The sequence below is a fragment of the Cupriavidus gilardii genome (genome assembly GCF_017598945.1).
Classification (GTDB): domain Bacteria; phylum Pseudomonadota; class Gammaproteobacteria; order Burkholderiales; family Burkholderiaceae; genus Cupriavidus; species Cupriavidus gilardii_E.
In genome coordinates, this window is record NZ_JAGFTW010000036.1 from 1 (window position 1) to 226,382 (window position 226,382).

Annotated in this window: 207 protein-coding genes and 2 tRNA genes (1 of these 209 running past the window's edge); 111 read left to right on the plus strand and 98 right to left on the minus strand. The window is 67.0% G+C overall.

From position 1 onward, the window contains the following. Positions 1–189 precede the first annotated feature (189 nt). Positions 190–1,242 carry a recombinase RecA gene (recA, locus tag J5T34_RS11870; protein WP_208579926.1) on the minus strand — a complete coding sequence of 351 codons (1,053 nt, stop codon included), beginning with the start codon at positions 1,240–1,242 and terminating at the stop codon, positions 190–192. Between the two features lie 452 nt (positions 1,243–1,694). Between recA and J5T34_RS11875 the strand changes: the two genes are divergently transcribed. The 5 genes from J5T34_RS11875 (at position 1,695) to J5T34_RS11895 (ending at position 6,636) form a co-directional block, all read left to right on the plus strand. After that, on the plus strand, positions 1,695–2,393 hold the full coding sequence (locus tag J5T34_RS11875; RefSeq protein ID WP_208579927.1) for a response regulator: 699 nt from the start codon (positions 1,695–1,697) through the stop codon (positions 2,391–2,393). A gap of 76 nt (positions 2,394–2,469) precedes the next feature. After that, the gene (locus J5T34_RS11880; RefSeq protein ID WP_208579928.1) at positions 2,470–4,044 is read left to right on the plus strand and encodes a sensor histidine kinase; all 1,575 of its coding nucleotides are present in this window, start codon (positions 2,470–2,472) and stop codon (positions 4,042–4,044) included. Continuing rightward, the gene (locus tag J5T34_RS11885) at positions 4,041–4,370 is read left to right on the plus strand and encodes a DUF4212 domain-containing protein (protein WP_208579929.1); all 330 of its coding nucleotides are present in this window, start codon (positions 4,041–4,043) and stop codon (positions 4,368–4,370) included. The genes J5T34_RS11880 and J5T34_RS11885 overlap by 4 nt, the downstream gene beginning before the upstream one ends. A gap of 308 nt (positions 4,371–4,678) precedes the next feature. After that, the gene (locus J5T34_RS11890) at positions 4,679–6,379 is read left to right on the plus strand and encodes an MFS transporter (RefSeq protein WP_208579930.1); all 1,701 of its coding nucleotides are present in this window, start codon (positions 4,679–4,681) and stop codon (positions 6,377–6,379) included. Positions 6,380–6,559: 180 nt separating this feature from the next. Continuing rightward, positions 6,560–6,636, plus strand: a tRNA-Met gene (locus tag J5T34_RS11895). A 100-nt stretch (positions 6,637–6,736) separates the two neighbouring features. Here the strand turns inward: J5T34_RS11895 and J5T34_RS11900 are convergent. Further along, the gene (locus J5T34_RS11900) at positions 6,737–7,771 is read right to left on the minus strand and encodes a helix-turn-helix transcriptional regulator (RefSeq protein ID WP_208579931.1); all 1,035 of its coding nucleotides are present in this window, start codon (positions 7,769–7,771) and stop codon (positions 6,737–6,739) included. Positions 7,772–8,108: 337 nt separating this feature from the next. Between J5T34_RS11900 and J5T34_RS11905 the strand changes: the two genes are divergently transcribed. Next, on the plus strand, positions 8,109–8,396 hold the full coding sequence (locus J5T34_RS11905; RefSeq protein WP_208579932.1) for a hypothetical protein: 288 nt from the start codon (positions 8,109–8,111) through the stop codon (positions 8,394–8,396). A gap of 328 nt (positions 8,397–8,724) precedes the next feature. Next, complete coding sequence (locus J5T34_RS11910; protein WP_208579933.1) at positions 8,725–9,162, plus strand: universal stress protein; 438 nt, start codon at positions 8,725–8,727, stop codon at positions 9,160–9,162. 72 nt (positions 9,163–9,234) lie between these two features. On the opposite strand, the gene J5T34_RS11915 is transcribed toward J5T34_RS11910, so the two are convergent. Both J5T34_RS11915 and J5T34_RS11920 read right to left on the minus strand, forming a co-directional pair. Continuing rightward, the gene (locus tag J5T34_RS11915) at positions 9,235–10,266 is read right to left on the minus strand and encodes a serine/threonine protein kinase (protein ID WP_432207663.1); all 1,032 of its coding nucleotides are present in this window, start codon (positions 10,264–10,266) and stop codon (positions 9,235–9,237) included. A 31-nt stretch (positions 10,267–10,297) separates the two neighbouring features. After that, on the minus strand, positions 10,298–11,818 hold the full coding sequence (locus J5T34_RS11920; RefSeq protein ID WP_208579935.1) for a DEAD/DEAH box helicase: 1,521 nt from the start codon (positions 11,816–11,818) through the stop codon (positions 10,298–10,300). A gap of 365 nt (positions 11,819–12,183) precedes the next feature. Between J5T34_RS11920 and miaB the strand changes: the two genes are divergently transcribed. The 12 genes from miaB (at position 12,184) to gloA (ending at position 25,211) form a co-directional block, all read left to right on the plus strand. Next, positions 12,184–13,584 carry a tRNA (N6-isopentenyl adenosine(37)-C2)-methylthiotransferase MiaB gene (gene miaB / locus J5T34_RS11925; RefSeq protein WP_208579936.1) on the plus strand — a complete coding sequence of 467 codons (1,401 nt, stop codon included), beginning with the start codon at positions 12,184–12,186 and terminating at the stop codon, positions 13,582–13,584. A 65-nt stretch (positions 13,585–13,649) separates the two neighbouring features. After that, a complete protein-coding gene (locus J5T34_RS11930) occupies positions 13,650–14,645 on the plus strand; it encodes a PhoH family protein (RefSeq protein WP_208579937.1) in 996 nt (331 codons plus the stop codon). Next, positions 14,611–15,420 (plus strand): rRNA maturation RNase YbeY, encoded by an 810-nt coding sequence (gene ybeY / locus J5T34_RS11935; protein ID WP_432207664.1) that lies wholly within the window; start codon positions 14,611–14,613, stop codon positions 15,418–15,420. The genes J5T34_RS11930 and ybeY overlap by 35 nt, the downstream gene beginning before the upstream one ends. A 243-nt stretch (positions 15,421–15,663) precedes the next feature. Continuing rightward, positions 15,664–16,536 carry an HlyC/CorC family transporter gene (locus J5T34_RS11940; protein WP_208579939.1) on the plus strand — a complete coding sequence of 291 codons (873 nt, stop codon included), beginning with the start codon at positions 15,664–15,666 and terminating at the stop codon, positions 16,534–16,536. After that, positions 16,533–18,185 carry an apolipoprotein N-acyltransferase gene (gene lnt, locus J5T34_RS11945; RefSeq protein ID WP_208579940.1) on the plus strand — a complete coding sequence of 551 codons (1,653 nt, stop codon included), beginning with the start codon at positions 16,533–16,535 and terminating at the stop codon, positions 18,183–18,185. The genes J5T34_RS11940 and lnt overlap by 4 nt, the downstream gene beginning before the upstream one ends. A gap of 411 nt (positions 18,186–18,596) precedes the next feature. Then, positions 18,597–19,580 (plus strand): glycine--tRNA ligase subunit alpha, encoded by a 984-nt coding sequence (glyQ, locus tag J5T34_RS11950; protein ID WP_208579941.1) that lies wholly within the window; start codon positions 18,597–18,599, stop codon positions 19,578–19,580. Next, positions 19,577–20,170: a hypothetical protein gene (locus J5T34_RS11955; RefSeq protein ID WP_208579942.1), complete on the plus strand. Its 594-nt coding sequence runs from the start codon at positions 19,577–19,579 to the stop codon at positions 20,168–20,170. Before glyQ ends, J5T34_RS11955 begins: the two co-directional genes overlap by 4 nt. Before the next feature lie 64 nt (positions 20,171–20,234). Next, complete coding sequence (glyS, locus tag J5T34_RS11960; protein ID WP_208579943.1) at positions 20,235–22,358, plus strand: glycine--tRNA ligase subunit beta; 2,124 nt, start codon at positions 20,235–20,237, stop codon at positions 22,356–22,358. 56 nt (positions 22,359–22,414) lie between these two features. Continuing rightward, the gene (gene gmhB / locus J5T34_RS11965) at positions 22,415–23,071 is read left to right on the plus strand and encodes a D-glycero-beta-D-manno-heptose 1,7-bisphosphate 7-phosphatase (RefSeq protein WP_208579944.1); all 657 of its coding nucleotides are present in this window, start codon (positions 22,415–22,417) and stop codon (positions 23,069–23,071) included. Further along, positions 23,068–23,820, plus strand: a complete 753-nt coding sequence (locus tag J5T34_RS11970; RefSeq protein WP_174104426.1) for a lysophospholipid acyltransferase family protein — start codon at positions 23,068–23,070, stop codon at positions 23,818–23,820. The genes gmhB and J5T34_RS11970 overlap by 4 nt, the downstream gene beginning before the upstream one ends. After that, complete coding sequence (locus tag J5T34_RS11975; RefSeq protein WP_208579945.1) at positions 23,817–24,698, plus strand: M48 family metallopeptidase; 882 nt, start codon at positions 23,817–23,819, stop codon at positions 24,696–24,698. The genes J5T34_RS11970 and J5T34_RS11975 overlap by 4 nt, the downstream gene beginning before the upstream one ends. Before the next feature lie 105 nt (positions 24,699–24,803). Then, on the plus strand, positions 24,804–25,211 hold the full coding sequence (gloA, locus tag J5T34_RS11980; RefSeq protein ID WP_208579946.1) for a lactoylglutathione lyase: 408 nt from the start codon (positions 24,804–24,806) through the stop codon (positions 25,209–25,211). A gap of 18 nt (positions 25,212–25,229) precedes the next feature. Here the strand turns inward: gloA and J5T34_RS11985 are convergent, their stop codons facing one another. From J5T34_RS11985 to J5T34_RS12005, 5 genes are all read right to left on the minus strand, one after another. Continuing rightward, a complete protein-coding gene (locus J5T34_RS11985; RefSeq protein ID WP_208579947.1) occupies positions 25,230–26,339 on the minus strand; it encodes an ankyrin repeat domain-containing protein in 1,110 nt (369 codons plus the stop codon). Between the two features lie 120 nt (positions 26,340–26,459). Continuing rightward, positions 26,460–27,272 (minus strand): 16S rRNA (adenine(1518)-N(6)/adenine(1519)-N(6))-dimethyltransferase RsmA, encoded by an 813-nt coding sequence (gene rsmA, locus J5T34_RS11990; RefSeq protein ID WP_208579948.1) that lies wholly within the window; start codon positions 27,270–27,272, stop codon positions 26,460–26,462. A gap of 9 nt (positions 27,273–27,281) precedes the next feature. Continuing rightward, positions 27,282–28,382 (minus strand): 4-hydroxythreonine-4-phosphate dehydrogenase PdxA, encoded by a 1,101-nt coding sequence (gene pdxA / locus J5T34_RS11995; protein WP_208579949.1) that lies wholly within the window; start codon positions 28,380–28,382, stop codon positions 27,282–27,284. 33 nt (positions 28,383–28,415) lie between these two features. After that, complete coding sequence (locus J5T34_RS12000; RefSeq protein ID WP_208580169.1) at positions 28,416–29,921, minus strand: peptidylprolyl isomerase; 1,506 nt, start codon at positions 29,919–29,921, stop codon at positions 28,416–28,418. A 9-nt stretch (positions 29,922–29,930) separates the two neighbouring features. Then, the gene (locus J5T34_RS12005) at positions 29,931–32,354 is read right to left on the minus strand and encodes an LPS-assembly protein LptD (RefSeq protein WP_208579950.1); all 2,424 of its coding nucleotides are present in this window, start codon (positions 32,352–32,354) and stop codon (positions 29,931–29,933) included. A gap of 157 nt (positions 32,355–32,511) precedes the next feature. Here J5T34_RS12005 and J5T34_RS12010 point away from each other — a divergent pair, with 157 nt between their 5' ends. From J5T34_RS12010 to purH, 10 genes are all read left to right on the plus strand, one after another. Further along, positions 32,512–33,546, plus strand: coding sequence for an aminoglycoside phosphotransferase family protein (locus J5T34_RS12010; RefSeq protein ID WP_208579951.1), 1,035 nt, complete (start codon positions 32,512–32,514; stop codon positions 33,544–33,546). Further along, positions 33,546–34,277 (plus strand): AzlC family ABC transporter permease, encoded by a 732-nt coding sequence (locus tag J5T34_RS12015; protein WP_208579952.1) that lies wholly within the window; start codon positions 33,546–33,548, stop codon positions 34,275–34,277. Before J5T34_RS12010 ends, J5T34_RS12015 begins: the two co-directional genes overlap by 1 nt. Continuing rightward, the gene (locus J5T34_RS12020; RefSeq protein ID WP_208579953.1) at positions 34,274–34,597 is read left to right on the plus strand and encodes an AzlD domain-containing protein; all 324 of its coding nucleotides are present in this window, start codon (positions 34,274–34,276) and stop codon (positions 34,595–34,597) included. Before J5T34_RS12015 ends, J5T34_RS12020 begins: the two co-directional genes overlap by 4 nt. After that, on the plus strand, positions 34,594–35,352 hold the full coding sequence (gene murU / locus J5T34_RS12025) for an N-acetylmuramate alpha-1-phosphate uridylyltransferase MurU (RefSeq protein WP_208579954.1): 759 nt from the start codon (positions 34,594–34,596) through the stop codon (positions 35,350–35,352). The genes J5T34_RS12020 and murU overlap by 4 nt, the downstream gene beginning before the upstream one ends. Before the next feature lie 99 nt (positions 35,353–35,451). Then, positions 35,452–36,837 carry an aminopeptidase P N-terminal domain-containing protein gene (locus J5T34_RS12030; protein ID WP_208579955.1) on the plus strand — a complete coding sequence of 462 codons (1,386 nt, stop codon included), beginning with the start codon at positions 35,452–35,454 and terminating at the stop codon, positions 36,835–36,837. Further along, complete coding sequence (locus tag J5T34_RS12035) at positions 36,837–37,322, plus strand: hypothetical protein (RefSeq protein ID WP_208579956.1); 486 nt, start codon at positions 36,837–36,839, stop codon at positions 37,320–37,322. Before J5T34_RS12030 ends, J5T34_RS12035 begins: the two co-directional genes overlap by 1 nt. Continuing rightward, positions 37,303–38,610 (plus strand): UbiH/UbiF/VisC/COQ6 family ubiquinone biosynthesis hydroxylase, encoded by a 1,308-nt coding sequence (locus J5T34_RS12040; RefSeq protein WP_208579957.1) that lies wholly within the window; start codon positions 37,303–37,305, stop codon positions 38,608–38,610. Before J5T34_RS12035 ends, J5T34_RS12040 begins: the two co-directional genes overlap by 20 nt. 271 nt (positions 38,611–38,881) lie before the next feature. Continuing rightward, entirely contained in the window at positions 38,882–39,940 is a 1,059-nt protein-coding gene (dusB, locus tag J5T34_RS12045; RefSeq protein WP_208579958.1) for a tRNA dihydrouridine synthase DusB, read from the plus strand. Next, complete coding sequence (locus J5T34_RS12050; protein ID WP_006578759.1) at positions 39,937–40,170, plus strand: Fis family transcriptional regulator; 234 nt, start codon at positions 39,937–39,939, stop codon at positions 40,168–40,170. The genes dusB and J5T34_RS12050 overlap by 4 nt, the downstream gene beginning before the upstream one ends. A gap of 16 nt (positions 40,171–40,186) precedes the next feature. Continuing rightward, on the plus strand, positions 40,187–41,761 hold the full coding sequence (purH, locus tag J5T34_RS12055) for a bifunctional phosphoribosylaminoimidazolecarboxamide formyltransferase/IMP cyclohydrolase (RefSeq protein WP_208579959.1): 1,575 nt from the start codon (positions 40,187–40,189) through the stop codon (positions 41,759–41,761). A 115-nt stretch (positions 41,762–41,876) separates the two neighbouring features. Here the strand turns inward: purH and J5T34_RS12060 are convergent, their stop codons facing one another. Continuing rightward, on the minus strand, positions 41,877–42,158 hold the full coding sequence (locus J5T34_RS12060; protein WP_347880648.1) for a HigA family addiction module antitoxin: 282 nt from the start codon (positions 42,156–42,158) through the stop codon (positions 41,877–41,879). Between the two features lie 28 nt (positions 42,159–42,186). Next, positions 42,187–42,465 (minus strand): type II toxin-antitoxin system RelE/ParE family toxin, encoded by a 279-nt coding sequence (locus tag J5T34_RS12065; protein ID WP_208579960.1) that lies wholly within the window; start codon positions 42,463–42,465, stop codon positions 42,187–42,189. A 228-nt stretch (positions 42,466–42,693) separates the two neighbouring features. On the opposite strand from J5T34_RS12065, the gene ruvC reads away from it, so the two are divergent. The 5 genes from ruvC to J5T34_RS12090 all read left to right on the plus strand — a co-directional run bounded on the left by ruvC (position 42,694) and on the right by J5T34_RS12090 (position 46,997). Then, a complete protein-coding gene (gene ruvC, locus J5T34_RS12070; RefSeq protein ID WP_208579961.1) occupies positions 42,694–43,239 on the plus strand; it encodes a crossover junction endodeoxyribonuclease RuvC in 546 nt (181 codons plus the stop codon). A gap of 87 nt (positions 43,240–43,326) precedes the next feature. Next, positions 43,327–44,523 (plus strand): glycerophosphodiester phosphodiesterase, encoded by a 1,197-nt coding sequence (locus tag J5T34_RS12075; protein ID WP_208579962.1) that lies wholly within the window; start codon positions 43,327–43,329, stop codon positions 44,521–44,523. A 103-nt stretch (positions 44,524–44,626) separates the two neighbouring features. Continuing rightward, complete coding sequence (gene ruvA / locus J5T34_RS12080; protein ID WP_208579963.1) at positions 44,627–45,208, plus strand: Holliday junction branch migration protein RuvA; 582 nt, start codon at positions 44,627–44,629, stop codon at positions 45,206–45,208. 94 nt (positions 45,209–45,302) lie between these two features. After that, entirely contained in the window at positions 45,303–46,382 is a 1,080-nt protein-coding gene (gene ruvB, locus J5T34_RS12085) for a Holliday junction branch migration DNA helicase RuvB (protein WP_208579964.1), read from the plus strand. Positions 46,383–46,472: 90 nt separating this feature from the next. Then, a complete protein-coding gene (locus J5T34_RS12090) occupies positions 46,473–46,997 on the plus strand; it encodes a hypothetical protein (RefSeq protein WP_208579965.1) in 525 nt (174 codons plus the stop codon). A gap of 181 nt (positions 46,998–47,178) precedes the next feature. On the opposite strand, the gene cobA is transcribed toward J5T34_RS12090, so the two are convergent. From cobA to J5T34_RS12125, 7 genes are all read right to left on the minus strand, one after another. Further along, positions 47,179–47,943, minus strand: coding sequence for a uroporphyrinogen-III C-methyltransferase (cobA, locus tag J5T34_RS12095; RefSeq protein WP_208580170.1), 765 nt, complete (start codon positions 47,941–47,943; stop codon positions 47,179–47,181). A 48-nt stretch (positions 47,944–47,991) separates the two neighbouring features. Continuing rightward, positions 47,992–49,311 (minus strand): sulfate adenylyltransferase subunit 1, encoded by a 1,320-nt coding sequence (locus J5T34_RS12100; RefSeq protein ID WP_208579966.1) that lies wholly within the window; start codon positions 49,309–49,311, stop codon positions 47,992–47,994. 80 nt (positions 49,312–49,391) lie between these two features. Then, positions 49,392–50,378 (minus strand): sulfate adenylyltransferase subunit CysD, encoded by a 987-nt coding sequence (cysD, locus tag J5T34_RS12105; RefSeq protein ID WP_149316768.1) that lies wholly within the window; start codon positions 50,376–50,378, stop codon positions 49,392–49,394. Positions 50,379–50,386: 8 nt separating this feature from the next. After that, entirely contained in the window at positions 50,387–51,208 is an 822-nt protein-coding gene (locus J5T34_RS12110; protein ID WP_208579967.1) for a phosphoadenylyl-sulfate reductase, read from the minus strand. Next, positions 51,205–51,783, minus strand: a complete 579-nt coding sequence (locus J5T34_RS12115; RefSeq protein WP_174104451.1) for a DUF934 domain-containing protein — start codon at positions 51,781–51,783, stop codon at positions 51,205–51,207. Before J5T34_RS12115 ends, J5T34_RS12110 begins: the two co-directional genes overlap by 4 nt. 39 nt (positions 51,784–51,822) lie before the next feature. Further along, on the minus strand, positions 51,823–53,502 hold the full coding sequence (locus tag J5T34_RS12120; protein WP_208579968.1) for a nitrite/sulfite reductase: 1,680 nt from the start codon (positions 53,500–53,502) through the stop codon (positions 51,823–51,825). A 72-nt stretch (positions 53,503–53,574) separates the two neighbouring features. Beyond that, positions 53,575–54,348, minus strand: coding sequence for a sulfite exporter TauE/SafE family protein (locus J5T34_RS12125; RefSeq protein ID WP_208579969.1), 774 nt, complete (start codon positions 54,346–54,348; stop codon positions 53,575–53,577). A gap of 154 nt (positions 54,349–54,502) precedes the next feature. Between J5T34_RS12125 and J5T34_RS12130 the strand changes: the two genes are divergently transcribed. The 7 genes from J5T34_RS12130 to J5T34_RS12160 all read left to right on the plus strand — a co-directional run bounded on the left by J5T34_RS12130 (position 54,503) and on the right by J5T34_RS12160 (position 61,730). Then, the gene (locus tag J5T34_RS12130) at positions 54,503–55,444 is read left to right on the plus strand and encodes a CysB family HTH-type transcriptional regulator (protein ID WP_208579970.1); all 942 of its coding nucleotides are present in this window, start codon (positions 54,503–54,505) and stop codon (positions 55,442–55,444) included. Next, positions 55,441–56,658 carry a methyltransferase gene (locus J5T34_RS12135; RefSeq protein WP_432207665.1) on the plus strand — a complete coding sequence of 406 codons (1,218 nt, stop codon included), beginning with the start codon at positions 55,441–55,443 and terminating at the stop codon, positions 56,656–56,658. The genes J5T34_RS12130 and J5T34_RS12135 overlap by 4 nt, the downstream gene beginning before the upstream one ends. A gap of 54 nt (positions 56,659–56,712) precedes the next feature. Beyond that, on the plus strand, positions 56,713–57,903 hold the full coding sequence (locus J5T34_RS12140) for an ABC transporter substrate-binding protein (protein ID WP_208579971.1): 1,191 nt from the start codon (positions 56,713–56,715) through the stop codon (positions 57,901–57,903). Between the two features lie 46 nt (positions 57,904–57,949). Next, on the plus strand, positions 57,950–58,819 hold the full coding sequence (locus J5T34_RS12145; RefSeq protein ID WP_208579972.1) for an NAD(P)-dependent oxidoreductase: 870 nt from the start codon (positions 57,950–57,952) through the stop codon (positions 58,817–58,819). Positions 58,820–58,962: 143 nt separating this feature from the next. Next, a tRNA-Leu gene (locus tag J5T34_RS12150) sits at positions 58,963–59,047 on the plus strand. 803 nt (positions 59,048–59,850) lie between these two features. Then, positions 59,851–61,137, plus strand: a complete 1,287-nt coding sequence (locus J5T34_RS12155; RefSeq protein ID WP_208579973.1) for an SMODS domain-containing nucleotidyltransferase — start codon at positions 59,851–59,853, stop codon at positions 61,135–61,137. Next, positions 61,134–61,730, plus strand: coding sequence for an SLATT domain-containing protein (locus J5T34_RS12160; protein WP_208579974.1), 597 nt, complete (start codon positions 61,134–61,136; stop codon positions 61,728–61,730). Before J5T34_RS12155 ends, J5T34_RS12160 begins: the two co-directional genes overlap by 4 nt. Before the next feature lie 556 nt (positions 61,731–62,286). Here J5T34_RS12160 and J5T34_RS12165 read toward each other — a convergent pair. Beyond that, the gene (locus J5T34_RS12165) at positions 62,287–62,865 is read right to left on the minus strand and encodes a hypothetical protein (RefSeq protein ID WP_208579975.1); all 579 of its coding nucleotides are present in this window, start codon (positions 62,863–62,865) and stop codon (positions 62,287–62,289) included. 402 nt (positions 62,866–63,267) lie between these two features. Between J5T34_RS12165 and J5T34_RS12170 the strand changes: the two genes are divergently transcribed. The 8 genes from J5T34_RS12170 (at position 63,268) to denD (ending at position 71,495) form a co-directional block, all read left to right on the plus strand. Then, positions 63,268–64,362, plus strand: coding sequence for a cation diffusion facilitator family transporter (locus J5T34_RS12170; protein ID WP_208579976.1), 1,095 nt, complete (start codon positions 63,268–63,270; stop codon positions 64,360–64,362). A 183-nt stretch (positions 64,363–64,545) separates the two neighbouring features. Then, a complete protein-coding gene (locus J5T34_RS12175) occupies positions 64,546–65,250 on the plus strand; it encodes a FadR/GntR family transcriptional regulator (RefSeq protein ID WP_208579977.1) in 705 nt (234 codons plus the stop codon). A gap of 38 nt (positions 65,251–65,288) precedes the next feature. After that, positions 65,289–66,179 (plus strand): L-threonate dehydrogenase, encoded by an 891-nt coding sequence (gene ltnD / locus J5T34_RS12180; protein ID WP_208579978.1) that lies wholly within the window; start codon positions 65,289–65,291, stop codon positions 66,177–66,179. Positions 66,180–66,233: 54 nt separating this feature from the next. Beyond that, a complete protein-coding gene (gene otnK, locus J5T34_RS12185; RefSeq protein WP_208579979.1) occupies positions 66,234–67,568 on the plus strand; it encodes a 3-oxo-tetronate kinase in 1,335 nt (444 codons plus the stop codon). Next, complete coding sequence (locus J5T34_RS12190) at positions 67,565–68,203, plus strand: aldolase (RefSeq protein WP_208579980.1); 639 nt, start codon at positions 67,565–67,567, stop codon at positions 68,201–68,203. Before otnK ends, J5T34_RS12190 begins: the two co-directional genes overlap by 4 nt. A gap of 92 nt (positions 68,204–68,295) precedes the next feature. Continuing rightward, entirely contained in the window at positions 68,296–69,618 is a 1,323-nt protein-coding gene (locus J5T34_RS12195; protein WP_208579981.1) for an MFS transporter, read from the plus strand. Between the two features lie 54 nt (positions 69,619–69,672). Next, positions 69,673–70,455 carry a 2-oxo-tetronate isomerase gene (gene otnI / locus J5T34_RS12200; protein WP_208579982.1) on the plus strand — a complete coding sequence of 261 codons (783 nt, stop codon included), beginning with the start codon at positions 69,673–69,675 and terminating at the stop codon, positions 70,453–70,455. 68 nt (positions 70,456–70,523) lie between these two features. Continuing rightward, the gene (gene denD, locus J5T34_RS12205; protein WP_208579983.1) at positions 70,524–71,495 is read left to right on the plus strand and encodes a D-erythronate dehydrogenase; all 972 of its coding nucleotides are present in this window, start codon (positions 70,524–70,526) and stop codon (positions 71,493–71,495) included. A gap of 62 nt (positions 71,496–71,557) precedes the next feature. Here the strand turns inward: denD and J5T34_RS12210 are convergent, their stop codons facing one another. After that, positions 71,558–72,208 carry a LysE family translocator gene (locus J5T34_RS12210; protein ID WP_208579984.1) on the minus strand — a complete coding sequence of 217 codons (651 nt, stop codon included), beginning with the start codon at positions 72,206–72,208 and terminating at the stop codon, positions 71,558–71,560. A gap of 183 nt (positions 72,209–72,391) precedes the next feature. Between J5T34_RS12210 and J5T34_RS12215 the strand changes: the two genes are divergently transcribed. Next, a complete protein-coding gene (locus J5T34_RS12215; protein WP_208579985.1) occupies positions 72,392–73,435 on the plus strand; it encodes a transporter in 1,044 nt (347 codons plus the stop codon). 42 nt (positions 73,436–73,477) lie between these two features. Here the strand turns inward: J5T34_RS12215 and J5T34_RS12220 are convergent, their stop codons facing one another. Together J5T34_RS12220 and J5T34_RS24115 are read right to left on the minus strand one after the other, a co-directional pair. Continuing rightward, positions 73,478–74,278 carry an aminoglycoside adenylyltransferase family protein gene (locus J5T34_RS12220; RefSeq protein WP_208579986.1) on the minus strand — a complete coding sequence of 267 codons (801 nt, stop codon included), beginning with the start codon at positions 74,276–74,278 and terminating at the stop codon, positions 73,478–73,480. Between the two features lie 45 nt (positions 74,279–74,323). Continuing rightward, entirely contained in the window at positions 74,324–74,638 is a 315-nt protein-coding gene (locus J5T34_RS24115; RefSeq protein ID WP_208579987.1) for a hypothetical protein, read from the minus strand. 111 nt (positions 74,639–74,749) lie between these two features. Between J5T34_RS24115 and J5T34_RS12230 the strand changes: the two genes are divergently transcribed. After that, positions 74,750–75,871 carry a Fic family protein gene (locus J5T34_RS12230; protein ID WP_208579988.1) on the plus strand — a complete coding sequence of 374 codons (1,122 nt, stop codon included), beginning with the start codon at positions 74,750–74,752 and terminating at the stop codon, positions 75,869–75,871. Between the two features lie 36 nt (positions 75,872–75,907). On the opposite strand, the gene J5T34_RS12235 is transcribed toward J5T34_RS12230, so the two are convergent. Beyond that, complete coding sequence (locus J5T34_RS12235; RefSeq protein ID WP_208579989.1) at positions 75,908–76,828, minus strand: LysR family transcriptional regulator; 921 nt, start codon at positions 76,826–76,828, stop codon at positions 75,908–75,910. Between the two features lie 106 nt (positions 76,829–76,934). Between J5T34_RS12235 and J5T34_RS12240 the strand changes: the two genes are divergently transcribed. After that, complete coding sequence (locus J5T34_RS12240) at positions 76,935–77,942, plus strand: zinc-binding alcohol dehydrogenase family protein (RefSeq protein WP_208579990.1); 1,008 nt, start codon at positions 76,935–76,937, stop codon at positions 77,940–77,942. A gap of 61 nt (positions 77,943–78,003) precedes the next feature. After that, positions 78,004–78,660, plus strand: a complete 657-nt coding sequence (gene nfsB / locus J5T34_RS12245) for an oxygen-insensitive NAD(P)H nitroreductase (RefSeq protein ID WP_208579991.1) — start codon at positions 78,004–78,006, stop codon at positions 78,658–78,660. A gap of 40 nt (positions 78,661–78,700) precedes the next feature. Here the strand turns inward: nfsB and fic are convergent, their stop codons facing one another. Beyond that, positions 78,701–79,843, minus strand: coding sequence for a protein adenylyltransferase Fic (gene fic, locus J5T34_RS12250; RefSeq protein ID WP_208579992.1), 1,143 nt, complete (start codon positions 79,841–79,843; stop codon positions 78,701–78,703). 360 nt (positions 79,844–80,203) lie between these two features. Between fic and J5T34_RS12255 the strand changes: the two genes are divergently transcribed. Continuing rightward, on the plus strand, positions 80,204–80,881 hold the full coding sequence (locus tag J5T34_RS12255; RefSeq protein WP_279633766.1) for a M48 family metallopeptidase: 678 nt from the start codon (positions 80,204–80,206) through the stop codon (positions 80,879–80,881). Positions 80,882–80,963: 82 nt separating this feature from the next. On the opposite strand, the gene hutG is transcribed toward J5T34_RS12255, so the two are convergent. The 11 genes from hutG to J5T34_RS12310 all read right to left on the minus strand — a co-directional run bounded on the left by hutG (position 80,964) and on the right by J5T34_RS12310 (position 93,798). Beyond that, complete coding sequence (gene hutG, locus J5T34_RS12260; RefSeq protein ID WP_208579994.1) at positions 80,964–81,779, minus strand: N-formylglutamate deformylase; 816 nt, start codon at positions 81,777–81,779, stop codon at positions 80,964–80,966. Positions 81,780–81,888: 109 nt separating this feature from the next. Next, positions 81,889–83,289 (minus strand): formimidoylglutamate deiminase, encoded by a 1,401-nt coding sequence (locus J5T34_RS12265; RefSeq protein WP_208579995.1) that lies wholly within the window; start codon positions 83,287–83,289, stop codon positions 81,889–81,891. Then, on the minus strand, positions 83,286–84,566 hold the full coding sequence (gene hutI, locus J5T34_RS12270) for an imidazolonepropionase (protein WP_208579996.1): 1,281 nt from the start codon (positions 84,564–84,566) through the stop codon (positions 83,286–83,288). The genes J5T34_RS12265 and hutI overlap by 4 nt, the downstream gene beginning before the upstream one ends. Further along, entirely contained in the window at positions 84,550–85,146 is a 597-nt protein-coding gene (locus J5T34_RS12275) for a HutD/Ves family protein (protein WP_244258864.1), read from the minus strand. Before J5T34_RS12275 ends, hutI begins: the two co-directional genes overlap by 17 nt. Before the next feature lie 68 nt (positions 85,147–85,214). Next, positions 85,215–86,915 carry a urocanate hydratase gene (hutU, locus tag J5T34_RS12280; RefSeq protein ID WP_208579998.1) on the minus strand — a complete coding sequence of 567 codons (1,701 nt, stop codon included), beginning with the start codon at positions 86,913–86,915 and terminating at the stop codon, positions 85,215–85,217. A 247-nt stretch (positions 86,916–87,162) separates the two neighbouring features. Next, on the minus strand, positions 87,163–88,767 hold the full coding sequence (hutH, locus tag J5T34_RS12285; RefSeq protein WP_208579999.1) for a histidine ammonia-lyase: 1,605 nt from the start codon (positions 88,765–88,767) through the stop codon (positions 87,163–87,165). Positions 88,768–88,883: 116 nt separating this feature from the next. Further along, positions 88,884–89,681: a histidine utilization repressor gene (gene hutC / locus J5T34_RS12290; RefSeq protein ID WP_244258865.1), complete on the minus strand. Its 798-nt coding sequence runs from the start codon at positions 89,679–89,681 to the stop codon at positions 88,884–88,886. 76 nt (positions 89,682–89,757) lie between these two features. After that, positions 89,758–90,537 (minus strand): ABC transporter ATP-binding protein, encoded by a 780-nt coding sequence (locus J5T34_RS12295; protein WP_174104480.1) that lies wholly within the window; start codon positions 90,535–90,537, stop codon positions 89,758–89,760. Then, the gene (locus J5T34_RS12300) at positions 90,534–91,433 is read right to left on the minus strand and encodes an ABC transporter permease (RefSeq protein ID WP_208580000.1); all 900 of its coding nucleotides are present in this window, start codon (positions 91,431–91,433) and stop codon (positions 90,534–90,536) included. The genes J5T34_RS12295 and J5T34_RS12300 overlap by 4 nt, the downstream gene beginning before the upstream one ends. 15 nt (positions 91,434–91,448) lie before the next feature. Next, positions 91,449–92,429 carry an ABC transporter substrate-binding protein gene (locus J5T34_RS12305; protein WP_244258866.1) on the minus strand — a complete coding sequence of 327 codons (981 nt, stop codon included), beginning with the start codon at positions 92,427–92,429 and terminating at the stop codon, positions 91,449–91,451. Between the two features lie 403 nt (positions 92,430–92,832). Next, on the minus strand, positions 92,833–93,798 hold the full coding sequence (locus J5T34_RS12310) for an NAD-dependent epimerase/dehydratase family protein (protein WP_208580001.1): 966 nt from the start codon (positions 93,796–93,798) through the stop codon (positions 92,833–92,835). A 9-nt stretch (positions 93,799–93,807) separates the two neighbouring features. On the opposite strand from J5T34_RS12310, the gene J5T34_RS12315 reads away from it, so the two are divergent. The 3 genes from J5T34_RS12315 to J5T34_RS12325 all read left to right on the plus strand — a co-directional run bounded on the left by J5T34_RS12315 (position 93,808) and on the right by J5T34_RS12325 (position 97,020). Then, entirely contained in the window at positions 93,808–94,863 is a 1,056-nt protein-coding gene (locus J5T34_RS12315; RefSeq protein ID WP_208580002.1) for a CDP-6-deoxy-delta-3,4-glucoseen reductase, read from the plus strand. 323 nt (positions 94,864–95,186) lie between these two features. Beyond that, on the plus strand, positions 95,187–96,374 hold the full coding sequence (locus J5T34_RS12320; protein ID WP_174104483.1) for an acetylornithine transaminase: 1,188 nt from the start codon (positions 95,187–95,189) through the stop codon (positions 96,372–96,374). Between the two features lie 229 nt (positions 96,375–96,603). Beyond that, positions 96,604–97,020, plus strand: a complete 417-nt coding sequence (locus tag J5T34_RS12325; protein WP_208580003.1) for a nuclear transport factor 2 family protein — start codon at positions 96,604–96,606, stop codon at positions 97,018–97,020. On the opposite strand, the gene J5T34_RS24175 is transcribed toward J5T34_RS12325, so the two are convergent. The 8 genes from J5T34_RS24175 to J5T34_RS12365 form a co-directional block, all read right to left on the minus strand. Beyond that, positions 96,935–97,234 (minus strand): type II toxin-antitoxin system MqsA family antitoxin, encoded by a 300-nt coding sequence (locus tag J5T34_RS24175; protein WP_208580004.1) that lies wholly within the window; start codon positions 97,232–97,234, stop codon positions 96,935–96,937. The two genes, J5T34_RS12325 and J5T34_RS24175, sit on opposite strands and share 86 nt — an antisense overlap. A gap of 154 nt (positions 97,235–97,388) precedes the next feature. After that, positions 97,389–98,105 carry an ABC transporter ATP-binding protein gene (locus J5T34_RS12335; RefSeq protein WP_149316722.1) on the minus strand — a complete coding sequence of 239 codons (717 nt, stop codon included), beginning with the start codon at positions 98,103–98,105 and terminating at the stop codon, positions 97,389–97,391. Positions 98,106–98,118: 13 nt separating this feature from the next. Beyond that, positions 98,119–98,895, minus strand: coding sequence for an ABC transporter ATP-binding protein (locus tag J5T34_RS12340; RefSeq protein ID WP_208580005.1), 777 nt, complete (start codon positions 98,893–98,895; stop codon positions 98,119–98,121). 14 nt (positions 98,896–98,909) lie between these two features. After that, a complete protein-coding gene (locus J5T34_RS12345) occupies positions 98,910–100,070 on the minus strand; it encodes an ABC transporter permease subunit (RefSeq protein ID WP_208580006.1) in 1,161 nt (386 codons plus the stop codon). Between the two features lie 13 nt (positions 100,071–100,083). Next, entirely contained in the window at positions 100,084–101,019 is a 936-nt protein-coding gene (locus tag J5T34_RS12350) for a branched-chain amino acid ABC transporter permease (RefSeq protein WP_208580007.1), read from the minus strand. Positions 101,020–101,228: 209 nt separating this feature from the next. Further along, complete coding sequence (locus J5T34_RS12355; RefSeq protein ID WP_208580008.1) at positions 101,229–102,425, minus strand: branched-chain amino acid ABC transporter substrate-binding protein; 1,197 nt, start codon at positions 102,423–102,425, stop codon at positions 101,229–101,231. Positions 102,426–103,024: 599 nt separating this feature from the next. Beyond that, entirely contained in the window at positions 103,025–103,984 is a 960-nt protein-coding gene (gene ispH / locus J5T34_RS12360) for a 4-hydroxy-3-methylbut-2-enyl diphosphate reductase (protein ID WP_208580009.1), read from the minus strand. Positions 103,985–104,030: 46 nt separating this feature from the next. Then, a complete protein-coding gene (locus J5T34_RS12365; RefSeq protein ID WP_208580010.1) occupies positions 104,031–104,516 on the minus strand; it encodes an FKBP-type peptidyl-prolyl cis-trans isomerase in 486 nt (161 codons plus the stop codon). A 110-nt stretch (positions 104,517–104,626) separates the two neighbouring features. On the opposite strand from J5T34_RS12365, the gene radC reads away from it, so the two are divergent. From radC to nadB, 4 genes are all read left to right on the plus strand, one after another. Continuing rightward, on the plus strand, positions 104,627–105,301 hold the full coding sequence (gene radC, locus J5T34_RS12370; protein ID WP_208580011.1) for a RadC family protein: 675 nt from the start codon (positions 104,627–104,629) through the stop codon (positions 105,299–105,301). Between the two features lie 178 nt (positions 105,302–105,479). Next, entirely contained in the window at positions 105,480–105,713 is a 234-nt protein-coding gene (gene rpmB, locus J5T34_RS12375) for a 50S ribosomal protein L28 (protein ID WP_006575661.1), read from the plus strand. Positions 105,714–105,726: 13 nt separating this feature from the next. Beyond that, entirely contained in the window at positions 105,727–105,897 is a 171-nt protein-coding gene (rpmG, locus tag J5T34_RS12380; RefSeq protein WP_006575662.1) for a 50S ribosomal protein L33, read from the plus strand. Between the two features lie 195 nt (positions 105,898–106,092). Continuing rightward, on the plus strand, positions 106,093–107,691 hold the full coding sequence (gene nadB, locus J5T34_RS12385) for an L-aspartate oxidase (protein ID WP_208580012.1): 1,599 nt from the start codon (positions 106,093–106,095) through the stop codon (positions 107,689–107,691). A 55-nt stretch (positions 107,692–107,746) separates the two neighbouring features. Here the strand turns inward: nadB and nadC are convergent, their stop codons facing one another. The 6 genes from nadC to purN form a co-directional block, all read right to left on the minus strand. Next, positions 107,747–108,631 (minus strand): carboxylating nicotinate-nucleotide diphosphorylase, encoded by an 885-nt coding sequence (gene nadC / locus J5T34_RS12390; RefSeq protein ID WP_244258867.1) that lies wholly within the window; start codon positions 108,629–108,631, stop codon positions 107,747–107,749. Between the two features lie 11 nt (positions 108,632–108,642). Further along, complete coding sequence (nadA, locus tag J5T34_RS12395) at positions 108,643–109,791, minus strand: quinolinate synthase NadA (protein ID WP_208580013.1); 1,149 nt, start codon at positions 109,789–109,791, stop codon at positions 108,643–108,645. Positions 109,792–109,958: 167 nt separating this feature from the next. Then, positions 109,959–111,149, minus strand: coding sequence for a DesA family fatty acid desaturase (locus tag J5T34_RS12400; RefSeq protein WP_208580014.1), 1,191 nt, complete (start codon positions 111,147–111,149; stop codon positions 109,959–109,961). Positions 111,150–111,502: 353 nt separating this feature from the next. After that, positions 111,503–112,876, minus strand: a complete 1,374-nt coding sequence (locus tag J5T34_RS12405) for a mechanosensitive ion channel family protein (RefSeq protein ID WP_208580015.1) — start codon at positions 112,874–112,876, stop codon at positions 111,503–111,505. Positions 112,877–112,980: 104 nt separating this feature from the next. Further along, complete coding sequence (locus tag J5T34_RS12410) at positions 112,981–114,381, minus strand: RsmB/NOP family class I SAM-dependent RNA methyltransferase (RefSeq protein WP_208580016.1); 1,401 nt, start codon at positions 114,379–114,381, stop codon at positions 112,981–112,983. Continuing rightward, positions 114,378–115,121, minus strand: a complete 744-nt coding sequence (gene purN / locus J5T34_RS12415) for a phosphoribosylglycinamide formyltransferase (protein WP_208580017.1) — start codon at positions 115,119–115,121, stop codon at positions 114,378–114,380. Before purN ends, J5T34_RS12410 begins: the two co-directional genes overlap by 4 nt. A 196-nt stretch (positions 115,122–115,317) precedes the next feature. Between purN and J5T34_RS12420 the strand changes: the two genes are divergently transcribed. Next, a complete protein-coding gene (locus J5T34_RS12420) occupies positions 115,318–115,977 on the plus strand; it encodes a response regulator (protein ID WP_208580018.1) in 660 nt (219 codons plus the stop codon). Between the two features lie 54 nt (positions 115,978–116,031). Here J5T34_RS12420 and J5T34_RS12425 read toward each other — a convergent pair whose 3' ends face one another. Then, entirely contained in the window at positions 116,032–117,843 is a 1,812-nt protein-coding gene (locus J5T34_RS12425) for a hybrid sensor histidine kinase/response regulator (protein ID WP_244258885.1), read from the minus strand. A gap of 225 nt (positions 117,844–118,068) precedes the next feature. Between J5T34_RS12425 and J5T34_RS12430 the strand changes: the two genes are divergently transcribed. From J5T34_RS12430 to dut, 5 genes are all read left to right on the plus strand, one after another. Next, positions 118,069–119,076: a bifunctional riboflavin kinase/FAD synthetase gene (locus J5T34_RS12430; protein WP_208580019.1), complete on the plus strand. Its 1,008-nt coding sequence runs from the start codon at positions 118,069–118,071 to the stop codon at positions 119,074–119,076. A 117-nt stretch (positions 119,077–119,193) separates the two neighbouring features. Then, positions 119,194–122,112, plus strand: a complete 2,919-nt coding sequence (gene ileS, locus J5T34_RS12435; RefSeq protein ID WP_208580020.1) for an isoleucine--tRNA ligase — start codon at positions 119,194–119,196, stop codon at positions 122,110–122,112. Beyond that, positions 122,112–122,636, plus strand: a complete 525-nt coding sequence (gene lspA / locus J5T34_RS12440) for a signal peptidase II (RefSeq protein WP_208580021.1) — start codon at positions 122,112–122,114, stop codon at positions 122,634–122,636. Before ileS ends, lspA begins: the two co-directional genes overlap by 1 nt. Before the next feature lie 103 nt (positions 122,637–122,739). Continuing rightward, entirely contained in the window at positions 122,740–123,939 is a 1,200-nt protein-coding gene (gene coaBC / locus J5T34_RS12445; protein WP_208580022.1) for a bifunctional phosphopantothenoylcysteine decarboxylase/phosphopantothenate--cysteine ligase CoaBC, read from the plus strand. A gap of 245 nt (positions 123,940–124,184) precedes the next feature. Continuing rightward, positions 124,185–124,685, plus strand: coding sequence for a dUTP diphosphatase (dut, locus tag J5T34_RS12450; RefSeq protein ID WP_208580023.1), 501 nt, complete (start codon positions 124,185–124,187; stop codon positions 124,683–124,685). Positions 124,686–124,710: 25 nt separating this feature from the next. Here dut and J5T34_RS12455 read toward each other — a convergent pair whose 3' ends face one another. The 4 genes from J5T34_RS12455 to clpS form a co-directional block, all read right to left on the minus strand. Then, a complete protein-coding gene (locus tag J5T34_RS12455; RefSeq protein WP_208580024.1) occupies positions 124,711–125,565 on the minus strand; it encodes a VOC family protein in 855 nt (284 codons plus the stop codon). Between the two features lie 54 nt (positions 125,566–125,619). Further along, complete coding sequence (locus tag J5T34_RS12460) at positions 125,620–126,612, minus strand: Bug family tripartite tricarboxylate transporter substrate binding protein (protein ID WP_244258868.1); 993 nt, start codon at positions 126,610–126,612, stop codon at positions 125,620–125,622. A gap of 177 nt (positions 126,613–126,789) precedes the next feature. Next, the gene (gene clpA, locus J5T34_RS12465) at positions 126,790–129,087 is read right to left on the minus strand and encodes an ATP-dependent Clp protease ATP-binding subunit ClpA (protein ID WP_174104506.1); all 2,298 of its coding nucleotides are present in this window, start codon (positions 129,085–129,087) and stop codon (positions 126,790–126,792) included. Beyond that, positions 129,084–129,410 carry an ATP-dependent Clp protease adapter ClpS gene (gene clpS / locus J5T34_RS12470; RefSeq protein WP_006578051.1) on the minus strand — a complete coding sequence of 109 codons (327 nt, stop codon included), beginning with the start codon at positions 129,408–129,410 and terminating at the stop codon, positions 129,084–129,086. The genes clpA and clpS overlap by 4 nt, the downstream gene beginning before the upstream one ends. Positions 129,411–129,866: 456 nt before the next feature. Between clpS and J5T34_RS12475 the strand changes: the two genes are divergently transcribed. After that, positions 129,867–130,073, plus strand: a complete 207-nt coding sequence (locus J5T34_RS12475; protein WP_006578050.1) for a cold-shock protein — start codon at positions 129,867–129,869, stop codon at positions 130,071–130,073. A gap of 270 nt (positions 130,074–130,343) precedes the next feature. Here J5T34_RS12475 and icd read toward each other — a convergent pair whose 3' ends face one another. Then, positions 130,344–131,594, minus strand: coding sequence for an NADP-dependent isocitrate dehydrogenase (gene icd / locus J5T34_RS12480; protein WP_174104507.1), 1,251 nt, complete (start codon positions 131,592–131,594; stop codon positions 130,344–130,346). Between the two features lie 265 nt (positions 131,595–131,859). Here icd and J5T34_RS12485 point away from each other — a divergent pair, with 265 nt between their 5' ends. Then, a complete protein-coding gene (locus tag J5T34_RS12485) occupies positions 131,860–132,525 on the plus strand; it encodes a pseudouridine synthase (RefSeq protein ID WP_208580026.1) in 666 nt (221 codons plus the stop codon). A 102-nt stretch (positions 132,526–132,627) separates the two neighbouring features. Beyond that, complete coding sequence (locus J5T34_RS12490; RefSeq protein ID WP_432207666.1) at positions 132,628–133,140, plus strand: DUF192 domain-containing protein; 513 nt, start codon at positions 132,628–132,630, stop codon at positions 133,138–133,140. A gap of 82 nt (positions 133,141–133,222) precedes the next feature. Here the strand turns inward: J5T34_RS12490 and J5T34_RS12495 are convergent, their stop codons facing one another. After that, positions 133,223–133,708, minus strand: a complete 486-nt coding sequence (locus tag J5T34_RS12495; protein WP_208580027.1) for a YajQ family cyclic di-GMP-binding protein — start codon at positions 133,706–133,708, stop codon at positions 133,223–133,225. 160 nt (positions 133,709–133,868) lie between these two features. On the opposite strand from J5T34_RS12495, the gene murB reads away from it, so the two are divergent. Next, positions 133,869–134,879, plus strand: coding sequence for a UDP-N-acetylmuramate dehydrogenase (gene murB, locus J5T34_RS12500; protein WP_208580028.1), 1,011 nt, complete (start codon positions 133,869–133,871; stop codon positions 134,877–134,879). A gap of 88 nt (positions 134,880–134,967) precedes the next feature. On the opposite strand, the gene J5T34_RS12505 is transcribed toward murB, so the two are convergent. The 4 genes from J5T34_RS12505 to argF all read right to left on the minus strand — a co-directional run bounded on the left by J5T34_RS12505 (position 134,968) and on the right by argF (position 138,835). Next, the gene (locus J5T34_RS12505) at positions 134,968–136,008 is read right to left on the minus strand and encodes a patatin-like phospholipase family protein (RefSeq protein WP_208580029.1); all 1,041 of its coding nucleotides are present in this window, start codon (positions 136,006–136,008) and stop codon (positions 134,968–134,970) included. A 75-nt stretch (positions 136,009–136,083) separates the two neighbouring features. Next, positions 136,084–136,395: a pyrimidine/purine nucleoside phosphorylase gene (locus J5T34_RS12510; RefSeq protein WP_149316696.1), complete on the minus strand. Its 312-nt coding sequence runs from the start codon at positions 136,393–136,395 to the stop codon at positions 136,084–136,086. A gap of 118 nt (positions 136,396–136,513) precedes the next feature. Further along, the gene (locus J5T34_RS12515; protein ID WP_174104512.1) at positions 136,514–137,743 is read right to left on the minus strand and encodes an argininosuccinate synthase; all 1,230 of its coding nucleotides are present in this window, start codon (positions 137,741–137,743) and stop codon (positions 136,514–136,516) included. A 168-nt stretch (positions 137,744–137,911) separates the two neighbouring features. Next, entirely contained in the window at positions 137,912–138,835 is a 924-nt protein-coding gene (gene argF / locus J5T34_RS12520; RefSeq protein ID WP_208580030.1) for an ornithine carbamoyltransferase, read from the minus strand. Positions 138,836–139,239: 404 nt separating this feature from the next. Here argF and J5T34_RS12525 point away from each other — a divergent pair, with 404 nt between their 5' ends. Next, the gene (locus J5T34_RS12525) at positions 139,240–139,539 is read left to right on the plus strand and encodes a DUF3579 domain-containing protein (protein ID WP_174104514.1); all 300 of its coding nucleotides are present in this window, start codon (positions 139,240–139,242) and stop codon (positions 139,537–139,539) included. Between the two features lie 130 nt (positions 139,540–139,669). Here J5T34_RS12525 and rpsT read toward each other — a convergent pair whose 3' ends face one another. Continuing rightward, positions 139,670–139,936 carry a 30S ribosomal protein S20 gene (gene rpsT / locus J5T34_RS12530; RefSeq protein WP_006579059.1) on the minus strand — a complete coding sequence of 89 codons (267 nt, stop codon included), beginning with the start codon at positions 139,934–139,936 and terminating at the stop codon, positions 139,670–139,672. 332 nt (positions 139,937–140,268) lie between these two features. On the opposite strand from rpsT, the gene murJ reads away from it, so the two are divergent. Beyond that, a complete protein-coding gene (gene murJ, locus J5T34_RS12535) occupies positions 140,269–141,819 on the plus strand; it encodes a murein biosynthesis integral membrane protein MurJ (protein WP_208580031.1) in 1,551 nt (516 codons plus the stop codon). A gap of 33 nt (positions 141,820–141,852) precedes the next feature. Continuing rightward, positions 141,853–142,701: a SirB1 family protein gene (locus J5T34_RS12540; protein ID WP_023263957.1), complete on the plus strand. Its 849-nt coding sequence runs from the start codon at positions 141,853–141,855 to the stop codon at positions 142,699–142,701. Between the two features lie 78 nt (positions 142,702–142,779). Here J5T34_RS12540 and J5T34_RS12545 read toward each other — a convergent pair whose 3' ends face one another. Further along, positions 142,780–143,427: a VTT domain-containing protein gene (locus J5T34_RS12545; RefSeq protein WP_157071949.1), complete on the minus strand. Its 648-nt coding sequence runs from the start codon at positions 143,425–143,427 to the stop codon at positions 142,780–142,782. A 173-nt stretch (positions 143,428–143,600) separates the two neighbouring features. On the opposite strand from J5T34_RS12545, the gene mutL reads away from it, so the two are divergent. From mutL to J5T34_RS12560, 3 genes are all read left to right on the plus strand, one after another. Then, on the plus strand, positions 143,601–145,598 hold the full coding sequence (mutL, locus tag J5T34_RS12550) for a DNA mismatch repair endonuclease MutL (RefSeq protein ID WP_208580032.1): 1,998 nt from the start codon (positions 143,601–143,603) through the stop codon (positions 145,596–145,598). Positions 145,599–145,680: 82 nt separating this feature from the next. After that, positions 145,681–146,634, plus strand: coding sequence for a tRNA (adenosine(37)-N6)-dimethylallyltransferase MiaA (miaA, locus tag J5T34_RS12555; RefSeq protein ID WP_208580033.1), 954 nt, complete (start codon positions 145,681–145,683; stop codon positions 146,632–146,634). A 78-nt stretch (positions 146,635–146,712) separates the two neighbouring features. Next, the gene (locus tag J5T34_RS12560; RefSeq protein ID WP_208580034.1) at positions 146,713–147,219 is read left to right on the plus strand and encodes a GNAT family N-acetyltransferase; all 507 of its coding nucleotides are present in this window, start codon (positions 146,713–146,715) and stop codon (positions 147,217–147,219) included. A gap of 100 nt (positions 147,220–147,319) precedes the next feature. Here J5T34_RS12560 and purM read toward each other — a convergent pair whose 3' ends face one another. Then, on the minus strand, positions 147,320–148,372 hold the full coding sequence (purM, locus tag J5T34_RS12565) for a phosphoribosylformylglycinamidine cyclo-ligase (RefSeq protein ID WP_208580035.1): 1,053 nt from the start codon (positions 148,370–148,372) through the stop codon (positions 147,320–147,322). 282 nt (positions 148,373–148,654) lie between these two features. Between purM and J5T34_RS12570 the strand changes: the two genes are divergently transcribed. From J5T34_RS12570 to J5T34_RS12610, 9 genes are read left to right on the plus strand one after another with little or no spacing between them, the layout of a single operon-like run. Further along, the gene (locus tag J5T34_RS12570) at positions 148,655–149,725 is read left to right on the plus strand and encodes an AI-2E family transporter (RefSeq protein ID WP_174104520.1); all 1,071 of its coding nucleotides are present in this window, start codon (positions 148,655–148,657) and stop codon (positions 149,723–149,725) included. A gap of 10 nt (positions 149,726–149,735) precedes the next feature. Then, positions 149,736–150,443: a DnaA regulatory inactivator Hda gene (gene hda / locus J5T34_RS12575; RefSeq protein WP_064576515.1), complete on the plus strand. Its 708-nt coding sequence runs from the start codon at positions 149,736–149,738 to the stop codon at positions 150,441–150,443. A 44-nt stretch (positions 150,444–150,487) separates the two neighbouring features. Next, entirely contained in the window at positions 150,488–151,162 is a 675-nt protein-coding gene (locus J5T34_RS12580) for an HAD family hydrolase (RefSeq protein WP_208580036.1), read from the plus strand. Between the two features lies 1 nt (position 151,163). Then, on the plus strand, positions 151,164–152,669 hold the full coding sequence (gene pcnB, locus J5T34_RS12585) for a polynucleotide adenylyltransferase PcnB (protein ID WP_208580037.1): 1,506 nt from the start codon (positions 151,164–151,166) through the stop codon (positions 152,667–152,669). After that, positions 152,666–153,184: a 2-amino-4-hydroxy-6-hydroxymethyldihydropteridine diphosphokinase gene (gene folK, locus J5T34_RS12590; protein ID WP_208580038.1), complete on the plus strand. Its 519-nt coding sequence runs from the start codon at positions 152,666–152,668 to the stop codon at positions 153,182–153,184. Before pcnB ends, folK begins: the two co-directional genes overlap by 4 nt. After that, positions 153,148–153,510 (plus strand): DMT family protein, encoded by a 363-nt coding sequence (locus J5T34_RS12595; RefSeq protein ID WP_208580039.1) that lies wholly within the window; start codon positions 153,148–153,150, stop codon positions 153,508–153,510. The genes folK and J5T34_RS12595 overlap by 37 nt, the downstream gene beginning before the upstream one ends. Positions 153,511–153,564: 54 nt before the next feature. Continuing rightward, a complete protein-coding gene (panB, locus tag J5T34_RS12600) occupies positions 153,565–154,386 on the plus strand; it encodes a 3-methyl-2-oxobutanoate hydroxymethyltransferase (protein WP_208580040.1) in 822 nt (273 codons plus the stop codon). Between the two features lie 9 nt (positions 154,387–154,395). Next, positions 154,396–155,094, plus strand: coding sequence for an ABC transporter permease (locus tag J5T34_RS12605; protein WP_174104526.1), 699 nt, complete (start codon positions 154,396–154,398; stop codon positions 155,092–155,094). Next, on the plus strand, positions 155,091–155,813 hold the full coding sequence (locus tag J5T34_RS12610; protein WP_208580041.1) for an ATP-binding cassette domain-containing protein: 723 nt from the start codon (positions 155,091–155,093) through the stop codon (positions 155,811–155,813). Before J5T34_RS12605 ends, J5T34_RS12610 begins: the two co-directional genes overlap by 4 nt. 11 nt (positions 155,814–155,824) lie before the next feature. On the opposite strand, the gene J5T34_RS12615 is transcribed toward J5T34_RS12610, so the two are convergent. Further along, positions 155,825–157,597, minus strand: coding sequence for a chorismate-binding protein (locus J5T34_RS12615; protein ID WP_432207667.1), 1,773 nt, complete (start codon positions 157,595–157,597; stop codon positions 155,825–155,827). Positions 157,598–158,043: 446 nt separating this feature from the next. Here J5T34_RS12615 and J5T34_RS12620 point away from each other — a divergent pair, with 446 nt between their 5' ends. Both J5T34_RS12620 and J5T34_RS12625 read left to right on the plus strand, forming a co-directional pair. Then, entirely contained in the window at positions 158,044–162,093 is a 4,050-nt protein-coding gene (locus tag J5T34_RS12620) for a hypothetical protein (RefSeq protein ID WP_208580043.1), read from the plus strand. Positions 162,094–162,295: 202 nt separating this feature from the next. Next, positions 162,296–163,123: a hypothetical protein gene (locus tag J5T34_RS12625; RefSeq protein ID WP_208580044.1), complete on the plus strand. Its 828-nt coding sequence runs from the start codon at positions 162,296–162,298 to the stop codon at positions 163,121–163,123. Positions 163,124–163,234: 111 nt separating this feature from the next. Here J5T34_RS12625 and dnaJ read toward each other — a convergent pair whose 3' ends face one another. The 3 genes from dnaJ to J5T34_RS12640 form a co-directional block, all read right to left on the minus strand. Further along, entirely contained in the window at positions 163,235–164,368 is a 1,134-nt protein-coding gene (dnaJ, locus tag J5T34_RS12630; RefSeq protein ID WP_208580045.1) for a molecular chaperone DnaJ, read from the minus strand. Between the two features lie 185 nt (positions 164,369–164,553). Further along, positions 164,554–166,509 (minus strand): molecular chaperone DnaK, encoded by a 1,956-nt coding sequence (dnaK, locus tag J5T34_RS12635; RefSeq protein ID WP_208580046.1) that lies wholly within the window; start codon positions 166,507–166,509, stop codon positions 164,554–164,556. A gap of 196 nt (positions 166,510–166,705) precedes the next feature. Next, positions 166,706–167,257 carry a cob(I)yrinic acid a,c-diamide adenosyltransferase gene (locus J5T34_RS12640; RefSeq protein WP_208580047.1) on the minus strand — a complete coding sequence of 184 codons (552 nt, stop codon included), beginning with the start codon at positions 167,255–167,257 and terminating at the stop codon, positions 166,706–166,708. A 197-nt stretch (positions 167,258–167,454) separates the two neighbouring features. Between J5T34_RS12640 and J5T34_RS12645 the strand changes: the two genes are divergently transcribed. The 8 genes from J5T34_RS12645 to J5T34_RS12680 all read left to right on the plus strand — a co-directional run bounded on the left by J5T34_RS12645 (position 167,455) and on the right by J5T34_RS12680 (position 176,252). Next, complete coding sequence (locus tag J5T34_RS12645; RefSeq protein ID WP_208580048.1) at positions 167,455–168,873, plus strand: FAD-binding oxidoreductase; 1,419 nt, start codon at positions 167,455–167,457, stop codon at positions 168,871–168,873. Between the two features lie 37 nt (positions 168,874–168,910). Next, positions 168,911–169,801 (plus strand): LysR substrate-binding domain-containing protein, encoded by an 891-nt coding sequence (locus J5T34_RS12650; RefSeq protein WP_208580049.1) that lies wholly within the window; start codon positions 168,911–168,913, stop codon positions 169,799–169,801. A 150-nt stretch (positions 169,802–169,951) separates the two neighbouring features. Continuing rightward, positions 169,952–171,475 (plus strand): FAD-linked oxidase C-terminal domain-containing protein, encoded by a 1,524-nt coding sequence (locus tag J5T34_RS12655; RefSeq protein ID WP_208580050.1) that lies wholly within the window; start codon positions 169,952–169,954, stop codon positions 171,473–171,475. Positions 171,476–171,492: 17 nt separating this feature from the next. After that, positions 171,493–172,437, plus strand: a complete 945-nt coding sequence (locus J5T34_RS12660) for an ion transporter (protein WP_208580051.1) — start codon at positions 171,493–171,495, stop codon at positions 172,435–172,437. 150 nt (positions 172,438–172,587) lie between these two features. Continuing rightward, the gene (gene glcE, locus J5T34_RS12665; protein ID WP_208580052.1) at positions 172,588–173,694 is read left to right on the plus strand and encodes a glycolate oxidase subunit GlcE; all 1,107 of its coding nucleotides are present in this window, start codon (positions 172,588–172,590) and stop codon (positions 173,692–173,694) included. Positions 173,695–173,795: 101 nt separating this feature from the next. Continuing rightward, positions 173,796–175,040 (plus strand): glycolate oxidase subunit GlcF, encoded by a 1,245-nt coding sequence (gene glcF, locus J5T34_RS12670; protein ID WP_208580053.1) that lies wholly within the window; start codon positions 173,796–173,798, stop codon positions 175,038–175,040. A gap of 67 nt (positions 175,041–175,107) precedes the next feature. Beyond that, a complete protein-coding gene (locus J5T34_RS12675) occupies positions 175,108–175,533 on the plus strand; it encodes a CidA/LrgA family protein (protein ID WP_208580054.1) in 426 nt (141 codons plus the stop codon). Next, the gene (locus J5T34_RS12680; RefSeq protein WP_006578593.1) at positions 175,530–176,252 is read left to right on the plus strand and encodes an LrgB family protein; all 723 of its coding nucleotides are present in this window, start codon (positions 175,530–175,532) and stop codon (positions 176,250–176,252) included. The genes J5T34_RS12675 and J5T34_RS12680 overlap by 4 nt, the downstream gene beginning before the upstream one ends. Positions 176,253–176,287: 35 nt before the next feature. On the opposite strand, the gene J5T34_RS12685 is transcribed toward J5T34_RS12680, so the two are convergent. Next, entirely contained in the window at positions 176,288–176,782 is a 495-nt protein-coding gene (locus J5T34_RS12685) for a glutathione peroxidase (protein WP_208580055.1), read from the minus strand. Between the two features lie 95 nt (positions 176,783–176,877). Between J5T34_RS12685 and J5T34_RS12690 the strand changes: the two genes are divergently transcribed. Together J5T34_RS12690 and proC are read left to right on the plus strand one after the other, a co-directional pair. After that, positions 176,878–177,576, plus strand: coding sequence for a YggS family pyridoxal phosphate-dependent enzyme (locus tag J5T34_RS12690; protein WP_208580056.1), 699 nt, complete (start codon positions 176,878–176,880; stop codon positions 177,574–177,576). A 55-nt stretch (positions 177,577–177,631) separates the two neighbouring features. Further along, positions 177,632–178,471 carry a pyrroline-5-carboxylate reductase gene (proC, locus tag J5T34_RS12695; protein WP_208580057.1) on the plus strand — a complete coding sequence of 280 codons (840 nt, stop codon included), beginning with the start codon at positions 177,632–177,634 and terminating at the stop codon, positions 178,469–178,471. An 81-nt stretch (positions 178,472–178,552) separates the two neighbouring features. Here proC and ubiA read toward each other — a convergent pair whose 3' ends face one another. From ubiA to recG, 5 genes are all read right to left on the minus strand, one after another. After that, positions 178,553–179,410, minus strand: coding sequence for a 4-hydroxybenzoate octaprenyltransferase (gene ubiA / locus J5T34_RS12700; RefSeq protein ID WP_208580058.1), 858 nt, complete (start codon positions 179,408–179,410; stop codon positions 178,553–178,555). A 173-nt stretch (positions 179,411–179,583) separates the two neighbouring features. Next, complete coding sequence (locus tag J5T34_RS12705; RefSeq protein ID WP_006577618.1) at positions 179,584–180,069, minus strand: Dps family protein; 486 nt, start codon at positions 180,067–180,069, stop codon at positions 179,584–179,586. A 159-nt stretch (positions 180,070–180,228) separates the two neighbouring features. After that, positions 180,229–181,686 carry a catalase gene (locus J5T34_RS12710; RefSeq protein ID WP_208580059.1) on the minus strand — a complete coding sequence of 486 codons (1,458 nt, stop codon included), beginning with the start codon at positions 181,684–181,686 and terminating at the stop codon, positions 180,229–180,231. A 458-nt stretch (positions 181,687–182,144) separates the two neighbouring features. Next, complete coding sequence (locus J5T34_RS12715) at positions 182,145–183,095, minus strand: LysR substrate-binding domain-containing protein (protein ID WP_208580060.1); 951 nt, start codon at positions 183,093–183,095, stop codon at positions 182,145–182,147. A gap of 282 nt (positions 183,096–183,377) precedes the next feature. After that, on the minus strand, positions 183,378–185,579 hold the full coding sequence (recG, locus tag J5T34_RS12720; RefSeq protein ID WP_208580061.1) for an ATP-dependent DNA helicase RecG: 2,202 nt from the start codon (positions 185,577–185,579) through the stop codon (positions 183,378–183,380). A gap of 279 nt (positions 185,580–185,858) precedes the next feature. Between recG and queA the strand changes: the two genes are divergently transcribed. The 5 genes from queA (at position 185,859) to secF (ending at position 191,706) form a co-directional block, all read left to right on the plus strand. Next, entirely contained in the window at positions 185,859–186,896 is a 1,038-nt protein-coding gene (gene queA / locus J5T34_RS12725) for a tRNA preQ1(34) S-adenosylmethionine ribosyltransferase-isomerase QueA (RefSeq protein ID WP_208580062.1), read from the plus strand. A 76-nt stretch (positions 186,897–186,972) separates the two neighbouring features. Then, positions 186,973–188,103: a tRNA guanosine(34) transglycosylase Tgt gene (tgt, locus tag J5T34_RS12730; RefSeq protein ID WP_208580063.1), complete on the plus strand. Its 1,131-nt coding sequence runs from the start codon at positions 186,973–186,975 to the stop codon at positions 188,101–188,103. Between the two features lie 133 nt (positions 188,104–188,236). After that, positions 188,237–188,566: a preprotein translocase subunit YajC gene (gene yajC / locus J5T34_RS12735; protein WP_149316660.1), complete on the plus strand. Its 330-nt coding sequence runs from the start codon at positions 188,237–188,239 to the stop codon at positions 188,564–188,566. 209 nt (positions 188,567–188,775) lie between these two features. Beyond that, a complete protein-coding gene (secD, locus tag J5T34_RS12740; RefSeq protein WP_208580064.1) occupies positions 188,776–190,650 on the plus strand; it encodes a protein translocase subunit SecD in 1,875 nt (624 codons plus the stop codon). Between the two features lie 84 nt (positions 190,651–190,734). Beyond that, the gene (gene secF, locus J5T34_RS12745; protein WP_208580065.1) at positions 190,735–191,706 is read left to right on the plus strand and encodes a protein translocase subunit SecF; all 972 of its coding nucleotides are present in this window, start codon (positions 190,735–190,737) and stop codon (positions 191,704–191,706) included. A 239-nt stretch (positions 191,707–191,945) separates the two neighbouring features. On the opposite strand, the gene J5T34_RS12750 is transcribed toward secF, so the two are convergent. The 10 genes from J5T34_RS12750 to purB all read right to left on the minus strand — a co-directional run bounded on the left by J5T34_RS12750 (position 191,946) and on the right by purB (position 201,689). Next, positions 191,946–192,932 (minus strand): response regulator, encoded by a 987-nt coding sequence (locus tag J5T34_RS12750; RefSeq protein ID WP_208580066.1) that lies wholly within the window; start codon positions 192,930–192,932, stop codon positions 191,946–191,948. Next, entirely contained in the window at positions 192,929–194,077 is a 1,149-nt protein-coding gene (locus J5T34_RS12755; protein WP_208580067.1) for a hybrid sensor histidine kinase/response regulator, read from the minus strand. Before J5T34_RS12755 ends, J5T34_RS12750 begins: the two co-directional genes overlap by 4 nt. Positions 194,078–194,084: 7 nt before the next feature. After that, positions 194,085–195,416 (minus strand): sensor histidine kinase, encoded by a 1,332-nt coding sequence (locus tag J5T34_RS12760; RefSeq protein WP_174104552.1) that lies wholly within the window; start codon positions 195,414–195,416, stop codon positions 194,085–194,087. A 20-nt stretch (positions 195,417–195,436) separates the two neighbouring features. Then, positions 195,437–196,828: an SAM-dependent methyltransferase gene (locus J5T34_RS12765; RefSeq protein WP_174104553.1), complete on the minus strand. Its 1,392-nt coding sequence runs from the start codon at positions 196,826–196,828 to the stop codon at positions 195,437–195,439. Between the two features lie 482 nt (positions 196,829–197,310). Continuing rightward, the gene (locus J5T34_RS12770; protein ID WP_208580068.1) at positions 197,311–197,901 is read right to left on the minus strand and encodes a YceI family protein; all 591 of its coding nucleotides are present in this window, start codon (positions 197,899–197,901) and stop codon (positions 197,311–197,313) included. Between the two features lie 103 nt (positions 197,902–198,004). Continuing rightward, a complete protein-coding gene (locus J5T34_RS12775) occupies positions 198,005–198,577 on the minus strand; it encodes a YceI family protein (protein WP_208580069.1) in 573 nt (190 codons plus the stop codon). 126 nt (positions 198,578–198,703) lie between these two features. Continuing rightward, positions 198,704–199,252, minus strand: coding sequence for a cytochrome b (locus J5T34_RS12780; RefSeq protein ID WP_208580070.1), 549 nt, complete (start codon positions 199,250–199,252; stop codon positions 198,704–198,706). A gap of 171 nt (positions 199,253–199,423) precedes the next feature. Beyond that, positions 199,424–199,825, minus strand: coding sequence for a type II toxin-antitoxin system VapC family toxin (locus tag J5T34_RS12785; RefSeq protein WP_208580071.1), 402 nt, complete (start codon positions 199,823–199,825; stop codon positions 199,424–199,426). Continuing rightward, positions 199,825–200,067, minus strand: a complete 243-nt coding sequence (locus tag J5T34_RS12790) for an antitoxin (protein ID WP_208580072.1) — start codon at positions 200,065–200,067, stop codon at positions 199,825–199,827. The genes J5T34_RS12785 and J5T34_RS12790 overlap by 1 nt, the downstream gene beginning before the upstream one ends. 230 nt (positions 200,068–200,297) lie before the next feature. Further along, positions 200,298–201,689, minus strand: coding sequence for an adenylosuccinate lyase (gene purB / locus J5T34_RS12795; RefSeq protein ID WP_208580073.1), 1,392 nt, complete (start codon positions 201,687–201,689; stop codon positions 200,298–200,300). 438 nt (positions 201,690–202,127) lie between these two features. On the opposite strand from purB, the gene J5T34_RS12800 reads away from it, so the two are divergent. Next, the gene (locus J5T34_RS12800) at positions 202,128–202,742 is read left to right on the plus strand and encodes a glutathione S-transferase family protein (protein WP_208580074.1); all 615 of its coding nucleotides are present in this window, start codon (positions 202,128–202,130) and stop codon (positions 202,740–202,742) included. 19 nt (positions 202,743–202,761) lie between these two features. Here J5T34_RS12800 and J5T34_RS12805 read toward each other — a convergent pair whose 3' ends face one another. From J5T34_RS12805 to J5T34_RS12815, 3 genes are all read right to left on the minus strand, one after another. Then, positions 202,762–204,735: a hypothetical protein gene (locus J5T34_RS12805; RefSeq protein ID WP_208580075.1), complete on the minus strand. Its 1,974-nt coding sequence runs from the start codon at positions 204,733–204,735 to the stop codon at positions 202,762–202,764. 186 nt (positions 204,736–204,921) lie between these two features. Beyond that, entirely contained in the window at positions 204,922–206,046 is a 1,125-nt protein-coding gene (gene mnmA, locus J5T34_RS12810) for a tRNA 2-thiouridine(34) synthase MnmA (RefSeq protein ID WP_208580076.1), read from the minus strand. Further along, the gene (locus J5T34_RS12815; protein WP_208580077.1) at positions 206,043–206,546 is read right to left on the minus strand and encodes an NUDIX hydrolase; all 504 of its coding nucleotides are present in this window, start codon (positions 206,544–206,546) and stop codon (positions 206,043–206,045) included. Before J5T34_RS12815 ends, mnmA begins: the two co-directional genes overlap by 4 nt. A gap of 231 nt (positions 206,547–206,777) precedes the next feature. On the opposite strand from J5T34_RS12815, the gene J5T34_RS12820 reads away from it, so the two are divergent. The 6 genes from J5T34_RS12820 to J5T34_RS12845 all read left to right on the plus strand — a co-directional run bounded on the left by J5T34_RS12820 (position 206,778) and on the right by J5T34_RS12845 (position 212,636). Next, positions 206,778–207,899, plus strand: a complete 1,122-nt coding sequence (locus tag J5T34_RS12820; RefSeq protein WP_208580078.1) for a Re/Si-specific NAD(P)(+) transhydrogenase subunit alpha — start codon at positions 206,778–206,780, stop codon at positions 207,897–207,899. A 132-nt stretch (positions 207,900–208,031) separates the two neighbouring features. Further along, positions 208,032–208,394: an aspartate 1-decarboxylase gene (gene panD, locus J5T34_RS12825; protein WP_006577190.1), complete on the plus strand. Its 363-nt coding sequence runs from the start codon at positions 208,032–208,034 to the stop codon at positions 208,392–208,394. A gap of 4 nt (positions 208,395–208,398) precedes the next feature. Continuing rightward, positions 208,399–209,547, plus strand: a complete 1,149-nt coding sequence (locus tag J5T34_RS12830; RefSeq protein WP_208580079.1) for an HAD family hydrolase — start codon at positions 208,399–208,401, stop codon at positions 209,545–209,547. A 56-nt stretch (positions 209,548–209,603) separates the two neighbouring features. Then, complete coding sequence (locus tag J5T34_RS12835) at positions 209,604–209,948, plus strand: NAD(P) transhydrogenase subunit alpha (RefSeq protein ID WP_208580080.1); 345 nt, start codon at positions 209,604–209,606, stop codon at positions 209,946–209,948. Beyond that, positions 209,945–211,408, plus strand: coding sequence for an NAD(P)(+) transhydrogenase (Re/Si-specific) subunit beta (locus tag J5T34_RS12840; protein ID WP_208580081.1), 1,464 nt, complete (start codon positions 209,945–209,947; stop codon positions 211,406–211,408). Before J5T34_RS12835 ends, J5T34_RS12840 begins: the two co-directional genes overlap by 4 nt. Positions 211,409–211,598: 190 nt before the next feature. Then, positions 211,599–212,636, plus strand: a complete 1,038-nt coding sequence (locus J5T34_RS12845) for a response regulator (protein WP_208580082.1) — start codon at positions 211,599–211,601, stop codon at positions 212,634–212,636. 196 nt (positions 212,637–212,832) lie between these two features. Here the strand turns inward: J5T34_RS12845 and J5T34_RS12850 are convergent, their stop codons facing one another. The 9 genes from J5T34_RS12850 to J5T34_RS12890 all read right to left on the minus strand — a co-directional run bounded on the left by J5T34_RS12850 (position 212,833) and on the right by J5T34_RS12890 (position 222,822). After that, positions 212,833–214,089 carry a THUMP domain-containing class I SAM-dependent RNA methyltransferase gene (locus J5T34_RS12850; protein ID WP_208580083.1) on the minus strand — a complete coding sequence of 419 codons (1,257 nt, stop codon included), beginning with the start codon at positions 214,087–214,089 and terminating at the stop codon, positions 212,833–212,835. Between the two features lie 139 nt (positions 214,090–214,228). Beyond that, positions 214,229–214,834: a 2-hydroxychromene-2-carboxylate isomerase gene (locus tag J5T34_RS12855; protein WP_208580084.1), complete on the minus strand. Its 606-nt coding sequence runs from the start codon at positions 214,832–214,834 to the stop codon at positions 214,229–214,231. Between the two features lie 80 nt (positions 214,835–214,914). Next, positions 214,915–215,337: a CopD family protein gene (locus tag J5T34_RS12860; RefSeq protein ID WP_208580085.1), complete on the minus strand. Its 423-nt coding sequence runs from the start codon at positions 215,335–215,337 to the stop codon at positions 214,915–214,917. Positions 215,338–215,361: 24 nt separating this feature from the next. Beyond that, the gene (locus J5T34_RS12865) at positions 215,362–216,642 is read right to left on the minus strand and encodes a glutamate-5-semialdehyde dehydrogenase (RefSeq protein WP_208580086.1); all 1,281 of its coding nucleotides are present in this window, start codon (positions 216,640–216,642) and stop codon (positions 215,362–215,364) included. A gap of 108 nt (positions 216,643–216,750) precedes the next feature. Then, positions 216,751–217,791, minus strand: coding sequence for a DNA polymerase III subunit delta (gene holA / locus J5T34_RS12870; RefSeq protein ID WP_208580087.1), 1,041 nt, complete (start codon positions 217,789–217,791; stop codon positions 216,751–216,753). Positions 217,792–217,856: 65 nt separating this feature from the next. Further along, positions 217,857–218,363, minus strand: coding sequence for an LPS assembly lipoprotein LptE (lptE, locus tag J5T34_RS12875; RefSeq protein ID WP_208580088.1), 507 nt, complete (start codon positions 218,361–218,363; stop codon positions 217,857–217,859). 63 nt (positions 218,364–218,426) lie between these two features. Further along, positions 218,427–221,051: a leucine--tRNA ligase gene (leuS, locus tag J5T34_RS12880; RefSeq protein ID WP_208580089.1), complete on the minus strand. Its 2,625-nt coding sequence runs from the start codon at positions 221,049–221,051 to the stop codon at positions 218,427–218,429. Between the two features lie 176 nt (positions 221,052–221,227). After that, positions 221,228–222,025 carry a 4-hydroxy-tetrahydrodipicolinate reductase gene (dapB, locus tag J5T34_RS12885; protein WP_208580090.1) on the minus strand — a complete coding sequence of 266 codons (798 nt, stop codon included), beginning with the start codon at positions 222,023–222,025 and terminating at the stop codon, positions 221,228–221,230. Positions 222,026–222,195: 170 nt separating this feature from the next. Further along, positions 222,196–222,822: an outer membrane protein assembly factor BamE gene (locus J5T34_RS12890; protein ID WP_208580091.1), complete on the minus strand. Its 627-nt coding sequence runs from the start codon at positions 222,820–222,822 to the stop codon at positions 222,196–222,198. Positions 222,823–223,017: 195 nt separating this feature from the next. Here J5T34_RS12890 and fur point away from each other — a divergent pair, with 195 nt between their 5' ends. Continuing rightward, entirely contained in the window at positions 223,018–223,449 is a 432-nt protein-coding gene (gene fur, locus J5T34_RS12895; RefSeq protein ID WP_208580092.1) for a ferric iron uptake transcriptional regulator, read from the plus strand. A gap of 93 nt (positions 223,450–223,542) precedes the next feature. On the opposite strand, the gene J5T34_RS12900 is transcribed toward fur, so the two are convergent. The 3 genes from J5T34_RS12900 to tkt form a co-directional block, all read right to left on the minus strand. Continuing rightward, entirely contained in the window at positions 223,543–224,529 is a 987-nt protein-coding gene (locus J5T34_RS12900) for a LysR family transcriptional regulator (protein ID WP_208580093.1), read from the minus strand. A gap of 299 nt (positions 224,530–224,828) precedes the next feature. Beyond that, positions 224,829–225,839 carry a type I glyceraldehyde-3-phosphate dehydrogenase gene (gene gap / locus J5T34_RS12905; RefSeq protein ID WP_006579985.1) on the minus strand — a complete coding sequence of 337 codons (1,011 nt, stop codon included), beginning with the start codon at positions 225,837–225,839 and terminating at the stop codon, positions 224,829–224,831. An 87-nt stretch (positions 225,840–225,926) separates the two neighbouring features. Then, positions 225,927–226,382 carry the end of a transketolase gene (gene tkt, locus J5T34_RS12910; protein ID WP_208580094.1) on the minus strand. Its footprint extends 1,575 nt past the window's final position, so only the last 456 of its 2,031 coding nucleotides appear in the window; its start codon lies off the right edge, out of view; it ends in the stop codon at positions 225,927–225,929.

Genomic DNA, 226,382 nt, shown 5'->3' on the forward strand with positions numbered 1-226,382 from the left:
CTCCCCCAACCCCTCTCCCGCTTGCGGGAGAGGGGTTGGGGGAGAGGGCAAGCGGCGTCTGGCGTGCTGCGACCGCGCGTTGAAACCACCCCCTCTCCCCAGCCCTCTCCCCCTGAGGGGGAGAGGGAGAACACCATTGGAGAAATTGCAGCCAGGCAGTCCAAGAACGCCTTTGACTCCGCTAGCCCCTTACTCCTCGGCCAGTGCCGGTGTGCCGTTCATCGGCACCACGCCGAGCGCGGCGCGGACCTTGTTTTCGATCTCCTTGGCGATATCGGGATTCTCGCGCAGGAATTCGCGCGCATTGTCCTTGCCCTGGCCGATCTTCTCGCCGTTGTAGCTGTACCAGGCGCCGGACTTCTCGACGATCTTGGCGTCCACGCCGAGGTCGATGACCTCGCCCTGGCGCGAGATGCCCTGGCCGTACAGGATGTCGAAGAAGGCCTCGCGGAACGGCGGCGATACCTTGTTCTTGACCACCTTGACCTTGGTCTCGTTGCCGATCACGTCGTCGCCCTTCTTGATCGAGCCGATGCGGCGGATATCGAGGCGGACCGAGGCGTAGAACTTCAGCGCGTTGCCGCCGGTGGTGGTTTCCGGCGAGCCGAACATCACGCCGATCTTCATGCGGATCTGGTTGATGAAGATCACCAGGCAGTTGGTGCGCTTGATGGTGCCGGTCAGCTTGCGCAGTGCCTGGCTCATCAGGCGGGCCTGCAGGCCCGGCAGCGCGTCGCCCATCTCGCCTTCGATTTCGGCCCGGGGCACCAGCGCCGCCACCGAGTCGATCACGATCAGGTCGACCGAGCCCGAGCGCACCAGCGCGTCGGTGATTTCCAGCGCCTGCTCGCCGGTGTCCGGCTGCGAGATCAGCAGATCGCCGACGCTGACGCCCAGCTTGCTGGCGTAATTGACGTCCAGCGCGTGCTCCGCGTCGATGAACGCGCAGGTGCCGCCCAGCTTCTGCATCTCGGCGACCACCTGCAGCGTCAGCGTGGTCTTGCCCGACGATTCCGGGCCGTAGATCTCGACGACCCGGCCGCGCGGCAGGCCGCCGACGCCCAGCGCGATGTCCAGGCCCAGCGAGCCGGTCGACACCACCTGGATATCCTGCTCGACCTCGCCGTCGCCCATCCGCATGATCGAGCCCTTGCCGAACTGCTTCTCGATCTGGGCCAGCGCGGCGGCCAGCGCCTTCTGCTTCTCGGCGCTCACGCCAGCTGCCTTCTTGCCGTCATCCATGGTCGTCCTTCCGTCAATGGTGTATAAATAGGCCGCATGCGGCGCGCCGCCTGCTATCTGGTGCCGATATTGTGCGGCAACTGGTTACGCAGACCCACGCGCCCGACCCGCGCCACCCCGGCGGTCTGCATCGTCGGAGCGCGCTGCGGCAACGCATTCTAGAGGCGGAGCATGGCAGCCGTGAATCAGCATCGGCTCAAAAATGCGGCCGGGTTGCAAGCCAACTCGACCGCCGAGTCGGACCACGGCACCGCCCGGCTGACCGGCGCGATCTCTGACGCGTGGCCTCGGTTGCGATCCAGCCCCATGCGCCCGCCTGGAATCAGCGGGTACTGTATAAAAAAACAGTATGCTTGGCAAGTCCCAATTCATCCCATAGTGCGCATGCCGACCGGGAGAACAGGGGGACCGACGCGGGTCCGCGCCCGCCTGCCAGGCCAGGGGAGACCACCATGCGCATTCTGATTGCCGAAGACGACGACGTGCTGGCCGACGGCCTGACCCGTTCGCTGCGCCATTCCGGCTATGCCGTCGATCATGTCGCCAACGGCATGGAAGCCGATTCGGCGCTGTCCACGCAGGCCTACGACCTGGTGATTCTCGATCTCGGCCTGCCCCGCATGCCCGGGCTCGAAGTCCTGAAGCGGCTGCGCGCCCGCGGCGCGATGGTGCCGGTGCTGATCCTGACCGCCGCCGACAGCGTCGACGAACGCGTCAAGGGCCTGGACCTCGGCGCCGACGACTATATGGCCAAGCCCTTTGCGCTGTCCGAACTGGAGGCGCGCGTGCGCGCGCTGGTGCGGCGCGGCACCGGCGGCGGCGCCACGCTGATGCGGCACGGACCGCTCGCGTTCGACCAGGTCGGCCGCATCGCCTATCTGAACGACCAGATGCTGGACCTGTCCGCGCGCGAGGTCGGCCTGCTCGAAATCCTGCTGACGCGCTCCGGCCGGCTGGTGTCGAAGGAGCAGCTGGTCGACCATCTGTGCGAATGGGGCGAAGAGGTCAGCAACAACGCGATCGAGGTCTACGTGCACCGGCTGCGCAAGAAGATCGAGGTCGGCGGCATCCGCATCGCCACCGTGCGCGGGCTCGGCTATTGCCTCGAAAAATTCCAGCCGACCCCGGCCGCGACCGCGGCGCATTCCTGATTGCCCCGACGGCAGCGACTCCGCGGCCCCCTTTCCACCTACCCGGCCCCGGCCGCCCCGTTCCACGCCCACCCGCATGTATCCGCTGCGCCTGCCCTGGAAACGCCCGTCGCCGGCGCTCGGCGACACGCACCGCCGCCGCGCCGCCGCCGCGGCCAGCGCCGAGGACGAGGTCAGCGACGAGATGCTGGCCGACGCCCTGCCCCATCTCGAGGACGACGCCGCGCACACGTCGCCGCGCTCGCTGTTCGGCGAAATCCTCGACTGGATGCTGGCGCCGCTGTTGCTGCTGTGGCCGCTGAGCATCGCGGTGACCTATCTGGTCGCCAAGTCGATCGCCAACGGCCCCTACGATCGCGCCCTCGAATCGAGCGCGATCGTGCTGTCGCAGCAGGTGCGCGAGGTCAATGGCAGCGTGACGCTGCAGCTGCCGCTGTCGGCCCGCGAGATCCTGCGCGCCGACGAGACCGACGCGGTCTACTACCAGGTGGTCGGCACGCGCGGCGAACTGGTGGCCGGCGATCGCGACCTGCCGCTGCCGGTCGAGGAAGACCTGCGCCACGCCGGGCTGGTGTCGCTGCGCGACGATCAGGTCGCGGGCAACGACGTGCGGGTCGCGTACACCTATGTCGAGATGCCGGCCGTACCCGGCGGCCATCCGGTGCTGGTGCAGGTGGCCGAGACACTCGACAAGCGCGCGCGCCTGGCCAACGAGATCATCAAGGGCGTGATCCTGCCGCAGTTCGTGATCCTGCCGCTGGCGGTGCTGCTGGTGTGGTTCGGGCTGTCGCGCGGGCTGGCTCCGCTGACCGCAATCCAGCAGCGCATTCGCGCACGCAATCCCGGCGATACCAGCCCGATCGACGAGCAGGCCGCGCCCCAGGAAATCACGCCGCTGGTCGCCTCGTTCAACGAACTGCTCGAACGCCTCGATCAATCGGTGCAGACGCAGAAGCGCTTCATCGCCGATGCCGCGCATCAGATGAAGACGCCGCTGGCCGGGCTGCGCATGCAGGCCGAACTCGCCCAGCGCGAGCAATCGCCCGAAGAACTGCGCAAGTCGCTGGCGCAGATCGCCGGCAGCTCGCAACGCACCGCGCATCTGGTCACGCAGCTGCTGTCGCTCGCACGCATGGAGAACTTTGCCGGCAGCGGCAATATGGCGCCGCTCGATCTGGCCGCGCTGGCGCGCGAGGTGGTCAAGGACTGGCTGCCGCAGGCCTGGGCCAAGCGCATCGATCTGGGCCTCGATGCGTCGGACCATCCGGTGATGGTCCAGGGCAACCGTTTGATGCTGACCGAGATGCTGAACAATCTGCTCGACAACGCGATCCGCTATACGCCTGCCGGCGGCCATGCCACCGTGCGGGTCAGCGCCGATCCGTTCGAGCCGTTCGCCTATCTGGACGTGGAGGACACCGGGCCGGGCATTCCGCCGGCCGAGCGGCCCCACGTGATGGAGCGCTTCTATCGCGTGCTGGGCACCAGCACCGAAGGCAGCGGACTGGGGCTGGCGATCGTGCGCGAGATCGTGCAGCAGCATGGCGGCGACGTGGCCATCGAGGACCACGTCTACCAGCAGCAGCCGCGCCTGGCCGGTGCGCGGCTGCGCGTCACGCTGCGCCGTCCGGCGTCCGCGGAGGCCGCATGAACGCCCCCGATCCGGTACGCCTGGCCCGCCAGCAGCGCGCCGCGGCCGCCTGGCGCACCAATCTGCGCTGGACCGCGGTGCTGCTCGCGCTGTGGTTTGCCGGCACCTTCGGCGTCAGCTGGTTGGCGCGCGAGCTGCGCTTCGACTTCTTCGGCTGGCCCTTCTCGTTCTGGGCCGGCGCGCAAGGGCTGTTGATCCTGTATGTGCTGATGGCCGCAGCTTACGCGTGGCGCATGAACCGGGCGGACCGCGAGGTGGGCGAGGCGGCGGACGCCCCGGACAACGATGCCGCGCCTGCCGGCGACGATGCTGCGCGGCACCGCTGAGCTTCGCGACCCCGCGCACCGCCCGCAGTACCGCACCCCGTACCGCATGCCGCGTTGCCGCACACGGTAGCTTCCCGCATCGCAACATCGCGGCCGTCGCCAGCAGCCGGCTCGCAACGCCGCGCGAGGCTAGCGCCGATCTAGCGTATACCCCGATCGATATAAGGCCCTGCGCCCCCTCCCCTGTCAGAACGCCGTAAGTTTCGACTCCCAGAATCCACACACATTCGACGGCCCGCGCCGGATCGCGGCGTTGCCGCCTGCTTGCGCGGCCGTGCGAAGGACCCCTGAACAGTAGGAGGAGACAAATGGCTAACGCCCAGAATGTCGCGATGCCCGGAGGCACCGCGCAAAACGCGCCGATGACGGCCGAGGAGAGGAAGGTCATTCTCGCCTCGTCGCTTGGCACGGTGTTCGAGTGGTACGACTTTTATCTGTACGGTTCGCTGGCGGCGATCATCGCCAAGCAGTTCTTCGCGGGCCTCGATCCGACCTCGGCCTTCATCTTCGCGCTGCTGGCCTTTGCCGCGGGCTTCATCGTGCGCCCCTTCGGCGCGCTGGTGTTCGGCCGTCTGGGCGACATGATCGGACGCAAGTACACGTTCCTCGTGACCATCCTGATCATGGGCGTGTCGACCTTCATCGTCGGCCTGCTGCCCGGCTACGCCACCATCGGCTGGGCCGCCCCGATCATCCTGATCGCGTTGCGGATGCTGCAGGGCCTGGCGCTCGGCGGCGAGTACGGCGGTGCGGCCACGTACGTGGCCGAGCACGCCCCGCACGGCAAGCGCGGTTCGTACACGTCGTGGATCCAGACCACCGCCACGCTCGGCCTGTTCATGTCGCTGATCGTGATCCTGATCTGCCGGCAGCTGACCGGTCCGGACTTCGAGGTCTGGGGCTGGCGCATCCCGTTCCTGCTGTCGATCGTGCTGCTCGGCGTGTCGGTCTACATCCGGCTGTCGATGTCGGAGTCGCCGGCGTTCCAGCGCATGAAGTCGGAGGGCAAGACGTCGAAGGCGCCGCTGACCGAGTCGTTCGGCCAATGGCGCAACCTGAAGATCGTGATCCTGGCGCTGGTCGGCCTGACCGCGGGCCAGGCGGTGGTCTGGTACACCGGCCAGTTCTACGCGCTGTTCTTCCTGACCCAGGTGCTGAAGGTCGACGCCAAGACCGCCAACCTGCTGATCGCCGGTGCGCTGGTGATCGGCACGCCGTTCTTCGTGTTCTTCGGCATGCTGTCGGACAAGATCGGCCGCAAGTGGATCATCATGGCCGGCTGTGCGCTGGCGATGCTGACCTACTTCCCGCTGTTCAAGGCGCTGACGCACTACGCCAACCCGGCGCTGGAGCGCGCGCAACAGTCGGCGCAGATCGTGGTCACCGCGGATCCGAAGCAGTGCTCGTTCCAGGGCAGCCCGATCGCGCGCGAAATCGACTTCCGCAGCTCCTGCGACATCGCCAAGCGCACGCTGGCGCAATCGTCGGCCAGCTATGAAGTCGTCGAGGCGCCGGCCGGCACGACCGCCACGGTCAAGATCGGCGATCGCGTGATCCCGGCGCTCAACGCCTCGCTGGTGCCGCAGGGCCACAGCTTCGATCCGGACAGCAAGGCGAAGATCGACGCGTTCAAGAAGGAAGTGGCCAGCGCCATGACGGCCGCGGGCTATCCGACCAAGGCCGACCCCGCCGAGATGAACACGGTGATGGTGCTGGTGATCCTGACGATCCTGGTGATCTACGTGACCATGGTCTACGGGCCGATCGCCGCGATGCTGGTCGAGCTGTTCCCGACGCGGATCCGCTACACCTCGATGTCGCTGCCCTACCACATCGGCAACGGCTGGTTCGGCGGCATGCTGCCCACCATCTCGTTCGCCCTGGTCGCGCAGAACGGCAACATCTACTACGGCCTGTGGTATCCGATCGTGATCGCCGGCATCACGCTGGTGATAGGTTCGCTGTTCATCCGCGAGACCAAGGACGTGGATATCTACGCGCGCGACTGAGACTGATATTCCATCGCGCCACGCCGGCCGCTTGCGCCGGCGCGGAAACCGGCAGTCCTCCCGGGCTGCCGGTTTTTTTTGCCGGGCGTGCCTGCCCCGGGCGCCCGGCGCCCCGGATGCAAGGGGCCGCACAAAAGTGTTGACAGCGATCGAACGGCCCGTATAATGGCGGTCTTCGTCGGCGAATTAGCTCAGTCGGTTAGAGCGACGGAATCATAATCCGCAGGTCCGGGGTTCGAGTCCCTGATTCGCCACCAGTATTTCGAAGGGGTCAGCGCAAGCTGACCCCTTTTTGTTTTGGCGCCCGGCTCGCCGCCGGGCGAACGCCTCCCCTCGGTTCCCGCCTGAGCTCCGGCTTCAGTTGCGACAATAAGTCCGCGCCATCGTCTTGACCTCATGCGCGAGCAGGCGCCGCAGCGTGACCGGCTCCAGCACCTCGACCTGCGGGCCGAACGAGCGCAGCCAGCGCACCAGCCAATCGGCCATCTCCACCGTGCAGCGAACCACCAGCGAACCGTCCGGGCGGATCTCCTCGGTCTGATCGGCCGACATCGGCGCGTCGCGCACGATGTCGCCGCAGCCTTTGGCAAAGCGGACCGCCAGCTTGATATTCCCGTCCGAGTGCAGCCCGAATTCGGCCGCCTCCTCCACGTAATCGCCCAGGCAGAAGTGGTCGGGATAGACGAAGCGCTCCTTCAGCGCGTGCGCCGCGTGGACCCGGTCCAATCGCAGGCATTGCGGCACGAGCTCCTCGCCTTCCAACGCGACCAGATAGACCAGCCCGGCCTTCTCGACGACGCCGAGCGGCATCAGCACGCGCTTGCGCTCGGGCTCGAAGCGAGGCCGATAAACGACCTCCACGCAGCGCTCCTCGAATACCGCAGTCAGTATCGGCAGCAGGACGGTCTCGCGCAGCCGCGGCGGCACCAGCGGCGAACTGCGCTCGACCACCGACAGCTTGCGATGCCAGGCGATGCGCCCGGCGCCGCTCTCGCGGCCGCGCCGCCGCAGTTGCGACTCGGCGGCGTCGAACAATGGCCGCAGCAGTGTCGCCATCACCGAAGTGATCTGGCGACCGGCGAAGCGCTTGAGTATCTGCAGCGCCAGCGCTTCCTCGTCGCTGAGCCAGGTGTCGGGGCTGTCCAGCACGCGGCCGGTGCATTCGGCGCGGCGCCACATCAGGCCGCGCCCTTCCGCGCGGCATTCCGCGGCGCCGTCGGCGACCAGCAGCACCAGGCGCTGCTGCAGCACATCGGCGGGTGGCACGGTCACGCCGAGGGCGGCAAGGCCGCCCGCGACCTCGTCGGCGCTCATCCAGCGCCGGGGGCCACCGTCGTCAAGCAGGACGGAAAGAATGGAAACGTCGAGTTGCGAATCGAACTGGAGGGCCATAAAGCGCGATCAGAAGTTGGTCATGCGTGGGGAGAGCGAAGCCTATCAAGCGGAGCGTCCGGAAATGAAGGAAATGGACAAGGAACGACGGTTCCCGGCAAGCACTTCGGCCCTCCGATTCGAAAGTGCGAGCAACAGCCTATGCGATGCCCGCCGGCACGCGGAGTAGGCAGCGCCCACGCCGGGACCGCACCAGCATGCACATAGTTAAAAACTTTGAACGACTGATACGAGGCAGCGTCGCGTCGCCTCCGTGATGTGAGCCTATTCTTCTCTCATCGGCTGACGACATCCCCGTGCAAAACGATTCTCGAAAATTCAACAACTGGAGAAAATCATGAAGATCACGACTGCCCGCCTCGTTCTCAGCGCCGCCATCGCCGGTACCGCGCTGCTGTCGCTGAACAGCGTGTTGGCCGCGCCGGTGCGCGCATCGCATGCCGGCGACGACTATGGCTACACGTTTCGCGCGGTGGACCGCTTCGCCGATGGGGCGCGCAGCCAGGACGCGTACACCGACGGCGCCCGTACCTTCAACGTCTACGCCGATGGCGCCCGTACCTTCGACGTCCATACCGACGGGGCCCGCATCCGCGGCGACTACCCCGCACCGATCGGCGAATAAGCCGGGCCGCTCCTTGCCGCTGTTTGTCGCTGTTTGTCGCTGTTTTTCCTGCGGAGGCGTTCCCGATGCGCATTCGAGACAATGCCCTGATCGTGGCGGCCTGGATGGGCGCCTGCGTGGCCAGTGGCTGGTTGATCGCCTTCACCGGACTGCTGATGTCCCAATAAGTGGTGAATCAGGCATGGATGCCTGCCACGCGCCGCGTTTTTGACGTGAATCATGGCGAGATCGCCGCCTAGCTGCCATCATGAATCAGCCAGGCACGGCGCCGCCGACCCGCCTGGCCGTCGACAACGCCTGCAAGGCCCGTGATAGGAGAACCCTCGCCATGACCCAACTCGTGCTCGCCACTGACGGCTCCGCCTTCAGCGACGCCGCCGCCCGCTTTATCGTCGATGGGAAGTTGCTGCAGGGCGACCTCACCGTGCACGTGGTGCACGTCGCGCCCGAGGTTACCGGCCAGGTGCGCGCCTTCGTCAGCAAGGACGCGATCGATGACTGGCATCGGGAAGAAAGTGAGAAGGCGATGCGCCCGGTTTGCGACATTCTGGCCGCGGCGCAAGTGCGCGTGGAAAAGCATGCGCTGAGCGGCTTTCCGCCCGACCGTATCGTCGGGCTGGCCAAATCGGTCAATGCCGATGCGATCGTGATCGGCACCCATGGCCGCGGATCGTTCTTCGATGCGGTGCTCGGCTCGGTCGCAGGGCGCGTGGTGGCCCATGCATCGTGTCCGGTGATTCTGGTGAAGGCGCCGGACAAGGCCTGATAGCCGGCCGATCAAGGCGCATGGCGGCACCGGGGCGCGGCGATCGCGCCCCAGCCAACCGGCATCAGCCGTTCAGGTCGACCACAGCGGCGGTTCGTCCATCAGCGCGATCTGTTCGCGCAATTCCAGGATGCGGTCCTGCCAATAGCGCGCCGAACCGAACCACGGAAACGCCGCCGGGAAGGCCGGATCGTTCCAGCGGCTCGCCAGCCAGGCGCTGTAGTGCAGCAGCCGCAGCGTACGCAGCGCCTCGACCAGATGCAGCTCGCGCGGCGAGAACTCGGCGAAATCCTCGTAACCGGCCACGATATCGGCCAGCTGGCTCTGCATTGAGGCGCGGTCGCCCTCCAGCAGCATCCACAGATCCTGCACCGCCGGGCCGGTCCGGCTGTCGTCGAAATCGACGAAATGCGGCCCGGTGTCGCCGCCGCGGGCCTGATCCGGCTCGATCCACAGCAGATTGCCGCGATGGCAGTCGCCATGCAGCCGCAGCATCGTCACGTCGCCGGCGCGCTCGTAGCAGCGGCGCACGCCGTCGATCGCCATGTCGGCGGCGGCCTGCCAGGCCGGCCGCAGATCGGCCGGGATGCAGTCCTGCGCCAGCAGCCAGTCGCGCGGCGCCACGCCGAAGGTCTGGACATCGAGCGCGGGCCGATGCACATAGGGTTGGGTCGCACCGACGGCATGGATGCGGCCGATGAAACGGCCCAGCCAGGTCAGCGTGTCGGCGCGGTTAAGCTCCGGCTCGCGGCCGCCGCAGCGTGGGAACACGGTAAAGCGAAAGCCGCCATGCGACAGCAGCGTGCTGCCGCCGCACGCAAGCGCCGGCACGGCCGGAATCTCGGCCTCGGCAAGCTGCTGCACGAAGGCATGTTCTTCCAGGATGGCGGCGTCGCTCCAGCGCCCGGGGCGGTAGAACTTCATCACCATCGGCGCGCCGTCCTCGACCCCCACCTGCCAGACCCGATTCTCGTAGCTATTCAGCGCCAGCAGCCGGCCGTCCGGCATGAAGCCGGCCGCCTCGAGCGCATCGAGGATCAGGTCGGGAGTCAGCCCCGCGAACGGAATGTCCGGCGAGGCGGCGGGATCGGGCGACATCACCATGGCTAAGCGCTAGCTTAGGACACCGCGCGCGTCAGGACCCCTGCCGCGTGCGCTGTCCGCCGAGCAGCGCGGCCTGCGCGCCGGGCCGGCGGTTGCGCGACGGGCCCGGGGAGCCGGCGGCGCTGCGCGGGGCCGCCTGGGGCCGCTCGCTCTTGTCCGCCGCACGCGCACCGCCCTTGGGCTGGCCGCCGCGCGCGGCATTGCCCTCCTGCGCCGCACGCGCGGGCCGCGGCGGGCGCGCTTCGGCGCGGCGCTCGCCGGAGGCGCCGCCGGCCGGCTTCGGCGCGCCGTTGCCGGCGCGGCCGGAGGATCCGTTCGCCGCGCCATTGGCCTGCGGACGCCCGCGTCCACCGCCACCATTCTGGCCGCGCGCCTGCCGGCCCTTCTGGATCGGTTCGGGCGCGATGTTGGGATCGGGTTCGAAGCCCGGCAGCACGATCTGCTCGAGCTGGCGCTTGATCAGCCGCTCGATGTCGCGCAGCAGGCCATGCTCGTCGACGCAGACCAGCGACACCGCCTCGCCCTCGGCGCCGGCGCGGCCGGTACGGCCGATCCGGTGCACATAGTCTTCCGGCACATTGGGCAGATCGAAGTTGACCACGTGGGGCAGCTGATCGATATCGATGCCGCGCGCGGCGATGTCGGTGGCCACCAGCAGCCGCAGCGTGCCGGCCTTGAACTCGGACAACGCACGCGTGCGCGCCGACTGGCTCTTGTTGCCGTGGATCGCCAGCGCCGACAGGCCTTCCTTGGTCAGCTGCTCGGCCAGCCGGTTGGCGCCGTGCTTGGTGCGCGTGAACACCAGCACCTGATGCCAGTCGTGCTCGCGCACCAGATGGGCCAGCAGTTCGCGCTTGCGCTCGCGATCGACCGCATAGACGCGCTGCGCCACGGTTTCGGCCGTGGTGTTGCGGCGCGCGACCTCGATCGAGGCCGGGTTGTCGAGCAGGCGGTCGGCCAGCGCACGGATCTCGTCGGAGAAGGTGGCCGAGAACAGCAGGTTCTGCCGCTTGGGCGGCAGCACGTTCAGGATCTTGCGGATGTCGTGGATGAAGCCCATGTCGAGCATGCGGTCGGCCTCGTCCAGCACCAGCATCTCGACGTGCGACAGATCGATGGTCCGCTGGCCCACGTGGTCGAGCAGACGGCCCGGCGTGGCCACCACGATATCGACGCCGCGCTTGAGCTGGTCGATCTGCGGATGGATGCCGACACCGCCGAACATCACCATCGAACGCAGGCGCAGATATTTGCCGTAGTTGCGCACGCTCTCTTCGACCTGCGCGGCCAGTTCGCGCGTCGGCGTCAGCACCAGCGCGCGGATGCGGGGCCGTTCGCCGCGCGCCGGCGGCTCGGCGCGCGACAGCAACTGCAGCATCGGCAGGGTGAAACCGGCGGTCTTGCCGGTCCCGGTCTGGGCGCCGGCGAGCAGGTCGCCGCCCTTCAGGATCGCGGGAATGGCTTGCGCCTGGATCGGCGTGGGCGTGGTATAGCCCTGCTCCGCCACGGCGCGTACAAGCTTGTCAGACAAGCCTAGTTCGGAAAAAGACATGGAATTCGTTTCGGCCGCCCCTTGCGCACGGATGCGCCAATCGTCGGGGCCGGCATGGATAGTGGCGACTGGCCGGCTGCCGCCGTCATCGCCTGCATGGGCTGGACGAGGGGCGCCGGGGAAGCGGAACGACTGCCTCCGCTTCCAGGTTCGGAAGGCCCGTAGTGTATCAGCCCCGGCGCATTCGCACCGGACGCGCCGCGGAGCGAGCGGGTAGAATAGCGGGCTGTCCCGCCTGCGCCGGCCGACCGGCCCGCTCGACAGCTCGCCCGGCAGCCGGCCAGCTCGGCGCTGCCCCCGCGGCGGGCGACAAGACACCCCCTGAAGCATCCGATGCCCCCAGGTCAACCACTGAGATCGGCACCATGAATCCACGCCCCGACACCGCGGCCGACGCGCCGCAACCCACGCCCAGGAAGAAGGTCTTCGTCAAGACCTACGGCTGCCAGATGAACGAGTACGACTCCGACAAGATGGTCGACGTACTGCATGCCAGCCAGGGCCTGGAGAAGACCGACAATCCCGAAGAGGCCGACGTGATCCTGTTCAACACCTGCTCGGTGCGCGAGAAAGCGCAGGAGAAGGTGTTCTCGGAACTGGGGCGGATGAAGGCGCTGAAGGCCGTCAAACCCGATCTGGTGATCGGCGTCGGCGGCTGCGTGGCCAGCCAGGAGGGCGCGGCCATCGTCTCGCGCGCGCCGTATGTCGACGTCGTGTTCGGCCCGCAGACGCTGCACCGGCTGCCCGACATGATCGCGCGCCGCCGCCAGAGCGGCCATTCGCAGGTCGACATTTCCTTCCCCGAGATCGAGAAGTTCGACCATCTGCCGCCGGCGCGCGTCGAGGGCCCGAGCGCCTTCGTCTCGATCATGGAAGGCTGCTCGAAGTACTGCAGCTATTGCGTGGTGCCCTACACCCGCGGCGAGGAAGTCTCGCGTCCCTTCGACGACGTGCTGGCCGAGATCGCTGGCCTGGCCGACCAGGGCGTGCGCGAGGTCACGCTGCTGGGGCAGAACGTCAACGCATACCGCGGCCGGATGGGCGACACCAGCGAGATCGCCGACTTCGCGCTGCTGATCGAATATGTGGCCGAGATTCCCGGCATCGAACGGATCCGCTACACCACCAGCCATCCGAAGGAATTCACCGCGCGGCTGATCGACGTCTATGCGCGCGTGCCCAAGCTCGTCGACCATCTGCACCTGCCGGTGCAGCACGCCTCGGACCGCATCCTGATGGCGATGAAGCGCGGCTACAGCGTGCTCGAATACAAGAGCATCATCCGCAAGCTGCGCGCGATCCGGCCGACCATGTCGATGTCGTCCGACTTCATCGTGGGCTTCCCCGGGGAGACCGATGCGGACTTCGACAAGCTGATGGCGATGGTCGAGGAGATCGGCTACGACACCTCGTTCTCGTTCATCTTCAGCCCGCGGCCCGGCACGCCGGCCGCGAACCTGCACGACGACACGCCGCACGAGGTCAAGCTGCGCCGGCTGCAGCGGCTGCAGGCAACGATCGAAGAGAACGTGCAGCGCATCAGCCGCGGCATGGTCGGCACGGTGCAGCGCATCCTGGTCGAAGGCCCGGCCCGCAAGGACCCGACCGAACTGCACGGCCGCACCGAGAACAACCGCGTGGTCAACTTCGCGCTGCCCGGCGTGCCGCAGGCGAGCCGCGACCGGCTGATCGGCCAGATGGTCGAGGTGACCATCACCGAGGCCTTCCCGCATTCGCTGCGCGGCGAGATCGTGGTGCGCCAGTAGCGCAATCCCGGCACGCCGCGCGCATGCCGGCGGCCGACGACGAACAAGAACGGAGCGCTCTCCCGATGAAAATTCCTTCCGCAGAATTCGTGGCGCCCAAGGACGACAATGCCCGCCTGCAGAATCTGTGCGGACCGCTGGACGAAAACCTGCGCCAGGTCGAACAGGCGCTGGACGTCACCATCCAGCGGCGCGGCCACAAGATGACGGTGCGCGGCGCCAACGCCAACGAGGCCGCGGCCGCGCTGGAGCGCTTCTACAACCAGGCCCGCTCGCCGCTGTCGATCGACGACGTGCAGCTCGGCCTGATCGAGACACGCCAGTACGCCGCGCACGTCGCCGGCCCGCCCGGCGTGGAAAACGACACGGGCGGCGACGCCGACGACGAATCGCCGGTGCTGCATACCCGCCGTACCGGCCTGGTCGGCCGCACCGCCGCGCAGCGCGACTATCTGCGCAATATCGTCTCGCACGATCTGACCATGGGCATCGGCCCGGCAGGCACCGGCAAGACCTATCTGGCGGTCGCCTGCGCGGTCGATGCGCTCGAGCGCGACGCCGTCAAGCGCATCGTGCTGACCCGGCCCGCGGTCGAGGCCGGCGAGCGGCTGGGCTTCCTGCCCGGCGATCTGGCGCAGAAGGTCGACCCGTATCTGCGTCCGCTGTACGACGCGCTGTACGACCTGCTCGGCTTCGACCGCACGCAGAAGATGTTCGAGCGCCAGATGATCGAGATCGCGCCGCTCGCCTATATGCGCGGCCGCACGCTGAACCACGCCTTCATCATCCTGGACGAGGCGCAGAACACCACGCCGGAGCAGATGAAGATGTTCCTGACCCGGATCGGCTTCGGCTCCAAGGCGGTGATCACCGGCGACACCACGCAGATCGACCTGCCGCGCGGCCAGAAGAGCGGGCTGATCGAAGCGCAGCACGTGCTGCGCGACGTGCGCGGCGTTGCCGCGACGCGCTTTACCAGCATCGACGTGGTGCGCCATCCGCTGGTGGCGCGCATCGTCGAGGCCTATGACGAATATCACGCCCAGCACAAGGACACCTGATTTGACCAGCAAGACATCGGCCAAGAACGCGGCCACCGGCAACGCCCCGAGCCTGATCCTGTTCGACGGCGAAGGCCGCGCCCGCAAGAGCGCCGCGCATGCGCTGCGCGTGCAGCTGCCCGACGGCCGCAGCCTGACCGTGGACCTGTCGCAAGCGGCCGACGGCGTGGTGTCGCTGCTGGCCGAGCACAGCGACCCGCGCCAGCGCGCGGGCCTGCTGGCCCGTCCGGACAGCCACGACGCGCTGGCGGTGGCGGTCACCGCCACGCCGCAGCTGACCACCACCGGCACGCCGGCCACGCCGCCCGAACTGACGCTCGACGTGCAGTACGGCGACGGCATCCGCGGCCGCCGCGGCCTGCCGCCGCGCGCGCGGCTGCAGACCTGGCTGCGCTCGGCGCTGTTCGCCGATGCCCAGCTGACCGTGCGCTTCGTCGACGAAGAAGAAGGCCGCGCGCTGAACCGGGGCTTCCGCGGCAAGGACTATGCGACCAATGTGCTGACCTTCGCCTACGCCGAACACGACGACGATCCGGTGAGCGCCGACATCGTGCTGTGCTGCCCGGTGGTCGAGCGCGAGGCGCGCGAACAGGGCAAGCCGCTGGAGGCGCACTACGCGCATCTGCTGGTGCACGGCGCGCTGCACGCGCAGGGCTACGAGCACGAGGACGACGCCGAGGCCGAGGAGATGGAGGCGATCGAAACCGAGACGCTGCTGGCGCTGGGTTTTGCCAACCCGTACCGGGACGACCGCGGTCCGCGCCTGGGGCACTGAGGGCTGAGCCTGCGGGGTGACGGGGGGCGCCGCTTGCCCTCTCCCCGGCCCCTCTCCCGCAAGCGGGAGAGGGGAGCACGATATCGCGGAAAGGTAGGGCAGCGATTCCGGCGCGACGGCGGACGGTGCGGCCCATGCTTCGCATTCCGCCCCGGCTCGGCGCCAGGCCGCGGCCGCCGCGGGCTGAACCGAAAAACAATTGGTGTATGCTTGCTCCGGTATCCACCACGCGCAACTTGCGCCATGAACGACCCTTACCCTAGTTCGAAGGCGGTCGACCGGCCCCGGTCCCTGCTCGAACGACTGAGCGATCTGATTTCTCCCGAGCCCGAATCGCGGGCAGAATTGCTCGAAGTCCTCCAGGACGCCCACGCCCGCAATCTGATCGACGCCGAGTCGCTCTCGATGATCGAAGGCGTGTTCCAGGTCTCGGAATTGACGGCGCGCGACATCATGGTGCCCCGGGCCCAGATGGACGCGGTCAATATCGCCGATGCGCCGGAAACCTTCATCCCCTTCATGCAGGAAACCGCGCACTCGCGCTTTCCTGTCTACGAAGGCAGCCGCGACAACATCATCGGCGTGCTGCTCGCCAAGGACCTGCTGCGCTACTACACCGACAGCGATTTCGACCTGCGCGAGATGCTGCGGCCCGCGGTCTTCATCCCCGAGTCCAAGCGTCTGAACATCCTGCTGCGCGAATTCCGCAACAACCGCAATCACATCGCGATCGTGGTCGACGAGTACGGCGGTGTCGCCGGGCTGGTCACGATCGAGGACGTGCTGGAACAGATCGTCGGCGACATCGAGGACGAATTCGATCTCGATGAGGACGACGACAATATCGTGCCGCTGCCCGACGGCAGCTGGCGCGTACACGGGCTGACCGAGATCGAGCAGTTCAACGAGGCCTTCGGCACCCAGTTCCCCGACGACGACGTCGATACGGTGGGCGGCCTGCTGACCAACCACGTCGGCCACGTGCCGCACCGTGGGGAAATCATCACGCTGCCGCCGCTGCGCTTCGAGGTGCTGCGCGCCGACGCGCGCCAGCTGCATCTGCTGCTGGTCCGGCGCGACGCGAACGCGGTCACCGACGTCGTGGCCAACGCATGAAGCGGCTGGCGCAGGGCTGGAACGGCGCCGCCGCTGCCGAACTGGAAACACCGCTGAACGAGGGGCGCCGTGCGCGTGCGCGCTGGGGCCGCCTGCTGCTGGCCGGCGTGCTGGGCGTCGCCCATACCCAGGCCTTCGCGCCGCGCGACTGGTGGTGGCTGCAACTGCTGGCGCTGGCAGGCCTTGCCGCGCTCCTGTTCGACACCCGCCGCGCCCGCGATGCCGCCGCGCTCGGCTACGCCTTCGGGCTGGGCTGGTTCCTGTCCGGGATCTGGTGGGTCTATATCAGCATGCATGTCTACGGCGAGATGCCGGCCTGGATGGCCGCGCTCGCGGTGCTGCTGTTCTCCGGCTACCTCGCGCTGTACCCCGCGCTCGCGGCCGCGGCCTGGCATCGCGCCACCGCGCCGCGGCGCTTCGATCCGGCCCGGCGCGCCGGCGCCTTCGGCCTGCTGGCCGCGCCGCTGGCGTTCGGCGCGGCCTGGGGCCTGTCCGAATGGCTGCGCGGCGTGATCTTCACCGGTTTCCCGTGGCTGGCCAGCGGCTACGCGCATACCGATGGTCCGCTGGCGGGCTACGCGCCGCTGCTCGGCGTCTACGGCATCAGCGCGCTGGCGGCGGTCTGTGCCGCCTGGCTGGCCGCGCTCGCGCGCGTCGCCCGCCCGGCATCGGGGCACGATGGCCGTGACGCCGCGCTGTCATCGCGGCTCGCGGTTCCGCTCGGGCTGGTGGTGCTGCTCGGTGCCGGCTGGCTGCTGGCGGGCCGCGCGTGGACCGAACCGGTGGGCGAACCGCTGTCGGTGCGACTGCTGCAGGGCAACGTGCCGCAGGACATCAAGTTCGAGGCGGCCGGCATCGCGCGCTCCAACACGCTGTACCGCGACATGATCACCGCGGCCCCGGCCGACCTGGTTGTCACCCCCGAGACCGCGTTTCCGCTGATCCTGCAGGACATGCCGCCGGAGATCGCGCTGGCACTGCGCCAGTTCAGCGTGGGCACCGGCACCGCGCTGCTGTTCGGCGCAGCGGGCGCCGATTCGCCGGTCGACTTCACCAACAGCGTGTTCGGCATCGGCCCCGACATGAAGGGCCTGTACCGCTACGACAAACACCATCTGGTGCCCTTCGGCGAGTTCATTCCCTGGGGCTTCCGCTGGTTCGTCGACATGATGAAGATGCCGCTGGGAGACTTCCGCCGCGGCGGACTGGCGCAGGCGCCGCTGCCGGTGCGCGGCGTCACGGTGGCGCCCAATATCTGCTACGAGGATCTGTTCGGCGAGGAAATCGCGCGCACGCTGCGCGGCCAGCCGCAGCCGGCCAATGTGCTGGTCAACCTCACGAACCTGGCCTGGTTCGGCGACACCATCGCGCTGGACCAGCATCTGCAGATCTCGCGCATGCGGGCGCTGGAGACACGCCGGCCGATGCTGCGCTCGACCAATACCGGCATGACCGCGGTGGTGGCGCCGGACGGCAGCGTGCAGGCGCGACTGGCGACCTTCACCACCGGCACGCTGAGCGCGCAGGTGCAGGGCACACGCGGGCTGACGCCCTATGTGCGGGTCGGCAACGTGCCGGCAGTGCTCGGCTGCCTGCTGGTGCTGCTGCTGGTGGCCTGGCGCGCAGGGCGCGCGACGACTGGCGCGTGAGCCTTACTGGATCACGCCCACCGCGATCGATACCGCGGCAGCCGCCGCCATCACCGCCAGGGCGACCCGGTAGGGCTTGTGCGAAAGAAACGACATGATGGTTGTCCCCGTTATCCTGGCGCCGACGGGCGCCTGCCATGCGCCGTCCGCTGCCTCTGTCGAACAGCTTTTCAATAATGTATACAAAAATCGATAACGGCAGGCGCTTCCGAAACTTGAATGTCCTCGGGATTTACCCGAGGTCCTCGCCCACCTGACCCGCCCTTCCCTTCGGCGGCTGCCGGGCAAAAACCCGCTAGAATTCTGGGTTTGGCAACGGCGGGACCGGCCGGCCCGGCCGCCCGTCCCCTGCCCGCTTCCGCTTCGGTGGCCCGCCGCCGGGCCAACTCTCCGCGATCCGTCGTCTTCGTTATGCTGACCTTCCAACAAATGATCCTGACCTTGCAGTCCTACTGGGACCGGCAAGGATGCGCGCTGTTGCAACCCATCGATCTGGAGGTTGGCGCCGGTACCTCGCACGTGCATACCTTCCTGCGCGCGATCGGCCCCGAGCCGTGGCGCGCCGCCTATGTGCAACCGTCGCGCCGCCCGAAGGACGGCCGCTACGGCGAGAACCCCAACCGGCTGCAGCACTACTACCAGTACCAGGTGGTGCTCAAGCCCGCGCCGGAGAACATCCTGGAGCTGTACCTGGGCTCGCTCGAGGCGCTGGGCCTGGACCTGAAGCAGAACGACATCCGCTTCGTCGAGGACGACTGGGAAAACCCGACGCTGGGGGCCTGGGGCCTGGGCTGGGAGGTCTGGCTCAACGGCATGGAAGTGACCCAGTTCACCTACTTCCAGCAGGTCGGCGGCATCGACTGCAAGCCGATCACCGGCGAGATCACCTACGGCATCGAGCGGCTGGCGATGTATCTGCAGGGCGTCGAGAACGTCTACGACCTGGTCTGGACCGAGTGGGAGGAGAACGGCAAGACCCGCCGGCTGACCTACGGCGACGTCTATCACCAGAACGAGGTCGAGCAGTCGACCTACAACTTCGAGCAGAGCAATACCGAGATCCTGTTCCGCCATTTCGCCGAGCACGAGGGCGAGGCGAAGCGGCTGATGGGCGTCGGCGCGGAGGGCGACGCGGCCCAGACGGCGAACGTCAAGCTGGCGCTGCCGGCCTACGAACAGGTGCTCAAGGCCGCCCACACCTTCAACCTGCTGGACGCGCGCGGCGCGATCTCGGTGACCGAGCGCGCCGCCTATATCGGCCGCATCCGCAATCTGTCGCGGCTGGTCGCCCAGGCCTACTACGAATCGCGCGAGGCGCTCGGCTTCCCGATGTGCGGGCCGGCCGGGGCCGACGCGATGTCCGCCGCCAAGCCCTCCATCGAGGCCGCCGCATGAACCCGATGGCACGCCGTGCGCTGTGCTGCGCGCTGGCGGTGGCCGCCGCGGGCGGCGCGCACGCCATCGTGCCGTCGGCTTTTGCCCAGGCCTCGCAGGTGCTCTACCCCTCGGCCGAGCAGGCCAATGTCTGCGAAGGCGATTCGCAGGCGCTGCAGCAGGCCATCAACCGGCATCTGCAGCCGAGCACCAATGCGATCGACCAGTGGACGCAACTGGTGCGCTCGATGTCGTGCGATCTGTCCGGGTCGAAGGATCTGGGCTGGCGACGCGTGCCGCTGCGCGCCTACGAGAGCGCAATCCGCTATCCGCTGACGTGGGTCGAGACCGTGCACCGCAACGGCCGGCAACGGCGCCTGGTGCGGACCTATCATTCGGCCTCGCAACTGCCGCCGCGGATCGACTTCTGGATCGGCGGCCGCATCGACGAGATCCGCTACGATCGCCGCCATCACCGCCTGTACGCGCGCTTCTCCGCCACCAGCGAGAAGCTCGCCGGCAACGCGCCGTCCGCGTGCCGCTCGACCACGCTGCAGTTCCGCCAGCAGCACGGGCTATGGCTGCTGTCCGGCGTCGAACCGCGCTGTTGAGCGCCGCTGAACCCTTTCGGCGCCGCCGATGCCGGCGTGCGCCACAAACCGTTGGAACCGATTCATGTCGCAACCCCTGACCGATTCGCTGCTGATCGAACTGTTCACCGAAGAGCTGCCGCCGAAGGCGCTGGCACGCCTGGGCGAGGCCTTCGCCCAGGGCCTGTTTGCCGGCCTGGCCGAACGCGGCCTGCTCGACGACGGCAGCACGGTAACGCCGTATGCCACGCCGCGCCGGCTGGCCGCGCTGATCAGCGGCGTGCGCGCCAGTGCGCCGGACCGCGAGCAGCGTGAAAAGGTGCTGCCGGTGTCGGTGGCGCTGGACGCCGCCGGCGAGCCGACCGCGCCGCTGGCCAAGAAGCTGGCCGCGCTGGCCAAATCGGTCGGTGCCGAGGCGATCGACTGGCAGACGCTGGAGCGCGCCTCCGACGGCAAGGCCGAGGCGCTGTTCTACCGCTACACCGCGCGCGGCGCGGTACTGGCCGACGGCCTGCAGGCCGCGCTGGACGAGACCATCGGCAAGCTGCCGATTCCGAAGGTGATGAGCTACCAGCGTCCGGACGGCAGCACGGTCAACTTCGTGCGCCCGGCCCACCGGCTGATCGCGCTGCATGGCGACAAGGTCGTCCCCGTCTCGGTGCTCGGACTGGCCGCGGGCAACCGCACGCTGGGCCACCGCTTCCTGTCCGCAGGCGAGATCGAGATCCCGCACGCCGAGCGCTACGCCGGGCTGCTCGAGGACCAGGGCAAGGTGCTGGCCAGCTACGCGCAGCGGCGCGAGCGCATCCGTGACGAGCTGCTGGCCGCCGCCGGCGAAGATCGCGTGATCATGCCCGACGCGCTGCTCGACGAGGTCAACGCGCTGGTCGAATGGCCGGTGGTCTACGCCTGCCATTTCGAGGAGGCCTTCCTCGCCGTGCCGCAGGAATGCCTGATCCTGACGATGCAGACCAACCAGAAGTACTTCGCGCTGACCGACGCCAACGGGCAGCTGCGCAACCGCTTCCTGATCGTGTCGAACCTGGCCACCGACACGCCGCAGTCGATCATCGGCGGCAACGAGCGCGTGGTGCGTCCGCGCCTGGCCGACGCCAAGTTCTTCTTCGACCAGGACCGCAAGAAGACGCTGGCCTCGCGCGTGCCGCAGCTGGCCAACGTGGTCTATCACAACAAGATCGGCACCCAATTGGACCGCGTGCAGCGGCTGCAGCAGATCGCCGGCCATATCGCCGATGCGATGGCCGCGGCCGGCGTGCCGGTCGACAAGGCGGCCGCGATGCGCGGCGCCGAACTGGCCAAGGCCGACTTGCTGACCGATATGGTCGGCGAGTTCCCCGAACTGCAGGGCACGATGGGCACGTACTACGCCCGCCACGACGACGAGGCCGAAGAGGTCGCGCTGGCCTGCTCCGAACACTACCGTCCGCGCTTTGCCGGCGATGCGCTGCCGTCCAATTCGGTCAGCATCGCCGTCGCGCTGGCCGACAAGCTGGAGACGCTGGTCGGTATCTGGGGCATCGGCCTGCAGCCGACCGGCGAGAAGGACCCGTTCGCGCTGCGCCGCCACGCGCTGGGCATTCTGCGCATGCTGATCGAAACGCCGCTGCCGCTGGGCATCGACGCGCTGCTGGCGCTGACCGAGCAGACCTTCGCCGGCGTGCCGGCGGTCAAGCCCGCGCGCGAGGACATCACCGATTTCCTGTACGACCGCGTGCGCGGCTACCTGAAGGACAAGGGCTACACCACCAACGAGGTCGAGGCGGTGGTCAGCCTGCGCCCGCAGCGCCTCGACGACATTCTCGGCCGCATGGAAGCGGTGCGCACCTTCGCCGCGCTGCCCGAGGCGGCGGCGCTCGCCGCGGCCAACAAGCGGATCACCAATATCCTGCGCAAGACGACGGAAGCCATCGGCGAGGTCGAGCCCGCGCTGTTCCAGGAAGAGGCCGAAGGCGCGCTGCATGCCGCCATCGACAGCGTGCGGCCCGCCGTCGAGGCGGCCTTCGCGCGCGGCGACTTCACCGCGGCGCTGCGCGACCTGGCCCGGCTGCGCGACGCGGTCGACCGCTTCTTCGACGGCGTGATGGTGATGGCCGAGGATGCGCGGCTGCGCGCCAACCGCCTGGCCCTGCTGGCCTCGCTGCATGCGCTGGCCAACCGCGTTGCCGACATTTCGAAGCTGGCCGCTTGACCCGCGCACCGCACTTCGCCAGCCGCACCGACCGTACTCGTTACCGAAGCGCCGCCATGCCGCAGACACCGCCCAAATTCGTGATCCTGGACCGCGATGGGGTCATCAACCTCGACAGCGACCAGTTCATCAAGACGCCGGACGAATGGATTCCGATCCCCGGCAGCCTGGAGGCGATCGCCGCGCTGAACGAGGCCGGCTATCGCGTCGTGGTCGCCAGCAACCAGTCCGGCATCGGCCGCGGGCTGTTCGAAATGAGCGCACTCAATGCGATGCACGAGAAGATGTACAAGGCGCTGGCCCGCCTCGGCGGCCGCGTCGAGGCGATCTTCTTCTGCCCGCACACCGCGGCCGACGAATGCGAATGCCGCAAGCCCAAACCCGGCCTGATCCAGCAGGCCGCGCAACGCTTCGGCATCGAACTGCGCGGCGTGCCGATCGTCGGCGATTCGCTGCGCGACCTGCAGGCCGGCGTCGCCTTCGGCTGCACGCCGCATCTGGTGCGCACCGGCAAGGGCGAAGCCACGCTGGCCAAGGGCGGCCTGCCGCCCGGCACGCTGGTGCACGACGACCTGCGCGCCTTCTCGCGCTGGCTGCTGGAAGGCGAAGGCGCGCGGCATGGCGCCGCGGCGGCATCGCACGCCGGCGCTGCCGCCTCCGCTTTCGCCTCCGCCCCCGCTCCGTCACCGGTTGATCCGACGAACCCCCGATGATCTTTCTCCGCTCCCTGCTGTTCGCGTTGTACCTGCTGGTGCTGACGCCTCCTTATGCCTGCGCCTGCTTCCTGGCCTTCCCGTTCATGAGCGCCAACCGGCGCTATCGCTTCGTGCGCGGCTGGCCGAAGCTGGTGATCGGCGCCGCCTGGCTGATCTGCGGCATCCGCTACCGCATCGAAGGCGGCGAACATCTGCAGGCCATGATCGACAAGCCGGTGGTGCTGCTGTCCAAGCATCAGTCCGCGTGGGAAACCGTGGCGCTGGTGGCGACCATGCCCAAGCCGCTGTGCTTCGTCTTCAAGCGCGAGCTGCTGTTCGTGCCGTTCTTCGGCTGGGCGCTCGGCATGCTGAAGATGGTCCATATCAACCGCAAGGACGGTTCGCGCGCGTTCGCCTCGGCCGTTCGTCAGGGCCGCGAGCGGCTCGCCGAGGGCGCCTGGATCATCATGTTCCCCGAAGGCACGCGCACGCCGGCCGGCATGGAGAACCCGCGCTACAAGAGCGGCGGTGCACGCCTGGCGGTCGAGACCGGCGCCTCGGTGATTCCGATCGCGATCAACTCGGGCCGCCTGTGGCCGCGCAACTCCTTCCTGAAGTATCCCGGCACCATCACGATCTCGATCGGCCCCCCGCTGTCGTCGGCTCACAAGACCGCCGACATGCTGAACCAGGAGGTCGAGCAATGGATCGAGCGCGACATGCGCCGCATCGATCCGGAGAGCTATCTGCGAGGACAGCCTGCATGAAGCCGGCCCGCCGCGCCCCGGAACCCGCAGACGGCCAGATGGAATTGCCGTTGATGGACTCCGGCGCCGGCACCGCCGGCGCGAAGCCGGCTGCCAGTGCGCTGGATGGCACCACGTCGGCCGGTCCGGCCACGGCGCCCTGGCCGGCGCCCCCGCCCAACGCCAGGCTGCTGAGGCTGGGCGAGCGAGCGCTCCACTACACGCTGAAGCGTTCGTCCCGGCGCACCATCGGCTTCGTCATCGACGACCGCGGGCTGTCGATCACTGCGCCGCGCTGGGTCACCATCGCCGACATCGAGGCGGCCATCGCCGAGAAGCAGCGCTGGATCTTCGGCAAGCTGGCCGAATGGCAGCAGCGCGATGCGCAGCGCGTGCTGCCCGCGGTGCAGTGGCGCGACGGCGCGACGCTGCCCTTTCTGGGCAAGCCGATCACGCTGCGGCTGGACTCGCCGACCGGCACGCTGCTGTTCGACGCCGAGGCGCGCGTATTGCATCTGGCGCTGTCCGAACAGGCCGACGAGCAGCAGATCAAGGACCGCGTGCAGGCCTGGCTGCAGCAACAGGCCAGGCGCCTGCTGGCCGAGCGGCTGGACATCTACGCGGAAAAGCTCGGCGTGCGCCATCGCGCGTTCGCGCTGAGTTCGGCCAATACCCGCTGGGGCAGCTGCACCTCGGACGGCAAGATCCGGCTGAGCTGGCGGCTGATGCATTTCCCGCTGTCGGTGATCGACTATGTGGCCGCGCACGAGCTCGCCCATCTGAAAGAGATGAACCACAGCCCGCGCTTCTGGGACACCGTGGCGTCGATCTTCCCCGAATTTCGCGACGCCCGCGCACAGTTGCGCAGCCATCCGCCCGAGGCGCTGCCGGTGTATTGACGACGGGATCGGAACGCCGCGCAGCCGGCGTCCGTGGCGATGCCGGTCGCCAAATCGGACTACACTACCCCCTCGCTTAAAAACGCTCCACAAAGGTTTGAACTCATGCGACTTCTCCACACCATGCTCCGTGTCGGCGACCTGCAACGCTCGATCGACTTCTATACCCGCGTGCTTGGCATGCAGCTGCTGCGCGAGAGCGACAACCCCGAGTACAAGTACAGGCTCGCCTTCGTCGGCTACGGCCCCGAGAGCGAAACCGCCGTGCTCGAACTGACCTACAACTACGGCGTCGACAAGTACGACATGGGCACCGCCTACGGCCATATCGCACTGGAGACCGACGACGCGGCGGCCGCCTGCGAGCGCATCCGCGCCGCCGGCGGCAAGGTCACGCGCGAGGCCGGCCCCGTGAAGGGCGGCACCACGGTGATCGCCTTCGTCGAAGACCCGGACGGCTACAAGATCGAGCTGATCGAGCGCAACTCCACGCGCGACGCCAGCCGGCCGTAACGGTGCCCGCCGGCGTCCTCAAAGGATCGTGCAACCGCTCTCGCGCCTCGCCGGCCGGCGGACATGGCCCCGGAGCGGATCGAAGGCGCCGGCATCGCACAGCGCCCTGACGATGTCCGGCCGGTGCGCCACCGCTGCCATCATCATCGGCGTGGTGCCGAATTCGTCAGCTACATCGGGGTAGGCACCGGCGGCCAGCAACTGCTGCACGAACGCCAGCTGACCTGTCCCAACGGCCAGATGCAGCGCCGTCACGCCGAGCGGCCCCGGTACATCCAGCGGGACGCGGTGCAGCAGCAAGCGCGCAAACGGCGCGCCCGCCCGGAGCGAAACGGTGGTCATCAACGGCGTGAGGCCAAGCACGGCATCCGGCCGTTCGAGCACGATGCGATTGTCGACCGCCGCGGCCAGGTCGATGATGTTGCAGGCCACGCGCGGCGCGTTGTAGTGCAAGGCCATCTGCAGCAGATCCATGTCGCTCGCCAGCGGCATGTCGAGGCTCCAGCCGCCGGTGGTAACCAGATGCCGCGCCGCGGCCGCATCGTCGGCATCGATGGCGGCCAGCAGGCTACTGCGGAATCCGTCCATCCAGTCGACCAGAGCCGCTTCGAGCGTCGGCAGGATTGCCGCATGCCCGGGCGCCGGTGTGCCCCGCACATCCCTGGCCAACTCCAGCGCGGTCCTGCCTTGCCGATTGGGCTTGCCCAGGGCGCCGATGCCGATGCCGTTGCCGAACCAGCGCCCGTGGTCGAGCAGCGACTGCACCACGGCCGGCATGGTCGGGCGCATCGACAGGGCCAGATGCATGCAGGTATCGCCGTCGTCGTTGGCGATGGCGGGATCGGCGCGGTGGGCGAGCAGCATGTCGATCAGTTGCGGCTCGCAGCGCGACAGGATCGCCGCGTGCAACGGCGTGTTGCCGCGCTCGTCGCGCCAGCGCACCGCGGTGGGGTCGCGCCGAAGCAAGGCGTGCACCGCCTGGCCGTCGTGGCGACACAGCGCCAGCTTCAGCTCTCGGCCAGCCTCGATGCCGGAGGTGCCATCCGCGCCCGCGGTGCCGTAGACGGTGTCCGGCACGGGGCCGGGCTGGAACAGCGGTGCAGGGAGTGTGGTACGGCGTGCATGCATGCTTGCGCTCCTTGACGGTTGAGAGGTCGCGACGCGGCCTCGGCCGGTCGCGGCGCGATTCTCATCCGCGCCGGAAGGCGCGCTTTAGCATTCGGTTGGGATTCTTTCGCAGGCGGCAGTTCAGGCGCCGATGCGATTGGCCAGCTCGACGTATTCGGCCACCGGCACCTCTTCGGCACGGCGCCCCAGATCGAAGCCGATCGCATCGAAGTCGACGTGATCCCGCAGCATCGACAGCGTATTGCGCAGCACCTTGCGGCGCTGCGAAAACGCGGCGGTAACCAGATCGCCCAGCACCGTCATGTCGCAGGCGGCGTACGGCGAGCGCAGCCGGCCGTCTTCCTGGCGCGGCCAGGGAATCATGCGGACCACGGCGGAATCGACCTTCGGCGGCGGATTGAACGATGCGGGCGGCACGTCCAGCACGTACTCCATGTGGTAGCGCACCTGCAGCATGATCGACAGCCGCCCGAACGCCTTGCTGCCCGGCTCGGCCACCATCCGCTCGACCACTTCCTTCTGCAGCATGAAATGCTGGTCGCGCACGTGGTCGGCGAACTCCATCAGATGGAACAGCAGCGGGCTGGAGATGTTGTACGGCAGATTGCCGACGATGCGCAGCGGCCGCCCCGGCTGCTTCAGTTCGTCGAAATCGAAGGCAAGCGCATCGCCCGCGTGGATCGTCATGCGGTCGCCGTAGCGGCGCCGCAGCCGTTCGACCAGATCGCGGTCCAGTTCGACCACGTGCAGATGATCGAGCCGCTCCAGCAGCGGCTCGGTCAGCGCGCCCAGGCCCGGCCCGATCTCGACGACGAGGTCGCCGGCCTGCGGGTCGATGGCATTGACGATGCCATGGATGATGCTGTCGTCGACCAGGAAGTTCTGACCGAATCGCTTGCGGGCCGTATGGCCCTGGTGCACATGGGAACGCATGATGTCTCTTCAGTGTCCGGCCGGCGGGTCGCCCTGCAGGCGTCCCTCGGCATGGCCGGCCATGCCGATCGCGCAGCGGATCGCCTCGATCATGCTGCCGTGTTCGGCGCGGCCGGTGGCGGCCAGATCGAGCGCGGTGCCGTGGTCGACCGAGGTGCGGATGAACGGCAGGCCGAGCGTGATGTTGACACCATGGCCGAAGGTGCCGTATTTCAGCGGCGCCAGGCCCTGATCATGGTACATCGCCAGCACGCAGTCGGCATCGCGCAGCAGCCGTGGCTGGAACAGCGTGTCGGCCGGATAGGGACCGCGCGCGTCGATGCCCGCATTGCGCGCCTGCGCCAGCGCCGGCGCGATGATGTCGATCTCCTCGCGGCCAAGGTGCCCGCTCTCGCCCGCGTGCGGGTTCAGGCCGGTCACCAGGATGCGGGGTTGGGCCAGGCCGAAGCGGTGCCGCAGGTCGCGGTCGACGATGGTGAGCGTCTCCAGCAGCATCGGCACGTTCAGCGCATCGGGCACCGCGCGCAGCGGCAAGTGGGTGGTGGCCAGCGCCACCCGCAGCATCGCATTGGCGTGCGCGGGCTGCGGGCCCGCCAGCATCATCACCACGCGCGACACGCCGGCCCGTTCGGCCAGGTATTCGGTATGGCCGGTGAACGGCACGCCGGCGTCATTGATCGTGCTTTTCTGTACCGGGGCGGTGACGACCGCCGCATAGCGGGCGGCCTGCCCCGGTTCGGGCAGCAGGCCGGCCAGCGCCGCGTCGAGCAGGCCCAGCACATAGCGGCCGTTGCGCGCGTCGAGCACGCCGGGGGCGCACCGCGCGGCCAGGGGGATGTCCTCGACCACCGCCTCTCCCGCATCGAGCTTGCGCTGCCACGCCTGCGCCAATCCGAGCGCGGCGGCGCGCTCGGCCAGCAGCCGCGCATCGCCCAGCACATGAAAACCCGGACCCGCCTGCCCGCCGGCGAGCTCCAGCACCGCGCGGATGGTGATGTCCGGACCGATGCCGGCCGGCTCGCCGGTCGTGATCGCGATCGGCAGCCGCAGCGGCAAGGCCGAAGGCGATGGCACAGGGCGGGCTGAGGATGTGGCGGACGGCGCGGTCATCGTGGCGGCGAAACGGTGCCCCTGGCGGGCGCCTTAGCGGGTGGCCTCGCGGTTGGTCCGGTATTCGACATAGGCGGCCTCGCGCAGCTGGCGCAGCCAGTCCTCGTAGGCCGCGCGCAGCTTCTGCTCGCGCACCTCGGCGCGGGCGAAGTCGCGCTGCTTCTCCGGCGATACCTCGACCTCGCGGCGATTCTCGACCTGAATCAGATGCACGCCGAACTGGCTGGTGACCGGCTCGGAGACCTCACCCGGGCGCAGCCGGTTCATCGCCTGCTCGAACTCGGGGACCAGCTCGCCCGGCGACACCCAGCCGAGCTCGCCGCCGTTCTGCGCCGATCCATCCTGCGAATAACGCTTGGCGATATCGGCGAACTTGGTGCCGTGCTGGATGCGATCGCGCAGCGTCGACAGCTGGCGGCGCGCCTCGGCCTCGGGCATGTTGGGGCCGGTGCGGATCAGGACATGGCGGACCTGGGTCTGCGTGATGCGGCTCGGCGCGACGTCGCCGCCCGCGGGCGCGGTGCGCTTGCCGGCGAGCTTGAGCACATGGAAACCGGCCGGGCTCTCGACGACCTCGGGCACCACCTTGCCCGGCTGCAGATCGAGCACCGCGTTGGCGAACTGCGCCGGCAGGCGGCCGATCTCGCGATAGCCCAGTGAGCCGCCCTTGGCACCCTCGGCGCCGTCGGAATTGTTCTGCGCCAGTTGCGCGAAGTCGGCGCCGCCCTGGGCCTGCTTCAGCAGCCCTTCGGCCTTGGCGCGCAGCTGCGCCTTCTGCGCCTCGCTGGCGTCTTCCGGCACGCGCACGAAGATCTGGGCCACGTCGTATTGCGGCTCGCCGCTCGGCGCGGCGCCGCTGCGTGCCGCGCGCGCGGCCAGATAGTTGTCGATCTCGCCGTCGAACACCTGGACCTTGGAATCGACCTCGCGCTCGCGCAGCCGGATCACCTGCACCTGCTTGCGCAGCTCGCTGCGGTACTTGTCCCACGTCATGCCGCTGCGGTCGACCTGCGCCCGCAGATCGGCCACGCTGATGCGGTTCTGCTGCGCCACCGATTCGATCGCGCGGTCGACTTCCTGATCGGTCACGCGGATGCCGGCGTCCTGCGCGGCCTGGGTCTGCACGCGCTCCATCACCAGCCGTTCCAGCACTTCGCCGAGCAGCTCCTCGCGCGGCGGAATCGGCCGGCCGGCCCCACGCAGCTGGTTCTCGATCTCGTCGGCGCTGTCGAGCAGCTCGCGCCGCGTGATCACGGTGTTGTTCACGATCGCCACCACTTCGTCGACCAGCTGCGAGCGACCGGTGCGCTGCCCCGAGCCCAGGCGCGGCTGGGCCGGCGCGGTCGGCGGCGTGGCCTGCGAACCTTGCGGCACGAAGATGCCGCTGGGGCGCTGCCCCGAACCGGCGTTACCGGGCGCCTTCAGCTGCGCCGCCGCCGGGACGGCCACGCAGGCGAGCAATGCCGACAGCACGATGCCGCGCGAACGCCGCGACGAAGCCGCGGCAACGGAAAATACAGAGACTGCTTGACGCTTCATCATGGTCCGTCATTCGTAATGGTCGAACTGGGTCTGAGGGATCGGCGCGGCCGAGACAGGCTCGTAGCCAGGCACGTTCAACCTCATGATATCCAGCGGATTGGAGCCGATCTTCGACAGGCCGCGGAACTCCACCTGCAGAAACACCCGGCCGGTGTAGCCCTGCGTGGTATTGCGAAAACGCTGATAGGCAATGCGGCCGACCCAGCAGTCGGCGGCGTATTCGAGCCCCATCAGCGTATCGACCAGCTGGTTGGCGCTCATGTCGTAGGCGACGCGCCCGATGCCGTAGGTGCGCCGCGTGATCGGCCACTGGCCCGAGATCTCGAACTGGTCGATCGCGGTGTTGTCGGTGACCGTGGTCGGCCGCCGGTAGCGATAGCCGACGTTCAGCAGCTTGCGCGCCTCGGGCCGCCACGCGAACGCGATGTTCGACTGGATCACCCGGTCGTTTTCCGGGTTGTACTGCATCCCGGCATTGATGTAGTAGCCGCGGAACAGCTGGATCGTGGTGGCGGCCAGCAGATCGGAATATCCGCTCTCGGCGTCGTCCAGCGTGCCGGTCAGCTGCACGCGCTGGCCGCTGAAGTCGAAACGCTGCGCCAGCGTACCACGGAAGCGTTCGATGCCCGTCTCGGACTCGATCAGGCGGGTGGTCACGCCCGCGGTCAGCTTGTTGTTGTCGGCGATGCGGTCGTAGCCGGTGAACGGGTTCTCGCTGAAGATCTGCCCGTAGCCGAAGTCGGACTGCACCGTGTCGAACAGCGGGAACGCGCTCTGGTCGCGGAACGGCGTGTAGACATAGAACAGCCGCGGTTCCAGCGTCTGCAGGTACTTGGTGCCGAACAGCCGGCTGATGGTCGGCGCGTCGCGCTCGAACGTCATGCCGCCGTCGATGCTGAAGGTCGGCACCGAGCGCGTCAGCGTGTTGTTGGCGCCCGGCGTGTTGGTCGACGGCTCCATCTGGTACTGCGCCGCGTTGAACATGACCTTGGGCGTCACGAACCAGCCCGGGCGCACGATCGGATAGCTGATCGACGGCTGGATGAACACGCGCTCGCCCTGCGGCTGCTGGAAGCCGGTGGTCGTCAGCGGGATGCGAAAGCGCGTGTAGTCGGCCTCGACCTGCACGTCGAAGCCGCCCCAGTTGTAGCGCGTGAACTTGCCGTTCAACTGCGGCACGCGCTCGTAGGTCGGCTGGCTCGGCGCCAGCGTCTGGAAGGTCTGCACGCGCGCCAGCAGCGAGAAGTCCTGCCAGTTGTAGGTGACCCCGCCCTCCTGCGTGTACTGACGCAGCGTCGACTGCGCGACCGTGCGCGTCAGGTCGTCCGGATAGCGGTCGTCCGATACCCGGTTCAGGTTCACATAGGCGTTCAGGCCCTTGGCCAGGTTCTGGCTATGCTGGATCGAGTACAGCCAGCGATCCGAGTTGGTCTTCTGGTCGTTCGGCAGGAACTCGCCGCGGATGCGGCCCGCATAGCCGTTGCCGATATAGCGGAAGTCGCCGCCGAGCTGCGCGCCGCGCTCGCTCATCACGCGCGGATACAGCGTCAGGTCGCGGTTCGGCGCGATATTGAAGTAGTACGGCACCGTCAGGTCGAAGCCCGAACGCGAGCTGTAGGCCATCAGCGGCGCGAGGAAACCGCTGCGGCGCTCGTCGGTCAGCGGGAAGGTCACCGCCGGCGCGGCCAGGATCGGCACATCGAAGAAGCGCAGCACGGCGCCGTGCGCGGTGCCCACCTGGCGGTCGCTGTCCAGGTCGAGCTGGCGCGCGCTGAAATACCAGTCCGCGTTATCGGGCGAACAGGTGGTGTAGGTGGCGCGCTGGATGGTGCTCTGGTTCTTGTTCAGGAAGTCGATGCGCTCGGCCGTGCCCGAACCGCCGGTCTGCTGGAAGTAGTAATCCGGCGACAGCATGTAGCCTTCGTTGGCTTCGACGCGCAGCTTCGCCTCGGGGCCGACCGCCAGCGTGCCTTCGCGCGAGAGCCGGACATTGCCGGTTGCCAGCGCCTCGTCGCTGTCCTGGTCGTAGGTCAGCCTGTCGGCCTTGATCACCGCGCCGTCGCTGCGCAGCTCGGCATTGCCCTGCAGTTCCAGGCCGCGCTCGTTGTAGCCGGTCATGGTGTCGCCGGACACATAAGTCGGCGCACTGGGATCGCTCGGCGCGCTGCGCCAGGTGGCCGGCTCCGACAGATAGGGGATCAGTTCGCCGGGGCGCGGCGGCTGGCGCGGGTCCGGTGCCTCGGCCGCCGGCTCCGCCGCCGGCAGCGCGGGAATCGCCGAGCCGACCGCCTGGCCTTGCGCGTGCGCGCCGAGCGACCAGCCGGCCATGGCCAGCACCAGCGGGCGCAGCGCCCGGGCTGGCCGGCGCGCGGGCTGGCGGCCCGGCGCCTGGATTGCGGTGTGATTCGGTGATCGTTGTTGTTCGGTCATGCGAGCGGGTCGTCGGTCGGACGGCGGGACGGTTGCGCAGAACCGCCGCAGCCACCGTCCAAACAGGCTGCCAGGCACAGGACGGCCCACCTGGGAGCCGCCCGGCGCCCGGGTCTGGTCGGGTATTATACGGGGCAACTTATCGACCCTTTCCGGCATGGCAGCACTTCCCCTCGACCCGCGCCAGGACCAGCTCAAAGCGTGGGTGTCCGGACTCGCTCCGGATTGGTCCATCGATCCCGAATCCTGCGCACCGGCATCGGCCGACGCCAGCTTCCGCCGCTACTTCCGGCTGCGCACCGACAATCCGGCGCATCCGACCGTGATCGCGATGGACGCGCCGCCCGCCCACGAGGACTGCCGTCCCTTCATCCATGTCGCCGCGCTGTTCGGCGAGGCCGGCGTCACCGTGCCGACCGTGCTGGCGCAGGACCTGTCGCAGGGCTTCCTGCTGCTGGCCGACCTGGGCAACACCACCTATCTGTCGAAGCTGGACATCACCACGGCGCGCACGCTGTACGGCGACGCCGCCGCGGCGCTGGTCAGGATCCAGGCCGCGACGCGCCCGGGCACCCTGCCGGCCTACGACCGCGCGCTGCTGCAGCGCGAGCTGGACCTGTTCCCGCAGTGGTACGTGGCCCGCCATCTGGGCGTGGAGCTCGATGCCGGCCAGCAGGCGGACCTGACCGAGGTCATGGAAACGCTGCTGGCCAACAACCTCGCCCAGCCGCAGGTCTACGTGCACCGCGACTACCATTCGCGCAACCTGATGGTGCTTGATGGCGAGGGCAATCCCGGCATCCTGGACTTCCAGGACGCGGTGATCGGCCCGATCACCTACGACGCGGTCTCGCTGTGGCGCGACGCCTATATCGAATGGGACGAGGAGCTGCAGCTGGACTGGCTGATCCGCTACTGGGAGCGCGCCCGCAAGGCGGGCCTGCCGGTGGCCGGCGATTTCGGCGAGTTCTATCGCGACTTCGAATGGATGGGTCTGCAGCGCCATCTGAAGGTGCTCGGCATCTTCGCCCGCCTCTACCACCGTGACGGCAAGGACGGCTACCTGGCCAACCTGCCGCTGGTGCTCAAGTACGCGCGCGCGGTCGCCGGCCGCTACGGCGAGCTGCGCAAGCTGGTGCGGCTGTTCGATACGCTCGAAGGCGTCGAGCGCCCGGTCGGCTACACCTTCTGATGGCTCCGGCCAGCAGCCCCACCCGGCGCGGCGAATGGTGGGCCGGCGTGCGCGCGCTGGCGCCGATGCTGCTCGGCGTGGTGCCGTTCGGCCTGATCTACGGCGTGCTGGCGGTCGGCGCCGGCATGCCGGCCTGGCTTGCCTGCGCGATGAGCGCGATCGTCTTCGGCGGCGCCTCGCAGATGATCCTGACCCAGCTGTGGGCAGCGGGCACGCCGGCGGCGATCGTGGCCACCACGGTCGCGATGGTCAATCTGCGCCACGCCCTCTATTCGGCCACCGTCGCGCCCGCGCTCGCCCATCTGCCGCGCCGCTGGAAGGCGCTGATCGCCTATCTGCTGACCGACGAGGCGTTTGCCGCGATGACACAGCGGCTCGGCGACGACCCGGCGCAACGGCGCTACCGGCACTGGTACTTCTTCGGCGCCGGCTTCGCGCTGTGGAGCAGCTGGCAACTGTCGACGCTGGCCGGCGTACTGGTCGGGGCGCAGGTGCCGCGCCACTGGCCGCTGGACTTCTTCCTGCCGCTGACCTTCATCGCCATCATCGTGCCCGGGCTCAAGCACCGCAGCCACGTCGCCGCGGCGGTGACCGCCAGCGTGCTGGCGGTGCTGTGCTACGGCGTGCCGCACAAGCTCGGCCTGATGGTCGCCGCGCTGGGCGGCATCGCGGTCGGCATGCTGCTGCTGCCGCGCAAGAGCGGCCATGCTGGCAAGGAGCGCACCGCATGAGCCCGTGGATGCTGCTCGGCGTGATGGCGGCCGCAGGCCTGGCCACCTACCTGATCCGTCTGTCGTTCATCGCCGTCGAAGGCAAGGTGCGCCTGCCGGCCTGGTTTCGCACCGCGCTGCAATTCGTGCCGGCGGCGATGCTGTCGGCGCTGATCGCGCCCGACCTGCTGATGCGCGACGGCCAGATGGCCGTCGGCCTCGACAATGCCCGGCTGATCGCCGGCGTGGTGGCCATCGCGATCGCCGCGCGCACGCGCAGCGTCGGCTGGACCATCGCCGGCGGCATGGCCACCCTGCTCGTCCTGGAGACCCTGATTTGAAAGCGATGATCTTCGCCGCCGGACGCGGCGAGCGCATGCGCCCGCTGACCGATGGCTGCCCGAAGCCGCTGCTGCAGGTCGGAGGCAAACCGCTGATCGTGTGGACCATCGAGGCGCTGGCCCGCGCCGGTCTGACCGACATCGTCATCAACCACGCGTGGCTGGGCGAGCAGATCGAGGCGGCGCTCGGCGACGGCAGCCGCTTCGGCGTGCGGCTGGCCTATTCGGCGGAAGGCGAAGCGCTGGAGACCGCCGGCGGCATCGCGCAGGCGCTGCCGCGGCTGCGCGAAGGGGCCGGCCGCGATCGCACTGGCGACAGCGCCGGCGACGATGACAACGGCGAGATCTTCATCGCGGTGTCCGGCGACATCTATTGCGACTACGACTTCCGCGCGCTGTTGCCGCGCGCCGCCGCGATGGCAGGCTCGCCCGAGCCGCGCATGCATCTGGTGATGGTCCCCAATCCGCCGTTCCACCCCGAGGGCGACTTTGCGCTCGGCGCCGACGGCAAGCTGTCGCTGCCGGGCGATGCGCCCCTGCCGGACGGCGCCGCACGCCTGACCTTCGGCAATATCGGCCTGTACGACACGCGCACCTTTGCCGGCATCGCGCCCGGACAGAAGGTGCCGATGACGCCGTTCTACCGCGCCGCCATCGCCGCGGGCCTGGCCACCGGCGAGCGCTTCGCGGGCCGCTGGGAGAACGTCGGCACGCCCGCGCAGCTGGCCGCGCTGGACGCCGCGCTGTCGCGCTAGCCGCTCGCCGGGCGCAAGGCGCCGCTGGCGACGCCACCAACGAGCGGCGTTAGAATCGGGCCATTGCCCACTGCCTGCCCGATGCGAGTCGGTCCCCTCATGTCCGCACCAGATTCCGCCCTTCTCCAGGCCTGTCGCGCGCGCCGCGCCCGCGTGCTCGACCACCTGCGCGCCGCCGGCGGCGGCGTGGCGATCCTGCCCACGGCACCGGAAGCGATGCGCAACCGCGACAGCGACTTCCCATACCGGCACGACAGCTACTTCTACTATCTGAGCGGCTTCACCGAGCCCGAGTCGGTGCTCGTGCTGATCGCCGCGCCGGCTGGCGGCAGCGACCGCAGCATCCTGTTCTGCCGCCCCAAGCACGAAGAGCGCGAGATCTGGGACGGCTTTCGCTACGGCCCCGAAGCGGCGCGCGAGGTGTTCGGCTTCGACGAGGCCCATTCGATCGAGGAGATCGACGCCCAGCTGCCGCCGCTGCTGGCCAACCAGAACCTGATCGCGTATCCGCTGGCCGCCTCGACCCGCATCGACATGCAGGTACGGCGCTGGCTCGATGCCGTGCGCACGCAGGGCCGCGCCGGCGTGGTGGCGCCGTCGAGCGCCCTCGATATCCGCACGCTGCTCGACGAGATGCGGCTGTTCAAGGACGCCGGCGAGCTCGACATCATGCGCCGCGCCGCACAGATCTCGGCGCAGGCCCATGTGCGCGCGATGCGCGCCAGCCGCGCCGGGCTGCGCGAATACCATCTGGAAGCCGAGCTGCTGTACGAATTCCGCCGCAACGGCGCGCAGAGCGTTGCCTACAATTCGATCGTCGCGGCCGGGCCCAATGCCTGCGTGCTGCACTATCGCGCCGGCCCCGCCGAGCTGCGCGACGGCGATCTGTGCCTGATCGACGCGGGCTGCGAGCTCGACGGCTACGCGTCCGATATCACCCGCACGTTCCCTGTGTCCGGCCGCTTCTCGCCGGCGCAGCGCGAGCTCTACGATCTGGTGCTGGCCGCGCAGCAGGCGGCGATCGACGAGACCCGCGTCGGCGTGCCGTACAACGTGCCGCACGATGCGGCGGTGCGCGTGCTGGCGCAGGGCATGCTCGATACCGGGCTGCTGGACCGCGACAAGGAAGGCGGCGTCGACGACGTAATCGCCAGCGGCAGCTACCGCCGTTTCTATATGCATCGCACCGGCCATTGGCTCGGCATGGATGTGCACGACGTCGGCGAGTACCGCGTGCCGGGCCCGGCGCCGGCCGAGGGCGAGCGCCCGTGGCGTCCGCTCGAAGCCGGCATGGTGCTGACGATCGAGCCCGGCATCTATGTGCGCCCGGCCGAGAACATACCGGAGCGCTACTGGCATATCGGCATCCGCATCGAAGACGATGCAGTGGTCACGGCCGACGGGCCGTGCGAATTGATGACCCGTGGCGTCCCGGTCGACGCCGACGAGATCGAGGCGCTGATGCGCCAACGGAGTGAGGGGTAATGGTCAGCTGGTTGAAGAAACTGTTCGGCGGTGCCGATGACAACGCGACGGCGTCCCGGACGCAGGCCGAGCCCGAACAGCCGTTCATCGTCAATCTGTTCGACGACCGCCTGGTGGTGCATCGCCCCGACGGCCAGCGCGAAGAGCTTGAATGGCAGGCGCTGGAGCGCGTGGTCGTGCGCGTGTCGCGGCGCGCGCCGTGGACCGGCAAGGCCTGGCTGATCCTGATCGGCGAGGAGCGTCCGGACGGCCGCCAGCAAGGCTGCGTGACGCCGGTCGATGCGGTCAACCACGAGGCGCTGCTGGTCCGCCTGCGCGCGCTGCCGGGCTTCGATCAGGCCATGCTCGACAACGCGCTGCGCGATGCCCGCAACGGCAGGACGCGCGAGGACGCGGTGTGCTGGCAGCGCGGCCAGGCCCAGGACGAGGGCCGTGCCAACGCCGCCGATGCCGGAGGTGCCAACGATGAACCAGCCCAGCCCTGAACAGGCCGTCGCGGATCGTCCTGGCGACGGTCCTGACGACCGTCAAGACGACGTTTGCGATATCGCCATCGTCGGCGGCGGTCCGGTGGGCCTCGCGCTGGCCTGCCGGCTGCTGCAGATCAGCCCCTGGCGCATCGCGCTGATCGACGCCGCCACGCCCGCGCGCGCCGCCCGCGATCCGCGTGCGATCGCCCTGTCGCACGGCAGCCGCGATCTGCTGGCCCAGCTCGATGCGTGGCCGGCCGCGGCGACGCCGATCGAGCATATCCATGTGTCGCAGCGCGGGCGCTTCGGCCACGTCAAGCTGCATCACGACGACTACGGCATCCCGGCGCTGGGCTATGTGGTCCGCTACGGCGACCTGTGCGCGGCGCTCGAACACGCGCTGGGGCGCGCGGGCGGCCAGCAGCGGCTGGTACGCGCGTTCGACACGCGCATCGACGCGATCGACCAGCCCGAGTCGTCGCGCGGTGCCGAACTCGCGACCGCGGCCGGCGCGCCGGTGCAGTTGCGCGGCGCCGGCCCCGACGGCCAGCCGGTGCGCTTCGGCGCGCGCCTGGCCGTGCAGGCCGAGGGCGGCCTGTTCCACCAGCAGGTGGCCCGCACCGCCGCGGCCGGCGCCGCCGGCACGCGCCGCCGGGACTACGGGCAGACCGCGATCGTCTCGCATGTCGCCTGCACCCATCCGCTGCCCGGCTGGGCCTGGGAACGCTTCACCGAGCACGGCCCGCTGGCGCTGCTGCCGCACGATCTGGAAGACGATCCGCATGGCGACGGGGGCTCCGGCTATGCGCTGGTCTGGTGCTGCTCCCCCGAGGAAGCCGCGCGGCGCCTGGCGCTGGACGACGCCCGCTTCCTGGCCGAACTCGGCCAGGTGTTCGGTCCGCGCATGGGACGCTTTACCCGCGTCGGCAAGCGCCACGCCTTCCCGCTGGGCCTGAATGCCGCGCAGCTGACCGTCAAGGGGCGGCTGGTGGCGATCGGCAACGCGGCCCAAACCCTGCATCCGGTCGCCGGTCAGGGGCTCAATCTCGGGCTGCGCGACGCCTTCGCGCTGGCCGAGGAGCTGCGCATCGCCTGCACGCCGCAGTCGCTGGCCGCGTTCGGCGCGCGTCACCGGCTCGATCGCGCGGTGACCATCGGCGTCACCGACCTGCTGCCGCGCGTGTTCGGCATCCCCTATCCGCTGGCAGCGCATGCACGCGGCGCCTCGCTGGCGGCGCTGGCCTGCCTGTCGCCGCTGAAGCACGCGCTGGCGCATCAGATGATCTACGGCATGCGGCGCTGAGCCGCGCAGGCTCGAAGCCCTTGGCGCCGACGTTGACCGACGTTGCGGCCCGGAACGCGCAGGTCCGGGCCGATGTCGCGTCGCAGCACAACCGCCCTGCTTATTTATTGGGCAGCCGGCCGGTTTAGCGGTAAAATCCCGCCCTCGCACATGCCCCCCGCTTCACCGCCGACGCCGCTTCGGCCGGGCATGCCTTCGCCATTCGATCCGTGACACCGCCCATCGGCGCCCGGTCACGGCCAGCTTTTCTGGACGTCGCCGGACCCTAGCCGTGCAAATCGGACCTCACCCACTTCGCAACAACCTGTTCGTCGCGCCGATGGCCGGCGTCACGGACCGCCCCTTCCGCCAGCTGTGCAAGAAGCTCGGCGCGGGCTATGCGGTCTCGGAGATGGTGGCCTCCAACGCGCAGCTGTGGAAGAGCGAAAAGACCATGCGCCGCGCCAACCACGACGGCGAGGTCGAGCCGATCGCGGTGCAGATCGCCGGCGCCGAGCCCGGCATGATGGCCGAGGCGGCGCGCTACAACGTCGACCGCGGCGCGCAGATCATCGATATCAATATGGGCTGCCCGGCCAAGAAGGTATGCAATGTCGCGGCCGGGTCGGCGCTGCTGCAGAACGAGCCGCTGGTGGTGCGCATCGTCGAGGCGGTGGTCGGCGCGGTGGGCGACCGCGTGCCGGTCACGCTGAAGATCCGCACCGGCTGGGATCGGCAGAACCGCAATGCGGTGCGCGTTGCGCGCATGGCCGAGGCCGCCGGCATCAGCATGCTGACCGTGCATGGCCGCACGCGTGCCGACCTGTATCACGGCGAGGCCGAGTACGAGACGATCGCTGCGGTCAAGGACGCGATCCGCATTCCGGTGGTCGCCAACGGCGACATCACCATGCCGCAGAAGGCGCGCCACGTGCTGGCCGTCACCGGCGCCGATGCGATCATGATCGGCCGCGCCGCGCAGGGACGCCCGTGGCTGTTCCGCGAGATCGAACATTTCCTGGCCACCGGCGAGTTGCTGCCGCCGCCGGAAGTGGCCGAGATCCGCGCGATCATGAACGCCCATCTGCAAGACCACTACGCCTTCTATGGCGAATTCACCGGCGTGCGTACCGCGCGCAAGCATATCGCCTGGTACACGCGCGGGCTCAAGGGTGCCAATCTGTTCCGGCACCGGATGAACACACTGGAAAGCACCGAGGCGCAGCTGGCCGCCGTCAACGCTTTCTTCGACGAGCAGGCCGCGCTGTCAGACCGGCTGGTGTATGTCGACGAAGGCGAAGCACAGTCCGGCGCATCGAACAACAACAACAGGGAGTTGCTTGCCGCATGAGCCGCAATGTTATCGACCAATGCATCCGGGACAGCCTGAGCGCCTACTTCCGCGATCTGGACGGCGAGCAGCCGTCGAACATGTACAACATGGTGCTGGAGGCGGTGGAACGGCCGCTGCTGGAGACGGTGATGGCGCGTGCCGACCGCAACCAGTCGCTGGCCGCGGCCTATCTCGGCATCAATCGCAATACGCTGCGCAAGAAGCTGCAGCAGCACGGTTTACTTTGAAGCGTCCTCCATCACCATGATCAAGCAAGCCCTTCTCTCCGTTTCCGACAAGACCGGCATCGTCGACTTCGCGCGCGAACTGCATGCGCTCGGCGTGACGCTGCTGTCCACCGGCGGCACCGCCAAACTGCTCGCCGACGCCGGCCTGCCGGTCACGGAAGTGGCCGACTACACCGGCTTCCCCGAGATGCTCGACGGCCGCGTCAAGACGCTGCACCCGAAGGTGCACGGCGGCATCCTGGCGCGCCGTGACCTGCCCGAGCACATGGCCGCGCTCGCCAGGCACGACATCCCGACCATCGACCTGCTGGTGGTCAACCTGTATCCGTTCCAGCAGACCGTTGCCAAGGACGACTGCACGCTGCCCGACGCGATCGAGAACATCGACATCGGCGGCCCGACCATGCTGCGCTCGGCGGCGAAGAACCATCGCGACGTGACGGTGATCGTCGATCCGGCCGACTACGCGCGGGTGCTCGAGGAGATGCGCGCCAACGGCAACCAGGTCGGCTACGACACCAACTTCCGGCTGGCCACCAAGGTGTTCGCGCATACCGCGCAATACGACGGCGCCATCACCAACTACCTGACCAGCCTCGGCCCGGACAAGTCGCACCAGGCCCGCAGCGCCTACCCGCAGACGCTGAACCTGGCCTTCGAGAAGGTGCAGGAGATGCGCTACGGCGAGAACCCGCACCAGTCGGCGGCGTTCTACCGCGACCTGAAGGCGGTCGACGGCGCGCTGGCCAACTACGTGCAGCTGCAGGGCAAGGAGCTGTCGTACAACAACATCGCCGACGCCGATGCGGCGTGGGAATGCGTCAAGTCCTTCGGCGCCGGCGATGGCGCGGCCTGCGTCATCATCAAGCACGCCAACCCCTGCGGCGTGGCGATCGGCGCCAATGCGCTGGAAGCCTACGAGAAGGCGTTCAAGACCGATTCGACGTCGGCCTTCGGCGGCATCATCGCCTTCAACGTCGAGCTCGACGGCGCGGCCGCCCAGGCGGTCGCCAGGCAGTTCGTCGAGGTGCTGATCGCGCCGTCGTTCAGCGCGGCCGCGCGCGAGGTGTTCGCCGCCAAGCAGAACGTGCGGCTGTTGGAAATCCCGCTGGGCAAGGGCGTCAACCAGTATGACCTGAAGCGCGTCGGCGGCGGCCTGCTGCTGCAGAGCCCGGATGCCAAGAACGTGCAGCCGTCCGAGCTGCGCGTGGTCACCAAGCGCCATCCGACGCCGAAGGAAATGAGCGATCTGATGTTCGCCTGGCGCGTCGCCAAGTTCGTCAAGTCGAACGCCATCGTGTTCTGCGGCGGCGGCATGACGCTGGGCGTCGGCGCCGGCCAGATGAGCCGCGTCGACTCGGCCCGCATCGCCAGCATCAAGGCGCAGAACGCCGGCCTGACGCTGGCGGGCTCCGCGGTCGCCTCCGATGCGTTCTTCCCGTTCCGCGACGGCCTGGACGTCGTGGTCGACGCCGGCGCGACCTGCGTGATCCAGCCGGGCGGCTCGATGCGCGACGACGAAGTCATCGCCGCGGCCGACGAACGCAATATCGCGATGGTGCTGACCGGCACGCGGCATTTCCGGCATTGAGCCGGGATGGAACCGCATTGAGGGCCAAGGCCGGCGCTTGCGGTTGAACCAGCGCCGGCTGCCCTCTCCCCTGCCCCTCTCCCGCAAGCGGGAGAGGGAAAGCCTTAACGGCGCCTCAAGCCGCGCGCGCCAGCCGTTGGATGCGCTTGCGCGGCTTGCGTGAAGCCGTCCAAAGATCGTAGGCGGACTGCAAACCGATCCACATCTCACTGCTGGTGCCCAACGCATCTTCCAGGCGCAGCGCGATATCGGGGGTGATGGCCGCATGCCCGTTGACGATGCGCGATAGCGTCGCCCGCGTGACGCCGATATGTCGCGCGAAATCCGTCAGCGTCATGGCATCCAGGTCCCGCAGCCATTCGGCGAGCACCGTACCCGGATGCGGGGGGTTGTGCATCCTCGTCATGATTCGATCCCTCGATAGCCTAGTGATAGTCCTGGTAGTCCACCAGTATTACGTCGCAACCGTCGAACCGGAAAGTCAGCCGCCAATTGCCGCTGACGGTGACCGACCAATGATCGGACAAATCGCCGGTTAGTTTGTGTAGTCGCCAACTCGGTACGGCCATGTCCTGTGGACTCGTCGCCTGGTTCAGCACACCCAATTGCAACTGCAGACGGGTCGCGTGATGCGGCTGGATGCCGGCCTTGGAGCCGGTCTCGAAGAAGCGCTTCAGACCGGCGTGTGCGAAGCTTCGGATCATTGGATTGACTCAGTGTATAGCGAGACTATACGGATGACAAGCAGGCCGTGGCGACTGAGATGGCCGTCGGCGGCATGGAGGAAATGCGTGATTGCACGAACCGCCAAGGGGCGAAGCTTGCCAGCACCAGACCTCGACTGGCTTTGGCTTTACGTCCCGCGATTTGCGGGATTCGACGACCGTAACGAACGCGCTTACACTAGCGGCCAATCTTGACTCATTGATCCAATGCGCATCCTCGGCATCGACCCCGGCCTTCGTACCACCGGCTTCGGCGTGGTCGAAAAGCACGGCAACAAGCTGGCCTACATCGCCTCGGGCACCATCAAGAGCGATGGCAACGGCAGCCTGCCCGAGCGTCTGAAGACGCTGTATGACGGCATTGCCGAGGTCACGCGGACCTATGCGCCCGATTGCGCGGCGATCGAGAAGGTCTTCGTCAACGTCAATCCGCAATCGACGCTGCTGCTCGGGCAGGCCCGCGGCGCGGCGATCTGCGGGCTGGTGGGCTACGGCCTGCCGGTGTTCGAATACACCGCGCTGCAGTTGAAGGTGGCCGTGGTCGGCTATGGCCGCGCCAACAAGGCGCAGGTACAGGAGATGGTGGCGCGGCTGCTGGCGCTGCCGGGCCATCCCAGTTCCGATGCGGCCGACGCGCTCGGCGTGGCGATCTGCCATGCGAACGGCGGCGACACGCTCGCGACCTTGAGCGGCCTTGCCCCGGAACTGGCGCGCAAGGGCATACGGGTCCGGCGCGGCAGGCTGGTCGGTTAACGGCAGCAGACTCCCTCCCCAAGCCCGAGAGCCCGGGCGACGCCTGCCTCACTTACAATCGGCCTCGTACTCGCCCGAGGAGGCCGCATGTCCCGATCCGTCCCGCGATCCATTCCATTCTCCCGCCTTGCCCTGCGGCCCGACGCCGCGGTCCGCGGCGCCTTGCTGGCCATCACGGCGACCGCGCTGCTGGCGGGCTGCGTCACCGCACCGCCTCCCGCCGCGCCTGCCCAGGAGCCTGCAAAGGCCGAACCGGCCGCGCCCGGGCCCAAGCCGCTGGTGATCGGCCATCGCGGCGCCAGCGCGCTGCGGCCCGAACATACGCTGGCCGCTTACACCAAGGCGATCGAGGACGGCGCCGATCTGATCGAGCCCGATCTGGTCGTCACGCGCGACGGCGTGCTGGTGGCCCGGCACGAGAACGAGATCGGCGGCACCACCAACGTCGCCACGCTGCCGCAGTTCGCCGACCGCAAGCGCATCAAGGTCATCGACGGCGAGCGGCTGGAGGGCTGGTTCACCGAGGACTTCACGCTGGCGGAGCTCAAGACGCTGCGGGCGCGCGAGCGCATTCCGAAGCTGCGGCCGGCCAATACGCAGTACGACGACAAGTTCGAGATCCCCACGCTCGCCGAGATCATCGAGCTGGCCGCCAATGCCTCGCGCCGCAGCGGCAGGACCATCGGCCTCTATATCGAGACCAAGCATCCGAGCTATTTCCGCGGCATCAACCTGCCGATCGAAGAGAAGCTCGTCGACGCGCTGCGTGCCAACGCCCACACGCGCCGCGCGCCGGTCTATCTGCAATCGTTCGAGACCGCCAATCTGCGCGCGCTGCGCCAGCGGCTCGGCAAGTCGATGCCCAACGTCAAGCTGGTGCAGCTGATCGGCAATGCAACGAAGGCGCCAGCCGACTGGCGCCTGGCCGGCGATACGCGCCGCTACGCGGACATGATCACGCCGCTCGGGCTGCGCGAGGTCGCCACCTATGCCGACGGCATCGGCCCCGAGCGCACGCACGTGGTGCCGCGCGACAGCGCCGGCGCGCTCGGCACGCCGACCGCCCTGGTGCGCGACGCGCATGCGGCCGGCCTGGTCGTGCATCCCTACACGCTGCGCCCCGAGAACGCCTTTCTGCCCAAGAGCCTGCGCGGGCCCGGCGGCGATGCGGCGCGGCATCCGGCCGGCATGATCCGCGAAGCGCGCGCGCTGATCGACGCCGGCGTGGACGGCTTCTTCACCGACGATCCCGCGCTCGGCCGCCGCGCGGTGGACACGCCGTAGACGCGCTGACGTTCAGGGGCGCTGCGCTACACTGGCGCCCTTCCTGACTGACCCATGCCTGCGCGCCGAACCGCGCGCCGGCAACCCATCCCCGCAAGCCACCATGATCGGACGCATCGCCGGCACCCTCATCGAGAAGAATCCCCCGCATCTGCTAGTCGACTGCCATGGCGTCGGCTATGAGGTCGACGTGCCGATGAGCACCTTCTACAACCTGCCCGCGGTCGGCCAGCCGGTCACGCTGCTGACGCAGCTGATCGTCCGCGAAGATGCGCATCTGCTGTACGGCTTCGGCAGTGCCGAGGAGCGCAACACCTTCCGCGAACTGATCAAGATCAGCGGCATCGGCGCGCGCATGGCGCTGGCGGTGCTGTCGGGCATGTCGGTGGCCGAACTGGCGCAGGCCATCACGCTGCAGGAAGCGGGCCGGCTGACCCGCATTCCGGGCATCGGCAAGAAGACCGCCGAACGGCTGCTGCTGGAACTGAAGGGCAAGCTCGGCGCGGAACTCGGCCACGTCGGCGGTGCGGCGACCGCCCACGACAGCGCCGCCGATATCCTGAACGCGCTGCTGGCGCTGGGCTATTCGGACAAGGAAGCCGCCGCCGCGACCAAGCAGGTGCCGGCCGGCACTGGTGTCTCCGAAGGGATCAAGCTCGCGCTGAAGGCATTGTCGAAGGCCTGAAGCGCACGGCGCGGCGCGCCGGCGCGCGTGCGACAGCGGCCGGCGCCGACAGTGCGGTGGGCTACAATCGAGCCAGTTTTCCCGCCTCCGCGCCATGATCCAAACCGACAAGTTCGCCCCGAGCCGCCCTGCCGACCCCAGCGGCGACCGCCTGATCGCCGCCACGCCGGCCTCCACCACCGAGGAGGCCTTCGAACGTGCGCTGCGGCCCAAGCTGCTCGACGAATACGTCGGCCAGCAGAAGGTGCGCGACCAGCTCGATATCTTCATGCACGCGGCGCGCAACCGCCGCGAGGCGCTGGACCACGTGCTGCTGTTCGGTCCGCCCGGGCTGGGCAAGACCACGCTGGCCCACATCATCGCGCGGGAGATGGGCGTCAATCTGCGCCAGACCTCGGGCCCGGTGCTCGAGCGGCCCGGTGATCTCGCCGCGCTGCTGACCAACCTCGAAGCCAACGACGTGCTGTTCATCGACGAAATCCACCGGCTATCGCCGATCGTCGAGGAAATCCTGTACCCCGCGCTCGAGGACTACCAGATCGACATCATGATCGGCGAGGGCCCGGCCGCGCGCTCGGTCAAGCTCGATCTGCAACCGTTCACGCTGGTCGGTGCCACCACGCGCGCCGGCATGCTGACCAATCCGCTGCGCGACCGCTTCGGCATCGTCGCGCGGCTCGAGTTCTATACCGCCGACGAACTCGCCCGCATCGTCACGCGCTCTGCGCAACTGCTGCACGCGCGCATCGATCCGAAGGGCGCGCTCGAGATCGCGCGCCGCTCGCGCGGCACGCCGCGTATCGCCAACCGGCTGCTGCGGCGCGTGCGCGACTATGCCGAGGTCAAGGGCGACGGCACCATTACGCGCGAGATGGCCGATGCCGCGCTGGCGATGCTCGACGTCGACCGCGTCGGCTTCGACCTGATGGACCGCAAGCTGCTCGAGGCGATCCTGCACAAGTTCAGCGGCGGCCCGGTCGGCGTCGACAACCTCGCGGCGGCGATCGGCGAGGAGCGCGACACCATCGAGGACGTGCTCGAACCCTATCTGATCCAGCAGGGCTATCTGCAACGCACGCCGCGCGGCCGCGTAGCCACGCCGGCGGCTTACCGGCACTTCGGGCTGGCGACGCCTGGCGGCGCGCAGGGCAGCATCCTGCCGGACGAGGCATGACAAGCTAAACCACTTGCGGAGGCGCCGATGCGGAACGATCGAGACAGCACGATACGACGCGGGGCGCGCGCGCTGGCGCTGGCCTGTGCGATGACCTGCACGCTGATAATGGGCGCCATCGGCAGCGCGGCTGCACAGACCACGCCCGCCACTACCGCGGCGGAAGTGGTCCGCATCGATGCGTCGAACGCTGTGCTGGTGCGTGGACCGCAGGGGCAGCTGACCGAATTGATGACCGGCGACGAAGCGCGCCATTTCGGTACGGTCAACGCAGGAGACCGTCTGAAGGTGACGCACGGCCCGGCGCGGATCACGAAGCTCGAGCCGCTGGCGAGCCGCAACGTCGCCACCGCGGAATCGGTCGATCGCTTGTCGCGCCGTCTCGACGACGGCCGGCCAGGCGTGGTCCGCGAGATCACCACCACGGCCACCGCCGAGATCGTCGCGGTCGACCCGATCGCCCGCACGGTAAACTTCCGCGGCCCGCGCAATACGGAACACGCCGCGCGGGCGGACGACATCGCAATCGACGTGGCCGCGCTGCGGCCAGGCCAGATGGCCCGGATCGTTTATCGGGAGACGGTGGAGATTACGAAGGAAGGGGCAGCGCGCTGAGTAGCCGTCGGTCTGCTCCCCTCTCCCGCCCAGCGGGAGAGGGGTTGGGGGAGAGGGAAAGGGCGGTGGCACTGGCGAGACGGTGTCGCAAGCGCGAATGCCGTTCGCCCTCTCCCCCGCCCCTCTCCCGCTCGCGGGAGAGGGGAGAACACCGACGGCGTTTAACTGCGCCGTACGGAACTCAAGCTGCGCGTGGCTGCCGGGCGCCAGAATCCTGCTCGAGGTCGACCGCGGCACCGGCACGCCCACCCAACGCCTCGCCAATCATCAGCAAGCTCGGATGCTGCGGGTCGATCCACGCCGTCGCTTCGCCGGCGGCCATCTGGCGCAGCGTGAACTGGCGGCTGCGCTGGTGCGGGGTCGAGGCGGCCTCGACCACCCAGGCCGGCGTCGACGCCGGCTTGCCGTGCGCGATCAGTTGCGCGGCGATAGCTGCGGCCTGATCGCGGCCCATGTAGTAGACCAGCGTATCGGCCTTGACGTCGGCCTCCACGTCGATGGTGTCCGGGGCCTTGGCCTGCGTGGCAAACGCGACGCTGCGCGACACGCCGCGCTTGGTCAGCGGGCGTGCGATCGCGGAGGCAGCGGCCAGCGCGGCCGTGATGCCCGGCACGATCTCGTAATCGATGCCCGCCTCTTCCAGCGCCTGCAATTCCTCGTCGGCACGGCCGAACAGCATCGGATCGCCGCCCTTCAGACGCACCACACGCTCGTACTTGCCGGCCAGGTCGACGATCTGCCGGTTGATGAACAGCTGGGCGGTCGAGCGCTTACCGCAGCGCTTGCCCACCTCGACCAGCCTGGCCCGGGGACACCAGGCCAGCATCTCGGGCGACACCAGCGCATCGTGCAGCACCACTTCGGCTTCGCCCAATAGTCGTGCACCCCGCACCGTAATGAGGTCCGCCGCGCCGGGACCGGCGCCAATCAGGTAGACCTTGCCCATCATGCTGCTCCTCGTGTTTCCTGGATCGACTTCGATCTCGCTTCGATCTCAGGAATATGCACGGATCATGCCCGCGGCGACCGTGTGATTGGTGGCCTCGTCGATCAGCACGAACGCGCCGGTCGCCGGGTTGTCGCTGTAGACGTCGCAGACCACCGGCTTCTGCAGCGTGATCTGCACCGAACCGATATCGTTCAGGCGGATGTCGTGGCGGCCGGTCTCGTGCGACAGCGTATGCACGTCGAGCACGCGGTCCACCGCCGACACGCGCGCGAACACGCTGGCCGTGGTGTGCTTGAGCACGTATTTGCGCGCGGTGTTCAGCGCCGCATCGTCGAACCAGCACAGGTCGGCCTGCAGCTTCTTCGCCGGCAGCGCCTGCTGGCTTTCCGCGGCCGCGGCAGCCACGAACATGTCACCGCGCGATACATCGACGTCTTCGGCCAGCCGGATCGTGATGGTCTCGCCGGCGCTGGCCTCCTCGGCCGCACCGTTCGGCGTCAGCACCTCGGCGACCACCGCCTCGCGGTTGGCCGGCAGCACGCGTACGGTCTGGCCGACGCGGACCGTGCCCGCCTCGACGCGGCCTGCATAGCCGCGGAAATCGTCGGACTGCGCGCCGTCCTGGCGGATCACCAGCTGCACCGGGAAACGCAGCGCGGCCTCGCCCTGCGGCGCGACCTCCTCGACCGGCAGCGCCTCGAGCAGCGGCAGCAGCGGCTCGCCCTGGTACCAGGGCATCGCCTCCTCGCTGGCGTGCACGATGTTGTCGCCGCGCAGCGCGGACACCGGCACGTAGCGCACGTCCTTCAGCCCCAGCTGGCTGGCCAGCTCGGCATAGGCGGTGCGGATCTCGTTGAAGCGCTGCTCGCTGTAGTCGACCAGGTCCATCTTGTTGACCGCGACGATCACGTGCTGCAGTTCGAGCAGCTTGACGATCGCGGTATGGCGCTTGGTCTGCGCCAGCAACTGGGCCCGGCCATCGGCGACGGTCACGCGGGTCGCGTCGATCAGCACGATCGCGGCGTGGGCGGTCGATGCACCGGTGACCATGTTGCGCGTGTACTGCTCATGGCCCGGCGTATCGGCGATGATGAACTTGCGGCGTGCGGTCGAGAAATAGCGATAGGCCACGTCGATCGTGATGCCCTGCTCGCGCTCGGCCTCGAGGCCGTCGGTCAGCAGCGAGAAGTCGATGTCCTCGCCGGCGGTGCGCTTGTTCTTGGCATTGGCCAGCGCGGTCAGCTGGTCCGACAGCACCGCCTTGCTGTCATACAGCAGGCGGCCGATCAGCGTGCTCTTGCCGTCGTCGACCGAACCGGCGGTGATGAAACGCAGAAGGCCCTGGTGGGCGGCTTGGGTGGTCATGATGCAAATCCTGTCTCGGGGCGTCGCGGGTGGCGTCGATGGCGCATATAGACGCGCATAAGGCTGCGCGTAGTCCGGCCTCAGAAGTAGCCTTCCTTCTTGCGGCGTTCCATCGACGCTTCGCTGGTCTGGTCGTCCATGCGCGTGGCACCGCGCTCGGTGATCTCGGTGACGGCGGTCTCGGCGATGATCTCGACCGGCGTCGCCGCGGTGCTGGCCACCGGGCAGGTGCAGCTGATGTCGCCGACCGTGCGGAAGCGCACCGACAGCACCTCGCTGACATCGCCGTCCTGCTTCGGCGTCAGCGGCGTCACCGGCACCAGCAGGCCGTTGCGGCGGACCACCTCGCGCTGGTGCGCGTAGTAGATCGGCGGCAGCGCCAGGTTCTCGCGCGCGATGTACTGCCACACGTCCAGCTCGGTCCAGTTCGAGATCGGGAACACGCGCATCTGTTCGCCCGGCGCCATGCGGGCGTTGTACAGGCTCCACAGCTCCGGGCGCTGCGCCTTCGGATCCCATTGGCCGAACTCGTCGCGGAACGAGAAGATGCGTTCCTTGGCGCGCGCCTTTTCTTCGTCGCGGCGGGCGCCGCCCATCAGCGCGTCGAACTGGTGCTGCTCGATCGTTTCCAGCAGCGTGACGGCCTGAGCCGCGTTGCGCGAATCGGTTTCCTTGCGCAGCCGCACGGTGCCGCGCTTGATCGAATCCTCGACGTGGCCGACCACCAGCCGCGCGCCGATCTCGGCCACGCGCTGATCGCGGAAGGCGATCACCTCGGGGTAGTTGTGGCCCGTGTCGATATGCACCAGCGGGAACGGCAGCTCGATCTTGCGGTTGCCGAGCCGGAACGCCTTCAGCGCCAGATGCAGCATCACGATCGAGTCCTTGCCGCCGGAGAACAGCAGCGCCGGATTGCGGCACTCGGCAGCGACCTCGCGGATGATGTAGATCGACTCGGCCTCGAGCCGGTCCAGGTGGTCGTTCTGTACCTCGATCAGGTGCGCGATGTCGGGGTTGCCGTCGCGCGTGGCCGCGGCGCCGGCCTGGAGTTCGTTCATGATGCCCATCTGTGGCCTCAATGCTTGATGTTCTGTTCGTGCAGACCGCACTCTTTCGAGTCGCGGCTTTCCCACCACCAGCGGCCGGCGCGTACATCCTCGCCGGCGCGCACGGCGCGCGTACACGGTTCGCAGCCGATGCTGGGATATCCCTTGGCATGCAGCGCGTTGATCGGCACCGCATGCCGCTTCAGGTAGGCCCACACCTCGGCCTCGGTCCAGTCCGCGAGCGGATTGAACTTCGGAATGCCGCGCGCCTCGTCCATTTCCTCGAACGGCAGGTCGGCACGCGTGACCGCCTGCTCGCGGCGCTGGCCGGTCAGCCACGCATCCGCATGCGACAGCGCACGGTTCAGCGGCTCGACCTTGCGGATGCCGCAGCATTCCTTGCGCAGCTCGACGCTGTCGTAGAAGGCGTTCAGGCCGTGCTTGCGGACATAGTTCTCGACCGCTTCGGCGTCCGGCGTGAAACGTTCGATCTCGTAGCCGTAGTGCGCCTTGACCTCGTCCAGCATCGCCAGCGTCTCGGCGTGCAGGCGGCCGGTGGCCAGCGTGAACACGCGGATGCCGGCGCGCAGGGCGGCCGAGCCGCGCAGGATCGCGTCGGTGATCACCATGTCCTCGGCGGCCAGGCTCGATGCGAAGCGCGCGCGGTAGAAGCGGCCCGCGATCGATTCGAGCCGCTCGGCCAGCGCGGCCTCCTTGGCCTGAAGCGCCGCGATGGTGCCGGTGTACTCCGGCGGAGTCCACAGCGACGGACGCAGCGGCGATGCGGCCGGGATTTCAGACGCAATCTCGGACGCGGTCGCCGGCAGTTCGACGATCGGAATCACGCTCATGCCGATTCCCGCTGTTCGGCGCGCGCCCGGCGGAACAGGGGCAGCGGCTCGTCCACCGAGGCCTGGTAGGTCACGGTGAATTCGCTGAAGCCCTTGAGCGCGTCTTCGATGTTCTTGTCCGCGCGCACGGCGAAGGCGTCGAAGCCGCAGCGCTTCATGAAGTTCAGCTGGTCGCGCAGCACGTCGCCGATCGCGCGCAGCTGGCCCTTCCAGCCGTACCGGGTGCGCAGCAGATACGCGGTGGAGAAGCCGCGGCCATCGCGGAACACCGGGAAGTCGACCGCCAGCAGCGACACGCGCTGCAGTTCGCCGGCGACATCGCCCGGCTCGTCGTCCGGGGCCAGCCAGATGCCGGTCTTTGCCGCGTCGCGGCCGGCCAGCAGGCCGTCCTTGTGCGCGAGCCAGACCGGCAGCGGGAACAGCACCGCGTCCTGGCTCGATGCCGCCGCGGCGATCTGCTCGTCGGTCGGGGCCTGGCCCTCGGCGCCGCGCAGCACGGTCCACGCGTCGTCGACGATCGCCGGCACGGCGGCCTGGCCGCCGTCGGCGCGTTGCAGTTGGATGATCTTTGCCATATTCGTTCTCGATGCGTTTGCGTTCGTCGATGCCGGGGCTCAGGCTTCGGCGCGTTCGCGCTGCTTGTTCGCGTAGACGCGCTCCTTGAAGGGCGCGACGCCGATGCGGGCGAAGGTGTCGATGAAGCGTTCGTCCTCGATGCGGTGCTCGACGAAGGTCTCGATGATGCGGCTGACCACGTCCGGCATTTCCTCGGCCTTGAACGAGGGGCCGATCACCTTGCCCAGCGCGGTCTGGTTGCCCTGCGCGCCGCCGAGCGTGACCTGGTACCACTCCTCGCCGTCCTTGTCGACGCCGAGCACGCCGATGTTGCCGACGTGGTGGTGGCCGCAGGCGTTGATGCAGCCCGAGATGTTCAGCGAGACCTCGCCGAGGTCGTGCACGAAGTCCAGGTCGTCGAAGCGCTGCTGGATCGCCTGCGCGATCGGGATCGACTTGGCATTGGCCAGCGAGCAGAAATCGCCGCCGGGGCACGCGATGATGTCGGTCAGCAGCCCGATGTTCGGCGTGGCCAGGCCATTGGCCTTGGCCAGCTGCCACAGTTCGTACAGGTCGCGCTTGCGCACGTCCGGCAGCACCAGGTTCTGCTCGTGCGCGACGCGCAGTTCGCCGTAGCCGTAGCGGTCGGCCCAGTCGGCGACCAGCTCCATCTGCTCGGCGGTCACGTCGCCCGGGGGCGCGGCCACGCCGGGCTTGGTCGACAGCGTCACCGCGGCATAGCCCGGCACCTTGTGGCCGTGCACATTGCGGCGGACCCAGCGGGCGAAGGCCTTGTCTTCCAGCAGATGCTTCTCGAAGCTGGTGTCGGTGTCGGGCAGCTTGTCATAGGCCGGCGGCGCGAAATGCCGCGCCACGCGGTCGAACTCGGCCTGCGTCAGCGTGCCGGGGCCGTCCTTGCTGTGCTGCCATTCGGCCTCGACCTCCTCGGCGAACTTCTCCACGCCCAGCGACTTGACCAGGATCTTGATGCGCGCCTTGTACTTGTTGTCGCGGCGGCCATAGCGGTTATAGACCCGGATCGCCGACTCGATATAGGTCAGCATGTGCTGCCACGGCAGATCGTGCTTGATGATGGCGCCGAGGATCGGCGTGCGGCCCAGGCCGCCGCCGGCCAGAATGTTCAGGCGCAGCTCGCCGGCCGCATTGCGATAGGCGTAGACGCCGATGTCGTGCATCTGCACCACGGCGCGGTCGTCCTTCGACGCCGAGATCGCGATCTTGAACTTGCGCGGCAGGAAGGCGAATTCCGGCTGGAACGTGCTCCACTGCCGCAGCAGCTCGGCCAGCGGGCGCGGGTCCACCGCCTCGTCCGGCGCGACGCCGGCGAAGTGGTCGGTGGTGATATTGCGCACGCAGTTGCCCGAGGTCTGGATCGCATGCATCTCGACCGAGGCCAGGTCGGCCAGCGCATCGGGCACGCGCTCGAGCTCCATCCAGTTGTACTGGATGTTCTGGCGCGTCGAGAAGTGACCGTAGCCGCGGTCGTAGTGTCGCGCCAGATGCGCCAGCATGCGCAGCTGCTTCGACGCCAGCAGGCCATAGGGAATCGCCACGCGCAGCATGTAGGCGTGGCGTTGCATGTAGAGACCGTTCTGCAGGCGCAGCGGCAGGAATTCTTCTTCGGTCAGCTCGCCCGACAGGCGGCGACGCACCTGGTCACGGAACTGCGCGACGCGCTCGGCAACGAGGCGCTGGTCGTATTCATCGTACTGATACATGGTGTGGGTCCGTTCAGTATGCGTTCGTGTTCGTGTTCGTTCGTAGGGACGCGCGGGGCAACGGCACCGGCGCTAGGAAACCAGCTTGATCGCCACCAGCGTCAGCGTGGTGGCCAGCGCGCCGCGCACCAGCCGCTCGGGCAGCGCCCGCGACAGTTGCGCGCCCAGCCAGATGCCGGGGATCGAGCCCACCAGCAGCGCCAGCAGCAGGTTCCAGTCGACGGTGCCGAGCCACACGTGGCCCAGGCCGGCCAGCGCGGTCAACGGCACCGCGTAGGCGATATCGGTGCCGGCCACCTCGGCCGGCTTCATGCGCGGATACAGCAGCAGGATCAGCGTCGCGCCGACCGCGCCGGCGCCGATCGACGACACCGTGACCAGCACGCCGATCACCACGCCGACGATCACGGTGGCCACCGCCTGCGCGCGGCCTTCCAGTTGAAAGCGAGGATTGCGGGCCAGCCATTCGAGCAGCTGGCGGCGGAACAGCAGCGACAGCACGGTCAGGATCACCGAGATGCCGATCGACAGACGGATCGCGTGCAGCCAGCCGGCGTCGAGTTCGCCGGCACTCTTGAGCACGAGGATGGCGGCCAGCGCGGCCGGCAGGCTGCCGATGCACAGGCGCCGCACGACGTGCCACTGAATATGGCCGTGGGCGCGGTGCGCCAGCGTGCCGAAACCCTTGGTGATGGCCGCGAAGGCCAGGTCGGTGCCGACCGCGGTGGCCGGCGAGAAGCCGAACAGCAGGGTCAGCAGCGGCGTCATCAGCGAGCCCCCTCCCACGCCGGTCAAACCGACGAGGACGCCTACCAACAGACCGGAAACGGTAAAGGCCAGGGACATGGGGGGCGCACCGAAGTGGGTCCCCGCCGGGCCGCGCCGGCTGGTAACGCCGGGCGCACGGGGACTAGCCGTTTAACAAAGTTCGCAAATCGTAATAAACTCGCCTCATATCTCAAACTAATAAGAAGTTGTTTGTTTATACGGACGACGATATATGAACCTGCACCAATTTCGCTTCGTGCGTGAGGCCGTCCGCCAGAATTTCAATCTGACCGAAGCCGCTAAAGCGCTTTACACGTCACAACCCGGGGTCTCCAAGGCGATCATCGAGCTCGAAGAGGAGCTCGGGGTCGACATCTTCACCCGGCACGGCAAACGGATCCGCAGCCTGACCGAGCCGGGCCGCCGCATCCTGACCTCGGTCGAAAAAATTCTGCAGGAGGTCGAGAGCCTGAAGCGGGTGGGCAAGGACTACGCGGCCCAGGACCAGGGCAACTTCACGATCGCCACCACGCACACCCAGGCGCGCTACGCGCTGCCGCGGGTCATCGGCGAGTTCACCAAGCGCTACCCGAAGGTGCGGCTCTCCATCCAGCAGGGCAACCCGGCGCAGATCGCCGACATGGTGCTGCACGACCAGGCCGACCTGGCCATCGCCACCGAAGGGATCTCGGGCGACAAGAATCTGGTGTCGCTGCCCGGTTATCAATGGCAGCACACCATCGTGACCCCGCCCGACCACCCGCTGCTGGACAAACCCCATCTGGCCCTGGAAGACCTCGCCGGTTACCCGATCATCACTTATGACCCCAACTTCGCCGGGCGGTCCAAGATCGACAAGGCCTTCGAACTGCGCCAGCTGCAGCCTGACATCGTGCTGGAGGCCATCGACGCCGACGTGATCAAGACCTATGTGGAGATCGGGCTGGGCATCGGCATCGTCGCCGGGGTCGCCTTCGACCCCGAACGCGACCGCAATCTGCGCGGCATTCCGGCCGGCCACCTGTTCGGCACCAATGTGACGCATCTGGCCGTCAAGCAGGGCGCCTACCTGCGCAGCTTCGTCTATACCTTCATCGAACTGTTCTCGCCGACCCTGAACCGCAAGCTGGTCGAGCAGGCGATGTCGGGCGAGCACGAGGCCTACGAACTGTGAGCGCACACCAACATGAACAGCGGCCGGGCGATGACCGAGCGGCCGAGCCCACCATCGAGTGGACCGAGGAAGGCGTGACGCAGCGCGCCCGCTGGCGCTCCGAGGCCGGCATGCCGCCGCCGCGTCGCGTGGTGATCGCCGACGACCGCACCGACGCCGATACCGCCTACCGGCTCGCCTGCGAAGGCACCGCCCTGCTGTGGCGCGGGGACTTCCAGAATGCGCGCCAGCTGTTGCAGGCGATGGCGCGGCGCGTCGAGCGCAAGCCGCGGCGGGCCCAGCGCCAGGCCAAGGCCAAGCCCGCACCGGCCACCCCTGCCGAGGCGTTCCACCTGCACCGCCAGGCCCAGGCGCAGCGCGCCCGCACCTTGGGCATGCTGCTGTTGCCGTTCGAGGCCGATCACACCGTGCCGCTGCGGCGCGCGCCGGACGTGCGTGACGCCTGCACCGAGGCCTACGGCCCGGCGACCGAGCCTTATGTCGCCTCGATGCGCGAACTGCTCGGCCTGATCGGCGCGCACGAATGGCGCAAGAAGGGCGTGCCGGTGCCGGCGCTGGGCGACCGCATCCATCCCTGGTATGGCGTGTTCTCGCCAGTGCGCGGTGAATATATCGATCTCGTTGGGCAGGCCCCGCTGCCGCCGGCGTTGGCCAGGGAATCGCTGGCCTTCGATATCGGCACCGGTACCGGCGTGCTGGCCGCGATGCTGGCGCGACGGGGCGTCAAGCGCGTCGTCGCCACCGACCAGGATCCGCGCGCGCTGGGCTGCGCCGCCGACAATATCGCGCGGCTGGGGCTGAGCGGACAGCTAGAGATCGTCCAGGCCGACCTGTTCCCGGAAGGCCGCGCCCCGCTGGTGGTCTGCAATCCGCCGTGGGTGCCGGCGCGGGCGAACGCGCCGATCGAACATGCGATCTACGATCCCGACAGCCGCATGCTGCAGGGCTTCCTCGCGGGCCTCGCCGCGCATCTGACCGACGACGGCGAGGGCTGGCTGATCCTGTCGGACCTCGCCGAGCATCTCGGCTTGCGCAGCCGCGAGACGCTGCTGGGCATGATCGACGACGCCGGCCTGCAGGTGCTGGGCCGCATCGACATCAAGCCGCGCCATCCGCGCGCCGCCGATGCCGACGATCCGCTGCACGCGGCCCGCGCCGCGGAGACGACGTCGCTGTGGCGGCTGGCGCCGAGGGCGGCCGCCCGGCCAGGCTGACGCCCTACTAAATAGAAGCGAGATAGAAGCCAACAAGCCGAAGGAGGAGACCCCATGCCACGATCCACCCTGCCCCGCCTGCGACGCTCGCTGCGCCTTGCCACGCTGGCGCTTGCCGCCGCCGGCGCCCTGCTCTCCGGGGCCGCGCACGCCGACATCCGCGTCGGCATCGATGTCTCGACCACCGGCCCGGCCGCGTCGATCGGCATTCCGTCGAAGAATACGATCCTGATGTGGCCGGCGACGCTGGGCGGGCAGAAGGCCCAATACATCCTGCTCGACGACGGCTCGGACCCGTCGGCCGCGGTGCGCAACGTGCGCAAGCTGATCTCCGAGGAAAAGGTCGACGTCATCGTCGGGCCGAACATCACGCCGACCGCGCTGGCCGCGCTCGACGCGGTGTCGGAAGGCGAGACCCCCATGGTCGCGCTGGCCGCCTCGGCGGCCATCGTCGAGCCGCAGAGCGACCCGAAAAAGCGCTGGGCCTTCAAGATGCCGCAGAACGATTCGCAGATGGCGACCGTGCTGACCGAGCACATGAGCAACCACGGCGTGCGCACGGTCGGCTTCATCGGCTTCAACGACGCCTACGGCGAGAGCTGGTGGCGCGAATTCTCCAAGCTCGCCGAGGTCCGCAAGATCCGCGTGGTCGCCAGCGAGCGCTTCTCGCGCAACGACACCTCGGTCACCGGGCAGGTGCTCAAGCTGATGGCCGCCAACCCCGACGCGATCCTGATCGCCGGTGCCGGCACGCCGTCGGTGCTGCCGCAGAAGACGCTGGGCGAGCGCGGCTACAAGGGCAAGGTTTATCAAACCCACGGCATCGCCACCGGCGAATTCCTGCGCATGGGTGGCAAGGATGTCGAGGGCACGCTGTTCCCGACCGGTCCGGTGGTGGTCGCGCGCCAGCTGCCCGACACGCATCCGGTCAAGAAGGTCGCGCTCGACTTCGTGACCCGCTACGAGGCCAGGTACGGCGCGGATTCGATCACGCAGTTCGCCGGCGATGCCTGGGGCGCGTGGCAACTGCTCGACGACGCCGCGCGGCGCGCGCTGAAGACCGGCGCGCAGCCCGGCACCAAGGAGTTTCGCGCGGCAATGCGCAACGCGCTGGAAACCACCGCCAATCTGACCGTGCCGAACGGCGTGCTGAACCTGAGCCCGCGCGATCATCAGGGGTTCGATCAGCGCTCGCGCGTGATGGGCGTGATCCGCAACGGCAAGTTCAGTTACGCGGGACAATGACCGCGGCATTGCCGAGCAACAACAAGATCAGGAAGGAGCTGTCGTCATGACTACCATTGCCTTTATCGGCCTGGGCGCGATGGGCACGCAGATGGTGCGCCATCTGCTCGCAGCCGGACACACGGTACGCGCCTCGGTGCGCCGGCCGGAAGCCGCCGACGCCGCGCGCGAACGGGGCGCCGAACCGTTCTTCAGCCCCGCCGAGGCGGCGCGCGGCGCCGAGGTGGTGTTCACCAACGTGACCTCGTCCGAGGATGTCCGCGCGGTGCTGCTCGGTGAAGGCGGCGTGATCGAAGGCGCCGCGGCCGGTACGATCTGCGTGGACCACAGCACGATCTCCCCAGTGGTCACGCGCGAGATCGCCCAGGCGCTGGCCGAACGCGGCATCGAGGCGCTCGACTGCCCGGTCTCGGGCGGCACCATCGCCGCCGAGGCCGGCACGCTGACCATCATGGTCGGCGGCAAGGCAGAAGTGCTGGCGCGCGTGCAGCCGCTGCTGGCATGCTACGGCAAGACCATTACGCATATCGGCGACAACGGCGCGGGCCAGGTCGCCAAGCTGTGCAACCAGATCGCGCAGGTCGTCAATATCGAAGGCATTGCCGAGGCGATGCGCTTTGCGCAGTCGCAGCAGGTCGACATGCAGCGCGTGCTGCAGGCGATGTCGAGCGGCATGGCGGGCAGCCGCATGCTGGACCTGATGGGCCCGAAGATGGTCGCCCGCGATTTCGCCGCCGGCATCCAGGCGCGCCTGCACGACAAGGACTTTGGCCTCGCCGCCGACGTCGCGCGCGAAGCCGGCCTGGCCCTGCCCGCGATGCAGGCCACCGCGGCGCAGCTGCAGACGCTGATGCGCAACGGCTGGGGCAAGGACGACACGTCGTCGCTGCTGCGGGTGCTGGAGGGTCAGGGCTGATTTGGCCTGGCCGCGATGGTAGGCCACGGCCGCCCCACGGCGGCTGGCTTGGTTGTTCCGCAAGGCGATTTGCGGCATAATCCGCTGCTCAGCGCAGTGCCACCGCCGGTTCTCCGGCAACCCTCCGGCACGATCGCGCACCCGCCCGGGTGGTGAAACAGGTAGACGCAGGGGACTCAAAATCCCCCGCCGCAAGGCGTGTCGGTTCGAGTCCGACCCCGGGCACCAGTACAGCAAGAAACTCACATAGAATTCTTGCCGCAAGCAACTTGCACCGGTTGCAGCTGCTACTCCACTTCCGCTCCATTTCCCCGTATTTTGCCACTCCGGTCTGAGTTTTATATTGACGGGGCCGCTCGATGCCTCACTTGCAGACGATGGGCAAGCACTGGGGCGTAAATAACCGGCGGCACAATCAACGAAAGATAATTCGCGCGATCGCCTATTTACTGGCCTCGCCCTTGGCGAGGCTCTTGTTCATGTGGACTGGCATATGACTCCGCGCTTGGCGTGGGCGACGGGCCAAGGCGTAGGTACAGCCCGCAGCCTGCAGGGCGACGACCGGGTCGGCGACGGAGGAGAGTCCGGTGAGGCAATGCCTTTTTAGAAAAGTACGCCGCCGGCTGGCACGCGGCCGATATTGCTGTCAATAGCAGGTAAAACACAACAGTTTCCGCGCACGACTTTTCTTTGGGCTGCACGTACCCAAACCAAAATGCTGTACCTCTTGTAAAATCGAGTTACCTACAGCAAGCAGATAACATGGCTAGCGAAGGTAAGCGCGTGTTACGCCCCATAGAACTGTGTGGAATACCGGCCGCAGCCAACGCGAGGCTGCCTGCAAGAGTTTGTGGAGGCACGCAATAACGCATTGGGGCCCCAGAGTCTTCATCATGACAGAAAAAAATCGCCAATTTAGGGGACTAACGCTGGATACGCTGCTGGCAGTTTTTTCACTACGCAGTTGAACAAGTCCGCCAGAAATCTTCTGGCTAGCGACTTCATTAATAATCAAAAAAAAAGGGCAGTCATTGAGCATCGCCGAAAAATTCAAACAGTTTTTATCAAACATCAAGGTCCAAAACGATGAACAAATCGAATTGCGGTACGGCGAGATTACGACTGCACTAAACAAAGAATTCAGAGACTCGGAAAGTAAAACCTCAAACACTCTTCAAGTAGGTTCTTATGGCCGCTGGACCGCGATCAAAGGTGTCTCAGATTTGGATATGCTTTATATTGTTCCCGCGTCTCAATGGGAAAAATATAAGGACGGCGGGCAGTCTGCACTGCTAGAAAGGACCAAGGCCGCAATAAAATCCAGATATCCGCGTACAGAAATGTATGTTGATAGGTTAGTTGTCCGTGTGTTGTATACCAATTTCCATGTGGAGGTACAGCCCGTCTTCGAACTCGAAGACGGTAGTTTTAGATATCCGGACACGTATAAAGGTGGGAGCTGGAAAATCACCAAGCCACGTGAAGAAATCTCGGCGATGACCGAGTTTGTCACTAGCAAGAACAAAAATCTCCGCCGCCTTTGCAAAATGGCACGTGCCTGGAAAAATAAGCATGGGATTGAGATAGGAGGTCTTCTAATTGACACTCTTGCCCATAACTTCCTTCGGGACACGAAGGACTACGATGAAAAAAGTTATCTCTACTACGACTGGATGAGCAGAGATTTTTTCAAGTATTTATGTGATCTACCCCGCCAAGATTATTATGCCGCCCTCGGTAGTGGCCAAAGAGTGCGAGTCAAATCCAATTTTCAGAAACCCGCAAAAAAAGCGTATGATCTAGCACTCAAGGCGATAGATGCCGCAGGAAAAGAAAATGAATCCGCGAAGTGGCAAAAGCTATATGGTCGCGACTTTCCTGATGCGGCGGCGGAACGGAAAGCTTCCACAGCCGTCGAGAGCCGCAATGTATATAGGTCAACAGAGCAGTTCGTTGAAGACCTGTGGCCTATTGATATTCGATACTCACTCAATATTGATTGTGAAGTATCCCAAAATGGCTTCAGAGATTACCTTCTCAGCGAATTTCTGAACCGTCGACTTCCACTGCGAAGACAGAAGTCACTACGCTTCTTCATTGATTCTTGCAATGTTTCCGGTCACTACACAATTCTTTGGAAAGTCCTCAATCGCGGGGAAGAGGCATTTCGTAGAAATTGTATTAGAGGGACTATCAATTCAGGGGGCATAGAGATTGTCGAGACAACTGACTTTCACGGTGACCACATTGTCGAATGCTACATTGCAAAAGACGGTGTAATTGTGGCTAAAGATCGTATTCATGTTCCGATCGAATGAAAAAAGATCAACTACTTAAGTCCATTGCGGACACTGGTTACAATGTGGGATTCGGTGGCAGAAAGCATTGGGCAACCTATGATATTGTTGAAAAAATCCCCGGTCTTATTGGATTTTTGTCAACTGCATTTGGCATTTTTGCGCTGATCTATGAGGGCCTTTCGGAAAAGTATCTCTCTGCAGCCTTCATCGTATTTGGCTTGATCGCGTTGTACATCACTTTTTATGAACCCGAAAAAACAAAATACTCAACGGCAGCCAATAGATTAACCACTCTCTACAACTCGCTTCGAGACCTTTATAGAACGGTCCAAAGCCATGAAGGAGACGACGTCAGTCAATACGTAGATGAGCTGCACGCTATAGAGCGGGATTATTACGCAACCGCCATTAGCAAGCAGATTCTATTTAGCGATTGGTATGCTCACTATAAGTTTTTTTGGCAATATCAAACTGACTGGATCGACGAGCAAAAAAATTTCAAACTCTTCCGTGACAAGTTGCCTCTATCGTTCATGTTTTGGGTCGTCATTCTGCTGCTCGCGGGTGTGTATTTTTTGGTGCGGTCTTACGGGCGCCTCTGCTTCCAGTGATCTAGATAAAATCGCCACCGTTGTGCCGTACTAGTTTGCCACCTGTCCGCCCCATGGCTGTATCCCGCGCAAGTTGTAGTTTCATTTCAGCTTAGGCACTGTCCAAAGAAGGCGTGTAGTCCTATATAGGTGTCTCCAACTCTTGGCATCTCACTGCACCGAGATTTCGGTACAGTACAGGAACAGTACTCGTTTGCATCATTTCAACCGAAAGACGCTTATCTACTGATTTGAAATAGGTCTTTACTTATTTCAACCGCCTCCAGACCTGGTCCCATTTCCCGCAAAACGCCGTAGGTCCCTAACTCAAAACCACGTCGCAAGGCGTGTCGATCCGGCTCCGCCCCCGGGCGCCAAGAACAAAGCTACGGTACAACGAAATTCAGTGAACCGGCCCTGCATGATTTTTTGTTTCTCTTAGAGGCAGCCACCGTCGTCAATAGCGGAGCACATTGGGCTTTCCTATAAGGGAAAATGTCTTCAGCGACTCTCAGCAATGCGATGTCCCTTCGCTCTCAAGGAACACATCCCGTCGATACCACCGGACACGCAAACTTCAAGGCTGGTAGACCGATATTGTGTCGAGCTCGGTAAGCGCGACGTACAATTTGCCGCCTTGGGATTTCGACAGATGCTCGAACACCAGGACGTAAGCGCCCGCTAAGTCCTCTAGGTCGTGCACATTGAACCGCGCCACGAAGCGCGCCGCTAGGTCGGCAGAAATCAAGACGCTGAAATCTCGCCACGACTGAGTCGTGTTCAGCCAGATTTCACCATCCGGCCCCTGCTTCGCATCAGAGATGAAGCCCCAATAGCCGTGGAATGTAGGGACGTGGCCTTCGACAATCGTGGTGAAGTGCACAAACAGCTCCCGAACCGTCGTCGGGGCGCGCCCCGGCACCTCGATGATTTGTTGGGAATTCGAAAAACCTGGCTCATCGATCAGTCGTCGCAGCAGCGTGCTGGGTCGACGATGCGCGAGTGCCTGCCGCCCACCATTTCCTGTGGCAAAGTAACGATTTCCCCTAGGCCCACCGACCCCGCCCCTGCCACCGAGCACCACATTCGCTGTCTGCGCAGAACCGTATTGCATGTCGACGACGATGTGGTCACCGAGGTTTTCCCGCGCCTCCACAACTTCCAGCTCTCCAATTATTACCCGCGGCTCGGGGGCTGCGGAACGGCACGTCACCTCGTGCGGCCGGGCTCCGAAACAGGCGGCTTGCCCGCACCAGCTAAGCGCGGGAAGCCCGTACGAAAGGCGAGCGGCGGCGATTGCGCAGTCAGGCTGGGGCACCGATCGAGCCGATTGGACTCGGCTTCCGGTGTTTGATTGCGCGTTGGCATGCTGCTGTGGCGGTGCCCGCCGCGCCGGCTTGCGGCTGCGACCGATACATCGGCATGAAGGAATTACCGTTCCAGCCAAACCATCGCGGGCGCAATTGGCGTTCATTGGCCGTTGTCATGCGCAGAGACTGGCAAGGAACAACTGTTGCTTGACGGGTTGCATCCATGCTGACACGACGGAAAGGCTTGCATGTCACGACCCGATCCCTGGCTTCCTCCTGCCACCGGCGCGACACTCAAGGATGCCCGGCCATCTGAACCTGCCGCCCCTTCGCCGGTCAGCACGTCGCCCAAATCCCCGCTCGCCATCTACGGCGCGATCGCGGCCAACTTGGCCATCGCCGTGACCAAGTTCATTGTTGCCGGCCTCACGGGCAGCTCGGCGATGATCTCCGAAGCGATCCACTCGACCGTCGATACCGGCAACGAGGTACTGCTGCTGGTCGGCCTGTCTCGCAGCCGCCGCAAGGCCGATCCGCAGCATCCGTTTGGATACGGCAAGGAGCTGTACTTCTGGAGCTTGATCGTGGCGGTGCTGATCTTCGGCCTGGGCGGCGGCATCTCGGCTTACGAAGGCGTGCTTCACATGATGGATCCCGAGCCATTGCGCGATCCTCACTGGAATTACATCGTGCTCGGATGCGCCGCGATATTCGAAGGGATCAGCTTTGCCATTGCGCTGCGCGAGTTCAATCGCGAAAAAGGCGCCACGCCGTTCTGGACAGCGCTGCGTAGCAGCAAGGATCCGACCACCGTCACCGTGGTTGCCGAGGATGCTGCCGCGCTCGCAGGTCTGTTGATCGCTGCGGCGGGCATCTATGCGAGCCACCGGTGGAACATGCCGGTGCTCGACGGCGCCGCATCGCTCGTGATTGGCGTGCTGCTTGCCGGCGTCGCTACGTTGCTGGTCCGGGAAAGCCGCAGCTTGCTGGTGGGGGAAAGCGTGAACCGCGAGATGGCCGAAGGTATCCAGCGCCTCGCACGCGAAGACCCTTGCATCGATTACGCGGCGCGGCCGCTGACCATGCATTTCGGTCCCGACGATGTACTGGTAGCGCTCGACGTCCAGTTCCGTGCCGGCGCCCGGGGCGACGAGATCGCCCGCTCGGTCGAAAGGGTGGAGCGGCAGATTCGTTCGCGCTATCCCTCCGTCAAGCGCATCTACATCGAGGCGCGGCTGCTGGCCGCGGCCGCCGAGCCAGGCCGGACGGGGACAGCGTGGGAAGAAAAGCCTGGTTCGGTATCGTCGACCGCGAGAAGTATCAAATCGCGTGATACCGGGTGATACCAAGCGCCTTACGGCTGCGGAAGGCGGTTTATGTCCCGCAAGGGCTCGTGGGCAAAAGTATTCGCGTAGATGTCACGAAGAAACCCTTTAGCGGTGCAAGGGTTGTCCCCAATAACGGCTTCCACGGTCAAATTTGTATGATGACCGTATTACCTGATAAGCATCACACCGGCCAACGCCATGTTCGACAAGGTTTCAGCCCCTGCGATGAGCGACACCGTCGCCCAGCAACTGCTCAAGCAGATCGAGATCGGCAGTTTCGCGGCCACGGGCAAGCTGCCCACCGAGGCCGTGCTTGCGCAGCAGTTCGGCGTCAGCCGCACGGTGATTCGCGAGGCCATTTCGCGCCTGAAAAACGAGGGCGTGGTGGAACCGCGCCAGGGCAGCGGCGTGTTCGTCAAGGAGCATGGTGCGATCCGGCCCCTGCGGATCGACTACGCCGAGGCAATCGAGCCCAGCTCGATGCCGCATTTGCTCGCGGTACGCCGCGCCATCGAGGCAGAGGTGGCGGCAGAGGCCGCGCGGCGCTGTACGGACCGGGACATCGCCGAGATCGACACGGCGCTGGCCAATATCGACGAGGCAGCGGCCGCCGGGCGCGATGGCGTGGCCGAGGATGTCGCCTTCCACCGCAAGATCGCCGCGGTGACCGGCAACCCGTACTTCATCAAGACGCTGAATTTCCTGAACCAGTACCTCGAGGCGGGCGTGGCGGTGACCCGCCGCAACGAGGCGACACGCGACGATTTCTCGCGCCAGGTGCGCGACGAACATGCGGCCATCGTCGATGCGATTCGGGCGCGCGATCCGATGGCGGCGCGCAACGCCGCCCTGACCCACCTGTACAACGCCGAGCGCCGGCTGTCGCAAGCCGGCATCTGCTGAGCAGCCCTCAGGACGGCGGCGCCAACCAGGGATAAATCATGTCACGACATATTGGAGTCATCGGCCTCGGTGCCATGGGCCTCGGCGTTGCGCGTTCGCTGTTGCGCGCGGGCTTTCGTGTCCACGCGTGCGACGTGCGCGACGACGTGCTGCGCGCCTTCGCCGCCGAAGGCGGCATTGCCTGCACCACGCCGGCCGAACTGGGCGCGCAGTGCGACGTCGTCGTGACGCTGGTGGTCAATGCCGCGCAGACCGAAGCGGTCCTTTTTGGCGAGCAAGGCGCGGTGGCTCGCATGAAGCCCGGTGGCGTGGTGATTGCCAGCGCCACCGTGGCGCCGGACTTCGCTGCCGATTTGGGCGCGCGCATCGAAGCGGCCGGATTGCTGATGCTCGACGCGCCGGTGTCGGGCGGTGCGGCACGCGCGGCGTCGGGCGAGATGACGATGATGACGTCGGGACCGGCGGCCGCCTATGCGGCCTGCGAGGATGTGCTGGAGGCCATGGCGGGCAAGGTGTACCGGCTTGGCGAGCAGTACGGTGCCGGCTCCAAGGTCAAGATCATCAATCAATTGCTGGCCGGCGTGCATATCGCGGCGGCTGCCGAAGCAATGGCGCTTGGCCTGCGCGAGGGCGTCGATCCGGACGCGCTGTACGAGGTGATCACCCATAGCGCAGGCAACTCGTGGATGTTCGAAAACCGCGTGCCGCATATCCTCAATGGCGATTACACGCCGCTGTCGGCGGTCGACATCTTCGTCAAGGATCTGGGCCTGGTGCTCGATACCGCCCGCCGCAGCAAGTTTCCGCTGCCGCTGTCCGCCACCGCCCACCAGATGTTCATGAGCGCGTCCAGCGCCGGCCATGGCGGCGAGGACGATTCCGCCGTGATCAAGACCTTCCCCGGCATCACGCTGCCGCCCTCACGCTGACTCCGACCGCGCTGACCGTCGCCGGTTGCCGCTGACCGCTCTCCCCGCCCGACCATGTCCCTGACCAACACGCCCCGCCCGCTTCTGGGTTGTATCGCCGACGATTTCACCGGCGCGACCGATCTGGCCAACATGCTGGTCAAGAGCGGCATGCGCACCGTGCAGACCATCGGCGTGCCGCCGTCCGCCGCGCAGCTGGAGGCGGACGCCATCGTGGTGGCGCTCAAATCCCGCACCATCGCGCCGGCCGACGCCATCGCACAATCGCTCGCCGCGCTGGCGTGGTTGCGCGAACAGGGTTGCCGGCAGTTCTTCTTCAAGTACTGCTCGACCTTCGACTCCACCGACGCGGGCAATATCGGCCCGGTGGCTGAGGCGCTGCTCGACGCGCTGGGCGAACTGCGAGGAGAACAACGCGGCTTCTCCATCGCCTGCCCTGCCTTTCCGGAGAACGGCCGCACGGTCTATCGCGGCCATCTGTTTGTGGGCGATGCGCTGCTCAACGAGTCCGGCATGCAGAACCACCCGCTGACGCCGATGCGCGATGCCAATCTGGTGCGCGTGCTGCAACGGCAAACCAAGGCCAGGGTCGGCCTGATCCGCTACGACACGATCGCCGCCGGCGCGGCGGCGGTGCGCGAGGCGATCGGGCGGCTGCGCACCGATGGCGTTCGACTCGCGATTGCCGACGCGCTGTCCGACCGCGATCTGCATGTCCTGGGCGAAGCCTGCGCGGATTTGCCGCTGGTGACGGGCGGCTCGGGCATCGCGCTCGGCCTGCCGGCCAATTTCCGGCGCGCGGGTCTGTTGGACGAACGCGCGGATGCCGCGCAGTTGCCGCGCATCGACGGACATGCCGCCGTGCTGGCCGGCAGCGCATCGCAGGCGACCAATGAGCAGGTGGCCGCGTGGCGTGAATCAAGGTCCGAAACGGGCTCGAGCTCGCGGCCGGGCTTTCGCATCGACCCGCTAGCGGTGGCGCGCGGCGAACCCGTGGTCGAACAGGCGCTGGCGTTTGCGCGTTCGCACCTGCCCGAGCCGGTACTGATCTATGCCACCGCGACGCCCGAGGAAGTGCGCAGCGTACAGCAGGCGCTCGGCGTGACCGAGGCCGGCCAACTGGTGGAGGCGACGCTGGCCGCCATCGCGAGAGGCCTGCGTGAGATGGGCGTGCGCAAGTTCGTGGTCGCCGGCGGTGAAACGTCCGGTGCCGTCGTGCAGGCGCTCGACATCAAGTCGCTGCAGATCGGCGCACAGATCGATCCCGGCGTGCCTGCCACTGCCACCATCGGCACCGAGCCGTTGGGGCTGGCGCTCAAGTCCGGGAATTTCGGCGCCGTCGATTTCTTCGCCAAGGCGCTGCGCCAACTCGAAGGAGGCGCGCGATGAGCGAAGAAGTCCGACTGCGCGAGGAAATCTGCACGATCGGCGCCAGCCTGTATGCGCGCGGCCATGCGGTGGGGAGCGCCGGCAATATCAGCGCGCGGCTCGACGACGGCTGGCTGATCACGCCGACCGATGCCTGCCTGGGCCGACTGGATCCGGCGCGCATCGCCAAGGTCGATGCGTTCGGCCGGCATGTATCCGGCGACAGGCCATCGAAAACCCTGGCGCTGCATCGTGGCATCTACGACAACGACCCGGAAGCGCGCGGCGTCGTCCATACCCACTCCACGCATCTGGTCGCGCTGACGCTCGCCGGAGTCTGGCGCGAAGACGACGTGCTGCCGCCGATCACGCCCTACTACGTGATGAAGGTCGGCCATATTCCGCTGCTGCGCTACCGGCGCCCCGGCGACCCCGAGGTGGCGGCGCAAGTGGCCGCGCTGGCCTCGCGCGTCAGCGGCGTGTTGCTCGACCGGCTCGGCCCCGTGGTGTGGGGCCCATCCGTGTCGCAGGCGTCCTGGGCGCTCGAAGAACTCGAGGAAACCGCGCGCCTGTGGTTGATGACCGATCCCAAGCCGGCGCCGCTCGACGCCGCTGCGCTCGAAGAACTACGCCAGACCTTCGGCGCACGCTGGTAGCCAGCGCGCCAGCCCGCGGTGTGCACGGGCTTCGATCACGCACACCGGCGCCGGCACGATAGCCGGCCCGACACAATCCAAGGAGACAACGCATGACAGCCTACGACGCGGCAGCGCCCGCCTACGTCGACACACCCGACAAAGCCGAACTCGACCTGACCTACCGCAAGGTGTTCTGGCGCATCGTGCCGTTCCTGATGCTGTGCTACGTGGTGGCCTATCTGGACCGCGTCAATGTCGGCTTCGCCAAGCTGCAGATGTCGCAGGACCTTGCCTTCAGCGAAACGGTGTTCGGCCTGGGCGCCGGCATCTTCTTCCTCGGCTATTTTCTGTTCGAACTGCCCAGCAACATGCTGATGCACCGGCTCGGCGCGCGCATCTGGATCGCCCGCATCATGATCACCTGGGGCATCCTGTCGGCCATGTTCGCGTTCGTCACGACGCCGACGCAGTTCTATGTGCTGCGCTTTCTGTTGGGGCTCGCCGAGGCAGGCTTCTATCCCGGCGTGATCCTTTATCTCACCTACTGGTTTCCGTCGCACCGCCGCGCCAAGATCATCGCGGTGTTCATGTCGGCGATTCCGGTCTCGGGCATCTTCGGCAATCCGCTTTCGGGCTGGATCATGGAGAGCTTCCACGGTGGCGCGGGCTTCCACGGCTGGCAATGGATGTTCGTGCTGGAGGCCGTGCCCGCGGTAATGATCGGCATCGCGACGATCCTCTATCTGGACAACAATATCCGCAGCGCCAAATGGCTGACCGAGCGCGAAAAGCAGCTGCTGGCCGACGAAATCGCCGCGCAGCCGCAGGAGCAGCAGAAGAACGCGCACTCGCTGCGCGCGGTCTTCCGCGATCCGCGTCTGTGGTGGATGTCGCTGATCTACTTTGCCTTCGTGTCGGGGCAGTACGGGCTGACGTTCTGGATGCCGACCTTCGTCAAATCGACGGGCATCAAAGGCACGCTTGAGATCGGGCTGCTGAGCGCAATCCCGTTCGTGGTGGCCATTGTCGCGATGAACCTGTTCGGCCATAGCGCCGACAAGCGCCGCGAGCGGCGCTGGCATCTGATCGTGCCGGCGCTGATGGGCACCGTCGGCTTTACCATCGCCGCGTCTGTTTCGGGCAACACCACGCTGTCGATCGTGGCGCTGTCGGTGGCCGCCGCCGGCGTACTGACCTGCGCCCCGCTGTTCTGGTCCTTGCCGACCGCGTTTCTCGCGGGCAGCGCCGCAGCGGCCGGTATCGCCATCATCAATTCGATCGGCAATCTGGCCGGCTTCGCCAGCCCCTATCTGATCGGCTATCTGCGCGACGCCACCAACAGCACCGCCAGCGGCATGTATGTGCTGGCCGGCATGCTGGTGCTCGGCGCCGTCGCCGTGTGGCTGACGCCGGCCAGGCTGGTCAACCGCTAATATGAAGGCGGCGCGCTTGCGCCGCTTCCTTCCACCTCTTCACGACCTGCCGCCATGCCTCGCTTTGCCGCCAATCTTTCGATGATGTACAACGAGCACGCGTTCCTGGACCGCTTTGCCGCGGCCGCGAACGATGGTTTCCGCGCCGTCGAGTACCTGTTCCCGTACGACTTCCCCGCGGCCGAACTGAAGTCGCGGCTCGATGCCAGCGGCCTGCAGCAGGCGCTGTTCAATGCGCCGCCGGGCGATTGGGCCGCGGGCGAGCGCGGTATCGCGTCGCTGCCCGGACGTGAAGACGAATTTCGTCGCAGCATCGATACCGCGCTCGACTACGCGCGCGTGCTCGGCAACGACAAGCTGCACGTGATGGCCGGCCTGGCGATGCCGGGCGTGTCGCGCGACGAGCAGCGCGCGCTCTATCTGAGCAATCTCGAGTACGCCGCCCGCACCGCGCAAGCCGACGGCATCACGGTGGTGATCGAGCCGATCAACACGCGCGATATCCCGGGCTTCTTCCTCAATCGCCAGGACGAGGCGCAGGCGATCTGCCGCGAGATTGGCGCGCCGAACCTCAAGGTGCAATTCGATTGCTACCACTGCCAGATCGTCGAAGGCGATGTGGCCACCAAGCTCAAGCGCGACATGGCAGGCATCGGGCATATCCAGATCGCCGGCGTGCCGGAGCGGCAGGAGCCGGATATCGGCGAGCTGAACTATCCCTATCTGTTCGACGTGATCGACGCGCTCGGCTATTCCGGCTGGATCGGCTGCGAATATCGGCCCAAGGCCGGCACGTCCGCAGGGCTTGGCTGGCTGCGCACCTATTTGCAGCGGTAGCCATTGCGGCAGCAAGGACCCCACGGCGGGCTGCCCGCCGATCACGCGATTCAACGAGGCAACGCATCATGAAAGTACTGATCACCGGCGGCGCCGGTTTCCTCGGCCAGCGTCTGGCCAAACAGCTGCTGGCGCGCGGCGAACTCACCGGCCTCGATGGCCGGCCGGCACCGATCACCGAACTGGTGCTGGTCGATGTCGTCCAAGGCAACGATTTCGGGGACAAGCGCGTGTCCGTGCTGGTCGGCGATATCGGCGATCCCGCGCTGCTCGAGCGGGCGATCGACCGGGACACCGCCGTGGTGTTCCATCTGGCCGCCATCGTCAGCGGACAGGCCGAGGCCGACTTCGATCTGGGCATGCGCATCAACCTCGATGCCTCGCGCACGCTGCTCGAGGTGTGCCGGGCAAGCGGTCATCGGCCGCGCGTCGTGTTCACCAGCTCGGTGGCCGTCTATGGCGGCACGCTGCCCGACGTGGTGCGCGACGATACCGCGCTCAATCCGCAATCGTCCTATGGCACACAGAAGGCCATCGCCGAATTGCTGCTGGCCGATTACAGCCGGCGCGGCTTTGTCGACGGCGTCGTGCTGCGGCTGCCGACGATCAGCGTGCGTCCGGGTCGGCCCAATGCCGCCGCGTCGTCGTTCGCCAGCGGCATCATTCGCGAGCCGCTGAACGGCGAGGAAGCGATCTGCCCGGTGCCGGGCGACACGCGGCTGTGGCTGCTGTCGCCGCGCCGCGCGATCGAGGCGCTGATCGCGGGCAGCGAACTGCCCGGCGAACGGCTAGGCAACCGGCGCATCGTCAATCTGCCGGGCGTTTCCGTGACGGTGGATGAAATGATCGCAGCGCTGCGCCACGTGGCAGGCGACGAGGTAGCAAACCGCATTCGCCGCGAGCCCGACGCCCGCGTGCAGCAGATTGTCGGCAGCTGGCCGGGCCGCTGGGACACCACGCGCGCCGGGCAGCTGGGCTTGCGTGGCGACGCCAGCTTCGCCGATGTCGTCCGGGCCTATATCGAGGACGAGTTGCGCTAGGACTGACGGCGCGTCGGCGCCGCCCGAGGGCAGGCCTGCGCCGATCCGCCTGCCGCTTCCCCTTATTTCTTGTTCGTCCCGGCAAACGCCGCCGTGATGCCCAGACCGATCAGCAGGGTGCCACCGACGTAGCGTTCGAACGCCAGGTAGCCGCGGCTTTGCCGCAGCCACCGGCCCGCAGCGCTGGCAGCCAGCGCGTAGCACGCATCGCTGACCAGTCCGAGCAGCGTAAACAACAGCCCCAGAAACACGATCTGCATCGCCACGTGGCCACGGCCGACGTCGACGAACTGCGGCAGGAAGGCCAGGAAGAACAGCGCCGTCTTGGGATTGAGCAGATTGACGATGAAGCCGTCGCGGAACAGCCGCGCGTAGCGGCGCTGCCGCGGCGCCGCATCGACGACCACGGGAGCCGGGCGGCCGAAGATCTTCTTCAGGCCCAGCCAGATCAGGTAGGCGGCGCCGGCGTACTTCAGGATGCTGAACGCCAGCGCCGACGACGCCAGCAGCGCCGACAGGCCCAGCGCGGCGGCCACCACGTGCACCAGCGTGGCCGTATGAATGCCCAGATCCGATACCAGCCCTGCCTTGCGGCCCTGCTCTACCGACTGCGCAATGATGTACAGCACCGCGGGACCCGGAATCACCAGCAACACGAGCGCGGCGCTGACGAACAGAACCAGATTGGCGGTATTGGGGATAACGAATTCCATGGCTGATCTCCGGGTAGCCAGCATCGGGTGGAAGAGGAACGGCTACTTTACCGCAGGATGGCCTTGGGGCATGGGCTGCGCCTGCTGCGCCCTTGCTGCGCGCCCGCTGCGTGCGCACTGCCCGACTGTCACTGCCTCGTCATCCTCGCCTGCTACGGTTGCCCGCTGCACAGCGGAGCGCGCATGACTGCAGAACGCGTCGAGCCGGGCTACGGCTCGGATCCGGTCGGCCTGGTGGCCGGCTATCACTTCAAGCCGGGCCAACCCGGCATCCCCATCGATTCGAATGCCGCCGTCGCGTGGCTGGCGCGCACGAACGCCGCGGACATGGCAGGCGATGGAGAAGACGGCGAATTCGTCTGGCTGCATTTCAATCTGGCGCACAGCGCGTGCGAGCGCTGGCTCAAGAATCGGCTGGCGTTGCCGGAGGACTTCTTCGAAGCCTTGCGGCAAGGGTCACGCTCGACCCGGATCGAACGGCTCGACAATGCGCTGCTCGCGGTCGTCAACGACGTCATCTACAACTTCGGCGCCGGCTCCAACGACGTGTCGACGATGTGGGCCTGCGCCGACCGGCGCCTGCTGGTGACCGCGCGCCCCAAGCCGCTGCGCGCCGTGGACCGGCTGCGGGCGGCCGTGCGGGCCGGCGAGGCATTCCACTCGCCGTTCGCGCTGGTGGTGCATCTGCTGCGCGATCAGGCCGACGTGCTCGCACAGATCGTGCGCGAGACCAGCGACGGGGTGGATCGCATCGAAGACCAGCTGCTGTCGCAGCGACTGCGCGGCAACCGCGCCGAACTCGGCGCGATGCGGCGCGCGCTGGTACGGCTGCAGCGCCTGCTGGCCCCGGAGCCCGGCGCCCTGTTCCGGCTGCTGAACAAGGCGCCACCCTGGCTGCAGGAAGCCGATCTGCAGGACCTGCGCGAGGCCACCGAGGAATTCTCGCTGGTGCTGGCCGATCTCGCCGGCCTGGTCGAACGCATCAAGCTGCTGCAGGAAGAGATTGCGGCAGCCGTCAACGAGCAGACCAGCCGCACCCTTTTTACCTTGACGCTGGTCACAGTGCTGGCGCTGCCGATCAACATCATCGCCGGCTTCTTCGGCATGAACGTCGGCGGCATTCCGTTCGCAGACCATCCACACGGCTTCTGGCTGCTGGTCGCGCTGGTGGCCAGCTTCACGATGCTGGCCGGACGCTGGGCCTTTCGCAAACGCGAGGACCGCTAGCGGGCCGTCCGTCATCGCGGCATGGCACGTCGGCCGCCGTTGTCATTCACCGGCGCGTTGTGCAGCGAGTCGCTGGATGGCCTCGCTGGCATGGCGGGCGAAGGCGTTGACGTCATCGCGCTGTGCCACCCAGTTTTCCTGCACCGCTTGCCCGCGATACGCGTCCCGCGCCGTCGCCAGCACGGTGCGAAGTTCGTCGGGAAGACGAGGCAGCAGCCAGTCCGCGGCGACATCCTTGGGCACGATGCTGTCGGTCGCCAAGGTGACCCACATACGTGCCAGCGTCAGCATGACATTGCGTTCGTCGCCGGAGAGGTTCGCCACCAGTGCGGGCAGGCTCTGTGCGATCGCGAGCCGGATATCGCCGGCCGGAATGCTCGGAAGAAATCGAGTCAGCGCCGGACCGAGCAATGCGCGGTGGCCTTGCAAGGCGGTCGCCAGCACCAGTGTCAAATCGGGATCGACGGTCGGCGCCGGCACCACGCCCGCTTCGAACGCGTCGCGCAGCCATTCGCCATAGACGAAATCGCTGTTCGGCGGATGGCGCCACGGCACGATGTCGTCGCGCACGATGATCGTGACCTCCGCATTGCGGGCCGGTCCGTGCTCCGCACGCTCGCCCGATACCTTCATCAGCGCGGCGACCAGTTGCCCGCGGGCCGGCGACGGCATCGGCCGATGCGTCAGCACCAGCAGATCGATATCGCTGGCCGGCCGCAGCCCGCCAGCAATGGCGGAGCCGAACAGGTAGGCGCCGGCGATGTTGTCGCCGAGCACGGACGTGACCACATCGAGAAGGCGCTGGGCTTCGGGCGGTATCGAATCGTTCGCAGTCGGGTGCATGGAATGGATTGTTGTGGCCGAAAGCATCGCAATACTAGCGTGCGGTCAGCGCTCCAACACCTCCCACATTCGCGGCATCCGTGCATCCCGCTCGATGACTCGGCCCGCTGCCAGCAGCCGTTGTTCGCGGAAGCTACCGGCCGACAGTTGCACGCCGGCCGGCAGTCCGTTGTCGATACCGGTGGGCACATGCAGACCCGGCAGGCTCATCGCGGCGATGGCAATCAGCGGCGATGCGCTGCACAAGGTGCTGCGCGAAGTCCGCGCGATGCTGGAACCGGCCCGTACCGGATCGGCGTTCGATCCCGCTGCAGCCAGGCGTTCTTCGCATCTGCATGACGGATCCGGGCGAAATCGCATTGCTGCCGCGCCTGCTCAACTACCTGCAGACGCAAGCGCCAGGTATCGACATCGAATATGCCTTTATCTACACAAATTGACCATGCGGTGAATCCGGCCGATAATCTCCGCATGAATTACGGCGAATACGTCTGGCAATCTCCGCACTGGCCGCGGTGGCACTACGACCTGGCCGCCTTGGCGGCGCCCATGGCGGAGACTACGCGTCAGCAGGGCCTGTTGCTTGGCCGTTTGGCCGATCTCGGCATGGGGTTCAGAAACGAAGCGAGCTTGGCCGTGCTGACCGAAGACGTGGTGAAGACCAGCGCCATCGAGGGCGAATCGCTGAATGTGGCATCGGTCCGGTCTTCGGTCGCCCGTCGGCTTGGCATGGATATCGGCGCACTGGCTCCTTCCGACCGACACGTGGATGGCGTCGTGGACATGATTCTCGACGCGACGAGCAATGCCCGGCTGCCGGTCGATGCGAGCCGACTTTTTGGCTGGCATGCCGCCCTGTTTCCGACCGGCTACTCGGGCCTGAGCCGTATCCGGGTGGCTGCGTGGCGGGATGACGCCAACGGGCCAATGCAGGTCGTATCCGGGCCGATCGGCAGGCAGCACGTCCACTACGAAGCGCCACCGGCCGACCGCCTCGAAGGGGAGATGGCGCGCTTCCTGGACTGGCTGAACCGCACCGACGAGGATCCTCCGCTGATCAAGGCCGGCATCGGTCATTTGTGGTTCGTTACGCTCCACCCGTTCGACGATGGCAACGGCCGTATCGCTCGCGCGATCGGCGACCTGCTGCTTGCCCGCGCCGACGGCACGCCGCAGCGCTTCTACAGCCTCTCTGCGCAGATTCAGCGAGAGCGGAAGGCCTATTACGACATCCTCGAGCGAACGCAGAAAGGCAGCCTCGATATCACCGAGTGGCTAGCCTGGTTTCTGACCACCTTGCACGCGGCCGTCATACAAGCCAACAAGACAATGGACCGGGTACTGCGCAAGGCACGCTTCTGGCAACAGGCGGCGACGGTGCCGATGAATGAGCGGCAAATCAAGGTACTGAACCGCTTGCTGGACGGATTCGAGGGCAAGATGACGAGCGCGAAATGGGCGTCCATCGGCAAATGTTCGAACGACACGGCGCTGCGCGATATTAACGAGCTGGTACAGCGTGGCGTGCTGCAGAAGTCGGCGGCGGGCGGCCGCAGCACAAGCTACGAGTTGATCGCGCCGGCAGAGAGCTGACGCGCCCAATTTTGACGGCCGCGGCGGCCGGCACGCTCAAGCCACCGCCGCCGCATACTGCGCCGTCAGCCCCGCGCACCGTTCCTTCAACAAGGCCTGCAGTTGCCGCACGGCCGGCGAGAACTGCTTGCGGTGCGGGCAGACCAACTGCAGCGGCGTGCTTTCGCCCGGCTCGTGCGGCAGCAGCACACTCAATCGGCCGGCCTGCACGTCGGCGCAGACGTCCAGCCACGACTTGTAGGCGATACCCTCGCCCTGCACTGCCCAGCGGCGCACCACGTCGGCGTCGTCGGTGTACAAGCTTCCCTTGACCTCGATCAGCCGACGACCGCCTGCGGTTTCGAATGGCCATTTGTCATAGACGCGGCCGCTCAGGTGATACAGCAGGCAGCGATGCGAGGCCAGTTCGTCCAGCGATTGCGGGCGTCCGTGCCTGGTCAGATAGGCCGGCGAGGCGATCAGCACGCGACGGTTCTCCGGCGCCAGCGGCAAGGCCACGTAGCTCGCTTCCTCGATGCGGCCATAGCGGATCGCGACATCGATCGGATCGCGGAAGACATCGGTGACGTGGTCGGACAAATAGAGCCGCAGCGTCAGGTCGGGATGGGCGCGGCGAAATTCGGTGATCCAGGGCAGCAGCACGTTGCGGCCCAGATCCGATGGCGCGGTCACGCGCAGCAAGCCGCTGAGCGCCGCGCCATCGCCATGCAGCCGGTCACGGCCCTCGTTCAGCATGGCCAGCACCTCCTGCGCGTAGGGCAGATAGCGCTCGCCTTCGGCCGTCAGGCGCAGGCTGCGGGTCGAACGGGCGAACAGCCGGATATCGAGATCGCGCTCCAGCCGCTTGACCGCGGCGCTGACCTGTCCCGGCAGCAGGTCGGCCTCGCGCGCCGCGCTGGAAAAGCTGCCCAGTGCGGCGCTGCGCACGAACAGGGCCAGGTCTTCCAGACGAATCATTTTCACTCCAGGAGAGAAAGTGCTAACGGATTTTACCGCTTACCGGATAGGCGGTTCCCGGAGCATGATGGCGTCGTCCTTCCATCCATCACGCCACGGAGTCCCCATGAAAGCCATCGCCTACCTGCAGCACGGCCTGCCGATCGACGACCCTGCCGCGCTAGTCGACGTCGATTTGCCGACGCCCGAGCCGAGTCCGCGCGACCTGCTGGTCGAGGTGCGCGCCATTGCGGTCAATCCGGTCGATACCAAGGTCCGGGCCTCGTCCCCTGTGGCGGCCATGCGCGTGCTTGGCTGGGACGCGGTCGGCAAGGTGGTTCGCGCGGGCAGCGCGGTCACGCTGTTCGCGCCGGGCGATGAGGTCTACTTCGCCGGCTCGATCACGCGCTCGGGCAGCAATGCGCAGTACTGCCTCGTCGACGAACGCATCGCGGCGCGCAAACCGGCATCGCTGTCGGACGCCGAAGCCGCGGCGCTGCCGCTGACGACGATCACCGCGTGGGAGCTGCTGTTCGACCGGCTGCGGGTCCCTGAGCACGGCGGCGCGGGCCAGCATCTGCTGATCGTCGGCGCCGGCGGCGGTGTCGGCTCGATCCTGACGCAGCTGGCGCGGCAGCTGACCGGCCTGACGGTGATCGGCACGGCTTCGCGTACGGAAACGCGCGACTGGGTCAAATCGCTCGGCGCCCATCACGTGATCGACCACACCAAGCCCTTGCGCGAAGAGCTCGAACGCATCGGCGTGCCGCAGGTCGAGCACGTCGCCAGCCTGACCCATACCGGGCAGCATTACCCACAATTGATCGACGTGCTCGCGCCCCAGGGACAGCTCGCCGTGATCGACGACCCCGCCACGCTGGACGTGATGCCGATGAAGCGCAAGTCGCTGTCGCTGCATTGGGAATTCATGTTCGCGCGGCCGATGTTCGAGACACCGGACATGATCCGCCAGCACGAACTGCTGACACGCGTCGCCCAGCTGATCGACGCCGGCACGATCCGCACCACGCTGGGCGAGCACTTCGGCACGATCAATGCCGCCAATCTGCGGCGCGCCCATGCGTTGATCGAGAGCGGCCGGGCGCGCGGCAAGGTGGTGCTGGAAGGGTTCTGAGCGCCGCCAATCCCCGATCCAACACCGAATACCGAACCATCCCGAATCAAAATCATTGCCAATGTCACTCTCCGATCTCGCCCGCACCCGCTATACGACCAAAGCATTCGACCCCACCGGCAAGGTTTCCGATGGCGATCTGCAGGAGCTGATCACGCTGCTGCGCTACAGCCCCTCGTCGGTCAATTCGCAGCCCTGGCATTTCGTGGTTGCAGGCAGCACCACGGCGAAGGCCCGCATCGCCAAGGCCGGAGCACAAGGGCCTTATGCCTACAACGCGCCGAAGATCGAGCACGCCTCGCATGTGATCGTGCTGTGCGCGCGCACCGGCTTGTCGGACCCGCAGCTCGACGCGATCCTCGATCAGGAGGAGCGCGACGGCCGCTTCCAGCTCCCGGAGGCGCGCGGCAACCAGCGCAAGACCCGGCAGGGCTTTGTCGATCTGCATCGCTACACGAAGAAGGACCTGCAGCACTGGATGGAGAAGCAGGTCTATCTGGCACTGGGCACGCTGCTGCTTGGCGCAGCCACGCTGGGCATCGACGCTACGCCGATGGAAGGCTTCGATGCGGACGCGCTCGATGAAGAACTGAACCTGCGCGAAGCTGGCTACACCAGCGTGGTATTGGTCAGCCTGGGCTATCGGGCGGACAACGACTTCAACGCGGCGCTGCCGAAATCGCGCTTGCCGGCGGAGACGGTGGTTCGGTTTCTGTGAAGGCCTGGGCTGGAAGTCACAACGCCATCAGGGCAGTCGATCAGCCGGGCTGATGCCCTTCCGGAGCGGCATATGGCGCGTACTGATTACTGTCCCTGGTCAGCAACTGCATCAGCCGGGGATGGATGAAAACCTTCTCCTTGCCGATCTGCATTTCCCGAAGCACGCCAAGCGCTGCCAATTCCCTGAGATAGCGCGAAGCGGCCTGCCGTTGCGCAATATTCTTGTCGACCAGATTTCCAATCCGGCAATAGGGCTGCTCGAATATCGCATCCACCAGTTCCCTGCTGTATATCTTCGGCAGTGCGGTACGGACGAATTCCGTAGTGTGTTCCGCCAGGCTGCGAATCGCAGCGATTTTTGCCGTGGTCCAGCGCGAGGTCTGCTCAACTGCTTCAAGCATGAACAAGACCCACGGCTCCCAAGCCTGGTGGCGCGTGACATCGAGCAGAAGCCGGTAGTAGTCGGCCTTGTGCGCGATGATATGGCGGCTCAAATATAGGATCGGCAGGTTCAACAGTTCCTGCTGAATCAGATAAAGGATATTGAGCACGCGGCCGGTGCGCCCATTGCCGTCGATGAATGGGTGTATGGCTTCGAACTGATAGTGCCCCACCGCCATGCGGATCAACGGATCGATGTCCGTCTCATCGTGAAGAAAGCGTTCCCAGTTGGCGAGCAAATCCCGCAATTGCGCTTCGCCCTCTGGCGGCGTGTAGATGACCTCTCCAGTTCGATCATTGGTCAGTTGCGTACCTGGTGTACGCCGGATATCGATGTCGGCGCCTTTGATCGTCCGGCATATATCGACAGCGGTTGCCGTACACAACGGCCGATCGGCCAACGACTGGAAACCACGATGCAGCGCCGCGCGATAACGTAGCGCCTCCTTCGTGGCGTGATCGGCGTTGCCGTCCAGCTGGGCGTGCTGAAACAGCTTGTCCGTCGTTGTCACGATGTTCTCAATCTCGGAACTGTCCTTGGCCTCCAGCAGTGGAATCGTATTGATCAGCATGGTCTGATTGGGAATCAGCTCGGCTGCCTGCTTCAATTCGGCAAGGGCGGCCCGGGCGGCAATACAGGCTTTCAGCACTGTCCGGGTTTCGAGATCCTCGGCTGGAGGAAGGACCGGAAGCCCGTTGAATGGCATGTCCGGCCGCCAAATTTGTGCATTACTGTCCATATACGAGTCCGCTGACGTCGTCGCGGGCGACACGAAGCGGGCCTCATGTCGCCAAAATGGGAAAATTGCGACACGTTATCACGTCATGTCGCCGCCAGCGACATATCCGGAAAACGTGTCGTCAAAACGAGATTTTTGCGACATGAGACCCCGTAGAGAGGCGAATAGGACACACCACGTCAGACATCGCCCGCTACCGTCGCGGCGTTCCGCTGCCTATGCTGCTGGATTCCCAGCATCACAGCACCACGAGGAACTGCCATGATCCCAGCCAAGCCCGTTCGTCCTGCGCTTTCCCTGAAGGCTTCCCTGCTCGCCACCCTGACCGCCGCCCTGCTAGCGGGCTGCGCCGGCGCCAACATGCAGGGACTGACGCAGGCCGGCGGCAGCCTGTTCACGGCCGCGACATTGACCGACGCCAACATCAAGACGCTGTCGGACCAGTCCTGCGCGGAAATGGACAAGAAGAACAAGATCGCCGATCCGTCGAGCACCTATGGGCAGCGTCTGAGCAAGATCATGGCGGGCCTGCAGAATACCGGCCTGCCGCTCGACGCCAAGGTCTACGAGACCAAGGAGATCAATGCCTGGGCGATGGCAAACGGCTGCGTGCGGATTTACAGCGGGTTGATGGACATGATGACCGACGACGAGGTGCGCGGCGTGGTCGGACACGAGATCGGCCACGTCGCGCTCGGCCATACCAAGGCGGCAATGCAGGTAGCCTACGCGACCGCGGCGGCGCGCGGCGTGCTGGGCGCGGCGGGAAGCGCGACGCTGAACGCGCTGTCGTCGTCGCAGCTGGGCGAGCTGGCGGAAACGCTGGTCAACTCGCAGTTCTCGCAGCGGCAGGAAACCGCGGCCGACGATTATTCCTTCGATCTGCTGACGAAGAACAAATCCAATCGTGAGGCGCTGGTGACGGCGTTCCGCAAGATGGCGGCGCTCGACGGCGGACAGTCGAGCATGCTCAGCACCCACCCCGGTTCGCTGCAGCGGGCACAGCATATCGAGGAGCGGCTGCGCGGCAGGAAATAACGTGGCGCCGGCGATCAGAGACGGCACACGCCGTCTCTGATCCGGCCGATGTCATCGCAGCTTCAGTGCGAATTCATCGCGATCAGCGCTTCTCGACAAAGGCCAGCACGGCCTCCAGCATCCGCCGCAACGTCGGCTGCAGCTTGCCCGCCAGCGCCTCGTCGTAGTCGAACGGATATTGCTCGCGCATATAGGTGCATTGCGACAGCTCCAGCTGGATCGCATGCACGCCCTGCGCGGGCTGTCCGTATTGGCGCGTGATATAGCCGCCCTTGAAGCGCCCGTTCAGCACCGACGTATAGCCTTGCGCGTCGGCCGCGATCTTCGCGACCTCCTCGGCCAGCGTGGCATCGCAGCTGGCGCCGTTGGCCGTGCCGAGATTGAAGTCGGGCAGCTTGCCGTCGAAAAAGCGCGGCAGCACCGAGCGGATCGAATGCGCATCCCATAGCGCGATCGTGCCGTGCTCGGCGCGCAGCCGCGCCAGTTCGCCGGCCAGCGCGTCGTGGTACGGGCGCCAGACCGCGTCGCGGCGCGCGAAGATCTCCGTCTCGTCCGGACCGACGCCATTGGCGTACAGCGGCGTCTTGTCGAAGGTATCGACCGGGCAGAGGCCCGTGGTGTCCTGGCCGGGATACAGATTGGCGTTGTCGGGCGGCCGATTCAGGTCGACCACGTAGCGCGAATGCGTCGCCATCAGGACCGACGCGCCGAGTTCGCGCGCGAAGTCGTAGAGGCGGTCCATATGCCAGTCGGTGTCCGGCACGGTACGCGCCTCGTCGGTCAGCCGGTCCGCGACCGACGGCGGCAGGTAGGTGCCCACATGGGGCATCGAGATCAGCAGGGGGCGCGTGCCGCGCTGCAGCTTGAAGGCCGGGGTATCGGTGGAGAAGGAAGTCATATTGCTGCTGCGATCGGTATCGCGGCCGGCCGTTTGCTTGATGGCGCGTGGCCGGTAGCGATATCAGGGTTCGTTTTGGATGCGGTCCGCGGCGTCGGCGTGATGATCGTCATGGCGCCAGCAGGCTGGCACGGGCACTGGCGAAGGCCGCGCCCGCTTCGGCCTGCAAGGCATGGGCGCCGCGCTGCACGCGGCAGCGTCCCGCGCTGCGGACTTCCGCTAGTGTCTCATGGCCGTGATTGGCGAACACATGCGCGGCCAGCGCCTGCTCGCCGCGCAGGCCGGCCAGCGTGGGATGGCTGGCGTCGAGCACGACGAAGTCCGCCTGCTGGCCGACGGCCAGACCCGCGACCGCACGGCCCGCGGCACGCGCTCCCCCGGCGACCGCATCGAGGTAGAGCCGGTCGGCCACCTGCGGATGCTGGCTGGAAGCGAGCACGTTGCGCTTCTGCAGTGCCAGCCGCTGCCCGTATTCGAACAGCCGCAGCTCCTCGCTGACGCTGACGCTGGCATGGCTGTCCGAGCCGATCCCCCACGCCCCGCCCTGCTCGAGATACGGCGCGGCGTCGAACACGCCGTCGCCGAGATTCGCTTCGGTGGTTGGACAGATGCCGGCCACCGCGCCGCTGTGCGCGAGGCGCCGGCGCTCGTCCCAGTCCAGATGGGTGGCATGCACCAGGCACCAGCGCACGTCGACCGGCGCATGGTCCAGCAGCCAATCGACCGGACGCTTGCCGCACCACGCCAGGCATTCGTCGACCTCGCGCTGCTGCTCGGCGATATGGATGTGCACCGGGGCGGTCGGGTCCATCGCATGCAGTCCGGTCACCGCCGCGCGCAGGCTGTCCGGCGGGACCGCGCGCAGCGAGTGCGGCGCGAGGCCAAGCCGCGCCGTCCCGGTGCACACAGGCGCCAGCCGCTGCAGCAGCGCCAGCATCGCGTCGGTCTCGTGCAGGAAGCGGCGTTGCTCGGCCAGCGGCGGCTTCGGGCCGAAGCCCGCGCTCTGGTACAGCACCGGCAGCAGCGTGATGCCGATGCCCGCGCGCTCTGCCGCGCGCAGCAGCCGCAGCGACATCTCGGCAGGATCGGCATACGGCGTGCCGTCGGCCTGGTGATGGACATACTGGAATTCGCAGACGCTGGTATAGCCGGCGCGCAGCATCTCGATATAGAGCTGCGTGGCGATCGCCTCCAGCGTCTCGGGCGTCAGCCGCAGCGCGAAGCGGTACATCAGCTCGCGCCAGCTCCAGAACGAATCGTCGGCCGCCGAACGGAATTCGGTCAGGCCGGCGAAGCCGCGCTGGAACGCGTGCGAATGCAGATTGGTCATGCCGGGCAGCACCGGACCCGCGGCGCGGGGCGTATCCGCAGCCCGCGTGGCGTCCGGCGTCACCGCGGTCAGCTTGCCGTCGGCATCCCAGCTCAGCAGCACATTGCTGGCCCAGCCATCGGGCAGCAGCGCCTCGGCGGCGAACAGCGTTTGGTCGGATGAATCGGGGTGAGGCTTCATCGCGAAACTCCTGCGGGTCCGGTGAACACGCGCCCCTGGCGTACCACCGCGGCCAGCGGGTTGCGGCCGAACCAGTAGGCCAGCTCGGCCGGCGAATCGATGCGCCACAGCGCGAAATCGGCGCCGCGTCCCGCCGCCAGCAGGCCATGCCGATCGCTGGCGCCGAGGGCGCGCGCCGCGTGCTTCGTCACACCGGCCAGCACCTCGGGAACCGTCATGCGGAACAGCGTGCAGGCCATATTCAGCATCAGCAGCAGCGAGGTCACGGGCGACGTGCCGGGGTTATGGTCGGTGGACAGCGCGATCGGCACGCCGTATTGACGCAGCAGCGCGATCGGCGGCAGATGCGTGTCGCGCAGGAAATAGTAGGCGCCGGGCAGCAGCACCGCCACCGTCCCCGCCTCGGCCATCGCGGCGACGCCGGCTTCGTCCAGATGCTCCAGATGGTCGGCCGACAAGGCGCGATAGCGGGCCGCCAGGGCCGCGCCGCCGAGGTTGCTCAGTTGCTCGGCGTGCAGCTTCACTGGCAGGCCATGTCGATGCGCGGCCTCGAACACGCGCTCGGTCTGTGCCGGCGAAAAGCCGATTCCTTCGCAGAACGCGTCGACTGCATCGACCAGACCTTCCTGCACCAGCGCCGGCAGCATGGTGTCGCAGACCAGCGCGATGTAGTCGTCCGCGCGATCGGCGAATTCGGGCGGCAGCGCATGCGCGCCGAGGAAAGTGGTATGGACCGCGACACCGAACGCCTCGCCCAGCCGCCGCGCCACACGCAACTGCTTGCGCTCGGTGGCCAGGTCGAGCCCGTAGCCCGACTTGATCTCGATCGCGGTGACGCCTTCGGCCAGCAGCGGCGCCAGCCGCGTCGCGGCCTGTGCGAACAGCGCGTCTTCGTCGGCGGCGCGCGTCGCACGCACCGTCGACACGATGCCGCCCCCAGCGCGCGCGATCTCTTCGTAGCTGGCGCCGGCCAGCCGCATCGCGAATTCGTCGGCGCGCTGGCCGCCGTAAACGAGGTGCGTGTGGCAGTCGATCAGGCCCGGCGTGATCCACGTCCCGTCGGCATCGTGATGCGGCAGGCCGCGGTAAGCCTCGGGCAGATCGGCCTGCGGGCCGAGCCAGGCGATGCGGCCGCGCGCCACGACCAGTGCGGCATCGCGAATGGCATTGGCCGGATCGGCGTCGGGCAGCAGGTGGCAGCGATGCCAGACGCCGTCGGCCGACGGCGCGGCCGATACGCTGGCGTCGACAGCGAAGGCTTCAGTGGACTGCGTCATGACTTGTTTCCCTATCGGAGGACGGCTGCGATGACCGCAGCCTGACGACGAGACAACGGGCGCCCGGGTCCACAGGCTGCAAACGGAAGGCGCTGCCTGGCGGCAGCATCATGCCGCTGCCCGCTGTCAGCGATGCGTCGTCGACGTCGCGCGCATCATCGTATCGCCAGGTACCCGCCAGCACGTACAGCACGACCGTGGTGTCGTGCTCCGCATCGGTATGCGCGATCGCCTCGCCAGTAGACACGACGCTCGCCCGACAGCGGCCGCGGCGCGTCATCACGTTGAAGTCGCGCGTCGGCCCGCCCAGCAGCGTGGCATCGACCGTCGCCTCGCCGGCAAACGCGAATGGCTCGCCGACCGTCGCCAACCGATGGTCGAAGCTGCCATCGCGGGCGCGCAGACGCACGCCGTCGCCGTCGAGCAGCACGATCTGCCGGTCGATGCCCGGAAACGCCGAGAACGGGCCATCGGCCGCGATGTCGGCGATGCTCAGGCGCCAGTCGAACGCATCGAGCCCGGCGGCGGGTGGCCACGCGGCGATCTCGCGCGTGGTGCCGCCGCCGTTCTTCCACGGCATCGGTGTCAGCTCGGCCAGCGCAAAGCGCCGTGGCCGCCGTGACAGCGGTGGTACCGATGACGCCGCGCTCATCCGCGATTGACCATCGGCAGGTTCAGGCCCTTCTCGCGCGCGCAGTCGATCGCGATGTCGTAGCCCGCATCGGCATGGCGCATCACGCCGGTGGCCGGGTCGTTCCACAGCACGCGCTCGATGCGGCGTGCGGCCTCGTCGGTGCCGTCGCAGACGATCACCACGCCGCTATGCTGCGAGAAGCCCATGCCGACACCGCCGCCGTGGTGCAGGCTGACCCAGGTCGCGCCGCCGGCGGTATTGAGCAGCGCGTTGAGCAGCGGCCAGTCGGAGACGGCGTCCGAGCCGTCCTTCATCGCCTCGGTTTCGCGGTTCGGCGAGGCCACCGAGCCGCAATCCAGATGGTCGCGGCCGATCACCACCGGCGCCTTCAGCTCGCCCGACTTGACCATCTCGTTGAAGGCCAGGCCCGCGCGATGGCGTTCGTCCAGGCCGACCCAGCAGATGCGCGCCGGCAGGCCCTGGAAGGCGATGCGCTCGCGCGCCATGTCGAGCCAGCGGTGCAGGGGCTTGTCCTCGGGGAACAGCTCCTTCATCTTGGCGTCGGTCTTGTAGATGTCCTCGGGGTCGCCGGACAGCGCGACCCAGCGGAACGGCCCCTTGCCGCGGCAAAACAGCGGGCGGATATAGGCCGGCACGAAGCCCGGGAAGTCGAACGCGTTCTTGACGCCCTCGTCGAACGCGACCTGGCGGATGTTGTTGCCGTAGTCAAGCGTCGGCACGCCCATCTGCTGGAAGGCCAGCATCGCCTTGACGTGTTCGACGATCGACGGGCGCGCCGCCGCTTCGACCGATTTCGGATCGGCCTTGCGCGCGGCCTCCCATTGCTCGACGGTCCAGCCGGCCGGCAGATAGCCGTTGACCAGATCGTGCGCCGAGGTCTGGTCGGTGACGATGTCCGGACGCATGCCGCCGGCCTGCGCGCGCTTGACCAACTCGGGCACGATCTCCGCGGCATTGCCCAGGAGGCCGACCGAGATCGCCTGCTTGCTGGCGGTGGCCTCGGCGATCATCGCCAGCGCCTCGTCCAGCGTGGTGGCCTTCTTGTCGAGATAGCGCGTGCGGATGCGGAAATCGATGCGCGACTCCTGGCATTCGATCGCCAGCACGCAGGCGCCGGCCAGCACGCCGGCCAGCGGCTGCGCACCGCCCATGCCGCCCAGGCCCGCGGTCAGGATCCACTTGCCGGACAGGTCGCCGCCGTAGTGCTGGCGGCCGGCCTCGACGAAGGTCTCATAGGTGCCCTGCACGATGCCTTGCGTGCCGATGTAGATCCACGAGCCGGCGGTCATCTGGCCGTACATCATCAGGCCGGCGCGATCGAGCTCGTTGAACTTGTCCCAGTTGGCCCAGTGCGGCACCAGGTTGGAGTTGGCGATCAGCACGCGCGGCGCATCGGCATGCGTGCGGAACACGCCGACCGGCTTGCCGGACTGCACCAGCAGCGATTCGTCCTCGCCGAGCCGGCGCAGGCTGTCGAGGATTGCATCGAAGCATTCCCAGTTGCGCGCGGCCTTGCCGATGCCGCCATAGACCACCAGGTCCTGCGGGCGCTCGGCGACGTCCGGGTCCAGGTTGTTCTGGATCATGCGATAGGCGGCTTCGATCAGCCAGTTCTTGCAGTGCAGCTCGGTGCCGCGCGGCGCACGGATTTCGCGCTGGCCGCGGGCGAGGAATTGCTGTTCGTTGGCGTTCATGTTCGGTTCTCCTGCTTTGGTGGTGTCTCGTTCGGTGGTGTCGGGCGGGGTCGGTTTGCGGGCGCCGCTGCCCACTCCCCTGCCCCTCTCCCGCCTGCGGGAGAGGGGATCGGTATGCATGTCCTGGTGCTTTGCTTGCCTTCCCTCATGCAACGAAAGCTTGCGGTTTGCTCCCCTCTCCCGCTTGCGGGAGAGGGGCCGGGGGAGAGGGCAGCAGGCGCGCAAACAGCCGCCGGCATGTCCTTGATCACTGCGCTTCGCCCTGCGCCGGCAGCACGGCCCGCACGGCCTGCGGCCAGCCTGCGCCGGCGTCGCCCTGCAGCACCCACTGCTTCATCGCCTCGATATCGGGCGCCAGATAGCGGTCGACCTCGACGAAATCGACGCGCGCGCGGATGCGGGCCAGTTCGGTCTCGACCAGCGGCGAGGACTTCAGCGGACGATGGAATTCGATGCCCTGCGCGGCGGCCATCGCTTCGATGCCGACGACAACGGCGGTGTTCTCCGCCATATCGCCGAGCCGGCGCGCGCCGTAGGTGGCCATCGACACATGGTCTTCCTGGTTGGCCGAGGTCGGCAGGCTGTCGACGCTGGACGGATGCGCCAGCGACTTGTTCTCGGACGCCAGCGCCGCGGCGGTGACCTGGGCGATCATGAAGCCCGAATGCAGGCCGCCGTCGCGCACCAGGAAGGGCGGCAGGCCCGACAGGCCGGTGTCGAGCAGCAGCGCCAGGCGGCGCTCCGAGATCGCGCCGATCTCGGCCAGCGCCAGCGCGATGATGTCGGCGGCGAAGGCCACCGGCTCGGCGTGGAAGTTGCCACCGGACACCACGTCGCCCTGTTCGGAGAACACCAGCGGGTTGTCCGACGCGGCATTGGCCTCGATCTGCAGCACGCGGGCGGCGTGGCGAAGGTTGTCCAGGCAGGCGCCCATCACCTGCGGCTGGCAGCGGATCGAATACGGGTCCTGCACGCGGCCGCACTCGCGATGCGAGTCGACGATCTCGCTACCGTCCAGCAGCGCGCGCACCGCGCCGGCGACCGCGATCTGGCCGGCCTGGCCGCGCGCGGCGTGGATGCGGGCGTCGAACGGCTTGACCGAGCCCTTGATGGCTTCGAGCGACAGCGCGCCCGCCACCAGCCCGGCGGCGAATACGTCCTCGGCGGCGAACAGGCCCGCCAGCGCCAGCGCGGTCGACACCTGGGTGCCGTTCAGCAGCGCGAGGCCTTCCTTCGGCCCCAGCTCGAAGGGCTTCAGGCCGGCATGCGCCAGCGCTTCGACGGCCGGCAGACGGCGCCCGTCGACGATCGCCTCGCCGACGCCGATCAGCGTGCACGACAGATGCGCCAACGGAGCCAGGTCGCCCGACGCGCCTACCGAGCCCTTGGCCGGGATGCAGGGCGTGACGCCGTGATTGGCCAGCGCCAGCAGCGCCTCGATCAGCTCGGGGCGCACGCCCGAATGGCCGCGCGCGAGACTGACGGCCTTGGTCGCCAGGATCAGGCGCACCGTATCTTCGGGCAGATCGCGGCCGGTGCCCACGCTGTGCGACAGCACCAGGTTGCGCTGCAGTTCGGCCAGCTTGTCGTGCGGGATGCGGGTGTTGGCGAGCTTGCCGAAGCCGGTATTGATGCCGTAGACGACCGCGTCGGTGTCGACGATCTGCTGGACGGTGGCCTGCGCGGCGCGGACGTCGGCCCAGGCGGAATCCGCCATGGTCAGGTGCACTTCGCCGCGATAGATGCGACGCAGTTCGGCCAGGGTCACCTCACCGGGATTGAGGGTCAGCGTCGGGCGGGATTGGGATGCGGAGTGTTGCGCGGAGTGTTGCGCGGTGTGTTGCGTTGTCATTGTATGGTCCTGTCTATACAGCTTGGTACGGCTTAAATCAGCTTAGGTCGAATCGAGATCGAAGTCAGGTTCGGAAGCGTCCGGGCGAGGCGGCGATCAGCTCGAAGGCCGCGGCGCTAGCCGAACGCCGGATTGCCATCGGCACGGAAACGGCTGCCGAGGCGATAGCGGTTGCCGGGATGCAGGCAGCGCACGAAGGTCACCGGCGTGCCGGCGGTCCAGGTACGCCGCGTCAGCAGCAGGCACGGTTGGGTCACCGGCATCTCCAGCTGGCTGGCCTGCTCGGGCGTTGCCGCGACCGCGTCGACCACGTGCTCGACCTGGTCGTAAGGCACGTGCCGCAGCAGATATTCGCCCGGCTTGACGCCGCTGAAGTCCTGGTTGATGAAGTCGGGCGCCACGCGCGGGTTCACGTAGCGGTCCTCCAACTGCACCGGCACGCCGTCCTCGCGATGCACGCACACCGAATGGAAGACCGATTCGCCGGTGCGCAGGTCGAGCGCCGCCGCCACCTCGATCGAGGCCGAGGCGCGCTCGACCAGGATCACGTCGCAGGCGTAGTCGTGCCCGCGCATGCGGATCTCGTCCTGCAGATTGACGACCGACAGCAGCGTCGACTGCGGCTTGTGCTCGGCGACGAAGGTGCCGACGCCCGCAACCCGCACCACCCTGCCCTGCTCGGCCAACTCGCGCAGCGCGCGGTTGACCGTCATGCGCGACACGGCGAAGCGGTTGACCAGCTCCTGCTCGGACGGCACGCGATCGCCCGGCTGCCAGGCACCGCTCTGGATCTGGCGCGCGATGTACTCCTTGACCTGCTGGTACAGCGCGGTCGGCGTGGCATCGGGCGACGGGCGGTGGCCGTTGGCGTCGGGGCGGGTAGCGGTGCGGCGGGTGCCGGCTTCTACGGTCATGGTCAGTGGATCGGTGGTTCGATGCGCGGTTCGATGGGCGGGTCGATGAGCGGGCCGATGGACTTCAATCGCCGGCTCAATGCTCGGCCGAGGCCATCGCCTCGGCACGGATCTCTTCGGTCAGCCGCGCCTTCAACGCCGAGAATTCCGGCGAGGTCTTGATCGTGTAGTGGCGCGGATGGGCAAAGTCGACCGCGATCTCGGTCTTGATCCGTCCGGGCCGCGCAGAGAATACCGCAACCCGGTTCGCCATGAAGATCGCCTCGTCGATATCGTGCGTGACGAACAGCACCGTCTTGCGCGCGCTCTCCCAGATGCCCAGCAGCAGCTCCTGCATCAGCACGCGGGTCTGGTTGTCCAGCGCGCCGAACGGCTCGTCCAGCAGCAGGATCTTCGGATCGTTGGCCAGCGCCCGCGCGATCGCGGTGCGCTGCTGCATGCCGCCCGACAGCTGCTTCGGATAGTGATGCTCGAAGCCGCGCAGACCCACCCTGGCGATGAAAAAATCGCTGCGCTCGCGCTGCTCGGCAACGCTCATGCCGCGCTCGCGCAGGCCGAAGCGGACGTTCTGCTCGATCGTCAACCACGGGAACAGCGTATAGGACTGGAACACCATGCCGCGGTCCGCGCCCGGTCCCGTGACCGGCTCGCCGTCTAGCAGCACGCGGCCCGAGGTCGGCGTATCGAGGCCGGCGACGATGCGCAGCAACGTCGATTTGCCGCAGCCGGACGGCCCCAGGATGGTGACGAAGTCGTTCTCGCGGACCTCGAAGTCCACCGGCAGCAAGGCCTGGGTCTGGCCGCCGCGCGGATTGACGAAGGTGCGCGACACCTGCTGGATCGACAGCGCGCTCATTGGATGGTGCTCCACGGAAACAGCCGCTGGTTGGCGAGCTTGAACAGCAGGTCCGAGACCAGGCCGATGCAGCCGATCACGATGATGCCGAAGATGATCTGGCCGGTGTTCAGCAGCGCCTGGCTGTCGGTGATCATGTGGCCGATGCCGGACGACGAGCCGATCAGCTCGGCGACGATCACATAGGTCCAGGCCCAGCCGAGCACCAGCCGCAGGATTTCCGCGATGCCGGGCGCGGCGCCGGGAATCAGCACGCGCTTGACGATGCCGGCGCTGTTGGCGCCAAGCGTGTAGGCGGCCTCGACCAGGTCGCGGCGTGCGCCGCCCACCGTCACGGCGACCATCAGCACGATCTGGAAGAACGAGCCGATGAAGATCACCAGCAGCTTCTGCGTCTCGCCGATGCCGGCCCACAGAATCAGCAGCGGAATGAAGGCGGACGCCGGCAGGTAGCGGCAGAACGAGACGAACGGCTCGAAGAAGGCTTCGGCCGCCTTGTAGGCGCCCATCAGGATGCCCAGCGGCACCGCCAGCACCGCGGCCAGCACGAAGCCGCCCAGCACGCGCCAGACCGTCATGCCGATGTCGCCGAGAAAACCGTACTCGGTAAACAGCAGCCACGCTTCGCGCGCCATCGTCATCGGATCCGCGAGGAAGGTCGGCGGCACCAGCCCGCCCAGCGTCACCGCGCCCCAGACGGCGAAGAACAACACGAAAAAGCCCAGGCCAAGCACCCAGCGCGTGCGCGGCGAGACCGGCGTCAGCGGCGTCAGCCACGGATGAGTCCGGCGCGCACGCGGCGCGGCCGGCATCGTCCTGGCGGCCGCCGGAAGCGGATTCGCCGGGCTGTCGGGCGCGACGGCCCGCAGCGAATCGGCGTGCAACGGTTGTGTCATCGCTGCTCCTGCGGTTTAGCGGATGAACCGCGGGTCGTACAGCGCTGTCACGTCCGGCACCTTGCGGATCACGCCGACGTCGAGCAGCACCGCAGCGGCTTCCTTGCTGAACTCGGCCAACTCGCCGGCGAAGAACTTGCGGTTGGCCTCGCGGTCCTGCCAGCGCAGATACGAGGCGGATTTCGCAAACTGCTCGGCGGTCTGCTTGACCGCGGCGCCCATGATCTCGTTGGACTTGGCCGGCTCCTTGCGAATCATCTCCAACGCTTCGAAGTAGCCATCCACCAGCGCCTGCGCCGCCTTCGGGTTCTCCTTCAACCATTTCGGCGTGCAGCCCAGCGTGTCCATCACCATCGGATAGTCCAAGGTGGTCGCGAGGATCTTGCCCTTCTCGGGGTTCTGCCGCACGGTCGACAGATACGGCTCGTAGGTCATCGCCGCATCGTTCTGGCCCGAAACGAACGCCTGCGCGGCCGCCTGCGGCGACAGCGTGGTGGTCTTGACGTCCTTGATGGTCATGCCGTTCTTCTTCAGCATCCACGCCAGCCCGAAATACGGCGCGGTGCCCGGCGCATCGACGCCGATGGTCTTGCCCTTCAGATCGGCGAACGACTTGACGTCGCTGCGCACCGCCAGACCGTCGGCGCCGTAGGACTTGTCCAGCTGCACGATCTGCGTGATCGGCACGCCGTTGGCATTCCAGGCCACGTGGGTCTCGACCGTGGTCGCGGCGCACTGGATTGCGCCCGAGGCCAGCGCCAGATGCCGGTCCTTCTGCGGAATCATCTTGATATCGACGTCGACGCCGTGCTTCTCGAAGATGCCGGCCTTGGCGGCCAGCGTCAGCGGCGCGAAGCCGGTCCAGCCGCTCATGCCGAGCGCTACCTTGGTGGTCTGGGCCTGCGCCGCGCCGGCGCCGGCGGCCAGCGCCAGCGTGGTCAGCCAACCGAGCGCACGGCCGGCGCTCCTCCGATTCCCCAACTTCCGCTTCTGCATCTGCACTGTTTGGCTCCTTTGGTATCGCGAACGGTGCCGCACGCTGGCGGCCCGCCCGGGTCGTGCCGGCGTCCTCGGTCGGGGCGCCGGTCGGTTTCCGGGCAATGTAGCAATCCTGTATATACAAGTCAAGACAACGAAACGGCACGGCAGCATCCCGATTCAGGCTGCCGCCAATGGCGGCCTGCGGAACGGGGCACTGCTCGCAAACCCTGATAGGGAAAGCGATAACGGGAAGCCCACGGCGTCCGCTACGCGGTTCGGGGTTCGGTGAAAGCTGCTTCGCACCACGTTGGGGACGGCGCCGCACGGCCTGCGGGCATCATGCACCAAGATGCTGTATAGACAGGATCGACGGGCATCACGACGCAATCGCCATGCCATCGCCGGCCGCGGGGAAGGGTCAGGTCTCGAAGAAGTGGTGAACCGTGGGGTAGCGCAATCGCAGCCGCAGCTCGCGCTTGAGGCGCGCGTTGTCGAGCCGGCGCGACTCGCTCATGAAGCTCAGCAGCGCCGGCTCCACGGCCTCGCGGATCTGCTCGCGCGACAACCGGGGCGGCCGGGGCAGCCCGCGCCGGTCGGCGACCAGATCGAAATAGTCGGCCATGCGCAGTTCGCTGTCGTCGCTGGCATGGACGACCCGCTGCGGCCTGCCGCGCAGCAGCGCGGCGATCATTGCGCGGGCCAGGTCGTCGGCGTGGATGTGGTTGGTGTAGACGTCGTCGTCGCGTACCAGCGCCGGCGTGCCCTTGAGCAGCCGTGCCACCGGCAAGCGGTCCGCGGCGTAGATGCCGGGGATCCGCACGATGCCGGTCCGCCAGCCGCTGGCGCGGCCGAACTCGCGCACCGCCCGCTCCGCCGCGACGCGCCGGCGTGCCCGCGCGGTCTGCGGCCGTACCGGCTGCGCCTCGCCGATACGCGCGCCACCGCGGTCGCCATAGACCCCGCTGGTGCTGGCATACACCAGCGCCGGTGCTCGGTGGAGACCGGCGGTGCCGGTCCCCCGGCGGGGCCGCTCGGGTAGAATGCGGGGTTCCCGCGCGGGGCGGCGCCATGCGCTGCGTCGCAGCGCCCGAATCAGGGCCACGGTACGCGAATCGTCATCGCCGCGCGCCGGCGGTGGTGCCAGGTGCAATACGCGATCGGCCAGGCCATGCAGGCGCTTCAGCGTGGCCGGCTCGTCGAGGTTCGCCACCAGCGGCACCGCGCCCGCCGCCCGCAAGGCCGCCACGCGGCCGGGCTGCGAGGTCACGGCGAACACGCGCCAGCGCGGGGCAAGCATTTGCAGGCAACGCATGCCTACGTCCCCACACCCGACGATCAGCAATCGCGGGCGGGCCAGACGGGGTGGCGACAGATCTTTGCTCATCGAGAGATTATGGCTTATCAAGTAACCGTGCTGCCGAGCGGCCGCCAATTCGAAGCGGACGCAAACGAAACCATCCTGTCGGCGGCGCTGCGTCAAGGCATCGGCCTGCCGTACGGCTGCAAGAACGGCGCCTGCGGTTCGTGCAAGGGCCGCGTCACCGCCGGCGAGATCGTCCAGGGCGACCACGCCGCCTCCGCGCTGACCGCGCAGGAAAAGACCGAGGGCCGCGCCCTGTTCTGCTGCGCCAATGCGGCATCGGACGTGACCATCGAATGCCGCGAGGTCCATGGCGCCGGCGATATCCCGATCAAGAAGGTGCCGTGCCGCGTGCAGTCGCTCGAACGCGTGGCCGAGGACGTCATCGTTGCGAAGCTGCAGTTGCCGGCCACCGAACGCCTGCAGTATCTGGCCGGCCAGTACGTCGAATTCCTGCTGCGCGACGGCAAGCGCCGCAGCTATTCGATCGCCACGCCCCCGCACGAGGAAGGCCCGATCGAACTGCATTTCCGCCATATGCCGGGCGGCGCCTTCACCGACTACGTGTTCGGCGCCCGCGAAGGCCAGCCGGCGATGAAGGAGCGCGACATCCTGCGCTTCGAAGGTCCGCTGGGCAGCTTCTTCCTGCGCGAGGACTCGGACAAGCCGATCATCCTGCTGGCCTCGGGCACCGGCTTCGCGCCGATCAAGGCCATCGTCGAGCACGCGGCCTACACCGGCATCACGCGGCCGATGACGCTGTACTGGGGCGGCCGCCGCCCGCGCGATCTCTATATGCATGCCCTGTGCGAGCAATGGGCGCGCGAGCTGCCGAATTTCCGCTATGTGCCGGTAGTCTCCGACGCGCTGCCCGAGGACGAATGGGACGGCCGCACCGGCTTCGTCCACCAGGCGGTGATGGCCGACTATCCGGATCTGTCCGGGCACGAGGTGTACGCCTGCGGTGCGCCGGTCATGGTCAATTCGGCCCGGCGCGACTTCACCGCGCAGTGCGCGCTGCACGAGGACGCGTTCTTCGCCGACTCGTTCACCTCGGAAGCCGACATGCATCCGGCCGGCGTGGCCTGAACCGGGCCTGCGGCGCGGCCCGGCTGGCCGGGATCGCGCCCCGCCGTACCCTGCGCCGCCACCGCGCCACCGTTTCGCGAGAACAACAATGCCGACCCGGACCGCCACCGTCGTCTTTGACACTGGGGCGACTGCGTCTTATAGTTGGCCGCATGAACCACGCCAACATCCGACGCAGCTTCCGTACGTCGCATCCCGCCAGGGTGCCACGCGGCTGACCGTCGACAGCGTCTGTTCAGGTCATCAAGCCACGGGTCACCCCCGTGGCTTTTTTGTTTTGCCGCCCTTCCCTTTTCCTTGTTTGCCGATCTCTGGAGTCCGCCATGGCATTTGCTGAGTATCCCGTCCAATCGCTGATGTACATCACCAACCGGCCCGAGCTCGTCTTCACCGAGGGCAAGGGCTCGTGGCTGACGGACCATCAAGGCAAGCGCTATCTGGACTTCGTGCAGGGCTGGGCCGTCAACTGCCTGGGCCACTCCAACGAGGCCATGATCGCGGCGCTGAACGAGCAGGCGCGCAAGCTGATCAACCCGAGCCCGGCCTTCTACAACGAGCCGATGCTGCGGCTGGCCAAAACGCTGACCGACCACAGCTGCTTCGACAAGGTGTTCTTCGCCAACAGCGGCGCCGAGGCCAACGAGGGCGCGATCAAGCTGGCGCGCAAATGGGGACGCAAGCACAAGAACGGCGCCTACGAGATCATCACGATGGACCACAGCTTCCATGGCCGCACGCTGGCGACCATGAGCGCGTCCGGCAAGGCCGGCTGGGACACGATCTTCGCGCCGCAGGTGCCGGGCTTTCCGAAGGCCCAGCTCAACGATCTGGCTTCGGTCGAGGCGCTGATCAACGACAAGACGGTCGGCATCATGCTCGAGCCGGTGCAGGGCGAAAGCGGCGTAGTGCCCGCCACGCGCGAATTCATGCAAGGACTGCGCGCGCTGGCCGACAAGCACAAGCTGCTGTTCATCGTCGACGAGGTACAGGCCGGCTGCGGCCGCTGCGGCACGCTGTTCGCCTATGAGCTGTCGAACGTCGAGCCGGACATCATGACGCTGGGCAAGGGCATCGGCGGCGGCGTGCCGCTGTCGGCCCTGCTGTGCAAGGCAGAGGTGGCGAGTTTCGAGGCCGGCGACCAGGGCGGTACCTACAACGGCAACCCGCTGATGTGTGCGGTCGGCAGCGCGGTGTTCGAACAGCTGCTCGCGCCGGGCTTCCTGCAGCAGGTGCAGGAGAAAGGCGCCTATCTGCGCGAACAGCTGCTGGCGCTGTCGAACGAATTCGGTCTGGCCGGCGAACGCGGCGAAGGTCTGCTGCGCGCGCTGATGCTCGGCAAGGACATCGGCCCGCAACTGGTCGAGCAGGCGCGCGACATGCAGCCCGACGGCCTGCTGCTCAATTCGCCGCGTCCGAACCTGCTGCGCTTCATGCCGGCGCTGAACGTGACGCGCGAGGAAATCGATCAGATGATCGGCATGCTGCGGACGCTGCTGAAGGCGCTGGCCTGATTTTCCGCCCCCGCTCGTCGGCCACGGCCGACGGGAAGACGGCCGCCCGGCGACGGCAGGGCGGCCGTTTCTTTATCTCGGGTTGGCCTGAGCGCCACCCACCGCGCGTGGGGGCGACGGTAATATTCGCTTGCCTATACTGATGCCATCCAGGTCCAGGAGAACAACAATGGGCGGTCGCCTTCATTCCCACAGGCGCGGGCTGGCTACGACATTCGCCGTTGCGGCATTGACGCTCGGCACCCTGGCCGCCGCACCGGCAGCGGCCGACGAGACGGCCGACCATGCCGCCATCCTCAAGGCCGAGCAGGACTGGCTGACCGCCACCGAGGCCGGCGACCGCGCCGCGCTGGAGCGGCTGCTCCATCCGACCTTCGTCAACATCTCCCCGCTGGGCGGCATGCGCAACCGAGCCGAATCGCTATCCGCGGGCCCACCGCCGCCGGGCTCCAGCCAGACGCTGACGGAGCTGAAGGTACGCACCTTCCGCGACAGCGCGGTGGTCACCGGGGTCAATCGCTATCGGCCGAACGCGAAGGCCAAACCGACGGACGTCGTCTTCACCGACGTGTTCGTGCGCACGCCCCACGGGTGGCAGGTGGTGTCCTCGCACAATTCGATTCGGCCGACGCCGGCGGAACGATAGCAGCGCTGACGCGGGACGCTTCCACTCCGTCCAGAATCCCCTCCCCGCATGCCGGGCAAAAATCTCCGCGGACAGACTGAACCACGATCGACTTTCCGTTCAACGTGAACGTCAGGTCGCGGACGTCATTCAGCAACTCCCCTGCGGCGCAAATCGGGCATCTCATCTTTCGCTCCTCAAGCTTCAGGAAAGGATGCATTGTCGTGAAAGGCATGCGAGCCACCCACCTGAACGCACACGGGGTTTCGTTTCCCGCAATTCGCGGCCCGACAGGCCGTTCGGGATGGAAAAAGCCCCGCGCATGCAAGCATGGCGGGGCTCGTTACCATCTGGCGGCCCTTCAGCCGCCGAGTGCTATTGCGACGGACTCATTCCCCCAGATACGCGGCACGCACCTTCGGGTCGTCCAGCATGTCGGCGGCGTTGCCGCTCATCGTGATCAGGCCGGACTCCATGACGTAGCCGCGGTTCGCGGCCTGCAGCGCGAGGCGGGCGTTCTGCTCGACCAGCAGCACGGTGACGCCCTGGCCCGAGATATCCCGCACGACCTCGAAGATCTTCTCGACCATGATCGGCGAGAGACCCATCGACGGCTCGTCGAGCAGCAGCAGGCGCGGCTGGCTCATCAGCGCGCGGGCCATGGCGAGCATCTGCTGTTCGCCGCCGGACATGGTGCCGGCCAGCTGGTTGGCACGCTCCTTCAGGCGCGGGAAGATGCCGAACATGCGGTCGATATCGTCCTTGATGCCGGCCTCGTCCTTGCGCGTGAAGGCGCCCATCAGCAGGTTCTCGGTGATGGTCATGCGCGCGAACACGCCGCGCCCTTCCGGCACCATCGCCAGGCCCTGCTTCAGCAGTTCGTAGCTGGGCACGCCCTTGATCGAGCGGCCCAGATACTCGACCTCGCCGCCGGCCCACGGCTGCAGGCCGGTGATGGCCTTCATCGTGGTGGTCTTGCCGGCGCCATTGGCGCCGATCAGCGTCACCAGTTCGCCGTCGCGGATCTCCAGATCGATGCCCTTGACGGCCTGGATGCCGCCGTACGCGACCTTCAGCCCGGCGATCTTCAGTAGTGTGTCTTTCATTGCTGCTCCCCCGTCAGTGCGCCGAAGTGCCGAGGTAGGCCTCGATCACCGCCGGGTTGTTCTGGACATCGTGCGGCAGGCCCTGCGCGATGACCTTGCCGTAATCGAGCACGGTCATGCGGTCGCACAGGCCCATCACCAGCTTCACATCGTGCTCGATCAGCAGGATGGTGCGGCCGTCGCTGCGGATCTTGTCGAGCAGGCCGCGCAGTTCGACCTTCTCGGTCGCGTTCATGCCGGCCGCGGGCTCGTCGAGCGCGAGCAGCTTGGGCTCGGTCGCCAGCGCGCGGGCGATCTCGAGACGGCGCTGGTGGCCGTACGACAGATTGCGCGAGGTGAAGTTGGCGTACTTGCCGATGCCGACATATTCAAGCAGGTCGTGCGCCATGTCCTCGACGCCCTCTTCTTCCTTGCGCACCGCCGGCGGCCGGAAGATCGCGCCGATCACGCCGGCCTTGGTCCGCACGTGGCGGCCGACCATCACGTTCTCCAGCGCGGTCATGTCGCCGAACAGGCGAATGTTCTGGAACGTGCGCGCGATGCCGGCCTTGGCCACTTCATGCACCGCGGTGGGCTGGTAGGGCTTGCCGTCCAGCACGAACTCGCCGGAGTCGGGCGTGTAGAGCCCGGTGATCACGTTGAAGAACGTCGTCTTGCCGGCGCCGTTCGGCCCGATCAGGCCGTAGATCTCGCCGGCCCGGATTTCCAGTCCCACATCGGACAGCGCCTGCAGGCCGCCGAAGCGCTTGTTGACCCCCTTGACGGACAGGAGGATGTTTTCGTTGCTCATCAGATCCTCCCGCTTCACAGACGTCCAACGCTACCGGGCCGGCGGATCACCGGCCGGTCTTCCTTGCGCGGCGAGGGCCACAGGCCCGCCGGGCGATACAGCATCACGCCGACCAGCGCCAGACCGAACAGCAACTGGCGCAGCACCTCGGCGTCGACGATCACCTCGCCCAGCAGCATGCGCTGCACCGGCTCGGCCACCACGCGCAGCAGCTCCTGGAAGCCGATCAGCAGGATGCCGCCCAGGATCACGCCCGGGATATGGCCCATGCCGCCTAGCACCACGATCGCCAGCACGTAGATCGATTCCCACAGCGTGAACGATTCCGGCGAGACGAAGCCCTGGAAGGCGCCGAACACCGCGCCCGACACGCCGCCGAACGACGCGCCCATGGCGAAGGCCAGCAGCTTGATGTTGCGGGTGTTGATGCCCATCGCCTTGGCGGCGATCTCGTCCTCGCGGATCGCGACCCACGCGCGGCCGATGCGCGAGTTCTGCAGACGCAGCGAGACGAACACGATCGCCACCACCAGCAGGATCAGCAGGTAGTAGTACATGAACACCGGCGTGAACTTCAGCCCGAAGAACTCGTGCGTCTTGGCGAAGTTGAAGCCGAAGATGGTGATCGGGTCGACCGCGGTGATGCCCTTCGGACCGTTGGTGATATTGAGCGGCCGGTCCAGGTTGTTCATGAAGATGCGGATGATCTCGCCGAACCCGAGCGTGACGATCGCCAGATAGTCGCCGCGCAGCTTCAGCGTCGGCGCGCCCAGCAGCACGCCGAAGATGCCCGCCACCAGCGCCGCCAGCGGCAGCACCCACCAGACGCTGACATGGAACCCGTTCGGGAACAGCTGCGCGATCGTCTCGAACTGGTTGGCCAGATGCGGCGAGCCGAGCAGCGCCATCAGATAGGCGCCGACCGCGTAGAAGGCGATATAGCCCAGATCCAGCAGGCCGGCGAAGCCGACCACGATGTTCAGGCCCAGCGCCAGCATGATGTACAGCAGCGCGAAGTCGAGCACGCGCACCCAGTAGTTGCCGCCCAGGAACTGCACGGCGAACGGCGCGCACAGGCCGATCACCAGGAAGGCCGCCAGCGCGAACATGGTCTTGGCCGGCGTCTTGGTCAGGGGCGCGGCCTGCGACGCCGCGGTGGAAATCGGAGTGTTCATGGTTGCGATCCCCTTACGCCCGGTCAGCCACACGTTCGCCCATGATGCCGGACGGACGGAACACCAGCACGGTGATCAGCACGATGAAGGCAAACACGTCCTGATAGTTCGAGCCGAACACGCCGTTGGTCAGATCGCCGATATAACCGGCGCCCAGCGCCTCGATCAGGCCCAGCAGCATGCCGCCGACCATCGCCCCGGCGAGGTTGCCGATGCCGCCGAGCACGGCCGCGGTGAACGCCTTCAGGCCGGGAATGAACCCCATGTAGAAGTGCGCATTGCCATAGTTGGTCGCCATCATCACGCCGGCCAGCGCCGCCAGGGTCGCGCCGATCATGAAGGTGGCCGAGATCACGAAGTTCGGGTTCACGCCCATCAGGCCCGCCACGCGCTGGTTCTCGGCGGTCGCGCGCATCGCGCGGCCGAGCTTGGTGCGGTTGACCAGCGTCAGCAGTCCGGCCATCACCATCACGGCCATGCCGATGATGACCATTTCCTTGCCGGTGATGGTCGCGCCGGTATTGCCGATATCGATCGGGCTCGAGGGCAGCAGCTGCGGGAAGGTCAGCGGGTTGCGCGACCAGATCATCATCGCGATGGTCTGCAGGATGATGGACACGCCGATCGCGGTGATCAGCGGGGCCAGCCGGGGCGCGTTGCGCAGCGGCCGGTAGGCGATCCGCTCGATCGAATAGGACAGCATCGCGCAGACCGGCATCGCGATCAGCGTGGCGATCACGAGCGTGAGCCATTCCGGCAGGCCGGGGGCGAATTGCTGGAGTGCGAGAATCGCCGACAGAGCGGTCAGCGCGCCGATCATCAGCACATCGCCGTGGGCGAAGTTGATGATCCCGAGAATGCCGTAGACCATGGTGTAGCCGAGTGCAATCAGCGCATAGATGCTGCCGAGCACCAGACCATTCACGATCTGCTGGATAAGGATATCCATGAATACTCCTGGCTTGCCGCCCGCACTTCCGGCATGGATGGATGCCGACCGGGCAGCGGGGTGTGAGTGGTTTGGTAAGTGGTTTATGTGCTGGTAAGCGGCCTGCCGCGTTCCACCCATGGTAAGGGCGCTATCACAAAAGGCGAGGCTAAAAAGAACGGCACCGCAAAGTACTCACGGTGCCGTTCGGTGGACCGGGTAGGTCCGAATTACATCTTGACGACGTCAAGCACGGACTTCTTCTTGTCCTTGTAGTCGTACAGCGTGATGGTGCCTTCCTTCATGTCGCCCTTCTCGTCGAAGGCGATGTTGCCGATCACGCCCTGATAGTTGGTCTTGGGCATCTCCGCCAGGATCGCCGCGGGCTCGGTCGAACCGGCGCGCTTCATCGCGTCGACGATCACCATCACGGCGTCGTAGGTGAACGGCGCGTAGATCTGCACCGGCGCGTTGTAGCGTTCCTGATAGCGCTTCTGGAATTCGGCGCCCTTCTCCATCCGGGACAGCGCCAGGCCTGCCTCGGAGCAGATGATGTTGCTGACCGCATCGCCCGCCAGTTCCGCCACCTTGTCGGTGCAGACGCCGTCGCCGCCGACGATCTTGGCCGGGATGCCCAGTTCCTTGGCCTGCTTGGCGAACGGTCCGCCGGTGGCGTCCATGCCGCCGTACATGATGACGTCCGGCTTCCTGCCCTTGATCTTGGTCAGGATGGCCTTGAAGTCGGTGGCCTTGTCGTTGGTGGCCTCGCGCGCCACGATGTTCACGCCGGCCGCCTTGGCGGTCTTCTCGAACTCGTCGGCCAGGCCCTTGCCGTAGGCGGTGGCATCGTCGACGATCGCCACGCTCTTGGCGTTCAACGTCTTGGCGGCGTAGTTGGCCAGTGCCGGGCCCTGCTGGGCGTCGGTGGCCACCACGCGGAAGGTCGTCTTGAAGCCCTGCTTGGTGTAGTCGGGGTTGGTCGACGACGGCGAGATCTGCACGATGCCGGCGTCGCTATAGATGCGGGAGGCGGGAATCGAAACACCCGAATTCAGGTGGCCGACCACGGCGACGACCTTCTCGTCGACCAGCTTCTGGGCCACCGAGGTACCGGTCTTCGGATCGGCCGCATCGTCTTCGCCGACCAGTTCCAGGCGAACCTTCTTGCCGCCCAGTTCCAGACCGGCCTTGTTGACCTCTTCCACGGCCAGGCGCGCGCCGTTTTCGTTGTCCTTGCCAAGGTGGGCGATCCCACCGGTCAGCGGCGCCGCGTGGCCGATCTTTACCACCACCTCGCCGCCAGCCGGTGCCGCCGCGGCAGGGGCCGAGGCGGTCGCACCAGGCGCTGCCTCTTCTTTCTTGCCGCAGGCAGTAACCAGTGCCACTGCCGCTGCGATCGGCAGAATCTTGGCAAACGTGATTTGCATGAGTGATCTCCTAGGATTCACAAGATCAGGGTTACGCAACGCCTCCCGTCCGTTTCCCTGCACCGCCTTGGTTTAGTTTCAATTTGAAACGCGCGCATTGTATCCCCTTTTTTTGCGGATGCAATACGCGACGCAACAACCTGAGCCTTTTACCCTTCTATTGAGCTAGGTAATTTCCCCAATGCCTTGATTGGGGCAATTCCCATTCACAAGACGGGCTGTTCGAGATACCTAACAAGATCCGTGCCCGCCACGTCACCAGGCGGGCTGTGCGACATCGCAGCGTGGCTTCGCAGGCACTCGCATATATAGAATTTAATTAGGCATTTCATAAAAGAAATATGCACCAATTTAGAATGTCGGCAATCCGCTTTCGCACCAATCAAGGGAAAACCCGGATTTAGGGGATTTACCCTAAAGTCCTGCGCAAAAGCCAAGCCAAGCCGCGGCGCCTTATAACGTTGTGGCGATTAAGTTTCCTGGGATGGCAGCGCGCCCGTCTCGCGCTCGCCGATGTGAGTCGCCGATGCGAGTTGCCGCCAAAACGACAACGCCCCGCACAAGGCGGGGCGCAGCACAAGACGGGGAAGCGGGCCGGCTCAGGCGGCGGTCGCCTGCAGCCCCTTTGGCAAGGGGAACGACATGTTCTCCTCGATGCCCTCGAGCGGACGCACGTGCCGCGCGCCGAGCGCGCGCAGCCGGTCGACGATCGACTGGGCCAGCGCCTCCGGCGCCGAGGCGCCGGCGGTCAGGCCGATGCGGCGCTTGCCCGCAATCCACTCGGGGCGAACCTGTTCCGGCGCGTCGACCATATAGGACGGCACGCCCAGCCGCTCGGCCAGTTCGCGCAAGCGGTTCGAGTTCGAACTGTTGGGGCTGCCCACCACGATCACCACGTCGACCTGCGGCGCCATGAACTTGACGGCGTCCTGGCGGTTCTGCGTGGCATAGCAGATGTCCTGCTTCTTCGGCTCGCGGATCGCCGGAAACCGGGCCTTCAACGCAGCGACGATCTCGTCGGTCTCGTCGACCGACAGCGTGGTCTGCGTGACATAGGCCAGGCGGGCGGGATCGGCAACCTGCAGGGTTTCGACGTCGGCAGGCGACTCGACCAGCAGCATGCCGCCGTCGGCCTGGCCCATCGTGCCCTCGACCTCGGGGTGACCGCGGTGGCCGATCATCACGATCTCGCAACCTTCGGCGCGCATCTTGGCGACCTCGACATGGACCTTGGTGACCAGCGGGCAGGTCGCGTCGAACACGTTCAGGCCGCGCGCCTGCGCCTCGGCCCGCACGCCCCGCGATACGCCGTGGGCGCTGAAGATCACGGTCGCGCCGGCCGGCACCTCGTCGAGCTCCTGCACAAAGATGGCGCCCTTGCGGCGCAGGTCTGCCACGACGTAGGCGTTGTGCACGATTTCATGGCGCACATAGATCGGCGCGCCAAAGCGCTGGAGCGCGCGCTCCACGATCTCGATCGCGCGATCGACCCCGGCGCAGAAGCCACGCGGCTGGGCCAGCAGGATCTCGGCGTCGGGGGCGGGAGTCAGTTCGGACATGCGGGGAAGTAGCTGCGCTCCGGCGTGCGGCGGCCGGAGCAGGTCGTCAGAGAATGCCGATCAGCTGGACGTCGAACAGGATGGTCTGCCCGGCCAGCGGATGGTTGAAGTCGAACAGCGCCGAGGTCTCGCCGATTTCCTTGAGCACGCCGGCATATTTGCCACCGCCGGGCGCGTTGAACTCGACCAGGTCGCCCGGGGTGTAGTCCTCTTCGAAGGAGCTGTTCTCGCGCAGCGTGGCCAGCGACACGCGCTGCAGCAGATCGGGATTGCGCGGGCCGAAGGCGTGCTCCGGCGCGAGGCGGTAGCTGGTGCGCTCGCCCTCGGCCATGCCGAGCAGCGCCTGTTCCAGCGTGGGCGCGAACTGGCCCTGCCCCAGCAGCAGCGTGGCCGGCTTGTCGTCGAAGGTGCTGACGACCTCGGTACCGTTCTCCAGCGAGATGCGGTAATGCAAGGTCAGGAAGGAATCGGCCTGCACGGTCTTGCGCGCGGTGGCGCCGCCGGGGTCCGACGCAAAAGTTTGCGTATTCATGAATGCTCAACCAGTCGAGAACCCGTATTGTATGCGACTGAACCCGGCGCCGCCGATCCCGGCTCCGCTCCCCTCCCAGCGCTTCCCCGGCCCTTCCCAGCGAGACTGCCATGCCCATCCCAGATTGGCCCGCCAGCGAACGCCCTCGCGAAAAACTGCTGCAAGCCGGTGCCGCCGCGTTGTCCGACGCCGAACTGCTGGCGGTATTCCTGCGCGTCGGCGTGCCGGGCAAGAGCGCGGTCGACGTGGCGCGCGACCTGATCGCGGCGTTCGGCTCGCTGACCGGCCTGCTGGCAGCGAGCCTGCCCGAGTTGAGCCGGGTGCGCGGCATCGGCACCGCCAAGTACGCCCAGCTGCAGGCCGTGGTCGAACTGACCCGCCGCGCCCTGGCCGAGCAGCTGGCGATGGCGCCGGGCCTGGAATCGCCCCAGGCGGTACGCGACTACCTGCGGCTTTCGCTGGCGCAGCGGCCTTACGAGGTGTTCCTGTGCCTGTTCCTCGATGCGCGCAACCGGCTGCTGGCCGCCGAGGAGCTGTTCCGCGGCACGCTGACGCAGACCAGCGTCCATCCGCGCGAGGTGGCAAGGCAGGCGTTGGCGCATAATGCGGCGGCGGTGATCGTGGCCCACAACCACCCGTCGGGCAATCCCGCGCCCAGCCCGGCCGACCTGGCGATGACGAAGACGCTGGCACATTCGCTGGCGCTGATCGACGTCCATGTGCTGGACCACTTCATCGTCGCCGGCAATACAACGTACTCGCTGGCCGAGCACCGGCAACTGTGATGCCGACAGCACCGGCGCATCGCCGTGGCGTCAACGCACAGAAGGCATTGATCGGGCGGGGGATTTCGGTCTATAATGCCCGTTTTGCTGAAGTCTTAACCGCTGCAGTCCGGGCCCGCGCGCCTTTTGTTGATCTGTTGCGAACATTGTCCACGAATAGAAGATTTAGGAGTGCTTCATGGCACGCGTCTGTCAAGTGACCGGGAAAGCGCCGATGGTCGGCAACAACGTTTCCCACGCAAACAACAAGACCAAGCGCCGTTTTCTGCCCAACCTGCAGAACCGTCGTTTCTTTGTTGAATCGGAAAACCGCTGGGTGAGCCTGCGCGTCTCGAACGCCGGTCTGCGCCTGATTGACAAGAAAGGCATCGACTCCGTGCTCGCCGACCTGCGCGCACGCGGCGAAGTCTAATTAGGAGTTCATCATGGCCAGCAAAGGCGGACGCGACAAGATCAAACTGGAATCCACCGCGGGTACCGGTCACTTCTACACCACCGACAAGAACAAGCGCACCATGCCGGAAAAGATGTCGATCAAGAAATTTGATCCGGTCGCGCGCAAGCACGTCGAGTACAAGGAAACCAAGATCAAGTAAATTGATCCTGCGTTCCAGCGAAGAACCCCGCCATGGCGGGGTTTTTTGTTGCCCGTTCGTTATCGTGCAGCTTGCCGCGCACCAGGGCCGGCCACGCCGCGCCACCGGCATGGGCAAGGCGCCATCGCTCCGGCCGCGGTGTACACTTTCGAGCTTTCCCGCACCACCGGCGCCGTTGCCGCGCCACCACGCATCATGAACTTCGACGTCGCCATCGTCGGCAGCGGCCTGGCCGGCCTCACGGTCGCGCTGCAGCTGGCCGACAGCCACCGGGTTGTCATCGTGAGCAAGCGCGCCATGACGCAAGGCGCCAGCGACTGGGCCCAGGGCGGCATCGCGGCGGTGCTCGACTCGGGCGACAGTCACGACGAACACACCCAGGACACGCTGATCGCCGGTGCCGGCCTGTGCGATGAAGGCGCGACCCGCTTCATCGTCGAGCACGGGCGCGAAGCGATCCAATGGCTGATCGACCGCGGCGTGCCGTTCACGCGCGACGAACAGGCCGAACTCGGCTATCACCTGACCCGCGAAGGCGGCCACAGCCATCGCCGCATCATCCATGCGGCCGACGCCACCGGCCATGCCGTGGTGACGACGCTGACCGAGCAGGTGCGCAGCCATCCCAATATCACGATCCTGGAAGATCATTTCGCGATCGATCTGATCACGTCGCGCAAGATGGGGCTGGGCGGCAACCGCTGCCTGGGGCTGTACGTGCTCGACGACGCCAACGGCCGCGTGCATACGTTGACCGCCAGCCATACCGTGCTGGCCACCGGCGGCGCGGGCAAGGTCTACCTCTATACGACCAATCCCGATACCGCAACCGGCGACGGCATCGCGATGGCCTGGCGTGCGGGCTGCCGGGTCGCGAACATGGAGTTCATCCAGTTCCATCCGACCTGCCTGTACCACCCGTACGCGAAGTCGTTCCTGATCTCCGAGGCGGTGCGCGGCGAAGGCGGCCGGCTGGTGCTGCCCGACGGCACCCGTTTCATGCCCGAACACGACGCTCGCGCCGAATTGGCGCCGCGCGACGTGGTGGCACGCGCGATCGACTTCGAGATGAAAAAACGCGGTCTCGATTGCGTGTACCTCGACATCACGCATCAGCCGGCGCCGTTCCTGCGCGAACACTTCCCGACCATCCACGCGCGCTGTCTCGAGCTCGGCATCGACATCACGCGCGAGCCGATCCCGGTGGTGCCGGCCGCGCACTACACCTGCGGTGGCGTGGTCACCGACACCGCAGGGCGCACCGATCTGGACAATCTGTACGCGGTCGGCGAGACCGCCTACACCGGCCTGCACGGGGCCAACCGGCTGGCATCGAACTCGCTGCTCGAATGCATGGTGATCGGCCGCGCGGCGGCCAACGATATCGCGGCGCAGGACAAGGCCGGCAAACCCGACCTGACGCTGCCGCCGTGGGACGAGAGCCGCGTGTCCGACGCCGACGAGGAGGTCGTGGTCTCGCACAACTGGGACGAACTGCGCCGGATGATGTGGAACTACGTCGGCATCGTGCGCACCAGCAAGCGGCTGGAGCGGGCGCAGCATCGCATCGCGCTGCTGCGCGAGGAAATCACCGAGTACTACGCGAACTTCCGCGTCACGCGCGATCTGCTCGAGCTGCGCAATCTGGTCGAAGTGGCGGCGATGATCGTCGACAGCGCCTATGCGCGGCACGAAAGCCGCGGCCTGCATTTCAGCCGGGACTATCCGGGTACCTTGCCGAAGGCGCTGCCGACCGTGCTGCAGCCGCCGAACGGCCGCCGGCGCGGCAATTGAGCGCGCAGGGGTTGAGCCTGATGGAGCCCGAGCCCGAGCCCGAGCCCGGGCTCGCTCAGCCGATGATTCTCAGCGAGTAATCCGTCGCGCGCACGTCCTTGGTCAGCGCGCCCACCGAGATCCGGTCGACACCGGTCTCGGCGAAACGGCGAATCGTATTCGCGTTGACGCCGCCGGACACTTCGAGCACCGCGCGGCCGCCATTGATCCGCACGGCTTCGCGCATCATCGGCTCGGTGAAGTTGTCGAGCAGGATCGAGACCGCACCGGCGGCCAGCGCCTCCTCCAGCTCGACCAGCGATTCCACCTCGACCTGAATCGGCACGCCGGCGTTCAGCGCGGCCGCCGCCTGCAGCGCCGCGGTGACACCGCCGGCCGCGGCGATATGGTTTTCCTTGATCAGGATGCCGTCATAGAGCGCCAGCCGCTGGTTGTCGCCGCCGCCGACCTTGACCGCGTACTTCTGCGCGAGGCGCAGCCCGGGCAGCGTCTTGCGCGTGTCCAGCACGCGGGCGCGCGTACCGACGACCAGATCCGCATAGCGCCGCGTCGCCGTGGCCACGCCCGACAGCAGCTGCAGGAAATTCAGCGACGGCCGCTCCGCGGTCAGCAGAGAACGGGCCGGGCCGTCGATCTCGCAGACCACCGAATCGGCGGCCATCAGCGCGCCCTCCTGCTGCAGCCAGCGCACCTGCAGGCGCGGATCGACCGCTCGCATGCAGGCATCGAACCACGGCTGCCCGCACAACACGGCGTCCTCGCGCACGATCACGCGCGCGTGCGCCTGCTTGTCGGCCGGCACCAGCTGGCCGGTCCAGTCGCCGGAGCCGACGTCCTCGGCGATCGCCGCACGGACGTTCTCGCGCAGCGCCTCGGCGAGCGCAGGTCCGTATGCATCGAAGATCGGATTGAGGGCGCCGTTCATGGAGGACTCGTTCATGGAGGACTCGATCATGCCGGACCGATCCCCTGGAACAGCGCCTGCTCCTTGGCCAGATCCGCGCCGGGCCGGACCTTTGCCTTCTGCTGCGCGGCGAAGTCGAGCATGCGGTCGATGCAGGTATAGGCGCGACGGCCGATCTCGGGATCGACATGGATCTCGTTGCGGCCGCTCTCCAGCACCTCGGCCAGATTGGTCAGCGCGTTCATCGCCATCCACGGACAATGCGCGCAGCTCTTGCAGGTCGCGCTGTTGCCGGCGGTCGGCGCCTCGATGAAATGCTTGCCCGGCGCGGCCATCCGCATCTTGTGCAGGATGCCATTGTCGGTGGCGACGATGAACTCGTTGGCGTCGAGCTGCTGGGCCGCGGCGATCAGCTGCGACGTCGAGCCGACCACGTCGGCCTGCGCCACCACGTTGGCCGGCGATTCCGGATGCACCAGGATCTTGGCCTTCGGATATTCCTTGCGCAGCAGATCGAGTTCGATGCCCTTGAACTCGTCATGCACCAGGCACGAGCCCTGCCACAGCAGCATGTCGGCGCCGGTCTGGCGCTGGATATAGCTGCCCAGGTGCTTGTCCGGCGCCCACAGGATCTTCTCGCCGCGCGCGTGCAGATGCTCGACGATCTTCAGACCGATGCTGGAGGTGACCATCCAGTCGGCGCGCGCCTTGACCGCGGCGCTGGTGTTCGCGTAGACCACCACGGTACGGTCCGGATGCGCGTCGCAGAACGCGGCGAATTCGTCGGCCGGGCAGCCCAGGTCCAGCGAGCAGGTCGCGTCCAGGTCCGGCATCAGGATGGTCTTTTCGGGGCTCAGGATCTTGGCGGTCTCGCCCATGAAGCGAACGCCCGCCACCACCAGCGTCTGGGCCGGATGGTCGCGCCCGAAGCGTGCCATCTCCAGCGAATCGGACACGCAGCCGCCGGTCTCCTCGGCGAGGTCCTGCAGGTCGGCGTCGACATAGTAGTGCGCGACCAGCACCGCATTGCGCGCCTTCAGCAAGGCGCGGATGCGATCCTTCAGCGCGGCGCGCTCGTCCGGCGTCAGCACCGGCGGCACCTTGGCCCAGGCGTGGGCGACGCAGCTCGCGCCACCCTCGGCCTGCATCTGCGTCGGCTTCTCGAACTCGACGGTCTTGATCGTTTGGGGGGTCATCTCCTGTACTCCTCGGGGCACCCTTGCTCGCCATCGCATCGTCATTGCGCGTGGGGCCGGCAATCAGATGGGGCGGCATCGCCAAAAGAAAAGCCCCGCCAGCGACAGCATGGCGGGGCTTCGGGCGCGCCTGGCATTGTAGCAGGCGCTGTCGTTCTTATCAGGCGTTACGCGTAGCGGCGCAGGCGCAGCGAGAACTCCTGCAGCGCCTGGATGCCGCTGGCTTCGGCACGGTGGCACCAAGCCTGCAGCTGTTGCAGCAACTGTTCGCGCGTCAGGTTCGAGCGGCCCCAGATCGCGGCCAGTTCGCGGCGCATTTCGACGAAGGTCTGCAGCGCCTTGTTGTGCTCGACGATGCTGGCCAGTTGCTCGCGCTGCGGCTCGGCCAGCTTGGTCTCGTCACGATGGAGCCACTTGCTGGCCAGCTTGAAGCGGCGGTAGTCGGCAACGCGCTTGGCCTTCAGTTGGGCCAGCTCCTGCCGGTACGCGTTCTTCAGCGCCTTGCCATAGCGGGCCATCACGTCATAGCGGTTGGCGATGATCGCCTCCAGCGTGTTGTGATCGACCGGACGGGCCTCGACCAGTCGGGCCTTGGGCGGCGTCTTCTTGACCTTGGCCAGGCCGACCGCCTGCATCGCGCGGATGTAGCACCAGCCGATATCGAACTCGTACCACTTGATCGAGAACTTGGCCGAGGTCGGATAGGTATGGTGGTTGTTGTGCAGCTCCTCGCCGCCGATGATGATGCCCCACGGCGACACATTGGTCGACGCGTCCTCGCACTCGTAGTTGCGATAGCCCCACCAGTGGCCCAGGCCGTTGATGACGCCGGCGGCATGGATCGGGATCCACAGCATCTGCACGCCCCAGACCGACAGGCCGATCACGCCGAACAGTGCCAGATCGATGATCAGCATCAGGCCGACGCCCTGCCAGGTGAAGCGCGAATACAGATTGCGTTCGATCCAGTCGTCGGGCGTGCCGTGGCCGAACTTGGTCACGGTTTCCTTGTTCTTGGCTTCCGCCCGATACAGCTCGGCGCCTTCGAGCAGCACCTTGCGGATGCCGCGCGTTTGCGGGCTGTGCGGATCGTCTTCGGTCTCGCACTTGGCGTGGTGCTTGCGGTGGATCGCGGTCCACTCCTTGGTGACCATGCCGGTCGTCAGCCACAGCCAGAAACGGAAGAAGTGCGAGGCGATCGGGTGCAGATCGAGCGACCGGTGCGCCATGCACCGATGCAGGAAAATCGTGACGCCGGCGATGGTGATATGGGTCATGACCAACGTAAAGATCACGATCTTCCACCAGGACCAGTCGAGAAGGCCGTTGGCGGCCCACTGAAGAATTGTGTCGAACAAACTGTTCTCCGTGCTAGATAGAGGCTGGCTGCGACGCGCGAGGGTGTCGCAGCAACGCGCAGAAAAATGACTGCAAATCCAGTGATTGCGTCTTATGGCGTCAGCCAAGGCGCCTTGCGCCTTCGCGGGACCCCGGCACGCGCCGCTGCAATCTGGCGGCTGGCCCTCGGGCACGGATCGGTAGTCCGGCCGGGAGAATTCCCGGGACGACCCGCGATTTTACCGGAACGCTACCGTTCCAGCATCCGCTTTTACCCGTGCATATGCTTTTCGTTTGCCGTGTTGGACGCCGAAAACGATACATCGTTCCTTCAATGGCAAACGCGTCACATATGCGCCGGATAACGTGAGTCTTATGCCGATTCCGCCGCATTGGCCGCCACCATCGATACCGGCGTGACCGTCTGCGCCCCGTTCTGGGGCAGCACACGCAACTCGCGCTGCGGATAGGGAATCGAAATGCCGCTGGCGCGGAATGCCTTCCAGATCGCGCGGTTCATTTCCGATTGCACGCCGAGCTTGCCGTTCTGCGGATCCGCGATCCAGCCGGCCACTTCGTACTCGATGCCGCTGTCGGCAAACGCCACCAGGAACGCCGACGGCGCCGGGTCGGCCAGCAGGCGCGGAATGCCGCGCACTGCCTCGGTCAGCAGCGCCAGCACCATTTCGGGGTCGGCGTCGTAGTCGGCCTGCACGCGGGTCGCAACCCGCACATTGGTGTCGGAGAACGAATGGTTCTGCACCGATTGCGCGACCAGCTGCTCGTTCGGCACCAGGGTCTCCCCGTCGCCGTTGCGCACCACGGTGTAGCGGGTGCGGATCTGCGCGACGATGCCGGTGTACTTGTCGACCGTGATCTGGTCGCCGAGCTTGACCGAGCGGTCCAGCAGGATGATGAAGCCCGATACGTAGTTGCTGGCGATCTTCTGCAGGCCCAGGCCCAGACCCACCCCGAGCGCGCCGCCGAACACGGACAGCACGGTCAGATCGATGCCGACCAGCGACAGGCTGAACAGCAGCGACACCAGCAGCAGCAGCGCCTTGGACAGCCGCGTCAGCACCACGCGCAGGCTGGTATCGATCGTGGCCGAGCGCATCAGCCGCTCTTCCAGCCACGAACCGAACCACAGCGCGGCCAGCACCGTCAGCAGGATCCACACGCCGGCCATCAGCAGGCTCGCCACGCTGATGCGCTGCTGCCCCAGGGCGAACTGGATCGACTGCAACCACTGCACGACCTCGGGCAGCACGCCCAGCACATACAGCGCCATGCCGACCCAGACGACTGTGGTCAGCACCTTCTCCACCAGCGTCAGCATGCCGTGCAGCTGACCGTTGCCGGACAGCACGCGGCGCAGCACGTAGAAGGCGAAGTACAGGAAGGTGATGCCGAACAGCGGCACCAGCGCCAGCCGCAGCATGCTGACCGGAATCAGCGGCGCCAGCGCGAAGCGCGCCGCCAGCACCAGCACCCAGCCGAACAGCGGGAACATCGCCCGCTCCAGGCTGGCGGCGGCAAAGCGCAGCGCGAAGCTCGACCCCGCGTAGCGGGCCTCGAGCCGCCTGGCGACATGGCGGGCCAGCGGCCAGGCCAGCAGCACGCAGCCGGCCAGCACGGCGAGCTGCCACAGAAAGCCGGGGTCGCCGGCGTCCTGCATCAGATCGCCGAGCATCTTGCCGAACACGGCGTGGGATTGCGATAGATCGGTCAGGGGATTGGAGGCCATCGATCGACGAGTTCAACCAGTGAAGAAAGCGATGAGCAAAAAAATACCGGGCCGCGGCTGCCCGGTATTCAGGACAAGGACGGGAACACCCATCCCTTGCCGCGTTACCGCGCCCGCTCCAGCACCGCGGCGAAGAAGCCGTCGGTCTGGTGCAGATGGGGGTACAGCGCCAGCGTCTGCGCCTCCTCCGGCAGGCCGGCGAGCGCGATCTTCTGCTCGGCCAGCACCTGCGCGACCGGCACCAGCTGGAAGTCGGCATGGCGGCTCAGGAAATCGCGCACGATCGCCTCGTTCTCGGCCTCCAGCACGCTGCAGGTGGCATAGACCACGCGGCCGCCCGGCTTGACCAGGCGCGCCGCCGATTCGAGGATCGCCGCCTGCTTGGCGGTCAGCTCCAGCACCGACTGCGGGTTCTGCCGCCATTTCAGGTCCGGATTGCGCCGCAGCGTGCCCAGGCCGCTGCACGGCGCGTCGACCAGCACGCGGTCGATCTTGCCGGCGAGCCGCTTGACCTTGGCGTCCTGCTCCGAGTCGATCAGCACCGGATGGACGTTCGACAGGCCGCTGCGGGCCAGGCGCGGCTTCAGATTGGCCAGGCGCTTGTCCGACACGTCGAAGGCGTAGAGCCGTCCGGTCGAGCGCATCAGCGCACCGAGCGCCAGCGTCTTGCCACCGGCGCCGGCGCAGAAGTCGACCACCATCTCGCCGCGGCGCGGCGCGACCAGATGGCACAGCAGCTGGCTGCCCTCGTCCTGCACCTCGACCAGCCCGTTGATGAACAGCGGCAACTGGTTCAGCGCCGGCTTGCCGGCCAGCCGGATGCCGGTCGGCGCGATCGGCGTCGGCTCGGCCTCGAGTCCGGCCTCTTCCAGTTCCGCCAGCACGGCCTCGCGCGAGGTCTTGATCAGATTGGCGCGCAGATCCAGCGGCGCCGGCCGCAGCCAGGCATCGCCGAGCGCGGCGGTAAAGGCCTCGCCGTGGCGGGCGACCAGCTGCTCGTACAGCCATTCGGGCAGATTGGCGCGCACGCGCGGCGCCAGGCTGGCCCGCTCGATCGTCATCAGGCGGTCCAGCCACTGCGCCTCGTCGGGATAGAGGAACGGCGTCAGCGCGTCGCGGCCCAGCGTGGCCGCCAGGCCCAGCAGCGCCAGCCGGCGCGGTGCCGCGCCCGAGCCGGACTCCGCGAACTGGGCGAACTCCACGCGCCGGCGCAGCACGGCGAACACCGCCTCGGCGATGATGCCGCGCTCGCGATGGCCGAGCTTCGGGTTCTCGCGGAAGTAGTAGCTGACCACGGCGTCGGCGGGCCGCGCGAACAGCATCACCTTGCCGAGCAGCCGGTCGATATGCTGGATATGCGTGGCGTGCAGCGCGCCGTGCGGACGAACCTGGCCATCGTTGGCGGGCTCGCGCGGCGCGCTGGCCTTGCGCAGCGGGGTCGGCTTGCGCTTGGTGCGCGGGGACGGACGCGCGCCGCCGCGCGGTGCCTGGGCGGGACGGGTCATTGACGGGCTCCGGTGGGTTCGATGGGGGTAGCGGAGTCCGACTGGGAGTCCGGTGTGGAATCGGGCGCCGCGAAGGGCTCCGAAGGTGTGCCGTCGGCCGACGAGGCAGCCAGCGCAATCAGCAATTGCGGTTCGGGCGGCTCGACATGGACCGCGCCATCCTTGACGCGCAGCCGCCCTTCGACGAACCAGCGCACCGCGCGGGGATAGATCCGATGCTCGCAGGGCAGCAGCCGCGCCGCCAGCGTCTGCGGCGTGTCGTCGGGGCCGACCTCGATCACCGCCTGCAGCACGATCGGGCCGTGGTCCAGCGCCGCCGTGACGAAATGCACGCTGGCGCCGTGCACCTTGACGCCGGCCTCCAGCGCCTGCTGATGCGTATGCAGGCCCGGGAAGCTGGGCAGCAGCGACGGGTGGATGTTCATCATGCGGCCGGCATAGTGCTCGACGAATTCCGGGGTCAGGATGCGCATGAAGCCGGCCAGCACCACCAGGTCGGGCACGTGGGCGTCGATGGCCTTGGCCAGCGCCTTGTCGAAGCTGGCCCGGTCGGGATAGTGGCGATGATCGACCACGCCGACCGGAATGCCTTGCGCCGCGGCGAACTTCAGGCCGGGCGCATCGGGGCGGTTGGACAGCACGGCGGCGATCCGCGCCGGCCAGGCCTGCTCGGCGCAGGCCCGGACGATGGCTTCCATGTTGGAACCGCGTCCCGAGATGAGGATGACGATGTTTTTCATCGCGCAATTCTACCAAGCGGCGCCCTGCCACAGCGCCGCGGAGACCCCTGCGGCGCAAACTAACTGGCCGGCGCTTCCCCCGATTGCGGATTGTGACGCCCCGCTCGCTCTGCTAGAGTCGCCCTATCGCCAATCCGCCCGCACGACGGGACGGGACCATACAACAAGGGCGAAGCTGTTTTAGACGGGAAATCGCATGTCGAATGTTGCACCGACCTTGCTGGTGGTCGACGACCACCCCATGGCGCTGTCCGGCACCACCCTGTTCCTGGCGCAGGTGATGCCCGATGTTGCAGTCCATGCCGCCGGGAGCGCCTCCGAGGCGCTGGATACCCTCCAACGCGGGCTGCGGCCCGATATCGTGCTGCTCGATATCTGGCTGAACGACGGCACCGGCTTCGATGCGATGCAGACGCTCAAGTCGATCGTGCCGGCCGCCCGCTTCATCTTCATGTCGGCCGAAGCCACGCCCGAGATCGTCGAGCGCGCCCGCGCGCTGTCGGCCTTCGGCTTCGTCGGCAAGCATCTGGACGCGCCTGCCTTTGCCGCGGTGGTACGCCGCGTGCTGGGCGGCGATACGGCCTTTCCGTCCGACGAGGCGCTGAATGGTCACCCGCGCGCCTTCGGTCCGACGCACAGCATTCCGGTCACGCCGGCCGAACTCGGCCTGACGCCGCGCCAGGGCTCGGTGCTGGCGCTGGTGCTGGAAGGCCTGCCGAACAAGGTGATCGCGCGCGAACTGGGCCTGACCGAGAACACCGTCAAGGAGCACGTGTCGGCGATTCTGCAGCGGCTGGGCGTGCGCACGCGGATGCAGGTGATGTCCCGCATGGAGCGGTTCCGGCTGCGGCAGTAGGGTCAGGCCAGCACGGCGGAAATCGCGAGCGGTTGGGACAGGTCCCCTGCGGGTTCAGGCGGTTTCGGCCGTCGGCAGCCAGCGCCGCAGCAGCATCCGCAACGCGCCCGGGTCGACCGGTTTGGGCAGCACGAAATAGCCCGCCTCCTCGGCCTCGGCCAGCGCGGCCGACTTCAGATCGCCGGTCAGCAGCGCGCTGCGCGCCTGCGGCTGGGTCTGCTGCCAGCGTTCGAGCAGCGCCAGGCCGTTCTGCTGTCCCGGCAGGCGCAGGTCGCAGAAGATGATGTCGGGGCGCAGGCCGTCGGCAAACATCCGCTCGGCCTCGGCGCCATCGGCCGCGCACGACACCCGCACGCCCCAGGCTTCCATCAGCGCGATCCAGGCATTGCGCACGTGGCTGTCGTCGTCCACCACCAGCACCTCGCCGCGCAGCCGGTCCGGCATCGCGTGCTGCGCCACCGCGTCGCGCCGCATCGCGCGGATCATGGCCACCGACTCGGCCGGCGCCGGATTCAGCGTGAACCAGAACATCGAGCCCTTGCCCGGCACCGAACGCACGCCGTAGGTCCCGCGCATCAGCCGCACGCACTCCTTGAAGATCGCCAGCCCCAGGCCAAGCCCGTGCGAGCGGTCGCGCTGCGGGTTGTGAACCTGGAAGTACGGCCCAAAGATCTCGGGCAGGTGCTCGGGCGGGATGCCGCTGCCGGTGTCCCAGACCTCGATCCGCACCTGCGCGCCGCGCATGCGGGCGGCGACCAGCACCCGGCCCTGGCGCGTGTAGCGCAGCGCGTTCTGGACCAGATTGAACAGCGCCCGGCGCAGCAGCACCGGCTCGGCCATCGCGTGCAATTCGCCCGCCACGCGCGGCGACAGCCGCAATCCGGCGGCCTGCGCGTCGCCGGCGAACTGGTCGCAGACCTCGCGCACCAGCTGGCCGACATCGCAGGGCTCGAGCGTCGGCAACACCTTGCGGCCCTCGAGCTTGGACAGGTCCAGCAGCGAGCGGAACAGCAGATCGATGGTCTGCGTGCCCGCCGCGACCTGCTCGACCAGCGGCCGCAGCACAGGCGAATCGTTGCGCGCGCGCAGTGCCTCGACCAGCATCACCAGCGCGTGCACCGGCTGGCGCAGATCGTGGCTGGCCGCGGCGAGGAAGCGGGATTTCTCCTCGCTGGCGTGCAACGCGCGCTCCTTCTCCTGCTGGAACTGCCGCGCCAGCCGCCGGCTTTCGCCTTCCAGCCGGATCGCCCGCACCAGCGAGCCATGCAGGTTCAGCGCATGGCGCGCCAGCATCAGCGCATAGATCAGCAGCAGCAGCCGGATATAGCCGCCGTGGCCGGGAAACGCGTAGCCGGCCAGCAACAGATTGGGCACCAGGATCGGAATGCCGACATAGAGCAGATTGACCGGCGCCGGCGCCTGCGAACTCGCGCCGCCCGCCAGCGCGCCCAGCGTCAGCACCAGCAGCACACCGGAAAACACCGCCGACGACGACACCAGGTGCAGCAGCGCCGCACTGCCCCAGCTCAGGCCCACCAGCACCGCCACGCCGCGCATCGGATCGCGCCACTTGCGGGTGTGGGCCGAGCGGCTCAGCGTCGGGATATCGCGCCGGTAGCCCAGATAGAACCAGGCGCATGCCGCCGCCTGCAGCAGCATCGCCGCGCACCAGGCCAGCAGCGCGCCGCGACTGGCCTCGTGCCAGAAGGCGGCGGCGGTCAGCCCGGGCAGCAGCAGGGCCGCGACGATGCCGCTGGGCACCACCCGATGTACCGCGGCCAGCAGCTTGGCCTCGGTGTCGGCATCCAGCGGCGGCGCGGGCGGCGGAAGGATGCGCTTGAGCAGCGCGATCAGGTTGGCGGGCAGCACCGGAGGGCGGCGTGAATGACGGCGAGAATGTGGACGCGGCATATCATGCCGGCTTTCGCCGCGGTGCGCCACCGGACCGCAAGGGGGGCCCGGGATGCTCGCGCCGCGGCCGCCCGGCATGCGTACGGCGCTGTTGTGCCGCAGTGCGGGGGAAAGCGCCGGTTCCCTTGCCGGTTCCCTTTATAATCCTGCCTTTATTCCTAACCGTTTGTCGCCGTCCTCGTGAAAGTCTTCCGCGGCCTGCCCAATGCCGAGAGCCGGGCACCCTGCGCACTCACCATCGGCAATTTCGACGGAGTGCACCGGGGCCACCAGTCCCTGCTCGCGCGCGCGCGCGCGGCCGCCGACGCGCGCGGGCTGCCGCTGTGCGTGATGACCTTCGAGCCGCACCCGCGCGAATTCTTCACGCCGGACCGCGCCCCGACCCGCATCGCGCTGCTGCGCGACAAGCTCGAAAGCCTGCGCCGCAACGGCGTCGACCGCGTGGTGGTCGAGCACTTCAACGCCCATTTCGCCGCCCAATCGCCCGAAGCCTTCGTCGAGAACGTGCTGTGGCACGGGCTGCATGCGCGCTGGGTGCTGGTCGGCGACGACTTCCGCTTCGGCGCCAAGCGGGCCGGCGACTTCGCCTATCTGCAGCAGGCCGGCAAACGCTACGGCTTCGACGTCGAGCAGATGGGCTCGGTGTCGGAGGGTGGCGTGCGCATCTCGAGCTCGGCAGTTCGGGAAGCGCTGGCCGCCGGCGACCTCGAGCATGCCCGCCGGCTGCTTGGCCACGGTTATGCGATCAGCGGGCATGTGGTCCACGGCCGCAAACTCGGCCGCGACCTCGGCTTTCCGACGCTGAACCTGCGCATTCCGCACAAGCGCCCGGCGGTCAACGGCATTTTCGTGGTACAGGTGCACGGCCTGGCCAACGGCCCGCTGCCGGGCGTGGCCAGCATCGGCGTGCGCCCGACCGTCGAGGACGCCGGGCGCGTGCTGCTGGAAGTCCATCTGTTCGATTTCGACCGCAGCGTCTACGGCGAGCTGGTGCGGGTCGAATTCATCAAGAAGCTGCGCGACGAAGCGCGTTTCGACTCGCTGGAAGCGCTGACGGCGGCGATCGCCAAGGACTGCGCGGATGCGCGCGCCTTCTTCGGCCTGACCGAGCCCGATGCCCAGGGCGCCGACAGCACGGCCGGCGCCCCGGCGGTGCGCACGACCTCGGCCACGGACCGAATTAGCTAGCGGCCGGCTTTCGCCGCCCATGCGCGCGCAGCCGGGTCACCGCCGACCCCGCCTCATTTTTTGCGCCGGCCCGTACCATCCGGGCCAGGCGCTCACCGAATCGCCCTGAGAATCGTCATGTCCGACACCAAGCAAGCCAAGGCCGGCGCCAAGCCGGTGAACAAGAGCGCCGAAAAGAGCAAATACCCGGTGAACCTGCTCGACACCCCGTTTCCGATGCGGGGCGACCTGCCCAAGCGCGAACCGCTGTGGGTCAAGCAGTGGCAGGAAAAGAAGATCTACCAGGCGATCCGCGCGGCGCGCCGCGGCGCGAAGAAGTTCGTGCTGCATGACGGCCCCCCGTATGCCAACGGCGACATCCACATCGGCCACGCCGTCAACAAGGTCCTGAAGGACATGATCATCAAGGCGCGCGGCCTGAGCGGACTCGACGCCGTCTACGTGCCGGGCTGGGACTGCCACGGCATGCCGATCGAGATCCAGATCGAGAAGCAGTACGGCAAGGGCCTGCCGGTGCAGGAAGTCCAGGCCAAGGCGCGCGCCTACGCGAGCGAGCAGATCGCCCGCCAGCGCAAGGACTTCGAACGGCTGGGCGTGCTGGGCGACTGGGACGATCCCTACCTGACGATGAACTTCAGCAACGAGGCGGACGAGATCCGGGCGCTCGGCAAGATCCTCGAGAAGGGCTATGTGTTCCGCGGCCTGAAGCCGGTCAACTGGTGCTTCGACTGCGGCTCGGCGCTGGCCGAGGCCGAGGTCGAGTACAAGGACAAGACGGACCTGTCGATCGATGTCGGCTTCCCGTTCGCCGAGACCGACAAGCTGGCGCGCGCCTTCCACGTGCCGCTGGAACAGCTGAACGCCAAGCCGGGCTGGATCGTGATCTGGACCACCACGCCGTGGACGATCCCGTCGAACCAGGCGCTGAACCTGCATCCGGAGGTCGAATACGCGCTGGTCGACACGCCGCGCGGCTTCCTGATCCTCGCCACCGAGCGCGTCGAGGAACAGCTCAAGATCTATGAGCTCGAAGGCAAGGTCGTCGCGACCTGCACGGGCGCGGCGCTGACCGAGGTGCGCTTTCACCATCCGCTGGCCAAGATGGATCCCGGTTACGAGCGCACCTCGCCGGTCTACCTGGGCGACTACGTGACCACCGATACCGGCACCGGGATCGTCCACTCGGCGCCCGCCTACGGCATCGAGGACTTCCAGTCCTGCAAGGCCCACGGCATGCGCGACGAGGACATCCTGAGCCCGGTGATGGGCGACGGCGTCTACGCCAGCTGGCTGCCGCTGTTCGGCGGCCTGTCGATCTGGGATGCCAATCCGCGCATCGTCGACACGCTGAAGGCCTCGGGCAACCTGTTCAACGCGCACCGCTACGAGCACAGCTACATGCACTGCTGGCGGCACAAGACGCCGATCATCTACCGTGCGACCTCGCAATGGTTCGCCGGCATGGACGTGGAGCCCGCCGACAACGGTCCGACGCTGCGCGAGACCGCGCTGGCCGGCATCGAGGCCACCGCCTTCTACCCGTCCTGGGGCAAGCAGCGCCTGCACAACATGATCGCCAACCGGCCGGACTGGACGCTGTCGCGCCAGCGCCAGTGGGGCGTGCCGATGGCCTTCTTCGTGCACAAGGAAACCGGCGCGCTGCATCCGCGCACGCCGCAGCTGCTCGAGGCCGTGGCCAAGCGGGTCGAGCAGCACGGCATCGAGGCCTGGCAGACGCTGGACGCCACCGCGTTCCTGAAGGAACTGGGCGAGACCGACGCCGAGATGTACGAGAAGAACCGCGACACGCTGGACGTGTGGTTCGACTCGGGCACCACGCACTGGACCGTGATCCGCGGCTCGCATCGCGAGGACCTGTACGATGCGGCCGCCGATACGCCGGACGGGCGCCTGGCCGACCTGTATCTGGAAGGCTCGGACCAGCACCGCGGCTGGTTCCACTCGTCGCTGCTGACCGCCTCGATGCTGTACGGCAAGCCGCCGTACAAGGCGCTGCTGACGCACGGCTTCACCGTCGACGGCGAAGGCCGCAAGATGTCGAAGTCGATCGGCAACACCGTGTCGCCGCAGGACATCGCCAACAAGATGGGCGCCGAGATCATCCGCCTGTGGGTGGCCTCGACCGACTACTCCGGCGAGCTGTCGATCTCCGACGAGATCCTGAAGCGCGTGGTCGAGGGCTACCGCCGCATCCGCAATACGCTGCGCTTCCTGCTGGCCAACCTGACCGACTACGACCACGCGCGCGACGCGCTGCCGCCGTCGGAATGGCTGGAGATCGACCGCTATGCCGTCGCGCTGACCGCGCAGCTGCAGAAGGAAGTGCTGTCGCACTACGACGTCTACGAATTCCACCCGGTAGTGGCCAAGCTGCAGACCTTCTGCTCGGAGGACCTGGGCGGCTTCTACCTGGACGTGCTGAAGGACCGGCTCTACACCACCGCGCCGAATTCGAAGGCGCGCCGCGCCGCGCAGAACGCGCTGTTCCACATCACGCAGGCGATGCTGCACTGGATGGCGCCGTTCCTGTCGTTCACCGCCGAGGAAGCCTGGCAGGTTTTCGCGCACGGCACCGCGCATACCGACACGATCTTCACCAGCACCTACTACACGGTGCCGGAAGTGGACCAGGCCGACGACCTGCTGCAGAAATGGCACGCGGTGCGCGCGGTGCGCGCCGAAGTCACCAAACAGCTCGAGGCGGTGCGGACCGAGGGCGGCATCGGCTCGTCGCTGCAGGCCGAAGTCTCGATCCAGGCCGGCGGTCCGGCGCTGGAGGCGCTGACGAGCCTCGGCGACGATCTGCGCTTCGTGCTGCTGACCTCGGCCGCGACGGTGTCGCCAGCGCCCGAGGCCGGCGATCTGCTGGTGACCGTGCACCCGTCCAGCCATGCCAAGTGCGAGCGCTGCTGGCACTACCGTGAGGACGTCGGCCACGATGCCGCCCATCCGACCCTGTGCGGCCGCTGTACCAGCAATCTGTTCGGCGCCGGCGAACCGAGGAGCCACGCCTGATGGCCGCGACCACCCGTACCGCCCGCGGCCGCGCCGCGGGCAACAAGAGCCGCAGCGGCACGCCGCTGCTGTGGCTGGCCTTCGCCGCTCTGATCGTGGTGCTGGACCAGTTCTTCAAGATCGTGATCGTGCGCAGCTTCACCTATGGGGAATCGCGCCCGGTCACCGGCTTCTTCAATCTGGTGCTGGTCTACAACAAGGGCGCCGCGTTCAGCTTCCTGGCCGACGCCGGCGGCTGGCAGCGCTGGTTCTTCACCGGGCTGGGGCTGGCGGTCGGCGCCTTCATCGTCTGGCTGCTGTTCCGCCATGCCGGTCAGAGGCTGTTCAGCCTGGCGGTATCGCTGGTGCTGGGCGGCGCGATCGGCAACGTGATCGACCGCATCGTCTACGGCCATGTGGTCGATTTCCTCGACTTCCATCTGCGCGGCTACCACTGGCCGGCGTTCAACGTCGCCGACTGCGCGATCACGGTCGGCGCGGTGCTGCTGATCGTCGACGAATTCCGCCGGGTGCGCCGGCACTGAGCCCCGCTGCGGGGCGCGCCGGCGCCGAGCTGGCGCGTCCCCGGCGCATCCTGCAGCGCGCCGGTATCATCGACTCCCTCCCCCTCGCATCGAAGGCCCCTCCATGGATCTGCGCGGCAAACATCTCGTACTCGGGCTGACCGGCGGCATCGCCTGCTACAAGTCGGCCGAGCTGGTCCGGCTGCTGACCAAGGCCGGCGCCACCGTCCAGGTGGTGATGACGGACGCGGCGACGCAGTTCATCACGCCGGTCACGATGCAGGCGCTGTCGGGGCGGCCGGTGTTCACCTCGCAGTGGGACGGCCGCATCGCCAACAACATGGCGCATATCGACCTGTCGCGCGAGGCCGACGCGATCGTGATCGCGCCGGCCTCGACCGACTTCCTCGCGCGGCTGGCCAACGGCCTGTGCGACGACCTGCTGTCGACGCTGTGCATCGCGCGCGATTGCCCGCTGCTGGTGGCGCCGGCGATGAACCGGCAGATGTGGATGGCGCCCGCGACCCAGCGCAATATCGCGCAGCTGCGCGCCGACGGCGTCGCGGTGCTCGGCCCGGGCAGCGGCGACCAGGCCTGCGGCGAGGTCGGCGATGGCCGCATGCTGGAGCCCGAGGAACTGCTCGACGATATCGTCGCCCACTTCCAGCCCAAGCTGCTCGCCGGCCGCCGGATGCTGATCACCGCCGGCCCGACCTTCGAGGCGATCGACCCGGTGCGCGGCATCACCAACCGCTCGTCGGGCAAGATGGGCTTCGCGCTGGCGCGCGCGGCACGCGAGGCCGGCGCCGATGTGGTGGTGGTGGCCGGCCCGACCGGACTGCCGACGCCGCGCGGCGTCGCCCGCATCGACGTGCAGAGCGCCCAGCAGATGCACGAAGCGGTGCTGTCGCAGCTGCGTGGCATCGACGTCTTCGTCGCGGTGGCCGCGGTGGCCGACTGGCGTCCTGCCGAGGTCGCCGAGCAGAAGCTGAAAAAGGCCAACGACACCGACACGCCGACGCTGCGCTTTGTGCAGAACCCGGACATCCTGGCCACGGTGGCGGCGCGGACCGACGCCCCCTACTGCGTGGGCTTCGCCGCCGAGAGCGAGAACCTGGAGCAATACGGCGACCAGAAGCGCCGCCGCAAGGGCGTGCCGCTGCTGGTCGGCAATATCGGCCACCACACCTTCGGCCTGGACGAGAACGAGATCGTGCTGTTCGACGAGCGCGGCACGACGCGGCTGCCGCGCGCGGACAAGCTGTCGCTGGCCCGGCAGCTGGTCGCGGCGATCGCCGAGCGGCTGCCGGTCCAGCGGCCCTGATTGGACTCGATGGGCTCGATGGGCTTGATGGGGTTGATAGGGCTCGATCGCCTTCGTCAGCCTCGCGAATCTGGCCGAAGCCCCCGGTTTTCTCCCCTCTCCCGCTTGCGGGAGAGGGGCGGGGGAGAGGGAAACGGGCGGTGACTTTGCCGCTGCGGCTTGAATCCACCCCCTCCCCAACCCTCTCCCCGGGGGGAGAGGGAGAACACAGACAACACGCAATCCATCGTTCAGTTCCGACTTCCATGACCTCTGCCCAAAATCCCACCGTCGAAATCAAGATCCTGGACCCGCGCCTGCACGAGTGGGGCCTGCCCAGCTATCAGAGCGACATGGCCGCCGCGATCGACCTGCACGCCTGCCTGGACGCGCCGCTGACGATCGAGCCGGGCACGCCGGCGCAGCTGGTGCCGGCCGGCATCGCGGTGCATATGGGCAACCCGTACATGGCCGCGACGATCGCGCCGCGCTCGGGTCTGGGGCACAAGAAGGGCCTGGTGCTGGGCAATTCGATCGGCGTGATCGACGCCGACTACCAAGGCCCGATCATGGTCAGCGTCTGGAATCGCAATGCGCCGGGCACCGAGCCGATCGTGATCCAGCCGGGCGAGCGCATTGCGCAGATGATGTTCGTGCCGGTGCTGCGGCCGGTGTTCACGACGGTGGAAGCGTTCTCGAGCGAATCGGCGCGCGGTGCCGGAGGCTTCGGCTCGACCGGCGTCCATCACGGCGGCGCGGCGGCCTGACGGCCGCCAGCAACGCCGCCTGGCCTTAGCGCTGCTCGAACAGCAGCGCGACGCCGGCGGCCGCGTGGGCCGGGATCAACGTTTCGGTCGCACTCAGATCGAGGCTGGGCACGCCGGCCTCGCGCCACAGCGCCCGCGCCTGATCGAGCGACGCGGTGCGCAGCCGGATCGCGGCATAGCCGGGCACCGCCTGGCGGATATGGCCGGTGCCGGTCGCCGCAGCAAGCGCCTGCGGGGTCGACAGCACCAGCGCCGCATCGCCGACGGCCAGGCTGCAGACATGCTCGCTCAACTGCGTCAATTCGGCGCCCATCAGTTCGGCATAGGCCCGCGCGGCGGCATCGACCAGCGACGGCGCTACCACCAGGAACATTGTCCCGATCGCTTGCGCGCCGTTCGCGTGCGTCATCCATTCCGGCCGCCACAGCAGTTCCGGCGTGCGGTGCTCGCACAGGAAGAAGCGCGCGCCAGGCGCGTCGTCCATCGCGGTGACGCGGAACGTGGCCGGGTGTTCCGAGCCATCGTCCAGGCGCACCGGACGCGAAAATTCGACCGGCTCGGCGGTATGCCAGCCGCCGCCACGCAGCGCCGCGGCGTCGGCTACGGCATCGTCGCTGCGGCACGATAGCGCGGCACAGCCGCCGCCGTGCTGCTGGCTGTGCCAGTAGTACTGCAGCGGATCGCTGGGGCCGTCGACATGCATCAGCTCGAGATAGTCGCGAGCCAGCATCACGCAATGGTTCTGCGAGCCGAGCGTATGAAAGCCGCGCGGCGTCAGCGTGAAGCCGAGCCGTTGCCAGGCCTGCGCGGCGGCATCCAGGTCGGGGCAGATCACGACGGCATGGTCGAATTGGCGCTGCGCTGCGATGGTCGCTGTCATTGCCACTGTCCTTGCGTCACGTTGGGTCGATGGCTCGGATCGAACTCGGATCGATCATTCGAACTGAAGATTGGCCTGGCGCGCTACCGCCTGCCACCGGTCGTGCTCGCGCCGGACCAGCTGGCCCAGCGCTTCGGGTGTGCCGGCCACGGGCTCGAGGCCGTGCGCCGCCAGCGTCGATGCGACCCGCGGCGCGCGAATCGCGTTCGACAAGGCGCCATGCAGACGGCCGACCACGGGCGCCGGCAGGCCAGCCGGACCGAATACGCCGATCCAGCCATAGGCCTCGAAGCCCGGCACGCCCTGTTCCGCGACCGTCGGCACCTGCGGCAGCTGCGCCAGCCGGCGCTCGCCGGTCACCGCCAGCGCCTTCAGCGTGCGCGTCTGCAGATGAGCCTGCACGGCCGCGTAGCTCGCCAGCACCAGGTCGGCCTGGTCCGACAGCACGGCCTGCACCGCCGGGCCCGTGCCCTTGAATGCGACATGCCGCCACGACGCCCCGCCCTCGCTCGCCAGCGCCTGCGCGGCCAGCTGATTGAGGCTGCCGGCGCCCGGCGACGCGACACGGATCGGTTCGTCGCGCTGCCGCGCCAGTCCGATCAACGCACGGATATTGTCGACGGGCAACGACGGATGAACGGCCACCACCAGCGGATGACGTGCCAGCTGGGAGATCGGCGTGAAGTCGCGGAAGGTGTCGTACGGCAGCTGCTTGTAGGCGATCGGCTGCAGGGCGAGGCTGTCGAAGGCCATCAGCAGCGTCTGCCCGTCGGGCCTGGCGCGGGCCACCGTGGCGGCGGCCTGCAGGCCGGCGGCGCCGGGGCGGTGATCGACGACCACGGGCTGGCCCAACGCCTGCTTCAGTCCGGGCTGCAGCTGGCGCGCCACCACGTCGCCGCTGCCGCCCGGCGGGATCGGCAGGACCATCGCCACGTGGCCGCCGTAGGTGCTCGCAGACTCGCCCGGCAAGGCGTGGGCGGTCAACGGGATCGGAGTCGTCGCCGCCAGGGGCAGCGACTTCAGCATCAGACGACGCAGGCGAAACATCGGTGGCTCGTTCAGCTTGCCGGCAGGCATCGGCGCCGCGACAGGCGGCGGCCCGCACCGTGCGCGGCCAAATGAATAGGGGCGGCATTGCTGCCGCCCCGTACTATTTTGCCGAAGGATAGCATGGAACGCGGGTGGCGGGCCTGCATGGCCCGCCGCCCCGCCCTGCTGCTGCGTTCAGGCCTCCGCGCGTTGCTCGCTTTCCGGCGCCTCCGGCGGCTCGGTATCGATCTCGGCGAACTCCAGCTTGATCTGCTCCTTCTCGTCCAGATCGACCACGACCTTGCCGCCCGAGGCCAACTGCCCGAACAGCAGTTCGTCGGCCAGGGCCTTGCGGATCATGTCCTGGATCAGCCGTTGCATCGGACGCGCGCCCATCAGCGGATCGAAGCCCTTGCGCGCCAGGAACTTGCGCAGGCGCTCGGTGAAGCTGGCCTCGACCTTCTTCTCGTGCAGCTGCTCTTCCAGCTGCATCAGGAACTTGTCCACCACGCGCAGGATGATTTCCTCGTCCAGCGAGCGGAAGCTGATGATCGCGTCGAGCCGGTTGCGGAACTCGGGCGTGAACATCCGCTTGATGTCGGCCATCTCGTCGCCCTGCTCCCGCGACGACGTGAAGCCGATCGCCGCGCGGTTCATGGTCTCGGCACCGGCGTTGGTCGTCATGATGATGATCACGTTGCGGAAGTCCGCGCGCCGGCCGTTGTTGTCGGTCAGCGCACCGTGGTCCATCACCTGCAGCAGGATGTTGAAGATGTCCGGATGCGCCTTTTCGATCTCGTCCAGCAGCAGCACGCAGTGCGGCTTCTTGGTCACTGCCTCGGTCAGCAGACCGCCCTGGTCGAAGCCGACATAGCCCGGGGGCGCGCCGATCAGACGGCTAACCGCATGACGCTCCATGTACTCCGACATATCGAAGCGCAGCAGCTCGATGCCCATGATGAAGGCCAGCTGCTTCGCCACCTCGGTCTTGCCGACACCGGTCGGGCCCGAGAACAGGAAGGAGCCGATCGGCTTGTCGGTCTTGCCCAGGCCGGCGCGCGACATCTTGATCGCCGATGCCAGCGCCTCGATGGCCGGGTCCTGGCCAAACACCACCGACTTCAGATCGCGGTCCAGCGTCTGCAGCTTGCTGCGGTCGTCCTGGTTGACGCTCTGCGGCGGGATCCGGGCAATCCGAGACACGATGTCCTCGATCTCGCTCTTGCCGATGGTCTTCTTCTGCTTGGACTTCGGCAGGATCCGTTGCGCGGCGCCAGCCTCATCGATCACATCGATCGCCTTGTCCGGCAGATGACGGTCGGTGATGAAGCGTGCCGACAGCTCGGCGGCTGCCGTCAGCGCCGCCGACGCGTACTTGACGCCGTGGTGCTCCTCGAAACGCGACTTCAGGCCGCGCAGGATCTGCACGGTCTGGTCGACCGAGGGCTCGACCACGTCGATCTTCTGAAAGCGCCGCGAAAGCGCGGCATCTTTCTCGAAAATCCCGCGATATTCGGTGAACGTGGTGGCGCCGATACACTTGAGCTGGCCCGACGACAGCGCCGGCTTCAGCAGGTTGCTGGCGTCCAGCGTGCCGCCCGACGCGGCGCCCGCGCCGATCAGCGTGTGGATCTCGTCGATGAACAGGATCGCATTCGGGTTGTCCTTGAGCGATTTGAGCACGCCCTTCAGGCGCTGCTCGAAGTCGCCGCGGTACTTGGTGCCCGCCAGCAGCGCGCCCATGTCCAGCGAGTAGACCACCGCCTTCTCGAGGATATCGGGCACTTCGTTCTTGGTGATGCGCCAGGCCAGGCCTTCGGCGATCGCCGTCTTGCCGACGCCGGCCTCGCCCACCAGCAGCGGATTGTTCTTGCGCCGGCGGCACAGGACCTGCACCACGCGCTCGACTTCGCTCTCGCGGCCGATCAGCGGATCGATCTTGCCGGCCTTGGCCAGCGCGTTCATGTTCTGGGTGTACTGCTCCAGCGGGCTTTCCTTGCCGTCGCCGCCCTCGCCTTCCGCCCCGGCCTCGCCATGCTTGGCCGGCTCGGACTGGTCCTTGCGGATGCCGTGGCTGATGAAATTGACCACGTCCAGGCGCGTCACGCCCTGCTGCTGCAGGTAGTAGACGGCGTGCGAATCCTTCTCGCCGAAGATCGCCACCAGCACGTTGGCGCCGGTGACTTCCTTCTTGCCGTTGGAGGTCGACTGGACATGCATGATCGCGCGCTGAATCACGCGCTGAAAGCCGAGCGTCGGCTGCGTGTCCACCTCGTCGGTACCAGGCACGACGGGGGTGTTGTCGACAATGAAATTCTTCAGGCTGGTGCGCAGGTCCTCGATATTGGCCGCGCAGGCGCGCAGAACTTCCGCTGCCGTCGGGTTGTCCAGCAACGCCAACAGCAGGTGCTCCACGGTGATGAATTCGTGGCGTGCCTGCCTGGCCTCGACGAAGGCCATATGCAGGCTGACTTCCAGTTCTTGCGCAATCATGCTTCCTCCATCACGCACTGCAGTGGATGCCCTGCCTGCCGCGCGTGCGTTGACACCAGCTCGACCTTCGTCGCGGCGATATCCCTGGTATAGATACCGCAGACTCCCTTGCCTTCCCGATGGACGGTCAGCATGATTTGCGTCGCCGTTTCTCGGTCCCTGCTGAAATACTGTTGCAGGATCATGACGACAAACTCCATCGGAGTGTAGTCGTCGTTCAGCAGGACGACCTTGTACATGGCCGGCGGTTTGAGCGCTTGCTCTTTCCGCTCCAGTACGGTGCCTGCATCGCGTTGTGGGACATTCGCCAGCCGTGTAGCCATGGCTTTATTCTAACCCCTCCGCTCAAGTCTGCAATTTGGGCAAAAGCTGTCGGTTTCAAGGCCAGCTAGCACTTCTCGACCATTCCTCGACTCGCGAACCGCGCCGCCCGGCGCAGCGGGCAACGGCGTGCCCGAGGGCGTGCCAATACGCTGCGCGAGCCGTCACAGTAGCACGGTTGGACGTCGTCCCATTCCTGCCACATTGGCGTCAGGGTCGGGAATGTGCCGGCTTGACAGTCTGATTGTTTGCCAGAAGAATCGTTCGGACATTCAGGTCCGGTCCCGCGAGCCAAAGCAACAGGCCGGACCTCGAGTGCTCCGTGAGCAGGGAGGCCTACGGAGCCGGCAGCGGCGCCTCGACCGAGGCGCTGCGTTGTATGGCGCAATCGATCGTTGCGCCGGCGGCTGGCCTGAGCGCCCCCCTGTTTGAAATCTGTTTTTTCGTTGGGGGAGTTTATGGCAAGCGGTACGGTCAAATGGTTCAATGATGCCAAGGGCTTCGGGTTTATCACCCCGGACGACGGTAACGAAGAACTGTTTGCGCACTTTTCGGCTATCCAGATGAATGGCTTCAAGACCCTGAAAGAGGGCCAGCGCGTTTCGTTCGAAATCGTGCAAGGTCCGAAGGGCAAGCAAGCCACGAACATCCAGAGCGCCGCCTGAGCGCGACATCGCGACCGCACCGGCCGACAGAGCGCGCGGCGGTCGCTACAGGCTTCGGCGGCAGGCGTCCGGCGGGGGCAATCGGAACATCGGTTGCCGAGGCGCAGGTCGTTGGATCCTGGGGAAAGGGCCCGGCAATGCCGGGCCTTTTCCATTGCTGCCAATCCCAAAAAGACAAACCCCCGCTACCGGTCGGCAACGGGGGCTCGCGCAACCCTGCCGCGCCGCGCAGCCGAACAACAACGGGCCGCGCGACGCCAGCGAAGTCGCTTACATATTGTCGATCATCACCTGACCGAAGCCCGAGCACGAGACCTGCGTCGCGCCTTCGAGCAGACGGGCGAAGTCGTACGTGACCTTCTTCGACAGGATCGACTTCTCCATCGACGAGATGATCAGATCCGCCGCCTCGGTCCAGCCCATATGGCGCAGCATCATTTCGGCCGACAGGATTTCCGAACCCGGGTTCACGTAGTCCTTGCCGGCGTACTTCGGCGCGGTACCGTGGGTCGCTTCGAACATCGCCACCGAATCCGACAGGTTGGCGCCCGGCGCGATGCCGATGCCGCCGACCTGCGCGGCCAGCGCGTCCGAAACATAGTCGCCGTTCAGGTTCAGCGTGGCGATCACCGAGTACTCGGCCGGACGCAGCAGGATCTGCTGCAGGAACGCGTCAGCGATCGCGTCCTTGACGACGATGTCCTTGCCGGTCTTCGGGTTCTTGATCTTGCACCACGGGCCGCCGTCGATCAGTTCGGCACCGAATTCCTTCTGCGCGAGCTCGTAGCCCCAGTCGCGGAAGCCGCCTTCGGTGAACTTCATGATGTTGCCCTTGTGGACCAGGGTCACCGAGGGCTTGTCGTTGTCGATCGCGTACTGGATGGCCTTGCGGACCAGGCGCTGGGTGCCCTGCTTCGACACGGGCTTGACGCCGATACCCGAGGTTTCCGGGAAGCGGATCTTCTTGACGCCCATTTCGTTCTGCAGGAAGGCGATGACCTTCTTGGCCTGCTCGCTCTCGGCTTCCCATTCGATGCCGGCGTAGATGTCTTCCGAGTTCTCACGGAAGATCACCATGTCGGTCTTCTCGGGCTCGCGCACCGGCGACGGCACGCCCTTGAAATAGCGCACCGGACGCAGGCAGACGTACAGGTCCAGCTGCTGGCGCAGCGCGACGTTCAGCGAGCGGATGCCGCCGCCGACCGGCGTCGTCAGCGGGCCCTTGATCGAGACCACGTACTCCTTGAGCACGTCCAGGGTTTCGTCGGGCAGCCACACATCGGGGCCATAGACCTTGGTCGACTTCTCGCCCGCGTAGATCTCCATCCACGAGATCTTGCGCTTGCCGGCGTAGGCCTTGGCCACGGCCGCGTCCACCACCTTGATCATCACCGGGGTGATATCGAAGCCGGTACCGTCGCCTTCGATATAAGGGATGATCGGATTGTCCGGAACATTCAGCGAGAGATCCTGGTTGACCGTGATCTTCTCACCGGCCGGGACCTTGATGTGTTGGTACATGACGTCTCCAGTACGGAACGGGGGTTTTCGAACGGCCGGCGGGTTCGTGACCAGACGGCGAAATGCGGGCCTAGCGGGAGGCATTGTAACGGCCCTCGCGACACCGGCATTGCTGCATCGCGAGACTGCGTCCTATCTGAGTCTTATATAAGACACAAGACCGGTTTCGTATTATGCAGCAATTTTTCATCATCCGCCATCCCGGGCGGGCGCTGGCGTCGCACCCGCTGCGGCATACTGGCGCCTTTCCCGCACCGGTTTCCCCATGACCCTGATCGCCCTGAACAAGCCGTTCGGCACCATGAGCCAGTTCTCGCCCCATCCGAGCCGGCAGACGCTCGCCGACTGGATCGCGATACCGAACGTCTACCCCGCCGGCCGGCTCGACGCCGACAGCGAAGGGCTGCTGCTGTTGACCGACGACGGCGTGCTGCAGGCGCGCATCGCCGACCCGCGCCAGAAGCTGGCCAAGACCTATCTGGCGCAGGTCGAGGGCGTGCCGGACGAAGCCGCGCTGGCACGGCTGCGCGCCGGCCTTGACCTTGGCGATTTCCACACACTGCCGGCGCAGGCCACGCTGATCGACGAGCCGGATTTCCTGTGGCCGCGCACGCCGCCGATCCGCTTTCGGGCGGCGATCCCGACCCAGTGGCTGGAGATCGTGATCCACGAGGGCAAGAACCGGCAGGTGCGCCGCATGACCGCGGCGGTCGGCTACCCGACGCTGCGGCTGGTCCGCGTCGGCATCGGCGCGCTGGACCTGCGGCAGCTCGGTCTGGCGCCCGGGCAATGGCAGGAAGTCACGCCGCAAAGCCTGGGCATGAGCGGTCCCGCCCGCGGTGCCACGCCTGTGCGGCCGAGGCGGCCGGCTCCCGGCCGCACCGACGCCGACCGGACGGCCGCTCCGAATCGGCGCCGGCGTCCGGCCTAGCCGGGCTGCGCTATGCTTGCGGCTGCGGTTCTGCCGCCGTCATGCCGCAGTTCCGCTGCACAAGCCCCGCGTTCTCCTGGCCTCGCCGTCATGACCTTCGCCATTCCCGCCATGCCCTTTCGCCGTCCGTTGACCGTCGCTGCGTTCGATTGCGCTTCGCTTCCCGCGCCCCGCCGCCCCCTGGCGCGCCGGCTCGCCGCCCTCGCCTGCGGCGCAGCGCTGCTGGCCCCGCTTGCTCAGGCGCAGCAGCGGCTGCCGGTGGTCTCGCTGAGCGCCGGCATGTACGTGATCCGCGCCGAGGTCGCCGCCGATCAGCAGTCCCGCCAGCAGGGCCTGATGTACCGCAAGTCGATGCCCGCCAACGCCGGCATGCTGTTCGTGTTCGAGCAGAAGGCCGGTCACTGCTTCTGGATGAAGAACACCGAGCTGCCGCTGTCGATCGCCTTCCTGGCGGACGACGGCACCATCGTCAATATCGAGGACATGCGGCCGCACAGCGAGGACAACCACTGCCCGAAGGCGGCGATCCGCTATGCGTTGGAGATGAACCAGGGCTGGTTCGCGCAGAAGGGCATCAAGGCCGGCGCGAAGATCGGCGGCCTGCCGGCGCAATAAGAAAGGAATAAGGCAGAGGGCCGGAAACGACGACGCGGCCTGTCAGCCAGGCCGCGTCGGCATCCGCCAGGTCGAACCGGCCTCAGTCGCGGAAGTTGTTGAAATCGAGCGGCGCCTCGGACACGTCCTTGCGCAGCATCGCGATCACGCTCTGCAGATCGTCGCGCTTGGTCCCCGACACGCGCACCGCATCGCCCTGGATGCTGGCCTGTACCTTGATCTTGCTGTCCTTGATCATGCGCACGATCTTCTTGGCCAGGTCGCCGGTGACGCCCTTCTTGATCGTGATGACCTGCTTGACCTTGTCGCCGCTGATCTTCTCGGTCTTGCCGTAGTCGAGGAAGCGCACGTCGACATTGCGCTTGGCCATCTTGTTGAGCAGCACATCCTTGACCTGGCCGAGCTTGAAGTCGTCATCGGCAAACGCGGTCAGCTCGCCCTCCTTCTGCTCGACACGGGAGTCGGAACCCTTGAAGTCGAAGCGCGTCGAGATCTCCTTGTTGGCCTGCTCGACCGCATTCTTGACCTCGACCATATTCGCTTCGCACACCACGTCAAACGACGGCATCGCCTACTCCTTCTGTATTTCGGTACCTGGGTACCTGCTGTCCGAACCGCAAACCACGCCGGCGCTCGCCGGGGGTTCCGTATAATCCCGCCAACCCTGCAGTCAGGCCGTTTCGCTCCATCCCGCTGTTCGGGCATCCACGTCCGGCAACTTTTTCCGCATGGCAGATTTCCACGAATTTTATCCGCTGCGCCAGCACAACACATTGGGTTTCGACGTACGCGCGCGCTTCGCGGCCGCGGTGCGTAGCGAAAACGACCTCATCGAGGCGCTGGCCGACCCGCGCGCGGCACAGCGGCCGGTCGTGGTACTGGGCGGCGGCAGCAATGTGGTGCTGACGGGGGATCTCGATGCGGTGGTGCTGCTGATGCGGATTCCCGGCTACACGGTCGCCGGCGATGACGATGCCTGGCTGGTGACGGTGGGTGCCGGCGAGAACTGGCACGCGACCGTCAATCGGACCATCGCCGACGGCATGCCCGGGCTCGAAAACCTGGCGCTGATCCCCGGCAGCGTGGGCGCCGCGCCGATCCAGAACATCGGCGCCTACGGCGTCGAGCTGCGCGAGCGCTTCCACAGCCTGCGCGCCTGGGACCGGCAAACGCGCGGCTTCGTCACGCTAAGCCTCGCCGATTGCGCCTTCGGCTATCGGGACAGCGTGTTCAAGCAGGCCGGCCGCGATCGCTACGTGATCACCGCGGTCACGCTGCGGCTGCCGCGTCGCTGGCAACCGGCGCTTAGCTATGCCGAACTGGCGCGCGAGCTGCACGATCATGCGGCGCCTGACGCGGCGGCGATCCGCGACGCGGTCATCGCGATCCGCCAGCGCAAGCTGCCCGATCCCGCGGTGCTCGGCAATGCCGGCAGCTTCTTCAAGAACCCGGTGGTCAGCGCCGCGCAACGCGACGCGCTGGTGGCCGCGCATCCGGACTTGGTCAGCCATCCGCAGCCCGATGGCAGCTACAAGCTGGCCGCAGGCTGGCTGATCGATCGCTGCGGATTCAAGGGCCTGCGCGAAGGCCCGGTCGGCGTGCACGAGCGGCAGGCGCTGGTGCTGGTGCACCACGGCGGCGGCGATGGCCGCGCGCTGCTGGCCCTGGCGACGCGGATCGCGGACACGGTGCGGGAGCGCTTTGGCGTCGGGATCGAGCCTGAGCCGGTGGTGCTGTAGCGCGATACTGCCAGCCCTCTCCCTCTCCCTCTCCCCCGCCCCTCTCCCGCACGCGGGAGAGGGGAGAAAACCGTAGGGCAATACACCGCTACAACGGCAGATCCTGCAAAAACTCCTTGCGGATATCCACGGTGCCGCGCTTGCCGACGGCATCGTAATGCTGCGCGAGCCAGCCCTGCGCCGCGGTGCGGCCGCGCTCGCGCAGCATCAGCAGGAAATTCCAGTCGGTGACCAGCTTGGTGGACGACGACAGGTCGGCCAGCGCCTCGTCGGCGCGGATCGAATGCAGCAGGATGTATTTGAGCTTGTCGCGGTATTCGGGCTTGAGCCACTCCTCGTCGAGCAGCTTCTGCACAAAGGCGATCGCGCGCATTTCGCGCAGCAGCGACGCGTTGAAGGTGATCTCGTTGAGCCGCTCCATCACTTCCTGCGGCTGCGTGGGCACGTCCGGGCGCGAGATCGGATTGATATGGACGACCAGGATGTCGCGCGTCGCGGTCTGGTAGAAGAACGGAAACAGCACCGGATTGCCCATATAACCGCCGTCCCAGTAATACCGCTCGCCGATCTCGATCGCCGGATACAGATAGGGCAGGCAGGCCGAGGCCAGCACGGCGTCGACGGTCAGGTCGGCCGTCTGAAACACGCGCACGTTGCCGCTGTTGACGTCGGTGGCGGCGATGAACAGCTTCGTTTCCGGACAGGCCCGCACGCGCTCGAAATCGACCTGATCCTCGAGCAGCGCGCGCAAGGGATTGAACGTGCTGCCCTGCGCGGTCGCGCTCCACCAGCCCGACCACATCCGCATCCAGTCCTGCAGCGGCCAGCTGTTGCCAGGTTGGCCGGACAGCCAGTCGACCGTCTGCTGGCCCAGCGTCGAGAACGGCGAGCCGGCGCGCGACACGCCGAACCAGAAATCGTGCAGCTTTTCTCGCGCACGCTCCGGGCCGCCTTCGAGCAGGCCGTCGATCATCACCACCGCGTTCATCGAGCCGGCGCTGGTGCCGCTGATGCCGTCGAAACGCAGGCGCCCATCCTCCAGCAGCGCGTCGAGCACGCCCCACCCGAAGGCGCCGTGCGCGCCGCCGCCTTGCAGGGCGAGATTGATCGGCTTGTGTCGATGGGCCATGCCGGAACTCCGTGAAGCGGGACGATCGGAAGGACGGCCGCGGCATGCGCGCGGCCGAAGACGCGCGGTGGACGATCAGCCGAAGTGGCAGACGTAGTCGAGCGTCTGCTGCACCTCGATATCGAAGCTGCTGTCGCCGGGGACGTTGAACTGCTGGCCCGCGCCGTAGGTCTGCCATTCGTCCGAGCCCGCCAGACGCACGCGGCAGACGCCGGCATTGATCTCCATGATTTCCGGCGCGCCGGTCTTGAAGGTCAGCGAGGCGGGGAAGATCACGCCCAGCGTCTTGCGCGTGCCGTCCGGAAACAGCACGGTGTGGCTGACGCATTTGCCGTCGAAATACAGATTGGCTTGCTTGACCACGGAAACATTGTCGAACTGGCTCATTACTCCTCTCCTGGTAGACGATGGAAACTGGGTGCGGGCATGCGCGGACATGAAAAGAGGGGCCGCCTGGGCCCCTCTCCTTCCTTACCGATGCGCGTGGCAGCCGCTCGCTGACGGCTTACTCGCCGCGCTGGCGGCGCGCATTCTCGGCGATGCGCATGCGCAGCGCGTTCAGCTTGATGAAGCCGCCGGCGTCGGCCTGGTTGTAGGCGCCGAAGTCTTCGTCGAAGGTCGCGATGTTCTTGTCGAACAGCGTGTCCTTCGAATCGCGGGCCAGCACGATCACGTTGCCCTTGTACAGCTTGACGCGCACCCAGCCGTTGACGTTCTGCTGGGTATGGTCGATCAGCACCTGCAGCGCGCGGCGCTCCGGGCTCCACCAGTAGCCGTTGTAGATCAGGCTGGCGTAGCGCGGCATCAGGTCGTCCTTCAGGTGGGCGACTTCGCGGTCCAGCGTGATCGACTCGATCGCACGGTGGGCGCGCAGCAGGATCGTGCCTCCCGGGGTTTCATAGCAGCCGCGGCTCTTCATGCCGACGTAGCGGTTCTCGACCAGGTCCAGACGGCCGATGCCGTGCTTGCCGCCCAGGCGGTTCAGTTCGGTCAGCACTTCGGCGGGCGACATGCGCTTGCCGTTCAGTGCGACGATGTCGCCGCGCTCGAATTCGATGTCGAGGAACTCGGGCGCGTCCGGCGCCTGCTCCGGCGACACCGTCCAGCGCCACATGTCTTCCTCGGCCTCGGCCTTCGGGTCTTCCAGATGGCGGCCCTCGAACGAGATGTGCAGCAGGTTGGCGTCCATCGAGTACGGGGCGCCGCCCTTCTTGTGCTTCATGTCGATTTCGATGCCGGCCTTCTCGGCGTAGGCCAGCAGCTTCTCGCGCGACAGCAGGTCCCACTCGCGCCACGGGGCGATGACCTTGACGCCCGGCTCCAGGCCGTAATAGCCGAGCTCGAAGCGGACCTGGTCGTTGCCCTTGCCGGTGGCGCCGTGCGACACCGCGTCGGCGCCGGTGCTGCGCAGGATCTCGATCTGGCGCTTGGCGATCAGCGGGCGGGCGATCGAGGTGCCCAGCAGGTATTCGCCTTCGTAGACCGCATTGGCGCGGAACATCGGGAAGACGAAGTCGCGCACGAATTCTTCGCGCAGGTCGTCGATGAAGATGTTCTCCGGCTTGATACCGAACTTGAGCGCCTTCTGGCGAGCCGGCTCCAGTTCTTCACCCTGGCCGATGTCGGCGGTGAACGTGACCACCTCGCATTGGTAGGTGTCTTGCAGCCACTTCAGGATCACCGAAGTGTCCAGCCCGCCGGAGTAGGCGAGCACGACTTTCTTGATATCGCTCATGTTCGACTCGATGCGCAAAGGAGGCGCGGACCGGCAGGTAAGACAGCCCGCGCATCGGATAAGGAAAAACGGAAAGCCGCTATTTTGACATGACCGCCCGGGCTTGGGCGGCACATCGCCGGACGGCGCGGCTCAGGGGCATTAAACGATCACCCGACCTTCAATCGCTCAATAGCGCCCGCAAAGCAGGTACTCCATCAGCGCCTTCTGCACGTGCAGCCGGTTCTCGGCCTCGTCCCAGACCACGCTCCTGGGACCGTCGATCACGGCGGCCTCGACTTCCTCGCCGCGATGCGCCGGCAGGCAGTGCATGAACAGCGCGTCGGGATTGGCGCGGTCCATCATCGCGGTGGTCACCATCCAGTCCTGGAAGGCGCGCTTGCGGACCTCGTTCTCGGCCTCGAAGCCCATGCTGGTCCAGACGTCGGTGGTCACCAGATCGGCGCCCTGGCAGGCGGTCAGCGGATCGTCGAAGACCTTGACCAGGCTCGCGGCGGTGGCCGGGACCATCGCCGGATCGAGTTGATACCCCGGCGGTGCGGAGAAATGGAACGTGAAGCCGAGCCGTTCGGCCGCCTGGATCCACGTGTACGCCATGTTGTTGGCATCGCCGATCCACGCCACCACCTTGCCGCGGATGCTGCCGCGGTGCTCGATATAGGTGAAGACGTCGGCCAGCACCTGGCACGGGTGGTATTCGTTGGTCAGCCCGTTGATCACCGGCACGCGCGAATGGGCGGCGAAACGGTCGATGATCTCCTGCCCGAAGGTCCGGATCATGATGATGTCCACCATGCGTGAGATCACCTGCGCGGCGTCCTCGATCGGCTCGCCGCGGCCCAGCTGCGAGTCGCGCGTGTTCAGGAACACCGCGTGGCCGCCCAGCTGGTGGATGCCGGCCTCGAACGACAGGCGCGTGCGGGTCGAGTTCTTCTCGAAGATCATCGCCAGCGTGCGGTCGTGCAGCGGGTGCCAGGTCTCGTAGTTCTTGAACTTGGTCTTCAGAATCCGGGCGCGGTCGAGCAGGTACTCGTACTCCTTCGCATCGAGGTCGCTGAACTGGAGGTAGTGCTTGATCGGCGTTGGGCTCATAAAACAAAGAAGGCGGCTCGATGGGGACACGCGAGGCCATGAACGGTCATGGAACCACGCTGTCGCGGAGCCGCCTTTCGCGTCGCTTGCGCAATGTGAGTTCAGGAATCATAAGGGATTATTCCTGCTTTGGCGAGCCTGGGCGGGCGCCGGGCCATGCCGGCAGAGCGAGCTTCCGGGCTGTACGGCGGCTTATGCGGCAGTCTTATATAAGATATAATACCCGCTGATTCACGCGGGGCCCGGCATACCCTTGCCGCCGCCCGCCGCCGGCATCAAAAGTGCCCCCGCCACTCCCGACGCCCCGCCTTCCGGCCAGATTCGCGCGAACCGATCGCCTCTCGCCGCGTCAAACGGGCGCCCGTTGCGGGTTTCCCGTCGAGTCACCAGCCTCACCGCAGTCCATGAATTCCACCGTTCGCCAGTACTTCATCCAGGGCATCACCAAGGAAGGCAAGACCTTCCGTCCGAGCGATTGGGCTGAACGGCTGTGTGGCGTGATGGCGCAATTCCGCCCGCCTGGCGATACCGGCGATCCTCGCCTGACCTATTCCCCTTACGTGCGGCCCGTGATGGCCGGCGGCGTCAAATGCGTGGTGGTCGACGCGCGACTGCGCGAGATCGAGCCGAAGGCGCTGGACTTCGTGCTGAACTTCGCGCGCGACAACCATCTGCAACTGGTCGAGGCCTGCTCGCTCGATTGAGCGAAGGCCGACGGGCACAGCGAGAGCAAACAGCGAAACGCAAAAAACGAATAGCAAAAAGCCCGTCATCGGACGGGCTTTTTTACTACTGCGTCGACCGCGCACCAGGCGCGGCCGAAGAACGCGGCAATCAGGCGGCCATGGCCTTGATCGCTGCCGACAGACGCGACTTGTGGCGCGCTGCCTTGTTCTTGTGGACGATCTTCTTGTCGGCGATGCTGTCGATCACGGCTTGCGAGTTCTTGAAGATCTCGGCAGCAGCGGCCTTGTCGCCGGCGTCGATCGCCTTGCGGACAGCCTTGACGGCCGTGCGCAGACGCGAGCGCAGGCTGGAGTTGTGCGCGTTCTGGGCGACGGCTTGACGCGCGCGCTTGCGAGCTTGTGCGGAATTTGCCATTTCGTAAATATCCTGAATTCAGATGCGTGCGTGGAGTTGCACAAGAGCGACCCGGGATGCACTGACACACGAATCCGGAACGCAACTATCTTCTCGAATCGGCGATTATACACACAAGGTCGAAGCCGCCGCAAGGAAGATCCCACCCGTCGGCGAAGGCGGCGGGCCGCGCACACCCATCCGTATAATTGGCGCCACAATTGGCGGGCCCCGGCCAGCCCGGTGTGGTGCGGTTGCAACTTTCGGCGCTCGGCGGCCGTCTGACTGCGATCCGCCGCCCCGGCGACGCGCGCCGAGGCGGCGCCTGAACCGTTTCCCTTTCCTCCCCGACCTTGAACCTGCTCAAATCGCTCGCCACCATCAGCGGCCTGACGATGCTGTCGCGCATCACCGGCCTGATCCGCGAGATCCTGATCGCCCGCGCGTTCGGCGCCTCGGACATGACCGACGCGTTCAATGTCGCCTTCCGCATCCCGAACATGCTGCGCCGTATCTTCGGCGAGGGCGCGTTTTCACAGGCCTTCGTGCCGATCCTCGGCGAATACCACAGCAAGCGCGGCGACGCGCCGACCCGGCTGCTGGTCGATGCGGTCGCCACCGTGATGGCGTGGGCGCTGGCCGCAGTGTCGCTGATCGGCGTGCTCGCCGCCCCGGTGATCATGACCATCGTCGCCACCGGCTTTCGCGGCGACAGCCAGACCTACGACGCGGCCGTCTTCATGACCCGCGTGATGTTCCCGTATATCGGCCTGATCTCGATGGTCGCGCTGGCCTCGGGCGTGCTGAACACCTGGCGCAACTTCGCGGTGCCCGCCTTCACGCCGGTGCTGCTGAACCTGTCGCTGATCGGCGCCGCGCTGTTCGTTGCGCCGCATCTGGAACAACCGATCTACGCGCAGGCCTGGGGCGTGCTGGTCGGCGGCGTACTGCAGCTGGCGATCCAGATCCCGGCGCTCAAGCGCATCGGCATGCTGCCGCGCATCGGCGTGAACGTGCGCGCGGCCTGGCGCGATCCCGGCGTGCGCCGCATTCTGCGGCAGATGGGACCGGCGCTGCTGGGCGTGTCGGTGGCCCAGATCAGCCTGATCATCAATACCAATATCGCCTCGCGTCTGGCCACCGGCAGCGTGTCTTTCCTGACCTATGCCGATCGCCTGATGGAATTTCCGACCGCCCTGCTCGGCGTCGCGATCGGCACCATCCTGCTGCCCAGCCTGTCGAAAGCGAGCGCCCGCGAGGACGGCGTCGAATACTCGGCGCTGCTCGACTGGGGCCTGCGGCTGACCTTCCTGCTGGCGATCCCCAGCGCGATCGGGCTCTACGTGTTCGGCAAGCCGCTGACCGCGGTGCTGTTCCACTATGGCAAGTTCGACGGCCATGCGGTGGAGATGACGCGACTGGCGGTGATGGCCTACGGCGTCGGCCTGGTCGGTCAGATCCTGGTCAAGATCCTGGCCCCCGGCTTCTACGCGCGCCAGGACATCCGCACCCCGGTCAAGATCGCGATCGCGATGCTGGTGATGACGCAGCTGGCCAACCTCGCCTTCGTGCCCTGGCTCGGGCACGCCGGGCTGGCCCTGTCGATCAGCGTCAGCGCGACGCTCAATGCCTTGCTGCTGTTCATCGGCCTGCGTCGCGTCGGCGTCTACCGCCCCGCGCCGGGCTGGTGGCTGTTTCTGGCCCAGCTGGCGGCCGCGGCGACGCTGTTGTCCGGCGTGCTGCTGTGGTTCGCGCGCACCTTCGACTGGGTCGCGCTGGGCACCACGCCGCTGCTGCGGATCGCGCTGATGGCTTCGTGCCTGGTGCTTGCGGCGGTCGTCTACTTCGGTACACTGTGGCTCACGGGCCTGCGCTATGCTGCCTTCAAGCGCAAAGCAGCCTGAAGACCATGGCGCCGGCCGCAACCAGGAACCGCTATGACCTCGACCAAAGTCCTGGACTATTTTGCCGCGCTGGTGGCGGACGACAGCGGCATCCCGCTGACCGAAACGGCCCTGTCGATCGCACAGGATGCCTACCCCGACCTCGATCTGCAGGCCGAACTGGCCGCCATCGATGTGCTCGCGCTGCGGCTGAAACGGCGGATTGCCGACGGCACCCCGGCCATCCAGCGCCTGCGCCTGCTGAACCATTTCTTCTACCGCGACCTGGGCTTCGGGCCTAACGCGAACGACTACTACGACCCCGACAATTCGTATCTGAATGTGGTGCTGCGGCAGCGGCGCGGCATTCCGATCTCGCTCGCGGTGCTGTACATGGAGCTGGGCCAGCAGATCGGCCTGCCGCTCAAGGGTGTCTCGTTTCCCAATCACTTCCTGCTGCGGATGTCGATCCCGGCCGGCGAGGTCGTGCTCGATCCGCTGACCGGCGAGACGCTGTCCAAGGAGCAGCTGCAGGACATGCTGGATCCGTACCTGGAACGCGAAGGGATCGCCGATCCCAACGCGGTGCCGCTGGGCCTGTTCCTGCAGACGGCGAGCCATCGCGAGATCATCGCGCGGATGTTGCGCAACCTGAAGGCGATCTATCTGCAGGAGTCGCGCTGGCAGCGGCTGCTGGCGGTGCAGAACCGGCTGGTGATCCTGCTGCCCGATTCGATCGAGGAGGTGCGCGACCGGGGCCTGGCCTATGCCAACCTGGAATGCTTCCGGCCGGCGCTGGAAGATCTGGAGGCCTATGTCAGCGCCCGGCCCGATGCGGCCGATTCGACTCAGATTCGCGACCGCATGCCCGCGCTGCGGATGATGAGCCGGTCGCTGAACTGAGCGGCCCCGAGGAAGAAAGGAAGGAAAGAAAGGAACAGGCCGGCATCGCCAGATGCCGGCCTCGCATCGAGCCGCGTCTTACGACACGCGGCGGCGCTTGTCGCCGCGCCGCAGCAGGCGCCACAGGCCGCCAAGGATCAGCGGCACGATCGCCGCGCTGATGCCGACCAGCACGATCAGGTTCAGGTACTGCTTGATGAACGGCAGGTTGCCGAAGAAGTAGCCGGCAAACACCAGACCCACCACCCAGGTGACGGCGCCGACCACATTGAACAGCTGGAAGCGCGCGAAGGTCATCTGCGACACGCCGGCCACGAACGGCGCAAAAGTCCGCACGATCGGCACGAAGCGCGCGATCACCAGCGTCTTGCCGCCGTGGCGCTCGTAGAAGTCGTGGGTCTTGCGCAGCGCCTGCTGGTCCAGGAAGCGCCATTGATGGTCGAACACCTTGGGCCCGATCCAGCTGCCGACCCAGTAGTTGACGGTATTGCCGCCGATCGCGGCGACCAGCAGCAGGCCGATCAGCACCCACTCGTTCATCGCCCCGGTCGCGCAGAACGCGCCCGCGATAAAGAGCAGCGAATCGCCCGGCAGGAAAGGCGCCACCACCAGGCCGGTCTCGGCAAAGACGATCGCGAAAAGAATGGCGTAGACCCATGCGCCATATTGCTGAATCACGGTGCCGAGGTACTTGTCGACATGCAGCAGCATGTCAATCACCTGCAATACGATATCCAAGACGTTCCCCATCTTTTTCCAGCCCGACATCATACAAGACGAACGTGGCCGCACCGGTGACGAAACGGCGGCTTGAGGAACGTGGGTGCGACCTCCCGCACGCAGCATCGCCACGAAACCATGACAAGGCCGCAACGAAGCCGGCACGTATAATCGCTGCCATGTCCGCGCCGCCCTCCTCTCCTGCCTCCGTCGCCGCTTCGTCCGACCGCCCCCAGCGCCCCCAGGGCCGCCTCGCGCCGGCGCGCCCGATCCGGCCGCTGCCTGACCAGCTGGTCAGCCAGATCGCGGCCGGCGAGGTGGTCGAGCGTCCGGCCTCGGTGGTCAAGGAGTTGCTGGAGAACGCGCTCGATGCCGGCGCGACGCAGCTGTCGGTGCGGCTGGAGGAAGGCGGCGTACGCCGCATCGTCATCACCGACAACGGCTGCGGCATCCCGGCCGACGAGCTGGCGGTCGCGCTGATGCGCCATGCCACCAGCAAGATCGCCTCCCTCGATGAACTCGAATCGGTGCTGACGCTGGGCTTTCGCGGGGAGGCGCTGGCCTCGATTGCCTCGGTCTCGCAGCTGGTGCTGACCAGCCGCACGGCCAACTGCCCCCATGCCAGCCAGATCCATGCGGATACCGGCGCGTTGCAGCCCGCCTCGGGCGGGGTCGGCACGACCGTCGACGTGCAGCACCTGTACTTCAATACGCCGGCGCGCCGCAAATTCCTGAAGAGCGAACAGACCGAACTCGGCCATTGCCTCGAGGTGATCCGGCGCATCGCGCTGGCCCGGCCCGACGTCACGCTGTCGGTCCACCACAACGGCAAGCCGATGGAGCACTGGAACGCCGGCGATGTCGCCACGCGTACCGCGCAGGTGCTCGGCAGCGAGTTCGCGCGGGCGCGGCTGCCGCTGGACGAGCAGGCCGGCGAACTGGCGCTGTACGGCTTCGCCGGACTGCCGACCGCCTCGCGCGGCCGCCCCGACCAGCAGTTCTTCTTCGTCAACGGCCGCTTCGTGCGCGACAAGCTGCTGACGCACGCCGTGCGCAGCGCCTATCAGGACGTGCTGCACGGCGACCGTTTCCCGTCGTACGTGCTGTGCCTGGACCTGCCGCCCGAGCTGGTCGACGTCAATGTGCATCCGTCCAAGATCGAGGTGCGTTTCCGCGAATCGCGTGCAGTCCATCAGTTCGTCTACCACGCGGTGCAGCGCTGCCTGGCGCGCCAGGCGGGCGAGAACGGCGACAGTCTGCATACGGGCGACGACGGCATCGGTCACGGCAACCCAACCCCGGGGCTGCGCGTCGCCGCCACCAGTCCCGCGCAACCCGGCGGTCGCCCCTGGGTCGATTACACCGCGGCCGCGCGCCAGGCCGAACTCGGCATCGCGCAGCCACGGCAGGCGTACCTCGGCATGGTCCGCGATGCGATGTCGCCGTCCGGCCAGCGCTTCGCGCCGTCGAGCCAGCCGCCCGCGTGGCTGGCCGATGCCCGCGCCGCTCGCGCAGACGAACCGCCGTCGCTGCTCGACCGCGTGCCGATGCAGGGGGGGAGCGAGGGACAGGGACCGGATCACGACAGCGACGACCATCCGCTCGGCTACGCGATCGCGCAGCTGCACGGCATCTACGTGCTGGCGCAGAATGCGCGCGGCCTGGTGCTGGTCGACATGCACGCCGCCCACGAGCGCATCCTGTACGAGCAGATCAAGACCGCGCTCGACGCCCGCCAGATGACGGTGCAGCCGCTGCTGATTCCGGTCACGCTGCCGGCCAGCCCGGTCGAGATCGGCGCCGCCGAGGAACACCAGGAAACGCTGGCGCTGCTGGGCTTCGATATCGCGCCGGTCTCGCCGACCACGCTGGCCGTGCGCGCGATTCCGGCGCTGCTGAAGCAGGCCGACGCCGAGGCGCTGGCGCGCGACGTGCTGCGCGATCTGCACGCCTACGGCGGCTCGCGGGTGCTCGCCGAGCGCCAGAACGAGCTGCTGGCGACGCTGGCCTGCCACAGCGCCGTGCGCGCCAACCGCAAGCTGACCATCGAGGAAATGAACGCGCTGCTGCGCCAGATGGAGCAGACCGAGCGCGCCGACCAGTGCAATCATGGCCGGCCGACCTGGGTCCAGCTGACCGTGGCCGAGCTGGACCGGCTGTTCCTGCGCGGCCAGTAAGGCCGCCGCCCCACCGTCGCTATCGCCGCCGTTATCGTCGCCGTTATCGCCGCCGTTATCGTCGCCGTTGTCCGCTTATTCCATGGCCGCCGCTTCGCCCACTCCCATCGTCTGCCTGCTCGGCCCCACCGCCTCGGGCAAGACCGCGGCCGCCCTGGCGCTGGCTGCACGCGCGCCGGTCGAGATCATCAGCATGGATTCGGCGCTGGTCTATCGCGAGATGGATATCGGCACCGCCAAGCCCTCGGCCGCCGAACTGGCCGCGGTGCCGCACCATCTGATCGACATCATCGATCCGGCCGACAGCTATTCGGCCGCGCAGTTCGTCAACGATACCAATGCGCTGATCGACGCGATCCGTGCGCGCGGACGCGAGCCGCTGATCGTCGGCGGCACCATGCTTTATTACAAGGCGCTGACGCAGGGCCTGAACGACCTGCCGCATGCTGATCCGCAGGTGCGCGCCGAGCTCGACGAACTGGCGGCAGAACGAGGCTGGCCCGCGCTGCATGCGATGCTGGCCGAAGTGGACCCAATTACCGCAGCGCGGCTGGCGCCCAACGATTCGCAGCGCATCCAGCGCGCGCTGGAAATCCACCGGCTGACCGGCCAGCCGATGTCGGCGCTGCTGGCCCGGCAGGCGGATGCGCGGACCTTCGACGGCCAGGCCGGCGCATGCTTTCGCGCGATCGCGCTGGAGCCGTCGGACCGCGCGGTGCTGCATGCGCGCATCGAGGCCCGCTTCGACGCGATGCTCGCCGGCGGATTGCTGGACGAGGTCGAACGCCTGCGCGCGCGCGGCGATCTGCATCCGGGCCTGCCGTCGATCCGCTGCGTCGGCTACCGGCAGGTCTGGGAGTATCTGGACGGGCTCTGCGATTTCGCCGCGATGCGTGAGCGCGGCATCGCCGCAACCCGGCAGCTGTGCAAGCGGCAGCTGACGTGGCTGCGGTCGACGCCCGAGCGGGTGGTGGTCGATTGCCTGGCGCCGGACTATGTGGAGCAGGTGGCCCGACTGGCGCAGCTGGCCGCGTAGCATGGGCACACCCGTCGGGCGATAATCGCGTCTTTGTCCCTTGTCCAATTCGATACGGATTCGTCCGACGCCGACATCATGACCGACGCCGCCTTCACGCTACGCCCCGCCACCGCCGACGACTGCGACACGCTGCTGCGCCTGATCGCCGAGCTCGCCGAGTACGAAAAGCTGACCCATCTGGTCGAGGCCACGCCGGAGAAGCTGCGCCAGACGCTGTTCGGCGCCCGTCCGTCGGCCGAGGCGGTGCTGGCCGAGGTGCCCACCGCCGAAGGTCCGCGCGCGATCGGCTTCGCGCTGTTCTTCCACAACTACTCGACCTTCCTGGCCAAACCGGGCCTCTACCTCGAAGACCTGTATGTCGAACCGGCCTGGCGCGGCCACGGCATCGGCAAGGCCCTGCTGGTCCATCTGGCGGGACTGGCGGTCGAGCGCGGCTGCGGCCGCTTCGAATGGAGCGTGCTGGACTGGAACACGCCGTCGATCGACTTCTATCGCGCGATGGGCGCCAGCGTGCTGCCGGACTGGCGCATCTGCCGGGTCACCGGGGAAGCCTTGGCGGCGATGGCGGCCAAGCAGGGCTGACCTCGACACCGCAACACCCCCGACAACACGCCCAAACGAAAACAGGCGGATGCCCGAGCATCCGCCTGTCTTTTATCGGCATTCCGAAGCCGAAGGGAAATCAGACCACCACGGTCGGCGCCTGCCCTTCCTCGCGCTCGCGGATCTCGCCGATCTGCCACACCGCCTCGCCGGCCGCCTGCAGATGCCGGATCGCGCGTTCCGCGTCTTCCTTGGCCACGATCACCACCATGCCGATGCCGCAGTTGAACACGCGATGCATTTCGTCGTCGGCAACGCGGCCCTGGGCCTGCAGCCACTGGAACAGCGGCGGCATCGTCCACGCGTCGCGCTGCAGCACGGCGGTGACTTCCTTGGGCAGCACGCGCGGCACGTTCTCGGTCAGGCCGCCGCCGGTGATATGGGCCATGCCCTTGACCGGCAGCGTCTCGATCAGCGACAGCAGCGGCTTCACGTAGATGCGGGTGGGCGCCATGATGGCGTCCTGCAGGCGCTGGCCGTGGAAATCGGCTTCGAGGTCGGGCTTGGCCACCTCGATGATCTTGCGCACCAGCGAGTAGCCGTTCGAATGCGCGCCCGACGAGGCCAGGCCCAGCACCACGTCGCCCGGCACGATGGTGGTGCCGTCGATGATGCGGCTCTTCTCGACCGCGCCGACCGCAAAGCCGGCCAGATCGTATTCGCCGTCCGGGTACATGCTCGGCATCTCGGCGGTCTCGCCGCCGATCAGCGCGCAGCCGGCCAGTTCGCAGCCGTGGGCGATGCCCTGGATCACGGTGGCCGCCGTATCGACGTCCAGCTTGCCGCAGGCGAAATAGTCGAGGAAGAACAGCGGTTCGGCGCCCTGCACCAGGATGTCGTTGACGCTCATCGCGACCAGATCCTGGCCCACGGTATCGTGGCGGTTCAGCTGGAAGGCCAGCTTCAGCTTGGTGCCGACGCCGTCGGTGCCCGACACCAGCACCGGCTCCTTGAACTTGCGCGACAGCTCGAACAGCGCGCCGAAGCCCCCGATGCCGGCCATCACGCCCTCGCGCATGGTGCGCTTGGCGAAGGGCTTGATACGGTCGACGAGCGCGTCGCCCGCATCGATGTCAACGCCGGCATCGCGGTACGAAAGGCCTGCCTGGCCGGAAGTGGGGGCTGCGCTCATGGAGTTCTGCGGATCCTGGGTGGTGGAAATGACGACACTCGGCGGGTCGAGTCACGCACAAGTGAGGAATGCGGCCCTCGCGGCGCCGGATGGCGGGTCGCGAGTCCAGTAGAATCGCGATTTTAACGGATACAGGGTGTCGGCTTCCAGTTGCATCGGCTCGCGCCGTGCAAACCCGCCGCGCCGGGGGCGACGACGCGCGCTTGCCGCTCGTCCTCGCCCTTCTTTTTGCTGGTCTCTTTTCGCTGGTTTCTTTTTGCCGGTCTTTTCCCCACTGTCCCGATGAACGCCCCCCTGCTGTCCCACGAGGCCAAGCGCATTCTGCTCTGGGTCGCGCTCGGCGTCGCGCTGTTCGCCACGCTGATCGCGCTGGCGCCGGTGCTGTCGCCGTTCCTGTTCGCGTTCATCTTCGCCTACATCCTGAACCCGGGTGTCGACTGGCTGCAGCGGCACAAGCTGCCGCGGATGATCGCCGTCTCGCTGATGATCCTGCTGCTGATCGTCGTCGTGGTGCTGCTGGTGCTGCTGGTCATCGCCGTGCTCCAGCGCGAGATTCCGCAGCTGCGCGAGCAGTTGCCCGAACTGCTGAAGAAGCTCAATTCGGTGGTGGCCCCGCGCCTGTCCGAGCTCGGCGTGCGCGTGCGCTTCGACTTTCCGGGCCTGCGCCGCATGATGTCCGAGCGCTTCGCCGCCAGCCCCGAGGACCTGCTGGCGGTGCTGCTGACCTATGTGCGCGTGTCCGGCACCGCGCTGGTCACCTACGGCGGGCTGGCGCTCTTGGTGCCGATCGTCATGTTCTATCTGCTGATGGACTGGCACATGGTGATGCGCCGGATCGAGGGCCTGGTGCCGCGCCGCTGGGTGCCGAAGGTGCGCGAGCTGACCGCCGAGACCGACGCGCTGCTGTCGCAGTATCTGCGCGGCCAGATCCTGGTGATGCTGATCCTGGCGGCGCTCTACTCCATCGGCCTGACCATCGCCGGGTTCGAGATCGCGATCCCGATCGGCGTGTTCACCGGCCTGGCGGTCTTCATTCCCTATATCGGCTTCGGTTTCGGCCTGGCGCTGGCCATCGTCGCGGCGCTGCTGCAGTTCGGCAACCTGTACGGGCTGGGCGCGGTCGCGGTGGTCTACGGCATCGGCCAGTTCGTGGAAAGCTTCTACCTGACCCCGCGCCTGGTCGGCGACCGGATCGGGCTGCATCCGCTGGTAGTGATCTTCGCGCTGCTCGCCTTCGGGCAGCTGTTCGGCTTCTTCGGCGTGCTGCTGGCGCTGCCGACCTGCGCGGTCCTGCTGGTCGGCGCCCGTCAGCTGCGGCGGCTGTATGTGACAAGCGACCTCTACCGAAAGTAATCGATACGCCATGTCTCCGCGCCCCAAGCAACTGTCGCTCGAACTGGGCAGCCCGCCGCCGTCGACCTTCGAGAACTTCTTCGTCTCCGCCAACCGCGAGCCGGTGCAGCGGCTGCGCGAGCTGCCGGGGGCGGTGGCGCAGGAACGCGCCGCCGACCGGCTGATCTACCTGTGGGGCGAGACCGGCTCCGGCCGCACGCATCTGCTGCACGCGCTGTGCGACGCCGGCGCGCATGCCGGCCTGCGCTGCCGCTATCTGAGTCCGCACCACGCGCTGGCCGACTTCATCTTCGACCCGAGCTGCCAGCTGTACACGGTCGACGATGTCGACCTGCTGGACGAGGCGCGCCAGATCGCGGTGTTTTCCCTGTATAACGAGGTGCGCGCGCACGTGCGCACCGCGCTGGTGGTGGCCGGCAGCCTGGCCCCGGTCACCATGCCGGTGCGCGAGGACCTGCGCACGCGGCTCGGCTGGGGCCTGGTCTACCAGCTCGCCCCGCTGTCGGACGACGACAAGATGGCCGCGCTGGTGCAGGCCGCGCGCGAACGCGGGCTGCAGCTCTCTCCCGAAATCCCCCACTGGCTGGTGACGCGCCACTATCGCGACATGCCCAGCCTGATGGCGCTGCTGGACGCGCTCGACACCTATTCGCTGGAACGCAAGCGGGCGGTGACGCTGCCGCTGCTGCGCGAAATGTTCGCCGAGTTGCGCGAATAGCGCGCAAATCCGGCCGCCATCCCCTTAATGTAAAATCGCCGCCCATGAATCTGGCATTGTTCGACCTCGACCATACTCTGATCCCGACCGACAGCGACCACGAATGGGGCCGCTTTCTGGTCCGTCTCGGCGTGGTCGACGAGGAAACCTACCGTCGCAAGAACGACGAGTTCTACGGCCATTACAAGGCCGGCACCCTCGATATCCAGGCCTTCCTGAAGTTCGCGCTGGCCCCGCTGGCGGCCCATCCGCGCGAGCGCCTGAACGCCTGGCGCCAGCAGTTCATGCACGAAGTGATCGAGCCGGCCATCACGCCGCAGGCGCGCGCGCTGGTCTACAAGCATCTGGACGCCGGCGACCTGTGCGCCATCGTCACGGCGACCAACAGCTTCGTCACCGCGCCGATCGCCGCCGCCTTCGGCATCAAGCACCTGATCGCCACCGAACCGGCCACCGCCGACGGCCTGGCCGAGAGCGCCTACACCGGCGAGGTGTTCGGCATCCCGAGCTTCCGCGAAGGCAAGATCGCCCGCGTCGAGGCCTGGCTGAAGGAACAGGGCGCGCGCTGGCAGGACTTCGCCACCACCACTTTTTACAGCGATTCGATCAACGACCTGCCGCTGCTGGCCAAGGTCACCGAGCCGATCGCCACCAACCCGGACGAGCGCCTGCGCCATCATGCCGCCGCAGCCGGCTGGCGCATCATGGACCTGTTCTGACGTGATCAAGAAGCTTATCAACCGGCTGCTGGGCAAGCCCGGGCCCAAGCAGCGACGCCTCGGCCGCGCGCACACGCCGCGCATCATCACCGCCGACGAGCACCAGATCGATCCCACGCTGCTGTCGCGCAATGCGGTCAAGGTCACCAGCACGCTGCAGCAGGCCGGCTACCAGGCCTTCATCGTCGGCGGCGCGGTGCGCGACCTGCTGCTCGGCATCAAGCCGAAGGACTTCGACGTGGCCACCAACGCCACGCCGGACCAGGTGCAGGCGCTGTTCCGCCGCTCGCGCATCATCGGCCGGCGCTTCCAGATCGTGCACGTGACCTTCTACGGCGGGCGCGAGCAGGAAATCATCGAGGTGTCGACCTTCCGCGCGCTGGTCGATGCAGTGGCCAGCGAAACGCTGCCCGAAGGCCGCCGCCTCAAGCGCGCCGAACTCGACAACAAGACCCACGCGATCGACGCCTCCGGCCGGGTGCTGCGCGACAACGTCTGGGGCTCGCAGGCGGAGGACGCCGAACGGCGCGACTTCACCATCAATGCGATGTACTACGACCCGGCCGAGCAGACCGTGCACGACTACCACCACGGCATGGAAGACATGCGGGCGCGCACGCTGCGGATGATCGGCGACCCGGTCACGCGCTATCGCGAGGACCCGGTGCGGATGCTGCGCGTGGTGCGTTTCGCCGCCAAGACCGGCTTCGACATCGACGAGGCCACGCGCCAGCCGATCGCCGACCTGGCCTCGCTGATCCACAACGTGCCAAGCGCGCGGCTGTTCGACGAGATGCTCAAGCTGCTGATGTCCGGCCATGCCTGGGCCTCGCTGCAGGAGTTGCGCAAGGCCGGCCTGCACAAGGGCCTGCTGCCGCTGCTGGACGTCGCGATCGAACAACCGCTGGGACAGCGCTTCGTGCAGCTGGCGCTGGACAACACCGACCGCCGCGTGCAGGCCGGCAAGCCGGTGTCGCCGGGCTTCCTGTTCGCCGCGCTGCTGTGGCACCACGTGCTGCAGCGCTGGAAGGCGCTGCGCGAGGGCGGCGAGCATCCGATTGCGGCGCTCAACGCGGCGATGGACGACGTGCTCGAGCGCCAGACCGGCCAGCTGGCGATCCAGCGCCGCTTTGTCACCGACATGCGCGACATCTGGGGCATGCAGCCGCGCTTCGAGAAGCGCGTCGGCCGCATGCCGTTCCGCCTGTTGGAATCGCCCCGCTTCCGCGCCGGCTTCGACTTCCTGCTGCTGCGCTGCGAGGCCGGCGAGATGCCGGCCGAACTGGCGACCTGGTGGCAGGACTTCCAGAACGCCGACTCCGAAGGCCGCGAGAACCTGATCGAGGCGGCGCGCGCCTCCGGCACGGCCGGCAGCGAAGGCCCGGCGCGCAAGAAGCGCCGTCGGCGGTCGTCGCGGAAATCGGATAAAGTTTCCCCCCGGGATGAGATGGACGCGGCAGCCGACCAGCAAGGCGGCGCGCGCGGCCAGCCGGAGGAAACCGAATGACACTGGCCTTCATCGGCATCGGCGCCAATCTGGGCGACGCAAAACAAGCCGTCAAGGATGCCATCGTCTGCCTGGCGCAGCAGGTCGGCATCCGCATCGTGGCGCGATCCTCGCTGTACCGCAGCGCCCCGGTCGATGCCGGCGGCGACGATTACTACAACGCGGTGGTCAAGCTGGAGACCAGCTTCACGGCCGCCCAGCTGCTGCGCATCTGCCACCATATCGAAGATCAGTTCGGCCGCGAACGGCCGTTCCGCAATGCACCGCGCACACTGGACCTCGACCTGCTGGTGTTCGGCGACGAAATGCATGACGGCGCCCAGCTGACGGTGCCGCATCCGCGCGTGGCGGCGCGCGCATTCACGCTGGTGCCGCTGCTCGAACTCGAACCCGAACTGGTGATTCCCGGCCTGGGCCGCGCCGCCGACCATCTCCCCGCGGTGGCGGGCCAGCGCATCGACAAGGTGTCCTTCTGCCAATGTACGCGCCAAGCGGAATCTCGCCCTACCTCCTGACCACCGGTCTGCTGACGCTGTCCAATGTGTTCATGACCTTCGCGTGGTACGGCCACCTGAAGGACCTGGCCAGCCGGCCCTGGTATATCGCGGCCATCGTCAGCTGGGGCATCGCGCTGTTCGAATACATGCTGCAGGTGCCGGCCAACCGGATCGGCTTCCAGCATGGCATCTCGCTGGCGCAACTGAAGATCCTGCAGGAAGCGATCACGCTGACGGTGTTCGTGCCGTTCTCGCTGCTGTACATGCAGCAAAGCTTCAAGTGGGACTACGTGTGGGCGGCGCTGTGCATGGTCGGTGCCGTCTATTTCATCTTCCGCAGCTGAACGCGCCGCCCGTTGCGGGCGCCGCGCCGGCAGGCGGACCTTCGAGGCACATCGATGAGCTATCTCCTGGAACCCTCCCGCAAGTCCATCACCATCCCCAAGCTGCAGGCGATGCGCGCCGCCGGCGAGAAGATCGTGATGCTGACCGCCTATGATTCGAGCTTCGCCGCGCTGCTCGACCACTGCGGCGTCGAGGTGATCCTGATCGGCGATTCGCTGGGCAACGTGATGCAGGGCCAGCAGACCACGCTGCCCGTCACGCTCGAACAGATGGCGTACCACACCGAATGCGTGGCGCGCGGCAACCAGACCGCGCTGGTGGTCGCCGACCTGCCGTTCGGCACCTACGGCACGCCCGAGCAGGCGTTTGCCAGCGCCGCGGCGCTGATGCGCGCCGGCGCGCAGATGGTCAAGCTCGAAGGCGGCGAATGGCTGGCGCCGACCGTCAAGTTCCTGGTCGAGCGCAGCATCCCGGTGTGCGCGCATATCGGGCTGACGCCGCAATCGGTGCACGCCTTCGGCGGCTTCAAGGTACAGGGCAAGACGGACGCGAGCGCGGCCCAGCTGCGCCGCGATGCCGAAGCGCTGCAGAGCGCCGGCGCCCAGCTGATCGTGATGGAGGCGGTGCCGGCCGCGCTGGCCACTACCGTGACCAGCCAGCTCGAGATCCCGACCATCGGCATCGGCGCCGGCGTCGACTGCTCCGGTCAGGTGCTGGTGCTGCAGGACATGCTGAACATCTATCCGGGCCGCAAGGCCAAGTTCGTGCGCAACTTCATGGAAGGCCAGTCCTCGATCGAGGGCGCGATCCGCGCTTATGTCGCCGCGGTCAAAGACGGCAGCTTCCCCGCGCCCGAACACACCTTCTCCGCCTGACGCCGCCCGATGGAGATCGGCGCCGCCACCGCGGCCGCGTTCGCGCTGCTCGCCGGCGGCGATCCCGCGCTGTGGCAGATCGTCTGGACCTCGCTGAAGGTCGCCTTCGCCGGGCTGGCGATTGCCACCGCCCCGGCGGTCGGCGCCGCCTACCTGATCGCCACCCATGACTTTCCCGGCCGCCGGGTGGTGGTGGTGCTGTCGCAGGCGTTCCTGTCGTTTCCGACGGTGCTGGTCGGCCTGATTCTCTATCTGTTGCTGACGCGCCAGGGGCCGCTCGGCAGCCTCGAACTGCTGTTTACGCCGGCCGGCATGATCATCGGTCAGGCCGTGATCGGCTTCCCGGTGGTGCTGGCATTCGCGCTGTCGACGCTGCAGGGGGCCGACGCGCGGCTGCGCGAAACCGCGTGGGTGCTCGGCGCCGGCGCCTGGCGCACCTTCTTCACGGTGCTGCGCGAGCTGCGCTTCGGCCTGATGGCCGCCGTGGTCGCCGGCTTCGGCCGCGTGATCGCGGAAGTCGGCTCGGCGCTGATGATCGGTGGCAATATCGAAGGCTCGACCCGTACCATCACCACCGCCATCGCCCTCGAAACCAGCAAGGGCGAATTCGCCCAGGGCATCGCGCTGGGCATCGTGCTGGTGGCCCTGGCCCTGCTGGTCAACGTGCTGCTGGCATGGCTGCAGGGCGCCGGAGGATTTCGCCGATGAATGCACCGGAGCCGGATCGCAACCGCCCTGCCGCCGACGCGCTGGCACCGCCGCTGCTGGTGGTGCGCGGACTGCGCCGCCGGATCGGCGCCCGTGCGCTGTTCGATATCGACGCGCTGGCCTTTCCGCGCGCCACCGCGGTGGTGCTGACCGGCGTCAACGGCGCCGGCAAGACCACGCTGCTGCGCATGATCGCCGGCCTCGAACGCGCCCCCGGCGCGACCGTCGACTGGACCGGCACTGACGGCCAGCCGTGCCGTGCTGCACTCGATCCGCTACCGGCCGCGCTGCGCCAGCGCATCGCCTACATGCATCAGCATCCGTATCTGTTCCGTACGTCGGTGCGCGAGAACATCGCCTACGGACTGCACGCGCGTGGACTGCCGGCCGACGAGGTGGCGCGCCGCGTCGGCGCCGCGCTGGGCTGGGCCGGCATCACGCATGTCCAGGACACCGCGCCGGAGCGCCTGTCGGGCGGCGAAATCCAGCGGGTCGCGCTGGCCCGCGCCAAGGTGCTGGAGCCCGATCTGCTGCTGCTCGACGAGCCCACCTCGAATCTGGACGGCCACGCGCGCGAACAGGTGATCGCCCTGGTGCGCGAGCTCGCCGCCGAGGGCCGCACCGTGGTGATGATCTGCCACGACCGCGACCTGATCAATCTGCCAGGCGTGGTGCGGTGGAAGCTGACCGACGGACGGCTCGACACCCATCACCGCTGACGCTTTCTCGTTCAGGGCGAGAGCAGCGTGGCGGGCAGCACGCCGCGCAGCGCATTGGCGATCGCCAGTTCGTCGGCGCGCAGCAATGTCTCGCGCGTGATCGGGCTCTCGATCACGGCGCCACCCAGATAGGTCTCGCCATCGCGCAGCACCTCTTTACGCATCACGCCCGGCAGGATGTCCGCCGTTAGCGGCGGCGTCAGCCAGCGGCCGTCGACGCGCACGAATACCGAGCTGCGCCCCCCTTCCAGCAGTTCGTCGCGCGTGTTGAAGAACAGGCTGTCGAAGGCCCCCACGCGCTCTGCGTCACGCCACGCCGCGTCGAAGGTCTCGCGCGCGCTGGTCTTGTGCCGGCGCGAGGGATCGGCGACCGGCAAGGCGGTGCGCGCGACGATCAGGCCGACCGGGCCGTCCTTCAGCGGTGCGAGCGCGCCGCTCGTCAATTGCAATGTTCCGGCCTTGTCCAGCGTGACGCGCAGCCGTGCAGGACCTTGCTGCAGGGCCGCCGCTCGCTGGGCGATCGCGGCACGTGCCTGTGCCTCGTCGAATCGAAAGCCAAAACACGCCGCCGAGGCGCGCAGCCGGGCCAGATGCGCATCGAGACGCAGACAGCGGCCCTGCTCGACGCGCATCGTCTCGATCAGCGTGAAGCCGGGATCGTGCCCCGTCAGAAAGCGCGCCTTCCAGCCGCATTCCCCGTATTCGTCGGCGGCAACGCTGTCGTGCACGATGCCGCTGCCGACGCCCATTTCGCCTGCCCGCAGGCCGTCGGCCCGGGGCGGACCGAGCACCAGCGTGCGAATCGCCACGGACAACGCCGCCCGCCCCAGCGTCTCGCCCGGCTCCGGCGCATCGACCCAGCCGATCGCGCCCGTGTAGAGCCCGCGCGGCGCGTGTTCCAGCTCGGCGATGATCTCCATGGTCCGGCGCTTCGGCGCGCCAGTGATCGAGCCGCAGGGAAACAGCGCGGCCATAAGACCCGCCAGCGTGATCCCCGCGCGCGCCGTCGCGGTGACCGTCGACGTCATCTGCAAAACCTGTCCGAAAGGCTGCACGGCAAAGCGCTGCGGCACCTGCACGGTACCCGGCTCCGCGACCCGGCCGAGATCGTTTCGCAGCAGGTCCACGATCATCACGTTCTCGGCCCGGTTCTTGTCGTCGGCAGCCAGCGCGGCGGCCGCTTCGGCATCGCGCTTCGCATCGCCGCTGCGCAAGGCGGTTCCCTTCATCGGCCGCGTCACCAGCTTGCCGCCACCGTCGTGGCGAAAGAACAGCTCGGGCGATAGCGACAGTACCCAGTAGTCGCCCGGCAGCCGGGCCAGCGCGCCATAGGGCACCGGCTGTGCGGCCCGCAAGTCCCTATAGAAAGCGATCGGATCGCCGAAGGTTTCGAACCGCAGGCGCTGCGTGAAATTGACCTGGTAGGTGTCTCCGGCCTCGATCCAGTCATGGATACGGGCGATGGCGGCGTGGAAGTCGGCCGGATCGGTGTCCGAGCGGACGTGCATGGCGCCAGCCGGCACGGTGGTGTCGCTTTGGGCATCCAGCCAGCGCTGAACGGCCGCCGCATCGCACGTTGTCTTGGCGGCGAACCACAGGATGCGCATCGCGCCGTCGGCGAACGGATTGTCGCCGCTGGGCTGCGCCAGTGTCGGCACGCGAACCAGCGGCGCGCCGAATTCGTAGGGGGCGAACATGCAGGCATGCCATCCGGCCTGCCAGCCTTGCTGCATCCGCGATTCGAAGTCATCCAGCGCGCCAGCAGGGACCACGTCCATCCGCATGAACTCCGTATAGAGCCGGCAAGTTGCCGCCGCCTCCGTGGCGTCGTCGAGCAGGACAAACGGGGCACCGGCCTCGATCCGTGGCAGGACGGACGACGTAGATTCGGCAGATCTGTGGGACAGCGTGGACATCGAGCAGCAGGAGAGAGAACGCCTTGGGCGCGCGGCGTCAAGCAGGCAGACAAATGGCAGCCGACATTATCGCCCGCGATGAAAACTTTCCGCCAATTTCCTTGCGACGAGCGACTCGATGGCGTCGTCCGTCTTCCTTCGAACAAGGTCGCGGCCTTCGCCGTTGCCAGCGAAAACAAGTCTCCTCGTTTTTCTATAGCGGGCGCTTTGGGATGCGCGGATCGTTGCCGCCATGCCGTCCGGAGTGATGGCGCAAAAAACGGGACCGTCGCCCCGTGCATATCGCACGGGACCGAAACCGATACGGGGGAAAGATGGGAGACAAGGCATCCATCATCGAGTGTGCGCGCCTTGAGGATTTGGCCACCATCCCAAGGTCGCAGAAGCAACCGCTACTCAATGTCGATAAAGACGATATCGGCTTCCTGAATATACGCGTCGAGGGCCACGATTACCTGGTCACCAAGACTCACCAGTTTGGCATTCAGGTCTGCCGTCTCGATATCTATGATCTCCCGCTCGCGACGCGATTCTTCCAGGCCATCAAGGAGTTCTTCACTCACAAGGTCGCGGATTTTTTCCAGCTCCGCGGGGTAGGCAGCCGGTCCTATCGGATCGGCAAGACGGTGGAAAGCTGGACGCGATTTCCGGACGGGCAGGAGAAGGCGAAAGGGCCGCCAACGGTACTGGCGCCGACAATCACTATCCAAACGCCGTGCAAAAAGACTACGGAGGGCCAGTCGGACTACGTCGTCGACCATTTGGCAAATCATGGTACGCGGCCGGCCCGCGAAATCAAAATCTCATCGGCTTGCAAGCCTCTGAACGCCCGAGACTACGCGTGGCGAAATCATTTGCTCTGTCGGCTTTTTGGGCTGGCAACGATATCGCAGCCTGGAAAATTGCCAGAGTTGGACGACAAGGCCTGCCAAAGAGAGCTCACGGCAGCTTTCGATCTCTCCCACCAAGATGCACAGCAGGCATTTGCCCAACTATATGCGCTGATGCATGGCATCGTGTCCGCCCGGCGTTCCGCAGTTGCTGTTACCACCAGTGCAAACCCGCCGCTCGTCACGCACGCAAAGCTGCTGCTGCTCGGAAACGCCATCTCGACCGAGGTCTCTACCGAACTAAAGCCGCTGAAACGGTCACCGCAGGAAGCTGCCAAGCTGCTCGGCATGCTCACCACCTCTTGGCATCAACTAAGCGACGAGAGTGAGGCAGCGGTTCAATGTTGGCAGGTCGCACGCCGGCTATCCCGATGCGAGTTTGGCTTCCAGATGCTGTCTGAGCTGATAGGGGGGCCTGCGGAACTGCCTGCACCTGTTGTGGAGCAGTGGCAGGCGGCGTTGCGAATATACCTTCAATCATGCGATCACCTGATTGCCCGCAGCGATACCGCACTCAGTTCGGCGGCGAGCCGCGGCAGCGAAGTCGCCGGCGAAATGGACGCCCTGCGGGCCTGGATGGGGCATCCAATGGGCGCCGCCAAATATGCTGCGGCCATGCTTGCCGATGCAAACCACCCACGGGAAAATCGCCTGGCGTATCGTGCGTTGTTGGGCGCCGTCAAGCTGATGCAGATTCGGGCTCTGGCCGATCCTGCATGGCTGAAGTCGCAGCGCCAAGCAATGGAGAGCGAGAGCTCGGCGCCATCCCTGACGGCACCGTTGTCCAAAGACGAGGTCGTGGCCCTCGCGTTGTGGCGCAACGGCTTCCGCGACGATCTGGACAACGGCCTCCTTGCACAGTTTCAACATCTTCTCAACAAGCTGGTGCTGGAATGGCTGCCGCGCAGGCACGTCGATCTGCTGACGGGTGTCGTCCGTGAGCTGATGCCGGACGATTCCCCTGTTGCATTGGCGCTCGGGGATCCCATGACGCAGGCAGTCACCCGGAGAACCGTGACGCAGCAGAGCCGGGACCACCAGACGGCCATGGGCCGCATGGCACGGTTGTTGGTGTTGCATTTCAAGATGGCTAGCGGGGCTCCGTTGCTGCCGCATGAAGCGTTGTTGCGGGATGTTCTGATATTCCGAGATGAAACGCGGAAGCTTGGTTTGTCGGAAGAAGCAGCCTTGCAATTGGATCAGGGTCTCGAGCAGGTGTTGGCGCGGCTCGACGATGTGGCTCGCGTTATGGAAATTGATGGGGGGGGTCAGTTTTATTCGAAGGAAGATCTTCGAACGCTGAATCATCAGCTCCACATTCAGGGCGATACAAAGACATGTCTGGTAGAGCTTCGTCAGCATCTGGCGGCCATGCAAGCACGGTATCCGAAGGCCGACTTAGCTCTCCAGTCGGAGCACCGACTCGATGTGGTCGCGCAGAATGATACGGCCACGCAGCGAATAGCCAGCCACGCACGATATAGTCTGCTAACGCAATGGCTGTGCTGCACCGAATCTGGCATGCGTCTGCACGCGTACACCGTTACTGATGCATTCAAGAAAGCAGTGATCAGTGACCTGATCGATCTCCCCGACAATCGTCCGCATCGACAAGAAATCGAAGCGGAATTGAATCGCATTACACGAATCGATCTCGACGTGATAGACGAATGGGCAGTGGAGGCCGGCATGCTCAGTGCAACGGCCCTCGCCTCGCCGATGTCCGAAGTACCTATGGAAGTGTCCGAGATAGGCCGTCGCTTCCAGCAGTATCGACAGGTCGTCGCGATGCTGCGAGCCGGCCGAGACAAGGTCGATGCCGGAGTTGCGCTCCCTGAAGCGCCGCGCACCAGGGAAGATTTCCGACAGATCGCAAGTCATCGGATGGACACCAATCTCGGTAACGGCGCCAAGGGCAGCGTTTCGAGGGCGGCCGGCGTGGGCGTTAGCGTCAGTATCGGCGCCGGCGCGGCCGCAATACTCGCGGGTCCGGCACCGACGATAGGCGTGTCGTTCTCGCATGCCAGTACCTCCACCCGTACGGGAAGTTTCGGCATCCTGAGTAGCTCCGTCGGTGGGCAAACGATGATCGTGAGCGAGACGAAGGGGGAAACCGGCCAGGTCGGAGCCGGTATCACCGTCTCAACGGCGACAGCACTGGACGTCGGTGTAGACGCCAGTTATGTCGATCGAGAAGGTAGCGAGACCGGCATCGCCATACGTGCCCCTGCGACTCCCGGTTCGAGGGAGTGGGTAAACACGAGCCGGGACGCCGCCAACGTGGTATTCGGCGAGAGATTAGCGAACAAGATTGAGAAGGATCTGGCTGCACGGCCATATCAATCCAAACGTGATCGTGCGCTTCGGGAACTATGCTATCAGTGCTTCCAGCCCCTGCTGAAGGGAGCACTCGCCCTTAATGTTTTTGACAGTAAAACCTCAACGGAAACCATCAGCGCTGGCATTTCGGCCGGCGTTGGCGCCAAGGTAAAAGAAGGACTTCTTCAGGGCTCCGTCAACGCACGCCTTGGCAGAGAGACCGATATCGTGACGCACCAGGCGCGCGTCGACCGGACAGGGTCCACGCGGCTAGCGGTTCACGGCATTGGGACCGGCTCCCGATACAGCGCGGCCGTGCGCGTGCTCGCTACCGTACTGCCAACACAAATCACGGGACATCTCAAGAGCGGAGTGTCATCGGGCGAGCTGTTGGGCGCGACCGTAACCTTTAGGGAGCGGGGCATTCAGCATTTCATTCGGCGAGAAACAAGAGATGGCATCACGCAGCCTTCGTTTGCGTGGGACATTGTTTTCCGCAATGTCGATGATTTGATCGCACATTTGAACATCGCGGAGGTGCGCGAGCAATGGGCTGCGTACAACGAATCGCTGCCACCTGAAGTGCGAAAGCAGGATCTCGATGAGTGCATACGGGCATTGCTTTTGCACGCGCGAGATTCCAGGCAGACCTTTATGGTTCGGCGATATCTGGTGGACGAAAAGCTCGCCGAGCTGAACGCGTGGATAGCGCTGGCGGAAGGACTGAGCGGCGCAAGTTCACCGTTTCGTGACTTGTCTAGTCGCTACGGTTTGCAACAGCGCTGCGTGACACTGCTGAACACGAACGAGCACTACAAGCTTGGCGGAGTCGGCGCCTACACGGGAGACTATCGCGAAGAAGAGATCGGTCTCCACGGCAGCGCCACGCTCACCGAGACCAGAACGGTATCGGTGTCGACGGAGTTGCTGTGGTTCAACGCTCGAATCATTCCGCGCGCACCGAAGTCTTTGGAGGAGACAGACGCATTGGGATCTGAGGGGGCCAACCCCAAGTTGCTTGTGAAGCCGCATGAAAGTCAGTCCGTGCGTCATATTCCCTCCGATTTGCGTGACCCGTTCCATTCCGGGATCCACGCGCAAGTCGGCTCCCCAATCCAATCTCAGGAATTATTCCATGCTCCAAGCCTCCACTAGCCGCTCGTCACCGTTCAACACGCTAAATCCCATGGAACCTGCGCGTCGAGCCTCGGCCTTCTTTAGGCGCACTTGCATCGATTCACCGCCCTCAGAAGGAAAGCGCTTAGGACAATTCGCTATCGCGCCAAGCGGCCAATCAGCTGAGGGAGTTGCGAATGCTTGTAGACCCTTGAATCATGAGCGTCTGGAAACGAACGATATGCTCAAGATTCTGAAAGCCCGCAACCTGAGCGTCCACGGCGCACACATATATCATGTAGGCATCCCAGAAATCTTGTTGGTCGCATCTGCGTACGCTGCCGATCGTATAACGCGCAAGGTTTTTTTTGAGACCCTGGATCTCTTTGTTCAACACGCACAAAGAGGCTCGGACCATCCCGAAGGAATCAAGCCGCATCACCTCGCGCGCCTAGGAATTTCGGCAACGGACGCTCAAGAGCTTCCATTGCATGATTCCATGCACGACATTGTGCTGGTCGCTGGCCTTTTGAACGGCGTAATCGACATGGAGGATTTCCAGCTGCTATACGGTCACGGCTCCAAGGGGCGATTTCTACAACGCCACTTTCCCGGCGTCCCAGTATTGCCTCCGGCTCCGCCCTTGGCCAATCACTTCTACTGCGATGCTTACAGCTTGCTAATAAAAGATACAAGCCACCTTCGACAGGAATTGCAGAAGGGGATCGCGCTGATCTGTGCTCGGATGGAAAAAGGCCCCGACTTTTACACCTCGACAAACCACTACAAGCTCCGCCTGCTGGCTGCAGAAAAGAAGGGACAATCTCTAAACGTCCTAGGCCCCTTCGACAACGAGGAATCGATGAAGCGAGCCTTCGCCGACACCTTCCACGTCGTGCATCCCGACTACGAACCCAATGGAACCTGGCGCCAGGACGTCAAATCCTTCCGCTTCGTGGAGCCGAAGCGGATCGACTGGGTATCGCCGCAGCCGAAGGAGTCGGAAACGGGCACTGAACGGTCCAAGCCCGATCGCAGCTGCTCTACGCTGCTATGCAACGTCGTATGACGGCACAGCGGATCCGGCCTTAGCACAACGACCCACACACCAACAAAAAAGCCGCGCCCAACAAAGGGCGCGGCTTTTTCTTGTTTCCCGCGGATCGCGGGGAAACATGCCTCAGCTAAAAAAGCTCTTCACCTTATCCAACCAGGACTGCTCCTGCGGACTGTGCCGCGAGCCGCCTTCGTGGACCGAGCGGTCGAACTGGCGCAGCAGTTCCTTCTGCGCTTCGGTCAGCTTGACCGGCGTCTCGACGTTGACGTGCACGTAGAGGTCGCCCGGCGTGCCGGAGCGGACGCCCTTGATGCCCTTGCCGCGCAGGCGGAAGGTCCGGCCGGTCTGGGTGCCTTCGGGGACCGGGAAACTGGCCTTGCCGTTCAGCGTCGGCACTTCGAGGTCGCCGCCCAGCGCGGCGGTGGCGTACGAGATCGGCATCTGGCAATGCAGATCGTCGCCGTCGCGTTCGAATACCGGGTGCGGCTTGATGTGGACCTCGACATAGAGGTCGCCCGGGGGGCCGCCGTTGATGCCCGGTTCGCCGTTGCCGGTCGAGCGGATCCGCATGCCTTCGTCGATGCCGGCCGGGATCTTGACCTCGAGGGTCTTCTGCGTCTTGAGCTTGCCCTGGCCGTGGCATTTGACGCACGGCTTGGGGATGTACTTGCCGGTGCCGTGGCACTTCGGGCAAGTCTGTTGCATCGTGAAGAAGCCCTGCGACACGCGCACCTGGCCGATGCCTTTGCAGGTGGGGCAGGTTTCGACGTGCGAGCCGGGCTCGGCGCCGTTGCCGTGGCAGTGATCGCAGTCGTCCCAGTGCGGCACGCGGATCTGCGCCTCGTGGCCGTGTGCGGCCTGCTCGAGCGTAATCTCCATGCTGTAGCGCAGGTCGGCGCCGCGATAGACCTGCGGGCCGCCGCGTTGCCGCCCGCCGGCTGCCTGGCCGAAGATGTCGCCGAAGATATCGCCGAAGGCCTCGGCGAAGCCGCCGTAGCCCTGGGCGCCGCCGAAGCCGCCCGCCATGTTCGGGTCCACGCCCGCGTGGCCGTACTGATCGTAGGCCGCCTTCTTTTCGGGATCGGAGAGCATCTCGTAGGCCTCCTTGGCCTCCTTGAATTTCTCCTCCGCATCCTTGCTGTCAGGATTGCGGTCCGGGTGGTACTTCATCGCGAGCTTGCGATACGCCTTCTTGATGTCGTCGTCGCTCGCGTTCTTGCCCACCCCGAGCACTTCGTAGTAGTCACGTTTTGCCATGGTGGCTCAAACCCTGATTGGCCGACCCGCGCACACATGCGCGCCGGTCGACGAATAGCAAAAAGCCGAGCGGGGAAATCCGACGGCGCCGGCCCGCAGGTCCGCGCTTGGTCCGATATCCGCCGCCCGGCGTCGGGACAGGCATGGCGCCGGCGCAAGGCCCGCGCCATCCCATGTCCGTCGCATTACTTCTTGTCGTTGACTTCCTTGAACTCGGCATCCACGACGTTGTCGTCCTGCGGCTGCGCCTCGTGCGCACCGCCGGCCGCGCCAGCGCCAGCAGCAGCACCGGCGGCGCCGGTCTCGCCCGCCTTGGCCTGCATGTCGGCGTAGACCTTCTCGCCCAGCTTCTGGCTGACCTCGGACAGCGTCGCGACCTTGGCGTCGATCTCGGTCTTGTCGCCGCCGCGAGCGGCGTCTTCCAGTTCCTTGATCGCAGCCTCGATCTTTTCCTTCTCGCCCGACTCGAGCTTGTCGCCGTACTCGGTCAGCGCCTTGCGGGTCGAATGCACCAGCGCGTCGGCCTGGTTGCGCGCATCGGCCAGTTCGCGGGCCTTGCGGTCTTCCTCGGCGTTGGCCTCGGCGTCCTTGACCATGCGCTGGATCTCTTCTTCCGACAGACCCGAATTCGCCTTGATGGTGATCCGGTTTTCCTTGCCGGTGGCCTTGTCCTTGGCGCCGACGTGCAGGATGCCGTTGGCGTCGATGTCGAACGACACCTCGATCTGCGGCATGCCGCGCGGGGCCGGAGCGATGCCTTCGAGATTGAACTCGCCCAGCAGCTTGTTGCCGCTGGCCATCTCGCGCTCGCCCTGGTAGACCTTGATGGTCACGGCCGGCTGGTTGTCGTCGGCCGTCGAGAACACCTGCGCATGCTTGGTCGGAATCGTGGTGTTCTTCGTGATCATCTTGGTCATCACGCCGCCCAGCGTCTCGATGCCCAGCGACAGCGGGGTCACGTCGAGCAGCAGCACGTCCTTGCGATCGCCGGACAGCACCGAGCCCTGGATCGCCGCGCCAACGGCAACGGCTTCATCCGGGTTCACGTCCTTGCGCGCCTCGCGGCCGAAGAATTCGCGAACCTGCTCCTGTACCTTGGGCATGCGGGTCATGCCGCCGACCAGGATCACGTCGTCGATGTCGCTGACCTTGACGCCGGCGTCCTTGATCGCGGTACGGCACGGTTCGATGGTGCGCGTGATCAGTTCCTCGACCAGCGCTTCGAACTTGGCGCGGGTGATCTTCAGGTTCAAGTGCTTCGGACCCGAGGCATCGGCCGTGATGTACGGCAGATTGATTTCGGTCTGCTGCGAGCTCGACAGTTCGATCTTGGCCTTTTCGGCGGCTTCCTTCAGGCGCTGCAGCGCGAGCACGTCCTTGGACAGGTCGACGCCCTGCTCCTTCTTGAACTCGGCGATGATGTAGTCGATCAGGCGCTGGTCGAAGTCCTCGCCGCCGAGGAAGGTGTCGCCGTTGGTCGACAGCACTTCGAACTGCTTCTCGCCGTCGACGTCCGCAATCTCGATGATCGAGATATCGAAGGTACCGCCGCCGAGGTCATACACCGCGATCTTGCGGTCGCCCTTCTCGTTCTTGTCCATGCCGAAGGCCAGCGCGGCCGCGGTCGGCTCGTTGATGATGCGCTTGACTTCCAGGCCGGCGATGCGGCCCGCGTCCTTGGTGGCCTGGCGCTGGGCGTCGTTGAAGTACGCCGGCACGGTGATGACCGCTTCGGTCACCGGCTCGCCGAGGTAGTCCTCGGCGGTCTTCTTCATCTTGCGCAGCACTTCTGCCGACACTTGCGGCGGGGCCAGCTTCTGATCGCGCACCGACACCCAGGCGTCGCCGTTGTCGGCCTTGACGATCGAGTACGGCATCAGGCCGATGTCCTTCTGGACTTCCTTCTCTTCGAACTTGCGGCCGATCAGCCGTTTGACGGCGTACAGGGTGTTGCGGGGATTGGTCACTGCCTGGCGCTTGGCGGGGGCGCCGACCAGGATTTCGCCGTCTTCCATATAGGCGATGACCGAGGGGGTGGTACGCGCCCCTTCCGAGTTCTCGATCACCTTGGGCGTGTTGCCCTCCATGATCGCGACGCAGCTGTTGGTGGTACCGAGGTCGATACCGATGATCTTACCCATTTATTCTCTCCTCTTGAGCCATCGCTATCCGCGCGGCCTCAACTCAACCTGAGGCCGAAGTGTGGCCGGCCGGCACCTTTTCAAGGGCGGAACCGGCAAATCCGAGTAATTTTGTTGGTTTTTAGGGCGCCGGGCGGGAGCGAACCCGTGGCACCGCCGGGGGCGAGAATCCGCCCGAACCGTCACTTATGTCAAATCAATTCGCGCGGCCGCGTTGCCATTGCACGTCGGTCTGTCCGCCGGCCCGGTTGGCGACGCGCGCCAGCACGAACAGCAGGTCGGACAGGCGGTTCAGATACTGGCGGGGCGCCTCGTTGACCGCTTCGACGGCACCGAGCGCGACCAGCGCCCGTTCGGCGCGCCGGCAGACGGTGCGGCAGACATGGGCCAGCGCCGCGGCGCGGGTACCGCCCGGCAGGATGAATTCGGCCAGCCGCGGCAGATCGGCGTTGTAGTGCGCCAGCCAGTCGTCGAGCTGGGCCACCTGCTCCGGCTTGACCAGGGTGTAACCGGGAATCGACAGTTCGCCGCCCAGATCGAACAGGTCGTGCTGGATATGCAGCAGCGCCGCGCGGATGTCGTCGGGCAACGCCTCGGTCAGCAGCACGCCGAGCTGCGCGTTCAGTTCGTCCACCTCGCCGATCGCGGCGATGCGCAGGCTGTCCTTGCCGGTACGGCTGCCGTCGCCCAGTCCGGTGGTGCCCGCATCGCCGGTACGGGTGGCGATCCGGCTCAATCGATTGCCCATGGCAGTTCTCCCTGTCGATCCCGCATTATGGCGCGGCATGCACGCGGCGTAGAATAACGGGATCCGCAACACCGGGCCGCGCACGCCGCGCGGCCGCATCGAGACACCGGGCAGCGGCTCGCCAGGTCGCCGTGAAGGCCGACCGCCGGGGAACCCCCGAGGACAGCGCAGCCCGCCCAGCCCCGCCGGAGACCAGCATGAACCATCCCACGCCCCACGCCGCCCTGACCCGCCGTCCGCTGCCTCCGGAGGTGGCCGACGCCCTGCAGGCGCGCTTCGGCGAGCGCTTCACCACCTCGGCCGGCGTGCGCGAGCACCACGGCCGCGACGAGTCGCCGTTTCCGCCGGCCGCACCGGATGCGGTGGTCTTCGCCCACAGCACCGAGGAAGTGGCCGAGGTGGCCAGGCTGTGCAACACGCATGGCGTGCCGCTGATTCCCTACGGCGCGGGTTCGTCGCTGGAGGGGCATCTGCTGGCGGTGGCGGGCGGCATCAGCCTGGATCTGTCGCAGATGAACCAGGTGATCGCGGTCCAGCCGGAGGATCTGACCGTCACGGTGCAGCCCGGCGTCACCCGCAAGCAGCTGAACCAGGAAATCAAGGACACCGGCCTGTTCTTCCCGATCGATCCGGGCGCCGACGCCTCGCTGGGCGGCATGTGCGCGACGCGGGCGTCCGGCACCAACGCCGTGCGCTACGGCACCATGCGCGAGAACGTGCTGGCGCTGACCGTGGTGACTGCCGACGGCCGCGTGATCAAGACCGGCACGCATGCGCGCAAGTCGTCGGCCGGCTACGACCTGACCCGGCTGTTCGTCGGCAGCGAAGGGACGCTGGGCATCATCACCGAGATCACGGTGCGCCTGTATCCGCAGCCGGAGGCGATCTCGGCCGCGGTCTGCGCCTTCCCCGACATGGGCAGCGCGGTGCGGGCCGTGATCGATACCATCCAGCTCGGCGTGCCGGTGGCGCGGGTCGAATTCGTCGACGCGCTGGCGATCCGCGCGATCAACCGCCACGACCGGCTGACGCTGCCCGAAAGCCCGCACCTGTTCTTCGAATTCCACGGCACCGAGGCCGGCGTGCGCGAGCAGGCCGAGACGGTGCAGCAGATCACCGCCGAGCATGGCGGCCAGGGCTTCGAATGGGCGACGCGGCCGGAAGACCGCAGCCGGCTGTGGAACGCCCGCCATACCGCCTACTTCGCGATGCTGCAGCTCAAGCCGGGCTGCCGCGCGGTGACCACCGACGTCTGCGTGCCGATCTCCCGGCTGGCGGACTGCGTGGTCGAGACCGAGCGCGACCTGATCGCCTCGGGACTGCCCTGCCCGATCGTTGGCCACGTCGGCGACGGCAATTTCCACGTGGCGATCCTGACCGATCCGGACAAGCCGGAGGAACTGGAACAGGCCGAGGCGCTGAACGCGGCGATCGTCGCGCGCGCGCTGGCAATGGGCGGTACCTGCACCGGCGAGCACGGCGTCGGCCTGCACAAGATGGACTTCCTGGTCAGCGAGCATGGCGAGGACGCGCTGGACGTGATGCGCGCGATCAAGCGGGCGCTGGACCCGAACGGCATCCTGAATCCGGGCAAGATCTTCCGCCCCAGCCGCTGAGTCGCGCGAGCGAAACCCCAGAGAGATCCCGATCCCCATGGCCGCGCTGTTCAACCGCATCCCGCCGCTCCATCTGCTGATCGCCTTCGAGGCGGCGTCGCGGCTGGGCAGCTTCGCCCGCGCAGCCGAGGAGCTGTCGGTCACGCCCAGCGCGGTGTCGCACCGGATCAAGAATCTCGAGGAGCTGTGGGGCGAGGACCTGTTCGTGCGCGCCAACACCGCGCTGCGGCTGACCGCGGCCGGCACGCGCTATCTGCGCGATGTGCAGGACGCCCTCAAGTCGCTGAACGAGCTGGCCCGGCCCGAGTACAACAAGATGCGCACGCGGCTGCGGGTCGCCACGCCGCCGACCTTCGGCCGCCAGCATCTGGTGCCGCGGCTGCCCGAGTTCGGCACGCTGTATCCGCACATCGACCTGGAACTGCAGCTGGCCATCCCCTTCCTCGATGTGAAGGCCGAGGACACCGACGTCGAGATCCGCTATGGCACGGGCCGCTATCCGGACCTGAAGACCACGCGGCTGCTGGTGGAGCCGGTGTTTCCGGCCTGCGGGCGCGAGTACTATGAACGGATCGACGGACGCTCGATCACGCGCCCCGAGCACCTGGCCAATCTGGTGCTGCTGCGCAGTCCGCTGGAGCCGTGGAAGCCGTGGTTCGAGACCGCGGGGCTGGACTGGCCCGAGCCGCAGAGCGGCCCGCAGTTCAACGACATCGGCTTCATGCTGGAGGCGGTCGCCTCGAACCAGGGCGTGGCCCTGGTGCGCCAGCGCATGGCGCGGCACTGGCTGTCGCTGGGGCAAATGGTGCGACTGCTCGATATCGAATCGGAGTCGCCGCATGGCTACTACATCGTCGAGCGCGAACAGGCGCCGCTCAAGCCCGAGGCCCGCTACTTCGTCGACTGGCTGCTCAGCCTGGAGTGGTAAGGCCGGTGCCGTGGCGGCATGAGCGGTTTTGATCGGCGCGGCGCGCCGAATTCACGTGCGGCGGCGGCTGCGCGGCCATGGCCTGCGCTATAGTCTGCCGTCCCCGCCTCGCCTGCGCCGCCACGGCAGCGAGGCCATACAGGAGTCGCCATGAACGCCCCGCAAGACGCTGCCATCCCCGCGGCCTCCTCCGCCGCGCTGGCCGCCGCGCTCTCGCCCGAGCAGACCGCCGAGTTGCTGCGCGAACTCGCGCGCATCCTTCCCGAGCCGGCGCTGCTGACGCGCCCCGAAGACACCGTGCCCTATGAATGCGACGGCCTGGCGGCCTATCGCCAGGTGCCGCTCGCGGTGGTGCTGCCCGATACCGAGGAACAGGTGATCGCGATCCTGCGGCTGTGCCACCGGCTGCGCGTGCCCGTGGTGCCGCGCGGCGCGGGCACCAGCCTGTCCGGCGGCGCGATGCCGATCGCCAGCGGCGTGGTGCTGTCGCTCGCCAAGTTCAAGCGCATCGTATCGATCGATCCGCTCTCGCGCACCGCGGTGGTCCAGCCGGGCGTGCGCAACCTGGCGATTTCCGAAGCCGCGGCCCCGTACGGCCTGTACTACGCGCCCGATCCCTCGTCCCAGATCGCCTGCACGATCGGCGGCAACGTCGCCGAGAATTCGGGCGGCGTGCATTGCCTGAAATACGGCCTGACCGTCCATAACGTGCTGCGCGTGCGCGCGGTGACGATGGAAGGGGACGTGGTCGAGTTCGGCAGCGCCGCGCCCGACGCGCCCGGCCTCGATCTGCTCGCGGTACTGATCGGCTCGGAAGGCATGCTGGCGGTCACCACCGAGGTCACCGTCAAGCTGGTGCCGCGGCCGCAGCTGGCGCAGGTCATCATGGCCAGCTTCGACGACGTCGAGAAAGGCGGCAACGCGGTCGCCGACGTGATCGCCGCCGGCATCATCCCGGCCGGGCTGGAGATGATGGACAAGCCGGCAACCGCCGCGGTCGAGGAATTCGTCCATGCCGGCTACGACCTGGACGCGGCGGCGATCCTGCTGTGCGAGTCCGATGGCACGCCGGAGGAAGTGGCCGAGGAAATCGAGCGCATGAGCGAGGTACTGCGCGCATCCGGCGCGACCCGCATCGCGGTGTCGCAAAGCGAGCCCGAGCGGCTGCGCTTCTGGAGCGGCCGCAAGAACGCCTTCCCCGCCGCGGGCCGGATCTCGCCCGACTACTACTGCATGGACGGCACCATCCCGCGCAAGCACATCGGCACGCTGCTCAAGCGCATCGAGCAGATGGAGCACAAGTACGGCCTGCGCTGCATCAACGTGTTCCATGCCGGCGACGGCAACATGCATCCGCTGATCCTGTTCGATGGCGCGGACCATGACGAATGGCAGCGCGCCGAGCTGTTCGGCGCCGACATCCTGGAGACCTGCGTGGAACTCGGCGGCACCGTGACCGGCGAGCACGGGGTCGGCGTCGAGAAGCTCAATTCGATGTGCGTGCAGTTCGCGCCGGAGGAGCGCGAGGCGTTCCTGCGCGTCAAGGCGGCCTTCGACCCGGCCCGGCTGCTCAACCCGGACAAGGCCATTCCGACGCTGGCGCGCTGCGCCGAATACGGCAAGATGCACGTGCGCCGCGGCGTGCTGCCGCATCCGGACCTGCCCCGCTTCTGAGCGACGCCCGCACGCCGATGGCCAACTACCGCCAAGCTCCCCGCAACGACGGCCCCCGTCAGGCGCAGCGCGACGATCCGCGCCGCCGTCAGGAAGCGTACGTGCGCCAGTATCTGGGCAAGCCGGACACCGGCTGGCGACAGCGCTGGTACACCATCATCTTCGAGGCCGATACGCGCGAGGGCCGGCAGTTCGATGTCGCGCTGCTGCTCGCCATCGTCGCCAGCGTGCTGGTGGTGATGTTCGACAGCGTGCCGGCGATCCACGCGCGGCTCGGCGTGGGCTTCACCGTGCTCGAGTGGATGTTCACGCTGTTGTTCACCGCTGAATACGTGATGCGCATCCTGGTGGTACGGCGGCGGCTGCGCTATGTGTTCAGCTTCTTCGGCATCATCGACTTCATCTCGATCATGCCGACCTGGCTGGCCTTCTTCATGCCGGAGCTGGCCTTCCTGATCGACGTGCGCCTGCTGCGGCTGCTGCGCGTGTTCCGGATCCTGAAGCTGACGGTCTACTTCGAGGAAGCGCAGATCCTCTATCGCGCGTTGGCCAACAGCCGGCGCAAGATCTCGGTCTTCCTCGGCACCGTGTTCATCATCACCGTGATCCTCGGCACCGTGATGTACGTGGTCGAAGGACCGGAGAACGGCTTCAACAGCATTCCGCGCAGCATGTACTGGGCGGTGGTGACGCTGACCACCACCGGCTACGGCGACATGGTGCCGAAGACCGCCATCGGCCAGTTCATTACCTCGCTGACCATCCTGCTCGGCTACGGCATCATCGCCTTCCCGACCGGCATCGTCGGCGCCGAACTGGCCGCCAGCATCATCCGGCGCCCGCTGACGACGCGTACCTGCGTGCACTGCCTGACCGAGGGGCACGACCCCGACGCCTCCTATTGCAAGCACTGCGGCAAGAAGCTGCCGCCCTATCAGGTCGAGGTCGGCGACAACGCCTGACGCCCTGCAGCGCGGACAAGAGAACGCGAGAACAAGAGAGCGAGAGCGCCCGCCGGCGCGGCCGCATGACCGGAGCAGGACCGCCGCATCCGGCCCGCAGAGCGCCCCGAACCCCAGAAAACCGGAACCCTAGCCATCCCTGCCAACGCCATGCAAGACAAGCTCGACGCCTTCCGCGATGCCATCCGGCACGCCGCCGCCAGCCGTACGCCGCTGCGCTTCACCGGCGGCGGCAGCAAGGACTTCTACGGCCAGCCGCCCATCGGCGAGGTCGTCGACACGCGCGGCCATGCCGGCATCGTCGACTACGACCCTGCGGAGCTGGTGATCACCGCGCGCTGCGGCACGCCGCTGGCGGAGATCGAGGCGACGCTGGCCGAACGCCGCCAGATGCTGGCCTTCGAGCCGCCGCACTTCGCCGGCGCCGACGGCATCAGCCGCGCGACGCTGGGCGGCGCGGTCGCTGCCGGGCTCTCCGGTCCGCGCCGGCAGTCGGTCGGTGCGCTGCGCGATTTCGTGCTCGGTGTGCAGATGATGGATGGCCGTGGCGATACGCTGCAGTTCGGCGGCCAGGTGATGAAGAACGTCGCCGGCTACGATGTCTCGCGGCTGATTGCCGGGTCGCTCGGCACGCTGGGGCTGATTCTGGAAGTCTCGCTGAAGGTGCTGCCGGTGCCGTTCGACGACGCCACGTTGCGCTTCGAGCTGAGCGAAGCCGACGCGCTCGAGCGCATCAACGCGTGGGGCGGACAGCCGCTGCCGATCGCCGCGTCGGTCTGGCACGACGGCGTGCTGCATGTACGGCTCTCGGGCGCATCGGCGGCATTGCGCGCGGCCCGTGAGCGCCTCGGCGGAGACGCCATCGAACAAGGCGACGCGCAGGCCCTGTGGCAGGCGCTGCGCGAGCAGACCCATCCGTTCTTCGCGCCGTGCCACGCCGGTGCGCCGCTGTGGCGTCTGGCGGTGCCGACCACGGCGGCGCCGCTGGCCCTGCCTGCGGCCGCAGGCGGCACGCAGCTGATCGAATGGGGCGGCGGCCAGCGCTGGTGGATCCCCGCGCAGCCGGTGCCCGCCGCGCAGGTCCGCGCGATCGCGCAGGCCGCGGGCGGCCACGCGACGCTGCTGCGCAACGGCGACAAGTCCGAGGGCGTGTTCACGCCGCAGTCGGCGCCGCTGATGGCGATCCATGCGCGGCTGAAGGCGGCCTTCGATCCGGCGGGCATCTTCAATCCGGGGCGGCTGTATCCGGAGCTCTGAACCCGCGGTCCTCTCCGCCATTCGCTGACACAACCGCCTCGGCAAGCCACAACGACAAAAGCAATCGACAAGCCGGCGCGACAACCACTCTGGTCCCTATCATGCAAACGACCCTGGCCGATTTCCTCCGCGACACGCCCGATGGCGAAGAAGCCAAGTCCATCGTCGGCAAGTGCGTGCACTGCGGCTTCTGTACCGCGACCTGTCCGACCTACCAGCTGCTCGGCGACGAGCTCGACGGCCCGCGCGGGCGCATCTATCTGATGAAGCAGGTGCTCGAGGGCAACCCGGTCACCGAAAGCACACGGCTGCATCTGGACCGTTGCCTGACCTGCCGCAACTGCGAATCGACCTGCCCGTCGGGCGTGACGTACGGCCGCCTGGTCGATATCGGCCGCCAGGTCGTCGACGAACGGCTCGCCCAACAGGGCCTGCATCGTCCGGCGCGCCAGCGCATCGCGCGCTGGGCGCTGCGCGAAGGGCTGACGCGCCCGCGCCTGTTCGGCGCCGCGATGCGCATGGGCCAGCTGGTGCGCCCGCTGCTGCCCGAGGTGCTGCGCAACAAGGTGCCGGTGGGCGCGCCGGCCGGCGCCTGGCCGCAACGCGAGCACGCGCGCAAGATGCTGCTGCTGGCCGGTTGCGTGCAGCCGTCGATGTCGCCCGACATCAATGCCGCGACCGCGCGCGTGTTCGATCGTCTCGACGTGCAGATGGTGGTCGCGCCCGAGGCTGGTTGTTGCGGGGCAATCCGCTACCACAATGGCGATCATGCAGGCGGGCTCGACAATATGCGCCGCAATATCGATGCGTGGTGGCCGCATGTCGAAGCGGGCGCCGAGGCGATCGTGATGAATGCGTCGGGCTGCGGCGTGATGGTCAAGGAGTACGGCCATCTGCTGCGCCACGATCCCAGGTACGCCGAGCGCGCGGCGCGCATCTCGGCGCTGACGCGCGACGTGTCCGAGCTGCTGCCCGCGTTCGCGGAGCCGCTGCAGCGCCTGGCGCAGGCCGCGCCGCCGCCCGCGCAGCGGGTCGCCTGGCACCCGCCCTGCACGCTGCAGCACGGCCAGCAGATTCGCGGCAAGGTCGAGGCGCTCTTGACCGCACTCGGCGTGGAGGTCAAACTCTGCGCTGACAGCCACCTGTGCTGCGGATCGGCGGGCACCTATTCGGTGTTGCAGCCGGATCTGGCCTATCGCCTGCGCGACGACAAGCTCGCGAAACTGCAGGCCACGCAGCCGGACACCATCGTGTCCGCCAATATCGGCTGCATCACCCATCTGCAAAGCGGCACGCAGACGCCGGTGCTGCACTGGATCGAACTGGTGGATCGCATGCTCGGTTGACGGTGCGCGGGGGCTGCCGCCGGCGGAATCGCGGTGATTCCGCCTGGCCGACCAACCTGCCCCTCGCATGCTCCAGACGCTTGCCATCCTGCTGGTATTTCAATCCGTGGGCGAGGTGTTCAGCTACGCGCTGCGCCTGCCCGTGCCCGGTCCCGTGATCGGCATGATCCTGCTGTTCTGCTGGCTCGCGATCGACGATCGCCTGCTGGCGATCATCCAGGGCACCACCGCCGAACTGCTCAAGCATCTGTCGCTACTGTTCGTGCCGGCCGGCGTCGGCATCATGGTGCACGGCAGCCGCATCGGCGGCGAATGGATGCCGATCATCGTCGCGCTGGTGCTGTCGACGTGGCTCGCGATCGCCACCACCGCGCTGGTCACGCGCGCGCTGATGCGCAAACCGCCGGACTCCCCCACCGGTGCCACCGGTGCCACCGGTGCCGCGGGTCCCGCCGCGGACCCTGCCGCAACCGACGCGCGAGAGACGCGATGACGCCGCGCCTGAACGAGATCTGGGTCTATCTGGCCGCCAGCCCGCTGCTCGGGCTGACCGCGACGCTGCTGGCCTATGTGTTCGCCTTCCGCATCTACGAACGCGCGCGTTTCTCGCCGCTGGCCAATCCGGTGATGATCTCGGTGGCGCTGCTGGTCGCGGTGCTGACCGTGACCGGCACGCCGTACCAGACCTATTTCGACGGCGCGCAGTTCGTGCACTTCCTGCTGGGCCCGGCCACCGTGGCGCTGGCGGTGCCGCTCTACCAGCAGTTGCCGAAGCTGCGCGCACACGTGCTGCCGCTGCTGGGCGGGCTGCTCGCGGGCTCGCTGGTGGCGGTGGTGTCGGCGGTCGGCATCGCCTGGCTGCTCGGCGCCTCTCCCGAAGTGGTGCGCTCGCTGGCGCCCAAGTCCGTGACCATTCCGATCGCGATGGGCGTGGCCGAGAAGATCGGCGGCCTGCCGTCGCTGACCGCCGTGCTGGTGATGGGCACCGGCATCATCGGCGCGATCAGCGCGACCAAGATCCTGAACCTGCTTGGCATGCGCGACTACAGCGTGCGGGGCTTCGCCACCGGCCTGGCGGCGCACGGCATCGGTACCGCGCGCGCCTTCCAGGTCAATCAGGAGGCCGGCGCCTTTGCCGCGCTCGGCATGGGCCTGAACGGCGTGCTGACCGCGGTGCTGGTGCCCTTGCTGGCGACATGGATGCCGCGCTGATTCGGGACTGAGCGCGGGCGCCGGCCGGTGCGGCTTCAGCCCGCCGGGTCGGCCAGCAGCGTCTCGATATCGGCCTCGATGTCCTCGGGCCTGGTGGTCGGCGCGTAGCGCTTGTACACCGTGCCGTCGCGGCGCAGCAGGAACTTGGTGAAGTTCCACTTGATCGCCTCGATGCCCAGCAGGCCGGGTTTCTGCGCGGTCAGCCAGCGATACAGCGGATGCGCGTTGGTGCCGTTGACGTCGATCTTGGCGAACATCGGGAAGCTGACCTGGAAACGCGATTCGCAGAACTGGCCGATCTGCTGCGCATCGCCGGGCTCCTGCTTGCCGAACTGGTTGCACGGAAAGCCGAGCACCGCGAAACCCCGTCCCGCATGGCGCTCGTGCAGCTTCTGCAGGCCGGCGTATTGCGGCGTGAAGCCGCATTCGCTGGCGGTATTGACGATCAGCAGCACCTTGCCCTCGAACTGCGAGAGCGACACCGGTTGGCCGGCCAGCGATTCGGCGGTGAACTGGTAGACGTTGTCCATGGCGTGTTCCTGTCGGCGAACGGGTTGGGGAGCAAACACTATAATGGCCTACCCCTCGTTGCCAACCGTTTCTTTTGATGTTTGCCTGCCGAACCATGCCGGTCATAGCCGCCAATCTCCAAACCGTGCGCCGGCGCCTTGCCGCCGCCGAACTCGAGGCGGGCCGATCCACCGGCGAGGTCTCGCTGCTGGCGGTGTCCAAGACCTTTCCCCCCACGGCGGTACGCGAGGCCTTCGACGCCGGCCAGCGGGCCTTCGGCGAGAACTACGTGCAGGAGGGCCTGGACAAGATCGCCGCGCTGGCATCGCTGCGCGAGCAGCTGTCGTGGCACTTCATCGGTCCTTTGCAAAGCAACAAGACGCGCGCGGTCGCCGAGCACTTCGACTGGGTGCATTCGGTCGACCGCCTGCGCATCGCCGAGCGGCTGTCGGCGCAACGCCCGGCTTCGATGGGACCGCTGCAGGTCTGCATCCAGGTCAATATCAGCGGCGAGGCCAGCAAGAGCGGCGTGGCGCCGGCGGACGTGCTGCCTCTCGCACGCGCCATCGCGCCGCTGCCCAATCTGCATCTGCGCGGGCTGATGGCGATTCCCGAGCCCGCCGACGATATCGCGGCGCAGCGCCGCCCCTTCGCCGCGCTACGCGCGTTGCTGGCCACGCTGCGCGAGGACGGGCTGGCGGTCGACACGCTGTCGATGGGCATGTCCGGCGATCTCGAAGCGGCGGTGGCCGAAGGCGCGACCATCGTGCGCGTCGGCACCGCGATCTTCGGCGCCCGCCCGCGCCCGGCATGAAGCCGGCCGTTCACGTTCCGACTCTTCGATTCCCGACTCATAGCGAGACCCACCCATGCTCACCACTCTGACCTTCGGCTTCGTCGGCGGCGGCAACCTTGCCACCGCCCTGATCGGCGGCCTGATCGCGCGCGGCGTGCCGCCCACATCGATCCGTGTCGCCGACCCGTACGCGCCGGCGCGCGAACGGCTGGCCCGCGAGCAGCGCGTGCATACCGTCGAGGCGCCCGATGTCGAACTGGCCGGCAGCGATGTGATCGTGATGGCGACCAAGCCGCAGCAGTTCCGCGAGGCGGCCGAACAACTGCTGCCGCAGCTGCGCACCGCCGGCGGCCGCAGCCTGGTGATCAGCGTGGCCGCCGGCATCCGTCTGCACGACATGCAGCGCTGGCTCGGCGGTCATGCCCGCGTGGTACGGTCGATGCCGAACACGCCGGCGCTGGCCGGCAAGGGCATGACGGGCTTGAGCGCGCCGGCCAGCCTGTCGGCCGAGGACCGCGCCATCGCCACGGCATTGGCCGAGGCGGTCGGTCAATGCGTGTGGCTCGACAACGATGCGCAGATGGACGCGGTCACCGCGGTCTCGGGCAGCGGCCCGGCCTATGTGTTCTACGTGATCGAAGCGATGGAGCGCGCCGCCGCCGAGCTGGGCCTGACCGCCGCGCAAGGCCGCCAGCTGGCGATCGAGACGTTCCGCGGCGCGGCCGCGCTGGCGGCGCAATCGAGCGAGCCGGTGTCGACATTGCGCGAGCGCGTGACGTCGAAGGGCGGCACCACCTACGCGGCGTTGACGGTGCTGGAGCAGTCCGGGGTCGGCGATGCCTTCGTCAAGGCCGTGCATGCCGCCGCGGCGCGCGGCGCGGAAATGGGCGACGAGTTCGGCAAGGAAGGCTGATATCGCTGGCGTCCCCGCGCAGGCCGGGATCCGGCGGCGTGGGAAGTCACCGGGTTCCCGCCTGCGCGGGAACGACAAGATCTACCGCAGCGCGTAGGCCAGCGCGGTGCCGGCAAACACCCAGGCGCCCAGCCAGTTGTTGTGGCGGAACGCCGCGAAGCACTGCATGCGGTCGCGCCCCCGGATCAGCGTGTAGTGGTACAGGGCCGTCACCGCGGCGGCCGCCAGGCCGAGCCAGTACGGCCAGCCCAGCCCCAGCATGCTGCCGGCCAGCGCCATCAGCGCCAGGAAGCCGGCGTAGCAAATCATGATCGCCGCGACATCGAAGCGGCCGAACGTGATCGCCGAGGTCTTCATGCCGATCAGCAGATCGTCGTCGCGGTCGACCATCGCGTAGGCGGTGTCGTAGGCGACCGACCAGAACACATTGGCCAGCAGCATCAGCCAGGCCACCGGCGGCACCTGCTGCTGCACGGCGGCGAAGGCCATCGGGATGCCGAAGCCGAACGCGATGCCGAGATACGCCTGCGGAATCGCGAAGAAGCGCTTGAAGAAGGGATAAGTCGCGGCGACGATCACCGCCACCACCGACAACCATTTGGTCAGCGCGTTCAGCGGCAGGATCAGCAGGAAGGCGAGCACGGCGAGCGTGCCGGCCACCGCCAGCGCCTCCCAGGGCTGAATGCGCCCGGCCGTCAGCGGCCGTTCGCGGGTGCGCTTCACGTGCCTGTCGAAGTCGCGGTCGGCCCAGTCGTTCATTGCGCAGCCGGCCGAGCGCATCAGGAAGGTGCCGACCACGAAGATCCAGAAGATCGGCCACGGCGGCGGCCCGCCGGCGGCCATCCACAGCGCCCACAAGGTCGGCCACAGCAGCAGCAGCGTGCCGATCGGCTTGTCGATGCGCACCAGGCGTGCGTACAGGGCGAGACGTTCGAGCATCGGGGTCGGTCGGTGGGAGCGGGACAGCGGCACGGGCGAGGCGGCAGGAAGTGGGATCGAGGCGAGGCCAGCGGTTGCGGTCAGGTTCGATTGCCCCTGGCGAGGCCCCTGCTGCAAGCTGGAACGATACGCCGCCGGCGCTGCGGCGGCGCATCGTCACGATGTGAGTCCGCTCAGGCGAGCATCGAACGCAGCATCCATGCGGTCTTTTCGTGCGTCTGCATGCGCTGGGTCAGCAGGTCGGCGGACGGCTCGTCGGCGGCGGCCTCGACCAGCGGGAAGATCGAGCGCGCGGTGCGCACCACGGCTTCCTGGCCCTCGACCAGCTTGCGGATCATCTCGGTGGCCTCGGGCACGCCCTCTTCCTCCTGGATCGACGACAGCCGCGCGTATTCCTTGTAGGTGCCCGGTGCCGGATAGCCCAGCGCGCGGATGCGCTCGGCAATCGAGTCCACGGCCAGCGCCAGTTCGTTGTACTGCGTCTCGAACATCAGATGCAGCGTGTTGAACATCGGGCCGGTGACGTTCCAGTGGAAGTTGTGCGTCTTCAGATAAAGCGTGTAGGTGTCCGCCAGCAGCTTGGACAGGCCCTCGGCGATCTTCTTGCGGTCCTTGTCCGAAATCCCGATGTTCACGCTCATCTCGTTCTTCTTCGCCATGATCGATACGCTCCGTTCTGATGTGGCCACGACTAACTGCGGAAAAAATGCGACGGGGGCCGCCAGCGTCTTCGCCAGCGGCCCCGGCTTCGCATTATGGCATCCGAACGGGAGCGCGGACAAACCCGCGCCGCCCGTTCAGGCGCCCTGCGCCGGCCTTCAGCGTACGTTCAGCGCCCGCTCCACCCCCGCCGCGTAGGCCGGATCGATCCGGCGGAAGTGCTCGAGCTGGACCTGCACGATATCGGCCGGCACGCCCTGCATTGCCGCCGCGATATTGCCGAACAGGCGCTGGCGCTGGCCGTCGTCGAACAGCTGGAACAGCGCGCGCGGCTGGCTGTAGTAATCGTCGTCGTCCGCGCGATGGTCGAAGCGGTCCGCCACCGCGCCCACCGCCAGCGGCGGCTCGACCGCGCGCTCGCCCGCGGCGAAGGCGCCCTGCCGGTTCGGCTCGTAGTTCAGCTTGCTGCCCTGGTTGCCGTCGACGCGCATCGCCCCGTCGCGATGGAAGCTGTTGTGGAACGGGCATTTCGGCGCGTTGACCGGGATCTGGTGATGGTTGACGCCCAGCCGGTAGCGCTGCGTGTCGCCGTACGAGAACAGCCGCCCCTGCAGCATCCGGTCCGGCGAGAAGCCGATGCCCGGCACGATGTTGGACGGGTTCATCGCCACCTGCTCGACCTCGGCGAAGTAGTTGTCCGGATTGCGGTTCAGTTCCAGCACGCCGACGTCGATCAGCGGGTAGTCGGCATGCGGCCAGACCTTGGTCAGATCGAACGGGTTGATGCGATACGTCGCCGCGTCCGCCTCCGGCATGATCTGCACCTGCAGCTTCCAGCGCGGGTAATTGCCTTGCTCGATGTTCTCGTACAGGTCGCGCTGCGCGCTCTCGCGGTCCCCGGCCACCACCTTCGCCGCTTCGTCGTTGGTCCAGTTGGCGATGCCCTGCTGCGACTTGAAGTGGAACTTGACCCAGAAGCGCTCGCCCGCCGCGTTGATGAACGAGTAGGTGTGCGAGCCGAAGCCGTGCATCTGCCGGTAGTTCTGCGGCAGGCCGCGATCGCTCATCAGGATCGTGACCTGGTGCAGCGATTCGGGATGGCGCGACCAGAAGTCCCACACCGCGATCGGATCGCGCAGATTGGTGCGCGGATTGCGCTTCTGCGTGTGGATGAAGTCGGGGAACTTGAGCGGATCGCGGACGAAGAACACCGGCGTGTTGTTGCCCACCACGTCCCAGTTGCCCTCGTCGGTATAGAACTTGACCGAGAAGCCGCGCACGTCGCGCTCGGCATCGGCGGCGCCGCGCTCGCCGGCCACCGTCGAGAAGCGGATGAACAGCGGGGTCTGCTTGCCGACCTCGGCAAAGATCGACGCCTTGGTGTACTGCGTGATGTCGTGCGTCACGGTGAAGGTGCCGTGGGCGCCCGAGCCCTTCGCGTGCACGCGGCGCTCGGGGATGACCTCGCGGTCGAAGTGCGCGAGCTTTTCCAGGAACCAGACGTCCTGCAGCAGCATCGGTCCGCGCACGCCGGCGGTCAGCGAATTCTGGTTGTCGGCGACCGGTGCGCCGGCGGCGGTGGTGAGGATGTCCTTGGTGTCCTTGTCCTTGCTCATCGTGACCTCTGCTTGTGGGGGATGCGGGAAGACGGAAATGCAACGAAACCGGTGCGGCTGACTGCCAGGGCTGGCCGTGAGACTACGCGGCCATTGCGTTGCCACCGTGACGGCGGCTGCCGCAGACGGCCTCGCTGACCCGCCGTCAATAGACGGTGGCGAAACAGGCCAGGCAGCCGGTCAGTTGACGGCGCAGGTCGCGCCAGACGGCACCCGGGACGGGCAACGGCGAGGGACGGTTGCGGTTCATGCTGACTCCTTCTGCGAGCGGTATCGTGCGTCGATGGAAGGAGTTTAACAATCACCTATTGGTATGAGAATTTAATTATTTAAAACTATGATATAGCGTAAAGCTAACAAGGCGGCGAAGGCCGGCTGGGAACACTGCGGGGGAGGAATACAGCAGGCGCGGCGGCATGGCACCGCGCCGGCAGGAACACAGGAAGGGATCGGGAAGGTCAGGCCGCCTTGGCCAGCGCGTCCGGCGTCAGCTTGCGCACGCCGGGCAGTTCGCAGGCCGCCACCGCGGCGCACAGCGCTTCCATCGCCGGCAGCCGGGTGAAGCTCTTGCGCCAGGCCAGCACCACGCGGCGATCGGGTACCGGCTCGGCGAACGGCACATAGGACAGCAGGTCGTTGCCGGCATGCATGTCCGGCACCGAGGTACGCGGCAGCACCGTAATGCCGACACCGCTGGCGACCATATGGCGGATGGTTTCGAGCGACGAGCCCTCGAAGGTCTTCTGGATGCCGTCGGCCGCCTGCGAGAAGCGCGACAGTTCGGGGCAGACGCCCAGCACATGGTCGCGGAAGCAGTGGCCGCTGCCCAGCAGCAGCATGGTCTGCTGCTTCAGTTCGTCCGGCGCGACATGCTCGGCCTTTTCCAGCTGATGGCCGCGCGGCACGGCGACGACGAAGGGCTCGTCGTACAGCGGGCGCACCGTCAGGCCGGAGTCGGGAAACGGCTCGGCCATGATCGCGCAGTCGATCTCGCCCTGCTTGAGCAGCTCGATCAGCTTGACCGTGTAGTTCTCCTGCAGCATCAGCGGCATCTGCGGCACGGTGTGGATCATCTGCTTGACCAGCGCCGGCAGCAGATACGGCCCGATCGTGTAGATCACGCCGACGCGCAGCGGCCCGGCCAGCGGGTCCTTGCCCTGCTTGGCGATCTCCCGGATCGCCATGGTCTGCTCCAGCACCCGCTGCGCCTGCGCGACGATCTGCTCGCCGACCGCGGTCACCGACACCTCGGAGGTGCCGCGCTCGAAGATCTGCACGTTCAGTTCGTCCTCCAGCTTCTTGATCGCCACCGACAGCGTGGGCTGCGACACGAAGCAGGCCTCGGCGGCACGGCCGAAATGGCGCTCTCGCGCGACGGCAACGATGTACTTCAATTCGGTCAGCGTCATGTCGTATCGGCTTGGGAGGTTGCGGTGGAGCGGGCGACAGCGTGACGGCCTGTGACGGCGTCCCGGCACGGCGGGCGCCGGGGCCAGACGGTCGAATCGCCGCGAAAGCACGTCACGGAAGTGCTTCGCAAATTATCGCCTTTTCAGAAGCGATAGATTTTACCTTCGAATCGACGTTCTGTCAGAGCCGCGCGGCAATGCGGCGCAGGAGGCTCTTCTGCTGTTGCCGCCCGAGTGCGACCGCGGCGGCCGCGGCGGCCCGGGCGGCCAAGGCTGCGGATTTCACGCCTTCAGGTAATGCTCCCGCCCGCCGAGCCAGCGCGACAGATGCGCCTGCGCCGCCTCCGGGTAGCGGCTCAGCAGCAGGTCGGCGGCCTGCTGCGCCGGCTCGACCAGCCAGGCGTCGGTCTCGAGGTCGGCAAAGCGCAGCATCGCCTCGCCCGACTGGCGGGCGCCCAGGAACTCGCCCGGGCCGCGGATCTGCAGGTCGCGGCGCGCGATCTCGAAGCCGTCGGTGGTCTCGCGCATCGTCGCCAGCCGCTGCTTGGCGGTCGGCGACAGCGGGGCCTGGTACATCAGCAGGCAGACCGATTCGGCGCTGCCCCGGCCGACGCGGCCGCGCAGCTGGTGCAGCTGCGCCAGGCCGAAGCGCTCGGCATGCTCGATCACCATCAGCGAGGCGTTGGGCACGTCGACGCCCACCTCGATCACCGTGGTGGCCACCAGCACCTGCAGCTGATTGGACGAGAACGCGTCCATCACTGCGGCCTTCTCGGCCGGCGGCAAGCGGCCATGGACCAATCCCACCTTCAGATCGGGCAAGGCGGCAGCCAGCGTTTCGTAGGTCTCCTGCGCGGTCTGCAGCTGCAGCGCCTCGCTCTCCTCGATCAGCGGACAGACCCAATAGACCTGCCGGCCCTGCGCCGCGGCATGGTGCACGCGCTCGATCACCTCGTCGCGGCGCGCGTCGTTGACCAGCCGGGTAACCACCGGGCTGCGGCCGGGCGGCAGTTCGTCGATCACCGACACGTCGAGGTCGGCGTAGTAGGTCATCGCCAGCGTGCGCGGGATCGGCGTGGCCGACATCATCAGCTGGTGCGGCACGGTGGCGGGTTCATCGGTGCCGGCGCCGCGCTGTTCCGCCCCTTCCGTCCCTTCCGCCTTGCCGCGCAGGGCCAGCCGCTGCGCCACGCCGAAGCGATGCTGCTCGTCCACGACCGACAGACCCAGCTTCGCGAACCGCACCGCGTCCTGGATCAGCGCATGGGTGCCGATCGCCAGTTGCGCCTGGCCCGACTCGACGCGCGCCACGGCCTCGCGCTTGTCCCGGCTCTTGAGGCTGCCGGCTAGCCATACGACCTCGACGCCCAGCGGCGCCAGCCAGCCGGACAGCTTGCGGTAGTGCTGCTCGGCCAGGATCTCGGTCGGCGCCATCAGCGCGGCCTGGTAGCCGGCGTCGATCGCCTGGCAGGCAGCCAGCGCGGCGACGATGGTCTTGCCGCTGCCGACATCGCCCTGCAGCAGCCGGTGCATCGGGTGCGGCGCGCCCATGTCGGCAGCGATCTCGCGCACCACGCGCTGCTGCGCGCCGGTCAGCGCAAACGGCAGCGCGGCCAGGAATCGATCCAGCAGGCCGCCGGCGCGGCGCGGCATCGGCGGCGCGTTGCGGGCCCGGCGCGCCGCCTGCGCGCGCTTGAGCGACAGCTGCTGGGCCAGCAGCTCGTCGAATTTGATGCGCACCCAGGCCGGATGCGAGCGGTCGATCAGCGCGGCCTCGTCGACCTGCGGCGGCGGCGCGTGCAGCAGGCGCAGGCACTCGGCCAGCGGCTGCAGCTTCAACGGCGCCAGCGGGCCGTCCAGCAGCGGCCGCGGCAGCGTCTCCGGCAGCGGCGTGCGCTGCAGCGCCCCGCCGATGGCCTTGCGCAGATAGCCCTGCGAAATGCCGGCCGTGGCGGGATAGACCGGCGTCAGGCGATCGTGCAGCGGCTCGTCGGGGCCCACCGGGCGCACCACCGGATGGATCATCTCGGCACCGAAGAAGCCGCCCCGCACCTCGCCGCGCACCCGCAGCCGGACCCCTTCGGCCATCTGTTTGGCCTGGCTGCCGTAGAAATTGAGAAAGCGCAGCGTCAGCTCGCCGCTGTCGTCGGCGATGCGGACCACCAGCTGCCGGCGCGGCCGCAGCGTGACCTCGTTCGACACCACCTCACCCTCGACCTGCACGGCGAAGCCCAGCCCCGCGCGATGCACGGCCTCGCGGATCGGCAGCAGCGTGGTCTCGTCCTCGTAGCGCATCGGCAGATGCAGCACCAGGTCGACGTCGCGCTTCAGTCCGAGCTTGGCGAGCCTGGCCATCGCCGACGATGGCGCGGCGGGCTTGCCGGATTTCGCGGTCTGCGCGGGCTTGGCAGAGTTGCCGCCCGGCTTCGGCGTTGGCGGCTGGTCGTCTGGCTCGGGCTTGCGTTCGCTGGCGGTGACGGGCATCGAGGCGGTGGTGGACGGGACGCGGCGGCGTCCCTGACGGTTCGGATCGGATCGTGGGAAACGGCAGAGCCGTCGGGGATCCGCGGGTTGCCCCCGCGGAATACCCGCCATCACGGCAACGGCGGCAAGCCTGGCGGCCGAAGCCTTACAATAGCGGGTCCGCCGATTGTACCCATGCCTGCGCCGCGCGCAGCAGGCGCCACCGGCGGTTTCCCAACTGCTGCCGTCCCGTTTCGTATGCGCCGGGCCTCGTTTCGAGGCGCCGGCCCCTGTCCTTTTATGCTGACGCTGTCCGATTTCGATTTTCCGCTGCCGCCCGAACTGATCGCCCAGACCGCGCTGCCCGACCGCAGCGCGAGCCGGCTGCTGGTCGTGCGCACCGGCGCGGACGGCGCCACCGAACTGGACGACCGCGCCTTCGCCGACCTGACCGACTATCTGCGCCCGAACGACCTGCTGGTGTTCAACGACACCCGCGTGATCAAGGCCCGCTTCTTCGGCCACAAGGCCAGCGGCGGCAAGATCGAGGTGCTGGTCGAGCGCGTGCTGGACAGCGACACGGTGCTGGCGCAGGTGCGCGCCTCGAAAACGCCGGCCGAAGGCAGCACGCTGCGGCTGGCCGACGCGTTCGACGTCACGGTCGGCCCGCGCGTGGACCAGTTCTTCACGCTGCGCTTCCCCGAGCCGGCGCTCGATCTGATCGAGCGCTTCGGCCGGCTGCCGCTGCCGCCGTACATCACGCACGATCCCGACGCCTACGACGAAAGCCGCTACCAGACCGTCTATGCCCGCCATCCGGGCGCGGTGGCGGCGCCGACGGCGGGGCTGCATTTCGATGACGCGCTGTTTGCCCGGCTCGATGCCCATGGCGTGCGGCGCGCCTTCCTGACGCTGCACGTCGGCGCCGGCACCTTCCAGCCGGTGCGCACCGAGAACCTGGCCGAGCACAAGATGCACTCGGAGTGGTATGCGATCTCGGAGGAACTGGCGCAGGCGGTGCGCGACACCCGCGCTGCCGGCGGCCGCGTGATCGCGGTCGGCACCACGTCGCTGCGCGCACTGGAATCGGCCGCGACGCCGGAGGGCGAGCTGCTGGCCGGCAGCGGCGACACCGACATCTTCATCACGCCGGGCTATCGCTTCAAGCTGATCGACGCCCTGATCACCAACTTCCACCTGCCGAAGTCGACGCTGCTGATGCTGGTCTCCGCGCTGGCCGGCATCGAGCCGATCCGCCTCGCCTATCGCCATGCGGTCGAACAGCGCTATCGCTTCTTCAGCTATGGCGATGCGATGCTGCTGCATCGCCAGCCCTGAACCACTGCCCCGCGCTTGCGCCTGCCGCTCCGCCCGCCGCACGCCACGACCCACCGAATCTTCGCCACCGTACGCCATGCTCCAATTCGAACTGATCACCACCGACGGCAACGCCCGCCGCGGCCGCGTCACCCTGAACCACGGGGTGGTCGAGACGCCGATCTTCATGCCGGTCGGCACCTATGGCTCGGTCAAGGCGATGTCGCCGCTCGAACTCAACGAGATCGGCGCGCAGATCATCCTGGGCAATACCTTCCATCTGTGGCTGCGGCCGGGGCTGGAGGTCGTCGACACGCACCAGGGCCTGCACCGCTTCGTCGGCTGGGACAAGCCGATCCTGACGGACTCGGGCGGCTTCCAGGTGTTCTCGCTCGGCGAGCTGCGCAAGATCACCGAGGACGGCGTGACCTTCGCCTCGCCGGTCAACGGCGACAAGCTGTTCCTGTCGCCGGAAATCTCGATGCAGATCCAGCGCACGCTGAATTCGGACATCGTGATGCAGTTCGACGAATGCACGCCGTACGAGATCGAGGGCCGGCCGGCCACGCACGAGGAGGCGGCGCGCTCGATGCGGATGAGCCTGCGCTGGGCCAGGCGCTCGCGCGACGAGTTCGAGCGGCTAGCCAATCCGAACGCGCTGTTCGGCATCGTGCAGGGCGGCATGTTCGAGGACCTGCGCGACGAATCGCTGGCGGGGCTGTCGGAGCTCGGCTTCCACGGCCTGGCGATCGGCGGGTTGTCGGTCGGCGAGCCCAAGGAAGACATGATGCGGGTGCTCGAACACGTCGGCCCGCGGCTGCCGGCGGACAAGCCGCACTATCTGATGGGGGTCGGTACGCCCGAGGATCTGGTGGCCGGCGTGGCGGCCGGGGTCGACATGTTCGACTGCGTGATGCCGACCCGCAATGCGCGCAACGGCTGGCTGTTTACCCGCTTCGGCGACGTCAAGATCAAGAACGCCGCGCACCGCAACGACCCGCGCCCGCTGGACGAAAGCTGCGGCTGCTACACCTGCCGCAATTTCTCGCGGGCCTATCTGCACCATCTGCACCGGGTCGGAGAAATTCTGGGCGCGCGGCTCAATACGATCCACAATCTGTATTACTACCTGCAGCTGATGCGCGAAATTCGCGAGGCGATCGAGCAGCACCGCTTCGACGCCTTCCGCCGCCAGTTCGCCGCCGACCGGGCGCGCGGCACGCAGTAGACCAGCCTGTGGCGCCCCGCCGCCGACGGTGCGAGACCGGCCTGGCCAGGCGGGCGACGCAAGCGCCTGAACCGGCCGAAGCGGGTGATAGAATGCCCGATTCCTTGAATCTAATTTGTGACGGAGAAGCAACGTGCTGATTTCGAACGCTTTTGCCCAGACCGCCGGCGGGGCCGGCGGCGCGGCGGGTGGCCTGATGAGTTTCCTGCCGATCATCCTGATGTTCGCGGTCCTGTGGTTCATCATGATCCGCCCGCAGATGAAGCGGCAGAAGGAAGCCAAGGCGATGCTGGAAGCGCTGGCCAAGAACGACGAAGTCGTCACCGCCGGCGGCATCCTGGGCCGGGTCACCAAGGTCAACGAGCAGTATGTGACGCTGGAAATCGCCGAAGGCACCGAGATCACGGTGCAGAAGAACGCCGTCACCGCAGTGCTGCCCAAGGGTTCGCTGAAGGCGCTCTGAGCCCCTCGCTCTCTCAGGCCTTGCGGATTCTCCGCAAGGTTCCGGCACGCCGCCAATAGCGTGCCCGCACAGCCGCCTGGCCCCGCCCCGGGAAGTCTCCGGTCGGGCCAGGCGGCTGTTTGCCAACCGGTTGCCGGCGCGACACGCCCGCGGATTGCCGTCCGCGTGCCGCGCCGGCCGTAGAAAGACCGTAGAAAGACTGGCCGAAGATGAATCGCTATCCGCTTTGGAAATACCTCGTGATTCTGGTGGCACTGACCATCGGCATCCTCTACACGCTGCCCAACTTCTTCGGCGAGGCGCCTGCGGTGCAGGTCTCGTCGGGCAAGGCCACCGTCAAGGTCGATCTGGCGATGCAGAAGCAGATCGAACAGGTGCTGGCGCAGAACGGCTTGCAGCCCGACGGCGTGTTCTATGACGTGTCGGGGCAGTCCGGCTCGGTCAAGGCGCGCTTCCGCACCACCGACGAGCAGCTGCGCGCGAAGGACGTGCTGTCGCGCTCGCTGAACCCGGATCCCAACGACCCGACCTATGTGGTGGCGCTGAACCTGCTGTCCGGCTCGCCGAAGTGGCTGACGTCGCTGCATGCGCTGCCGATGTACCTGGGTCTGGACCTGCGCGGCGGCGTGCACTTCCTGCTGCAGGTCGACATGAAGGGTGCGGTCGACAAGAAGCTCGACAGCCTGGCCGGCGACGCGCGCACGGTGCTGCGCGACAAGGGCATCCGCCACGGCGGCGTGGACCGCAACGGCGACCGGGTCACCGTGCGCTTCAACAATCCGGAGGACGCCACCCGCGCCCGCGGCGTGCTGGCCGACAGCCTGCCGGACCTGACCTTCGCGATGGACGGCAACAACGTGGTCGGCACCTTCACCGAGGCGGCGCGCCGCGCGGTGCAGGACGCGGCCGTGAAGCAGAACATCACCACGCTGCACAACCGCGTCAACGAACTGGGCGTGGCCGAGCCGGTGATCCAGCAGCAAGGTGCAGAGCGCATCGTGGTGCAGCTGCCGGGCGTGCAGGACACCGCCAAGGCCAAGGACATCATCGGCCGTACCGCCACGCTGGAGGCCCGCCTGGCCGATCCGGACGCGCCGCGCAGCCCGCGCCAGGGCGATCCGATCCCGTTCGGCAGCGAGCTGTTCCTGCATGGCAACGGCGCCCCGGTGGTGCTGAAGAAGCAGGTGATCTTCACCGGCGACCGCATCGAAAGCGCGTCGGCCGGCTTCGACCAGAACCAGCGCCCCTCGGTCAACATCAAGCTCGACGCCCAGGGCGGCCGCGTGCTGCGCGACGTTTCGCGCGAGAACATCGGCAAGCCGATGGGCATCGTGCTGTTCGAGAAGGGCAAGGGCGAAGTGCTGACGGTGGCGACGATCCAGTCGGAACTCGGCTCGAGCTTCCAGATCACCGGCTCCTACTCGACCGAGGCCGCCAACGATCTGGCGCTGCTGCTGCGCGCCGGCTCGCTGGCCGCGCCGATGGAGATCATCGAGGAACGCACGATCGGCCCGTCGCTGGGCGCGGACAACATCGAGAAGGGCTTCGATTCGGTGGCCTACGGCTTTGCCGCGATCGCGGTCTTCATGGTGCTGTACTACCTGCTGTTCGGCGTGTTCTCGGTGATCGCGCTGGGCGTCAACCTGCTGCTGCTGATCGCCGTGCTGTCGATGCTGCAGGCCACGCTGACGCTGCCTGGCATCGCGGCCATCGCGCTGGTGCTCGGCATGGCGATCGACGCCAACGTGCTGATCAACGAGCGCATCCGCGAGGAGTTGCGCGCCGGGGCGTCGCCGCAGATGGCGATCGCGGTCGGCTTCGATCGCGCCTGGGCCACCATTCTGGATTCGAACGTGACCACGCTGATCGCCGGCCTCGCGCTGCTGGCCTTCGGTTCGGGCCCGGTGCGCGGCTTTGCGGTGGTGCACTGCCTGGGCATCCTGACTTCGGTGTTCTCGGCGGTGTTCTTCAACCGCGGCCTGGTCAATCTCTGGTACGGCCGCAAGAAGAAGCTGCAGAGCGTGTCGATCGGCCAGATCTGGCGGCCCACGCCGGACAACAAGGGCACCGTGGCCAACAAGTGAATGCGAGCCGCGTGGCCCTGCCCCGCGGCTCCGGTTTGAAGAAACACCCGAACGCAGCACGCTGCAGCAGATACAGGATTCACCATGGAATTCTTCCGCATCCGGCGCGACATTCCGTTCATGAAGCACGCGTTGATCTTCAACGTGATTTCCTTCGTGACGTTTGCCGCCGCCGTCTTTTTCCTCTGGCAGAAGGGCCTGCACCTGTCGATCGAGTTCACCGGCGGCACGGTGATGGAGGTCAGCTACCAGCAGCCCGCCGATCTGGAGCGGATCCGCGGCCAGGTGGGCAAGCTCGGCTACACCGACGTGCAGGTGCAGAACTTCGGCACCTCGCGCGACGTGATGATCCGCCTGCCGCTGCAGAAGGCCGCCGACGGCAAGCCGATCAGCTCGGCGCAGCAGAGCGAGCAGGTGATGGGCGCGCTCAAGGCGGTCTCACCCGACGCCAACCTGCAGCGCGTCGAATTCGTCGGCCCGCAGGTCGGCAGGGAACTGGCCACCGACGGCCTGCTGGCGCTGCTGTTCGTGATCGCCGGCATCGTGATCTACCTGTCGATCCGCTTCGAGTGGAAGTTCGCGGTGGCCGGCATCATCGCCAACCTGCACGACATCGTGATCATCCTGGGCTTCTTTGCCTTCTTCCAGTGGGAATTCTCGCTGTCGGTGCTGGCGGCGGTGCTGGCGGTGCTCGGCTACTCGGTCAACGAGTCGGTGGTGATCTTCGACCGGATCCGCGAGAACTTCCGCAAGTTCCGCAAGATGACGACCCACGAGGTCATCGACAACGCGATCACCAGCACGATGTCGCGGACCATCATCACGCACGGCTCGACCGAAATGATGGTGCTGTCGATGTTCTTCTTCGGCGGTCCGACGCTGCACTACTTCGCGCTGGCGCTGACGGTCGGCATTCTGTTCGGCATCTATTCGTCGGTGTTCGTCGCCGCGGCGCTGGCCATGTGGCTGGGCGTCAAGCGCGAAGACCTGATCAAGGGCGAAAAGAAGGCCGGCGGTGCGGATCGCGACGATCCGAACTACGGCGCGCAGGCGTAAGCGCTGGCGTAGAACACGGCAGGCATGAAAAAACGGGGCTCAGGCCCCGTTTTTTTTGCTGTGCGGATTGCGTTCTCCCTCTCCCCTTCAGGGGAAGAGGGTCGGGGAGAGGGGGTGGTTTCCAACCACAGTCGCAAAACCAGCGCCCCTGCCCTCTCCCCCGCCCCTCTCCCGCAAGCGGGAGAGGGGAGAGAACCGGCAGGATTGCAACCGCATCCATTCCTGCCGATGCCCTTCCCTCAGAACTGCTCGATCCAGATCGCCAGCCGGTCGGCGCCGAACTGCGTGGACGCCGGCGCCAGGCGGGAAACGATGGTGTTGCCGTCGCGCAGCATCTCGAGCGCATTGCCGCTGCGATCGAGCCACAGCAGCGCGGCAAACCACGCGGCGTGCTGCTCCGACACCGTCGTTCCGACCGGCGTGCCGAGGAATTCGGACAGCACCGGGGACGACAGCCACACCAGCGCGTCGCCATCGCGGCGCACCACCTCGCCGAGCTGCTGCGCGATCACGCCCAGCGCATCGGCGCCGGCGTCATGCGTCGCGCGCAGTTGCGCCAGGCGATTTGCCACCGCATGGCCGAAGGCGCCGCTGCGCTGGCTCTCGGCGCCGACCAGATCGGCGTAGTCCATCCTCGCCCAATCGGGCTCGGGACCCTTGGCCCCGGCCAGCACGGCGGCCGCCAGATAGGTTTCGACCGGCTGGAAGCGCTCGGGACCGATCAGGCTGGCGCACAGCGCGCCCACCATGCCGATGCGGGCGGCCAGCGTCTGGCGCTGGATCACGCTGAGCTTCTCGCGCACCAGCTGGTCGCGCTCGCGGCGCAGGCCGGCGATCTCCAGTGCCTGCTTGAGCTCCATGCGCAGCGCGGTGATGTCCCACGGCTTCTTGATGTAGCGGTGGATCTGCCCTTCGTTGACCGCCTGCACGGTCGACTCGAGCTCGGAATACGCGGTCGTCAGGATGCGCACGATATGCGGGTAGTGCTCGCGCGCGTGGCGCAGCAGCTCGTTGCCGTATTCGCCCGGCATGCGCTGGTCGGAGACCAGCACGGCCAGCGTGTCGCCATGCGCTTCGAGCAGCGCCTTGCCCTCCTCGACCGAACCGCCGGTGACGACGGGCGCCAGCCCGCCGATCGCCCTCTGGAAATACTTGACCGCGGTGGCCTCGTCATCGACGAACAGAATCGCGGGCGGCGATGCCTGGTTGTCGTTCGGTTCGTTCATTGACCGCTCCTATTGCTGTGCATTCGATTCTTCGTGTGAGGGAATTCCAGCGTCACGGTGGTGCCGGCGCCCGGAATCGACTCGATCCGGATGCCGCCGCCGAACGACTGCATGACGCGGTTGCAGAAAATCATGCCGAGGCCATTTCCGCCGGCGGCGGCATGCGTGGTGACCGGGTCGACCAGCAGGCGCTCCATCACGTCGGGCGGAATGCCTGGGCCGTTGTCGCTGATGCAGATCACGGGGTCGGGCTGCGCCACCACACGGAAGCGCAGCGACGGCCTGGGGACATCGGTCAGCGCCCGCAAGCCATTGTTGAGCAGCGACGACAACACCAGCGACACGCAGTTCGGCAACGTATGGACGATGAAATCGCCATGCAGTTCGACCTCGACCCAATTGCGCTGCGCACCGGTGAACGGATAGCTGTCGAGCAGCGCCATGATCAGGCTGCCGGCGGTGATGTCGCGATCGTTCTCGCTGGTCAGCGGCCGCTCCCCATTGCCGCGCACCGATTGCAAGAACGACGAGATCACCGCCAGGCAGTACTGCGCATTGCTGTGCATCACCGCGGCCGCCTGTCCGATCTCGGCCTGGCGCTGCGGATCGTATTCGGCGCTGCTGCGGCTTTCAACACCGCGGGCAAAATTCGCGATAGCCGCCAGCGGCGTGTTAAGTTCGTGCGCCAGGAAGGCCAGCGTCTCGTCGATCGCGGTCAGCCGCTGGTGCCGCGACTGCCGTTCGCGATGGCGCTCGCGCGCGAGCGCCAGCACGTCGCGCACCGCCTGCAGGCCAAGCGGCTTCTCCAGGATGCGAAACACCTCGCCGCTGTTGACGGTCTGCAGCAGCATGTCCTTGTCGGCGTACGCCGTCACCAGGATCCGCACGATCTGCGGATACTCGGCGGCGACCTGCCGCAGCAGATCGGCCCCGTTGCGGCCCGGCATGCGGAAGTCGGTGACGAGCACCGCCGTGCGGCCGCTGTCGTTGCGCAGCATCTCGATGGCCTGATCCGCGCCCTGGGCGACCAGCACTTCGTACTCGGCGCCGGCCGCCCGGGCAAAGTACTTGCAGGCCATCTCCTCGTCGTCGACGTAGAGCACGGTCAGCCGCGCCTGGCGCAAATCGATCCGCTGTTCCGTCATGGCGCGCTCATTCCGCCCGCGGCAGATCGAAGCTGAACGCGGCCCACTGGCCCAGTTCGCTTTCGGCGAACAGCACGCCGCCATGCCGCTCGATCACCGCATAGCTGATCGACAGCCCCAGGCCCAGCCCCTGCCCGACCTCGCGCGTGGTGAAGAAGGGCTCGAACACGCGCGCCAGATTTTCGCTGGGGATGCCCGGGCCGTTGTCGCGTACGTTGACATGCAGCCGGCCGTCCTTCCAGACGACGGTGGTATGGATCGCCGGTGCGGCCGTGCCGGCCTTGCGCATCGCCAGCGCCGCGTTCGAGAACAGGTTGATCAGCACGCCGATGATGGCCGCCTCGTCGCCGAACACCAGCGTGTCGGGCGGCAGCTCGCGCGTCATCCGCACGCCGCGCAGTTCGTGCGCGGTCAGCCGGCTGGCCGAGTCGAGCGCCTTTTCGAACAGGAAGGGGCGGCCCTCGACCTCCGCGCCGGGCTGCCGGTAGGCAAAGATCTTCAGGTCCGAGACGATATGCTGGATTCGCTGCATCCCCTGCCGGGCATCGATCAGGCATTCCTGCAGCGAGGCGCTTTCCTTGGCCTCTGGCTCCTCCAGCGCGATTTCGATGGCCATCAGGCAGAAGTTGACCGGGTTGTTGACCTCGTGCAGCAGCCCTGCGGCAAGCGTACCCACCGCGGCCATCTTCTCCTGCTGCAGCAGCTGGCCCTTGATCTGCGCCAGGTTCTCGTTGATGCGCGCGAGCTCGTCGTTCTTGTTCGCCAGTTCTTCCTTCAGCCGGAACAACTGGAAGCGGCCCTTCTCGTTGAAGTAGGTGTAGACCGCGCTGGCCGCCCCGGCAAACAGCACGAACAGCGAGTTGACGAGGAAGGTGCCGACCGGATGCAGGCCGTCCGGATGCAGCAGGCAGGCCACCAGGTAGCACAGGTACGAGAGGCCGCCGAACACCACGTTCTGCCACAGCCCGAACGGCAGCGCGATGCCCGACGCGAAGATGGCCAGGTTCAGGCCGACGTAGTACGGCGAGGCAACGCCATCGGTCTCCCAGATCATCCACGCGATCATCAGCTGCGGCAGCAACAGCCAGGACAGCGTCAGCCAGGGCGCCAGCCTGCGTCCGTGCTGGCTGTACAGCACCAGCACGATGCCGGCGATCAGCATCGAGACGATGATGCGCGCGACCGCGAACGGCACCTGCCATTCCGGATACTGGCCGTAATCCAGACCCATGCCGAGCAGCACCAGCACGATGGCGGTGTAAGCCCCGCCGCGGCTGAACGCCAGGCGAAAGTCGGCCAGTTCGGCCTGGTATCCGGCATAGAGTCGGTTGACAGTCATGGCAGATCGGCGGCGCCGCCTCAGGAGATGGTGGCTTCAGCGAATACGTTGACACCCGTGGCGTCGACATAGACCTGGTGGTCGGTCGACTGCTCGGGCAGCAGACTCAGCATCTTCGCTTCATCGCGATAGATCAGGTACCACTCGAGCAGATGCTCCATGCCGTAGCGCTCCGGATTGCTCGAATGGACGTTGGTGACCAGCACCCGCCCGCCCGGGCGCGTGCGCGCGGCGAAATGGTTCAGCAGCCGGGCGCAGACCTTGTCGGACAGATAGTCGAACAGGCCGGCGCAATAGACCGCGTCGAACTCGCGTACCGAGGGGTCCTCGACTGCGATACGCCGCTTGAGCAGCTCGTGCACCGACTCGTGCACCATCTCGACCTGCATGGTGCGGCCCGCCTCGCGGGCGGCCCGATGGATCGAGCCGCGGGTGAATTCGAGCGTCTCTTCGCTGAAGTCGACCAGCTGGAACGACAGCCGCTCCGGCTCGCCGTATTCGCGCGCAAAGCGCTGGATTTCGAAGGCCGGGCCGCAGCCGACGTTGAGCACCCGGAACGGGCGCCCCGCCGCCCGGGCGCTGTCGGCCTGCCGGCTGAGGAATTCGACCAGCAGGTCGATGCGATTGCGGTGCGCGGTAGCGACCGCCGCCTTCAGGAAGGCCGTATTGACGATCTGGAAGTAGGTGGTCGGGCCTTGCTGCGGATCGCTCAGGATCTGGTTCACCATCTCGTAGTCGCCGGCGTAGCCCAGCGGCTTGGTGAAGGTGCGATAGACGAACGGCGCCCGCAGCAGCAGGGGATGCAGCGCCGATTGCGCATAGGTGCGATGCACCGGCGCGAGCTCGACATCGACGCGTTCGGCCTCCCCCTCCAGCCGGTCCAGGTACGACTTGACCTTCACCATGATCGGCGTGGCCAGTTCCTGGAACACGTCCTCGCGCAAGCGGCCGTCGACCTTGGGCAGGCTTTCGGTCAGGTCCACCTGCTCGACCCAGCGCGACACCTCGGACAGGAAGGCCCGCATCTCGTTGACGGCGATCTGGTAATCGCGGCGGATGTTGAAGCGCGTGTCCCAGTCGCTGACGAACAGCTCGGCCTCGCGGCCCACCGAGCGCGGCTCGTTGGGCAGGTCGCTCAGCTCGCGCCATTCGTCGATCAGCGTCAGCGAGACCACCGCCGTGAGACCGGTATTGACCAGGCTCATCACCACCGCTTTGCCAAGATAGGCGTTCTTGGCCCCGATCCTCACGCTCAGGTCGCTCAATACCTCGCTGACCTGGACGATCGAGTACGGGTTATAGACTTCCATCACCAGAGATTTTCTCTGGAGATTAATGATCGTGCCCCGCACCTGCTCGCCCTGCGAGTTGCGGAAGCTGACCACCGGATCAATTTGCGTTTGGGAGTACACGGTTTTGCGCCAGGGAAAATCCGAAGAATGCGGCTGGCTCATGCCGACACGGGGGTCGGAACGGTCCGGCGCGGCATGGGCGAAGGAACTCGCGAACGGCTCGGCGAAGGCGATGCGCGGAAACTAGGGGTTGGGCATACGCTTGCGATCCTGATCGGGAAGTGAGCGGCGAAGGGCAAGCTGCAGAACTGCCGCGGGGCCAACGACAGGCCGATGCGGGCCAGCAGCCTGACCGAAAGCCGGCCGGCAGCGGCATCGAACGCGAGCGGGCGACGGCTGCCCCGGTCTCGCTCCCGGGGCCGCCAGGTGCGAATCAGCGACCGATTGTACTGTGGGCCCCTGCCACGGACAACGACCCTCATCCCAACGAGGGGGAGCCGCCCCACATGTCCCCCACCGCGGGAGGGTTGCCGCCAATGAAAAAGGGCCGGATGAACCGGCCCTCGAACGGCAATGCGGATGCGCCCGCAGGCACCGCGGCATCAGTCGGCGCGCACGCCCTCGACCTGGATCGCCAGCTTGACCTCGGGCTTGAAGCCCATCTTGATGCCGTAATCGATGCCGAAGTCGGCGCGGTTGAAGGTGGCATAGGCGTCCGCACCGCAGGCCTCGCGCTTGAGCATCGGATGCTGGATGCACTTGAACTCGCGGATTTCCAGCTTGACCGGCTTGGACACGCCGCGCAGCGTCAGCACGCCGTCGACCTCGGTCGGCACGTCGCCGGCGAACTTGGAGAACTTGCCCTTGTAGGTGGCCTCGGGATAGGCCTGCACGTCGAACATGTCGGGGCTCTTGGCGTGCTCGTTCATCTTGCCGTGGCCGAAGTCGATCGACGCGGTATCGATCTTGATGTCGAGCGTGCCGGTCTTGGCGGCGCGGTCCAGCGTGACGACGCCACTGGACTTGTCGAACTTGCCGCGCCACTTCGACAGTCCGCCCAGGTGGTCGGCCTCGAAGCTGGGATACGTATGGCTCGGATCGAGGTTGTAGGTCACGGCGGCAGCCGCGGCGACGCCAGCGAAGGCGGTGGCGGAAGCGGCGGCGAGGATGGCGGCGGCGGTACGCAGTTTCATGGGTTCTCCGGTAAGCGGTTGGGTTCGACGGATTGGTCCGGCGACGATGGCAACGTTGGTGTCAGCGTGAAATCGTGAATCGTGGCAGCGAGGGTCGTTCGGTTCAGGACTTGGCGGCCGTGACCAGACGGAACCTGATCTGGACCTCGTCGGCGACCACCGAGGTGTCCTTCCACTCGCCCTCGCCGATATTGAAGACGCTGCGCTTGATCGGCAGCACGCCCTCGAAGACCTGGTTGGCGCCTTCCTGGCGATAGGTCGCGGGCACCACCACGTCGACGGTCTTGCCCTTGATGGTCAGCTTGCCGGCGACATCGAACTTGCCGGCGGCGGCGGGCTTGATGCCGGTCGATTCGAACACCGCCTTGGGAAAGCGCGCGGCATCGAACCAGTCCTTGCCCTTGACCTCCTTGGTGGTGGCGGCGTCGCCGATCTCGAAGCTGGCCACGTCGATCTCGACCTTGGCGCTGGAGCTGGCCAGCCTGGCCGGATCGAAGTCCACGGCGGCGGCAAAGCGCTTGAACTTGCCTTCCATCGGCACGCCGATCTGGCGCGCGACGGCGGTCACCGAACTCTTGCCGGCATCGAGCTGGGCGGCGGCCAGGTTGGCGGCAAATCCGGCGCAGGCCAGCGACGCGGCCAACAGCAAGGCACCGGGACGGGGAATACGTTTCATCGAGGGCTCCTCGGTTTTCGTTCGGTCAATGCGGAACGGGTGGGGCGGGACGGATCGGCGGAACAGTCTGGACAGACCAGACGGACCAGACGGAACAGACGGAACGGCAGCGCCTGTCCGGCCGGCTCAACGCAGGAACGGCAGCATGCGTCCCAGCGTGCCGTCGCGGTCCAGCCACTGGTGCTTCAGCGCCGCGGCGGCATGGAGCACGACGATTGCCGCCATCAGATAGTTCAGCCAGATATGGGCGAACTTCAGCGTTTCCTTCAGCGCGTCGTTTGGTTCGATCAGCTGCGGCAGCGGCCACAAACCCAGATAGACCACCGGCACGCCGGCGGCCAGGCTGTACAGATAACCGGTCACCGGCACCACCAGGATCAGCAGATACAGCAGACCGTGAGCGGCCTTGGCCGCCCCGGCCTGCCACGCCGGCATGCCGGCCACCGGCGCCGGCGCGGCGTGGGTCAGGCGCCAGAGCACGCGCAGCACCGCCAGCGCGAACACCGTCACGCCCAGCCACTTGTGCCAGGAGTACAGCTTGAGCTTGGTCGGCGTGAAGCCGGGGATATCGGTCATGTAAAGACCGAGCCCGAAGGCCGCGAAAATCAGCAGCGCAACGATCCAGTGCAGACCGATCGCGGTCGCGCCATAGCGCGCGGGAGTATGGGAACGCATCGATGATTTCCGGCTTGAGTCTTTATTCTTTCGGCAGACGCTGTTGATTCTCGCATTATTGCGTCTGGAAAGTGACGTCGGAAAGGCGGAAGTTCATTGAGTTGTTCAAAGCGTTTGAAGGCTATGCCGTTGCGAGAACTTGGGCGGCAGACATCGGGAACGTCGACGTCCTCAAACTAGCCAGTTTTCATACCGCAAACCCGGCACGCGGGAAAACTCGGAGACGTTGTCCGTCACCAGCACAGCGTCAATCGCGAGGGCGTGCGCGGCAATGAGCATATCGTTGGCGCCTATCGGTTGGCCGCGGCGCTCCAGGTCGGCGCGCAGGCGTCCATAGTGCTGATCGGCATCGCCATCGAGCGGCAGCACCCGAAGGCCGCTCAAGGCATGTTCCACCCGGCGAGCCAACTCGTCAGAACCCTTCTTTGCAACGCCGAAGCGCAGTTCGGCGGCGACGACAATGGACGTGCACAACGCCGCGGCGTCCGTCGTTCCGATACGCGTAGCGCAAGTGCCACGCGTATTGCGCAGGGCGTCCGACACGATATTCGTGTCGAGCAGATACAAGGGCATCAAAGATCTACCGGTTCTGGAGGCCGGTCATCAATGTCCGGCCATGTCTCGTCCAGCGGCTCCCATTGCGCGAGAAGCGCGCCCAACGAGGTCGTCGGAATCGGTTCGATGATCAGCTTGTCGCCTTCTCTACGCATGATGGCCTCCTCTCCGGGTAGTTCGAACTCGCGCGGTATCCGAACCGCCTGATTACGACCATTGCGAAATAACCGCACATGCCGGGTTTCCGTCGTTGTGGTCATGCTGCACTCCTTGGCATATGGCAAAGCATATGCCAACTGGAGTGGTCGCGCTAGTCTTCCGGTCATGGGTGAAATGGTATCGACCCCGCCCAGTTGTGAAATAGGAGGCGCGGACATTGTCTACGCCTCAATGGCGGACCGTATCGCCGCCAGGAAGCAAAAAAGCCGCCCCTTGGGCGGCTCGGTGTAAAGGGGCGCGAGGCGCGATCGCGCACCGCGATCCTATTCCATCACTTCAATCGCTGCGCCAGCTCCACCGCCCGGCCGATATAGCTGCCCGGCGTCATCGCCAGGAGGCGGGCCTTGGCCTCGTCGGGGATCGCCAGGCCTTCGATGAAGGTGCGCAGCGCCTCGCGGGAGATGCCCTTGCCGCGGGTCAGTTCCTTCAGTTGTTCATACGGATTGGCGATGCCGTGGCGGCGCATCACGGTCTGCACCGGTTCGGCCAGCACTTCCCAGCAGTTGTCCAGGTCCTCGGCCAGCCGCTCCGGGTTGGTCTCGAGCTTGCCCAGGCCGCGCAGGCACGCCTCGTACGCCAGCAGGCTGTAGCCGAAGGCGACGCCGATATTGCGCAGCACCGTCGAATCGGTCAGGTCGCGCTGCCAGCGCGAGACCGGCAGCTTCTCCGACAGGTGGCGCAGCAGCGCGTTGGCCAGGCCCAGATTGCCTTCCGAGTTTTCGAAGTCGATCGGATTGACCTTGTGCGGCATCGTCGACGAGCCGATTTCGCCGGCCTTGGTCTTCTGCTTGAAGTAGCCCAGCGAGATATAGCCCCAGACATCGCGGTCCAGGTCCAGCAGGATGGTGTTGGCCCGGGCTACCGCGTCGAACAGCTCGGCCATGTAGTCGTGCGGCTCGATCTGGATCGTGTACGGGTTGAAGGCCAGGCCCAGCCGGTTCTCGATGACGTCGCGCGAGAAGGCTTCCCAGTCGAACTCGGGATAGGCGGACAGATGGGCGTTGTAGTTGCCGACGGCGCCGTTCATCTTGCCGAGCAGCTCGACCAGCTCGATCCGGTCGATGGCGCGGGCAAGGCGGGCGGCGACGTTGGCCATCTCCTTGCCCAGCGTGGTCGGGCTGGCGGGCTGGCCGTGCGTGCGCGACAGCATCGGCTGGCGGGCGTTGGCGTGCGCCAGTTCGACCAGGCGCGCATGCACGCGCCGCAGCGTCGGCACCAGCACGCTGTCGCGCGCCCCCTTGAGCATCATGCCGTGCGAGGTGTTGTTGATGTCCTCGGAGGTGCAGGCGAAGTGGATGAATTCGCTGGCGGCCACCAGCTCGGCGTTGTCCTGCACGCGCTCCTTCATCCAGTACTCGACCGCCTTGACGTCGTGATTGGTGACGGCCTCGATCTCCTTGATCCGCGCCGCGTCGGCTTCGCTGAAGTTGTCGACCAGCGCCAGCAGCGCGGCTTCGGACTGCGCCGAGAATTTCGGCATGTCGGGCAGGCCGGTGCGGGCCAGCGCGATCAGCCAGTGGACTTCGACCTTGACGCGATGGCGCATGAAGGCCGCCTCGGACAGCCATTCGCGCAGCGGGTCGGCCTTGGCGGCATAGCGGCCATCGATCGGGGACAGGGCGGTGAGCGGCGAGAGCGCGGCGGGGGAGGCGGTAGCGGACATGCTGGCAGACGGCGGGAGGGAATCAAGAGGGAAACCTGGAACGGTGTCGGCAGGCGCGGTTGGCGCACGCGATAGCGGCGAGCTGCGCTGGCACATCCCATGTACTCGAACGCATACAAAGCCGGGCAACCGTTCCGGAGCGATCCGGCGCACCGGCCTGGCAGCCGGCGCTGGAAAGCCGCGATTTTACCACCGCCCTTCCCGCTGCGCCGCGCCATCGTGGCCAGTGTTGCAGGGCTGTCCCGCCGGGCCGGCGTCCGGCCCCGGCAGCGCGCCGGAACGGACTTCCGGGCGGTTATACTCGCCCACGCCGAGCCAGTGGCCTGTTACGAAGTGCATCAAGGCAGACCGGACCCGCGCGCCGCCGCCGGCGCACGAGGCCAGCCGCTCCCGCCGCGGAGCGCCCGATGCACTTCATAACGAGCTCAAGGGGAGAACATGAAGCTGTACGCATCGCAGACCAGCCCTTACGCGCGCAAGGTGCGCGTGGTGATGGCCGAGAAGAAGATCGACTATCAGATGGTGGAAGTCGACGTGTGGTCGCCGGACACGGCGATCGGTCAATTCAATCCCCTCGGCAAGGTGCCCTGCCTGGTGATGGAAGACGGTGGCGCGGTGTTCGATTCGCGCGTGATCGTCGAATACGTCGACACGCTGACGCCGGTCAGCCGCATGATTCCGCAGGGCAGCCGCGAGCGGCTCGAGGTGCGCTGCTGGGAGGCGCTGGCCGACGGCCTGCTGGACGCCGCGCTGCTGGCGCGCCTGGAGCACACCCAGCGCGAACCCGCCGAACGCAGCGAGCGCTGGGTGCGCCGCCAGCTCGGCAAGATCGACAGCGCACTGGTGGCGATGGCCAACGGCCTGGCCGATCGTCCATGGTGCGCCGGCAACCATTACTCCCTGGCCGACGTCGCGGTCGGCTGCGCGCTGTCCTATCTGGACTTCCGCTTCCCCGACATCGCCTGGCGCGAGCGCCATCCCAACCTGGTCGCGTTCCACGACAAGGTCAGCAAGCGCCAGTCGTTCATCGATACGGAACCGCCGCGCGGTTGAGCCGGCGCCCGCCCGAGGCTCACTCGAAACGCCTGTCCTCGGGCGGTGCCGCCCAGCGGATCGCATCGAAATGCTTCCAGACGTCCTGCAGCGCCGCATGCCGTGTCGGCTGGGCGCGCAACTCGCGCAGGGCTAGCAGCGGCAAACCCTGATACTGGCCGGGCAATGCCGCGATGGCCGGGATCAGTTGTTCCAATAGCGGCTTGGCGTCGACCTGCACGCCCTGCGCATTACGGCTCCAGTTGGACAGGTCGAACATGGCCAGCCAGCAAAGCACCGGTGCCCGCAGCGACGATGGCAGCGTACCGGCCTGCTGCAATAGCCACACGCGTTCATCGATGTTGCGGAACTTGACCGCCAGCGCGGTCAGGACCTCGGCGCGCAGCGTTACCTCGACCCGGGACAGCGCCGCGGCGATGATGTCCTGCCAGCCGCGAATCTCCTCCGGGGAAGGCGATTCGCGGGTTTGCCACATCAGCGAGTGCCATGCCTCGACGAGGCTGGAATGGAGCGAACCGGCGCGGCGCTGCGCATTCGTCGTGTGCGCCAGCATGGCGCCGGCGAGCGGCCCCCATACCACCCGCTTGCTGTCGCACCTGTATGCCGTCGCTTTGGCACTGGCCTGCATGGCCATCTGAACGTTCTCCGGCAGGCGTGCGTAGCGTTCCAGGATCACGGCTTCATCCCGGGTAGTTTTCAGGATGGTCTTGACGAAGGCTCTGAACTCGGAGAACTCCACAGGCGGCTCGGCCGGGTAAGGGCCGCTCCCCTCGACATACCTGAGCACTGCTGCCACCTCTTCCCGGTCCGTCGGCAAGAGCCCATCGGCGGCAGCACGAACGCGGTCCGCCGTCCCAGGTGGCGCCCATTTATCGGCCACCCAGGCCATGGCCTTGATCACAACAGCCCTGTGCTCGACGGACAGCGCCTGCGCGGAAACCAGCACGGCATCCCACACCGTCGGCCATGTCGCGCTCCGGAATTCCGGTCCATACGTTGTATTGGAACGGTCGCACTCCAGTGCCTTCACCAGCTTGAGCAACAGCGTCGTTTGCGCCGACAGCGGACGTTGCCTGGAATCGACGAGTTCGCCATTGGCCCGCAGCAGTTGCAAGTGGCGATCGGCATGCGCGGGCAGGCCATCACGCCAAGCCACACGTTCGAGCAATGTCATCAGCAGGTCCACGCGCTGGTCCAGCGGCAGGGCCCGGCCAGCATCGATCCACAGCGCCAGCCCTTCTTCGGACATCGGAAGGGAGCAAAGGCGAAGATAGGCGCACAGGGACGGCCCGCGCTGGCTCACCGGCAGCTCCATGACCGCGACGATCAGGTCATCGGGCGAGACGCCATACTCTTCCCATACGGCGCGCACGGCATCGGCTTCGGACCGGGTTCGGTAGCCCGCCGCAGCGAGCAGTTGCTGAAGGGGCCTGGCGCGAACGGATGCCGGCAGACCCAGCACCGCCTTGGCCGTATCGTGCTGCCCACGGGTCGTCGTATAGGGCAGCCGGAAGACGCTTCGCGCGAGCGTCGTCAGGATTTCGGCCCGGCTCGGCATCGGAATGGCCGGCTGCGCCAGGGCCAGGCATTGCCGTTTGTCGCGATGCTGGTCGGGCAACGCATGCGTCGGGCCAGTGCATTCGCGCAATATCGGCGCGATCGTGGACGGGGTTGCCGCCCGCCGCGCATGGTGCAGAAGTTTGTCGGCATGGAGCGCGACGCGTACCGATCGCAGAATCGACTTCGACACGCGTGCCAGGCTGGCGCGCGCTTGCGGTGCCAGCATGCCGGCCACTTGCTCCCAGACATGGCAGGGAACGAGGTCGATGATGGCCTGGCTGCCGATCGTCGCACGATGTCCCGTTGGCGGCGCGATCAGCAGTGCGCCAGTGTTAGCGGGAAGGGAAGGAGGGAAGGCAGTCGCATCGGCGACAGGCAGGGGCAAGGACGGCGGGATCGGCGCACAGTTGGTGACAGACGGATTCAAGGGCATGGTGCGGAAGCATTGGCTAGGACGATCGACGCCTCGCCGCAGGGAACTCGGGTACGGAGCGCCGCGGCAGGCGCCGGAGGAAATGGAGAATAGTCAACCAACTCCATGCTCCCCGCTTTGCCGGAATTTCGCCCGCTTTCGCTTTTACCGCCCGCGTTTGTGAACGTGCGGCTGGCCTGGCGGCCCTTACTGAATGATGCCCCCGCCCAGGCAGACTTCGCCGTCATACAGCACCGCCGATTGCCCCGGCGTGACGGCCCACTGCGCTTCGTCGAAACGCAGTTGCAGGTTGTCGGCATCGACCGCGCCGACCACGCACGGCGCATCGCTCTGCCGATAGCGAGTCTTGGCGCCGAGCGCCGTGCCCGCGCGCGGCGCTTCGCCGGCGACCCACGACAGGTCGGCGGCGCGCAGCGTCGGCGACAGCAGCCACGGATGATCGTGCCCCTGCACCACGTACAGCGTGTTCGAGGCCATGTCCTTGCGCGCGACGTACCAGGCATCGCCGCTGCCGTCGCGGCTGCCGCCCAGGCCGATGCCCTTGCGCTGGCCCAGCGTGTAGAACGCGAGCCCGATATGCTCGCCGACAACCTTGCCGTCCGCGGTCTTCATCGGACCGGGCCTGGTCGGCAGATAGCGATTCAGAAAATCCCGGAATGGACGCTCGCCAATGAAGCAGATTCCGGTGGAATCCTTCTTCTTCGCGTTCGGCAGGCCGACTTCCGCGGCGATCTCGCGGACCTGGGTCTTCGGAATCTCACCGAGCGGAAACAGCGTGCGCGACAGCTGCGCCTGGTTCAGCCGATGCAGGAAGTAGCTCTGGTCCTTGGTATGGTCCAGCGCCTTCAGCAGCTCGAAGCGGCCGTGCTCGCCCTGCCGCACGCGCGCATAGTGGCCGGTGGCGATGCGCTCGGCGCCGAGCGACATCGCGTGGTCGAGGAAGGCCTTGAACTTGATCTCGGCATTGCACAGCACGTCGGGATTGGGCGTGCGGCCGGCGGAATACTCGCGCAGGAAATCGGCGAACACGCGGTCCTTGTACTCGGCGGCGAAGTTGACCGCCTCGACATCGACGCCGATCAGGTCCGCCACCGACACCACGTCGAGCCAGTCCTGCCGGGTCGAGCAGTACTCGCTGTCGTCGTCGTCCTCCCAGTTCTTCATGAACAGGCCGACCACCTCGTAGCCCTGCTGCTTCAGCAGCCACGCGGTGACCGACGAGTCCACCCCGCCCGACATGCCCACCACGACGCGTTCGCCGCGGCCGATGTTGGCGTTCAGTTCGGGGCGGGCGGAAATGGCGGCGCTCATTGCGGCGCTCCCGGCGACAGCACCGAGGGATGCGTGTACAGCGCGTCGAGCGCGAAGCGCTTGCCGGCCAGGTAGTCGTCGACGCAGGCCAGCACCAGCGGCGAACGATGGCGCTCCGGGCACGCGCGGATCTCGTCGGCGCTGAGCCAGACGGTGCGCACGATGCCGGTATCGAGCGGACGGCCGCTGTCGAGCGGGCCCAGATCGCCGGTGAAGGCGAAACGGACATAGGTGATGTCGCCCTCGGGGTGCTGCGCCGTCGGCGACGTCACCGAACGGGCCAGATAGCAGCCCAGCAGCGCGCGCGGCTCGAAGCTGTGCGCGGTTTCCTCCAGCGTTTCGCGGATCACGGCACGCACCAGGCTTTCGCCCGGATCCAGATGGCCGGCAGGTTGGTTCAGCTTCAGGCCGTCGCGGGTTTCTTCCTCGACCAGCAGGAAGCGGCCGCCGCGTTCGATCACGGCCGCCACGGTGACGCTGGTTTTCCAGTCTTGGGACATGATGCACAAGTTTTAGGCAATCCGGCATTCTACCGGCTGGCGCTCCGCGCTGCAGCGAGGCGCACCGCACCGGGGCTCCGCGGCGAGCGTATCCCGATCGCCCCCATTGCCGTCGGATTCCTGTAAGCTGCGGAAAAATTGTGCGCTGCGCTGGACGGCGGCGCCGACAAGCGAGCCCGGATGCCTGCCCGGCTGTAGCCCGGAGCGGCACCGCAACAGGAGAAGCTGACGATGCAGATCGGTATCCCGCTGGAGACACGGGCCGGCGAAGCGCGTGTCGCCGCCACCCCCGAGACCGTCAAGAAGTACGTCGCCCAAGGCCATCAGGTGCTCGTGCAAAGCGGTGCCGGTGTGCGTGCCAGCTGTCCGGACGCGGCCTACGAGGCAGCCGGCGCCAGCATCGTCGATGCGGCCCGCGCGTTCGGCGCCGAGCTCGTGTTGAAGGTGCGCGCCCCCGATGCGCAGGAACTCGCGCAGATCCGGCCCGGCACCGCGCTGGTCGGCATGCTCGACCCGTTCGACGCCGACAACAATGCGCGCATGGCCGCCGCGGGCATCGTCGCCTTCGCGCTCGAAGCCGCGCCGCGCACGACCCGCGCGCAAAGCATGGACGTGCTGTCCTCGCAGGCCAATATCGCCGGCTACAAGGCCGTGCTGGTCGCCGCCAATCACTACCAACGCTTCATGCCGATGCTGATGACCGCCGCCGGTACGGTCAAGGCCGCGCGCGTGCTGATCCTCGGCGCCGGCGTGGCGGGCCTGCAGGCGATCGCGACCGCGAAGCGGCTCGGCGCGGTGATCGAGGCCTCCGACGTGCGGCCCGCGGTCAAGGAACAGATCGAATCGCTGGGCGCGAAGTTTCTCGACGTGCCGTTCGAGACCGACGAGGAGCGCGAGATCGCGCAAGGCGTCGGCGGCTATGCGCGGCCGATGCCGGCGAGCTGGATGCAGCGCCAGGCGGCGCTCGTGCACGAGCGCGCCAAGCAGGCCGATATCGTCATCACGACCGCGCTGATCCCGGGCCGACGCGCGCCGGTGCTGCTGAAGGAAGAAACCGTGCAGGCGATGAAGCCGGGCTCGGTGGTGGTCGACCTGGCTGCCGTGCAAGGAGGCAACTGCCCGCTGACCGTGGCCGACGAGGTGGTCGAGCGCCATGGCGTGACGCTGGTCGGCTACACCAATCTGGCCAGCATGGTCGCGGCCGACGCCTCGGCGCTGTACGCGCGCAACGTGCTCGACTTCCTCAAGCTGATCGTCGACAAGGACGGCAAGCTGACAATCAACCCGGAAGACGATATCGTCGCGGCCTGTCTGATCAGCAAGGACGGGGCCCTGGCCCGCCAGGCCGCCTGAGCGGCTGCCGGCGCGCCGCAGCGCCAACCCTCCAATCGATTCAACCCGCGCCCATCCCGGGCGCGTTTTCACGGTGCCGCGGCCAACGTTCGAGCCGTCGCGGCGCCAGCATCAACGAAGGAAAGCAACACCATGCAACGCATCATTCTGCGCGCCAAGCTGCATCGCGTCACCGTGACGCAGGCGGACCTGCACTACGAGGGGTCGTGCGGCATCGACGAGGATCTGCTCGACGCGGCGGACATGAAGGAGTACGAGAAGATCGAGCTCTACAACGTCAACAACGGCGAGCGTTTCTCGACCTACATCATCAAGGGCAAGCGCGGCACCGGGGAAATCTCGCTGAACGGCGCCGCCGCGCGCCGCGCCCACCTGGGCGACCACCTGATCATCTGCACCTACGCGCCGATGAGCGACGCGGAACTGGCCGACTACAAGCCGAAGATCGTGCTGGTCGACGACAACAACCGCATCAAGGAAATCAAGAAGGTGTGATCCCATGATGGCCGCGCGCAGGCAGTCTCGCCCGCAGTCCCGGCATGCCAACGGTGGCCTTGGCGCATGGCGCCGCTGGCTCGCCGTTGCCGTGGCGGCGGGTTGTGCGGCCTGCGCCGGCGTATCGGCACCGCGCGACGGCGGTGCCGCGGCCACGGCGGCTCCCTCCCCCGCCAACGCCACGATCGCGGCCGACCCGCTGCCCTCCTGGCGCGATGGCGCGGCCAAACAGGCGATCCTGCGCTTCGTGCGCGACACCACCACCGAGGGCGGCCCCGACTTCGTCGCCCCGGCCGACCGCATCGCCCTCTTCGACAACGACGGCACGCTGTGGCGCGAGGACCCGCGCGCCGAGCTGCTGTTCGTCGCGCATCTGGCGCGCGCGCGCACCGAGGCCGATCCCACGCTCGGCGCGCAAAGCCCCTACCGCGAATTCCTCGCCGACCCACGCGGCTATCTGCAGCGCGGCGACACCGCGGCGCTGCAGCTGTTGCACGCGGTGTACGGCAACACCGCCGTCGAGTCGTTTCAGGACGAGGCCCGGCGCTTTCTTGCCGTCGCCCGCCATCCGCGCAGCCGCGCGCCGCTGCGCGACGGCATCTACCAGCCGATGCTGGAACTGCTTGGCTATTTGCGCGCAAACGGCTACCAGACCTGGCTGTGCGCCGGCTCCACCGCCGACTTCATGCGCGCCTTCGCCGCGGACTACTACGGCATCGCGCCCCAGCAGGTAATCGGCTCTCGGCTGGCGCTGCGCTTTCGCGAGACTGCGCAGGGCAATGGGGTCTGGCGCGAGCCGCGCGTCGACAGCTTCAACGACAAAGAGAACAAACCCGCCAATATCGCGCTGCAGATCGGCAAGCGGCCCGTGTTCGCGGCCGGCAATGTCGGCGGCGGCGGCGATATCGCGATGCTGGCCTACAGCCAGGGGCGGCGCGGGCCGTCGTTCCAGCTGCTGATCGACCATGACGACGCGCAGCGCGAGTCCGCCTACACCGAGCCCGACGGCGCGTCGCTGAAGGCGGCCGCCGCGCACCGCTGGACCGTGGTCAGCATGCGGCGCGACTGGGAGCGCGTGTTCGTGGCGCCGTCGGTACGGTCACCAACGCGGTCGCTGGCCGGCGAGCCAATGGCAAGGCCGGCCACGCCATAGCGGGCCGCAGCGGGAAACCGCGGGCAACCGAATTCAAGCAACGGGAGGAGAAGTCGATGGAGATGGTGAACCACACGGTGATCAACCTGATCATCTTCGTGCTGGCGATCTACGTGGGTTACCACGTGGTCTGGACGGTCACGCCGGCGCTGCATACCCCGCTGATGGCGGTCACCAACGCGATCTCGGCGATCATCATCGTCGGCGCGATGCTGGCCGCCGGGCTGACCGAAGGCGGCGTCGGCCGCGCGATGGGCACGCTGGCCGTCGCGCTGGCCGCGGTCAACGTGTTCGGCGGCTTCCTGGTGACCCAGCGCATGCTCGAGATGTTCAAGAAGAAGGAGCCGAAGAAGGCCGCCGGCCAGGCGTCGCAAACGGGCAGCAAGGAGGGCGCGCAATGAGCATGAACGTCGTCACGCTGCTCTATCTGGTGGCCTCGGTCTGCTTCATCCAGGCCTTGAAGGGGCTGTCGCATCCGGCCACCGCGCGCCGCGGCAATGCCTTCGGCATGATCGGCATGGCGATCGCCGCGCTGACCACGGTCGCGCTGATCGTCAAGCTGAAGAACGAGTTTCTGGCTGCCGGCATCGGCCAGTCGTCGATCGGCACCGGACTCGGCCTGATCCTGGCCGGGCTGGTGGTCGGCGGCGGCATCGGCGCCTACGTCGCGAAAAAGGTCGAGATGACCAAGATGCCGGAACTGGTCGCGGCGATGCACTCGCTGATCGGTCTGGCGGCGGTCTTCATCGCCATCGCGGCGGTGGCCGAACCGGCCGCCTTCGGCATCACGGCGGCCGGCTCGCACGAGATTCCGCTGGGCAACCGCATCGAGCTGTTCATCGGCTGCTTCGTCGGGGCCATCACGTTCTCCGGCTCGGTGATCGCCTTCGGCAAGCTGGCCGGGCGCTACAAGTTCCGGCTGTTCCAGGGCGCGCCGGTGGTGTTCTCGGGCCAGCACTGGCTGAACCTGGCGCTGGCGATCGCGATGGTCGGCTTCGGCATCGCCTTCTTCATGACGCAGGACTGGCTGCCCTTCCTGGTGATGCTGGCGATCGCCTTCGTGCTCGGCGTGCTGATCATCATCCCGATCGGCGGCGCCGACATGCCGGTGGTGGTGTCGATGCTGAACTCGTATTCGGGCTGGGCGGCGGCCGGCATCGGCTTCTCGCTGAACAATCCGATGCTGATCATCGCCGGCTCGCTGGTGGGCTCCTCCGGTGCGATCCTGTCGTACATCATGTGCCGGGCGATGAACCGCTCGTTCTTCAACGTGATCCTCGGCGGCTTCGGCGGCGAAGCGAGCAGCGCGGCTGTGGCCGGTGCGCAGGCGCAGCGCAGCGTCAAGTCGGGATCGCCGGACGACGCGGCCTTCCTGATGGGCAATGCCGAGACCGTGATCATCGTGCCCGGCTACGGCCTGGCGGTGGCGCGCGCCCAGCATGCGCTCAAGGAGCTGACGGAGATGCTGTCGGAGAAGGGTGTCACGGTCAAATACGCGATCCACCCGGTCGCCGGCCGCATGCCGGGCCATATGAACGTGTTGCTGGCCGAGGCCGAGGTGCCGTACGACCAGGTCTTCGAGATGGAAGACATCAACAGCGAGTTCGGCCAGGCCGACGTGGTGCTGGTGCTCGGCGCCAACGACGTGGTCAACCCGGCGGCCAAGACCGACCCGAACTCGCCGATCGCCGGCATGCCGATCCTCGAGGCCTACAAGGCCAAGACCATCATCGTCAACAAGCGCTCGATGGCCGCCGGCTACGCCGGGCTGGACAACGAACTGTTCTACATGGACAAGACGATGATGGTGTTCGGCGACGCCAAGAAGGTGGTCGAGGACATGGTCAAGGCGGTCGCCTGAGCGGAGCGGTCCGCCCCTGCATCCCCGCATTGCCGGCCCCCCTGCGGGGCCGGTTGCGCCCCCGCTCCGGCGCGCTATACTGGCCCTCGGCCGCGGGCCGGCATGCGCCGGCCATCACGGCCCTGGCGCCGGCCCCCGCGTTCCCTTCCGCAGCCGGACCCGCTTCTCGCCTCCCGGGGTCGCACGCGACATGACATTCAATCCGCAGGACAGGCATCTGCCGGTCTTCCAACATCCGATCCTGACCGTGCTGGTCGACGACAGCCGCTCCTTCATGGACAGCCTGGTCTTCCAGATGGACCGGACCCGACCGGTGATCACCTTCACCGACCCGCGCGAGGCCCTGCAGTGGATCCGGGAGGCCTACACCACGCGCTTCACCGGCTTTCTGCCGGTGCGCGTCACGCACGACGACCTGACCTTCCTCACCGAGCGCCGTACCGTGCAGCTCGATATCGACCGCATCCACCGGCAGATCCACGACATTCACCGCTTCGTGCAGCCGGGCGTGATCGTGGTCGACTATTCGATGCCGCAGATGGATGGGCTCGAGTTCTGCCGCGCGCTGCAGGACCTGCCGTGCAAGACCATCCTGCTGACCGGCACCGCCGATGAAGGCGTCGCGGTGCAGGGCTTCAACCACGGCCTGATCGACCGCTACGTGAAGAAGCACGACACCAACATGGTCGAGCGGCTGGACCAGGAGATCGACGCCCTGCAGCAGCAGTACTTCACCACGCTGTCGCACACGCTGCGCGACCTGCTGACGCGGCACTCGTTCTCGTTCCTGTCCGATGCCGCCATGGCCGAGCGCGTGCGCCAACTGGCGGCGCGCTACGGCTTCGTCGAGTACTACCTGTACCCCAATCCGGCCGGCATCCTGCTGCTGACCGCGCAGGGGCAGGCCACGTTGATGGTCATCGAAACGCGGACCAGCCTGGCCAGCCAGGTCGAGTCGGCCGAGGCCTACGACGCGCCAGCGGCGCTGACCGAAGGCCTGCGCGAGGGCCGCATCGTGCCGTTCTTCTGGCCCGGCAACGGCATGTACACGCCCGCCTGCGTCGACTGGGAGCAATACTGCCTGCCGGCCGAACGCGTCGAGGGCCGCGAGGAATTCCTGTACGCGCTGTTCGACCTGCCGCGCCATCTGCTCGACGAACCGGTGGTCAGCCTCAAGACCTTCCTGACGGAATTCGAGCGCAACGAAGGCAGCCTGACGGGGCGCTGAGCCTTGGTTGCCCCCCTCTCCCGCCTGCGGGAGAGGGGTCGGGGGAGAGGGCAGGCGGCGGTGGTTATGCGCGCGCCGTTTCCCCTCTCCCCAACCCTCTCCCCGACGGGGAGAGGGAGAACACCATCAGGCGGTCACGACTGCGCGCTTCCAGCCCTTCACCAGCTTGCGAAAGCGACAGAACACCATCACGCAGTTACGACTGCCCCCGATTCCCGCCCTTCACCATCTCGAAGCGGAACAAGCGGCATTCGATCGCACCGTTATACAGCGGCACGCGCCGCGATTCCTTGAGCCGCAGCCGGCGCGGCAGCGACAGGTCGCCCGTGAAGATCCAGGCCTCCCAGCCGGCGAAATGCTGCTTCAGCGTGGTGGCGAAGGCGGTGGCGAACTGGTTGGCGGCCTCCTCCTCGGCGCTGTCCACCGGCGCCTCGTCGAAGGCCGGCCGGCGCTGCCCGCGCACCGCGATACGCTCGCCGTAGGGCGGGTTCAGCAGCAACAGGCCCGGTTCCGCGAACGGCGGTTGCACGTGCCGCGCGTCGACCTGCTTGGTGCGCAGCTCGCCCGGCAGGCCGGCACGCTGCCAGTTGGCGCTGGCCATCGCCAGCATGTCGGTCGAGATATCGCTGCCGGCAATGGCGAGGTCCGCCGGCGCGGTCGCGGCGGCGCGCTCGCCGGCGGCCTGGGCCTCGCCCTTGAGCACCTTCCACGGCTTGCGGTCCATTCCCTTGAGCCACTCGAAGGCGAAGCTGCGCCCCGCGCCCGGCGCCAGTCCCAGCGCGACCTGCGCAGCTTCGACCAGGAACGTGCCGCTGCCGCACATCGGGTCATAGAACGGCCGCGCGGTCTTCCCGGGTGTCCAGCCGGCCAGCCGCAGGATGCCGGCTGCGAGGTTCTCCTTCAGCGGCGCCTCGCCCTTTTCCATGCGCCAGCCGCGCTTGAACAGCGGCTCGCCAGTGGTATCGAGGTACAGCGTGCAGTCGTGCTCGGTCAGGTGCGCGTAGATCCGGACGTCGGGACTGGCCGTATCGACGCTGGGCCGCGCGCCCAGGCGCTCGCGCATCGCGTCGCAGACGCCGTCCTTGACCCGCAGCGCGGTGAAGTTCAGGCTGCGCAGCGGCGAGCGGTGCGCGGTCATCTCGATCTTGATGGTCTCGTCGGGGCCGAACCATTGGTCCCAGCGCTGCGCGCGTGCCAGCTCGTAGATATCGTCCTCATGGCGGTAACCGCGGGCGGCGATCCGCAGCAGCACCCGGCTGGCGATGCGCGAATGCAGATTGACCGCATAGGCCGCGGCCATGTCGCCCGAGAAACTGACGCCGCCGGGCACCTCGCGATGCACGTCGAACGGGGCCACGGCATCCACATCGGGCCGCACGGCAATCTCGCGCAGCTCGTCGGCAAGCGCGCTCTCGAGGCCGCGCGGGCAAGGGGCGAAGAAGGTTTGGGTCATCACAGCGGTCCGGCAAAGGGATCAAATAAACAGCAGGCGAAACGGTGGCACAGCCGCTTCAAACAAAAACGTCCGCCGTGGCGGACGGAGCGGCCGGCATCAGCCGCGATCGATTGCAATCGATTGCAGTCGATTGCAATCAGCCGGCAGCCAGCGCGCGATCGAGGAAATCGAGCCTGTCCTGGCCCCAGTACGGCTGGCCGTCGTAGACATACCACGGCGCACCGAATACGCCGGCCGAGATCGCGTCCTGCGTGTGGCGCGCATATTCCTCCTGCACGCCCTGCCCTTCGCTCGCCTTCAGCAGCGCCGCACCATCCAGGTCCAGACGGTCGGCCAGCTCCGCCAGCGTGGCCGCATCGGCGATATTACGCTCCTCGGCCCACAGCGCCTGGCCGATCGCACCGAGCAGCGCCATCGCGCGCGCGGTCCCGTGGGCCAGCCGCGCGGCGATGATCAGCCGGCTGGCCGGATCGCCCGAGACCGGAAAGTACCTGGGCTCCGGATTGAGCGGCACGCCCAGATAATCGCGCCAGCGCGCCAGTTCGACCAGCCGGTAGGCCTGGCGCTGCGGCGGGCGCTGGGCCAGCGGCAGACCGCCCGAGGTCGCGAACACCTTGCCCAGATCGCAAGGCTTCAGATTGACCTGCGCACCGTGACGGGCCGCAATCTCGGTAAAGCGGGCGTGGCCGAGATAAACGTACGGCGACTGCGGCGAAAAGTAGTAGTCGATCTGCTTGCTCATCGGTTCCTCGGGAGTAGGTTCAGGCGGGGGAAGACTGGGGACGGTGCCATGCCGGTCGGTACGGATGCCTCACGGGCGCCTCAGAACGGCTTGACGACCACCAGCACCACGATCGCCAGCAGCACCAGCACCGGCAGTTCGTTGAACCAGCGGTAGAAGCGATGCGAGCGCGTATTGCGGCCGGCCTCGAACTTGCGCAGCAGCACCGCGCAGCCATGGTGGTAGCCCAGCAGCACCAGCACCAGCGCCAGCTTGGCATGCATCCAGCCCTGCCCCGGCCCGCGCCCGATGCCATAGCCCAGATAGAGCCACAGCCCGAACGCCAGCGCCGGGATCGCCAGCATTGTCATGAAGCGCAGCAGCTTGCGCGCCATCGCCAGCAGCCGCGCCACCGCGGCGGAATCGGTCTCCATCGCCAGATTGACGAAGATGCGCGGCAGATAGAACAGTCCGGCGAACCAGGAGACGACGAAGACGATATGCAGCGATTTGACCCAGAGCATCGGCAATCCGTATGACGCGGTGATTTACGTGCGAATCTCGCCGTGGCCGAACACCACGTACTTCAGCGAGGTCAGCCCTTCCAGGCCGACCGGGCCGCGTGCGTGCAGCTTGTCGTTCGAGATGCCGATCTCCGCGCCCAGGCCGTATTCGAAGCCGTCCGCAAAACGCGTCGACGCGTTGATCATCACGCTGGCCGAATCGACCTCGCGCAGGAAGCGCATGCCGGCCGAATAGTTCTCGGTGACGATCGAATCGGTATGGGCCGAGCCGTAGGTATTGATATGGGCGATCGCCTCGTCCAGGCCCGACACCGTGCGGATCGCCAGCACCGGCGCCAGGTATTCGAGGCGCCAGTCTTCCTCGGTGGCATCGACCAGGTCCTCGATGCCGGCGGCTTCGAGCGTGGCGCGCGTGGCCGGGCAGACCCGCAGTTCGACGCCCTTCTGCTGATAGATCCGGCACAGCGGCGGCAGCACGCGGGCAGCGATCGATTCGGCGACCAGCAGCGTTTCCATCGTGTTGCACGGCGCGTAGCGCTGGGTCTTGGCGTTGTCGCAGATGCGCACGGCCTTGTCGAGGTCGGCATCGCCGTCGACGTAGACATGGCAGATGCCGTCCAGATGCTTGATCATCGGCACGCGCGCCTCTTCCATCAGCCGGGCAATCAGGCTCTTGCCGCCGCGCGGCACGATCACGTCGACATATTCGGTCATCGTGATCAGCCGCCCGACCGCGGCACGATCGGTGGTTTCGATGACCTGCACCGCCTCGGCCGGCAGACCCGCTTCGGCCAGGCCCTCCGCGACCAGCTTCGCCAGCGCGGTGTTCGATTCGATTGCTTCCGAGCCGCCGCGCAGGATGGTGGCGTTGCCGGACTTCAGGCACAGCGCCGCGGCGTCGATCGTCACATTGGGGCGCGACTCGTAGATGATGCCGATCACGCCCAGCGGCACGCGCATCTGGCCGACCTGAATGCCGGTCGGCCGGTATTTCATGTTGCCGATCTCGCCGATCGGATCGGGCAGCGCGGCGATCTGCTCCAGGCCCGCGGCCATGGTGGCGATCGCCTTGTCCGACAGCGTCAGGCGATCGACGAAGGCGGCATCCTGGCCGTTGGCGCGGGCACGCTCGACATCGCGCGCATTGACGGCCTTCAGCTGCTGGGCGTCGCGGCGGATGGCGGCGGCAATGGTCAGCAGTGCGCGGTTCTTGTCGGCGGTGGAAGCGCGCGCCATCGCGCGCGACGCGGCGCGGGCCTGGCGGCCGACGCGGTCCATGTACTGGTAGAGATCGAGCTCGTTCATATCGGGGGCCGGTCGGTGCGGCCAGGCAATCTTGTATTTGGCGGGGCGCGCAGCAGGAGGCGCGACGTCGCGTGTTCCGGCGGGGATCGGTGGGCGATCGGCGCGCGATCAGCGCGCAATCATCAGGGCCAGCTGCAGCAGGCCGTCCCACGGCTCGGCCGGCATGCCGTCGACGCGCAGGCCCTTGGTCTGCCGGTCCAGCTTCGCCGCCATCGCCAGCGCGGCTTCGAGCCGTTCGATCGACAGCCGCTGCGCGGCCTGCGGCACCAGCTTCTCGCGCGGTCCCCAGATGCGCAGCTCGCGCGTCAGCACGCCCATCGGCTTGCCGGCGGCCAGCCCTTGCCGGACCTTGGATAATACGCGAATTTCCTCGGTCAGCGCCCACAGCACCAGCACCGTGGCTTCGCCCTCGCCGCGCAGTCCTTCGAGCATCCGGACCAGCCGCGGCACATCGCCGCCGAGCATCGCCTCGGACAGCTTGAAGACGTCGTAGCGGGCCACGTTCAGCACTGCGTCGTGGACCTGGTCGAACGTCAGCACGCCGGCCGGGTACAGCAGGCCGAGCTTCTGGATTTCCTGATGGGCGGCCAGCAGATTGCCCTCGACCTTGTCGGCGATGAACTGCAGCGCGCGGCGGCCCGGCTCGCCCGCTTCCACGCGCTGGTTCTGCAGCGCCAGCCGTTCGCCGACCCAGGCCGGCAGCCGGCTGCGGTCGACGCTGTCGACCTTGATCGAGACCCCGGCGCCGTCCAGCGCCTGGAACCATGCCGACTTCGACGCGGCGAAGTCCAGCCGAGGCAGCGTGATCAGCATCACCACATCGGGCGACGGCTGCGCGGCGACCGCGCGCAGCACCTCGCCGCCTTCCTTGCCTGGCTTGCCGGACGGAATGCGCAGCTCGACGATCTTGCGGTCGCCGAACAGCGACATCGACTGCTGCGCCTCCAGCAGCTGGCTCCATTGGAAGCCACGCTCGGACACCAGCACATCGCGCTCGCTATAGCCGGCCTCGCGCGCCGCCTGGCGCAAACGATCGACCGCCTCGAGCACCAGCAGATGCTCGTCGCCGTGCACCACGTACAGCGGCGCCAGCCCGCGCGATTGGGCCTGGCGCAGATGACCGTCGAGGGCGTCGAGCTTGAGCTGCATCCGTAGCCGGTGGGGGAGCCTGTCGGGGTCGGGGTCGGGGCCTGTGCCGGTCGCCGATGCCGGGGTCAGGCCGGCTTCGCGGCGGCCAGCCGGCGCATCAGCTGCTGGACGATGTCGCGCTGCATGTCGCGATACAGCTGCTCTTCCTCGTACCCCTTGGCCAGCGCGTTGGCCTCGTTGTAGGTCAGGTCGCGGAACAGCACCATCTGCGACGGCGCGATCATCTCGCGGCCGGCCGCATCGCGCAGCCGGAACGTGAAGCGCTGCGTCAGACGGTATTCGCGCACCACGCCGGCGGTCGTGATCGACAGCACGGTCTTGGTGCGGCTGTCCTCGAGCACGTCGAGCATCGCGTCGGCCTGCTTCGGATCGGTGACGACGATGGTGTCGGAGCCGCCCTGAATGGCACGCGTCAGTTCGGCGCCCATCAGCGAATTCTTGGGGATGCCGACATACAGCCGCTTGAAGGCGAAATCCGAGCTGCCGCGCAGATGGAAGCCGCAGCCGGCCAGCGCACCGGCGGCCAGCAGCGCGGCCAGCACGGCGCGGCGATTCGGGTTCGGTCTAGTCATGGCGCGATTCCTTTGATTGGGCGGTGGCGCGGCGGCGGATGCCATTGCAGGGGGCGGCCCGCCTCAGACCACCACGTTGACCAGGCGGCCGGGCACCACCACGATCTTCTTCGGGGCGGCGCCGTTGGCGAACTTGGCGACGGTCTCGCTGGCGGCGGCCATTGCCTCGATCGCGGCACGATCGGCATCGGCCGGCACCGTCAGGCTGCCCCGCACCTTGCCGTTGACCTGCAGCACCAGTTCGATCTCGCTCTGCACCAGCGCGGCTTCGTCGACCTGCGGCCACGGCGCGTCGAGCAGATCGCCGTGGGCCGCGACGTAGTCCAGCTGCTGCCACAGCACGTGGGTGATGTGCGGCACCACCGGGTACAGCACGCGCAGCAGGATGCCGAAGCCTTCGCGACGCGCCGCCGGCGACGCCGACTTGGCGTCTTCCAGCGCGTTGAGCATCTTCATCGCAGCCGAGACCACGGTGTTGTACTGGATGCGCTGGTAATCGTAATTGGCCTGGCGCAGGATGCCATGCACCTCGCGGCGCAGCGCGCGATCGGCGTCGCCGGCAGCGTCGCCGGAGCCGGCTGCGCGAATCGCCTCGGCGTTGGCGTGGCCAAACGTCCAGACCCGGCGCAGGAAGCGCGAGGCGCCCTCGACGCCGGAGCTGCTCCACTCGAGCTGCTGCTCGGGCGGCGCGGCAAACATCGTGAACAGACGCGCGGTATCGGCACCGTACTGGTCGATCAGCGCCTGCGGGTCGATGCCGTTGTTCTTCGACTTCGACATCTTCTCGACGCCGCCGATTTCCACCGGCTTGCCGTCGGCCTTCAGCGTGGCGCCGACCGGGCGGCCGCGCTCGTCGGTCTTGACGTCGACGTCGGCCGGGTTGAACCAGTGCTTCTTGCCGCTGGCGTCCTCGCGATAGTACGTTTCGTTCAGCACCATGCCCTGCGTCAGCAGGTTGGTGAACGGCTCGCCGAACTTGACCAGGCCCAGGTCGCGCATCACCTTGGTCCAGAAGCGCGCGTACAGCAGGTGCAGGATCGCGTGTTCGATGCCGCCGATGTACTGGTCCATCGGCATCCAGTAATCGTTGCGCGCGTCGACCATGGTGGTCGCGTCCGGGCAGGTATAGCGCATGTAGTACCAGCACGAGTCGATGAAGGTATCCATCGTGTCGGTCTCGCGCCGGGCCGGCTTGCCGCAGGACGGACAGGTGCACTCCAGGAAGCGCGGATCCTTGGCCAGCGGGTTGCCGCTGCCGTCCGGCACCAGATCCTCGGGCAGCACCACCGGCAGGTCCTGCTCGGGCACCGGCACCACGCCGCAGCTGTCGCAGTGGATCAGCGGGATCGGCGTGCCCCAGTAGCGCTGGCGCGAAATGCCCCAGTCGCGCAGGCGCCAGGTCACCTTCTTCTCGCCCAGGCCCTTGGCGGCCAGGTCGGCGGCGATCGCGTCGACGGCGGCACGATAGTCCAGGCCGTCGTACTTGCCGCTATGGATACAGCGGCCGCGCTCCTTGTCGGCGTACCAGTCCTGCCAGGCTTCGGTCGAGAACGCCTCGCCCGCGACGTCGATGACCTGCCTGATCGGCAGGCCGTACTTGCGTGCGAACGCGAAGTCGCGCTCGTCGTGCGCCGGCACGCCCATCACCGCACCGTCGCCGTAGCTCATCAGCACGTAGTTGCCGACCCAGACCTCGACCTGCTCGCCGGTCAGCGGATGCACGACCTTCAGGCCGGTCGGCATGCCCTTCTTTTCCATGGTCGCCATATCGGCTTCCATCACCGAGCCGCGCTTGCATTCGTCGATGAAGGCGGCCAGTTCGGGATTGGTGGCGGCGGCGTGCGTGGCCAGCGGATGCTCGGCCGCGACCGCGCAGAAGGTCACGCCCATGATGGTGTCGGCGCGCGTGGTGAACACGTACAGCTTGCCGCCGCCGATCAGCTCGCCGTCGTCGCCGACGATCGCGTGCGGGAAGGCAAAGCGCACCCCCTCGCTCTTGCCGATCCAGTTCTGCTGCATCACCTTGACGCGCTCGGGCCAGCCCAGGGCATCGAGCTCGCTCAGCAGCTCCTCGGCGTACTGCGTGATGCCCAGGTAGTACATCGGGATCTCGCGCTTCTCGACCACGGCGCCGGAGCGCCAGCCGCGGCCGTCGATCACCTGCTCGTTGGCCAGCACGGTCTGGTCGACCGGGTCCCAGTTGACGGTGCCGGTCTTGCGATAGGCGATGCCCTTCTCCAGCATCTTCAGGAACAGCCACTGGTTCCAGCGGTAGTAGTTGGGATCGCAGGTGGCGACCTCGCGCGACCAGTCGATCGCCAGGCCCATCGACGCCATCTGCTTCTTCATGTAAGCGATGTTGTCGTAGGTCCAGGCGGCCGGCGCCACGCGGTTGTTGATGGCGGCGTTCTCGGCCGGCATGCCGAAGGCGTCCCAGCCCATCGGCATCAGTACGTTATGGCCGTTCATGCGCAGGTAGCGCGCCATCACGTCGTTGATCGTGTAGTTGCGCACGTGCCCCATATGCAGCTTGCCCGACGGGTACGGCAGCATCGAGCAGGCGTAGAACTTGGGCTTCTCCTTGCCGTCGGGGCCTACCGCGTGCTCGTCGACGCGATAGGCGTCGATGGCTTGCCAGTGCTGGCGGGCGGATTGTTCGACTTCGGCGGGGAGGTATTTGTCTTGCATGGTTGGGACAGCGGTGCGCGCATGGCGCCCCGGCGTGTGGAATCTGGCTGCGGTTGGGAGATCCGGCACGGCAGGCGCACGTGCGGGAAGCGCCGATTATAACCGGCGCGGTGGCGGCGGGATGGCCCGAACAGGGCCGTCTTCCCTGCTGCTGGCGGGGAAGACGGCGCGGCGCCTTAGTTCAGGCCCAGCACGTCCTGCATGTCGAACAGCCCGTTGGGCTTGTCGGCCAGGAAACGGGCTGCGCGGACCGCGCCATCGGCATACGACTGGCGGCTCGAGGACTTGTGCGTGATCTCGATGCGCTCGCCGATGCCGGCGAACATCACGGTGTGATCGCCGACGATATCGCCGCCGCGCACCGTGGCAAAGCCGATCGAATTCGGCTCGCGCTCGCCGGTATGGCCTTCGCGCGCAAACACGCCGCAGGTCTTCAGGTCGCGGCCGAGCGCCTCGGCGATGACCTCGCCCATCTTCAGCGCGGTGCCCGAAGGCGCATCGACCTTGTGACGGTGGTGCGCTTCGATGATCTCGATGTCGTAGCCGGAGGACAGCATCTTCGCCGCGACCTCGAGCAGCTTGAAGGTCGCGTTGACGCCGACGCTCATGTTGGCGGCGAACACCACGCCGATCGACTGCGCGGCCTCGGCCAGCGCGGCCTTGCCGGCATCGTCGAAACCGGTGGTGCCGACCACCATCTTGACGCCGATCCGGCGCGCCACCTGTAGATGGGCCAGCGTGCCGTCCGGACGCGTGAAGTCGATCAGGCAATCGGCGCCGGACAGCGCCGCCTCGATGTCCGAGGTGATCGCGACACCGGTTTCCCGCCCGAGGAACAGTCCCGCGTCCTGGCCCAGCGCGGCCGCGCCGGGCACATCGAGCGCGCCGGCCAGCGTCACGCCGTCGGCGTCCAGCACATATTCGATCAACATGCGGCCCATGCGGCCGGACGCCCCGGCAATAGCGAGTTTCATGGCGAGTCGGTTCCCCGGAAAGAGATCAGGCGAATAACAGAACAGGAAGACAGCAACGACGGCGGGCGCTGCGTGGGCCGGCCACGCCGTGACGTGGTGCGATGGCAGCCGCCGCGCGAGCGCCGGCGCAATGGCGTTGGCAAGGGGCGGTAGCCCCCCGCGCCGGCGATTTACTTGACGGTGTCGGTCGGGCTGGCGCTGGCGGCGCGCTCGCTGGCGGGCTCGGCTGCAGGCTGCGAAGGCGCCGTACCGGCAGGCGCTGCGGCGGCCTCGGGCGCCGAGGCGGGCGGCGCGGCATCGGCAGGGGCCTGAGGCTGCGGGGCCTGCTGCGCCTGCTGTTGGCCCTGCTGCGCAGCGGCCTTGGCCTGCGGCGTGCGCTTCATGCCGTCGATTTCGGCAATCAGCTCGTATTCCGACGGCAGTTCGTCGCCGCCGAAACGCACCAGACGGTCGTTGTCGAAGAACACCGTGAAGCGGCGCTGCTGCACGACCTGCGTGTTGCCGCGCTTGAACGAGAACACATAGTCCCAGCGATTGGCGTGGAACACGTCGGTCAGCAGCGGCGTGCCGAGCAGGAACTGCACCTGGTCGCGAGTCATGCCTTCGCGCAATTGCGCCGCGGCTTCGCGCGAGACGAAGTTGCCCTGGACGATATTGATCCGGTACGGCGTGATCGCGTTGGCGATCTTGCGGGAAGTGCTGTCGTAGGTCGAGCAGGCGGCGGAGGCCAGCGTGATGGCTGCCAGCAGCGCGGTCAGCAGCGCCGGGCGCAGGGCGGATGTTCGAATGGAATCCATGTAACTCGCAGTTCTCGCTACCGAAGGAAGGGAAAGTACCGGTCGGCGCGCATGGCGGCGCATCCGGATGGACACGCGCACGTCGCCGCGTGAAGGGCTCAGCGCATTGCCGGCACCGGCGGCGCCGGGCGACTTTTGCCGGCAAAACCCTTATGATTCAACAATCCAGACATTGTACTCTAGGGAGTCACGCCCATGCCGAGTCCGGCGGAACTCAAAAATATCGGCCTGAAAGCGACCGTGCCGCGGTTGAAGATCCTCGAAATCTTTCAGACCAGCGAGCAGCGCCATCTGAGCGCGGAAGACGTCTATCGCATCCTGCTCAACGAGCATATGGATATCGGGCTGGCCACCGTGTATCGGGTGCTGACCCAGTTCGAACAAGCCGGCCTGCTGTCGCGCAACAACTTCGAATCGGGCAAGGCCATCTTCGAACTCAACGAAGGCAAGCACCACGATCACCTGGTCTGCCTCGATTGCGGCCGCGTCGAGGAATTCTTCGACGGCGAGATCGAACAGCGCCAGCAGAGCATCGCGCGCGAGCGCGGCTTCGCGCTGCAGGAACATGCGCTGTCGCTGTATGGCAATTGCACCAAGACGGCTTGCCCGTATCGGCCCAAGCGCTGATGCGAAACACCGCGTGCGGCGACGCACGCGGCGGCAGCAACAAGAAACCGGCGCCTGGCGCCGGTTTCTTGTTGGGCTGCGATACCGCGCGGCCTAGACCTGCTCGCGCTCGATCTCGGCCATGCGCTGCGGCAGCCCTGGGGCCGGCACGCCGACGAATTCGGCGACGACCTGACGGAACAGCCCGCGCGCCCACACCAGCATCGGATGGGTGTTGCGGCTGCGGTGCCAGAACATGTTCAGACCGAGCGTGGTCTGGATTTCGGCCGGCAGCGGGAACGCGTTCAGGCCGTAGCTTTCGCAGGCAACGTCCTTGGTCAGCGCGTTGACGGTGAAGATCATGTCGGTCTGCGCGGCCAGCTCGGCCTGCGCCCGCCACGAATGCACGGTCAGGGCCGCGTTGCGCTTCAGGCCGCGCTGCTGCAGCGCGTAGTCGAGCGGAATCAGCGAAGGCGCCGGCCGGCCGGTGCCGCCCGCCGAGGCCATGAAGATATGGCCGCATTCGAGATAGTGGTCGAGCGTGCAGGCGGTCTGCAGCAGCGGATGACCTTGGCGGGCGCAAACCCACAGGTTCAGCGAGGCCACCGTTTCCTCGACGATCTCCGGGTGGCCGGTCGGCAGCGCGCAGAACGCGAGGTCCAGCTCGTTGGCGCGCATCGAGGCCACATCGGCCTCCCACGAATGCGATTCGACCAGCCGGATATGCAGTTCGGGCGCCAGCTGCGCCAGCCGCAGCACGAAGCGGTTGAAGACCGTATCGCCGAGTTCGGCGGCAAAGCCGATATGCAGCGTGCCGGAGGCGACCGCCGGATCGAAATTGTCGACGTCGCCCTCGTTGATCGAGGACCACAGGTCGAGCATCTCGCGAATCTTCGGACCGAGTTCGAGCGCACGGGGCGTCGGCGTCAGACCATGCGGGACGCGGATGAACAGCGGATCGTCGAAGATCTCGCGCAGGCGGCCCAGCGAATGGGACACCGCCGGCGCGGTCATATGCATCTTCTCCGCGACATAGGTCGCGTTCCGCTTGCTGAGCAGCTCGGTGAAGATCACGAGCAGCTTGGTGTCAACGTTCACCATGATCACGCCCAGTTCAGGTTTGAAACGCGTGGCCAAGCGAGCGCACGCCCGGACACTGAGGCAAGTGTAAGATCAAATCGCCACTTCGGGGAAGCGAAAGCGTCATTTTTACTTGCCGGGGAACCCCTCTGTAGCGGGGTCTCTGTGCCGTATTTACCATATTTTACAGTCCGAGCGTGCGGTAACGCACACGGAGCCGCGCCCACCCCCGGGCCCGGACCATAAGAAACGGCGCCCGCAGGCGCCGCTTCCGAGTCGCCGCCAAGGCGGTGACGTCTACCCTTGACTGCCGGGCCGATTTACTTGGCGTTCATCAACGCCACGGTGGTATCGAGCATCCGGTTGGAGAAGCCCCACTCGTTGTCGTACCAGCTCGACACCTTGACCAGGTTGCCCGACACCTTGGTCAGCGTCGCGTCGAAGGTCGACGAGGCCGGGTTGTGGTTGAAGTCGACCGACACCAGCGGTGCGGTGTTGTAGTCGAGGATGCCCTTGAGCTCGCCTTCCGACGCGGCCTTCAGGATCGCGTTGACTTCATCGACGGTGGTCTCGCGCGCGGCGACGAACGACAGGTCGACCAGCGACACGTTGATGGTCGGCACGCGGATCGCGAAGCCATCCAGCTTGCCGTTCAGTTCCGGCATCACCAGGCCGACCGCGGCGGCGGCGCCGGTCTTGGTCGGGATCATCGACTGGGTCGCCGAACGGGCGCGGCGCAGGTCCTCGTGATAGACGTCGGTCAGCACCTGGTCGTTGGTATAGGCGTGCACCGTGGTCATCAGGCCGGTCACGACGCCCAGCTTCTCGTGCAGCGGCTTGACCAGCGGGGCCAGGCAGTTGGTGGTGCACGAGGCGTTCGAGATCACCGTGTCCGAGGCCTTCAGCACATTGTGGTTGACGCCGTAGACGATGGTCGCGTCGACGTCCTTGCCGCCCGGCGCGGAGATGATGACCTTCTTGGCGCCGCCGGCCAGGTGAGCCGAGGCCTTTTCCTTCGAGGTGAAGAAGCCCGTGCACTCCATCACCACGTCGACGCCCAGCTCGCCCCACGGCAGCTCGGCCGGGTTGCGGTTGGCCAGCACGCGGATCTTGTCGCCGTTGACGACCATGTAGTCGCCCTCGACCGACACGGTGCCCGGGAACTTGCCATGGGCGGTGTCGTACTGCGTCAGGTGGGCGTTGGTCTTGGCATCGCCGAGGTCGTTGATCGCGACGATCTCGATGTCATGCTTCTTGCCGCCTTCGTAGTGGGCGCGCAGCACGTTGCGGCCGATACGGCCATAGCCGTTGATGGCAACCTTGATAGTCATGGTACGTCTCCTGAACGGGAAGTAGAAAAAGCTGCGGGCGCCCGGGCCGGCGACGGCAGCGCCGCCGCGCCCGCACGTCCCTCGAAGTCAGATCACGCTCTTGACGGTATTCGCCACGTTCTCGACGGTGAAACCGAAGTGCTTGAACAATACGCCAGCCGGCGCCGATTCGCCGAAGGTGTCGATGCCGACCACCGCCTGCACCTGGTACTTCCACCAGAAGTCGGTGACGCCGGCCTCGACCGCCACGCGGGGCACGCCCGCCGGCAGGACTGTCGACTTGTATGCCGCATCCTGCTTGTCGAACACAGTCGTCGAGGGCACAGACACGACACGCACGCGGATGCCTTCGGCCGCCAGCTGGTCGGCCGCGCCGACCGCCAGGCCGACTTCGGAGCCGGTGGCGACGATCACCGCATGCGGCAGGCCGGTACGCGGATCGGCATTGTCGCGCAGCACATAGCCGCCGCGCGCGATGTTGGCGCGGGTGGCGTCGTCGCGCTTCTGGAACGGCAGGTTCTGGCGGCTGAAGATCAGGCAGCT

Excerpts from the sequence above, each read along its gene's own strand:
- recA (WP_208579926.1), bottom strand. The coding sequence starts at position 1,242 with ATGGATGACGGCAAGAAGGCAGCTGGCGTGAGCGCCGAGAAGCAGAAG.
- J5T34_RS11875 (WP_208579927.1), top strand. The coding sequence starts at position 1,695 with ATGCGCATTCTGATTGCCGAAGACGACGACGTGCTGGCCGACGGCCTG.
- J5T34_RS11880 (WP_208579928.1), top strand. The coding sequence starts at position 2,470 with ATGTATCCGCTGCGCCTGCCCTGGAAACGCCCGTCGCCGGCGCTCGGC.
- J5T34_RS11885 (WP_208579929.1), top strand. The coding sequence starts at position 4,041 with ATGAACGCCCCCGATCCGGTACGCCTGGCCCGCCAGCAGCGCGCCGCG.
- J5T34_RS11890 (WP_208579930.1), top strand. The coding sequence starts at position 4,679 with ATGGCTAACGCCCAGAATGTCGCGATGCCCGGAGGCACCGCGCAAAAC.
- J5T34_RS11900 (WP_208579931.1), bottom strand. The coding sequence starts at position 7,771 with ATGGCCCTCCAGTTCGATTCGCAACTCGACGTTTCCATTCTTTCCGTC.
- J5T34_RS11905 (WP_208579932.1), top strand. The coding sequence starts at position 8,109 with ATGAAGATCACGACTGCCCGCCTCGTTCTCAGCGCCGCCATCGCCGGT.
- J5T34_RS11910 (WP_208579933.1), top strand. The coding sequence starts at position 8,725 with ATGACCCAACTCGTGCTCGCCACTGACGGCTCCGCCTTCAGCGACGCC.
- J5T34_RS11915 (WP_432207663.1), bottom strand. The coding sequence starts at position 10,266 with ATGGTGATGTCGCCCGATCCCGCCGCCTCGCCGGACATTCCGTTCGCG.
- J5T34_RS11920 (WP_208579935.1), bottom strand. The coding sequence starts at position 11,818 with ATGTCTTTTTCCGAACTAGGCTTGTCTGACAAGCTTGTACGCGCCGTG.
- miaB (WP_208579936.1), top strand. The coding sequence starts at position 12,184 with ATGAATCCACGCCCCGACACCGCGGCCGACGCGCCGCAACCCACGCCC.
- J5T34_RS11930 (WP_208579937.1), top strand. The coding sequence starts at position 13,650 with ATGAAAATTCCTTCCGCAGAATTCGTGGCGCCCAAGGACGACAATGCC.
- ybeY (WP_432207664.1), top strand. The coding sequence starts at position 14,611 with ATGACGAATATCACGCCCAGCACAAGGACACCTGATTTGACCAGCAAG.
- J5T34_RS11940 (WP_208579939.1), top strand. The coding sequence starts at position 15,664 with ATGAACGACCCTTACCCTAGTTCGAAGGCGGTCGACCGGCCCCGGTCC.
- lnt (WP_208579940.1), top strand. The coding sequence starts at position 16,533 with ATGAAGCGGCTGGCGCAGGGCTGGAACGGCGCCGCCGCTGCCGAACTG.
- glyQ (WP_208579941.1), top strand. The coding sequence starts at position 18,597 with ATGCTGACCTTCCAACAAATGATCCTGACCTTGCAGTCCTACTGGGAC.
- J5T34_RS11955 (WP_208579942.1), top strand. The coding sequence starts at position 19,577 with ATGAACCCGATGGCACGCCGTGCGCTGTGCTGCGCGCTGGCGGTGGCC.
- glyS (WP_208579943.1), top strand. The coding sequence starts at position 20,235 with ATGTCGCAACCCCTGACCGATTCGCTGCTGATCGAACTGTTCACCGAA.
- gmhB (WP_208579944.1), top strand. The coding sequence starts at position 22,415 with ATGCCGCAGACACCGCCCAAATTCGTGATCCTGGACCGCGATGGGGTC.
- J5T34_RS11970 (WP_174104426.1), top strand. The coding sequence starts at position 23,068 with ATGATCTTTCTCCGCTCCCTGCTGTTCGCGTTGTACCTGCTGGTGCTG.
- J5T34_RS11975 (WP_208579945.1), top strand. The coding sequence starts at position 23,817 with ATGAAGCCGGCCCGCCGCGCCCCGGAACCCGCAGACGGCCAGATGGAA.
- gloA (WP_208579946.1), top strand. The coding sequence starts at position 24,804 with ATGCGACTTCTCCACACCATGCTCCGTGTCGGCGACCTGCAACGCTCG.
- J5T34_RS11985 (WP_208579947.1), bottom strand. The coding sequence starts at position 26,339 with ATGCATGCACGCCGTACCACACTCCCTGCACCGCTGTTCCAGCCCGGC.
- rsmA (WP_208579948.1), bottom strand. The coding sequence starts at position 27,272 with ATGCGTTCCCATGTGCACCAGGGCCATACGGCCCGCAAGCGATTCGGT.
- pdxA (WP_208579949.1), bottom strand. The coding sequence starts at position 28,382 with ATGACCGCGCCGTCCGCCACATCCTCAGCCCGCCCTGTGCCATCGCCT.
- J5T34_RS12000 (WP_208580169.1), bottom strand. The coding sequence starts at position 29,921 with ATGAAGCGTCAAGCAGTCTCTGTATTTTCCGTTGCCGCGGCTTCGTCG.
- J5T34_RS12005 (WP_208579950.1), bottom strand. The coding sequence starts at position 32,354 with ATGACCGAACAACAACGATCACCGAATCACACCGCAATCCAGGCGCCG.
- J5T34_RS12010 (WP_208579951.1), top strand. The coding sequence starts at position 32,512 with ATGGCAGCACTTCCCCTCGACCCGCGCCAGGACCAGCTCAAAGCGTGG.
- J5T34_RS12015 (WP_208579952.1), top strand. The coding sequence starts at position 33,546 with ATGGCTCCGGCCAGCAGCCCCACCCGGCGCGGCGAATGGTGGGCCGGC.
- J5T34_RS12020 (WP_208579953.1), top strand. The coding sequence starts at position 34,274 with ATGAGCCCGTGGATGCTGCTCGGCGTGATGGCGGCCGCAGGCCTGGCC.
- J5T34_RS12030 (WP_208579955.1), top strand. The coding sequence starts at position 35,452 with ATGTCCGCACCAGATTCCGCCCTTCTCCAGGCCTGTCGCGCGCGCCGC.
- J5T34_RS12035 (WP_208579956.1), top strand. The coding sequence starts at position 36,837 with ATGGTCAGCTGGTTGAAGAAACTGTTCGGCGGTGCCGATGACAACGCG.
- J5T34_RS12040 (WP_208579957.1), top strand. The coding sequence starts at position 37,303 with ATGAACCAGCCCAGCCCTGAACAGGCCGTCGCGGATCGTCCTGGCGAC.
- J5T34_RS12050 (WP_006578759.1), top strand. The coding sequence starts at position 39,937 with ATGAGCCGCAATGTTATCGACCAATGCATCCGGGACAGCCTGAGCGCC.
- purH (WP_208579959.1), top strand. The coding sequence starts at position 40,187 with ATGATCAAGCAAGCCCTTCTCTCCGTTTCCGACAAGACCGGCATCGTC.
- J5T34_RS12060 (WP_347880648.1), bottom strand. The coding sequence starts at position 42,158 with ATGCACAACCCCCCGCATCCGGGTACGGTGCTCGCCGAATGGCTGCGG.
- J5T34_RS12065 (WP_208579960.1), bottom strand. The coding sequence starts at position 42,465 with ATGATCCGAAGCTTCGCACACGCCGGTCTGAAGCGCTTCTTCGAGACC.
- ruvC (WP_208579961.1), top strand. The coding sequence starts at position 42,694 with ATGCGCATCCTCGGCATCGACCCCGGCCTTCGTACCACCGGCTTCGGC.
- J5T34_RS12075 (WP_208579962.1), top strand. The coding sequence starts at position 43,327 with ATGTCCCGATCCGTCCCGCGATCCATTCCATTCTCCCGCCTTGCCCTG.
- ruvA (WP_208579963.1), top strand. The coding sequence starts at position 44,627 with ATGATCGGACGCATCGCCGGCACCCTCATCGAGAAGAATCCCCCGCAT.
- ruvB (WP_208579964.1), top strand. The coding sequence starts at position 45,303 with ATGATCCAAACCGACAAGTTCGCCCCGAGCCGCCCTGCCGACCCCAGC.
- J5T34_RS12090 (WP_208579965.1), top strand. The coding sequence starts at position 46,473 with ATGACCTGCACGCTGATAATGGGCGCCATCGGCAGCGCGGCTGCACAG.
- cobA (WP_208580170.1), bottom strand. The coding sequence starts at position 47,943 with ATGGGCAAGGTCTACCTGATTGGCGCCGGTCCCGGCGCGGCGGACCTC.
- J5T34_RS12100 (WP_208579966.1), bottom strand. The coding sequence starts at position 49,311 with ATGACCACCCAAGCCGCCCACCAGGGCCTTCTGCGTTTCATCACCGCC.
- cysD (WP_149316768.1), bottom strand. The coding sequence starts at position 50,378 with ATGGGCATCATGAACGAACTCCAGGCCGGCGCCGCGGCCACGCGCGAC.
- J5T34_RS12110 (WP_208579967.1), bottom strand. The coding sequence starts at position 51,208 with ATGAGCGTGATTCCGATCGTCGAACTGCCGGCGACCGCGTCCGAGATT.
- J5T34_RS12115 (WP_174104451.1), bottom strand. The coding sequence starts at position 51,783 with ATGGCAAAGATCATCCAACTGCAACGCGCCGACGGCGGCCAGGCCGCC.
- J5T34_RS12120 (WP_208579968.1), bottom strand. The coding sequence starts at position 53,502 with ATGTATCAGTACGATGAATACGACCAGCGCCTCGTTGCCGAGCGCGTC.
- J5T34_RS12125 (WP_208579969.1), bottom strand. The coding sequence starts at position 54,348 with ATGTCCCTGGCCTTTACCGTTTCCGGTCTGTTGGTAGGCGTCCTCGTC.
- J5T34_RS12130 (WP_208579970.1), top strand. The coding sequence starts at position 54,503 with ATGAACCTGCACCAATTTCGCTTCGTGCGTGAGGCCGTCCGCCAGAAT.
- J5T34_RS12140 (WP_208579971.1), top strand. The coding sequence starts at position 56,713 with ATGCCACGATCCACCCTGCCCCGCCTGCGACGCTCGCTGCGCCTTGCC.
- J5T34_RS12145 (WP_208579972.1), top strand. The coding sequence starts at position 57,950 with ATGACTACCATTGCCTTTATCGGCCTGGGCGCGATGGGCACGCAGATG.
- J5T34_RS12160 (WP_208579974.1), top strand. The coding sequence starts at position 61,134 with ATGAAAAAAGATCAACTACTTAAGTCCATTGCGGACACTGGTTACAAT.
- J5T34_RS12170 (WP_208579976.1), top strand. The coding sequence starts at position 63,268 with ATGTCACGACCCGATCCCTGGCTTCCTCCTGCCACCGGCGCGACACTC.
- J5T34_RS12175 (WP_208579977.1), top strand. The coding sequence starts at position 64,546 with ATGTTCGACAAGGTTTCAGCCCCTGCGATGAGCGACACCGTCGCCCAG.
- ltnD (WP_208579978.1), top strand. The coding sequence starts at position 65,289 with ATGTCACGACATATTGGAGTCATCGGCCTCGGTGCCATGGGCCTCGGC.
- otnK (WP_208579979.1), top strand. The coding sequence starts at position 66,234 with ATGTCCCTGACCAACACGCCCCGCCCGCTTCTGGGTTGTATCGCCGAC.
- J5T34_RS12190 (WP_208579980.1), top strand. The coding sequence starts at position 67,565 with ATGAGCGAAGAAGTCCGACTGCGCGAGGAAATCTGCACGATCGGCGCC.
- J5T34_RS12195 (WP_208579981.1), top strand. The coding sequence starts at position 68,296 with ATGACAGCCTACGACGCGGCAGCGCCCGCCTACGTCGACACACCCGAC.
- otnI (WP_208579982.1), top strand. The coding sequence starts at position 69,673 with ATGCCTCGCTTTGCCGCCAATCTTTCGATGATGTACAACGAGCACGCG.
- denD (WP_208579983.1), top strand. The coding sequence starts at position 70,524 with ATGAAAGTACTGATCACCGGCGGCGCCGGTTTCCTCGGCCAGCGTCTG.
- J5T34_RS12210 (WP_208579984.1), bottom strand. The coding sequence starts at position 72,208 with ATGGAATTCGTTATCCCCAATACCGCCAATCTGGTTCTGTTCGTCAGC.
- J5T34_RS12215 (WP_208579985.1), top strand. The coding sequence starts at position 72,392 with ATGACTGCAGAACGCGTCGAGCCGGGCTACGGCTCGGATCCGGTCGGC.
- J5T34_RS12220 (WP_208579986.1), bottom strand. The coding sequence starts at position 74,278 with ATGCACCCGACTGCGAACGATTCGATACCGCCCGAAGCCCAGCGCCTT.
- J5T34_RS24115 (WP_208579987.1), bottom strand. The coding sequence starts at position 74,638 with ATGCGATTTCGCCCGGATCCGTCATGCAGATGCGAAGAACGCCTGGCT.
- J5T34_RS12230 (WP_208579988.1), top strand. The coding sequence starts at position 74,750 with ATGAATTACGGCGAATACGTCTGGCAATCTCCGCACTGGCCGCGGTGG.
- J5T34_RS12235 (WP_208579989.1), bottom strand. The coding sequence starts at position 76,828 with ATGATTCGTCTGGAAGACCTGGCCCTGTTCGTGCGCAGCGCCGCACTG.
- J5T34_RS12240 (WP_208579990.1), top strand. The coding sequence starts at position 76,935 with ATGAAAGCCATCGCCTACCTGCAGCACGGCCTGCCGATCGACGACCCT.
- nfsB (WP_208579991.1), top strand. The coding sequence starts at position 78,004 with ATGTCACTCTCCGATCTCGCCCGCACCCGCTATACGACCAAAGCATTC.
- fic (WP_208579992.1), bottom strand. The coding sequence starts at position 79,843 with ATGGACAGTAATGCACAAATTTGGCGGCCGGACATGCCATTCAACGGG.
- J5T34_RS12255 (WP_279633766.1), top strand. The coding sequence starts at position 80,204 with ATGCAGGGACTGACGCAGGCCGGCGGCAGCCTGTTCACGGCCGCGACA.
- hutG (WP_208579994.1), bottom strand. The coding sequence starts at position 81,779 with ATGACTTCCTTCTCCACCGATACCCCGGCCTTCAAGCTGCAGCGCGGC.
- J5T34_RS12265 (WP_208579995.1), bottom strand. The coding sequence starts at position 83,289 with ATGAAGCCTCACCCCGATTCATCCGACCAAACGCTGTTCGCCGCCGAG.
- hutI (WP_208579996.1), bottom strand. The coding sequence starts at position 84,566 with ATGACGCAGTCCACTGAAGCCTTCGCTGTCGACGCCAGCGTATCGGCC.
- J5T34_RS12275 (WP_244258864.1), bottom strand. The coding sequence starts at position 85,146 with ATGCCGTGGAAGAACGGCGGCGGCACCACGCGCGAGATCGCCGCGTGG.
- hutU (WP_208579998.1), bottom strand. The coding sequence starts at position 86,915 with ATGAACGCCAACGAACAGCAATTCCTCGCCCGCGGCCAGCGCGAAATC.
- hutH (WP_208579999.1), bottom strand. The coding sequence starts at position 88,767 with ATGACAACGCAACACACCGCGCAACACTCCGCGCAACACTCCGCATCC.
- hutC (WP_244258865.1), bottom strand. The coding sequence starts at position 89,681 with ATGACCGTAGAAGCCGGCACCCGCCGCACCGCTACCCGCCCCGACGCC.
- J5T34_RS12295 (WP_174104480.1), bottom strand. The coding sequence starts at position 90,537 with ATGAGCGCGCTGTCGATCCAGCAGGTGTCGCGCACCTTCGTCAATCCG.
- J5T34_RS12300 (WP_208580000.1), bottom strand. The coding sequence starts at position 91,433 with ATGACACAACCGTTGCACGCCGATTCGCTGCGGGCCGTCGCGCCCGAC.
- J5T34_RS12305 (WP_244258866.1), bottom strand. The coding sequence starts at position 92,429 with ATGCAGAAGCGGAAGTTGGGGAATCGGAGGAGCGCCGGCCGTGCGCTC.
- J5T34_RS12310 (WP_208580001.1), bottom strand. The coding sequence starts at position 93,798 with ATGAGCAAAGATCTGTCGCCACCCCGTCTGGCCCGCCCGCGATTGCTG.
- J5T34_RS12315 (WP_208580002.1), top strand. The coding sequence starts at position 93,808 with ATGGCTTATCAAGTAACCGTGCTGCCGAGCGGCCGCCAATTCGAAGCG.
- J5T34_RS12320 (WP_174104483.1), top strand. The coding sequence starts at position 95,187 with ATGGCATTTGCTGAGTATCCCGTCCAATCGCTGATGTACATCACCAAC.
- J5T34_RS24175 (WP_208580004.1), bottom strand. The coding sequence starts at position 97,234 with ATGCCTTTCACGACAATGCATCCTTTCCTGAAGCTTGAGGAGCGAAAG.
- J5T34_RS12335 (WP_149316722.1), bottom strand. The coding sequence starts at position 98,105 with ATGAAAGACACACTACTGAAGATCGCCGGGCTGAAGGTCGCGTACGGC.
- J5T34_RS12340 (WP_208580005.1), bottom strand. The coding sequence starts at position 98,895 with ATGAGCAACGAAAACATCCTCCTGTCCGTCAAGGGGGTCAACAAGCGC.
- J5T34_RS12345 (WP_208580006.1), bottom strand. The coding sequence starts at position 100,070 with ATGAACACTCCGATTTCCACCGCGGCGTCGCAGGCCGCGCCCCTGACC.
- J5T34_RS12350 (WP_208580007.1), bottom strand. The coding sequence starts at position 101,019 with ATGGATATCCTTATCCAGCAGATCGTGAATGGTCTGGTGCTCGGCAGC.
- J5T34_RS12355 (WP_208580008.1), bottom strand. The coding sequence starts at position 102,425 with ATGCAAATCACGTTTGCCAAGATTCTGCCGATCGCAGCGGCAGTGGCA.
- ispH (WP_208580009.1), bottom strand. The coding sequence starts at position 103,984 with ATGTCCGAACTGACTCCCGCCCCCGACGCCGAGATCCTGCTGGCCCAG.
- J5T34_RS12365 (WP_208580010.1), bottom strand. The coding sequence starts at position 104,516 with ATGAATACGCAAACTTTTGCGTCGGACCCCGGCGGCGCCACCGCGCGC.
- radC (WP_208580011.1), top strand. The coding sequence starts at position 104,627 with ATGCCCATCCCAGATTGGCCCGCCAGCGAACGCCCTCGCGAAAAACTG.
- rpmB (WP_006575661.1), top strand. The coding sequence starts at position 105,480 with ATGGCACGCGTCTGTCAAGTGACCGGGAAAGCGCCGATGGTCGGCAAC.
- rpmG (WP_006575662.1), top strand. The coding sequence starts at position 105,727 with ATGGCCAGCAAAGGCGGACGCGACAAGATCAAACTGGAATCCACCGCG.
- nadB (WP_208580012.1), top strand. The coding sequence starts at position 106,093 with ATGAACTTCGACGTCGCCATCGTCGGCAGCGGCCTGGCCGGCCTCACG.
- nadC (WP_244258867.1), bottom strand. The coding sequence starts at position 108,631 with ATGAACGAGTCCTCCATGAACGGCGCCCTCAATCCGATCTTCGATGCA.
- nadA (WP_208580013.1), bottom strand. The coding sequence starts at position 109,791 with ATGACCCCCCAAACGATCAAGACCGTCGAGTTCGAGAAGCCGACGCAG.
- J5T34_RS12405 (WP_208580015.1), bottom strand. The coding sequence starts at position 112,876 with ATGGCCTCCAATCCCCTGACCGATCTATCGCAATCCCACGCCGTGTTC.
- J5T34_RS12410 (WP_208580016.1), bottom strand. The coding sequence starts at position 114,381 with ATGACCCGTCCCGCCCAGGCACCGCGCGGCGGCGCGCGTCCGTCCCCG.
- purN (WP_208580017.1), bottom strand. The coding sequence starts at position 115,121 with ATGAAAAACATCGTCATCCTCATCTCGGGACGCGGTTCCAACATGGAA.
- J5T34_RS12420 (WP_208580018.1), top strand. The coding sequence starts at position 115,318 with ATGTCGAATGTTGCACCGACCTTGCTGGTGGTCGACGACCACCCCATG.
- ileS (WP_208580020.1), top strand. The coding sequence starts at position 119,194 with ATGTCCGACACCAAGCAAGCCAAGGCCGGCGCCAAGCCGGTGAACAAG.
- lspA (WP_208580021.1), top strand. The coding sequence starts at position 122,112 with ATGGCCGCGACCACCCGTACCGCCCGCGGCCGCGCCGCGGGCAACAAG.
- coaBC (WP_208580022.1), top strand. The coding sequence starts at position 122,740 with ATGGATCTGCGCGGCAAACATCTCGTACTCGGGCTGACCGGCGGCATC.
- dut (WP_208580023.1), top strand. The coding sequence starts at position 124,185 with ATGACCTCTGCCCAAAATCCCACCGTCGAAATCAAGATCCTGGACCCG.
- J5T34_RS12455 (WP_208580024.1), bottom strand. The coding sequence starts at position 125,565 with ATGACAGCGACCATCGCAGCGCAGCGCCAATTCGACCATGCCGTCGTG.
- J5T34_RS12460 (WP_244258868.1), bottom strand. The coding sequence starts at position 126,612 with ATGTTTCGCCTGCGTCGTCTGATGCTGAAGTCGCTGCCCCTGGCGGCG.
- clpA (WP_174104506.1), bottom strand. The coding sequence starts at position 129,087 with ATGATTGCGCAAGAACTGGAAGTCAGCCTGCATATGGCCTTCGTCGAG.
- clpS (WP_006578051.1), bottom strand. The coding sequence starts at position 129,410 with ATGGCTACACGGCTGGCGAATGTCCCACAACGCGATGCAGGCACCGTA.
- J5T34_RS12475 (WP_006578050.1), top strand. The coding sequence starts at position 129,867 with ATGGCAAGCGGTACGGTCAAATGGTTCAATGATGCCAAGGGCTTCGGG.
- icd (WP_174104507.1), bottom strand. The coding sequence starts at position 131,594 with ATGTACCAACACATCAAGGTCCCGGCCGGTGAGAAGATCACGGTCAAC.
- J5T34_RS12485 (WP_208580026.1), top strand. The coding sequence starts at position 131,860 with ATGACCCTGATCGCCCTGAACAAGCCGTTCGGCACCATGAGCCAGTTC.
- J5T34_RS12495 (WP_208580027.1), bottom strand. The coding sequence starts at position 133,708 with ATGCCGTCGTTTGACGTGGTGTGCGAAGCGAATATGGTCGAGGTCAAG.
- murB (WP_208580028.1), top strand. The coding sequence starts at position 133,869 with ATGGCAGATTTCCACGAATTTTATCCGCTGCGCCAGCACAACACATTG.
- J5T34_RS12505 (WP_208580029.1), bottom strand. The coding sequence starts at position 136,008 with ATGGCCCATCGACACAAGCCGATCAATCTCGCCCTGCAAGGCGGCGGC.
- J5T34_RS12510 (WP_149316696.1), bottom strand. The coding sequence starts at position 136,395 with ATGAGCCAGTTCGACAATGTTTCCGTGGTCAAGCAAGCCAATCTGTAT.
- J5T34_RS12515 (WP_174104512.1), bottom strand. The coding sequence starts at position 137,743 with ATGAGCGATATCAAGAAAGTCGTGCTCGCCTACTCCGGCGGGCTGGAC.
- argF (WP_208580030.1), bottom strand. The coding sequence starts at position 138,835 with ATGAGCCCAACGCCGATCAAGCACTACCTCCAGTTCAGCGACCTCGAT.
- J5T34_RS12525 (WP_174104514.1), top strand. The coding sequence starts at position 139,240 with ATGAATTCCACCGTTCGCCAGTACTTCATCCAGGGCATCACCAAGGAA.
- rpsT (WP_006579059.1), bottom strand. The coding sequence starts at position 139,936 with ATGGCAAATTCCGCACAAGCTCGCAAGCGCGCGCGTCAAGCCGTCGCC.
- J5T34_RS12540 (WP_023263957.1), top strand. The coding sequence starts at position 141,853 with ATGACCTCGACCAAAGTCCTGGACTATTTTGCCGCGCTGGTGGCGGAC.
- mutL (WP_208580032.1), top strand. The coding sequence starts at position 143,601 with ATGTCCGCGCCGCCCTCCTCTCCTGCCTCCGTCGCCGCTTCGTCCGAC.
- miaA (WP_208580033.1), top strand. The coding sequence starts at position 145,681 with ATGGCCGCCGCTTCGCCCACTCCCATCGTCTGCCTGCTCGGCCCCACC.
- J5T34_RS12560 (WP_208580034.1), top strand. The coding sequence starts at position 146,713 with ATGACCGACGCCGCCTTCACGCTACGCCCCGCCACCGCCGACGACTGC.
- purM (WP_208580035.1), bottom strand. The coding sequence starts at position 148,372 with ATGAGCGCAGCCCCCACTTCCGGCCAGGCAGGCCTTTCGTACCGCGAT.
- J5T34_RS12570 (WP_174104520.1), top strand. The coding sequence starts at position 148,655 with ATGAACGCCCCCCTGCTGTCCCACGAGGCCAAGCGCATTCTGCTCTGG.
- hda (WP_064576515.1), top strand. The coding sequence starts at position 149,736 with ATGTCTCCGCGCCCCAAGCAACTGTCGCTCGAACTGGGCAGCCCGCCG.
- J5T34_RS12580 (WP_208580036.1), top strand. The coding sequence starts at position 150,488 with ATGAATCTGGCATTGTTCGACCTCGACCATACTCTGATCCCGACCGAC.
- folK (WP_208580038.1), top strand. The coding sequence starts at position 152,666 with ATGACACTGGCCTTCATCGGCATCGGCGCCAATCTGGGCGACGCAAAA.
- J5T34_RS12595 (WP_208580039.1), top strand. The coding sequence starts at position 153,148 with ATGTACGCGCCAAGCGGAATCTCGCCCTACCTCCTGACCACCGGTCTG.
- panB (WP_208580040.1), top strand. The coding sequence starts at position 153,565 with ATGAGCTATCTCCTGGAACCCTCCCGCAAGTCCATCACCATCCCCAAG.
- J5T34_RS12605 (WP_174104526.1), top strand. The coding sequence starts at position 154,396 with ATGGAGATCGGCGCCGCCACCGCGGCCGCGTTCGCGCTGCTCGCCGGC.
- J5T34_RS12610 (WP_208580041.1), top strand. The coding sequence starts at position 155,091 with ATGAATGCACCGGAGCCGGATCGCAACCGCCCTGCCGCCGACGCGCTG.
- J5T34_RS12615 (WP_432207667.1), bottom strand. The coding sequence starts at position 157,597 with ATGCGGATGGACGTGGTCCCTGCTGGCGCGCTGGATGACTTCGAATCG.
- J5T34_RS12620 (WP_208580043.1), top strand. The coding sequence starts at position 158,044 with ATGGGAGACAAGGCATCCATCATCGAGTGTGCGCGCCTTGAGGATTTG.
- J5T34_RS12625 (WP_208580044.1), top strand. The coding sequence starts at position 162,296 with ATGCTCAAGATTCTGAAAGCCCGCAACCTGAGCGTCCACGGCGCACAC.
- dnaJ (WP_208580045.1), bottom strand. The coding sequence starts at position 164,368 with ATGGCAAAACGTGACTACTACGAAGTGCTCGGGGTGGGCAAGAACGCG.
- dnaK (WP_208580046.1), bottom strand. The coding sequence starts at position 166,509 with ATGGGTAAGATCATCGGTATCGACCTCGGTACCACCAACAGCTGCGTC.
- J5T34_RS12640 (WP_208580047.1), bottom strand. The coding sequence starts at position 167,257 with ATGGGCAATCGATTGAGCCGGATCGCCACCCGTACCGGCGATGCGGGC.
- J5T34_RS12645 (WP_208580048.1), top strand. The coding sequence starts at position 167,455 with ATGAACCATCCCACGCCCCACGCCGCCCTGACCCGCCGTCCGCTGCCT.
- J5T34_RS12650 (WP_208580049.1), top strand. The coding sequence starts at position 168,911 with ATGGCCGCGCTGTTCAACCGCATCCCGCCGCTCCATCTGCTGATCGCC.
- J5T34_RS12655 (WP_208580050.1), top strand. The coding sequence starts at position 169,952 with ATGAACGCCCCGCAAGACGCTGCCATCCCCGCGGCCTCCTCCGCCGCG.
- J5T34_RS12660 (WP_208580051.1), top strand. The coding sequence starts at position 171,493 with ATGGCCAACTACCGCCAAGCTCCCCGCAACGACGGCCCCCGTCAGGCG.
- glcE (WP_208580052.1), top strand. The coding sequence starts at position 172,588 with ATGCAAGACAAGCTCGACGCCTTCCGCGATGCCATCCGGCACGCCGCC.
- glcF (WP_208580053.1), top strand. The coding sequence starts at position 173,796 with ATGCAAACGACCCTGGCCGATTTCCTCCGCGACACGCCCGATGGCGAA.
- J5T34_RS12675 (WP_208580054.1), top strand. The coding sequence starts at position 175,108 with ATGCTCCAGACGCTTGCCATCCTGCTGGTATTTCAATCCGTGGGCGAG.
- J5T34_RS12680 (WP_006578593.1), top strand. The coding sequence starts at position 175,530 with ATGACGCCGCGCCTGAACGAGATCTGGGTCTATCTGGCCGCCAGCCCG.
- J5T34_RS12685 (WP_208580055.1), bottom strand. The coding sequence starts at position 176,782 with ATGGACAACGTCTACCAGTTCACCGCCGAATCGCTGGCCGGCCAACCG.
- J5T34_RS12690 (WP_208580056.1), top strand. The coding sequence starts at position 176,878 with ATGCCGGTCATAGCCGCCAATCTCCAAACCGTGCGCCGGCGCCTTGCC.
- proC (WP_208580057.1), top strand. The coding sequence starts at position 177,632 with ATGCTCACCACTCTGACCTTCGGCTTCGTCGGCGGCGGCAACCTTGCC.
- ubiA (WP_208580058.1), bottom strand. The coding sequence starts at position 179,410 with ATGCTCGAACGTCTCGCCCTGTACGCACGCCTGGTGCGCATCGACAAG.
- J5T34_RS12705 (WP_006577618.1), bottom strand. The coding sequence starts at position 180,069 with ATGGCGAAGAAGAACGAGATGAGCGTGAACATCGGGATTTCGGACAAG.
- J5T34_RS12710 (WP_208580059.1), bottom strand. The coding sequence starts at position 181,686 with ATGAGCAAGGACAAGGACACCAAGGACATCCTCACCACCGCCGCCGGC.
- J5T34_RS12715 (WP_208580060.1), bottom strand. The coding sequence starts at position 183,095 with ATGACGCTGACCGAATTGAAGTACATCGTTGCCGTCGCGCGAGAGCGC.
- recG (WP_208580061.1), bottom strand. The coding sequence starts at position 185,579 with ATGCCCGTCACCGCCAGCGAACGCAAGCCCGAGCCAGACGACCAGCCG.
- queA (WP_208580062.1), top strand. The coding sequence starts at position 185,859 with ATGCTGACGCTGTCCGATTTCGATTTTCCGCTGCCGCCCGAACTGATC.
- tgt (WP_208580063.1), top strand. The coding sequence starts at position 186,973 with ATGCTCCAATTCGAACTGATCACCACCGACGGCAACGCCCGCCGCGGC.
- secD (WP_208580064.1), top strand. The coding sequence starts at position 188,776 with ATGAATCGCTATCCGCTTTGGAAATACCTCGTGATTCTGGTGGCACTG.
- secF (WP_208580065.1), top strand. The coding sequence starts at position 190,735 with ATGGAATTCTTCCGCATCCGGCGCGACATTCCGTTCATGAAGCACGCG.
- J5T34_RS12750 (WP_208580066.1), bottom strand. The coding sequence starts at position 192,932 with ATGAACGAACCGAACGACAACCAGGCATCGCCGCCCGCGATTCTGTTC.
- J5T34_RS12755 (WP_208580067.1), bottom strand. The coding sequence starts at position 194,077 with ATGACGGAACAGCGGATCGATTTGCGCCAGGCGCGGCTGACCGTGCTC.
- J5T34_RS12760 (WP_174104552.1), bottom strand. The coding sequence starts at position 195,416 with ATGACTGTCAACCGACTCTATGCCGGATACCAGGCCGAACTGGCCGAC.
- J5T34_RS12770 (WP_208580068.1), bottom strand. The coding sequence starts at position 197,901 with ATGAAACTGCGTACCGCCGCCGCCATCCTCGCCGCCGCTTCCGCCACC.
- J5T34_RS12775 (WP_208580069.1), bottom strand. The coding sequence starts at position 198,577 with ATGAAACGTATTCCCCGTCCCGGTGCCTTGCTGTTGGCCGCGTCGCTG.
- J5T34_RS12780 (WP_208580070.1), bottom strand. The coding sequence starts at position 199,252 with ATGCGTTCCCATACTCCCGCGCGCTATGGCGCGACCGCGATCGGTCTG.
- J5T34_RS12785 (WP_208580071.1), bottom strand. The coding sequence starts at position 199,825 with ATGCCCTTGTATCTGCTCGACACGAATATCGTGTCGGACGCCCTGCGC.
- J5T34_RS12790 (WP_208580072.1), bottom strand. The coding sequence starts at position 200,067 with ATGACCACAACGACGGAAACCCGGCATGTGCGGTTATTTCGCAATGGT.
- purB (WP_208580073.1), bottom strand. The coding sequence starts at position 201,689 with ATGTCCGCTACCGCCTCCCCCGCCGCGCTCTCGCCGCTCACCGCCCTG.
- J5T34_RS12800 (WP_208580074.1), top strand. The coding sequence starts at position 202,128 with ATGAAGCTGTACGCATCGCAGACCAGCCCTTACGCGCGCAAGGTGCGC.
- J5T34_RS12805 (WP_208580075.1), bottom strand. The coding sequence starts at position 204,735 with ATGCCCTTGAATCCGTCTGTCACCAACTGTGCGCCGATCCCGCCGTCC.
- mnmA (WP_208580076.1), bottom strand. The coding sequence starts at position 206,046 with ATGAGCGCCGCCATTTCCGCCCGCCCCGAACTGAACGCCAACATCGGC.
- J5T34_RS12815 (WP_208580077.1), bottom strand. The coding sequence starts at position 206,546 with ATGTCCCAAGACTGGAAAACCAGCGTCACCGTGGCGGCCGTGATCGAA.
- J5T34_RS12820 (WP_208580078.1), top strand. The coding sequence starts at position 206,778 with ATGCAGATCGGTATCCCGCTGGAGACACGGGCCGGCGAAGCGCGTGTC.
- panD (WP_006577190.1), top strand. The coding sequence starts at position 208,032 with ATGCAACGCATCATTCTGCGCGCCAAGCTGCATCGCGTCACCGTGACG.
- J5T34_RS12830 (WP_208580079.1), top strand. The coding sequence starts at position 208,399 with ATGATGGCCGCGCGCAGGCAGTCTCGCCCGCAGTCCCGGCATGCCAAC.
- J5T34_RS12835 (WP_208580080.1), top strand. The coding sequence starts at position 209,604 with ATGGAGATGGTGAACCACACGGTGATCAACCTGATCATCTTCGTGCTG.
- J5T34_RS12840 (WP_208580081.1), top strand. The coding sequence starts at position 209,945 with ATGAGCATGAACGTCGTCACGCTGCTCTATCTGGTGGCCTCGGTCTGC.
- J5T34_RS12845 (WP_208580082.1), top strand. The coding sequence starts at position 211,599 with ATGACATTCAATCCGCAGGACAGGCATCTGCCGGTCTTCCAACATCCG.
- J5T34_RS12850 (WP_208580083.1), bottom strand. The coding sequence starts at position 214,089 with ATGACCCAAACCTTCTTCGCCCCTTGCCCGCGCGGCCTCGAGAGCGCG.
- J5T34_RS12855 (WP_208580084.1), bottom strand. The coding sequence starts at position 214,834 with ATGAGCAAGCAGATCGACTACTACTTTTCGCCGCAGTCGCCGTACGTT.
- J5T34_RS12860 (WP_208580085.1), bottom strand. The coding sequence starts at position 215,337 with ATGCTCTGGGTCAAATCGCTGCATATCGTCTTCGTCGTCTCCTGGTTC.
- J5T34_RS12865 (WP_208580086.1), bottom strand. The coding sequence starts at position 216,642 with ATGAACGAGCTCGATCTCTACCAGTACATGGACCGCGTCGGCCGCCAG.
- holA (WP_208580087.1), bottom strand. The coding sequence starts at position 217,791 with ATGCAGCTCAAGCTCGACGCCCTCGACGGTCATCTGCGCCAGGCCCAA.
- lptE (WP_208580088.1), bottom strand. The coding sequence starts at position 218,363 with ATGACTAGACCGAACCCGAATCGCCGCGCCGTGCTGGCCGCGCTGCTG.
- leuS (WP_208580089.1), bottom strand. The coding sequence starts at position 221,051 with ATGCAAGACAAATACCTCCCCGCCGAAGTCGAACAATCCGCCCGCCAG.
- dapB (WP_208580090.1), bottom strand. The coding sequence starts at position 222,025 with ATGAAACTCGCTATTGCCGGGGCGTCCGGCCGCATGGGCCGCATGTTG.
- J5T34_RS12890 (WP_208580091.1), bottom strand. The coding sequence starts at position 222,822 with ATGGATTCCATTCGAACATCCGCCCTGCGCCCGGCGCTGCTGACCGCG.
- fur (WP_208580092.1), top strand. The coding sequence starts at position 223,018 with ATGCCGAGTCCGGCGGAACTCAAAAATATCGGCCTGAAAGCGACCGTG.
- J5T34_RS12900 (WP_208580093.1), bottom strand. The coding sequence starts at position 224,529 with ATGGTGAACGTTGACACCAAGCTGCTCGTGATCTTCACCGAGCTGCTC.
- gap (WP_006579985.1), bottom strand. The coding sequence starts at position 225,839 with ATGACTATCAAGGTTGCCATCAACGGCTATGGCCGTATCGGCCGCAAC.